The 222,657-nt window shown below is 62.9% G+C and carries 225 protein-coding genes, 1 tRNA gene and 2 pseudogenes (2 of these 228 running past the window's edge); 101 read left to right on the top strand and 127 right to left on the bottom strand.

Translation table 11 applies throughout. The features are described 5' to 3' along the window. The 4 genes and pseudogenes from ACQZ5H_RS02350 to ACQZ5H_RS02335 all read left to right on the top strand — a co-directional run. Positions 1-1,699 carry the 3' portion of an ABCB family ABC transporter ATP-binding protein/permease gene (locus ACQZ5H_RS02350; RefSeq protein WP_449096630.1) on the top strand. The gene continues 176 nt to the left of window position 1, outside the view, so 1,699 of the gene's 1,875 nt are visible here — the last part of the coding sequence; the start codon falls outside the window, past its left edge; the stop codon is at positions 1,697-1,699. A 136-nt stretch (positions 1,700-1,835) separates the two neighbouring features. After that, positions 1,836-2,537: pseudogene (locus ACQZ5H_RS02345) on the top strand (phosphatidylserine decarboxylase); the annotation flags it as partial. Positions 2,538-2,555: 18 nt separating this feature from the next. Then, positions 2,556-3,401, top strand: coding sequence for a CDP-diacylglycerol--serine O-phosphatidyltransferase (gene pssA / locus ACQZ5H_RS02340; protein ID WP_112719561.1), 846 nt, complete (start codon positions 2,556-2,558; stop codon positions 3,399-3,401). Positions 3,402-3,557: 156 nt separating this feature from the next. Continuing rightward, complete coding sequence (locus ACQZ5H_RS02335) at positions 3,558-3,698, top strand: hypothetical protein (RefSeq protein WP_449096629.1); 141 nt, start codon at positions 3,558-3,560, stop codon at positions 3,696-3,698. On the opposite strand, the gene ACQZ5H_RS02330 is transcribed toward ACQZ5H_RS02335, so the two are convergent. The 3 genes from ACQZ5H_RS02330 to ACQZ5H_RS02320 are packed head-to-tail and all read right to left on the bottom strand — an operon-like array spanning position 3,695 to position 5,475. After that, entirely contained in the window at positions 3,695-4,318 is a 624-nt protein-coding gene (locus ACQZ5H_RS02330; RefSeq protein ID WP_130282850.1) for a LysE/ArgO family amino acid transporter, read from the bottom strand. The two genes, ACQZ5H_RS02335 and ACQZ5H_RS02330, sit on opposite strands and share 4 nt — an antisense overlap. A 31-nt stretch (positions 4,319-4,349) precedes the next feature. Continuing rightward, positions 4,350-5,111: an SOS response-associated peptidase gene (locus tag ACQZ5H_RS02325; protein WP_449096628.1), complete on the bottom strand. Its 762-nt coding sequence runs from the start codon at positions 5,109-5,111 to the stop codon at positions 4,350-4,352. A 43-nt stretch (positions 5,112-5,154) separates the two neighbouring features. Next, the gene (locus ACQZ5H_RS02320; protein ID WP_449097013.1) at positions 5,155-5,475 is read right to left on the bottom strand and encodes a YnfA family protein; all 321 of its coding nucleotides are present in this window, start codon (positions 5,473-5,475) and stop codon (positions 5,155-5,157) included. 100 nt (positions 5,476-5,575) lie between these two features. Between ACQZ5H_RS02320 and ACQZ5H_RS02315 the strand changes: the two genes are divergently transcribed. The 9 genes from ACQZ5H_RS02315 to ACQZ5H_RS02275 all read left to right on the top strand — a co-directional run bounded on the left by ACQZ5H_RS02315 (position 5,576) and on the right by ACQZ5H_RS02275 (position 11,258). Further along, positions 5,576-5,992 (top strand): NUDIX hydrolase, encoded by a 417-nt coding sequence (locus tag ACQZ5H_RS02315; RefSeq protein ID WP_449096627.1) that lies wholly within the window; start codon positions 5,576-5,578, stop codon positions 5,990-5,992. A 60-nt stretch (positions 5,993-6,052) separates the two neighbouring features. Beyond that, complete coding sequence (locus ACQZ5H_RS02310) at positions 6,053-6,490, top strand: TIGR02301 family protein (RefSeq protein WP_130282856.1); 438 nt, start codon at positions 6,053-6,055, stop codon at positions 6,488-6,490. Between the two features lie 100 nt (positions 6,491-6,590). Then, entirely contained in the window at positions 6,591-6,848 is a 258-nt protein-coding gene (locus tag ACQZ5H_RS02305) for a hypothetical protein (protein WP_112719678.1), read from the top strand. A gap of 15 nt (positions 6,849-6,863) precedes the next feature. Further along, positions 6,864-7,616, top strand: coding sequence for a hypothetical protein (locus tag ACQZ5H_RS02300; protein WP_112719567.1), 753 nt, complete (start codon positions 6,864-6,866; stop codon positions 7,614-7,616). Between the two features lie 76 nt (positions 7,617-7,692). Continuing rightward, positions 7,693-8,532, top strand: coding sequence for a CAF17-like 4Fe-4S cluster assembly/insertion protein YgfZ (ygfZ, locus tag ACQZ5H_RS02295; protein ID WP_449096626.1), 840 nt, complete (start codon positions 7,693-7,695; stop codon positions 8,530-8,532). A gap of 26 nt (positions 8,533-8,558) precedes the next feature. Beyond that, positions 8,559-9,131, top strand: a complete 573-nt coding sequence (locus tag ACQZ5H_RS02290; protein ID WP_449097012.1) for a YfbR-like 5'-deoxynucleotidase — start codon at positions 8,559-8,561, stop codon at positions 9,129-9,131. Continuing rightward, positions 9,128-9,658 (top strand): tyrosine phosphatase family protein, encoded by a 531-nt coding sequence (locus ACQZ5H_RS02285; RefSeq protein WP_449096625.1) that lies wholly within the window; start codon positions 9,128-9,130, stop codon positions 9,656-9,658. The genes ACQZ5H_RS02290 and ACQZ5H_RS02285 overlap by 4 nt, the downstream gene beginning before the upstream one ends. 61 nt (positions 9,659-9,719) lie before the next feature. Then, positions 9,720-10,628 carry a mechanosensitive ion channel family protein gene (locus ACQZ5H_RS02280; RefSeq protein ID WP_449096624.1) on the top strand — a complete coding sequence of 303 codons (909 nt, stop codon included), beginning with the start codon at positions 9,720-9,722 and terminating at the stop codon, positions 10,626-10,628. 54 nt (positions 10,629-10,682) lie between these two features. Further along, on the top strand, positions 10,683-11,258 hold the full coding sequence (locus ACQZ5H_RS02275; protein WP_449096623.1) for a hypothetical protein: 576 nt from the start codon (positions 10,683-10,685) through the stop codon (positions 11,256-11,258). Positions 11,259-11,476: 218 nt separating this feature from the next. On the opposite strand, the gene ACQZ5H_RS02270 is transcribed toward ACQZ5H_RS02275, so the two are convergent. Beyond that, a complete protein-coding gene (locus ACQZ5H_RS02270; RefSeq protein WP_199628868.1) occupies positions 11,477-11,992 on the bottom strand; it encodes a superoxide dismutase family protein in 516 nt (171 codons plus the stop codon). Positions 11,993-12,107: 115 nt separating this feature from the next. Continuing rightward, a complete protein-coding gene (locus tag ACQZ5H_RS02265) occupies positions 12,108-12,422 on the bottom strand; it encodes a hypothetical protein (RefSeq protein ID WP_112719572.1) in 315 nt (104 codons plus the stop codon). 265 nt (positions 12,423-12,687) lie between these two features. Here ACQZ5H_RS02265 and ACQZ5H_RS02260 point away from each other — a divergent pair, with 265 nt between their 5' ends. Together ACQZ5H_RS02260 and ACQZ5H_RS02255 are read left to right on the top strand one after the other, a co-directional pair. Then, complete coding sequence (locus ACQZ5H_RS02260) at positions 12,688-13,332, top strand: HD domain-containing protein (protein ID WP_449096622.1); 645 nt, start codon at positions 12,688-12,690, stop codon at positions 13,330-13,332. Positions 13,333-13,341: 9 nt separating this feature from the next. Then, positions 13,342-14,199 (top strand): MOSC domain-containing protein, encoded by an 858-nt coding sequence (locus tag ACQZ5H_RS02255; protein ID WP_449096621.1) that lies wholly within the window; start codon positions 13,342-13,344, stop codon positions 14,197-14,199. Here the strand turns inward: ACQZ5H_RS02255 and ACQZ5H_RS02250 are convergent. The 12 genes from ACQZ5H_RS02250 to rpoZ form a co-directional block, all read right to left on the bottom strand. Then, a complete protein-coding gene (locus ACQZ5H_RS02250) occupies positions 14,196-15,191 on the bottom strand; it encodes an aldo/keto reductase (protein ID WP_449096620.1) in 996 nt (331 codons plus the stop codon). The genes ACQZ5H_RS02255 and ACQZ5H_RS02250 overlap by 4 nt on opposite strands. 106 nt (positions 15,192-15,297) lie before the next feature. Continuing rightward, entirely contained in the window at positions 15,298-16,092 is a 795-nt protein-coding gene (recO, locus tag ACQZ5H_RS02245) for a DNA repair protein RecO (RefSeq protein WP_112719575.1), read from the bottom strand. 67 nt (positions 16,093-16,159) lie between these two features. Beyond that, on the bottom strand, positions 16,160-16,519 hold the full coding sequence (locus tag ACQZ5H_RS02240) for a response regulator (protein WP_449096619.1): 360 nt from the start codon (positions 16,517-16,519) through the stop codon (positions 16,160-16,162). Between the two features lie 227 nt (positions 16,520-16,746). After that, the gene (locus tag ACQZ5H_RS02235; RefSeq protein ID WP_112719577.1) at positions 16,747-17,499 is read right to left on the bottom strand and encodes a Crp/Fnr family transcriptional regulator; all 753 of its coding nucleotides are present in this window, start codon (positions 17,497-17,499) and stop codon (positions 16,747-16,749) included. A gap of 346 nt (positions 17,500-17,845) precedes the next feature. Continuing rightward, entirely contained in the window at positions 17,846-18,787 is a 942-nt protein-coding gene (gene era, locus ACQZ5H_RS02230) for a GTPase Era (protein ID WP_112719578.1), read from the bottom strand. 7 nt (positions 18,788-18,794) lie between these two features. Further along, complete coding sequence (rnc, locus tag ACQZ5H_RS02225) at positions 18,795-19,514, bottom strand: ribonuclease III (protein ID WP_203429198.1); 720 nt, start codon at positions 19,512-19,514, stop codon at positions 18,795-18,797. Then, positions 19,511-20,254 (bottom strand): signal peptidase I, encoded by a 744-nt coding sequence (lepB, locus tag ACQZ5H_RS02220; RefSeq protein ID WP_112719580.1) that lies wholly within the window; start codon positions 20,252-20,254, stop codon positions 19,511-19,513. The genes rnc and lepB overlap by 4 nt, the downstream gene beginning before the upstream one ends. A 115-nt stretch (positions 20,255-20,369) precedes the next feature. Further along, a complete protein-coding gene (gene acpS / locus ACQZ5H_RS02215) occupies positions 20,370-20,774 on the bottom strand; it encodes a holo-ACP synthase (RefSeq protein ID WP_112719581.1) in 405 nt (134 codons plus the stop codon). A 25-nt stretch (positions 20,775-20,799) separates the two neighbouring features. Beyond that, positions 20,800-21,390 carry a DUF2062 domain-containing protein gene (locus ACQZ5H_RS02210; protein WP_112719582.1) on the bottom strand — a complete coding sequence of 197 codons (591 nt, stop codon included), beginning with the start codon at positions 21,388-21,390 and terminating at the stop codon, positions 20,800-20,802. Between the two features lie 160 nt (positions 21,391-21,550). After that, positions 21,551-21,700 carry a DUF3563 family protein gene (locus ACQZ5H_RS02205; RefSeq protein ID WP_112719583.1) on the bottom strand — a complete coding sequence of 50 codons (150 nt, stop codon included), beginning with the start codon at positions 21,698-21,700 and terminating at the stop codon, positions 21,551-21,553. A 165-nt stretch (positions 21,701-21,865) separates the two neighbouring features. Next, a complete protein-coding gene (locus ACQZ5H_RS02200) occupies positions 21,866-24,100 on the bottom strand; it encodes a RelA/SpoT family protein (RefSeq protein ID WP_112719584.1) in 2,235 nt (744 codons plus the stop codon). A gap of 126 nt (positions 24,101-24,226) precedes the next feature. After that, positions 24,227-24,631, bottom strand: coding sequence for a DNA-directed RNA polymerase subunit omega (gene rpoZ / locus ACQZ5H_RS02195; protein WP_112719585.1), 405 nt, complete (start codon positions 24,629-24,631; stop codon positions 24,227-24,229). A 293-nt stretch (positions 24,632-24,924) separates the two neighbouring features. Between rpoZ and ACQZ5H_RS02190 the strand changes: the two genes are divergently transcribed. Beyond that, positions 24,925-25,509: a LabA-like NYN domain-containing protein gene (locus ACQZ5H_RS02190; protein WP_112719586.1), complete on the top strand. Its 585-nt coding sequence runs from the start codon at positions 24,925-24,927 to the stop codon at positions 25,507-25,509. Positions 25,510-25,641: 132 nt separating this feature from the next. On the opposite strand, the gene smpB is transcribed toward ACQZ5H_RS02190, so the two are convergent. Both smpB and dapA read right to left on the bottom strand, forming a co-directional pair. Next, on the bottom strand, positions 25,642-26,121 hold the full coding sequence (smpB, locus tag ACQZ5H_RS02185; RefSeq protein WP_112719587.1) for an SsrA-binding protein SmpB: 480 nt from the start codon (positions 26,119-26,121) through the stop codon (positions 25,642-25,644). A 110-nt stretch (positions 26,122-26,231) separates the two neighbouring features. Beyond that, positions 26,232-27,116: a 4-hydroxy-tetrahydrodipicolinate synthase gene (gene dapA / locus ACQZ5H_RS02180; RefSeq protein ID WP_449096618.1), complete on the bottom strand. Its 885-nt coding sequence runs from the start codon at positions 27,114-27,116 to the stop codon at positions 26,232-26,234. Positions 27,117-27,332: 216 nt separating this feature from the next. Between dapA and ACQZ5H_RS02175 the strand changes: the two genes are divergently transcribed. Both ACQZ5H_RS02175 and ACQZ5H_RS02170 read left to right on the top strand, forming a co-directional pair. Beyond that, a complete protein-coding gene (locus tag ACQZ5H_RS02175) occupies positions 27,333-29,399 on the top strand; it encodes a lytic transglycosylase domain-containing protein (protein WP_449096617.1) in 2,067 nt (688 codons plus the stop codon). Positions 29,400-29,455: 56 nt separating this feature from the next. After that, positions 29,456-30,343: an alpha/beta fold hydrolase gene (locus ACQZ5H_RS02170; protein WP_449096616.1), complete on the top strand. Its 888-nt coding sequence runs from the start codon at positions 29,456-29,458 to the stop codon at positions 30,341-30,343. Between the two features lie 103 nt (positions 30,344-30,446). Here the strand turns inward: ACQZ5H_RS02170 and ACQZ5H_RS02165 are convergent, their stop codons facing one another. Next, positions 30,447-31,541, bottom strand: a complete 1,095-nt coding sequence (locus ACQZ5H_RS02165) for a porin (protein ID WP_449096615.1) — start codon at positions 31,539-31,541, stop codon at positions 30,447-30,449. 1,057 nt (positions 31,542-32,598) lie between these two features. On the opposite strand from ACQZ5H_RS02165, the gene ACQZ5H_RS02160 reads away from it, so the two are divergent. Continuing rightward, positions 32,599-33,123 (top strand): acyltransferase, encoded by a 525-nt coding sequence (locus tag ACQZ5H_RS02160; protein ID WP_449096614.1) that lies wholly within the window; start codon positions 32,599-32,601, stop codon positions 33,121-33,123. A 76-nt stretch (positions 33,124-33,199) separates the two neighbouring features. Here the strand turns inward: ACQZ5H_RS02160 and ACQZ5H_RS02155 are convergent. The 3 genes from ACQZ5H_RS02155 to ACQZ5H_RS02145 all read right to left on the bottom strand — a co-directional run bounded on the left by ACQZ5H_RS02155 (position 33,200) and on the right by ACQZ5H_RS02145 (position 35,780). Then, positions 33,200-33,289: transfer RNA gene (locus tag ACQZ5H_RS02155), tRNA-Ser, on the bottom strand. An 84-nt stretch (positions 33,290-33,373) separates the two neighbouring features. Beyond that, positions 33,374-34,591 (bottom strand): NAD(P)/FAD-dependent oxidoreductase, encoded by a 1,218-nt coding sequence (locus ACQZ5H_RS02150; RefSeq protein WP_449096613.1) that lies wholly within the window; start codon positions 34,589-34,591, stop codon positions 33,374-33,376. A gap of 76 nt (positions 34,592-34,667) precedes the next feature. Next, on the bottom strand, positions 34,668-35,780 hold the full coding sequence (locus ACQZ5H_RS02145; RefSeq protein ID WP_449096612.1) for a Gfo/Idh/MocA family protein: 1,113 nt from the start codon (positions 35,778-35,780) through the stop codon (positions 34,668-34,670). Positions 35,781-35,989: 209 nt separating this feature from the next. Here ACQZ5H_RS02145 and ACQZ5H_RS02140 point away from each other — a divergent pair, with 209 nt between their 5' ends. From ACQZ5H_RS02140 to ACQZ5H_RS02100, 9 genes and pseudogenes are all read left to right on the top strand, one after another. Continuing rightward, positions 35,990-36,865 carry a MurR/RpiR family transcriptional regulator gene (locus ACQZ5H_RS02140; RefSeq protein WP_449096611.1) on the top strand — a complete coding sequence of 292 codons (876 nt, stop codon included), beginning with the start codon at positions 35,990-35,992 and terminating at the stop codon, positions 36,863-36,865. Positions 36,866-36,957: 92 nt separating this feature from the next. Next, the gene (locus ACQZ5H_RS02135; RefSeq protein ID WP_203429207.1) at positions 36,958-38,892 is read left to right on the top strand and encodes a bifunctional 5-dehydro-2-deoxygluconokinase/5-dehydro-2-deoxyphosphogluconate aldolase; all 1,935 of its coding nucleotides are present in this window, start codon (positions 36,958-36,960) and stop codon (positions 38,890-38,892) included. Positions 38,893-38,978: 86 nt separating this feature from the next. Continuing rightward, positions 38,979-40,829 (top strand): 3D-(3,5/4)-trihydroxycyclohexane-1,2-dione acylhydrolase (decyclizing), encoded by a 1,851-nt coding sequence (gene iolD, locus ACQZ5H_RS02130; protein ID WP_449096610.1) that lies wholly within the window; start codon positions 38,979-38,981, stop codon positions 40,827-40,829. A gap of 19 nt (positions 40,830-40,848) precedes the next feature. Further along, positions 40,849-40,973: pseudogene (locus ACQZ5H_RS02125) on the top strand (endonuclease domain-containing protein); the annotation flags it as partial. Positions 40,974-41,003: 30 nt separating this feature from the next. Continuing rightward, entirely contained in the window at positions 41,004-41,924 is a 921-nt protein-coding gene (iolE, locus tag ACQZ5H_RS02120; protein WP_199626715.1) for a myo-inosose-2 dehydratase, read from the top strand. Between the two features lie 197 nt (positions 41,925-42,121). Further along, a complete protein-coding gene (iolB, locus tag ACQZ5H_RS02115) occupies positions 42,122-42,916 on the top strand; it encodes a 5-deoxy-glucuronate isomerase (RefSeq protein WP_112719600.1) in 795 nt (264 codons plus the stop codon). A gap of 91 nt (positions 42,917-43,007) precedes the next feature. Continuing rightward, entirely contained in the window at positions 43,008-43,235 is a 228-nt protein-coding gene (locus ACQZ5H_RS02110) for a DUF1127 domain-containing protein (RefSeq protein WP_130278597.1), read from the top strand. A gap of 38 nt (positions 43,236-43,273) precedes the next feature. After that, on the top strand, positions 43,274-44,110 hold the full coding sequence (locus ACQZ5H_RS02105; protein WP_112719602.1) for a helix-turn-helix transcriptional regulator: 837 nt from the start codon (positions 43,274-43,276) through the stop codon (positions 44,108-44,110). A gap of 87 nt (positions 44,111-44,197) precedes the next feature. Further along, a complete protein-coding gene (locus ACQZ5H_RS02100; RefSeq protein ID WP_165402613.1) occupies positions 44,198-44,353 on the top strand; it encodes a hypothetical protein in 156 nt (51 codons plus the stop codon). A 218-nt stretch (positions 44,354-44,571) separates the two neighbouring features. Here ACQZ5H_RS02100 and ACQZ5H_RS02095 read toward each other — a convergent pair whose 3' ends face one another. Further along, the gene (locus ACQZ5H_RS02095) at positions 44,572-45,939 is read right to left on the bottom strand and encodes an MATE family efflux transporter (protein WP_449096609.1); all 1,368 of its coding nucleotides are present in this window, start codon (positions 45,937-45,939) and stop codon (positions 44,572-44,574) included. A gap of 29 nt (positions 45,940-45,968) precedes the next feature. Next, a complete protein-coding gene (locus ACQZ5H_RS02090) occupies positions 45,969-46,406 on the bottom strand; it encodes a glyoxalase superfamily protein (RefSeq protein ID WP_449096608.1) in 438 nt (145 codons plus the stop codon). A 350-nt stretch (positions 46,407-46,756) separates the two neighbouring features. Here ACQZ5H_RS02090 and ACQZ5H_RS02085 point away from each other — a divergent pair, with 350 nt between their 5' ends. Beyond that, positions 46,757-47,089, top strand: coding sequence for a hypothetical protein (locus tag ACQZ5H_RS02085; protein ID WP_112719681.1), 333 nt, complete (start codon positions 46,757-46,759; stop codon positions 47,087-47,089). A 65-nt stretch (positions 47,090-47,154) separates the two neighbouring features. Here ACQZ5H_RS02085 and ACQZ5H_RS02080 read toward each other — a convergent pair whose 3' ends face one another. After that, positions 47,155-47,601, bottom strand: coding sequence for a baeRF12 domain-containing protein (locus ACQZ5H_RS02080; RefSeq protein ID WP_203429214.1), 447 nt, complete (start codon positions 47,599-47,601; stop codon positions 47,155-47,157). A gap of 162 nt (positions 47,602-47,763) precedes the next feature. Between ACQZ5H_RS02080 and ACQZ5H_RS02075 the strand changes: the two genes are divergently transcribed. The 3 genes from ACQZ5H_RS02075 to ACQZ5H_RS02065 all read left to right on the top strand — a co-directional run bounded on the left by ACQZ5H_RS02075 (position 47,764) and on the right by ACQZ5H_RS02065 (position 49,926). Beyond that, positions 47,764-48,165, top strand: coding sequence for a DUF2177 family protein (locus ACQZ5H_RS02075; protein ID WP_449096607.1), 402 nt, complete (start codon positions 47,764-47,766; stop codon positions 48,163-48,165). A gap of 154 nt (positions 48,166-48,319) precedes the next feature. Further along, a complete protein-coding gene (locus ACQZ5H_RS02070; protein WP_112719607.1) occupies positions 48,320-48,727 on the top strand; it encodes a PilZ domain-containing protein in 408 nt (135 codons plus the stop codon). An 89-nt stretch (positions 48,728-48,816) separates the two neighbouring features. After that, positions 48,817-49,926 carry a pyridoxal phosphate-dependent aminotransferase gene (locus tag ACQZ5H_RS02065; protein ID WP_449096606.1) on the top strand — a complete coding sequence of 370 codons (1,110 nt, stop codon included), beginning with the start codon at positions 48,817-48,819 and terminating at the stop codon, positions 49,924-49,926. A 129-nt stretch (positions 49,927-50,055) separates the two neighbouring features. Here ACQZ5H_RS02065 and ACQZ5H_RS02060 read toward each other — a convergent pair whose 3' ends face one another. After that, positions 50,056-50,322 (bottom strand): sel1 repeat family protein, encoded by a 267-nt coding sequence (locus ACQZ5H_RS02060; RefSeq protein WP_112719609.1) that lies wholly within the window; start codon positions 50,320-50,322, stop codon positions 50,056-50,058. 440 nt (positions 50,323-50,762) lie between these two features. On the opposite strand from ACQZ5H_RS02060, the gene ACQZ5H_RS02055 reads away from it, so the two are divergent. The 3 genes from ACQZ5H_RS02055 (at position 50,763) to ACQZ5H_RS02045 (ending at position 53,219) form a co-directional block, all read left to right on the top strand. Further along, on the top strand, positions 50,763-51,101 hold the full coding sequence (locus tag ACQZ5H_RS02055; RefSeq protein ID WP_112719610.1) for a DUF2147 domain-containing protein: 339 nt from the start codon (positions 50,763-50,765) through the stop codon (positions 51,099-51,101). Between the two features lie 373 nt (positions 51,102-51,474). Beyond that, positions 51,475-51,654, top strand: a complete 180-nt coding sequence (locus ACQZ5H_RS02050) for a hypothetical protein (RefSeq protein WP_112719611.1) — start codon at positions 51,475-51,477, stop codon at positions 51,652-51,654. Positions 51,655-51,716: 62 nt separating this feature from the next. Then, positions 51,717-53,219 carry an AMP nucleosidase gene (locus tag ACQZ5H_RS02045; protein WP_112719612.1) on the top strand — a complete coding sequence of 501 codons (1,503 nt, stop codon included), beginning with the start codon at positions 51,717-51,719 and terminating at the stop codon, positions 53,217-53,219. Positions 53,220-53,221: 2 nt separating this feature from the next. On the opposite strand, the gene ACQZ5H_RS02040 is transcribed toward ACQZ5H_RS02045, so the two are convergent. Then, the gene (locus ACQZ5H_RS02040; protein WP_449096605.1) at positions 53,222-53,482 is read right to left on the bottom strand and encodes a hypothetical protein; all 261 of its coding nucleotides are present in this window, start codon (positions 53,480-53,482) and stop codon (positions 53,222-53,224) included. Between the two features lie 110 nt (positions 53,483-53,592). On the opposite strand from ACQZ5H_RS02040, the gene ACQZ5H_RS02035 reads away from it, so the two are divergent. From ACQZ5H_RS02035 to ACQZ5H_RS02020, 4 genes are read left to right on the top strand one after another with little or no spacing between them, the layout of a single operon-like run. Next, positions 53,593-53,967, top strand: coding sequence for a YciI family protein (locus tag ACQZ5H_RS02035; RefSeq protein ID WP_449096604.1), 375 nt, complete (start codon positions 53,593-53,595; stop codon positions 53,965-53,967). Then, entirely contained in the window at positions 53,964-54,323 is a 360-nt protein-coding gene (locus tag ACQZ5H_RS02030) for a YciI family protein (protein ID WP_449096603.1), read from the top strand. Before ACQZ5H_RS02035 ends, ACQZ5H_RS02030 begins: the two co-directional genes overlap by 4 nt. A 4-nt stretch (positions 54,324-54,327) precedes the next feature. Further along, the gene (locus ACQZ5H_RS02025) at positions 54,328-54,687 is read left to right on the top strand and encodes a YciI family protein (protein WP_449096602.1); all 360 of its coding nucleotides are present in this window, start codon (positions 54,328-54,330) and stop codon (positions 54,685-54,687) included. Positions 54,688-54,690: 3 nt separating this feature from the next. Beyond that, positions 54,691-55,929: an RNA polymerase sigma factor gene (locus tag ACQZ5H_RS02020; RefSeq protein WP_449096601.1), complete on the top strand. Its 1,239-nt coding sequence runs from the start codon at positions 54,691-54,693 to the stop codon at positions 55,927-55,929. On the opposite strand, the gene ACQZ5H_RS02015 is transcribed toward ACQZ5H_RS02020, so the two are convergent. After that, complete coding sequence (locus tag ACQZ5H_RS02015) at positions 55,897-56,859, bottom strand: lysylphosphatidylglycerol synthase domain-containing protein (protein ID WP_449097011.1); 963 nt, start codon at positions 56,857-56,859, stop codon at positions 55,897-55,899. The genes ACQZ5H_RS02020 and ACQZ5H_RS02015 overlap by 33 nt on opposite strands. An 83-nt stretch (positions 56,860-56,942) precedes the next feature. On the opposite strand from ACQZ5H_RS02015, the gene ACQZ5H_RS02010 reads away from it, so the two are divergent. Genes ACQZ5H_RS02010 through ACQZ5H_RS02000 form a run of 3 tightly spaced genes read left to right on the top strand, consistent with a single transcriptional unit; the run spans position 56,943 to position 60,964 of the window. After that, positions 56,943-57,947 (top strand): glycosyltransferase family 2 protein, encoded by a 1,005-nt coding sequence (locus ACQZ5H_RS02010; RefSeq protein ID WP_203429221.1) that lies wholly within the window; start codon positions 56,943-56,945, stop codon positions 57,945-57,947. Continuing rightward, the gene (locus ACQZ5H_RS02005) at positions 57,931-59,451 is read left to right on the top strand and encodes an ArnT family glycosyltransferase (RefSeq protein WP_449096600.1); all 1,521 of its coding nucleotides are present in this window, start codon (positions 57,931-57,933) and stop codon (positions 59,449-59,451) included. The genes ACQZ5H_RS02010 and ACQZ5H_RS02005 overlap by 17 nt, the downstream gene beginning before the upstream one ends. Before the next feature lies 1 nt (position 59,452). Next, entirely contained in the window at positions 59,453-60,964 is a 1,512-nt protein-coding gene (locus ACQZ5H_RS02000; RefSeq protein WP_449096599.1) for a glycosyltransferase family 39 protein, read from the top strand. Here ACQZ5H_RS02000 and ACQZ5H_RS01995 read toward each other — a convergent pair. Next, entirely contained in the window at positions 60,961-62,328 is a 1,368-nt protein-coding gene (locus ACQZ5H_RS01995) for an aspartate aminotransferase family protein (RefSeq protein WP_449096598.1), read from the bottom strand. The two genes, ACQZ5H_RS02000 and ACQZ5H_RS01995, sit on opposite strands and share 4 nt — an antisense overlap. Positions 62,329-62,411: 83 nt before the next feature. Between ACQZ5H_RS01995 and ACQZ5H_RS01990 the strand changes: the two genes are divergently transcribed. After that, positions 62,412-63,764: a glutamine synthetase family protein gene (locus ACQZ5H_RS01990; protein ID WP_449096597.1), complete on the top strand. Its 1,353-nt coding sequence runs from the start codon at positions 62,412-62,414 to the stop codon at positions 63,762-63,764. Here ACQZ5H_RS01990 and ACQZ5H_RS01985 read toward each other — a convergent pair. Further along, the gene (locus tag ACQZ5H_RS01985) at positions 63,761-64,705 is read right to left on the bottom strand and encodes a diacylglycerol/lipid kinase family protein (RefSeq protein ID WP_449096596.1); all 945 of its coding nucleotides are present in this window, start codon (positions 64,703-64,705) and stop codon (positions 63,761-63,763) included. The genes ACQZ5H_RS01990 and ACQZ5H_RS01985 overlap by 4 nt on opposite strands. Before the next feature lie 303 nt (positions 64,706-65,008). On the opposite strand from ACQZ5H_RS01985, the gene ACQZ5H_RS01980 reads away from it, so the two are divergent. Further along, a complete protein-coding gene (locus tag ACQZ5H_RS01980) occupies positions 65,009-66,226 on the top strand; it encodes an MFS transporter (protein WP_199626681.1) in 1,218 nt (405 codons plus the stop codon). Here the strand turns inward: ACQZ5H_RS01980 and ACQZ5H_RS01975 are convergent. Beyond that, positions 66,194-66,589, bottom strand: a complete 396-nt coding sequence (locus ACQZ5H_RS01975; RefSeq protein WP_449096595.1) for a winged helix-turn-helix transcriptional regulator — start codon at positions 66,587-66,589, stop codon at positions 66,194-66,196. The genes ACQZ5H_RS01980 and ACQZ5H_RS01975 overlap by 33 nt on opposite strands. Positions 66,590-66,692: 103 nt before the next feature. Between ACQZ5H_RS01975 and ACQZ5H_RS01970 the strand changes: the two genes are divergently transcribed. Both ACQZ5H_RS01970 and mgtE read left to right on the top strand, forming a co-directional pair. Then, positions 66,693-67,706, top strand: a complete 1,014-nt coding sequence (locus ACQZ5H_RS01970; RefSeq protein ID WP_449096594.1) for a zinc-binding alcohol dehydrogenase family protein — start codon at positions 66,693-66,695, stop codon at positions 67,704-67,706. 295 nt (positions 67,707-68,001) lie between these two features. Then, entirely contained in the window at positions 68,002-69,375 is a 1,374-nt protein-coding gene (gene mgtE / locus ACQZ5H_RS01965; RefSeq protein ID WP_449096593.1) for a magnesium transporter, read from the top strand. Here the strand turns inward: mgtE and ACQZ5H_RS01960 are convergent. The 5 genes from ACQZ5H_RS01960 to ACQZ5H_RS01940 form a co-directional block, all read right to left on the bottom strand. Continuing rightward, entirely contained in the window at positions 69,356-70,165 is an 810-nt protein-coding gene (locus ACQZ5H_RS01960) for an ABC transporter ATP-binding protein (protein ID WP_449096592.1), read from the bottom strand. The two genes, mgtE and ACQZ5H_RS01960, sit on opposite strands and share 20 nt — an antisense overlap. After that, positions 70,158-71,159: a FecCD family ABC transporter permease gene (locus ACQZ5H_RS01955; protein ID WP_449096591.1), complete on the bottom strand. Its 1,002-nt coding sequence runs from the start codon at positions 71,157-71,159 to the stop codon at positions 70,158-70,160. The genes ACQZ5H_RS01960 and ACQZ5H_RS01955 overlap by 8 nt, the downstream gene beginning before the upstream one ends. Continuing rightward, positions 71,156-72,130: a FecCD family ABC transporter permease gene (locus tag ACQZ5H_RS01950; protein WP_449096590.1), complete on the bottom strand. Its 975-nt coding sequence runs from the start codon at positions 72,128-72,130 to the stop codon at positions 71,156-71,158. The genes ACQZ5H_RS01955 and ACQZ5H_RS01950 overlap by 4 nt, the downstream gene beginning before the upstream one ends. Before the next feature lie 47 nt (positions 72,131-72,177). After that, on the bottom strand, positions 72,178-73,107 hold the full coding sequence (locus tag ACQZ5H_RS01945; RefSeq protein WP_449096589.1) for an ABC transporter substrate-binding protein: 930 nt from the start codon (positions 73,105-73,107) through the stop codon (positions 72,178-72,180). Between the two features lie 101 nt (positions 73,108-73,208). Then, positions 73,209-73,682: an Lrp/AsnC family transcriptional regulator gene (locus tag ACQZ5H_RS01940; protein WP_449096588.1), complete on the bottom strand. Its 474-nt coding sequence runs from the start codon at positions 73,680-73,682 to the stop codon at positions 73,209-73,211. Between the two features lie 143 nt (positions 73,683-73,825). Here ACQZ5H_RS01940 and ACQZ5H_RS01935 point away from each other — a divergent pair, with 143 nt between their 5' ends. After that, positions 73,826-74,731 (top strand): DMT family transporter, encoded by a 906-nt coding sequence (locus ACQZ5H_RS01935; RefSeq protein WP_449096587.1) that lies wholly within the window; start codon positions 73,826-73,828, stop codon positions 74,729-74,731. Between the two features lie 47 nt (positions 74,732-74,778). Here the strand turns inward: ACQZ5H_RS01935 and ACQZ5H_RS01930 are convergent, their stop codons facing one another. Next, entirely contained in the window at positions 74,779-75,393 is a 615-nt protein-coding gene (locus tag ACQZ5H_RS01930; RefSeq protein ID WP_112719633.1) for a L,D-transpeptidase, read from the bottom strand. Between the two features lie 174 nt (positions 75,394-75,567). Between ACQZ5H_RS01930 and ACQZ5H_RS01925 the strand changes: the two genes are divergently transcribed. After that, complete coding sequence (locus ACQZ5H_RS01925) at positions 75,568-75,795, top strand: type II toxin-antitoxin system VapB family antitoxin (RefSeq protein WP_449096586.1); 228 nt, start codon at positions 75,568-75,570, stop codon at positions 75,793-75,795. Positions 75,796-75,863: 68 nt separating this feature from the next. Here the strand turns inward: ACQZ5H_RS01925 and ACQZ5H_RS01920 are convergent, their stop codons facing one another. Further along, entirely contained in the window at positions 75,864-77,528 is a 1,665-nt protein-coding gene (locus ACQZ5H_RS01920) for an electron transfer flavoprotein-ubiquinone oxidoreductase (protein ID WP_449096585.1), read from the bottom strand. A 255-nt stretch (positions 77,529-77,783) separates the two neighbouring features. Here ACQZ5H_RS01920 and ACQZ5H_RS01915 point away from each other — a divergent pair, with 255 nt between their 5' ends. From ACQZ5H_RS01915 to ACQZ5H_RS01880, 8 genes are all read left to right on the top strand, one after another. Continuing rightward, positions 77,784-78,572 carry an SDR family oxidoreductase gene (locus tag ACQZ5H_RS01915; RefSeq protein WP_449096584.1) on the top strand — a complete coding sequence of 263 codons (789 nt, stop codon included), beginning with the start codon at positions 77,784-77,786 and terminating at the stop codon, positions 78,570-78,572. Between the two features lie 189 nt (positions 78,573-78,761). Continuing rightward, the gene (locus ACQZ5H_RS01910; protein WP_449096583.1) at positions 78,762-80,102 is read left to right on the top strand and encodes an efflux RND transporter periplasmic adaptor subunit; all 1,341 of its coding nucleotides are present in this window, start codon (positions 78,762-78,764) and stop codon (positions 80,100-80,102) included. Continuing rightward, a complete protein-coding gene (locus tag ACQZ5H_RS01905) occupies positions 80,099-83,230 on the top strand; it encodes an efflux RND transporter permease subunit (RefSeq protein ID WP_130278629.1) in 3,132 nt (1,043 codons plus the stop codon). The genes ACQZ5H_RS01910 and ACQZ5H_RS01905 overlap by 4 nt, the downstream gene beginning before the upstream one ends. Positions 83,231-83,416: 186 nt before the next feature. Continuing rightward, positions 83,417-84,298, top strand: coding sequence for a LysR family transcriptional regulator (locus ACQZ5H_RS01900; RefSeq protein WP_449096582.1), 882 nt, complete (start codon positions 83,417-83,419; stop codon positions 84,296-84,298). Positions 84,299-84,440: 142 nt separating this feature from the next. After that, entirely contained in the window at positions 84,441-85,736 is a 1,296-nt protein-coding gene (locus ACQZ5H_RS01895; protein ID WP_449096581.1) for an Hsp70 family protein, read from the top strand. Between the two features lie 57 nt (positions 85,737-85,793). Beyond that, the gene (locus ACQZ5H_RS01890; RefSeq protein WP_449096580.1) at positions 85,794-86,666 is read left to right on the top strand and encodes a uracil-DNA glycosylase; all 873 of its coding nucleotides are present in this window, start codon (positions 85,794-85,796) and stop codon (positions 86,664-86,666) included. Between the two features lie 134 nt (positions 86,667-86,800). Beyond that, positions 86,801-86,992, top strand: a complete 192-nt coding sequence (locus ACQZ5H_RS01885) for a hypothetical protein (RefSeq protein ID WP_130278633.1) — start codon at positions 86,801-86,803, stop codon at positions 86,990-86,992. 41 nt (positions 86,993-87,033) lie between these two features. Beyond that, positions 87,034-87,183 carry a hypothetical protein gene (locus tag ACQZ5H_RS01880; RefSeq protein WP_449096579.1) on the top strand — a complete coding sequence of 50 codons (150 nt, stop codon included), beginning with the start codon at positions 87,034-87,036 and terminating at the stop codon, positions 87,181-87,183. On the opposite strand, the gene ACQZ5H_RS01875 is transcribed toward ACQZ5H_RS01880, so the two are convergent. Both ACQZ5H_RS01875 and ACQZ5H_RS01870 read right to left on the bottom strand, forming a co-directional pair. Next, on the bottom strand, positions 87,180-88,070 hold the full coding sequence (locus tag ACQZ5H_RS01875; protein WP_207225137.1) for a hypothetical protein: 891 nt from the start codon (positions 88,068-88,070) through the stop codon (positions 87,180-87,182). The two genes, ACQZ5H_RS01880 and ACQZ5H_RS01875, sit on opposite strands and share 4 nt — an antisense overlap. A gap of 209 nt (positions 88,071-88,279) precedes the next feature. Continuing rightward, positions 88,280-89,212: a DMT family transporter gene (locus ACQZ5H_RS01870; protein WP_112719645.1), complete on the bottom strand. Its 933-nt coding sequence runs from the start codon at positions 89,210-89,212 to the stop codon at positions 88,280-88,282. A 281-nt stretch (positions 89,213-89,493) separates the two neighbouring features. On the opposite strand from ACQZ5H_RS01870, the gene pepN reads away from it, so the two are divergent. After that, on the top strand, positions 89,494-92,142 hold the full coding sequence (gene pepN / locus ACQZ5H_RS01865; protein WP_449096578.1) for an aminopeptidase N: 2,649 nt from the start codon (positions 89,494-89,496) through the stop codon (positions 92,140-92,142). 182 nt (positions 92,143-92,324) lie between these two features. Then, positions 92,325-94,643 carry a PAS domain-containing sensor histidine kinase gene (locus ACQZ5H_RS01860; RefSeq protein WP_449096577.1) on the top strand — a complete coding sequence of 773 codons (2,319 nt, stop codon included), beginning with the start codon at positions 92,325-92,327 and terminating at the stop codon, positions 94,641-94,643. On the opposite strand, the gene ACQZ5H_RS01855 is transcribed toward ACQZ5H_RS01860, so the two are convergent. The 22 genes from ACQZ5H_RS01855 to ACQZ5H_RS01750 form a co-directional block, all read right to left on the bottom strand. Beyond that, positions 94,640-97,594, bottom strand: coding sequence for a bifunctional [glutamine synthetase] adenylyltransferase/[glutamine synthetase]-adenylyl-L-tyrosine phosphorylase (locus ACQZ5H_RS01855; protein WP_449096576.1), 2,955 nt, complete (start codon positions 97,592-97,594; stop codon positions 94,640-94,642). The genes ACQZ5H_RS01860 and ACQZ5H_RS01855 overlap by 4 nt on opposite strands. Positions 97,595-97,696: 102 nt before the next feature. Next, positions 97,697-99,106 (bottom strand): sensor histidine kinase, encoded by a 1,410-nt coding sequence (locus tag ACQZ5H_RS01850; RefSeq protein WP_112719649.1) that lies wholly within the window; start codon positions 99,104-99,106, stop codon positions 97,697-97,699. Beyond that, positions 99,103-99,849 carry a response regulator transcription factor gene (locus ACQZ5H_RS01845; protein WP_281438209.1) on the bottom strand — a complete coding sequence of 249 codons (747 nt, stop codon included), beginning with the start codon at positions 99,847-99,849 and terminating at the stop codon, positions 99,103-99,105. The genes ACQZ5H_RS01850 and ACQZ5H_RS01845 overlap by 4 nt, the downstream gene beginning before the upstream one ends. 103 nt (positions 99,850-99,952) lie before the next feature. Next, positions 99,953-101,551: a Do family serine endopeptidase gene (locus ACQZ5H_RS01840; protein WP_130278639.1), complete on the bottom strand. Its 1,599-nt coding sequence runs from the start codon at positions 101,549-101,551 to the stop codon at positions 99,953-99,955. A 179-nt stretch (positions 101,552-101,730) separates the two neighbouring features. After that, the gene (locus tag ACQZ5H_RS01835; RefSeq protein ID WP_449096575.1) at positions 101,731-102,204 is read right to left on the bottom strand and encodes a cytochrome c-type biogenesis protein; all 474 of its coding nucleotides are present in this window, start codon (positions 102,202-102,204) and stop codon (positions 101,731-101,733) included. Positions 102,205-102,377: 173 nt separating this feature from the next. Then, a complete protein-coding gene (locus ACQZ5H_RS01830; protein WP_449096574.1) occupies positions 102,378-104,375 on the bottom strand; it encodes a heme lyase CcmF/NrfE family subunit in 1,998 nt (665 codons plus the stop codon). Continuing rightward, positions 104,372-104,824, bottom strand: a complete 453-nt coding sequence (gene ccmE, locus ACQZ5H_RS01825) for a cytochrome c maturation protein CcmE (RefSeq protein WP_025555378.1) — start codon at positions 104,822-104,824, stop codon at positions 104,372-104,374. The genes ACQZ5H_RS01830 and ccmE overlap by 4 nt, the downstream gene beginning before the upstream one ends. After that, positions 104,821-105,954, bottom strand: coding sequence for a c-type cytochrome biogenesis protein CcmI (ccmI, locus tag ACQZ5H_RS01820; RefSeq protein WP_449096573.1), 1,134 nt, complete (start codon positions 105,952-105,954; stop codon positions 104,821-104,823). Before ccmI ends, ccmE begins: the two co-directional genes overlap by 4 nt. A 235-nt stretch (positions 105,955-106,189) precedes the next feature. Continuing rightward, complete coding sequence (locus tag ACQZ5H_RS01815; RefSeq protein WP_025555380.1) at positions 106,190-106,615, bottom strand: membrane protein; 426 nt, start codon at positions 106,613-106,615, stop codon at positions 106,190-106,192. Positions 106,616-106,733: 118 nt separating this feature from the next. Next, positions 106,734-108,137, bottom strand: coding sequence for an ATP-binding protein (locus tag ACQZ5H_RS01810; RefSeq protein WP_025555381.1), 1,404 nt, complete (start codon positions 108,135-108,137; stop codon positions 106,734-106,736). Then, a complete protein-coding gene (locus tag ACQZ5H_RS01805) occupies positions 108,137-108,799 on the bottom strand; it encodes a response regulator transcription factor (RefSeq protein WP_025555382.1) in 663 nt (220 codons plus the stop codon). The genes ACQZ5H_RS01810 and ACQZ5H_RS01805 overlap by 1 nt, the downstream gene beginning before the upstream one ends. Before the next feature lie 49 nt (positions 108,800-108,848). Then, positions 108,849-109,097 (bottom strand): hypothetical protein, encoded by a 249-nt coding sequence (locus ACQZ5H_RS01800; RefSeq protein ID WP_025555383.1) that lies wholly within the window; start codon positions 109,095-109,097, stop codon positions 108,849-108,851. Between the two features lie 192 nt (positions 109,098-109,289). Further along, positions 109,290-109,496: a hypothetical protein gene (locus ACQZ5H_RS01795; protein ID WP_025555384.1), complete on the bottom strand. Its 207-nt coding sequence runs from the start codon at positions 109,494-109,496 to the stop codon at positions 109,290-109,292. A 21-nt stretch (positions 109,497-109,517) separates the two neighbouring features. Beyond that, on the bottom strand, positions 109,518-113,360 hold the full coding sequence (locus ACQZ5H_RS01790) for a baseplate multidomain protein megatron (protein ID WP_449096572.1): 3,843 nt from the start codon (positions 113,358-113,360) through the stop codon (positions 109,518-109,520). 331 nt (positions 113,361-113,691) lie between these two features. Then, on the bottom strand, positions 113,692-114,144 hold the full coding sequence (locus ACQZ5H_RS01785) for an NlpC/P60 family protein (protein ID WP_449096571.1): 453 nt from the start codon (positions 114,142-114,144) through the stop codon (positions 113,692-113,694). Further along, the gene (locus ACQZ5H_RS01780; RefSeq protein WP_449096570.1) at positions 114,141-115,031 is read right to left on the bottom strand and encodes a DUF2163 domain-containing protein; all 891 of its coding nucleotides are present in this window, start codon (positions 115,029-115,031) and stop codon (positions 114,141-114,143) included. Before ACQZ5H_RS01780 ends, ACQZ5H_RS01785 begins: the two co-directional genes overlap by 4 nt. After that, positions 115,028-115,666, bottom strand: a complete 639-nt coding sequence (locus ACQZ5H_RS01775; protein ID WP_449096569.1) for a phage distal tail protein, Rcc01695 family — start codon at positions 115,664-115,666, stop codon at positions 115,028-115,030. The genes ACQZ5H_RS01780 and ACQZ5H_RS01775 overlap by 4 nt, the downstream gene beginning before the upstream one ends. A 7-nt stretch (positions 115,667-115,673) precedes the next feature. After that, positions 115,674-116,219, bottom strand: a complete 546-nt coding sequence (locus ACQZ5H_RS01770; RefSeq protein ID WP_449096568.1) for a phage tail tape measure protein — start codon at positions 116,217-116,219, stop codon at positions 115,674-115,676. Positions 116,220-116,244: 25 nt separating this feature from the next. Then, positions 116,245-117,252, bottom strand: a complete 1,008-nt coding sequence (locus tag ACQZ5H_RS01765; protein ID WP_449096567.1) for a serine hydrolase domain-containing protein — start codon at positions 117,250-117,252, stop codon at positions 116,245-116,247. 47 nt (positions 117,253-117,299) lie between these two features. Beyond that, a complete protein-coding gene (locus ACQZ5H_RS01760) occupies positions 117,300-117,500 on the bottom strand; it encodes a rcc01693 family protein (RefSeq protein WP_449097010.1) in 201 nt (66 codons plus the stop codon). Next, the gene (locus tag ACQZ5H_RS01755) at positions 117,497-117,874 is read right to left on the bottom strand and encodes a gene transfer agent family protein (RefSeq protein ID WP_199626616.1); all 378 of its coding nucleotides are present in this window, start codon (positions 117,872-117,874) and stop codon (positions 117,497-117,499) included. Before ACQZ5H_RS01755 ends, ACQZ5H_RS01760 begins: the two co-directional genes overlap by 4 nt. Further along, positions 117,874-118,281, bottom strand: coding sequence for a phage major tail protein, TP901-1 family (locus ACQZ5H_RS01750; RefSeq protein WP_449096566.1), 408 nt, complete (start codon positions 118,279-118,281; stop codon positions 117,874-117,876). Before ACQZ5H_RS01750 ends, ACQZ5H_RS01755 begins: the two co-directional genes overlap by 1 nt. A 414-nt stretch (positions 118,282-118,695) precedes the next feature. Here ACQZ5H_RS01750 and ACQZ5H_RS01745 point away from each other — a divergent pair, with 414 nt between their 5' ends. Then, positions 118,696-119,907 carry an MFS transporter gene (locus ACQZ5H_RS01745; RefSeq protein ID WP_449096565.1) on the top strand — a complete coding sequence of 404 codons (1,212 nt, stop codon included), beginning with the start codon at positions 118,696-118,698 and terminating at the stop codon, positions 119,905-119,907. Here ACQZ5H_RS01745 and ACQZ5H_RS01740 read toward each other — a convergent pair. The 14 genes from ACQZ5H_RS01740 to ACQZ5H_RS01675 form a co-directional block, all read right to left on the bottom strand. Further along, the gene (locus ACQZ5H_RS01740; protein WP_449096564.1) at positions 119,873-120,283 is read right to left on the bottom strand and encodes a DUF3168 domain-containing protein; all 411 of its coding nucleotides are present in this window, start codon (positions 120,281-120,283) and stop codon (positions 119,873-119,875) included. The two genes, ACQZ5H_RS01745 and ACQZ5H_RS01740, sit on opposite strands and share 35 nt — an antisense overlap. 81 nt (positions 120,284-120,364) lie before the next feature. After that, positions 120,365-120,700, bottom strand: coding sequence for a phage head closure protein (locus ACQZ5H_RS01735; protein WP_449096563.1), 336 nt, complete (start codon positions 120,698-120,700; stop codon positions 120,365-120,367). Continuing rightward, a complete protein-coding gene (locus tag ACQZ5H_RS01730) occupies positions 120,700-121,269 on the bottom strand; it encodes a head-tail connector protein (protein WP_449096562.1) in 570 nt (189 codons plus the stop codon). The genes ACQZ5H_RS01735 and ACQZ5H_RS01730 overlap by 1 nt, the downstream gene beginning before the upstream one ends. A 266-nt stretch (positions 121,270-121,535) precedes the next feature. Then, positions 121,536-122,789, bottom strand: a complete 1,254-nt coding sequence (locus tag ACQZ5H_RS01725) for a phage major capsid protein (protein ID WP_449096561.1) — start codon at positions 122,787-122,789, stop codon at positions 121,536-121,538. A 9-nt stretch (positions 122,790-122,798) separates the two neighbouring features. Beyond that, the gene (locus ACQZ5H_RS01720) at positions 122,799-123,365 is read right to left on the bottom strand and encodes an HK97 family phage prohead protease (protein ID WP_130278653.1); all 567 of its coding nucleotides are present in this window, start codon (positions 123,363-123,365) and stop codon (positions 122,799-122,801) included. Positions 123,366-123,516: 151 nt separating this feature from the next. Continuing rightward, positions 123,517-123,822: a DUF6107 family protein gene (locus ACQZ5H_RS01715; protein ID WP_112719667.1), complete on the bottom strand. Its 306-nt coding sequence runs from the start codon at positions 123,820-123,822 to the stop codon at positions 123,517-123,519. Between the two features lie 189 nt (positions 123,823-124,011). Beyond that, positions 124,012-124,335 (bottom strand): type II toxin-antitoxin system RelE/ParE family toxin, encoded by a 324-nt coding sequence (locus tag ACQZ5H_RS01710; RefSeq protein ID WP_449096560.1) that lies wholly within the window; start codon positions 124,333-124,335, stop codon positions 124,012-124,014. Next, a complete protein-coding gene (locus tag ACQZ5H_RS01705) occupies positions 124,332-124,592 on the bottom strand; it encodes a CopG family ribbon-helix-helix protein (protein ID WP_449096559.1) in 261 nt (86 codons plus the stop codon). Before ACQZ5H_RS01705 ends, ACQZ5H_RS01710 begins: the two co-directional genes overlap by 4 nt. A gap of 59 nt (positions 124,593-124,651) precedes the next feature. Then, positions 124,652-125,116 (bottom strand): alpha-ketoglutarate-dependent dioxygenase AlkB, encoded by a 465-nt coding sequence (locus ACQZ5H_RS01700; RefSeq protein ID WP_449096558.1) that lies wholly within the window; start codon positions 125,114-125,116, stop codon positions 124,652-124,654. A 156-nt stretch (positions 125,117-125,272) separates the two neighbouring features. After that, a complete protein-coding gene (locus tag ACQZ5H_RS01695; protein ID WP_449096557.1) occupies positions 125,273-126,421 on the bottom strand; it encodes a phage portal protein in 1,149 nt (382 codons plus the stop codon). Between the two features lie 202 nt (positions 126,422-126,623). Continuing rightward, positions 126,624-126,986, bottom strand: a complete 363-nt coding sequence (locus ACQZ5H_RS01690) for an HVO_A0114 family putative DNA-binding protein (protein ID WP_449096556.1) — start codon at positions 126,984-126,986, stop codon at positions 126,624-126,626. Next, positions 126,979-127,269 (bottom strand): toxin-antitoxin system TumE family protein, encoded by a 291-nt coding sequence (locus ACQZ5H_RS01685; protein WP_112719672.1) that lies wholly within the window; start codon positions 127,267-127,269, stop codon positions 126,979-126,981. The genes ACQZ5H_RS01690 and ACQZ5H_RS01685 overlap by 8 nt, the downstream gene beginning before the upstream one ends. Before the next feature lie 54 nt (positions 127,270-127,323). After that, positions 127,324-127,635 carry a Dabb family protein gene (locus tag ACQZ5H_RS01680; protein ID WP_449096555.1) on the bottom strand — a complete coding sequence of 104 codons (312 nt, stop codon included), beginning with the start codon at positions 127,633-127,635 and terminating at the stop codon, positions 127,324-127,326. Between the two features lie 19 nt (positions 127,636-127,654). Then, positions 127,655-128,338 carry a hypothetical protein gene (locus tag ACQZ5H_RS01675; protein ID WP_449096554.1) on the bottom strand — a complete coding sequence of 228 codons (684 nt, stop codon included), beginning with the start codon at positions 128,336-128,338 and terminating at the stop codon, positions 127,655-127,657. Between the two features lie 170 nt (positions 128,339-128,508). Between ACQZ5H_RS01675 and ACQZ5H_RS01670 the strand changes: the two genes are divergently transcribed. Beyond that, a complete protein-coding gene (locus ACQZ5H_RS01670; RefSeq protein WP_281438210.1) occupies positions 128,509-128,640 on the top strand; it encodes a hypothetical protein in 132 nt (43 codons plus the stop codon). A gap of 33 nt (positions 128,641-128,673) precedes the next feature. Here the strand turns inward: ACQZ5H_RS01670 and ACQZ5H_RS01665 are convergent, their stop codons facing one another. Beyond that, positions 128,674-129,963, bottom strand: coding sequence for a DNA-packaging protein (locus ACQZ5H_RS01665; protein WP_449096553.1), 1,290 nt, complete (start codon positions 129,961-129,963; stop codon positions 128,674-128,676). A gap of 337 nt (positions 129,964-130,300) precedes the next feature. Beyond that, positions 130,301-130,708, bottom strand: a complete 408-nt coding sequence (locus tag ACQZ5H_RS01660; protein WP_449096552.1) for a hypothetical protein — start codon at positions 130,706-130,708, stop codon at positions 130,301-130,303. A 582-nt stretch (positions 130,709-131,290) separates the two neighbouring features. On the opposite strand from ACQZ5H_RS01660, the gene ACQZ5H_RS01655 reads away from it, so the two are divergent. From ACQZ5H_RS01655 to ACQZ5H_RS01640, 4 genes are all read left to right on the top strand, one after another. Further along, complete coding sequence (locus ACQZ5H_RS01655) at positions 131,291-131,953, top strand: hypothetical protein (protein ID WP_449096551.1); 663 nt, start codon at positions 131,291-131,293, stop codon at positions 131,951-131,953. Positions 131,954-132,118: 165 nt separating this feature from the next. After that, entirely contained in the window at positions 132,119-133,474 is a 1,356-nt protein-coding gene (locus ACQZ5H_RS01650) for an HD-GYP domain-containing protein (protein ID WP_449096550.1), read from the top strand. A 67-nt stretch (positions 133,475-133,541) separates the two neighbouring features. Then, positions 133,542-133,874 (top strand): MmcQ/YjbR family DNA-binding protein, encoded by a 333-nt coding sequence (locus tag ACQZ5H_RS01645; RefSeq protein WP_203429270.1) that lies wholly within the window; start codon positions 133,542-133,544, stop codon positions 133,872-133,874. A 61-nt stretch (positions 133,875-133,935) separates the two neighbouring features. Continuing rightward, on the top strand, positions 133,936-134,169 hold the full coding sequence (locus ACQZ5H_RS01640) for a type II toxin-antitoxin system Phd/YefM family antitoxin (RefSeq protein ID WP_449096549.1): 234 nt from the start codon (positions 133,936-133,938) through the stop codon (positions 134,167-134,169). A gap of 20 nt (positions 134,170-134,189) precedes the next feature. Here ACQZ5H_RS01640 and ACQZ5H_RS01635 read toward each other — a convergent pair whose 3' ends face one another. Both ACQZ5H_RS01635 and ACQZ5H_RS01630 read right to left on the bottom strand, forming a co-directional pair. Beyond that, positions 134,190-134,456, bottom strand: a complete 267-nt coding sequence (locus tag ACQZ5H_RS01635) for a GIY-YIG nuclease family protein (protein ID WP_449097009.1) — start codon at positions 134,454-134,456, stop codon at positions 134,190-134,192. Between the two features lie 289 nt (positions 134,457-134,745). Then, positions 134,746-135,660: an SDR family oxidoreductase gene (locus ACQZ5H_RS01630; protein ID WP_449096548.1), complete on the bottom strand. Its 915-nt coding sequence runs from the start codon at positions 135,658-135,660 to the stop codon at positions 134,746-134,748. A gap of 104 nt (positions 135,661-135,764) precedes the next feature. Between ACQZ5H_RS01630 and ACQZ5H_RS01625 the strand changes: the two genes are divergently transcribed. Next, positions 135,765-136,331 (top strand): TetR/AcrR family transcriptional regulator, encoded by a 567-nt coding sequence (locus tag ACQZ5H_RS01625; protein WP_449096547.1) that lies wholly within the window; start codon positions 135,765-135,767, stop codon positions 136,329-136,331. Positions 136,332-136,451: 120 nt separating this feature from the next. Continuing rightward, positions 136,452-137,606, top strand: a complete 1,155-nt coding sequence (gene ampC / locus ACQZ5H_RS01620) for a class C beta-lactamase (protein ID WP_449096546.1) — start codon at positions 136,452-136,454, stop codon at positions 137,604-137,606. A gap of 17 nt (positions 137,607-137,623) precedes the next feature. On the opposite strand, the gene ACQZ5H_RS01615 is transcribed toward ampC, so the two are convergent. Further along, positions 137,624-138,100, bottom strand: a complete 477-nt coding sequence (locus ACQZ5H_RS01615) for a YcgN family cysteine cluster protein (protein ID WP_449097008.1) — start codon at positions 138,098-138,100, stop codon at positions 137,624-137,626. A 174-nt stretch (positions 138,101-138,274) separates the two neighbouring features. Here ACQZ5H_RS01615 and ACQZ5H_RS01610 point away from each other — a divergent pair, with 174 nt between their 5' ends. The 3 genes from ACQZ5H_RS01610 (at position 138,275) to ACQZ5H_RS01600 (ending at position 141,157) form a co-directional block, all read left to right on the top strand. Beyond that, the gene (locus ACQZ5H_RS01610) at positions 138,275-138,529 is read left to right on the top strand and encodes a hypothetical protein (protein ID WP_449096545.1); all 255 of its coding nucleotides are present in this window, start codon (positions 138,275-138,277) and stop codon (positions 138,527-138,529) included. Next, positions 138,526-138,804, top strand: coding sequence for a hypothetical protein (locus tag ACQZ5H_RS01605; RefSeq protein ID WP_449096544.1), 279 nt, complete (start codon positions 138,526-138,528; stop codon positions 138,802-138,804). The genes ACQZ5H_RS01610 and ACQZ5H_RS01605 overlap by 4 nt, the downstream gene beginning before the upstream one ends. Positions 138,805-139,018: 214 nt before the next feature. Continuing rightward, complete coding sequence (locus ACQZ5H_RS01600) at positions 139,019-141,157, top strand: transglycosylase domain-containing protein (protein ID WP_130278670.1); 2,139 nt, start codon at positions 139,019-139,021, stop codon at positions 141,155-141,157. Between the two features lie 180 nt (positions 141,158-141,337). On the opposite strand, the gene ACQZ5H_RS01595 is transcribed toward ACQZ5H_RS01600, so the two are convergent. The 3 genes from ACQZ5H_RS01595 to ACQZ5H_RS01585 form a co-directional block, all read right to left on the bottom strand. Next, positions 141,338-141,913: a histidine phosphatase family protein gene (locus ACQZ5H_RS01595; protein WP_449096543.1), complete on the bottom strand. Its 576-nt coding sequence runs from the start codon at positions 141,911-141,913 to the stop codon at positions 141,338-141,340. Positions 141,914-141,962: 49 nt separating this feature from the next. Further along, positions 141,963-143,222, bottom strand: coding sequence for a class I SAM-dependent methyltransferase (locus ACQZ5H_RS01590; protein ID WP_449096542.1), 1,260 nt, complete (start codon positions 143,220-143,222; stop codon positions 141,963-141,965). A gap of 134 nt (positions 143,223-143,356) precedes the next feature. Beyond that, positions 143,357-145,663 carry a Tex family protein gene (locus ACQZ5H_RS01585; protein ID WP_449096541.1) on the bottom strand — a complete coding sequence of 769 codons (2,307 nt, stop codon included), beginning with the start codon at positions 145,661-145,663 and terminating at the stop codon, positions 143,357-143,359. Positions 145,664-146,058: 395 nt separating this feature from the next. Between ACQZ5H_RS01585 and glyS the strand changes: the two genes are divergently transcribed. From glyS to ACQZ5H_RS01570, 3 genes are all read left to right on the top strand, one after another. Then, the gene (gene glyS, locus ACQZ5H_RS01580; RefSeq protein ID WP_449096540.1) at positions 146,059-148,254 is read left to right on the top strand and encodes a glycine--tRNA ligase subunit beta; all 2,196 of its coding nucleotides are present in this window, start codon (positions 146,059-146,061) and stop codon (positions 148,252-148,254) included. A gap of 110 nt (positions 148,255-148,364) precedes the next feature. After that, on the top strand, positions 148,365-149,270 hold the full coding sequence (locus tag ACQZ5H_RS01575; RefSeq protein WP_449096539.1) for a hypothetical protein: 906 nt from the start codon (positions 148,365-148,367) through the stop codon (positions 149,268-149,270). Between the two features lie 70 nt (positions 149,271-149,340). Then, on the top strand, positions 149,341-149,718 hold the full coding sequence (locus ACQZ5H_RS01570; RefSeq protein WP_413709068.1) for a cupin domain-containing protein: 378 nt from the start codon (positions 149,341-149,343) through the stop codon (positions 149,716-149,718). A gap of 48 nt (positions 149,719-149,766) precedes the next feature. Here ACQZ5H_RS01570 and ACQZ5H_RS01565 read toward each other — a convergent pair whose 3' ends face one another. Further along, positions 149,767-149,976, bottom strand: coding sequence for a tautomerase family protein (locus tag ACQZ5H_RS01565; protein ID WP_112719292.1), 210 nt, complete (start codon positions 149,974-149,976; stop codon positions 149,767-149,769). A 95-nt stretch (positions 149,977-150,071) separates the two neighbouring features. On the opposite strand from ACQZ5H_RS01565, the gene ACQZ5H_RS01560 reads away from it, so the two are divergent. Beyond that, positions 150,072-150,992 (top strand): LysR family transcriptional regulator, encoded by a 921-nt coding sequence (locus ACQZ5H_RS01560; protein ID WP_449096538.1) that lies wholly within the window; start codon positions 150,072-150,074, stop codon positions 150,990-150,992. 66 nt (positions 150,993-151,058) lie between these two features. Here the strand turns inward: ACQZ5H_RS01560 and ACQZ5H_RS01555 are convergent, their stop codons facing one another. The 8 genes from ACQZ5H_RS01555 to ACQZ5H_RS01520 form a co-directional block, all read right to left on the bottom strand. After that, complete coding sequence (locus ACQZ5H_RS01555; protein WP_199626536.1) at positions 151,059-152,882, bottom strand: methyl-accepting chemotaxis protein; 1,824 nt, start codon at positions 152,880-152,882, stop codon at positions 151,059-151,061. A 267-nt stretch (positions 152,883-153,149) separates the two neighbouring features. Further along, on the bottom strand, positions 153,150-154,970 hold the full coding sequence (locus ACQZ5H_RS01550) for a methyl-accepting chemotaxis protein (protein ID WP_449096537.1): 1,821 nt from the start codon (positions 154,968-154,970) through the stop codon (positions 153,150-153,152). A gap of 348 nt (positions 154,971-155,318) precedes the next feature. Beyond that, positions 155,319-155,786, bottom strand: coding sequence for a plant virulence effector HPE1-like domain-containing protein (locus ACQZ5H_RS01545; protein WP_112719274.1), 468 nt, complete (start codon positions 155,784-155,786; stop codon positions 155,319-155,321). 107 nt (positions 155,787-155,893) lie between these two features. Continuing rightward, positions 155,894-157,165, bottom strand: a complete 1,272-nt coding sequence (purD, locus tag ACQZ5H_RS01540) for a phosphoribosylamine--glycine ligase (protein ID WP_112719273.1) — start codon at positions 157,163-157,165, stop codon at positions 155,894-155,896. Positions 157,166-157,406: 241 nt separating this feature from the next. Then, a complete protein-coding gene (locus tag ACQZ5H_RS01535) occupies positions 157,407-159,338 on the bottom strand; it encodes a DUF2207 domain-containing protein (protein WP_449096536.1) in 1,932 nt (643 codons plus the stop codon). 40 nt (positions 159,339-159,378) lie between these two features. Next, positions 159,379-160,641 carry a 3-phosphoshikimate 1-carboxyvinyltransferase gene (locus tag ACQZ5H_RS01530; RefSeq protein ID WP_449096535.1) on the bottom strand — a complete coding sequence of 421 codons (1,263 nt, stop codon included), beginning with the start codon at positions 160,639-160,641 and terminating at the stop codon, positions 159,379-159,381. A 71-nt stretch (positions 160,642-160,712) separates the two neighbouring features. Then, complete coding sequence (locus tag ACQZ5H_RS01525; RefSeq protein ID WP_449096534.1) at positions 160,713-161,264, bottom strand: LemA family protein; 552 nt, start codon at positions 161,262-161,264, stop codon at positions 160,713-160,715. Between the two features lie 104 nt (positions 161,265-161,368). Then, on the bottom strand, positions 161,369-162,328 hold the full coding sequence (locus ACQZ5H_RS01520) for a glycine--tRNA ligase subunit alpha (protein ID WP_112719098.1): 960 nt from the start codon (positions 162,326-162,328) through the stop codon (positions 161,369-161,371). A gap of 101 nt (positions 162,329-162,429) precedes the next feature. Between ACQZ5H_RS01520 and ACQZ5H_RS01515 the strand changes: the two genes are divergently transcribed. Together ACQZ5H_RS01515 and ACQZ5H_RS01510 are read left to right on the top strand one after the other, a co-directional pair. Then, positions 162,430-162,705 carry a ribbon-helix-helix domain-containing protein gene (locus tag ACQZ5H_RS01515; RefSeq protein ID WP_449096533.1) on the top strand — a complete coding sequence of 92 codons (276 nt, stop codon included), beginning with the start codon at positions 162,430-162,432 and terminating at the stop codon, positions 162,703-162,705. A gap of 5 nt (positions 162,706-162,710) precedes the next feature. Further along, positions 162,711-163,025: a type II toxin-antitoxin system RelE/ParE family toxin gene (locus ACQZ5H_RS01510; protein ID WP_449096532.1), complete on the top strand. Its 315-nt coding sequence runs from the start codon at positions 162,711-162,713 to the stop codon at positions 163,023-163,025. A gap of 18 nt (positions 163,026-163,043) precedes the next feature. Here ACQZ5H_RS01510 and ACQZ5H_RS01505 read toward each other — a convergent pair whose 3' ends face one another. Further along, complete coding sequence (locus tag ACQZ5H_RS01505) at positions 163,044-163,235, bottom strand: NfeD family protein (protein WP_112719101.1); 192 nt, start codon at positions 163,233-163,235, stop codon at positions 163,044-163,046. Between the two features lie 21 nt (positions 163,236-163,256). After that, positions 163,257-164,117 (bottom strand): S49 family peptidase, encoded by an 861-nt coding sequence (locus ACQZ5H_RS01500; protein WP_112719261.1) that lies wholly within the window; start codon positions 164,115-164,117, stop codon positions 163,257-163,259. A gap of 188 nt (positions 164,118-164,305) precedes the next feature. Between ACQZ5H_RS01500 and ACQZ5H_RS01495 the strand changes: the two genes are divergently transcribed. Then, positions 164,306-165,646 carry an Nramp family divalent metal transporter gene (locus ACQZ5H_RS01495; protein WP_112719102.1) on the top strand — a complete coding sequence of 447 codons (1,341 nt, stop codon included), beginning with the start codon at positions 164,306-164,308 and terminating at the stop codon, positions 165,644-165,646. Here ACQZ5H_RS01495 and ACQZ5H_RS01490 read toward each other — a convergent pair. Both ACQZ5H_RS01490 and ACQZ5H_RS01485 read right to left on the bottom strand, forming a co-directional pair. Further along, positions 165,643-166,419 carry a tRNA1(Val) (adenine(37)-N6)-methyltransferase gene (locus ACQZ5H_RS01490; RefSeq protein ID WP_449096531.1) on the bottom strand — a complete coding sequence of 259 codons (777 nt, stop codon included), beginning with the start codon at positions 166,417-166,419 and terminating at the stop codon, positions 165,643-165,645. The two genes, ACQZ5H_RS01495 and ACQZ5H_RS01490, sit on opposite strands and share 4 nt — an antisense overlap. Before the next feature lie 4 nt (positions 166,420-166,423). After that, positions 166,424-166,651 carry a putative signal transducing protein gene (locus tag ACQZ5H_RS01485; RefSeq protein ID WP_112719104.1) on the bottom strand — a complete coding sequence of 76 codons (228 nt, stop codon included), beginning with the start codon at positions 166,649-166,651 and terminating at the stop codon, positions 166,424-166,426. Positions 166,652-166,759: 108 nt separating this feature from the next. Here ACQZ5H_RS01485 and ACQZ5H_RS01480 point away from each other — a divergent pair, with 108 nt between their 5' ends. The 4 genes from ACQZ5H_RS01480 to moaB all read left to right on the top strand — a co-directional run bounded on the left by ACQZ5H_RS01480 (position 166,760) and on the right by moaB (position 171,174). Then, on the top strand, positions 166,760-167,776 hold the full coding sequence (locus tag ACQZ5H_RS01480) for a polyprenyl synthetase family protein (RefSeq protein WP_112719105.1): 1,017 nt from the start codon (positions 166,760-166,762) through the stop codon (positions 167,774-167,776). Between the two features lie 130 nt (positions 167,777-167,906). After that, entirely contained in the window at positions 167,907-169,739 is a 1,833-nt protein-coding gene (locus tag ACQZ5H_RS01475; protein ID WP_112719106.1) for a tetratricopeptide repeat protein, read from the top strand. Between the two features lie 6 nt (positions 169,740-169,745). After that, positions 169,746-170,627, top strand: coding sequence for a 4-(cytidine 5'-diphospho)-2-C-methyl-D-erythritol kinase (locus ACQZ5H_RS01470; RefSeq protein ID WP_449096530.1), 882 nt, complete (start codon positions 169,746-169,748; stop codon positions 170,625-170,627). A 1-nt stretch (position 170,628) separates the two neighbouring features. After that, positions 170,629-171,174: a molybdenum cofactor biosynthesis protein B gene (gene moaB, locus ACQZ5H_RS01465; RefSeq protein ID WP_449096529.1), complete on the top strand. Its 546-nt coding sequence runs from the start codon at positions 170,629-170,631 to the stop codon at positions 171,172-171,174. A gap of 2 nt (positions 171,175-171,176) precedes the next feature. Here the strand turns inward: moaB and ACQZ5H_RS01460 are convergent, their stop codons facing one another. Continuing rightward, positions 171,177-171,695: a glycosyltransferase family protein gene (locus tag ACQZ5H_RS01460; protein WP_130278694.1), complete on the bottom strand. Its 519-nt coding sequence runs from the start codon at positions 171,693-171,695 to the stop codon at positions 171,177-171,179. 138 nt (positions 171,696-171,833) lie between these two features. On the opposite strand from ACQZ5H_RS01460, the gene ACQZ5H_RS01455 reads away from it, so the two are divergent. Both ACQZ5H_RS01455 and ACQZ5H_RS01450 read left to right on the top strand, forming a co-directional pair. Then, positions 171,834-172,991: a PA0069 family radical SAM protein gene (locus ACQZ5H_RS01455; RefSeq protein ID WP_449096528.1), complete on the top strand. Its 1,158-nt coding sequence runs from the start codon at positions 171,834-171,836 to the stop codon at positions 172,989-172,991. Between the two features lie 213 nt (positions 172,992-173,204). Then, entirely contained in the window at positions 173,205-173,894 is a 690-nt protein-coding gene (locus ACQZ5H_RS01450) for a ribonuclease HII (protein WP_449096527.1), read from the top strand. Positions 173,895-174,537: 643 nt separating this feature from the next. Here the strand turns inward: ACQZ5H_RS01450 and ACQZ5H_RS01445 are convergent. From ACQZ5H_RS01445 to apbC, 9 genes are all read right to left on the bottom strand, one after another. Beyond that, positions 174,538-175,023 (bottom strand): F0F1 ATP synthase subunit B, encoded by a 486-nt coding sequence (locus ACQZ5H_RS01445; RefSeq protein ID WP_112719112.1) that lies wholly within the window; start codon positions 175,021-175,023, stop codon positions 174,538-174,540. Between the two features lie 3 nt (positions 175,024-175,026). Further along, positions 175,027-175,668: a F0F1 ATP synthase subunit B gene (locus ACQZ5H_RS01440; protein WP_112719113.1), complete on the bottom strand. Its 642-nt coding sequence runs from the start codon at positions 175,666-175,668 to the stop codon at positions 175,027-175,029. Between the two features lie 78 nt (positions 175,669-175,746). Beyond that, entirely contained in the window at positions 175,747-175,974 is a 228-nt protein-coding gene (locus ACQZ5H_RS01435) for a F0F1 ATP synthase subunit C (RefSeq protein ID WP_003588243.1), read from the bottom strand. A 67-nt stretch (positions 175,975-176,041) separates the two neighbouring features. Then, on the bottom strand, positions 176,042-176,794 hold the full coding sequence (locus tag ACQZ5H_RS01430) for a F0F1 ATP synthase subunit A (protein WP_112719114.1): 753 nt from the start codon (positions 176,792-176,794) through the stop codon (positions 176,042-176,044). 72 nt (positions 176,795-176,866) lie between these two features. Then, a complete protein-coding gene (locus tag ACQZ5H_RS01425; RefSeq protein WP_112719115.1) occupies positions 176,867-177,208 on the bottom strand; it encodes an AtpZ/AtpI family protein in 342 nt (113 codons plus the stop codon). A 276-nt stretch (positions 177,209-177,484) separates the two neighbouring features. After that, a complete protein-coding gene (locus tag ACQZ5H_RS01420; RefSeq protein ID WP_449096526.1) occupies positions 177,485-178,666 on the bottom strand; it encodes a cell wall hydrolase in 1,182 nt (393 codons plus the stop codon). A 171-nt stretch (positions 178,667-178,837) separates the two neighbouring features. Beyond that, positions 178,838-180,736: a potassium transporter Kup gene (locus ACQZ5H_RS01415; RefSeq protein WP_130278699.1), complete on the bottom strand. Its 1,899-nt coding sequence runs from the start codon at positions 180,734-180,736 to the stop codon at positions 178,838-178,840. Between the two features lie 19 nt (positions 180,737-180,755). After that, positions 180,756-181,733 (bottom strand): magnesium transporter CorA family protein, encoded by a 978-nt coding sequence (locus ACQZ5H_RS01410; protein ID WP_203429297.1) that lies wholly within the window; start codon positions 181,731-181,733, stop codon positions 180,756-180,758. Between the two features lie 417 nt (positions 181,734-182,150). Then, a complete protein-coding gene (gene apbC / locus ACQZ5H_RS01405; RefSeq protein WP_112719119.1) occupies positions 182,151-183,320 on the bottom strand; it encodes an iron-sulfur cluster carrier protein ApbC in 1,170 nt (389 codons plus the stop codon). 477 nt (positions 183,321-183,797) lie between these two features. Between apbC and ACQZ5H_RS01400 the strand changes: the two genes are divergently transcribed. Next, positions 183,798-184,772, top strand: a complete 975-nt coding sequence (locus tag ACQZ5H_RS01400; RefSeq protein ID WP_449096525.1) for a small ribosomal subunit Rsm22 family protein — start codon at positions 183,798-183,800, stop codon at positions 184,770-184,772. Between the two features lie 45 nt (positions 184,773-184,817). On the opposite strand, the gene ACQZ5H_RS01395 is transcribed toward ACQZ5H_RS01400, so the two are convergent. Continuing rightward, complete coding sequence (locus ACQZ5H_RS01395; protein WP_112719121.1) at positions 184,818-185,546, bottom strand: helix-turn-helix transcriptional regulator; 729 nt, start codon at positions 185,544-185,546, stop codon at positions 184,818-184,820. Between the two features lie 227 nt (positions 185,547-185,773). Next, positions 185,774-186,568 (bottom strand): IclR family transcriptional regulator, encoded by a 795-nt coding sequence (locus ACQZ5H_RS01390; protein ID WP_449096524.1) that lies wholly within the window; start codon positions 186,566-186,568, stop codon positions 185,774-185,776. 111 nt (positions 186,569-186,679) lie between these two features. Here ACQZ5H_RS01390 and ACQZ5H_RS01385 point away from each other — a divergent pair, with 111 nt between their 5' ends. The 5 genes from ACQZ5H_RS01385 (at position 186,680) to ACQZ5H_RS01365 (ending at position 190,770) form a co-directional block, all read left to right on the top strand. Further along, positions 186,680-187,450, top strand: coding sequence for an SDR family NAD(P)-dependent oxidoreductase (locus tag ACQZ5H_RS01385; RefSeq protein ID WP_449096523.1), 771 nt, complete (start codon positions 186,680-186,682; stop codon positions 187,448-187,450). Then, a complete protein-coding gene (locus ACQZ5H_RS01380; protein WP_449096522.1) occupies positions 187,450-188,367 on the top strand; it encodes a 2-dehydro-3-deoxygalactonokinase in 918 nt (305 codons plus the stop codon). The genes ACQZ5H_RS01385 and ACQZ5H_RS01380 overlap by 1 nt, the downstream gene beginning before the upstream one ends. A 13-nt stretch (positions 188,368-188,380) precedes the next feature. Next, positions 188,381-189,013: a 2-dehydro-3-deoxy-6-phosphogalactonate aldolase gene (locus ACQZ5H_RS01375; RefSeq protein ID WP_112719125.1), complete on the top strand. Its 633-nt coding sequence runs from the start codon at positions 188,381-188,383 to the stop codon at positions 189,011-189,013. Positions 189,014-189,018: 5 nt separating this feature from the next. Beyond that, on the top strand, positions 189,019-189,909 hold the full coding sequence (locus ACQZ5H_RS01370) for an SMP-30/gluconolactonase/LRE family protein (RefSeq protein ID WP_449096521.1): 891 nt from the start codon (positions 189,019-189,021) through the stop codon (positions 189,907-189,909). Positions 189,910-190,152: 243 nt separating this feature from the next. Continuing rightward, entirely contained in the window at positions 190,153-190,770 is a 618-nt protein-coding gene (locus ACQZ5H_RS01365; RefSeq protein ID WP_449096520.1) for a PRC-barrel domain-containing protein, read from the top strand. 71 nt (positions 190,771-190,841) lie between these two features. Here ACQZ5H_RS01365 and ACQZ5H_RS01360 read toward each other — a convergent pair whose 3' ends face one another. The 3 genes from ACQZ5H_RS01360 to ACQZ5H_RS01350 all read right to left on the bottom strand — a co-directional run bounded on the left by ACQZ5H_RS01360 (position 190,842) and on the right by ACQZ5H_RS01350 (position 196,191). Further along, positions 190,842-192,887 carry an oxidoreductase gene (locus tag ACQZ5H_RS01360; RefSeq protein ID WP_449096519.1) on the bottom strand — a complete coding sequence of 682 codons (2,046 nt, stop codon included), beginning with the start codon at positions 192,885-192,887 and terminating at the stop codon, positions 190,842-190,844. Between the two features lie 98 nt (positions 192,888-192,985). Continuing rightward, positions 192,986-194,344: a putative bifunctional diguanylate cyclase/phosphodiesterase gene (locus ACQZ5H_RS01355; RefSeq protein ID WP_112719129.1), complete on the bottom strand. Its 1,359-nt coding sequence runs from the start codon at positions 194,342-194,344 to the stop codon at positions 192,986-192,988. Positions 194,345-194,469: 125 nt separating this feature from the next. After that, positions 194,470-196,191 carry a response regulator gene (locus ACQZ5H_RS01350; RefSeq protein WP_130278707.1) on the bottom strand — a complete coding sequence of 574 codons (1,722 nt, stop codon included), beginning with the start codon at positions 196,189-196,191 and terminating at the stop codon, positions 194,470-194,472. Positions 196,192-196,372: 181 nt separating this feature from the next. Between ACQZ5H_RS01350 and mutL the strand changes: the two genes are divergently transcribed. From mutL to ACQZ5H_RS01335, 3 genes are all read left to right on the top strand, one after another. Continuing rightward, on the top strand, positions 196,373-198,199 hold the full coding sequence (gene mutL / locus ACQZ5H_RS01345) for a DNA mismatch repair endonuclease MutL (RefSeq protein WP_130278708.1): 1,827 nt from the start codon (positions 196,373-196,375) through the stop codon (positions 198,197-198,199). A gap of 81 nt (positions 198,200-198,280) precedes the next feature. After that, complete coding sequence (locus tag ACQZ5H_RS01340; RefSeq protein ID WP_112719132.1) at positions 198,281-198,511, top strand: DUF2093 domain-containing protein; 231 nt, start codon at positions 198,281-198,283, stop codon at positions 198,509-198,511. 9 nt (positions 198,512-198,520) lie between these two features. Next, positions 198,521-199,204, top strand: coding sequence for a GNAT family N-acetyltransferase (locus ACQZ5H_RS01335; RefSeq protein WP_449096518.1), 684 nt, complete (start codon positions 198,521-198,523; stop codon positions 199,202-199,204). Here the strand turns inward: ACQZ5H_RS01335 and lpxK are convergent. Continuing rightward, a complete protein-coding gene (gene lpxK / locus ACQZ5H_RS01330; protein ID WP_449096517.1) occupies positions 199,199-200,239 on the bottom strand; it encodes a tetraacyldisaccharide 4'-kinase in 1,041 nt (346 codons plus the stop codon). The two genes, ACQZ5H_RS01335 and lpxK, sit on opposite strands and share 6 nt — an antisense overlap. Positions 200,240-200,596: 357 nt before the next feature. On the opposite strand from lpxK, the gene ACQZ5H_RS01325 reads away from it, so the two are divergent. After that, positions 200,597-201,184 (top strand): DUF1214 domain-containing protein, encoded by a 588-nt coding sequence (locus ACQZ5H_RS01325; RefSeq protein ID WP_112719134.1) that lies wholly within the window; start codon positions 200,597-200,599, stop codon positions 201,182-201,184. Continuing rightward, the gene (locus ACQZ5H_RS01320) at positions 201,177-201,728 is read left to right on the top strand and encodes a DUF1254 domain-containing protein (RefSeq protein ID WP_112719135.1); all 552 of its coding nucleotides are present in this window, start codon (positions 201,177-201,179) and stop codon (positions 201,726-201,728) included. Before ACQZ5H_RS01325 ends, ACQZ5H_RS01320 begins: the two co-directional genes overlap by 8 nt. A 3-nt stretch (positions 201,729-201,731) precedes the next feature. Here ACQZ5H_RS01320 and ACQZ5H_RS01315 read toward each other — a convergent pair whose 3' ends face one another. Beyond that, positions 201,732-201,902, bottom strand: a complete 171-nt coding sequence (locus ACQZ5H_RS01315; protein WP_165402615.1) for a hypothetical protein — start codon at positions 201,900-201,902, stop codon at positions 201,732-201,734. 511 nt (positions 201,903-202,413) lie between these two features. Here ACQZ5H_RS01315 and ACQZ5H_RS01310 point away from each other — a divergent pair. Together ACQZ5H_RS01310 and ACQZ5H_RS01305 are read left to right on the top strand one after the other, a co-directional pair. Then, on the top strand, positions 202,414-202,620 hold the full coding sequence (locus tag ACQZ5H_RS01310) for a hypothetical protein (protein WP_112719136.1): 207 nt from the start codon (positions 202,414-202,416) through the stop codon (positions 202,618-202,620). A gap of 243 nt (positions 202,621-202,863) precedes the next feature. Further along, positions 202,864-203,934: a DUF2336 domain-containing protein gene (locus tag ACQZ5H_RS01305; RefSeq protein ID WP_449096516.1), complete on the top strand. Its 1,071-nt coding sequence runs from the start codon at positions 202,864-202,866 to the stop codon at positions 203,932-203,934. Between the two features lie 6 nt (positions 203,935-203,940). Here ACQZ5H_RS01305 and ACQZ5H_RS01300 read toward each other — a convergent pair whose 3' ends face one another. Both ACQZ5H_RS01300 and ACQZ5H_RS01295 read right to left on the bottom strand, forming a co-directional pair. Continuing rightward, a complete protein-coding gene (locus tag ACQZ5H_RS01300) occupies positions 203,941-204,297 on the bottom strand; it encodes a DUF1491 family protein (RefSeq protein WP_449096515.1) in 357 nt (118 codons plus the stop codon). Positions 204,298-204,330: 33 nt separating this feature from the next. After that, positions 204,331-205,767, bottom strand: coding sequence for a methyl-accepting chemotaxis protein (locus tag ACQZ5H_RS01295; RefSeq protein WP_449096514.1), 1,437 nt, complete (start codon positions 205,765-205,767; stop codon positions 204,331-204,333). A gap of 241 nt (positions 205,768-206,008) precedes the next feature. Between ACQZ5H_RS01295 and ACQZ5H_RS01290 the strand changes: the two genes are divergently transcribed. Then, positions 206,009-206,638 carry a TetR/AcrR family transcriptional regulator gene (locus ACQZ5H_RS01290; RefSeq protein WP_162708747.1) on the top strand — a complete coding sequence of 210 codons (630 nt, stop codon included), beginning with the start codon at positions 206,009-206,011 and terminating at the stop codon, positions 206,636-206,638. 128 nt (positions 206,639-206,766) lie between these two features. Here ACQZ5H_RS01290 and ACQZ5H_RS01285 read toward each other — a convergent pair whose 3' ends face one another. From ACQZ5H_RS01285 to ACQZ5H_RS01270, 4 genes are all read right to left on the bottom strand, one after another. Continuing rightward, entirely contained in the window at positions 206,767-207,876 is a 1,110-nt protein-coding gene (locus ACQZ5H_RS01285; RefSeq protein ID WP_449096513.1) for a porin, read from the bottom strand. Positions 207,877-208,271: 395 nt separating this feature from the next. Then, on the bottom strand, positions 208,272-209,033 hold the full coding sequence (locus tag ACQZ5H_RS01280) for a hypothetical protein (RefSeq protein ID WP_112719142.1): 762 nt from the start codon (positions 209,031-209,033) through the stop codon (positions 208,272-208,274). Between the two features lie 476 nt (positions 209,034-209,509). Further along, positions 209,510-210,442 carry a peptidoglycan-binding domain-containing protein gene (locus ACQZ5H_RS01275; protein WP_449096512.1) on the bottom strand — a complete coding sequence of 311 codons (933 nt, stop codon included), beginning with the start codon at positions 210,440-210,442 and terminating at the stop codon, positions 209,510-209,512. Next, positions 210,414-211,955 carry a sensor histidine kinase gene (locus ACQZ5H_RS01270; RefSeq protein WP_449096511.1) on the bottom strand — a complete coding sequence of 514 codons (1,542 nt, stop codon included), beginning with the start codon at positions 211,953-211,955 and terminating at the stop codon, positions 210,414-210,416. The genes ACQZ5H_RS01275 and ACQZ5H_RS01270 overlap by 29 nt, the downstream gene beginning before the upstream one ends. 452 nt (positions 211,956-212,407) lie before the next feature. Here ACQZ5H_RS01270 and ACQZ5H_RS01265 point away from each other — a divergent pair, with 452 nt between their 5' ends. Beyond that, positions 212,408-212,923: a DUF5330 domain-containing protein gene (locus tag ACQZ5H_RS01265; RefSeq protein WP_449096510.1), complete on the top strand. Its 516-nt coding sequence runs from the start codon at positions 212,408-212,410 to the stop codon at positions 212,921-212,923. Positions 212,924-213,134: 211 nt separating this feature from the next. Then, on the top strand, positions 213,135-213,557 hold the full coding sequence (locus tag ACQZ5H_RS01260) for a SufE family protein (RefSeq protein WP_449096509.1): 423 nt from the start codon (positions 213,135-213,137) through the stop codon (positions 213,555-213,557). A gap of 4 nt (positions 213,558-213,561) precedes the next feature. On the opposite strand, the gene ACQZ5H_RS01255 is transcribed toward ACQZ5H_RS01260, so the two are convergent. Beyond that, complete coding sequence (locus tag ACQZ5H_RS01255) at positions 213,562-214,455, bottom strand: AraC family transcriptional regulator N-terminal domain-containing protein (RefSeq protein ID WP_449096508.1); 894 nt, start codon at positions 214,453-214,455, stop codon at positions 213,562-213,564. Positions 214,456-214,621: 166 nt separating this feature from the next. On the opposite strand from ACQZ5H_RS01255, the gene ACQZ5H_RS01250 reads away from it, so the two are divergent. Together ACQZ5H_RS01250 and ACQZ5H_RS01245 are read left to right on the top strand one after the other, a co-directional pair. Then, complete coding sequence (locus ACQZ5H_RS01250) at positions 214,622-215,350, top strand: SDR family oxidoreductase (protein ID WP_449096507.1); 729 nt, start codon at positions 214,622-214,624, stop codon at positions 215,348-215,350. A 107-nt stretch (positions 215,351-215,457) separates the two neighbouring features. Continuing rightward, positions 215,458-215,772, top strand: a complete 315-nt coding sequence (locus ACQZ5H_RS01245) for a hypothetical protein (RefSeq protein ID WP_413711242.1) — start codon at positions 215,458-215,460, stop codon at positions 215,770-215,772. Positions 215,773-215,867: 95 nt separating this feature from the next. Here ACQZ5H_RS01245 and ACQZ5H_RS01240 read toward each other — a convergent pair whose 3' ends face one another. The 4 genes from ACQZ5H_RS01240 to ACQZ5H_RS01225 all read right to left on the bottom strand — a co-directional run bounded on the left by ACQZ5H_RS01240 (position 215,868) and on the right by ACQZ5H_RS01225 (position 220,480). Next, a complete protein-coding gene (locus ACQZ5H_RS01240; protein WP_449096506.1) occupies positions 215,868-216,155 on the bottom strand; it encodes a hypothetical protein in 288 nt (95 codons plus the stop codon). 436 nt (positions 216,156-216,591) lie between these two features. Beyond that, a complete protein-coding gene (locus tag ACQZ5H_RS01235) occupies positions 216,592-217,578 on the bottom strand; it encodes a GTP pyrophosphokinase (protein WP_449096505.1) in 987 nt (328 codons plus the stop codon). Next, a complete protein-coding gene (locus ACQZ5H_RS01230) occupies positions 217,575-218,657 on the bottom strand; it encodes a nucleoid-associated protein (protein WP_449096504.1) in 1,083 nt (360 codons plus the stop codon). Before ACQZ5H_RS01230 ends, ACQZ5H_RS01235 begins: the two co-directional genes overlap by 4 nt. A gap of 101 nt (positions 218,658-218,758) precedes the next feature. Beyond that, complete coding sequence (locus ACQZ5H_RS01225; RefSeq protein ID WP_449096503.1) at positions 218,759-220,480, bottom strand: sensor domain-containing diguanylate cyclase; 1,722 nt, start codon at positions 220,478-220,480, stop codon at positions 218,759-218,761. Between the two features lie 184 nt (positions 220,481-220,664). Between ACQZ5H_RS01225 and ACQZ5H_RS01220 the strand changes: the two genes are divergently transcribed. Then, positions 220,665-221,570: a DUF1003 domain-containing protein gene (locus tag ACQZ5H_RS01220; protein ID WP_449096502.1), complete on the top strand. Its 906-nt coding sequence runs from the start codon at positions 220,665-220,667 to the stop codon at positions 221,568-221,570. Between the two features lie 11 nt (positions 221,571-221,581). Here ACQZ5H_RS01220 and ACQZ5H_RS01215 read toward each other — a convergent pair whose 3' ends face one another. Continuing rightward, positions 221,582-222,657 carry the 3' portion of an EAL domain-containing protein gene (locus ACQZ5H_RS01215; RefSeq protein WP_449096501.1) on the bottom strand. Its footprint extends 517 nt past the window's final position, so 1,076 of the gene's 1,593 nt are visible here — the last part of the coding sequence; the start codon falls outside the window, past its right edge; the stop codon is at positions 221,582-221,584.

The raw sequence follows: 222,657 nt of genomic DNA, 5'->3' as shown, positions 1-222,657 counted from the left end.
CGATGCGCTGAACGGCAAGACCGATCTCCACACCAGCCTTCCGCCGCTGCTGACCGGCGCCATCGCGCTGATCATCGCCTATAACCTGACGCGCCTGATCCAGCTGGCGCTCAACCAGCTGCGCGACGCGCTGTTTGCCAGCGTCGGGCAGTATGCGGTGCGCAAGCTCGCCTACAAGACCTTCGTGCACATGCACGAGCTGTCGCTGCGCTTCCATCTGGAGCGCAAGACCGGCGGCCTGTCGCGCATCATCGAGCGCGGCACCAAGGGCATCGAAACGATCGTCCGCTTCACGATCCTGAACTCGGTGCCGACGGTCATCGAATTCCTGCTGACGGCCTTCATCTTCTGGTGGGGCTACGGCTTCTCCTATCTCGCCGTCACCGCCTTCACCGTCTGGGCCTATATCTGGTTCACGATCCGCGCCAGCGACTGGCGCATCGCCATCCGCCGCTCGATGAACGACAGCGATACCGACGCCAATACCAAGGCCATCGATTCCCTCCTCAACTTCGAGACCGTGAAATATTTCGGCAACGAGGAGATGGAGGCCAAGCGCTTCGACAAGTCGATGGAGAAATACGAGAAGGCGGCGACCGACGTCTGGACCTCGCTGGGATGGCTGAACTTCGGCCAGGGCGTCATCTTCGGCATCGGCACGACGATCATGCTGGTTCTCTCCGGCCTTGCCGTCCAGCGCGGCGAGCAGACGGTCGGCGACTTCGTCTTCGTCAATTCCATGCTCCTGCAGCTTGCCGTGCCGCTGAACTTCATCGGCTTCGTCTATCGCGAAATCCGCCAGGGCCTGACCGATATCGAGCAGATGTTCGATCTTCTGGAAGTGAAGGCCGAAGTCACCGATGCGCCCGACGCCAAGCCGCTGGCGATCGGCCAGGGCGCCATCAGCTTCAGGGACGTGCATTTCTCCTACGATCCGGCCCGCCCGATCCTGAAGGGCATTTCCTTCGACGTGCCCGCCGGCAAGACGGTCGCCGTCGTCGGCCCCTCAGGTGCGGGCAAGTCGACGCTGTCGCGCCTGCTCTACCGCTTCTACGATATTCAGAGCGGGGCGATCACCGTCGACGGCCAGGATATCCGCGGACTGACGCAGAAGAGCCTGCGAACGGCGATCGGCATGGTTCCGCAGGATACCGTGCTCTTCAACGATACTGTCGCCTACAACATCCGCTACGGCCGCCCGTCGGCCAGCGAGGCAGACGTGAAGACGGCCGCCGAGATCGCCCAGATCGCCCATTTCATCGAGCTGCTGCCGGAAGGCTTCGAGACCAAGGTCGGCGAACGCGGGTTGAAGCTTTCGGGCGGCGAGAAGCAGCGCGTGGCGATCGCCCGCACGATCCTGAAGGCGCCGCCGATCCTGATCCTCGACGAGGCGACATCGGCGCTCGACACCACGACCGAAGGCGAAATCCAGGCCGCGCTCGATGCCGTGTCGAAGAACCGCACCACGCTGGTCATCGCCCACCGGCTGTCGACCGTCATCGGCGCCGACGAGATCATCGTGCTGAAGAGCGGCGAGATCGCCGAGCGCGGCACGCATGGCGAACTGCTTGCCAAGAACGGCCTCTACGCCTCGATGTGGAACCGCCAGCGCGAGGCAACCGCGGCCGAAGAACACCTGAAGCAGGTGCGCGAGAGCGACGAAATGGGCGTTGTCACGCGCCTTGCCCCCGCCACCTGACCATCTGAACAAAACGGCTGATTTGCCGTTTTGCTGTTTAGAACCTTGACACAAAGGCCGCGGCAGCGGCCACGGCATTGCCCCGGCCGGAGTTTTTCTATAACCAGCGGTAACGAAAAAACCGAGGAGACCGGCGCATATGAGCCTGCTTGATACCGTTCGAAACACCATCGTTCCGGTCCATAAGGAAGGCTATCCTTTCGTCGCCGCCTTCTTCGTCGCGTCGCTGCTGCTTGGCTGGCTGTTCAAGCCGCTGTTCTGGGTCGGTCTGATCCTGACGTTGTGGTGCGCCTATTTCTTCCGTGATCCGGAGCGCATGACGCCGCAGGACGACGATCTCGTCATCTCGCCTGCAGACGGCAAGGTCTCGTCGATCCAGATGGTGACGCCGCCGGCCGAGCTCAATCTCGGCAGCGAGCCGATGCTGCGCATCTCCGTGTTCATGAACGTCTTCAACTGCCATGTGAACCGCTCGCCGGTGCGCGGCCGCATCGTCAGCATCAACTATCGCTCCGGCAGCTTCGTGAATGCCGAGCTCGACAAGGCCAGCGAAGACAACGAGCGCAACGGCCTCGTCATCGAAACTGCGCATGGCAATATCGGCGTCGTGCAGATCGCCGGTCTGGTTGCGCGGCGCATTCTCTGCTGGGCCAATACCAACGAGCCTCTCGATGCCGGTGAACGCTTCGGCCTGATCCGCTTCGGTTCGCGCCTCGATGTCTTCCTGCCTGCCGGTGCTGCGCCCCGCGTCGCGCTCGGCCAGACGGCGATTGCCGGCGAGACGGTGCTTGCCGAATTCGCCTCCGCCAAGGGTCCGGTCATCAGCCGCCGCAGCTAAGACGATCAGGAGCGACAGATGGAGACGCCTTTCCCACCTTTCGAGCCCAACGGACCGAACGATTCGGCGCGTGGTCCGCGACTGCGTGAAATCCCGCTCCGGCTGGTCGTTCCCAATCTCATCACCATTCTAGCCATCTGCGCTGGCCTGACCGGCATCCGCCTCGCCTTCGAGGGCCGCTACGAGCTTGCCGTGATGATGGTGCTGCTCGCCGCCTTCCTCGACGGCATCGACGGCCGCATCGCGCGGCTGATGAAGGCGACGTCGAAATTCGGCGCGCAGATGGATTCGCTCGCCGATATCGTCAATTTCGGCGTGGCCCCTGCCCTCGTCGGCTATGTCTATGCGCTCGACCAGGCCCGCTCGATCGGCTGGATCGCGGCGCTGATCTATGCGATCGCCGCCGGCCTGCGCCTTGCCCGCTTTAACGTCATGTCGGAGCGCGAGAACCGGGCGCCCTGGCAGTCGGAATATTTCGTCGGCGTGCCCGCGCCCGCCGGCGCCATGCTGGTGCTGGCGCCCGTCTATCTCGGTTTCCTCGGCCTGGAGACGGACCGCCTCTTCGCGCTCCTCTCGTCGGCCTATACGGTTCTCATCGCCTTCCTGCTGATCAGCCGCCTGCCGGTCTGGTCCGGCAAGCAGGAGGGCAGCAAGCTGCGCCGCGATCTGGTGCTGCCGCTGATGCTCGGTGTCGTTCTCTATGTCGCGCTGCTGATGAGCTACACCTGGGAGATCATGGTCTTCACCGTGGTCATCTATCTGATCTCGCTGCCCTTCGGCGCTCGGCGCTGGAAGAAGAAATACGGCACGCTGACGATAGAAGAACCGGGCGTCGGCGAAGACGATATGGGCCGCCATATCTGATTTGATTAGCACGCTACTCATGCGTGCTTTTCGCATCAAGCCTCGCGCAAAGTTTTCGCCTTACACACTTCCTGATAATCGATGCCTCTATTTTGTCGCTATTGCCGACAAAAGAGCAAATCAGAACATGTCCAGGGAACACGTAAGGAGAGTATCGTGACCTCGAAGAAGACTGGCTCCACGGAACAGCCGGCCAAGCATGACCTCAGCAGCCACTACCGCCCGCTCGGCCTGAAGGCCGTGCTGGCAGCAGCGCTGATGCTGAAGAAGCCTGCCCTCATCAAGAAGCCCGCCTAAGCGGCCGCGAAAAAGCGGATGAGCAGGCTGATCGCCAGCAGGCTCATGACGACACCGATGATGACGTCGAGAACCCGCCAGGCGGCGGGTTTCGCGAAGACCGGCTGAAGCAGCCGCGCTCCATATCCCAGCCCGAAAAACCAGACGAATGACGCAACGGCAGCACCGATGCCGTAAGCGAGGCGATCTGCGCCCTGATAAGCGGCCGACAGGCTGCCGAGCAGCACCACCGTATCCAGATAGACATGCGGATTGAGGAAGGTGAAGGCGAGGCATGTGGCGACCGCCGCCTTCAATCCCAACGCCTGCGGCGCCCCGGCCTGCATGGCGCCTGGATGCAGCGCGCGGCGAAAGGCCATGAAGGCATAGGAGCCGAGGAAGACGGCGCCGCCGAGCGTTACCACCGAGATCAGCACCGGCGACTGCGATACCAGCGTGCCGAGACCGCCGACACCGGCGGCGATCAGCAGCGCATCCGACAGCGCGCAGATCAGGCAGAGAATGAAGACATGCGAGCGCAGCAGGCCTTGGCGGAGAATGAAGGCATTCTGAGCGCCGATGGCGATAATCAGGGATGCGCCAAGGAAGAAGCCCGAAAGGGCAGCCGAAATCGAGATCATGAAGATGGTCCGGGAATGAGAAGATTGGAAATCAGAAGAAGCTGAGCTGCCCGTCGCCGGGCTTCTTGGCAGGTGCCTTCGGGGGCTTTTCGAGAACGACGGGCGTCTGCAGGTCCTCGCCCATATTCGCCACCTTGTTGACCTTGTCGGAAACGGGGATGGCTTCGAAGAAATCTTCCTCGACCGGCTTCATCAGGTCGGCAACCTCGCGCGGCTCCTGCGTCTTGCAGTCGAGCCAGCGGGTATAGTCCTCGGGCTTGATGACGACGGGCATGCGGTCGTGGATCGGGGCGATCGCAGCATTGGCCGCCGTCGTCAGGATCGCGCCGGTATCGACTTCCGAGCCATCGGCCGACGACCATGTCTCCATCAGCCCGGCAAAGGCAACGATGCCGCCATGCTTCGGCTTGATCCAGTAGGCCTGCGATTTCTGGCCGCTTTCCTTCGACGGGCGGTGCCATTCGTAGAAGCCGCTTGCCGGGATCAGGACGCGGCGGTGGCGCATGGCGGCGCGGAAGGACGCCTTGCCGATCGCCGTTTCGGCCCGCGCATTGATCAGCAGCGGAAATTCCTTGGGATCCTTGACCCAGGAGGGCGTGAAGCCCCAGCGCACCAGGACGGCGCGGCGATCCGGAAGGTTGCTGCCCTTCTCCGGCGTTTCTCCGGAGACGACGACGAGGATCGGCTGCGTCGGCGCAATATTGTAACGCGCCGGAAAGTCCTCGAGCTCAAAAAGCCCGAGCAGATCCTGCAGCTCTTCCGGAGATATCGTCAGGGCGTAGCGTCCGCACATGCCCCTGTCTTTGCACCCTGCCGGGCAACGGTCAAGGGTGGGCTCAACTGCGTGGCGCAAAGAGGATGATCGCTGTTCCGGCAAGACAGATCGCGGCGCCGCCGATGTCCCAGCGGTCGGGAATGCGGTTTTCGACGACCCACAGCCAGAGGAGCGAGGCGACGATATAGATGCCGCCGTAAGCGGCGAATGTGCGCCCCGCAGCCTCGCTCGGCACGAAGGTCAGCAGCCAGGCGAAGAGCGCCAGCGACACCATGCCCGGCGCCAGCCACCAGACGGACTTGCCCATCCTGAGCCAGGCCCAGAAGGCGAAGCAGCCGGCGATCTCGAAGAGCGCGGCAAAGGCATAGATCAGATAGGTCAGCGGGCTTCTCTTCGAATCGATGCTGCGTTAGTCAGGTTCATCGATACGCTCGGCGATCGCCCCGCAATTCGCAACCGGCAGAGCCACGGAAACGGCAGAAATGACTTCGACGGCCAAGGCAGCATCCTCCGCCATCCTCGAACGCGACGGCAAATATCTGCTGGTGCTGCGCCGCAATCCGCCATCCGCCGACATGTATGCCTTTCCGGGCGGCCGCGCCGAAGAGGGCGAGACGCCCGATGAGACGGCGCTGCGGGAATTCCAGGAAGAGACCGGTATTGTGGCTCGCAACCCTCAACTCTTTTCGGTCTACGATCTGAAGACCTATGCCGCTGACGGTAGCGTCACCAGCCATTTCTTCCTGTCGGTCTTCACCGTCGAGGCCGACGCCGACGCTGTTGCGGAAGCCGCCGATGATGCCGCCGATCTCGGCTGGTACAGCGTAGACGAGATCCGCCGGATGCCGGTGCCGCAATCCGTTCTCGAATGCGCCGAGCGGCTGGCGCTTCGACAATAACGGCGTGGAAACTCCGCCACGCGCCTTGTTCCCGACACGGCTTGCGTATCAACTGGTCACATGATTCCCGTACGACGCGTTGTTTTGTCCCTGTTCTTGTGCGCCGGTGCAGCGATGAGCGCGCCCGTCTGGGCACAGGGCAAGAATGCGGCGGCGCCTGCGGCACCCGAGGCACCCCCGCCTCCACCGGCGGCCGTACCCTACGACGACAAGCTTTTGCGCTTTGCGGAAGTGATCGGTTCGGTGCATTACCTGCGTACTCTCTGCAAGGCGCCAGGCGGCGACGAGTGGCGCAACAGCATGCAGCAACTGCTTGATTCCGAAGCGAAAGACGAGCCTCAGCGCAAAGAGAAGCTGACCGCTGCTTTCAACCGTGGATACCGTGCCTTCGCATCCGTCTATACCGATTGCACCGCATCGGCGATCGTGGCAGAAGAGCGCTACCGTAACGAAGGTGCAACACTTGCCACAGAAATTACTTCGCGGTTTGGAAATTGACGTTTAATTAACCTGTTTTCACTCCCGCGCGTGTCGTTTTGGGAAAAGGCTGATAGAGTTGTTAACCAGGCAGTAAGGCATGCAGTTCGAGGAAAAGAAAATGGAACCGAGCCTCAACGACATCGACGACATGATCGTCCATGAAAAGATGCAGGCGGCTTTGGAGTACCACAACGAAGCTTGGGCTGACGGCATGGCCGACGGCATCGAGCCTGAGATCATCGCCGACACCGCCATCATTCACGCCCTTCGCGAAACGATCCGCCTGCATGGCGAAAACAGCGCGGAAGCCCTGCTCGATTCGCTGCGTGAACGTATGCTTGCTGGCGAGTTTTCTCCGAACCGCAGACTGCAGTAAAAATTAGAGAGTCGGATGCACACCGGTAAGGACAAGGCCCCGCGGCGGCTGATCGCGCCGCTTCTCGTTGCTCTATGCGCTGGCGCCGGCATTTTCGCGGCACCCGCAGCCTTTGCGCTTTCAGAGCTGCACAAGGCACCCGGACAGCCTGATCCGCAGGCGACCGACCAGAAGAACACCCAGCAGACGCAGACACCGCCGGCCGCGACGCCCGGCGTGCCGATGCCCGATCCGCTGGTGAACAAGGATCATGCGGCGCAGAGCACCGACAAGACGCCCGGCGCATCCGACAGCGGCAAGCCCGTCGACGTGATCTACGACATCACCAAGGTTCCCGAACCCGTGCGCAAGATGCGCGAACAGATCGTCGAAGCAGCGGCTTCCGGCGATCTCGAGCGTCTCCGCCCGCTGATGGGCACCGGCGCACAGCAGACGCAGGTCAGCGTCGGCCAGCCGACCGACGATCCGATCGGCACGCTGAAGGACCTTTCCGGCGACCCTGACGGCGACGAGATCCTGGCGATCATCCTCGACGTCATCTCCACCGGTTTCGTGCATGTCGGCGCGGGGACTGCCGATGAGGCCTACGTCTGGCCCTATTTTGCCGAGAAGGACCTGAAGGCGCTGACGCCGCCGGAGCGCGTCGAGCTGCTGCGCATCGTCACCGCAGGCGATCTTTCCGACATGCAGGAATTCGGCGGCTACAATTTCTACCGCCTCGGCATTGCGCCCGACGGCAAGTGGAAGTTCTTCACCGCCGGCGATTGATCGCCCCTGCCCGCCGCTTGCAGCGGCGGCGCGGAAGACTTAACTCTGAGCGATCACGAACGCGACAGGTTTCGCCATGCCCTCCGTCTTTCTTCCGCACCGCGCCCTTCTCAGGATCGGTGGCGCGGACGCCGAGTCCTTCCTGCAGAACCTCATCACCACCGATATCGTCTCGATGGCGCCGGATGAGGCACGCCCGGGCGCGCTACTGACGCCGCAGGGCAAGATTCTCTTCGATTTCATGATCTGGCGTGATGGCACGGATTTCGTCATCGAGACCGAGCGCGAGCAGTTCGAAGCGCTGACAAAGCGGCTGACCATGTACAAGCTGCGCGCCGCCGTGACGCTGGCGCCGGTGGACGCCGAGGGTGTGACCGTTTCCTGGGACAATGATGCCGCCGATGGCGCTGCCGATAGCCGCTTTGCCAAAGCCGGAGTGAGACTTCACCGCCAGGCCGGAAAGCACGGCACTGACGGTGTGGCGCTCTATGACGGCCTGCGCGCGGCGCATGGTGTCGTCACCTCGGGCGCCGATTTCGCGCTGCAGGACGCATTCCCGCATGACGTGTTGATGGATCTGAACGGCGGGCTCTCCTTCAAGAAGGGCTGCTATGTCGGCCAGGAGGTCGTATCCCGCATGCAGCATCGCGGTACGGCGCGGCGGCGGGTGGTGACGGTTTCTGCTGGCACACACCTGCCGGCATCGGGCACGGAGATCACCGCAGGCGGCAAGCCGGTCGGCACGCTCGGCACGGTCAGCGGCAAGAGCGGGCTGGCAATCGTGCGCATCGACCGCGCCGGCGAAGCGATGGCTGCGGAAACGCCGCTGCTCGCCGGTGACGTGCCTGTCACGCTCGCCCTGCCCGGCTGGAGCGGCCTTGCCTTCCCGTCCACATCCGACGAGGCCAGCGCGTGACGAAGCCGCCCCGCGCCTGGCAGCGCATGCTCTCCGGCAGGCGGCTCGATCTTCTCGATCCCTCGCCGCTCGATGTCGAGCTCAGCGATATCGCCCACGGTCTTGCCCGCGTGGCGCGCTGGAACGGCCAAACCTCGGGAAATCACGCCTTCTCGGTTGCGCAGCACAGCCTCGTCGTCGAGGACATCTTCCGCCGCCTCAACGAGGCGAGCGCCAGCGACTGCCTGATGGCGCTGCTGCATGACGCCCCGGAATATGTGATCGGCGACATGATCTCGCCGTTCAAATCCGTCGTCGGCGGCGGCTACAAGACCGTCGAGAAGCGGCTGGAGGCGGCGGTGCATCTCCGCTTCGGTCTGCCGCCGCATGCCTCGCGCGAGCTCAAGGACAAGATCAAGAAGGCCGACACCATTGCCGCCTATTTCGAGGCAACCTACCTTGCCGGCTTTACCTCCGTCGAGGCGCAGAAGTTCTTCGGCCAGCCGCGCGGCATCACCAAGGAAATGCTGCTGATCGAGCCGCTGCCGGCCACCGAGGCGCAGCAGCTGTTCTGCGATCGCTTTGCGGCGATCGAGGCACTCAGGAGCGCCAAGCCGTGACGCGGATCGTTGTCTCGCCGCTTGCCCGCATCGCCGAGATGGCCGTGCGCCACGGCGCCCGCGAGATGGTGAGCCTGATGGCCAAGGAACAGGCGTTCCACCGCCCGGGGGTGATTTCCGCCAGCCGCCATCTGCTGCTGCATATGAACGACATCGCCTTCAAGGGTACCGGCAATCTGGTAGCGCCCGGCGAAGCGCATGTGCGCGAGATCATCGGCTTTGCCGCCGCCTGGGACCAGAGCGCGCCGCTGCTCGTTCATTGCTGGATGGGCGTGTCTCGATCACCGGCGGCGGCCCTTGTCGCAGCCCTTTCGCTGGTGCCCGATCAGGATGAGAAGACGCTTGCGGAGCGGCTGCGCGCAGCCTCCCCCTATGCCACGCCGAACACCCGGATCATCGAGATCGGCGATGCGCTGCTCGATCGCAAGGGCAGGCTTGTCGATGCCGTGCGCGCCATCGGGCGAGGCGCGGAAGCCGACGGCAATGCGCCTTTCATGTTTACGATCGCGCCCGAAAAAGCCGGTTGACGCTCCCACACCCTGCCCCATCTAGCCAAGTGCAATGGAAATTCGAGGTGTGGCAGCAGGCATGGAACAGGCAACAGACGTCATCGTAGCAACCCGGACAGCACTCAGCCAGGCAAGCGCGCTTGCCGTCCAGTATTCCTTCTCGATCCTTGGCGCGATCATTCTCCTCATCGTCGGATGGGCGATGGCGAGCTTCGTCAGCCGCTGGGCCTATGAAGGGATTTCGCGGGTGCGCGGCATCGACGAAACGTTGGCGCGCTTCTTCACCAACGTCCTGCGCTACGCTCTCCTCATCCTCGTCTTCATCACCGTGCTCGGCCAGTTCGGGGTGCAGACGGCCTCGATCATCGCCGCTCTCGGCGCTGCCGGCCTGGCGATCGGCCTGGCGTTGCAGGGCACGCTGCAGAACATCGCGGCCGGTATCATGCTGTTGATCCTGCGGCCTTTCCGGGTCGGCGAATATATCGAGACCAGCAGTATTTCGGGCACGGTGCGCGAGATCGGGCTCTTCGCCACCGAGTTCAAGACCGGCGACGGTCTCTACCGGCTGGCGCCGAACTCCATCCTCTGGAACACGCCGATCACCAATTACAGCCGCGAACCGACCCGGCAGAACGAGCTGAAGGTGACGGTCGCCTATGCCGACGATATCGACGCGGCGATGGACCGGCTGCTGTCGATCAGCAAACAGGATTCGCGCGTGCTGAAATCGCCGGCACCGGCCGTGTTCATCGATACGCTCGGCGGCGCGACGCTCGGGCTGACGCTGCGTTACTGGGCGAAGACCGGTGATTGGTGGGCGCTGAGCCGCGACATGGTCAAACGTGTCAAGCTGAGCTTCGACGAAGGCGGCCACCTGATCCCGGTCTCCGCCGCCAATGGCAATGCGGTGCCGGAACCCGAGCCGGACGAAGCGCAGAAACCGGCCCGCCGCCGCGCCTCCTCCAAGGATCAGACGACGCGTCAGTGACGCAGGGCGGAACGTTTTGACTCCCTGCCGGTTAATCTCTCAAGGAGATTGACCATGCCGTTGCCGAACTACCGGGACACATTCCTCCAATGCCTGACGACGCTGAAAGGTCTTACCGCGCAATCGGAAGAGTATGTCCGGTTTCGCTGGCAGGCGATCTATCTCACCCGCGGCCGGTTCTCCTATTTCTTCCGCGGGGCGTTGGATGGCGCCAGCATCGGCTTTTCCGGCCAGCAGATCGATCTGACGAACGGCGAGGTCAGCATCATCCCCGCCCGCTCCGTCGGCCTTTATGGCGCGACCTTCGGGCTGAACGAAGCGATCACCGCCTATAGCGGCCCGCAGAAATCGGTGATCGAGGTGGCGCATGCCTTCAACGAGGCGAGCGAGATGGATTATCACCCCGAGTTCTTCTACGTGCGCATGAACCTGCTGCACACCGCAAGCGACAGCAAGATGGGCTTCACCCGCGATCCCCGGCTTCGCGAAAACACCAATCTGATCTTCGTCGGACTGGAAGACCAGATGACCGCAGACCTGCTGGAGGAAAGCGACATCGCGCGCTGGGTGGCGCAGGAGAAGCCGATGGCATCCACGGAATGGTATGCCGAGCGGTATTATTACAGCTGAGCTTTGCCGAAGGGACTGCCCGCACAACACCTGGAGCCCCCTCACCCTACCCACCGGGGCCGAGCCGACGGTCTCGGCCCGTCCTTCGGACCCCAAGGGAAGAGGGAATGTCGAGTTTGCGGGAACGTCCCTTCTCCCCCACGGGGAGAAGGTGCCCAAAGGGCGGATGAGGGGCCGCGCGCGCAGCAGGGCAAATCAATCACCCCACAGCCCAGACCCTACTCGATCACTCCACAAGCCAGGCGCTCGCCCGCATCACCCGCCGGCTGGCTGCGGTAGTCGTCGGAATTGGCGTGGATCATCAGCGCCCGGCCGCGGATGCCGTCTTCCTTGCCGTCAAGCGTCACCATGCTGTCGAAAACCTGGGCGCGGAGAATGCCGTCCTGGCCGACATACTGGTTTGGCAGGTCGCCGGCGTGGGGACCCTTGGCAGCCAGGAAGCCGTGCTCGGCCTTGGTCGGGTTGAAGTGCTTGCCGGCCGATTCGTGATGCGTTGCCGGATCGCATTTGCCGGTCTCGTGAACGTGGAAGGCGACCCATTTGTTGGCCGGGAGACCCGCAATCTCGGCCTCGATGAAGACGCCGCCATTGGCGGCTGCCGTCAGCGTCGCGCGGCCGGTTTCCTTGCCCTTGGCATCGACGAAATTGGCGGTCGCCGTCTGCTTGTCCTGCGCGTTGACGGCAAAGGCCGCTGCAGTGAAGGCGAACGCCGCGAGCGCGATTGTCTTTTTCATGAGGGTTTCCTTCCGCTTGGCTGTTCGTTGTCCAACGTCTCAAGCCGGAAGGGGTTCCTGCAAAACAAAAGCCGGCCACGAGGACCGGCTTCGTACAATCGCCATTCCCGGCGCCTCAGGAGGCGATATCGAGATCGTACTGGCCGTAGGTGTTGCGGTAAACATCCGGAAGGCCGTCGTCATTGGATGCGCTCATCGCCATGTCGCTTACGCCACCGCGAAGGCCCATCATCAGGGCGAGAACATTGTCGGTCGCCGTCGAGCGCGGCTCGGACTGCGGTTCGTCTTCGCTCAGCTGAGCGAGAATTCCAGGCTTTTCATCGGCAGCACGCTCGCCACGGCTCAATACGCCGTCGCCATTGGTGTCGAGCCGGGAAAGCGTTGCCAAATAGGCATAGGCCGTGTCTGAAACTGATGAAACATTGCTCATGCAAACCTCCGTTCACCGTCTCTGTCCGGTGATGGCTGTACGCAATACAAAATGTTGGACGATCAAAACTGACTCGGTGAATACCGTGCTTAGTGAGTCGGGTCAATAAGCTGTTAACTTCGCATTAAGGAAGGTTGACAAAGAGTTTTCACCTGTGGCCCGGGCGCCGTTTTCCACGGCTTCCCGCCTTCGCCAAAAGCCTCATTGCAACTGGCGGCGCGAGGCCTTATCTCGGGCGTCCATACCAACAAATGCGGTGACGAGAATGCATCAGGCCGAAGCCTTTGCCCCCTTCGAAAGCCTTGCGGCAGAGCTTATTCCATTCGCCACGGAAGGCGACGACGGTTCGCACGATCTGGCGCATGTGCTGCGCGTCTTCAAGAACGCCATGCGTATCCAGAAGAACGAAGGCGGTGACGCCCGGATCCTGGCAGCCGCCGTGCTGCTGCACGATTGCGTCGCCGTCGAGAAGAGCTCGCCGCTGCGTTCCAAGGCATCGGCGCTCGCCGCCCAGAAGGCATCGGGGATCCTGCAGAAGATGGGCTGGACGGCAGAGGATATCGCCGCCGTCGCCCATGCGATCACCGCGCACAGCTTCTCCGCCAATGTGACGCCCGAGACGCTCGAGGCGAAGATGCTGCAGGATGCCGACCGGCTGGACGCGATCGGCGCCGTCGGCGCGGCGCGCTGTTTCTACATTGCCGGGCGTATGGTCTCAGGACTTTACGATCCCTTCGATCCCGATGCCAGGGAGCGCCCACTCGACGACAGGCGCTATGCCATTGACCACTTCCAGACAAAGCTGTTCAAACTGGCTGACGGCTTCCAGACGGAAGCTGGCCGGGCGCTTGCCGCCGAGCGCGACAAGCGGCTTCGCAATTTCCTCGCGGATTTCATGGACGAGATTTAGGAGACGGGCATGCGCATCAGCGATCTTTTCATCTATCCGCTCAAGAGCGCACGCGGCATCGCCATCCCCTTCTCCGATATCGACGCTTTCGGCCTGCCGGGCGATCGCCGGGCGATGATCACCGATGCTCAGGGGCATTTCATCACCCAGCGCGAATTGCAGGATCTGGCCCGCATCGAGGTGCGCCCCGAAGCGTCCGCTTTCCGCCTGCTGATGGATGGCAAGGGCGAGATCGCCGTGCCGCCGCTACAGCCTGGCCGGCGCATGGATGTGTCGGTCTGGAAAGAGCCGGTGAACGCCGCCGTTGCCGATGACGACAGCAACCGCCGCCTCTCCGAATGGCTGGGGCGCGAAGTAAAGCTGGTGTTCTTCGACGGCGAGGCAAAGCGCGTTGCCAGCACCGAATGGGCGGGCGGCGAAACGCCCGTGACTTTTGCCGACGGCTATCAGATCCTGGTGACGACGACCGGTTCGCTGAAGGCGCTGAATGCCGATCTTGCGGCCCATGGCGAAGGCGCCGTCGGCATGGAGCGGTTCCGTCCGAATATCGTCGTCGACATCGACGAGCCCTGGCCGGAGGATCGCTGGGCGGCGATCGAGATCAACGGCATCCGCTTCGATCTCGTCAAACCCTGCGCCCGTTGCATCATGACCACGCAGGACCAGCAAACGGGCTCGCGCGACGTGCCGAACCCGATGCCCGCCATGGGGCGCCTGCGCATGTCGGCGGACCGGCGCGTGCCCGGCCCGCTCTTCGGCTGGAACGTGACGCCGCGCGGCAGCGGCAAGATCGCCGTCGGCGACACCGTCAGGGTGATCGAAGAACGCGCCGAGGGCTGGCCGCTGAAGGTGCGCAACCGCGCCTAAAGGCCAGCAAGCGCCCGGTCGATCTCGTTCATCACATCTACGGGCAGCGGCCCTTTCGCCAGCGCACCGGCATTTTCCTCGACCTGCGCCACCGTGCGGAAGCCGGGGATCGGCAGCGTGCGCGGCGAGCGCGCCCAGAGCCAGGCGAGCGCGCCCTGCGTCAGCGTGCGCCCGCCATCGGTCAGCAGGTTGCGGACGGCCTGCAGGCGGGCCGCGAATTCCGGCGCGATCTTGCCATCCTTGAAATAGACCATCCAGTCGAGGCTGGCACCGCGGACGTCCTTCTCGCCAACCGTCTTGCCCGGCGTGAACTTGCCGCTGAGCAGACCCATGGCGAGCGGGCCACGGTTGATCGAGATCAGGCCGTTCTTCTCGACGACATCGATCATATCGGGCACCGGCTCGAAGACGTTCATCGTATGCTGGATCGAGACGAAGCCGTTGCGATGGACATGGCGGGCGGCGCGGTCCGTGTAGTCGGTGCTCCAGCCGAAAGCGTCGATCTTACCTTCGGCCTTCAATCTCTCCAGCGTCTCGAAGACCTCGTCGGATGCTTCCAGCGGGAAGTCGTTGAGATGGAACTGCAGGAGATCCAGCCGCTCGCGGCGCAGGCGGCGGAGCGATGTCTCGGCAGACGCGCGGATGAAGGCGGGGTCGGCAAAGGCGCCGGTCGCCTGCTTGGTCCTCTCGTCGGTCGCATGGCCGAACTTGGTGGCGATGACGATATCGTCGCGACTGCCGATGGCACGGCCGACGACCTCCTCGGAATGCCCTGCCCCGTAATTCGATGCGGTATCGAAGAAGTGGATGCCGAGATCGACGGCGCGCGCGATGGCGCGGAGCGATTCGGCGTCATCGACCTCGCCCCAGCCGAGCGGCACATCGCCGGCATAGAAGGGACCGCCGATCGCCCAGCATCCCATGCCGAGGCGCGGGATCTCACGGCCGTTCCATAGCGTGATCGTCGTCGCGTTATCGGGTTTCGTCAGCATGTCATCCTCCTCGATCATCTGCCGTTGTAGGCAGAGATAGGCAGCGCCGAGCGCGGGGTAAACCGCCAGGGCTGCAGGATATCTTTCACGGGTGAAAAACGGCCGTTCAGGCCGGGAGCTTGCCGCCTGCCGCGAGTGGATGCGCCGCGCCGGGTGGCAGCGCCCTGAGGGAAGGGTCGAGCGCCTTCAGGGCCGCCTGGATAAAGCCATCGCGGGCCGAGACGGCATCGATGCCGCGCGGCTCATAGACATGGCGGTGCAGGAAGAAGCTGGTGAGGCGGAAACCGGCGAGCAGGCTGTCGTAATCGGCGGCGTGATTGCCCTCCTCCGACAGGAAGGTCGGCAGGACCAGCATCTTGTCGGCATAGGGCTTACCCGCCGCGCGGCAGACGGCACGGCCGGATTTCGGCGAGACATAGGCGAGATCGTTGCGCACCCCCGTGGCGGCGCATTCGGTGAGGTCGATGCCGTAGCCGAGGTCGTTCAGCACCGCGAGTTCGAAGCGGACGAAGAGCTCGCCGGCATCGGTCGGATTGTGGAGATTGTCGAGGATGACTTCGAGCGCATCGTAGAGATGCGGATGCGGGTCGCGCTCCGGCAGCAGCCGCAGCAGCGCGCCCATCGCCTGCACGCCGTAGACGGCGGTGGCGCTCTCCATCAATCTCGCCGCGCGCAGCTGCAGCGGCTCGATGCGGAATTCGCCGAGATGCTCGTCGAGGCGCGCGCGCCAGATGACGTCGACCTCGTTGCCGGGCTGCAGCACCGGCTGCATGCTGCGCGAACGGCCGGAGCGCACGAGGCCGAGATGGCGGCCGCGGTCGCGCGTCATCACTTCGGCGATGACGCTTGTCTCGCCGTGGCGCTTCACGCCCAGAACGATTGCATTGCCTTGCCACTGCATCGGCAAAATCCCAAAAACTTCAGGAATCGATCCTAGAGCAACCGCCCGCAAAAGTCATTGAATGGCGTTATTCGCCCGGGAAGAGCTTCGCGAGGAAATCGCGCATGGCGCCTTCGTCGAAGGGTTTCACGAGAAGCGGCACCTGCTGCAGGTCGGCGGGAAAATCCGTGGTGTCGGAATAGCCGCTGACGAAACCGAAGGGGATCGAGCGCTCCTTGAGATGACGGGCAAAGCCGAAGCTCATCGACTCGCCGAGATTGACGTCGAGCAGCGCGAAATCATAGGTCTCGGCGCTGACGGCCTCCATCGCCTGATCCAGGCCGTTGGCAATGTCGATCGTCTCAAGGCCGACGGCACGCAGGATATCTTCCGCTTCCATCGCAATGATGAGACTGTCTTCCAGAACCAGAACACGGGTTGCGTTCATGATTTATGCCCCTCGCTGTGCGCCGCTGACGGCGCGCACCGTCTTCTCAAACCGCATTTCTACCTCTGATGCCCCTCTTGGCCGCCGCGATTGCAAAATCTCGCGGTCCACACCCTAACTTCCCCACTTGCTCGATAGAAAGCAAACCGGGAGGAAAAGTGGCATGTCCGCACCTTATTTTCCATATCACCGATTTGCATTTAAAAAAGACATAGTTGTTGAAACGCTCATATAAAAGGGCGCCGGCCCTCCGCAAGCCCTTCCCAGCCGGCGATCTCCAAGAGGCCCTCGCCGTTCAGCACCTCGCAGCCGCGCTCCTGCCAGCGGATCAGTCCGCGCTCGGCCAGTTTCTTCAGCGTCTTGTTGGTGTGGACGATCGACAGGCCGAGCGTATCGGCAATGTGCTGCTGGGTGATCGGGATGAATTTTCTGCCGTTGAACAGGTTGAGCCGCTTGCCACGCTCGTAAAGGAAAGCGACGAGATAGGCGGCGCGCTCCAGCGCGGTGCGGCGGCCGATACTCAGCAGATGCTCGTCGAGGATTCGCTCCTCCTGCGCGGCGATCCAGGTGATATCGAAGGCGAGCGACGCATGCTTGTTGTAGAGGGTCATCAGCTTGTCGCGCTCGAAGACGCAGAGCGAGACGGGTGACAGCGCCTCGACCGAATGCTGCATCTCGTCCATGATCGTGCCCTGCAGGCCGATCAGGTCTCCGGGCATCACGTAGTTCAGGATCTGGCGGCGGCCGTCTTCCAGTGTCTTGTAGCGAAAGCCCCAGCCGGAGAGCACGGTGAAGAGATGGGCGCTGTTGGCGCCCTCGACGAGGATCGTCGCCCCCGCATCGGCGGCAAGCTCGCCCTTCTTGAAACGGCTGACGAAATCCAGTTCGTCACCGCTGAATTCCCTGAAATGCGGCAATGGCCGCAAGGGACATTGCTCGCATGGTGTCTTGAACGAATGCGCTGGTTTTGCCGTTGCCATCCCTGCCCGAGCCCGCAAAAATCGGCGCCGCCGGTCCGCAGCGCCGTTCGATGCTGGAAATGCGACGGCAGGGATTTTGTTCCGCGAACGGCCGGGATTTTTTATTGAAAAACAATGGCGTGAGGGGTGGGTGAGAGAATTTTTGCCACCGAGGCGCCCGGAGCCCCCTCATCCCCGGCGCAACAAGTTGCGCCTGAAACCTATCGGGCCACCTTCTCCCCGCTGGGGAGAAGGGATAGGAGACGTTGCGGCCACTCCCCTTCTCCCCTCGGGGAGAAGGTGCCCGAAGGGCGGATGAGGGGGCCGCCAGCGCCCCGACTAAATGTCCTGCACCGCCCCACCCCCGTCAGTGCGGGAAATCCAGGCCCATCTCGCGGAAGCGTTCCGGGTCGTCGCCCCAATTCTCGCGTACCTTGACGAACAGGAAGAGATGGACGTTCTGCTCGAGGATTTCGGAGAGCTCGCGGCGCGATGCAGACGAGATCGCCTTGATGGTTTCGCCGCCCTTGCCAAGCGCGATCTTCTTCTGGCTGTCGCGCTCGACATAGATGACCTGCTCGATGCGTACCGAGCCATCCTTGCGCTCTTCCCACTTTTCGGTCTCGACGTGAGACGAATAGGGAAGTTCCTGGTGCAGGCGCAGGAAGAGCTTTTCGCGGGTGATTTCGGCGGCGAGCTGGCGCATCGGCAGATCGGAGATCTGGTCTTCCGGATAATACCAGGGGCCTTCAGGAAGCGTCTTGGCGAGATAGTCCATGACATCGTCGCAGCCCGAGCCGTTTTCGGCCGAGATCATGAAGGTCTGGTCGAACTGGACGGTCTGGTTGGCGGTGGCGGCCAGCGCCAGCAGCAGTTCGCGGTTGACGCGGTCGATCTTGTTCAGAACCAGGATCTTGCGCTGCGGCACATCCTTCAGGCCTTCGAGAATGGCTTCGGCATCGCCACGCAGACCGCGCTCGCTGTCGATCAGCAGCATGATGACATCCGCATCCTTGGCGCCGCCCCAGGCTGACGTCACCATGGCGCGGTCGAGCCGGCGGCGCGGCTTGAAGATGCCGGGCGTATCCATGAAAACGATCTGGGCGTTGTTGTGGATCGCGATGCCGCGCACGATGGCGCGCGTCGTCTGAACCTTGTGGCTGACGATCGACACCTTGGCGCCGACCAGCCGGTTGACCAGCGTCGACTTGCCGGCATTGGTCGGCCCGATCAGGGCGACGAAGCCGGAATGCGTTGGGCCATGCGTTTCTTGGGCGCCATCATGCGCCATGTCGTTTTCTTCGGTCATCGTTCCGTCAATTCCCGGCAGAGGACTTCTGCCAAATAGCTTCGCGTTCGAGCATTCTTGTCGCTGCGGCCTGTTCGGCTGCGCGCTTGGAGCGGTCGATACCCGTTTCCGGGGAGACACCGGCCACTTCCACCGTCACCGTGAAGCGTGGATCATGATCCGGCCCGGTGCGTTCTTCAACACGATATAGGGGCGTCACGCCAAATTTCGCGTGGGCCCATTCCTGCAATTCGGTCTTCGCGTCACGGCGGGCGCCATCGGCACGCACTGCCCGCTTCTCCCAGAACTTCAGGATGAAGCGGCGGGCGGTCTCCAGACCACCGTCGAGATAGAGCGCGGCGATCAGGCTTTCGACCACATCGGCACGCACGTTCATCATCCGCTTGCCGGTGAGTTTCTTCACGTCGGCGCCAGTGCGGATGAAAAGATGCAGATCGAGTTCGTCGGCGACAGCCGCGCAAGTGTCGGCGCTGACCAGCTGGTTCAGCCGGACAGAGAGCTCTCCTTCCGCGGCAGTGCCGAATGTCTTGAAAAGCAGCTCGGCGATGCAGAGGCCAAGCACTCTGTCGCCGAGGAATTCGAGACGCTCGTAATTGCCGCCCTTCTGCGTTCGGGCGCTGGCATGCGTCAAGGCGCGGTCCAGGCGCTCCTTCTCGGCGAACTCGTGACCGATCAAGGCTTCAAGCTTGGTCCGGTCTGCCGCCGAGAGCGTCTGAGCCTTGCTCATTCAACGACCTTGAAGAGACGGTCCCAACGCATGTTGGACGGCCATTTCCAGATTTCGCGGAACGAGGTGTCATTGCCGAGCGAGAAGAAGATGACGCTGGCGCGGCCAACGAGGTTCTCGGCCGGCACGAAGCCGACGTCGAAGCGGCTGTCCAGCGAGTTGTCGCGGTTGTCGCCCATCATGAAGTAATGGCCTTCGGGAACGACGAATTCCTGGGTGTTGTCACCACGGGACACCGGCGACTGGTCGAGCGTGTCGTAGGTCTTGCCGTCATCCAGCGTTTCGCGGAAAACCGGAACGTCCTGGCCCGGATCCTGCGCATAGTCGGAATTGAAGGTGCCGTCTGCGACCTTCGGAACCGGCTTGCCGTTGATCAGGAGAACGCCGTTCGTCACCTGGATCTTGTCGCCCGGGAGACCGACGACGCGCTTGATGTAATCGATCTCGGGGTTCGGCGGGAAGCGGAAGACGACGATATCGCCGCGCGCCGGCTCGCTGCCGAAAATACGGCCGCTGAACAGGTTCGGCGAGAAGGGCAGCGAGTATTTCGAATAGCCGTAAGCGAACTTGTTGACGAAGATGTAGTCACCGACCAGGAGCGTCGGCATCATCGAGCCGGACGGGATGGTGAAAGGCTGGAAGAAGACGGTGCGGATCACCATCGCCAGCAGCAATGCCTGGATGATGACCTTGATGTTTTCCCACAGAGCGTTCGGCTTGGTATCGGCTTTTTCGGACACGCAGTCTTATTCCTTAAAGGCGCCGAAGCGGCGCAATTCTATAGTTGCTTCTCTCTAGCGGCTTCGGCCGGTGGCGGCAATGGCGCGAACATTAAAAGCGACGACAGGCCGCGGCTCAGCCGGCTTCAGGCAGCGCCTCGATGATCACGAATGCCTGAGCAAGCGGATAATCATCGGTTATTGTCAAATGAATGACCGGACGGTGCCCGGCCGGCATCATCGCTTCCAGGATGACGGCAGCCCCACCCGTCAGCTTCATCGTCGGCTTGCCGCTCGGCAGGTTGACGACGCCCATGTCCTTCCAGAAGACGCCCTGAGCGATGCCGGTGCCGAGCGCCTTGGAGCAGGCTTCCTTGGCGGCAAAGCGCTTGGCGTAGGATTCGGCGCGGTTCGCCCGGCGGTCGGAGCGGGCGCGCTCGACATCGGTGAAGCAGCGGTTTGTGAAACGCTCGCCGAAACGCTCGATCGACTTTTCGACGCGGCGGATGTCGATGAGGTCGCTGCCAATACCGATGATCATGAAAGGTCCTTCTGCGGGCGGAACGTCAGACGGTGGGCACGTCATGCACCTGATGGCTGAGACGCAGCTTGGCGCGCTCCATCAGGCGGGCACGGCGGCGGGACTGGAAGCCCCTGACGGTGTAGAACGTCAGCGCGTAAAGCACAACCGAGGTGACGGCACCGGGCGGGATGGCGCCGATGAGCATCGGCTCCAGCACGGGGCGCCAGAGCTCGGTGAAATTCAGCTGGTGGAACATCTCGTGGAGATCGATCGACTGGCCGCCCAGCGTATCCTTGCGGGCGAGCACGAGATGGCCGATTTCCCAGGTGATGCCCCAGATGAAGGGATAGGTCAGCGGATTGCCGAAGGCGGCGCATCCGAGTGCGGCGGCCACCATGTTTCCCGAGAGGAAATAGGTGATCACGAAGGCCATGATGAAATGCACGCCGATGAACGGCGTCCAGGACACGAACACACCAGCGGCCACGCCCGCCGCAACAGCATGCGGCGAGGCCGTCAATCTCATGACGCGCATTCTCAGATAGCGCGCGGGACGCAGAAAGCCTTTGCGGGGCCACAAGGCCTCCCGCATTCTCTCGCGAAATCCTGCAGGTTTTCTACGGCGGAACAACATGGCGGCTATTTAGTGCAGCGCACCTCACCATGACAAGAGCGGCGAAAAATCACGGGGTCCGCCTGCCGCTCTTTGCTGTCGTCACACTTTTCAGTGTCTACTCACAGGGCGCACATAATGCATGGCGCCCCATCACATCTTCGCAAGTATTAATACGGTATTAACGGGTACGGAACAGACCGCGGTCAACCTGACGCTGACGATACTCAAGATCGATACGGTCGTACGAGCCGTTCAGGTAGGCCATTTCACGTTCCTGAGCATTCGGAGCGCGAAGAGCGCGGGCGATTTTCTTGATAGGACCAAACATAGCGTTGCCTCTTTCTTTCGTTCATTCTCTGATGACACGGAAGATAAGTGCTGCAGCGCACAATTACCAACGCTCTAATACAGGTGCAGCCATGCGCATTACGCATGCCTCGCCTTTTCGTCGTGCAAATTCGGTCACAAAACGATCATAAAATGTGCAGACGCCTCAGTCGTAGAGGCGCCGCACCGTCGCAATGCAGTCCAGCTCCTTGAGCTGGGCGAGCATCTGGTTCAGCTGGCGGAGGTCCCAGACCTCGATATCCAGCGTCATTTCGGTGAAATCGGCGGCAACACGTACCGTGTTCAGGACACGGATATTGACGTCGAGACCGCCGACCGTCTGCGCCACTTTTGCAAGGGTGCCTGGCTCGTTCAGCGCATTCACCATGATGCGGGCCATGAAACGCGACTTGTTGGCTTCGTCGAGATCCCAGCGCACGTCGATCCAGCGGTCCGGCTGGTCGTCGAAATGCTGGAGCGCGGACGACTGGATCGGGTAGATGGTGATCCCCTTCCCCTTCTCCATGATGCCGACGATGCGATCGCCGGGAACGGCGCCTGTGGGTGCGAACTGCACGGCGATGTTGCTGGAGATGCCGCGGATCGGCACGGCATCGACGCCTGCCTCGCCTGCAAGCAACCCGGCTTCGGCGCCTTCCTTGGTCTTGCCCGGCACCTTGAAGATCATGCCGGAAGCGCTGCGGACGTTGAACCAGCCTTCATCGCCGCTCGGCTTGACGGTGACGCGCTCGTCCTGGTGATCCGGATAGACAGCGCGCAGCACGTCGAGCGAGGACATCTCGCCACGGCCGACGGCGGCGATGGCGTCCTCGACATCCTTCTGGCCGAGGCGGTGAAGCGCGGGCTTCATGGCATCGCGCGAGAAGATCTTGCCGGCGCGGTCGAAGGTGCGCTCGAGGATGCGGTGGCCGAGGCCGGCATATTGCTTGCGGATCGCCATGCGGGTGGCGCGGCGGATGGCGGCGCGCGCCTTGCCGGTGACGACGATCTCTTCCCAGGCGGCCGGCGGCACCTGCACGCCGGAGCGGATGATCTCGACTTCGTCGCCATTTGCCAGGCGCGTCACCAGCGGCATGATGCGACCGTTGATCTTGGCGCCGACCGTGGTGTCGCCGATATTGGTGTGGACGGCATAGGCGAAGTCGATCGGCGTCGCGCCACGCGGCAGCGCGATCAGCTTGCCTTTCGGGGTGAAGCAGAAGACCTGGTCCTGGAAGAGTTCGAGCTTGGTGTGTTCGAGGAATTCTTCCGGGCTGTCGCCCTCGGCCAGCGCCTCGATCGTATGGCGCAGCCAGGAATAGGCATTGGATTCGCGCGAGAGGATATCGCCCTCGGGGCTGGTCGCACCGTCCTTGTAGAGCGTGTGCGCGGCGATGCCGTATTCGGCGATCTCATGCATGCGCTTGGTGCGGATCTGCAGCTCGATACGCTGCGAGGACGGACCGACGATCGTGGTGTGCAGCGAGCGGTAGTCGTTCTGCTTCGGCGTCGAGATATAGTCCTTGAAGCGGCCGGGCACGACGCGCCAGCGGGTGTGGACGATGCCGAGCGCCCGGTAACAGGCGGGGATCTCATCGACGAGGATGCGAAAGCCGTAAACGTCCGAGAGCTGCTCGAAGGAGAGCGACTTCGACTGCATCTTGCGGAAGACCGAATAGGGCTTCTTCTGGCGGCCCTTGACGTAGACGCTCTCCATGCCATTCGCCACGAGCAGATCGCGCAGTTCGGTCTCGATCTTCTTGACGAGGCCTTCATTGCGCTGGGAGAGCTCCTCCAGTCGCTTGGTGACGGTCTCGTAGGCTTCCGGATTGATATGGCGGAAGGAGAGCTCCTCGAGCTCGTCGCGCATGTCCTGCATACCCATGCGGCCGGCGAGCGGCGCGTAGATATCCATCGTCTCTTCCGAGATACGGGCGCGCTTGTCGGCAGCCATATGGTCCAGCGTGCGCATGTTGTGCAGGCGGTCGGCGAGCTTGACGAGCAGCACGCGCACGTCGTCGGAAATGGCGAGCAGCAGCTTGCGCAGGTTTTCGGCCTGCTTTGCCTTCTTGGTGACGAGGTCGAGCTTCTTGATCTTGGTGAGGCCCTCGACGAGACGGCCGATATCCTCGCCGAACAGTTCGTCGATCTCGGCGCGGGTCGCCGTCGTGTCCTCGATCGTGTCGTGCAGCAGGGCGACTGCGATCGTCGACTCGTCGAGATGCATGTCGGTCAGAATGGCGGCGACTTCGAGAGGATGGGAGATGTAGGGATCGCCGCTGGCCCGCTTCTGCTGGCCGTGCTTCTGCATGGCGTAGACATAAGCTTTGTTCAGCAGAGCTTCATTGGCATCGGGCTTGTATTTCTGCACCCGCTCCACGAGCTCATACTGACGCATCATGCCGCAACAACTCCGATAAAAATAAAAGCGCGCCAATCAACGATTGGCGCACAGATTGGCAATAATATGCCCTAGCAATAAAGGCGCAAGATTGACGATTGGTAATCGTCAATAAAGCCGCGAGACTTAGTAGTCGTCGCTCTTTTCCGGCGGCACGAGGCCTTCGATACCGGCAAGAAGTTCTTCTTCCGACATCTGGTCGAAAGTGATGGTTTCCGGCAGGTCGTCCTGCTCTTCGCCATCGGCAGCGGCAACACCGCCGGCAGCAATCAGGCTTGCCGGATCGGGCTCGGGCTCGTCGACTTCGACGTGCTTCTGCAGCGAATGGATCAGGTCTTCCTTCAGGTCGTCGGGAGACAGGGTCTCGTCGGCGATTTCGCGAAGGGCTACAACCGGGTTCTTGTCGTTGTCGCGATCGATGGTGATCGAGGCACCCTGGGAAATCAGCCGGGCGCGGTGGCTGGCAAGCAGAACCAGCTCGAAGCGGTTCTCAACTTTGTCGATGCAATCTTCTACTGTGACACGGGCCATTGCCTGTCCTTTGCGGTCGTGATCTCGGGATTGACACGCCCGATACAATTAAAACCCGGCGAATTCAAGTTTTTCGTGCGTTGACCCGTAGTTTCCGAGCTATCCTGTTAAAATCACACAGGGAATATGACATTTCCACCAATAGTTGCTTGGAATATGCCGAATCGTGCCCTAAATCTCCTGTATATGAATAATTCATAAATTACGGATTATTCCTCTCGGCAGGCAAGTCATTGTTTTTATGTGATTTTGGCGAGAGCCCATTTGGATTACTCTAATTGGATTGGCAAGCGATGTTCGACCCACGGGAAAAAATTGCACTCTTCATTGATGGCGCCAACCTCTATGCGGCATCCAAGAGCCTCGGCTTCGATATTGACTACCGGAAGCTGCTGAAAGCCTTCCAGAAGCGCGGCTATCTGCTGCGTGCTTACTATTATACGGCGTTGATCGAAGACCAGGAATATTCCTCGATCCGCCCGCTGATCGACTGGCTTGACTATAACGGCTACAAGGTCGTGACCAAGCCTGCGAAGGAATTCACCGACTCCATGGGCCGCCGCAAGATCAAGGGCAACATGGATATCGAACTGGCCATCGACGCGATGGAACAGTCCGAAACCGTCGATCACCTGGTCATCTTCTCCGGCGACGGCGACTTCACGACGCTGGTGGAAGCGCTGCAGCGCAGGGGCCGCAAGGTTTCGATCATCTCGACGATGGCCACACAACCGCCGATGATCGCCGACGATCTGCGCCGCCAGGCCGACCATTTCATCGACCTTCTGTCGCTCAAGGCCGAAATCGGCCGCGATCCGTCCGAACGTCCGCAGAAGCCGGTCGCCGAGACCACGGCTGCCGCCGACAGCGACGACTGACCAAGACGGCCGGTTGCAACCGGCCGCATCATTCCCTGGAAATTTGTGAGTTTCGCAGCCGGTCACGATCGGCTGCACCAAGCGGTTGCGCCTCGCAGGCGCTGAAGAACTGGCGCGAAGGCGGCTGAAGGATCAGCCGTTGTCCTTCATCAACCGGCTCTTCTGCCGGTTCCAATCGCGTTCCTTCTCCGTCTCGCGCTTGTCGTGCAGCTTCTTGCCCTTGGCGAGCGCCAGCTCCATCTTGGCGCGGCCGCGATCGTTGAAATAGATCTTCAGCGGCACGAGCGTCATGCCTTCGCGGTTGATACCGGAGCGCAGGCGATTGATCTCACGGGCCGAAAGTAGCAGCTTGCGGCGACGGCGCGGCTCGTGATTGAAGCGATTGGCCTGCAGATATTCCGGAAGATAGGAATTGATCAGCCAGATTTCGCCATCTTCATCCGACGCATAGGATTCGGCGATATTGGCCTTGCCCTCGCGCAGCGACTTGACCTCGGTGCCCTTCAGCACGAGGCCCGCCTCGTAGGTATCGATGATCTCGTAATTGAAGCGCGCCTTGCGGTTTTCGGCGACGATCTTCTTGACGACACGCTGGCTGCCTTTGGGGGCCATGACGAAATTCCAATTCTTGGGGCGCGCAACGGCGCGCCCTCATTTGCTGCCCATTATGTAGGGGAACTGCAAGTGCTTGTGAAGACAGGCGCCCTGCCCTCACCGGCAGCTTAGTTCAGGAGGCCGGCGTGGCGGAGCGCCGCGTCCATGGCCGCTTCGGTGCCGGCTTCCAGCGAGGAGACCAGCGGCGAGCGGACATTGCGGCTCATACGGCCGAGCTTGTTGAGGCCGTACTTGGCGCCGCAGACGCCCGGCTCCATGAAGACGGCCTTGTGCAGCGGCATCAGGCGATCCTGATATTCCAGCGCCTTGACGTAATCACCGGCGAGCGTTGCCGCCTGGAACTCCGCACAGAGGCGCGGCGCGACATTGGCAACAACAGAGATACAGCCGACGCCGCCATGGGCATTGAAGCCCAGAGCCGTTGCGTCTTCGCCCGAAAGCTGACGGAAATCCTTGCCGCAGGCGATGCGCTGGTCGGAGACGCGCTCGATCTTGCCCGTCGCATCCTTGACGCCGACGATGTTGGAATGCGCCTTGGCAAGCACACCCATCGTTTCCGGCGACATGTCGATCACCGAACGGCCCGGGATGTTGTAGATGTAGATCGGCAGCTTGACGGCTTCGGCGATCGCCGAGAAATGCGCGATCAGGCCCTTCTGGGTCGGCTTGTTGTAATAGGGCGTGACGACGAGGATCGCATCCGCACCTGCCTTTTCGGCATGCTGGGCAAGCTCGATCGCTTCGCGGGTGTTGTTCGAACCGGCACCGGCCATGACCGGCACGCGCTTGGCAGCCGCTTCGATGCAGAGTTCCACGACCCGTTTGTGCTCGGCATGCGACAGCGTCGGCGATTCGCCGGTCGTCCCGACAGGAACGAGGCCGCTGCTTCCTTCTTTGATCTGCCAGTCGACATGAGCAGCGAAAGCCGCCTCATCGACATTGCCAGAATCCGTGAAGGGGGTGACGAGGGCGGGAATGGATCCCTTGAACATGCAGAACTCCCTAAGGCCGAAATCCACGCTTCGGCCGCATTCTTTGGATAAGAGTTGCGCACCATAGAGCGGTGAAAACGCCGCGACAAGCGTGGTGAGATCGGTTTAGGGCAAATTCCGATATCAAATGTGAACGAAGTTTACCGGTTCCGGTAAGCTTTCATTAAGATGCCGTTTGCGAGACTTGGGGCCACGTTTTCGTTGCGAGTATCCCGAATGAAAAGAGCTGTCCTGATCCTGACCGCCCTCGGCCTTTCGGCCGCCGCGTGGGGCAGCGCCGCGTCTCCATTGCCGCAGACGGACATTCCGGTACCCGACGCCAAGCCGCTCGGCTATCTGCCGCAGACCTCCGCCCCCGAAGCGATCATGACCGGTGCCATTCCGCGCACCGTCGCGCCGATCAACGGCGACTTGAAGAGCGGTCTCGACGCGCTCTCGGCCAAGAACCCGCAGCAGGCAATCTCCATCCGCGACGGCATGGCCAAGGGCACGCTCGACCGGCATATCCTGACCTGGGCGATCGCCATGTCGGGCCTCAAAGGCGTGCCCTCCTACGAAATCGCCGGCGCTTCCCAGGAACTGAAGGGCTGGCCGGGGCTTTCGAGGCTGCGCGCCAATTCCGAGCGCGCGCTCTATGACGAGAACCCCGATCCGGCAGCGGTGCTCGCCGCCTTCGGCGAGACGGCGCCGGAGACGACGCAGGGCGCGATCGTTCTCTCCCGGGCCTTGATTTCAGCCGGAAAGCAGCAGCAGGCCGCCAAATATATCCGCAAGGTCTGGCGCGGCGAAGGGCTGGACAAGGACACCGAGGACAAGGTCCTCGCCGAGTTTTCCGGCCTGCTTTCCCCCGCCGATCACAAGGCGCGCATGGACTATCTCATGTATCGCGGGCGCACGGCGCAGGCCAAGCGCTTCGGCGACATGGGCCAGGCGCAATCGCTCTACAAGGCTTGGTCGGCCGTCGCCGCCAAGGCACCGAACGCGGCTGCCCTGCTCAATGGCGTCGATGCGAAGTGGGGTACCGATCCCGGCTATCTCTTTGCCCGCATCGAATATCTGCGCAAGCAGGACAAATATGCCGAAGCGGCCAAGCTTCTGGCGCAGATGCCCTCGAAGCGCGACGAACTCGTCAATGCCGGCGAATGGTGGAACGAGCAGCGCATCGTCAGCCGCGGCCTGGTCGATCAGGGTCAGTTCGCCGCCGCCTACAAGATCGTCGCCAACAGCGTTGCGACCAGCACCGCCGATATCGTCGAAGCCGAATTCCATGCCGGATGGTATGCGCTGCGGGGGCTTCAGGAGCCGGAAGCCGCCGAGACGCATTTCCGCAAGATCCTGCAGGTTTCCAGCGGACCGCTTTCGGTCTCGCGCGCCTGGTACTGGCTCGGCCGCGCCGCGGAAGCCGGTGGTCCCGGCAAGTCCGCCGAATTCTACACCAAGGCCGCAAGCTTCCCGAGCACCTTCTACGGTCAGCTCGCCAGCGAACGCCTGGGCCGCAAGACGCTGAACGTCGCCTATCCCTCGCCGAGCGCCGCCGACCGGCAGAACCTGCAATCGCGCGAAGCCGTACAGGCGATCTCCCGCCTTGAGGCTGCCGGCCATGGATGGCGCGCAGCGACCCTTTATCTGGCGCTCGCCGACCAGATCCAGAGCCCCGGCGAACTTGCGATCCTGACCGCGCAAGCCGAACGCTCCGGCGACCATCACCTTTCGCTGCAGATCGGCAAGATCGCCTATTCGCGCGGCATCGATGTCGCCGCCCTCGCCTTCCCTGTCGGCGTCATCCCGTCGAGTGCCAATATTTCCGGCTCCGGCAAGGCGCTCGCCTATGCGATCGCCCGCCAGGAAAGCGCCTTCAACCCTGCCGCCGTGTCCGCCGCCAACGCCCGCGGCCTGCTGCAGCTGCTGCCGGGCACGGCCAAGGCTGTCGCCAAGCGCCACAACATCACCTTCTCCGCGGACAAGCTGACGGCCGACGCCGGCTATAACGCCACGCTCGGCGCCCATTATCTCGGCGAACAGATCGACGCCTTCGGCGGCTCCTATATCCTGACCTTCATCGCCTACAACGCCGGACCGAAGCGCGTACCCGAATGGATCGCCCGCTACGGCGACCCGCGCGGCAAGAATATCGACGAGATCGTCGACTGGATCGAGCGCATCCCCTTCCCCGAGACGCGCAACTATGTGCAGCGGGTGATGGAGAATTACGAGGTCTACAAGGCGCGGCTGGGCCAGACGCCCGATATCGAACGCGACCTGATCGGCGGCCGCTCCTCCTGAGACCGCTTGCAGGTTGACGCGCCGGCGCTAATCTCCCTAGCAACAGGGAGATGGCGATGACGACGAATTTCAACACCGGCTTCATAGCGCAGACGATCACCGCTGCCGACGACCTCAAGCTACATGCCCGGGATTACGGCAGCGCGCATGGAGACGCCCTCCCCGTCATCTGTCTGCCCGGCCTGACGCGCAATTCCCGCGACTTCCACCAACTGGCGATCATGCTTTCGAGCGATCCCCAATCCCTCCGCCGCGTCATCGCCTTGGACTATCGCGGCCGCGGACAATCGGATTGGGATCACAACAAGGCCAATTACAACATCGCCGTCGAGGCGCAGGATGTGCTCGCCGTCTGCGAAACCCTCGGTATCCACCGCGCCATCTTCATCGGCACCTCCCGCGGCGGACTGATTCTGCATCTGATCGCCATGATGAAGCCGGAGCTGCTGGCGGGCGTGGTGCTGAACGATGTCGGGCCGGTGCTTGAGGTCGAAGGGCTACGGCATATCCAGAACTATCTCGGCCATGCCAGAGCGCCCCGTGACTGGGACGATGCGGCGGCCATCCTGCGGGAGCTACACGGCAAGGTGTTTCCGGCGCTCGGCGCCGATGACTGGCGGGAGATGGCGGAAGCGCTCTACCGCCGCGATGGCGATCGCATCGTCAGCGATTTCGATCCGGCGATTGCGGAAGCGATGATTGCGGCGGATCTCAGCAGGCCGTTGCCGGATATGTGGGCGCAGTTCGAGGCGATGAGACTGGTGCCGCTGCTGGTCGTGAGGGGTGAGAATTCGACGCTGCTCTCGGAGGAGACGGTCAGGGAGATGGCGAGGCGGCACCCGAAGAGCGAGAGGATCATCGCGGCGGGGCAAGGGCATGCGCCGTTGCTGCATGTTGATGGGGCTGGCGAGCGCGTCGTGCAGTTCGTCAATGCCTGCGGATAGACAAACAGCGCCCTTTCTAACGACCTACCCCAGCAACACCCGCAATGCAAAAAGCCCGGCTCAAAGAGCCGGGCTTTCCTGATTAGACCGAAGTCAGATCAGATTAGAATGCACGCTGCAGGCGGAAGAAGCCCGTTACGCCATCAACGTCGTCGCCAGCGATGTCAGACTCGTGGTTGACGTAGGTCACTGCCAGCTTCGTGGAGAGGTTCTCTACGATCTGGTAGTCGAGCGTTACGCCAGCGCGCCACTCGTGACCACTGTCCCAACCGCGGCCGCTGCCGTTGGTGATTTCTTCCGGATCGACGTTTGCAGTGTACTGAACGCCGGGAGTGATGGTGAACTTATCGGTAGCCTTGATGGCGTACTGAGCAGCGATAGCCCATTCACCATTGAAGTAGTACTGGCTCGGGCCAGAAGACCAGATAGCTGCCAGACCGAAGGTGCCCGGACCAACGTCAGCCGTGATACGGCCGCGGATTGCACCGTTTTCAGCGTCGACGTCGTAGCCGCCGATGAGCTGGTAGGTGAAGGCACCAGCAGTGCCGCCGATAGCAGCGTCGATACCAACGTTGTTCGATCCGTGCTGCATGTAGGACAGGTCATCACCGTCGAGGCCGGTAACCTGGCTTGCGTTGCCAGCGTTACCGCCGAGTTCTTCAACAGCGATACCAGCGTAGAAGTCGCCAGACTCATACTGGTAACGGATGGAGTTGAAGCCCGTCGAACCGGAGTTCGTTGCGTCGAATTCGCCCGAGAAGTCGTCGTCCCACCAGTTGTAGATACGACCGACGCGCAGACCAGCGATGTCGATGTATGCGGTGTCGAGAACCGTCGAGTTGGTGGAAGCGGCGCCACCGCCCGTGTAGTTAGCCTGGTAGACGATCACGCCGGTGAGCGGGCCGTATTCGGTGTCGCTCTTGGCCGTGAACTGAACCTGACCGCGGGTCTTAGCATTCCAGTCTTCCGTACCGTCTTCGTCGCCGAAGTCGAAGTTTACGTCAAAACGAACGTAGCCTTCGATCTTGAGGCAGGTTTCGGTGCCCGGGATGTAGAAGTAGCCAGTGCCGTATGCGTCGCAAACGCGAACGTATTCTACTGCTTCCGGCTCAGCTGCGACGATTGCGTCGGCAGCCTGTGCGCCAGATACTACTGCCAGAGCAGCAGCGGAGCCGAGAAGAAGGCTCTTGATTGTCATTGGTGACCTCCAATTCAAAGTTTCGATCGGGTCTGGGATTTTTCGCCGTTAGAGCAGCGTTCCCTGCCCCATCCCCATGTTTCAAGAAGTCGGACGATCAACCGCCCTCGCTTCCGAGGTTGAAAATACAAGACGGCGTCCGTCACGCAATCACCAACTGCCACCTTTGTGTTGTTTGCATCTTCCTTCACAGACCCCTGTTGCTCAAAGGACACAAAATCGACATACGCCCCGCGCGGTTCTTTATACTTCGTTAAGAAACCCCCGGTTTTGCAGGGGGTTAGCGCCATTGGGCATGTGAAGAAACAGTCGATATGTGCCGCAATGATACCGGTTTTCCGCCAGATTGGGGGCTTTTCGTGATTTGCTTATGAAGGTCGCGATGCTTCGGCGAAGCGGTTCACGGCTTGTCGAGCAGCCGTGAATCACTGACCGGCGTCGATGATTCCCGATTTTGATTCTGCGCCGCGCTGAATTCGATTCCATTAACCAGGCGGGCCTACGGCGCGGACCGATGCCTCGCGAAACACTGAGCATCGTGTGCGGACCATCGATAAACCGCCTCGTCGCAAAGCAGCGAAGCCGGAACAGCGGAATTGAACTTTGCGCTCCGCGACCCGTTTGATGGGACAAGTCCGCCTGTTTTGCTGGCGTTCATACTGCGCATGATAGCAACATCTAATATGGGTCAACATTGGAGATGCACGATGAGAATTCAGCGCTTTTGGGTCGGAGCTTTTGCACTGATGTCAATCGGAGCAACGGCTCTACCGTCGATAGCAGTTTCACAGGAACTGGACATCCAGATTGGACGCTCGGACAGCTACCGCGGTGGAGAATACTATCGCGATCGCGGAGATGACAGATATGGGCGCGGCGGATGCAGCCCGCGGGAGGCGCTCAGGCAGGCGCGAGCACGCGGAATGAGGGACGTTCAAATTTACTCGATCGATCGCCGAATGGTCGTCGTCGATGGCTACGGGAAGCGGAACGAATACACGCAGCTCGGCCTGGCGAACGTACCGGGCTGCCCACGCGCGCGACGATAGTCGCCTCGATGGGTATTTCACGGATCCGAGCGACCTGGCATCAACTCACCTCCTTCGGCCGGATATCTTTCGGCAGCAACGCTCGCGTCGGGGCAGGCGTCGTAATCGATGCGGGCAAGGGACAGATTTCATTTGGGCACGACGCCAAGATCCAAAGAGGCGCGATGGTTCAAGCTTATGGCGGCCGCATCGATATCGGCGATCGCTTCAGCCTCAATCCATATTCGATACTATACGGCCATGGCGGCCTGACAATCGGCGACAACGTGAGGATCGCAGCACACGTCACCATCGTTCCATTCAACCATATTTTTGAAGATCCGGTGACGCCTATCAAACAACAGGGTGAGTCTCGTCTCGGGGTAAGTATTGGCGACGACGTGTGGATCGGAACCGGAGCCACTATTCTCGATGGAGTGAATGTTGCCAGCGGCTGCGTGATCGGCGCTGGTGCCGTCGTCACAAAAAGCACCGAGGTGAATGGCGTCTATGTAGGATCGCCGGCACGGCTCATCCGCTATCGTGGAGCATAGTGACAGCCACCAACAATTGCCGGCTTAATAACGCAACGCGCAAACCGTCGAAACTTGAGAATTTTAAGAAAGTAGATGGCGGAGAAGATGGGATTCGAACCCACGATACCCTCTCGGGTATACTCCCTTAGCAGGGGAGCGCCTTCGACCACTCGGCCACCTCTCCGGTGCGAGCCTGATAGAGTCATTCGACTGGTGAAGCAAGCGGTTTTTCGGCTTTTCACAGTCGAGATCAACAGTCTCGCGGTCTTTATGCCAACAGCTGCTTCAGATCGGCCGAAGCGTCGGCCAGAATGGCCTTGTCGGGATTGATTCCGCTTTCCAGCATCTTCTTGCCCGTCACATAGGCCTTGGCATCGTTGATCGCGTCGACGGCGATGAACTGGCCGTTCCTGAAATACCAGATCGAATGAGCGCCTTCGCGGGCGCCGGGGCGCAGCAGTGTCTGGTCGTAGCCGAGATTGAAGCCGGCGATCTGCAGCTTCACGTCATACTGATCCGACCAGAACCACGGCTTCGGATCGTAGGGAGCATTGCCCCCAGCGATGACGGCGGCTGCGGCATCGGCCTGGTCGACGGCGTTCTGCACCGATTCGAGGCGGATGCGGCCGCCCTGCCAGGGGAGTACCGCGCAATCGCCTGCTGCATATATGGAGGGATCGGATGTGCGGGCGAATTCGTCGACGATGATCCCGTTGGCGACTTCGAGGCCCGCTTCCTTGGCGAGCTGATCGTTCGGGACGACGCCGATGCCGACGATGGCGAAATCGATGTCGATGACCGATCCGTCGGAGAGCTCGGCGCCGGTGACGCGGCCGTTCGTGCCGATCAGATGCTTCAGGCCGGTCTTCTCGCGGATGACGACGTCGTGCGTCTCGTGAATCACCCGGATGATGTCGGCCGTTTCCTTGGCAGCGACGCGCTGCAGGATTCGGTCGGCCATTTCGATGACGGTGACTTCGAGGCCGAGATGGCGGGCGACGGCCGCCGCTTCGAGGCCGATATAGCCGCCGCCTATAATAAGGACTCGGCGGCCCGGACGCATTTCGCCGGCGAGCAGATCAGCGTCGCGCTTGTCGCGGGCGACATAGACGCCTTCGAGATCGCCGCCGATCGAAGCGGGAAGCTGGCGCGGCGTCGAGCCGGTCGTCAGCGCCAGCGTTCCATAGTCTATTGTCGAGCCGTCCTGCAGCACGACCTGCTTTGTATCACGCTTGATCTGCTCGACCCAGGTCGAGAGGCGGATCTCGACATTATTATCCGGGTACCACTGCTCCGGGCGGAACAGCAGGCGGTCGAAGCTCATCTCGCCGAGGAGATATTTCTTGGAGAGCGGCGGGCGCTGATAGGGCAGGACATCCTCGGCGCCGAGAATGGTGATGGGGCGGGTGTCCTTCAGGGCGCGCAGCTTTGCCGCCATGGCGAAACCTGCCTGCCCTGCGCCGATGATTACCAGTCTGTCCGTCACGGTCCCGCTCCCTGCATTCGTTATCGAGGCGAGAGGTAGTCCCCGCCCCTTGCGCCGTCAACAGGAAGAGATTGTCTCAGATCTCGATCCAGCGGCGCTCGTGGAACGACTGTGCCATGGCGTGAACAGACTTCTCTATCCTAAGACCGTCTTCAAATGTGACCAAGGACGACGGCTCACCGGATATTGCGCGGATCAGCTCGCGGCATTCGATGATCTTCAGATCGTTGAAGCCCAGACCGTGGCCGGGTGCCGGGATGAAGCGGTCATAGGGCTGGTGGGCGGGCGCCGCGAGAATCTTGCGGTAACCCTGCTCGGTGCCGCGTCCCGTCGCCTGATAGAGATCGAATTCGTTCATCCGCTCCTGATCATAGGCGATCGAGCCCTTCGAGCCGTAGATCTGCAGGGCGATGCGGCCCTTGCGGCCCCAGGCGGCGCGGTTGGCCATCAGCACGGCGGAGATGCCGCCGCCGAGACGCATCAGGACGTTCGCCGCATCGTGATTCTCGACCGCGCGGCGGCCGCCTTCCTTCAGAGGGCGATCGGCATAGGGCTTCACCATATCTGTAATGACGGCCTCGACATGACCGAACAGATACCAGAGCAGCGACAGCGGATGGACGGCGAAGTCGTCGAGCGCGCCGTAGCCGGCCGAAAGTTCGCTCTTCCAATAGAAGAAGACCTCGGCATCGGCCATGAAGTCCTCGTCCATCTCGACGCGGATATGATTGACGGTGCCGATCGCACCTTCCTCGATCAGCGCCTTGATGTGGCGCATGATGGGGTTCTGGATATAGTTGTAGCCGAGAACCGCGACCTTGCCCGACCGTCTGGCGACCTCGAGCATGCGCTGCGCATCGGCGTAAGCGGGGGCCATCGGCTTTTCGCACCAGACGTGCTTGCCGGCTTCCAGCGCCGCAATCGCCATTTCGGCGTGGAACTGATTGGGTGTAGTGACCGAGACGACATCGACGTCGGGATCGGCGATCAGCGCCTTCCAGTCGGCCGTCGCCTTCTCGAAACCGAATTCGGAGGCACGGGATTTCGCCAGCTCGGGGTTGGCTTCCGCCAGATGCACAAGGCGCGGCCGCTCGACATCGCCGAAGACGGTCTTGACCGCGTTCCAGGCCAGCGCGTGGCACTTGCCCATGTAGCCGGTACCGATCAGACCTATGCCAAGTGGCTTCATTTTGCGTATCCTCCTCCGAAATCGAGGCGATTTTTGGAATATTTAGACCATTTTGACAAGGTGCTAATGTTGCGACATTTGCGGCATTCGACCCGCTTCAATGTCTAAAATACTGAAAATTCAGCATATTAAAAACAATTAGGATCGACGGGAGAAATCATTTATGGTGCCGATTATGGAATATATGTTTCATTTCTTGGGTTGTTCGCATGGATGAAGACGCAAAAACGCTGACGCGCGTGCCCCGCGATTTCGAAAGCCTGCGCAGCACCATCATCGAACGCAAGGCAAGCATGCCGAAGCGCCTAGCGCAGGTCGCGGCCTTCGCGCTCAGCAATCCCGATGAAATCGCCTTCGGCACGACGGCAAGCATTGCCGCCGCCTCGGAAGTGCAGCCGTCGACGCTCGTGCGCCTGGCGCATCATCTCGGCTACGAGGGCTTTTCGGATCTGCAGAGCATTTTCCGCGAGCGCCTGCGCGACCGTACGCTGAGCTATGAAGAGCGGCTGGTGACGCTGGAGCAATCCGGCGGCGATGATGACGATGCCAATCTGCTGGCAGGGTTCATTGGCGCAGCCAGCCAGTCGATCGCCCGCATGGCCTCGACGGTGCAGAGCGACACCTTCACGAAGGCAGTCGATATTCTCGCGGCTGCCGAGACGATCTATCTGATCGCCAAGCGCCGCTCCTATCCGCTGACGGCGCATATGACCTATGCCTTCTCGAAGCTCGGCATCCGGCATCAGATCGTCGCTTCGCCGAATGGCGTCGATCTGGAAATGGTGCAGTTCGCCACGCCGAAGGATGCAGCGATCGCTGCCAGCTTCTCGCCCTATGCAGCAGACAGCCTTTCGCAAGCGGAGGAGCTTGCGGATCGTGGCGTGCCTGTCATCGCGATCACCGATTCGGCTTTTTCGCCGCTCGCATCGCGCGCCACCTGCTGGTTCGAGGTTGCCGAGGCCGATTTCGCCGGTTTCCGGTCGCTCTCGGCCTCGATGGCGCTGACGATGGCGCTTCCGGTCGCTATCGCGGAGCGACGGCGCAAAACGCAGAGCCAAAAGCCTGCGAAAAGCAAAATGGAATAAACATTCCGAATTGACAACAAGACGGAACCGTTGTTTCATTATTGCCAATTCGCAGGCGCTGGACGCCGCACAAAAATGAGCGGGAGGATACTATGGTACAATCGAATCCGGGTTCGCAGCCCGAGGCAGCTCTCGATGTGATCACCATCGGCCGCTCGTCCGTCGATCTTTACGGCCAGCAGATCGGCACGCGGCTTGAGGATATCGGCTCTTTCGCGAAGTCCGTCGGCGGCTGCCCGGCGAATATCGCGATCGGCACGGCGCGACTCGGCTTGAAGTCCGCCCTCATCACCCGCGTCGGCAACGAGCAGATGGGCCGCTTCATCATCGAGCAGTCGGCGCGCGAAGGCGTCGAGACCAAGGGCATCACGACGGACAAGGAGCGGCTGACGGCGCTCGTGCTTCTGGCGGTCGAGGCCGAAGGCGTTTCGCCGATGATCTTTTACCGCTCGGACTGCGCCGACATGGCGCTCGATGAAGGCGATGTCGACGAGGACTTCATCAAGTCGTCGCGCGCCGTTCTTGTTTCCGGCACGCATTTCTCCCGCCCCAATACCGAGGCGGCACAGCGCAAGGCGATCCGTATCGCCAAGGCGAACGGCCGCAAGGTGATCTTCGATATCGACTACCGCCCGAACCTCTGGGGCCTTGCCGGCCATGCCGAGGGCTTCGAGCGCTATGTGAAGTCCGACCGCGTCTCCTCGAAGATGAAGGAAACGCTGCCGGACTGTGATCTGATCGTCGGCACGGAAGAAGAGATCCTGATCGCATCCGGCGCCGATGACGTGCTTGCGGCGCTGAAGGAAATCCGCCGCGTCTCGCCGGCGACCATCGTGCTGAAGCGCGGCGCCATGGGCTGCGTCGTCTATGACGGCCCGATCAGCGACAATCTGGAAGACGGCATTGTCGGCCAGGGCTTCCCGATCGAGGTGTTCAACGTGCTTGGCGCCGGCGATGCGTTCATGTCCGGCTTCCTGCGCGGCTGGCTGAAGGACGAGCCGCTGAAGACGTGCGCCACCTGGGCGAATGCCTGCGGCGCCTTCGCCGTCTCCCGCCTGCTCTGCTCGCCCGAATATCCGACCTGGGCCGAGCTCGACTTCTTCCTGACCAAGGGCAGCGAGCACCGTGCGCTGCGCAAGGACGAGGCGATCAATCACATTCACTGGGCGTCGACCCGCAAGGGCGACATCCCGCTGTTGATGGCGCTGGCGATCGATCATCGTTCGCAGCTGACCAGCGTCTGCGACGAACTCGGCGTAGACTACAAGCAGATCGTCGCCTTCAAGCGGCTGGCCGTCGAGGCTGCCGCCCGCGTTGCCAACAAGCGCAGCGGCTACGGCATGCTGATCGACGAGCGCTTCGGCCGCGATGCCTTCTTCGATGCCGCGACCAAGAATTTCTCCTGGATCGGCCGGCCGGTCGAACTGCCGGGCTCGAAGCCGCTGCGCTTCGAATTCAGCCAGGATATCGGCTCGCAGCTGGTCGAATGGCCGCTCAACCACTGCATCAAGTGCCTGTGCTTCTATCACCCGGATGATCCGGCGGAACTGAAGGCCGAGCAGCAGCAGAAACTGCGCACGCTGTTCGAGGCCGCGCGCAAGGTCGGCCGCGAGCTGCTGGTCGAGATCATCGCCAGCAAGAACGCGCCTCTGACCGACGATACCGTCTCGACGGCAATGGAAGAGCTTTACGCGCTTGGCATCAAGCCGGACTGGTGGAAGCTTGAGCCGCAGGCTTCGAGCGCTGCCTGGAAGAAGATCGACGCCGTCATCGCCAAAAATGATCCATGGTGCCGCGGTATCGTGTTGCTTGGGCTGGAAGCGCCCGCGGACGAACTGCTCAAGGGCTTCGAGGCGACGCTTGCCGCCCCGTCGGTCAAGGGCTTTGCCGTCGGCCGGACGATCTTTGCCGATGCCGCGCGTGGCTGGCTGTCCGGCAAGATGAGCGACGAGGACGCGATATCGGATATGGCGGGACGTTTCCGCCAGCTGACGGAAGCCTGGCTGAAGACGCGCGGGCTGAATTGAAGGTTTGAGGATTAGACCCCTCCCAGCCCTCTCGACTGATGAGGGCTGGGAGGGGAAGAGACAGAGCGAAGGTTCGGGAGGACCCGATGGGTAAGACAATCCGTTTGACGATGGCGCAGGCTGTTGCGCATTTCCTGAAGAAGCAGATGACCGTCATCGACGGCAAGAAGGTTCCGATCTTCGGTGGCGTCTGGGCGATCTTCGGCCATGGCAACGTGGCGGGCATGGGCGAAGCGCTCTATCAGGTGCGCGGCGAACTGCCGACCTATCGCGCCCATAACGAACAGGGCATGGCGCATGCCGCGATCGCCTTTTCCAAGGCAAGCTTCCGCCAGCGCTTCATGGCCTGCACGACCTCGATCGGCCCCGGCGCACTGAACATGGTGACGGCAGCCGGCGTGGCGCATGTCAACCGCATTCCCGTTCTCTTCCTGCCGGGCGACGTCTTCGCCAACCGCGCGCCCGATCCGGTACTGCAGCAGATCGAGGATTTCGGCGACGGCACGGTTTCGGCCAACGACGCCTTCCGCCCGGTGTCGCGCTATTTCGACCGCATCACCCGCCCGGAACAGATCATCTCGGCGCTGAAGCGCGCCATGCAGGTGCTGACCGATCCGCTCGATTGCGGCCCGGTGACGCTGTCGCTCTGCCAGGACGTCCAGGCTGAAGCCTTCGACTATCCGGAAAGCCTGTTCGAAGAGAAGGTCTGGTCTACCCGCAGACCGCAGCCGGATGCCGATGAGCTGGCTTCGGCGATCGCACTGATCAAGACGGCCGAAAAGCCCGTCATCATCGCCGGTGGCGGAGTGCTTTATTCGCAGGCGACCAAGGAGCTTGCGGCCTTTGCGGATGCGCATGGCATTCCGGTTCTGCTGACCCAGGCCGGCAAGTCGGCGATCGACGAGCGCCACCCGCTGGCGCTCGGCTCGGTCGGCGTGACCGGCACCTCTGCCGCCAATGCGCTGGCCGAGGAGACCGATCTCATCATCGCCGTCGGCACCCGCTGCCAGGATTTCACCACCGGCTCCTGGGCGCTGTTCAAGAACGACAAGCTGAAGCTGCTCGGCCTCAACATCGCCGCCTACGACGCCGTCAAGCATGACGCGCAGCCGCTGGTCGCCGATGCCCGCGAAGGCCTGAAGGCGCTGTCCAAGGGCCTTTCCGGCTGGAAGGCGCCGGCAGCACTTGCCGAGAAGGCGACCAGGGAAAAGAACATCTGGATGGATGCCGCCAACAAGGCGATGGCCTCAACCAATGCAGCGCTCCCCTCCGACGCGCAGGTCATCGGCGCCGTGACGCGCTCGATCGAGCTCGAAAAGGCAATCGGCCTTTGCGCCGCGGGCGGTCTTCCGGGCGAAATGCACAAGCTCTGGCCGGCGACGGCGCCGGGCAGCTATCACATGGAATACGGCTTCTCCTGCATGGGCTACGAGATCGCCGGCGGTCTCGGCGCCAAGCTGGCGCATCCCGAAAAGGAGGTCTTCGTCCTCGTCGGCGACGGCTCCTACATGATGCTGAATTCGGAGCTCGCGACCTCCGTCATGATGGGCCTGAAGGTCAACATCGTGCTGCTGGACAACCGCGGCTACGGCTGCATCAACCGCCTGCAGATGGCAACCGGTGGCGCCAACTTCAACAATCTCCTGAAGGACTCCTATCACGAGGTCATGCCGGATATCGATTTCCGCGCCCATGCCGAAGCGATGGGCGCCGTCGCCGTCAAGGTGTCCTCGATTGCCGAACTTGAAAAGGCGATCGCCGATTCGAAGAAGAACGACCGCACTTCGGTCTTCGTCATCGACACCGATCCGCTGATCACCACGGAAGCCGGCGGCCACTGGTGGGATGTCGCAGTTCCCGAAGTCAGCCCGCGCAGCGAGGTCAACAAGGCGCATGAGGCCTATCTGAAGGCCCGTGCGGCGCAGCGGGCTGGTTGATTTGTTTTGAGACTTTGAGCTGGTGGCCCCCTCATCCGACCCTTCGGGCCACCTTCTCCCCGCTGGGGAGAAGGGAACGGAGGCGGCGCGGCATTGTCCCTTCTCCCCTCGGGGAGAAGGTGGCGGCAGCCGGATGAGGGGGCCAAGGCCACCAATCCACGAGGAGAATTTGCAATGAAGGCCAAACTCGGCATGTCGCCCATCGCATGGTGGAACGACGATCTTCCTGAGCTCAGCGACGACGTGTCCCTCGAAGAATGCCTGCGCCAGTCGCGCAGTGCAGGCTTCACCGGCATGGAACAGGGCCGCCGTTTCCCGAACAATCCCGGCGAGATGCTGCCGATCCTGCGCGCCGCCGACGTGACGCTCTGCGGCGGATGGTTCTCCGGCACGCTCGTCAACGAGGAGCTGGCGGCCAACAAGGATCGCATCGCGCCGATGATCGAGCTGTTCAAGGCCGTCAACGCGCCCTGCATCGTCTATGGCGAAGTCGGCCGCTCGATCCAGGGCGACCGCTCCAAGCCGCTCGCCACCAAGCCGCGGCTTTCCGATGACGAGATGAAGGCCTATGGCCGCCGCGTCACCGAGTTCGGCGAATGGTGCGCCGATCAGGGCATGCCACTCTCCTATCACCACCACATGGCGGCCGTAGTCGAGACCGAACCGGAACTCGACGCCTTCATGAAAAATTCGGGCGCCGGCATTCCGCTGCTGCTCGATGCCGGGCATCTGGCGTTTGCAGGCGGCGACGTGCTGCGCGCCATCAACAATCACCACGCCCGCATCAACCACGTTCACGTCAAGGACATCCGTCAGGCTGTCGTCGACGGTCTCGACCGCAGCAAGCAGTCGTTCCTCGACGCGGTGGCGCTCGGCGCCTTCACGGTTCCCGGCGACGGCTCGCTCGATTTCGCCGCCATCGTCCAGCGGCTTGCCGACCACGGCTACGAAGGCTGGTTCGTCGTCGAAGCAGAGCAGGATCCGCGCAAGGCACCGCCGCAGAAGATGGCCGAGATCGGCCATGCCGAACTGATGCGGGTGATGACGGCGGCCGGTTATACGGTCGAGACGGAAGGTTTCCCGAAGGGGGCTTGAAGTTAAAGAAAGACCCCTCCCCAACCCCTCCCCACAAGGGGGAGGGACTTACCTTGCGGCAGCGCCTCGCCACCAAAACCGTTCTCGCGGATGAGACATATCCGTCAGAACGGGAGAGTGCAGCGGGTTAGCCCCTCCCCCTTGTGGGGAGGGGTTGGGGAGGGGAAATTCGCGACAGACATCGAGGAGAAACACCAATGCCAAACCTCAAGGTAAAACCATCCGGCACCAGCGGCCGCGTCACGCATGTAACGCCTGAAAGCGCCGGCTGGACCTATGTCGGTTTCGACATGCACCGGCTGAAACCCGGCGAGACCGTGTCGGGAGAAACAGGCGAGCGCGAAGTCTGCCTCGTCTGGGTCAGCGGCAAGGGCAAGGCATCGTCGGGCACCCGCGATTTCGGCACGCTCGGCGAGCGTATGAGCCCGTTCGACGGTGCGCCACACGCCCTCTATATCCCGATGGAATCGGCATGGTCGGTGACGGCCGAGACCGATCTCGAGCTTGCCGTCTGCTCGGCCCCCGGCGGTGGCACCTATGAGGCGAAGGCGATCCCGCCGGGCACGCATCCGGCGCTGACCCGCGGCAAGGGCACCAATGTCCGCTACGTCAACAACATCATGCCGGAAGACGATGCATCGGCGCATTCGCTGCTGGTTGTCGAGGTGATCACGCCGGGTGGACACACCTCCTCCTACCCGCCGCACAAGCACGACCAGGACAATCTGCCGAACGAGAGCTTCCTGGAAGAGACCTATTACCACCGCCTCAACCCGCCCCAGGGCTTCGGCTTCCAGCGCGTCTATACCGACGACCGGTCGCTCGACGAGGCGATGGTGCTCGAAGACGGCGACGTGACTCTGGTGCCGAAGGGCTACCACCCCTGCGCCGCCACGCATGGCTACGACCTCTACTATCTGAACGTCATGGCCGGCCCGAAGCGCGTCTGGAAATTCTACAATGCGCCGGAACACGAGTGGCTGCTGAAATAATCTGCCGCTCGATCGCTAAATAATCTGACAGCGGGCGAGCCGTGCACATGGTTGACTGCCTCCATCGAAACAACACCGATGGAGCAATATCATGCACGGCTCGACCACCCTCTTTTCCGGCCGCGACGGCCGCCTGCCGCAGACGGCGCAATCGCGCCTGCTGGCCACTCTCCTCTCCTTCTATCGCTGGACGGCGCGCAAGCTCAGGGAGCGGCGCAACCTCAATGCCGTCATGGAACTCTCCGACGCGCAGCTGAAGGATATCGGGCTTTCACGCTACCAGACCGAAAGCGACGTACACGTCTATTGCCGCGACTGAACTGTGCTAGTGTGCCTTTCCAATCTCCGGACGATGTGATGCCGCAATTTTCGACAGCGCTGCTTTTGAAGACGGACACCGTCGCCATCCGCGACGTTGTCTGCAATGGCGAATGCCGTCATCGCAGCGGCGAGGAATGCGCCCACAAGACCAGCCTGGTCTATCCCTATCGCGGCGTCTTCATGCGCCATGTCGGGCGCAACGATACGGTGGCGGAAGCCAACCAGATGCTGTTCTTCAATGCCGGCCAGGGCTACCAGATCAGCCACCCCGTCGATGGCGGCGATGCCTGCATCGATCTTTCCGTCGACGATGCTCTGCTTGCCGAACTCGCGCCGCGCGATCAGATCCAGGCGGGTGAGCTTTTCGGCTTCCGCCGCCAGCGCCGCCGGATCGATCCGCGGGCGCAGGCGCTCGTCGCGCTCCTCCGTCATGGGTTACGCCAGAACGCGGCCGAGACGCTGGAAGCGGAAACGCTGGCGCTGACGCTCGTGCGCCGCTCGCTCGGCGAACGGACTTCGCATGCGGCAGCCGCGACCACCGGGCGGCAGAAGCTCGTCGACCGCGCCAAGCTGGTGCTCTCCTCCGATCTCGCAAGGCGCTGGACACTGGCGGAAATCGCCACCGAAGTCGGCGTCTCGCCCGTCTATCTCACGCAGGTCTTCCAGCAGGTGGAGGCGACACCGCTCTATCGCTATCAGCTGCGGCTGCGGCTCGCCCGGGCGCTCGATCTGCTCGGCAAGTACGACGACCTGACGGCGCTCGGGCTCGATCTTGGCTTCTCCAGCCACAGCCACTTCACCTCCTCCTTCCGCCAGGCCTATGGCCAGACGCCGGGCGAATTCCAGCGTGCGGCACGGCTTCGTCCGCGATAAGTCGCTAAAGAATTCGACAGCGAGGCGGGTGCCTCCGGTGGTCTTATGGTCCTGTCCCGAACGGGATCACCAACGGAGGACCGGAAGATGAAGAAGACCACATGCGCCGCCTGCGACTGCGAACTCGGCCACGACGCCATCAGCGTCAAGCTCGGCGGCACCACCGTCGAGGTTTGTTGCGAGGAATGCGCCAAGGCGCTGAAGGAGGCCGATACGGCGGCGACGGCGGGCAAGAAGGACTGAGGGCACAAGGTCTCCCACACCCTCCCTCATTCCTGTGCCCTTAGGGCTGCGCCCACGGGATGTCACAGGAATCCAGCCGACGCGCGTCTGCGCGGCGAAAAGAGTCTCACCAGCCCAAGGACTTGGGCTGGCTGGATCCCTGTGACAAGCACAGGGATGAGGGGGGTGTAGTTGGTGCTACAGCACCTCACCGACCGCCCTCTCGGGCACCTCCCTCTTCACACCGGCAACAGCCCATACCGCCACCCCAACCGCCGCGCATTCCGTGCCAGCACCGCAAAGGCGAGCATAAACATGCAGGCCTCGGCGAAGACCGGGACCATCCAGATGCCCATTTCGCCGAAGGCGTGCGGCAGGAGGAAGGTCAGCGGCAGGGTGAAGAGATAGGCGCGCGACAGGCCGAAGATCGCGGCACGTCTGGCATCGCCGATCGCCTGGAAATAGCCGGACAACACGATCATCTGGCCGAACAGGAAATAGGCGCCGACAGTCCAGGGCAGGATGCGGGACACTTCGGCGATGACGACGGGGTCGGCGACGAAGATGTGGCCGAGCCGCGTCGCCGAGAGCTCGACGATCAGTTCGACGCCGGCGCAATAGACCAGTGCCGAAATCAGCGCGATCTGCAGGCTGCGGGCGACGCGCTCGCTAAGCCCCGCCCCGTAGTTATTGCCCGCGATCGTCTGGAAGGCGATGTTGAGGCCGAGCAGCGGCAGGTAGGCGACGGTCATGACGCGGGTGATGATGCCATAGGCGCCGACGGTCGCGACATAATCCCCCTCGCCCCAGATCGACAGGTTGAAGATGACGGCGGCCGAGCAGAGCGAGATGCCGATGAAGCCGAGGCTCATCGGCGCGCCGAGCGCCAGGATCGGCTTCCAGTCCGCGAACGAGAAGCGAGTGGCCGGCCGCAGCGCCGCGGCGTTGCGCCAGCGGTAGACGAGCACCGCAATCAGGCAGATTGCCTGCGCCAGAACCGAGCCGAGCGCCCAACCGGCAACACCCCAATGCAGGATCGCCATGAAGAACCAGTTGGCGGCGATGTTGAGAGCGGATGCCGCCAGCATGACAAGCGTCATGAAGCCGATCCGGCCTTCGCTGCGCAGCGCATCGATATTGAGCGACAGAAAGAAGGCGACGGGTGCTGCGCCCACCATGATGCCCATGAAGGTGCGGGCGTTTTCGGCAACGGCGATATCGCCCGCCGCAGCATTGCCGACGATGCGCCAGCCAATCGTCCAATAGATGACGTTAACGATGAGGACGACTGCGATTGCCAGGACATGGGCAGCCGCAAAGGTGCGGCATGCGGCATCGTGGTTACCGGCGCCGAGCTCGCGGGCGAGAATGCTCGCCATGCCGTTGGAGACGAGCGATTGCAGCGCCACGACCATCATCAGGCCGGGGAAGATCAGCGTGACGGCCGAGAGTGCCCCGGCGCCGACATAGGCGCCGAGGAAATAGGCGTCCACCACGGCAAACAGGCCGTTGATGGTGGTGATGAGAATGATCGGCGCTGCCGTGCGGGCAAAAACCCTGGGCAATGGCGCGGTGAGAAACGGATTGGTTGCGGATACGGGTTTCATCGATGGAGTCCGGCTATCGAAATGAATGATCAGATGTCGAGGACGAGCTGCGGCAGACCGTTCGAGGTCTTGCGCGGCGAGATGCCGTTGCCGTCCACCTGCGCGTTGATGCGCTGGCGGAAGGCCGAGAAGCTCTCGAAGGTCACGACATCGACGGGTTCGTCGAAATGGATGGTGATCTTGTGCAGCCCGCCATTGGTCTGCGCCAGCGCCAGGATCCGGCCCGAAAATGGCTGGTTCAGATAGCGGCCGCGCACCTGCGACCCGACTGAGAGCAGCGAGATAGGCTCGGCATTCGGGCGGGTGGCGAGCGCCGAGAGCGTGTTCCAGTCACGCGCGCCATATTGTTGGGCGATGAGTTCGAGCGCGGCGCTATGGGAGAGCGCGCTGCCGCGGGCTTCCATGGCCTGGCGCAGGCGCTTTGCCTGAGCCTTCAGCTCGTCGATGGATGGATAGGTCGTCGTCACAGGTTCAGCCTTTCGGAAGGCATGCCATTATCGACTGTGAATGGGAGCTCGCATTGCCGTCAGTCAGCATGCACCGGATGGCCGTGACTATCAAAACGAGGCTTCACCATGGACTTTCATCCGCGAGCGGCCGGTGCCTCGAACCGCCTTCTGTATGTGGGAAAGCGGCTTTCCTGTCAAGAATGCCCCATAATGACCACGCGCGGCGGGGCATAACCACCGGAAACAAAGCGCTTTTTGCCGCCAGCCACGCATAAGGCTCAAAATTTACCAATGCTTTTCAGAACTTATCAGCATTCGCGTGTTACATTTCAATCATACAACCAGCGGAGGCTGACGTGGCCTTTCAGATGCACCTCAATGACGGCAACCAGGAGCAATCCTACCGAGACTTCACTCTGGACCGGCCCGGCAAGATCATCTTCGTCGGCCACCATCTCAGCACCGGCACGCAGGTGCGCTGCCTGATCCGCACGATCAATCTCGGCGGCGCGGTGCTGGAAGTCAGCCCTTCGGTGGAGATGCCCAACCACTTCTTCCTAGAAATCCTCGGCATCCACGACGAGATCGGCTCGACCGTCGTCAAGCGCGAGGGCGACCTGGTGACGATCAGCTTCAACATGCTGATCAACGCGGAATTTCTGCACCATGTCCTGCGCCTGAGCTTCGAGACCGGCGTCTAACTTCCCCTAAACGAAATACGGGCAGCCCCGGCTGCCCGCATATTACATGGCCTGGAGATATCCGGTCAGGCTGCCAGATGCCGCTCGATCTGGTCGACCGGCAGGTTGGTGTAGTCCTTGGCGACCTCGGCGGAGATCGCGGCCTGTGCGTCGGCGCTCAAGACCGGGCGCAGCGTGCCCAGCGCACGCGGCGGGGCGACGAGGACGATGCGGCGGGCATCCTTCCGGTGCACAAGATCGTCCATCTTGGCGGCAACCTGCTTCAGGAACTCGGCTTCGGCCTGTGCCTGCCAGTCGGTCTGCTCGATCGCACTGCCGCTCAGTCCGTCGGGCGCATAGGAGCGGCCCGGCTTGTCGGTGCCGAGTTCGCGGGTCGGTGCGCTCGGTTGCGTCAGGGTTTCCTGCACCTGCAGATTCATGATCTGCGCGTCGCCGGCATTCTGCATGAACAGCGCCTTGGCGCCATCGCAGACCACAACCCAAGATTCCCAAGGCACTCTGATGTCGGCCATTTGTCTTTCCTCTTGATTGTTTGCTGAAGCGGCAAAGCGCTTCATCGACTAGGGCAAAACGTGCAGGAATTGAAAGAGTTCGCGCGCCGGGCGCATAAATCGATTCACGCAGGCAATCCAATTTGTGAGCCGCGCGTAGAGACCAGCAAAAGGAGAGACGCCATGAAGACCGCCCTCGTCGCCTATGCCGGTTCGTTCGCCACGCTGCTGGTGCTCGATGCGATCTGGCTCGGCCTCGTCGCCCGCACCTTCTATCGCGACCAGCTGGGCGAACTGATGCTGCCACAGCCGGCCTTCGGCATTGCCGCGCTCTTCTATCTGTTCTTTGCCGTCGCCGTCGTCGTGCTCGCCGTGCTTCCGGCGGTCAATGCCGCCTCGCTCGGCACCGCGCTTGCCTATGGTGCCATTCTGGGACTGGCCGCCTATGGCACCTATGACATCACCAATCTTTCGACGCTGAAGAACTGGCCGGTGACGATGAGCTTCGTGGATATGGCCTGGGGCACCTTCGTGACGGCGGCAACGGCTGCCGGCGGCTATGCGGCGGCGCGCGCCTTCGGCTGATCGCCATCCCGCCGCGGCACAGGCTGTGCCACGTAAGCACAAAATTCATAATCACTAAAATTGTCTTGATGTCTTTGACGAATGCGCAAAACATTCGTGTGAGGCTCTGCCATAACGGGCCGGGATGAGCTTGGCCCAGACGGAGGACTGCACGATGTCCATGGATCGGGCAACGCATCTTGCGACTGTGAAATCTGAGGTCTACGACCAGCGCTGGGAGCAGTTTCAGGTGAACCGCCCGGCGCGGATCATCGCCGTGCGCCCCTGTCTCACCGGCATGTCGCTCAGAAGTGCGGAGATCCTCGATATCTCGCGCGGCGGCGCCACCTTCCTGGTCTCGTCGACCGCCGGTCTTCCCAAGCACTATTACCTCAACATTCTCGGCCTCGCCTATCGCATCGGCTGCGCCGAGGTCTATCGCAACAAGGAGCGCATCGGCGTCCGCTTCATCAACGTTCTCGATCCGGAAGTGCTGCGCCGCGTGGTACGCGCCGACTTCATGGCCGGCAATGTCGAAGCCATGGAAGCGCGCCGCGGCGGACGCATCACGGCGATGCAATAGGCCGGATTCTGGAATAATCTTCCTTGCCATGAAGGGAGCGGCGCTTATTGTTGGCGCCGCTTTTGTCTTATTCGGGATCCCGCATTTCCATGTCCGCCTTTTCGCGCTTCACGCCGCTGGTCAGCGCCCTGCCCTCCACCGTTCCCTTCGTCGGCCCAGAGGCCATCGAGCGCCAGCGCGGCCTGAAGGTCGCGGCCCGCATCGGCGCCAATGAAAACGGCTTCGGCCCGGCGCCTTCCGTGCTTGAGGCGATGCGTGCTGCGGGCGGCGATATCTGGAAATACAACGATCCGGAGAATTTCGAGCTGCGCGAGGCACTGGCCGCCCATCTCGGTGTCACCCCGGCGAATATCGCCATCGGCGGCGGCATCGACGAGCTGCTCGGCCAGATCGTCCGCCTCGTCATCGAGCCTGGCATGCCCGTCGTCACCTCGCTCGGCGGCTATCCGACCTTCAATTTCCATGTCGCCGGTTTCGGCGGCCGCCTCGTCACCGTTCCCTATGTCAACGACCGGGAAGATCTCGACGGGCTGCTCGACGCGGTGAAGCGCGAGAATGCGCCGCTCGTCTATTTCGCCAACCCTGATAATCCGATGGGCAGCTGGTGGGATGCCGACAAGATCGTCGCTTTCGCACGCGCCTTGCCCGAGACCTGCCTGATGGTTCTCGACGAGGCCTATAGCGAGACCGGACCGGCAAGCTCACTTCCCTCGATTTCTTCGCTGATCGACCTGCCGAATGTCGTGCGCACCCGCACCTTCTCGAAGGCCTATGGTCTGGCCGGCGCCCGTGTCGGCTACGTGATCTCGACGCCGGGCACGGCGCAAGCCTTCGACAAGATCCGCAACCATTTCGGCATGAACCGGCTGGCGACGGCCGGCGCTCTCGCCGCGCTGAAGGACCAGGCCTATCTCGCCGAAGTCGTCGGCAAGATCCAGGCGGCGCGCGAACGCATCTCGGACATTGCCCGGGCAAACCAGCTGTCGCCGCTGCCCTCGGCCACCAATTTCGTGGCAATCGATGCCGGGCGCGACGGCACCCATGCGCGGGCGATCGTCGACGGGCTGATGCAGCATGGCGTCTTCATCCGCATGCCGGGGGTGGCGCCGCTCAACCGCTGCATCCGCGTCAGCGTCGGGCCGGAAGCCGATATGGCGCTGTTCGAGCAATCGCTGCCGCAGGTGCTGCGCACGCTCTAAACGAAAAAACCGCGCCGGCCTTGTTTCTGCCGGTCGCGGTTTCGTTCTCCTGGCTGCGGCCCCGTCCAAAGTGCCCCGCCAGCCCCCTCTTTTTGAGGTTGTTATTCTTGTCTGATTTTTCGATGCAGCTTAGTGGATGGTCATCCACTCGCGAGCCGCGCGGAGCGCCTCGACGATCTGCATCTTGTTCATCGAAGCGGCGACATCGGCGCGCAGTTCGGCGGCACGGTCGCTGCCCTTGATGGCGGCGATGTTCAGCCACTTGTGCGCGGCGACCAGATCGACATCGCAGCCGCGGCCGGTTGCATACATCAGACCCATTTCGCAGAAGACGTCGGCGTTCTTGTCGCCACCCATGGTGGCCATTTCAGCATTGTGCATTTCAAAGCGTGCCATCGGTTTTATCCCTGTTTAGCCTGTTGTCGACTTGCCCTGTTTTACCTTCCGGGCCGTGCCGTCTATCGCAGCTTTCGGTCCCTTCGGTGCGGCGGGTTTGCCCCGCTCGTTTGATGGCTCCACTATGCTCCAGGCCTTTCAAAAAACGCCTAAAATGCATGATTAATTTGAGACAAACAAAGTCCAAATGCTTGGTAAACTTGGGTTTTTGTTAAACATCGCGAAGCCTGCAAATTAAGGAGTTTCAAGACAATTTTACGAAAGATTCAGATTTCGAAATCAACGCTTCGTTCACCACGAAACGAGCTGGCAAATCGGGAAACCGGAAATATTAGCTGCCGGCAACCCCGGAAAACCGGGCTTTTGCGGCTCAGTCTTATTTACCTTTACGTTCGCGTCAGTTATTTTCCGCCGGCGTTTTGGACATCAGGGAGGAATGGATGATCCGCACACTTATTCTCGCAGGCGCAGTGGCACTTTCGGCAGGGCTCGCGCATGCCGACGAGGTGATCGTCGGCAACTGGAAGACGGTCGCCGGCGATACGGCAGAGATCGCACCCTGCAGCGGCGGCTTCTGTGTGACGCTGAAGACCGGCAAGTTCGCCGGCAAGAAGATCGGCACGCTATCCGGCACCGGCGGCACCTATACCGGCGAAATCACCGACCCCGCCAACGACAAGACCTATAGCGGCTCCGGCACTGTTTCCGGCAGCTCGCTGAAGATGAAGGGCTGCGTGCTGAAGGTTCTCTGCAAGTCGCAGACCTGGACGCGGCTGTAAGGGCTATTCTCCTGGTCGCTTCTGGATCAGGAGTTAGAACGGCCCGTCGAAGCCGGAGCCCCCCTCACCCTACCCTCTCCCCGCGGGGGAGAGGGGAAGTTGGCGCGAGCGGCATCCTCGACTTTCCCTTCTCCCCAGCGGGGAGAAGGTGGCCCAACGGGCCGGATGAGGGGGCCGCGGGCACCAGGTCTCCTCTCTCATTCCTTTGATAAGCACAGGAATGAGGGAGCGCGTTGGCTCCGTCCCCTTACATCTCCCCCCCCAAAAAACCGTCAATATTCCTGAACGCCATATGAACCGGCATCTCAGCACTGGTTCAGCCGCCCTGTGTCAGAAGGGAGGCAAGGATGAAGGGGCTTATGGGTTAGGGAATATGGACGTGCAAATTTTGGCAAGACGTTTCACCATCATCACGCTGTTTGCGGCGCTGTTTGCGATCAGCTTTTCGGCGGCGGTCGTGCATGGCGGCGGCGGTGGCGCGCAGTCGCATTTCGGCGCCAATTATACCTGCCTGGAATCCTCCAGCCCCTTCTGCTCGGGCGAGCACAAGTAGGTACCGCGGGCGAGCCCGCCCGCCGTCGCTTGCGTGTTGCATATGGCAACCTATAATGCGCCATGAGCAAACGAATCTCTCCATTAGCACCCCTCGATATTTCCTCTCCGCCAGCCTTTGAACCGCAAAGCTTCGACGACCCGGCAAAGGCCGTCGACGCGCTGACAGAGCTTTACGACCGGAACACGGCCTTCCTGATCGATAGCTTCACGGCGATCGCCAAGGGCGCGCCGATCACCGCGCGGCACCGGGCCTTCTATCCGCAGGTCAGCATCGAGACGACGAGCTTCGGCCATATCGACAGCCGTCTTTCCTACGGCCATGTGACCTCGCCCGGCGTCTACACGACGACCGTGACGCGTCCGAAGCTGTTTCGCCATTACCTGAAAGAGCAGCTGGCGCTTCTGATGAAGAGCCACAACGTTCCCGTCGTCGTCTCCGAATCCTCGACGCCGATCCCGCTGCATTTCGCCTTCGGCGAAGGCGCCCATGTCGAGGCCTCCGCATCGGCCTTCATGGATATTCCGATGCGCGATCTCTTCGATACGCCGGATCTGAACACGACCGACGACGAGATCGCCAATGGCGAATATATCCCGCCGCCCGGCGAGCCCTCGCCGCTTGCGCCCTTCACGGCGCAGCGCATCGACTATTCGCTCGCCCGCCTCGCCCATTACACGGCAACAGGCGCGCAGCATTTCCAGAATTTCGTGCTGTTTACGAACTACCAGTTCTATATCGACGAGTTCTGCACCTGGGCCCGCAAGCTGATGGCCGATGGCGGCGATGGCTATACGGCCTTCGTCGAGCCCGGCAACATCATTACTCATGCCGGTTCGAGCACGCCCGAAGGCGATGCAACGCCCGGCCGCCTGCCGCAGATGCCGGCCTATCACCTGAAGAAGAAGGGCCATGCCGGGATCACCATGATCAATATCGGCGTCGGCCCCTCCAACGCCAAGACGATCACCGACCACGTCGCGGTGCTGCGCCCGCATGCCTGGCTGATGCTCGGCCACTGCGCCGGTCTGCGCAACAGCCAGCGCCTCGGCGACTATGTGCTGGCGCATGCCTATATGCGCGAGGACCACGTGCTCGACGACGACCTGCCCGTCTGGGTGCCGATCCCGGCGCTCGCCGAAGTGCAGGTGGCGCTGGAAGCGGCCGTTGCCGAGATCACCGGCTACGAAGGCTTCGAGCTGAAGCGCATCATGCGCACCGGCACCGTCGGCACGATCGACAACCGCAACTGGGAACTGCGCGATCAGGCGGGCCCGGTGAAGCGCCTGTCGCAGGCCCGCGCCATCGCGCTCGACATGGAATCGGCGACGATCGCCGCCAACGGCTTCCGCTTCCGCGTTCCGTACGGCACGCTGCTCTGCGTTTCCGACAAGCCGCTGCATGGCGAACTGAAGCTGCCGGGCATGGCGACAGCCTTCTACCGGACGCAGGTGAACCAGCATCTGCAGATCGGCATCCGCGCCATCCAGAAGCTGGCCGCCATGCCGCCAGAGGCGCTGCATTCCCGCAAGCTGCGCAGCTTCTTCGAAACGGCCTTCCAGTAGAGCTACCTGACATCGCGGTCCGCAATCACCTGCGGACCGCTGTCTGCGGGGCTCGACAGTTCGAGCCCGGAGATGACGGCCGCGAAGACCGCGACAGCAAACATCAGGCGCACGAGCAGGCCGCGCAGATCGAAGCCCTGCATCTGATAATATTCGTCGGCGCTGACCGGCTGTCTTTTGCGCGCTGCCCAGCTTGCAATTCCAATCTCCAGAATTCCCATGATCGTGACTCCAATGGTTTCGACGATCATGGTCGTTTGCACGTTGGCGCTTTCGACAGAGAAAGCCCAACAAAGATTTTTCCCGTGCCTGTCGATTTCCGCTTAGTCTCTTCGTCCAAGGGCTGTGAGAGGCAGCCAGGAGGAAAGCCGCAATGCGATATCTATGCCAGGTATGGTTCGAGCCATCGGCGCTCGAACGGATGAGTGACGAGGAGAAAAGGACGCTCGACCGGGATTCGGCCGGATACGATCTCGACCTGGAGGTCAGCGGCCATATGATCCATGCCGAGGCGCTGCAGGCGCCGAGCGCGGCGGTGACCGTGAAGGTGCGCAACGGCGAGATGGCGATGACCGACGGCCCTTTCGCCGAGACCAAGGAACAGCTCGGCGGCTTCATCCTGATCGAAGCCAAGGATCTCAACGATGCGATCCGGGTCGCGGCCGGCATTCCGCTGGCGAAATACGGCTTGATCGAAGTCCGCCCGGTCCATGACTTCAAGAGCAAGCTGCAGGAGGCCGCGCGATGAAATTCCTCTGCCAGATCTGGTTCGATACCGAAAAGAGCAAGCAGGTGACCCAGGCCGAATGGGACAGGCTGACGGAGCAATGCATCCTCAGCGACAACCACTGGCGCGACAGCGGCCATCTGCTGACGGCGCTGGCGCTGCGCGAGCCGGAGAGCGCGGTGACCGTTCGCGTGACGAACGGAAAACTCAAGGCTACGGACGGGCCGTTTGCGGAAATCAAGGAACATCTCGGCGGCTTCGTGCTGATCGAGGCCCGGGACATCAGCCAAGCGACCGAGATCGCCTCGGCCTTCCCGATCGTCGAATATGCCTCGATCGAGGTGCGCCCTGCCTATTCGATCGAAGATGGGGTGTGAGCCGATGCGCTATCTCTGCCTCATCTACAATTCCGCCGACCGCGACGGAACGCTGACACGGGCCGAAGGGCATCAGCTGGTCGCCGCGCATTTCCGTTTCGACGAGGAGCTACGTGCCGACGGGACGATGATCCATGCCGATGCGCTGCAGCCGCCGGAGACGGCGACGGTGCTGCGGGTGCGCGACAACCAGCTGCAGGCGACCGACGGCCCCTACGCTGAGACCAAGGAACATCTCGCCGGCTTCTACGTCATCGAAGCCGCAGATGATGCGGCGGCAAAAGAGATCGCCGCGCGGATCCCGTCGGCGCGCTTCGGAGCGGTCGAGCTCCGGCCGGTGCGGCTTCTGACATTGCCGGAGTAGCGCTTGGACCGGGTCATCGAGGAAATCTACCGCTCGCAGTCGCGCCGGGTTCTGGCGACGCTGATCCGTCTGCTCGGCGATTTCGACCGGGCGGAGGAAGCGCTGCACGACGCTTTTGCCGAGGCGGCACGAACCTGGCCACGCGACGGCATTCCCGGCAATCCGGTGTCCTGGCTGGTTTCGGCCGGGCGCTTCCGGGCGATCGACCATATCCGCCGCCGGGCGCGCTTCGATGCGTCCGTGCAGGACATCGAGGACAGCCTTTATCCCGCAACAGAGGAGGCAGACGACATGGACGCGATTGCCGACGACATGCTGCGGCTGATCTTCACCTGCTGCCATCCCGTCATTCCCGCCGAAGCGCAGGTGGCGATGGCGCTGCGCGAAGTCTGCGGGCTGACGACCGAAGAGATCGCGCATGCCTTCCTCGTTCCGGCGCCGACGGTAGCGCAGCGCATCGTGCGGGCGAAGAACCGGATCCGTACGGCGGAGATCCCCTACGAGGTACCGGAGAAACCGGAGCTACCGGAGCGGCTCGACCGGGTGCTGCACGTTATCTACCTGGTCTTCAACGAGGGCTATTCGGCCTCGTCAGGCAGCGCCGTCGTGCGCAGCGGCTTGACCGGCGAAGCGATCCGGCTGGCGCGGCTGGTCGGCGAGCTGCTGCCGCATAGGGATATCGACGGTCTGTTGTCGCTGATGCTGCTGCAGGATTCGCGGTGGCTGGCGCGCTCGAGCGATGACGGCCGTCTGGTGCTGCTCGACGAGCAGGACCGCTCCGCATGGGATCGCAGCAAGATCGTCGAGGGGCTGCAGTTACTGCAAAGCGCGATGGCTGGCGAAGAGGTCGGGCTCTATACGGTGCAGGCGGCGATCGCCGCCGAGCACTCGAAAGCGGCAACACCCGAAGCCACGAACTGGCGGCAGATTGCCCGCTATTATGATCTGCTTGCGGCGGCCCAGCCCTCGCCCATCGTGGCGCTGAACCGGGCGGTGGCGATCGCCATGTCCGAGGGTTTCGAACAGGGTCTGGCGATCATCGACGGCATCCTGCAATCCGGCGATCTCGAGCGCTATCATCTGGCGCATTCGGCGCGCGCCGATTTCCTGCGCCGCCTCGGGCGGATCGCGGAGGCAATCGAGGCCTATGAGCGTGCGCTGTCGCTCTGCCAGCAGGAGCCGGAGCGAAACTTCCTGAGGAAGCGGATTTCAGAGCTGACGGCGGCGGCCGAAAGGCAGTGAGATCGCCGTCCCTGTCAGCGCCGAGACGATGATCAGCAGATGCGCATTGATGCTCGCCTGCGCCAGTGCCGCCAGCGCTTCCTTACCGCCCAATGCGCCGAAGGCGACCGCGCCGGCGGTGATGCCCGCCGGATAGGTGCCGACGCCGCCCGGTGCATGCACCGGCAGAACGGATGAGAGCTCGCCGCCAAGCGCGCCGCCGAAGCTCGCGGCCAGCGGAAGCACGCCCATCAGGCCGAGAGCCCAGGCAAGGACCAGAACCTTCACCAGCCAGTTCACCGCCGTCATCGCCCATGCACGCGCAAAGGCGATGCCATCGACCGGCAGGCCGTTCTCGATCTCGGCCAGAAAGCCCTGCGCCTTCTTCGGCGCCAGCTTGAATCCAAAGCGCAGCAGCGGCTTGCGGACGATGAAGGCTGCAACGGGAAGCACCAGGAAAGCGGCCCAGATGATCCATGCAATCAAGCCGTTACCCGCTTCGCTTGCCAAACCGATTCCGGCTGCCGCAAGCAATGCATGAAGATCGAGCAGGCGCATGACGAGAAGTGCCGAAGTGCCGCGCGCCAGGGGAATGCCGAACTCGGTACGCATCAGCAGCGGAAAGCTGGTCTCGCCGCTGCGGAAGGGCAGCATGATGTTGAGCAGGTTATGGATCTGGGTAACGCGGAAGAGCGTGCGGAACTGGCCGGATGTCTCGCGCGGGAAGTAATCCAGGATGCGCCAGGTGCGCAGGAAATAGGTGCTGGTCAGGAGAACGAGCGCGATGACGATCGGCAGGACGCCGACGGCTGCCCATTGCGCCAGGATGGAGGACCAGCCCCAAAACCATTCGATGAAGAGTGCATAGGCTGCGACGATCACAACGGTGAGCAACGTCATGCGATTGCGTGCGAACCAGGATTGTCGGCTAGCGCCAACCGGAGAGTTCATGTAGTAGGCATCCTGACTTTGGGCGGCGACGGCCGCCTGCTTGGCCATGAACGGCCTTTTAGGAGCAATAAGAGTTGCAGACAATGTCAGAGTCGCTTTCGAGCGCAAATGATGCCGGAACGCCGCTTGAGCTTTCGCTCGTGGTTCCGATCTTCAACGAAGAAGAAAGCGTCGGCCCGCTCGTCGAGCGGATTTGCGAGGCAATGGCTCAGTATCCGAGCAGCTGGGAGCTGATCCTGGTCGATGACGGCAGCACCGATGCGACGCTCGTCAACGCCAAGAAATATGCCGGCCGCGCCGGCCTCACGCTGCGCATCGTCGAGCTGCAGCGCAATTTCGGCCAGACGGCCGCCATGCAGGCCGGTATCGACACGGCCCGCGGCCGCCTGATCGCCACCATGGACGGCGACCTGCAGAACGATCCGAAGGACATTCCTTCGATGGTCTCCGAACTCGAGCGCCGCGAACTCGACCTGCTGGTCGGCTGGCGCAAGAACCGCCAGGATGGCCTGCTGCTGCGCAAGATCCCCTCGTGGTGCGCCAATTATCTGATCGGCCGCATCACCGGCGTGAAGCTGCACGATTACGGCTGCAGCCTGAAAATCTACCGTGCCTCGATCATCAAGCAGGTGAAGCTGATGGGCGAAATGCACCGCTTCATCCCGGCATGGGTCGCCGGCGTCGTGCCGAGCTCGCGCATCGGCGAAGTGCCGGTGACGCATCACGCGCGTCAGCACGGTGTGTCGAAATACGGCATTTCGCGCACCTTCCGTGTGATCCTCGACCTGCTGTCGGTGATGTTCTTCATGCGCTACAAGGCGCGCCCGGGCCACTTCTTCGGTTCGCTCGGTCTCGGCTTCGGGGCGATCGCGGCGCTGATCCTGCTTTATTTGTTCTTCGACAAGTTCATTCTCGGCAATGACATCGGCACCCGCCCGATGCTGATGGTCGGCGTCGTCTTCCTGCTGTCCTCGGTGCAGCTGATCACCACCGGCATCCTCGCCGAAATGATCGCCCGCACCTACTACCGCGACGACGCCTCGCCGAACTACATCGTCCGGCAGATCTTCGATGGAAGCCAGAGTTAAGGCTCAGCCGGGTATCCACCCGGTCCAATCGTTCGGCAGATCGATCGGCAACGCACTCATTCTGCTTGCCGCCTACTTTCTGCTGAACATTGCCCTTCGCGTCGCGCTCCCGCATTCGCTGGAGCTCGACGAGGCAGAGCAGATCTTCTACTCGCAATATCTGCTCGCCGGGTACGGACCGCAGGCGCCGTTCTACAACTGGCTGCAATATGCGATCGTCGCGGTCGTCGGACCGTCGATCTGGGCGCTGACCGTGCCCAAGAACATCCTGCTGTTTCTCTGCTACGTCTTCTACGGGCTGGCAGGACGCGAGGTCCTGAAGGACCGCTCCGTGCAGGCGGCCTCGATGCTGGCGCTCCTGACGCTGCCGCAGGTCTCCTACATGCCGCAGCAGGACCTGACGCATACGGTTGCCCTGCTCTGCGCTACCTCGCTTTTCCTGTTCGGCTTCTTCCGGACGCTCGAAAGGCCGAGTTTCGGCAGCTATATGCTGCTCGGCATCGCCACCGGCATTGCCGTGATCTCGAAATACAATTTCGCGCTCATGCCGCTGATCGCGATCGCCGCCGCAATTCCCGACCGCGAGTGGCGTCAGCGCCTCTTCGACTGGCGGATCTTGCCGGCGCTTGCAGTCTCGCTCGCGATTGCCATGCCGCATCTGCTGTGGCTCTACGGCAATGTCGACCAGGCAACGGCGGGGACGCTCAGCAAGATGGTCGATAGCCGTGAGGCAACCGACATCTTCCCGGCCGGCGAAGGGCTGCTTTCGTTCGTCGTCGCGCTCATCGCGTTTTCAGCGCTCACCATCGTGATTTTCGCCGCATCCTTCCGGCGTGACCTCATCCGCGCCCTCAAAGCCGGAGACCGCTGGACGCGGCTGATGGAGCGGATGATCGCCATCAGCCTGATCGCAATCGTAGGCGTGATCCTGGTGACCGGCACGACGCACATCCGCGAACGCTGGCTCGACCCGTTCCTGCTCATCCTGCCGCTTTACATTTTCCGCAAGCTGGAAGTATCCGGCGCCGATTTCGGCCTGCCGCTGCGCCGCTTCCTGCGCGCCGTCCCGATCCTGATGGCGGTCGTGGTCGCTATTCTCACGGTGCGTGTGGTGGCCGGGGAGCATATAGGCTCCTACACCAAACTGAACATTCCCTTTGCCGGTCTTGGCCGCGTGCTCGAGGGCCAGCCGCGCCCGGGGCTGATCATCGCAGGCGACCGCCACGTCGGCGGGAACCTCAGGCTCGTCTTTCCCGACACGCCGATCATGATGCCCGGCTTCCCTGATCCCGGCCTGCCGAACGATCTGCTGACGAAGGGTCCGCTGCTCTTCATCTGGCGCGGACCTGAGGGCAAAGAGGCGCCGATGCCGCCAGAGTTTTCGACCTGGATCACGGATAACAATGGCGAGGTGACGGGCATCGGCACGCTCGCGCTTCCCTATTATTTCGGCAAGAGCGGCGACACTTTCGCCTTTGGTTACGCTTGGGTTGGGCGCAAATAAAATGGAAAGCACTGATAACAAGGCCGGCAAAAGCGGGATCGGCTGGGTCTTCGGCTTGCTGGCTTTCTATTTCGTGCTGCAGGTTATCGTCCGCATCGCCATGCCGCCAACGCTCGGCCTCGACGAAGCGGAGCAGTCCTTTCGGTCACAATGGTTGGCCGCTGGATACGGGCCGCAGCCGCCGTTCTACAACTGGCTGCAATATGCCATCTTCTCGTTCAGCGGCGTCTCCGTGCTGGCGCTTGCGGCGGCGAAGAATACGCTGCTCTTCATTTCCTATCTGCTTTATGGCCTGACGGCGCGCCGATTGCTGCGGAACGATGCCCTCGCGGTTATGGCGACGCTCGGGCTTATTACCTTGCCGCAGGTGGCGTTCGAGATGCAGCGCGACCTGACACATACGGTCGCCGTGTTCTTTTCCGGATGCCTCTTCCTCTACGGCTTCATCCGCGCGCTGCACAAGGGCGATACGCTGGCCTATCTTATTACCGGTGTCGGCATCGGCCTCGGCTTCCTCTCGAAGTACAATTTTGCGCTTCTGCCGATTTCCGCCCTGCTTGCCGTTCTCTTCGATCAGCAGATGCGCAAGCGCGTGTTCGACTGGCGCATTGGACTGACGGCACTCGTCACCATTGCGATTGCCACGCCGCACCTGTTCTGGCTCAAGGACAATCTCGGCTTCGCCACGGCTCGCACCCTGGAGAAGCTGACGGATAACGACCATGCGAGCTACATTCTGCAGGTTCTGACCGGCACCGGCTCGCTGCTGTTGGCAGTCATCGGCTTCTGCGCCGTCACCGTGCTGGTCTTCGCGATCGTCTTCCGCAAGCCGTTGCTCTCCGCCTTTTCGGGGAGCTCGGAATGGACGCGGCTGTTCGGACGCATGATGCTCTTTTCGATGCTCGGCATTCTCATTCTGGTCTTCTTCGGCGGCGCCTCGCAGGTTAAGGACCGGTGGCTTGTACCGCTGTTCTTCGTGATGCCGCTCTATCTGGCGCTGAAGATCGAGGCATCGAAGATCGACGCTGGCCAGGCGTTGCGCCGCTTCATGCCGATCGTCGCGATCATCATGATCGCCGTCCCGTCGATCCTCTTCGGCCGGGTCGCGATGGCGAGCCTCAACGGTGATTACGAGCGGCTGAACACGCCGTTCCTGCGCGCTGCCGAAGCGCTGCGGCAGAAGGCTGATCCCTCAGCAATCGTCGCGGAAGGAAGCCTCCTTGCGGGCAACCTCCGCAAGGATCTCTACCCCGTTACCGTCGTGTCGCTCGATTATCCGGGCTTCAAGCCGGATATTGCGATATCGAAGGAACATCCGTTGCTGATCGTCTGGTCAATGGGCACGGCGGGTGAAAGCGGGCTGTCGGCGAAGGCCACGGAATGGCTGAAACAGAGGCCGGATCTCGCGGGTGCCATCCCTGAGATCTCGACCATCGACGTTCCCTATTTCTATGCCCACAAGGGCGAGACCTACCGGTTCGGCTATGCGTTGATCGCGCCGCCTGCCCCCTAACCCCGCAATTCCTTCCAGGCCGCATCCAGCGCGATCTTGGTGATCCGCGCCATCTCGTCGACCTCCGCATGGCTGATGATCAGCGGCGGCGAGGCGAGCATGCGGTCGGCGGTGGCGCGCAGTACCAGGCCGTTGGCAAGCGCGTGGTTGCGCACCAGCGAGCCGATGGCGTCGGGCTTTTCGAAGCGGGTGCGGGTCTTCTTGTCGGCGGTGAGCTGCAGGGCCGCCATCAGGCCGACGCTTGCGGCTTCGCCGACGAGGTCGTGATCGGCGAGTGCGCCCCAGGCTTTCGCGAAATAGGGGCCGATATCGTCGCGGACGCGCTCGACCAGTTTCTCGTCTTCGATGATGCGCAGGTTTTCGAGCGCGGCGGCGGCGCAGACGGGGTGGCCGGAATAGGTGAAGCCGTGGTTGAAGTCGCCGACATCGTTGATCAGCACCTTGGCGACGCGGTCGGACACCAGCACGCCGCCGATCGGCAGGTAGCCTGAGGAGAGGCCCTTGGCGATCGGGCAGAGGTCGGGCTCGACGCCGTAATATTGATGGCCGAACCATTCGCCGAGGCGGCCGAAACCGCAGATCACTTCGTCGGTGACCAGCAGAATGTTGCGCGCCTTGCAGATGCGGGCGATCTCCGGCCAGTAGGTTTCCGGGGGCACGGTGACGCCGGCCGCCCCCTGGATCGGTTCGGCAACGAAGGCTGCGACATTCTCCTCGCCGAGCTCGTCGATCTTCGCTTCCAGCTCGCGCGCCACCTTGAGGCCGAATTCGGCCGGCGAGAGATCGCCGCCTTCGCCGTACCAATAGGGCTGGCCGATATGGACGATACCCGGGATCGGCAGGTCGCCCTGCTCGTGCATGTATTTCATGCCGCCGAGGCTGGCGCCGGCGACCGTCGAGCCGTGGTAACCATTCTTGCGGGCGATGACGATCTTCTTGGACGGCTGGCCGATGGCACTCCAGTAGACACGGGCCATGCGGAACCAGGTGTCGTTGGCCTCCGAGCCGGAGCCGGTGAAAAAGACGTGGTTGAAGCGCTCTCCGGCATGGGCGGTGACCTTTTCGGCGAGCAGCGTCGTCGGCGTGCTCGTGGTGCCGAAGAAGGTGTTGTAGTAGGGCAGCTCGTTCATCTGCCGGGCGACCGCATCGGTGATTTCCTTGCGGCCGTAGCCGACATTGACGCACCAGAGGCCGGCGAAACCATCCAGATATTTCTTGCCTTGATTATCCCAGATATGGACACCTTCGCCGCGCTCGATGATGCGCGTACCGTCGGCGTTGAGCTTTTTCATGTCCGAGAAGGGGTGAAGATGATGGGCGGCGTCGAGGGCGGCGAGATTTGAGCGCTGGTAAGTATCGGACATGATTTGCGAAACACCTGCAGAGATTGAAAGGATCTTCCCAATGGGTTACGACCTTGGCCTGCTCAGAGGGGATTTTCAAGATCATGACGGCTGACAAGATGCACGGCAAAGCTGCAACTGACGAGCCCTGGATCGAAATCATGCTTGTCGGCATGAACGGCGACCTGCGCGGCAAGCGCATTCCGCTCGATGCACAGAAGAAGGTCTGGGCTGGCGAGGTGCGCCTGCCCTCCTCGACGCAGTCGCTGGATATCTGGGGCGACGACAATGACGACATTACCGGCCTGTCGCTGACGATCGGCGATCCCGACGGCCTTTGCATCCCCGACCAGCGCAGTCTGGCGCCGCTGCCCTGGGCGCCCGAGGGCTCGATGCAGGTGCTGGCGACGATGCATGAATTCGACGGCAGCCCGAGCTTCATGGATCCGCGCGCCATCCTCGCTTCGGTGCTGAAGCGCTATGACGAGCGCGGATTGACGCCCGTCGTCGCCACCGAGCTGGAATTCTACGTGGTGGAACAGGACTGGCTTGAGACCGGCCGCCCCTCCCCGCCGAAGAAGCTGACCTATCGCGGCGAGCCGAACGGCTACCAGCTCTACGACATGAGCGCAACGGATGCGCTCGACGACTATCTCAGGACCGTGCGCGGCTATGCGAGCGCGATGGAACTGCCTGCCGACGCGACGACGGCGGAATTCGGCCCGGGCCAGTTCGAGATCAACCTGCTGCACCGGCCGGATGCGCTGGCGGCCGCAGACGACTGCATCTATCTGAAGCGCGTGGCCGAGCAGGCGGCGAAGCGGCAAGGCCTGAAATCCACCTGCATGGCCAAGCCCTATTCCGACCATGCCGGTTCCGGCCTGCATGTTCACGCCAGCATCATCGACAAGGATGGCCGCAACATTCTGGACGCCAAGGGCGGCGAGCCGAAGTTGCTGAAGTCAGTCACCGCGGGCATGCTGAAATCGATGCGCGAGGCGCAGCTGGTCTTTGCGCCCTTCGCCAATTCCTACCGGCGCTTCCAGCCGGGCTCGTTTGCGCCTGTTGATCTCACCTGGGGCTATGGCCATCGCGGCACGGCGATTCGCATCCCGGACATGAACGGCCCGGCAGCCCGCATCGAGCATCGCGTCGCCGGCGCCGACGCCAATCCCTATCTGCTGCTTGCGGCGATCCTCGGCGGCATGCTGCTCGGTCTCGACGGCGAGCTTGATCCGGGCGAAGAGACGACGCCCTCGCATGTGCCTGAGAATACCGAGCGGCTGACGCATGACTTCCTGACGGCGGTGGATGCCTTCCGGGCATCGCCTTTTGTCAAGGATGTGTTCGGCGAGCGCTATCAGAAGCTCTACGGCGATACGAAATACAAGGAAGCGCTGGCCTATTTGCGTACGGTATCGGATTTCGATTACCGCACCTATCTGCCGCGGATCTAGGCGGCAGGCTCCCGGCGTTCCGTCTCGTCGTTCTGCGCGGCGAGCCCCTGCCGGACGAGAACCTTGAGTTCTTCCGGGTGGAGCTGCAGGCGGATGTCGCGCTCCAGCGGCAGCAATTCGCCATCCATGACGCAATTGGACTTGGCGCGCATCTTCGGGAAATGCAGATGCACTTCGGCGGGATGCATGACCATGACATCAGCGTTGTCGCGGACCTTGCCGCGCAGCATATCGAAGGCGAGCCTCGCGACGCCCATCGGCCGCAGCGGTTTCGCAGTATAGAAGCCGAGCTCGCCGCTGCGCAGATTGTCGGCATAGAGCAGCGCGTTTTCGCCGAAGGGATTGTTGGAGACCGAAACTGCCGAGACACGGCGGCGTTCGCTGACGCCCAGCGCCTCGAACTCGACCTCGAATTCCGGCGGGTTCATCACCACGCCGAAGGCGGCGCGGGTGCTGGCGCGCATCTTTCCGAGGCGGGAGCGGAAGCTGTAGGAATTGCGGTAGCGCACCATGCGGGCGTGAAGGCCAGCGGAGAACTGGTGGATGAAGGGGCGGCCGTTGGCGCTGGCGATATCGACATGATCGACCTCGCCGAAGGCCAGCGTATCCAGCGCCTGCCAGATATCGAGCGGCACTTTCAGCGAGCGGGCGAAAAGGTTCATCGTGCCGGCAGGAATGACGCCGAGCGCCACGCCGTTCTTCCAGGCGATCGAGGCAGCCGCCGAAATCGTGCCGTCGCCGCCACCGGCAACGATGCCGTCGATATCGTCGCGGCGGGCGGCGCGTTCCATGGCCGGAACGATCTCCTTGCCGGGAAAGACGATGGCTTCGAAATCGTGGCCAGCCTCGCGGAATGTTGCCTCGGCCTGCCGCTCATAGGCTTCCATATCCGTGGTGCGGAACGTGCCGCCATCCTTGTTAAAAAAACCGACAAGCTTCATGCGGTGTCCATGCCCCCACGGCGAATTGCAAATCACAGCTAGAGATGGTTTTGCGATGGGCGATTTCAAGCGCGCAGCTATTTTGCGCAGTGCGGCCGCAAGCCTTGGCAAATGCTAATAATGCAATGGACGTATGCCGATAACAGGACGCTGCACTGCAAAAAATGCACTCGACGCTCTGCCGCCAATCAGGGATAGAATGCAAAATGGAGGCACGTACCTCCCTTCCCGCCATAGACAGGCCGACACTGGAGCCGAACGCTTCCGGTGAACCGCTTTTTGATACATGCCCAAGGAGCTCCCGTGAGCCAGATCGCCGTAGACGATTCCCTCGATGCACCGGTTGCGGAGGCGCCTTCGCCGATGGCGGTGGCGCTGGTGCAGCTGGCGCTTGCCTGCGGCGGCTTCGGCATCGGCACGGGTGAATTCGCGATCATGGGCCTGCTGCCGAATGTGGCAGGCACCTTCTCGGTGACCACCCCGCAGGCGGGTTATGTGATCAGCGCCTATGCGCTCGGCGTCGTCATCGGCGCGCCGGTGATTGCCGTGCTTGCGGCGAAGATGGCGCGGCGCTCACTGCTTCTGCTGCTGATGGGCATCTTCGCCATCGGCAATATCCTGAGCGCCATGGCGCCGACCTTCGAGAGCTTCACGCTGCTGCGCTTCATCACCGGCCTGCCGCATGGTGCGTATTTCGGCGTGGCGGCGATCGTTGCCGCGTCGATGGTGCCGGTTCACAAGCGGGCGCGCGCCGTCGGCCGCGTCATGCTCGGCCTGACGATCGCCACGCTGCTCGGCACCCCGCTTGCCACATTCTTCGGCCAGTCGCTCGACTGGCGCATCGCCTTCACCACCGTCGGCGTCATCGGCCTCGTGACCGTGGCGCTGATCTGGACCTACGTGCCGCGCGATCAGGTGGAGGAAGGTGCAAGCTTCATGCGCGAACTCGGCGCCTTCAAGCGCCCGCAGGTGCTGCTGACGCTTGCCATCGCCGCGGTCGGCTACGGCGGCATGTTCGCCATGTTCAGCTATATCGCCGATACGACGATGAAGGTGGCGATGCTGCCGGCCAGCATGGTGGCGGTGATGATGGTGCTGTTCGGCATCGGCATGAATGTCGGCAACGTGCTCGGCTCCTGGCTCGCCGACAAGTCGCTGATGGGCACGATCGGCGGATCGCTGATCTTCAACATCGTCGTGCTCAGCTGCTTCTCGCTGACGGCCGCCAATCCGGTCATGCTCGCCGCCTGCGTGTTCCTGACGGGCTGCGGCTTTGCGGCAGGCCCTGCCCTGCAGACCCGCCTGATGGATGTCGCCGCCGATGCGCAGACGCTGGCGGCCGCTTCCAATCACTCGGCCTTCAATATCGCCAACGCGCTCGGCGCCTGGCTCGGCGGCCTCGTCATCGCCTGGGGCTACGGCTACGCCTCGACCGGTTATGTCGGCGCTTTCCTGTCGTTCCTCGGTATCTTCGTCTTCGCGGCGTCGCTACGCCTGGAGCGCCGCAGCCGGAGCGCCTGAAGCTTCGCGCAATTCCATGCCATCGGGGCGGCAGAACACATGTTCGTCGCCCCAGGCAGCCAGCGCCCGGATGACCGGCTTCAGCGTCTCACCGAGCGGCGTCATCTTATATTCGACGCGCGGCGGCACGACCGGATAGACCTTTCGCGAGATCAGGCCGCAATCCTCAAGCTCGCGCAGCTGCTTGGTCAGCATGCGCTGCGTCACCGCCGGAAGCTTGCGGCGCAGCTCGTTGAAGCGCAGCGTGCCATCCATCAGATGGAACAGGATCACGCCTTTCCACTTGCCATCGAGAAAGCTCAGCGTCGCCTCCACCGGGCAGCCGGGGAAGTTCTTCGTCAGCTTGGCGCGGGGCAGAGACATTTGACGGTATCCTTTTGGGTACTACGTACAGAATTTGTGCATTCTTGCGTTAACAGAGCATAAGACGCATCTAGCCACTGTGCAACAAACACAGGAGTTTCCCATGCGCGCCGTCGCCTACAAGACCCCACAGCCGATCGCGGCAGAAACCTCGCTCGTCGATGTCGAGCTGCCCGTTCCCGAGGCCACGGGGCATGACCTGCTGGTCGAGATCAAGGCCGTCTCCGTCAACCCTGTCGACGTCAAGATCCGCGCCAATGTCGCGCCGCCCTCCGGCGAGCTGAAGGTCATCGGCTGGGATGCGGCGGGTATCGTCAAGGCGGTCGGCCCCGATGTGACGCTGTTCCAGCCGGGCGACGAGGTCTTCTATGCCGGTTCGATCACCCGCCCCGGCTCCAATGCCGAATTCCATCTCGTCGATGAGCGCATCGTCGGCCGCAAGCCTAAAACGCTCGATTTTGCCGCGGCCGCCGCCCTGCCGCTGACCTCGATCACCGCTTACGAAGCGCTGTTCGACCGGCTGAAGGTACAGGATGCCGTGCCGGGTGCCGCCCCCTCCCTGCTGGTCATCGGCGGCGCCGGCGGCGTCGGCTCGATCACCATCCAGATCGCCCGCGCGCTCACCGATCTGACCATCATCGCCACCGCCTCGCGTCCGGAAACGCAGGAGTGGGTGAAGGAACTCGGCGCCCATCATGTGATCGACCATTCGAAGCCGATCGCCGCGCAGGTGGCCGCCCTTGGCATCGGCGCGCCGGGCTTCGTCTTCTCGACCACCAATACCGACCAGCATCTTGCCGAAATCGTCGAGGTGATCGCGCCGCAGGGCCGGTTCGCGCTGATCGACGATCCCAAAGTGCTCGACATCATGCCCTTCAAGCGCAAGGCGATCTCGGTGCATTGGGAACTGATGTTCACCCGGCCGATCTTCGGCACGCCTGACATGATCGAGCAGCACAAGCTTCTCAACAGGATTTCCGAACTCGTCGATGCCGGCAAGATCCGCACGACGCTGACCGACACAGTCGGCACGATCAACGCGGCGAACCTGAAAAAGGCGCATGCGATGATCGAGACCGGAAAGACCAAGGGCAAGGTCGTCCTGGCAGGTTTCTGATCGGCTTTTCGTCCGGAAATATCCGGTAAATCATAATCGCAAAGAATGCCGCGCCGGATGGTGCGGCATTCTGCCATTAAGCACATATCCCAGTTGACTTTTTTAGCGTTCAGGACCACCTGTTCCTGACGCGGACGGCGCTGCGCCGGACGCGAATATCAACGGAGCCATCATCACGATGCCAAGCGACAGTAGCAGTCGATTGCCTTTGCCGTACGCGGCCCTTTCGCGCTGACCTGGATGCTCCGGGCTCGCCCGATCGGACGCTACGGCGGATCGACGGAAAGGCGAGCTAATGAATATCAATCGCTTCCCCCTGCGGGCCGGCAATGCCGCGCGCGCTTTCATGACCAACAATAAAGTTGCGACCATCGCCGAGCGCGTCGAGTCGCTGAATGCACTCGCCCCGGCCGAGGTTTCACGCATCCTGTCGCGCATGCCGCAGGAGTACGCAGTCAACATTCTCGACCGGCCGGAACTGCGCAACGCCTCCGCAGTGCTGGCGCTGATGGACCGCGCCGATGCCGCACGCCTGCTGCACGGCATGTCGAACGACCGTGTCGCCGACGTTCTGCTCGAGCTCGACACCGACACCCGCACCCGGCTGTTCAACAGCCTGGAAGAGCCGGTCCGCGTCGCCATCCAGCACCTGATGGGCTATCCGGCCCGCACCGCAGGCAGCATCATGACGACCGAGTTCGTCAGCGTGCCCGGCAACTGGACGGTTGAGCAGACACTCGCTCATGTGCGCCATGTCGAGCGCTCGCGCGAGACGGTCTATGCGATCTATGTGCTGGATGAGAATTCCGGCGCGCTGCGGCATGTCGTGACGCTGCGCCGCCTGATCACCGGCGAACCCGACGCCTCGATCCTGACCGTCGCCCAGAAGGGTACGCCGGTTGCCGCCGATCCGCTGATGAAGCAGGAAGACGTCGCACGGCTGATCCGCAAGCACGACCTGCTGGCGCTGCCCGTCGTCGACGATCACGGCCTGATCCTCGGCATCGTCACCGTCGATGACGTGATCGACACGATGATCGCCGATACCACCGACGGCGCCCAGCGCTTCGGCGGTATGGAGGCCCTCGGCAAGCCCTACATGAAGATCAGCTTCGGCGGTATGATCCGCAAGCGCGCCGGCTGGCTCTGTGCCCTCTTCCTCGGCGAGATGCTGACGGCAAGCGCCATGCAGCATTTCGAGGGAGAGCTCGAGAAGGCCGTCGTGCTGACGCTGTTCATCCCGCTGATCATGAGCTCCGGCGGCAATTCCGGCTCGCAGGCGACATCGCTGATCATCCGGGCGCTGGCCGTCGGCGAGCTGAAGCTTTCCGACTGGTGGAGGGTGCTGATCCGCGAACTGCCGACCGGCGTCGTGCTCGGCGCCATCCTCGGCCTCGTCGGTATGCTGCGCGTGTTCTTCTGGCAGAGCGCCGGGCTTTACGACTATGGCCCGCACTGGGTTCTGGTCGGGATCACGGTATTTGCAGCGCTGATCGGCATCGTCACCTTCGGTTCCGTATCTGGCTCGATGCTGCCCTTCGTGCTGCAGCGGCTGAAGCTCGATCCGGCAACGGCATCGGCTCCGTTCGTCGCAACGCTGGTCGACGTGACCGGACTGGTGATCTACTTCTCGGTCGCCCTGATGATCCTCACCGGGACGCTTCTCTAGAAGCGATCGGCAGGCAGAGCGGCGTGCCGTCGACAGGGTGCGGCACGACCGCCGCATCCACTCCGAACACCGCCTTTATCAGCTCCGGCGTCAACAGCGCGCCGGGGCTTCCTGCTGCGTGGATGCCGCCATCGGCAACGGCGATGATGTGATCGGCATATTGTGCCGCATGGTTCAGGTCGTGGACGACCATGACGACGGTGCGGCCGCGATTGCGGTTCAGGTCGCGCAACAGTTCCAGGACTTCCAGCTGATGGGCGATGTCGAGATAGGTGGTCGGCTCGTCAAGCAGCAGGATCGGCGTTTCCTGCGCCAGCGCCATGGCGATCCAGGCGCGCTGGCGCTGACCGCCGGAAAGGCGGTCAAGCGGGCGCGAGGCGAGATCGGAAAGGCCGGTGGCGGCAAGCGCGCCATCGACGATCTCCTCGTCATGCGCGGAGGTGCGCGACAGCAGCCCCTTGTGCGGATGGCGGCCGAAGCGGCAGAGCTGGCGCACCGTCAATCCATCGGGCGAGACGGGGCTCTGCGGCAGAAGCGCAAGAGCCTGGGCGATCGCCCTGCCCTGCATCGCCGAGATTTCCTTGCCATCGAGATAGACCGTTCCCGAAGCGGGTTCGATGATGCGGCCGAGGGCCTTCAGCAGTGTGGACTTGCCGCTGCCGTTTGCGCCGATCAGGGCGGTGATCTTACCGTCGGGGATCGAGACATCGACATTGTCGAGCACGCGGATGGCCGCGTAGCCGAGTGTCAGCTTTTCTCCGGCAAGGCGGGATTGCGCGGCGTTACTCATGGCGGCCGGTCTCCTTGATGAGCAGGAAAATCAGATAGGGACCGCCGATGACGGCGGCGACGATCCCGGCCGGAATCTCGTTCGGCAGCGCCACCAGCCGCCCCGCCAGATCGGCAGCGGAGAGTGCGAGCGCCCCCATCAGCGCGCTGGCGGGAACGAGATGGCGGGCGCGCGGGCCGACCATCAGCCGTGCCGCATGCGGCGCCAGCAGACCGAGAAAGCCCATGCTGCCGACGCTGGCGACAGCACCGGCGCAGAGCAGGACGGAGACAACGATCAGGCCGCCGCGCAAGACGCCCGGCGACATGCCGAGGCTGATCAGCGTATCGTCGCCGAAGCCCCCGGCATCGAGCCTGGAGGCGGCGATCAGGATCAGCGGCAGGCAGGCGATAAGCCACAGACTGAGGATCAGCACATCAGCGGCGGAACTGCCATAGACGCTGCCCGCCAGCCAGACCATCGATTGGTCGGCACGGGTCGGGAAGATCACCATGACATATTGCATCAGCGCCTGAGCCAGCATGCCGAGCGCAACGCCGACAAGTGCGAGCGCCGCAATGCCGCCGCCGAAGGCGCGGCCGATGACGAGCAGCAGCCCGGCGCCGATGACGGCACCGAGAACCACACCCGACGGGATCGACCAGATCGCCCAGGCCGGCGGCGTCAGCATGCCCGCCAGGAAAGCGCCGAGACCGGCGCATTTGGTGATGCCGACGACATCGGGCGAGGCCAGCGGATTGCGCAGAGCGCCCTGCAGGAAGACGCCCGCGAGACCGAAGGATGCGCCTGCGAGGATGGAAACGGCAACCCGCGGCGCCCGGTATTGCATGACGATGAAGGCATTCTTGCCGCCGCCGATGCCATCGAGCACCTGGGCGATGCTGAGCGTCACGGCGCCCACGGTCATGCCGAGGATGGCGAGAACGGCGATCAGGACGGTGATGGTGAGGCAGACCGTCAGTGCCCGGGTATTTCTTGCGGCAAGCGCACTCATCGGACCCGCTGCCTCCAGAGGATCAGCAGGAAGGCCGGAGCGCCGACCAGTGCGGTGACGATGCCGACGGGCATTTCCGAGGGGAAGGCAGCGATGCGGCCTGCAAGATCGGCGGCGTTCAGCAAGAGCGGACCGGCAATGGCGCTGAGCGCGATGACGGTGAACTGGTCGCCGCCAACGAGCCTGCGGATGATATGGGGAACAAGCAGGCCGATGAAACCGATCGGCCCGCTGACGGCAACGGCGGAACCGGCGAGCACGACGATCAGCGCCGCAGCCAGCCCGCCGACGCGGCGCGCATTCTGGCCGAGCGATACGCCGGTCGTGTCATCGAGCGCCAGCACGCCGAAATGCCGGCCGGCCAGCAGCGCGGTGCCGCCACCGAGGATCGAGAATGGCAGGACGATCCAGACCTTGTCCCATTGCGCGCCGTTGATCGATCCGGCGAGCCAATAGACGATATCCTGCGCCGCATTGTTGGCGATCAGGATCGCCTGGACGAGCGCGGCGAGCACAAGCTGGATCGAAATGCCGGCGAGCGCCAGCTTCATGTCGTTCATGGCGCCCGAGACCGCCAGCGCCCACATGGCGAGGCCGACGGCTGCCGCACCGGCAAAAGCGGGCCAGACGGTGCCCGCGCCTTTCAGCTCCGGCAGCGCGATGAGGCAAAGGACGATGACCAGCGAGGCGCCGGCATTGATGCCGAAGGTCTGCGGCGAGGCGAGCGGATTGCGCGTCAGCGTCTGGATCAGGACGCCGGCGACCGCCAGATTGGCGCCGACCATGACGGCGAGCAGCGCCCGCGGCAGGCGCACATCCCAAACGAGCGCGCTATCGGGCGAGCCATCGGGTGAGACGAAAAGCGAGAGAGCGCGGAGAACCGGGAGCTCCGAAACGCCGAAGGAGACGGCGGCAACGATGACCACCGCGAGCGCGGCAAGCAGCAGGCAGCCGAGCGCGAGCGGCTGCATCCGCCGCTCCTCAACGCTTCGTGCTGCGGCCGCGTCGCTCACCAGTGTCAGGCCTTGTAGACCTTGGCGAGGATTTCGCGGGCGATCATCTCGGCGGTCTTCAGCCCGCGGAAGCGCGAGAACTGGTTGCGATCGACCTCGAAGATGTTGCTGTCCTTGACGGCCGAGATATTTGCGAAGGCGCTATTGCCCTTCCACTGGTCGAGCACAGTGCCACCGGCATCGGTCGCGACCAGGAGCACATCGGGATTGACGGCGATCAGGCGCTCGAGGCCTGCGCCGCTTTCTACCGCGTCGGAAGAATCGACTGCTGGCGTCAGGCCCATCGCCTTGAAGACCGAGCCGGTGAAGGACGAGGATGTGTGGAGGCTCATGGAATCGGGCGTCGCGACCGCCAGCAGGAAGCGGCGCTTTTCGCCGGCCGGGATCTTGGCGACCAGCGCTGCAACGACCGCCTCGTGATCGGCCACTGCCTCCTCGCCCTTCGCCTTGTCGCCCAGCGCATCGGCGATGGTGACGACGCCTTCCTTGATCGTCTGGTAGCTGCCTTCCCAACTGTTCAGGACGATGGTCGGGGCGATGGCGCTGAGCTGCGCATAGATTGCCGAATGGCGGATTTCGTCGGCGATGATGAGGTCGGGCGTCAGCGCGCTGACAAGCTCGAGGTTCGGCTCCAGGCGGGTGCCGACCGAGCTGTAATCGATCTTCTTGCCGAGAAGCTGCTCGATGCGCTTCGGCTGGTTGTCGTCGGTGATGCCGACGGGCACGACGCCGATCGCATCGAGAGACTGTACGAAGGAGAATTCGAGCGCCACGACGCGCTGCGGCCTGCCCTTGATTTCCGTGGAGCCGAGCCGGTGCTCGATCGTGCGGGCGGCGTCATCGGCAAAAGCCGGGCGGGCAACCAGCGCAGCACCGGCGGCGCCGAGGAGAAGGCCGAAATTGCGGCGGGACATCGGGTTCTGAAACAGGCTCACATCAAACTCCCAGCTGAAATTGCGGGAGGCGGGTCCCGCTTCAAAATTCCGCTACAGAATTGACGTGCAGACTTCAAGTAAAGTTTACAAAAACTCTCACCTTATTTTTTCTCAGGCAGTTTCAGGGCGCCGTGGGTCTTCATACTGCGGATCGCGAAGTTCGAGCGGATGTCGCTGACATTGGGCAAGGTCAGCAGCGTTTCGGTCAGCAGACGCTCATAGGCGGCAAGATCCTCGACCACCACCTCGGCCAGGAAATCGGCGGTGCCCGAGATCAGGAAACAGGAGACGATTTCGGGGATTGCCAGAAGTGCGGCCTGCTGCGCCTCGGAATTCTCGCGGGTGTGATTGATCACCTTGAACTCGACGAACACGGTGAGCCCAAGCCCGACCTCCTTGCGGTCGATATCGGCGCGGTAGCCGCGGATGACGCCCGACTTTTCGAGGTTGCGGATACGGCGCAGACAGGGCGACGGGGAGAGGTTCACCTTCTCGGCGATCTCCACATTGGTGGCCCGCGCATCCTCCTGAAGGCACTTGAGGATGGCGATATCGAATTTATCAAGATTTGGCATATCCGATAACTTTCAAAGATGATCTTGGCAGATAATTGCCAGTATTATGATTTCCTTGCCATAGATAGCAAGGACATGCCGGGGCCTTCCGGCCTATCTTCTTTCCAACCGGAGATCATCCGGACCACGGAAAGGATAGAGCCATGGCCAGCATCAGCCTCACCAACGACAAGTCCGCGTCCCTGCTTCCCGGCTATGCGGGCGGCACGGTGACCGTGCTTATCTGGGCTTCGTGGTTCCTCGCGACGCGCCACAGCGCGGCGACGCCGCTCGGCTCGATCGATATCGGCCTCATCCGCTACGGCATTCCAGCACTCGTGCTGGCGCCGGTCTGGCTGAAAACCGGGTTGCTGCCGAAGGGCCTGCCGCTGCACCTCCTGGTGCTGATGGTCGCCGGTGCCGGTGCCGTCTTCTTCCTCGTCACGACACTGGCGATCCATTCGACGCCTGCCGCCTCATCCGGCATCCTGCTCGGCGGCTCGATGCCGCTTGCAACAGCCCTGATTGGCATCCTGCTGTTCGGCGAGCGGCCCGACATCACCCGCAAGCTCGGCCTTGCGGCGATCGTCGGCGGGGTGCTGATCCTGCTGATCGAAAGCCTTGCCGATGCATCGCTTCCCTGGACGAGCTTCGTCATGCTGCCGGCCGGTGCCGTGCTCTGGGCAAGCTATACCCACGCCTTCCGCCGCAGCGGCCTGACGGCCCTGCAGGCAAGCGCCCTCGTCGCCATCTGGTCGTTCCTGGTGATCGCCGTCCTTGCCCTCGTCTTCGGCACCTCGCTGGCGCAGGCAAGCGCTGCCGATCTCGGCCTGCAGGTGCTGAGCCAGGGCGTGCTTTCGGGATTGGTGGCGATGGTCGCCTATGGCACCGCGGTCAAGACGCTCGGCGGCACGCAGGCCGCAGCCTTCACCGCACTCACGCCGGTCCTCGCCACGATCGGCGGCGGCATGCTGCTCGGTGAACCCGTCGGCATGGCGGAGATCGCCGCCGCCGTCATCACCGGCATCGGCGTTGCGCTCTCGACGGGGATTGCCGCCAGACGCCGCTAATCACTCCTCACATGAAAAGCCCGGCTGAGACGCCGGGCTTTTTGCATTCAAGCCTGCATCACCACGACCTTGGCGCCAGGTGCAACGCGATCGTAGAGATCGATGACATCGTGGTTGAGCATGCGGATGCAGCCGCTCGACATCGCAAGGCCGATCGACTGCGGCTGATTAGTGCCGTGGATGCGGAAATGGGTGTCGTTGCCGCCGCGGTAGAGATACATGGCGCGAGCGCCGAGCGGATTGTTCGGGCCGCCTGGCATGCCGCCGGCGAGCCTGCGGTAGCGCTCTTCGCGGCGCTGCATGTTTTCGGTCGGCGTCCAGCTCGGCCATTCCGCCTTGCGCCCGACATAGGCGCCACCGGCAAAGGCAAGGCCTTCACGGCCGACGCCGACGCCATAGCGCATCGCCCTGCCATCACCGAGAATGTAATAGAGGCGGCGGGCGGGCGTATCGACGACGACGGTGCCGATATCATAGCTCGAAACGTAAGACACTTCCTGACGGCGCAGTTCCGGATCGACCTTGTCGAGCGGCATGGCCGGAAGCGGAAACTTCTCGGCCGGAAGAGCCGCATAGTTGGCGCGGTGATCAGGACCGCTCGACGCGCATCCGGCAAGAAGTGCGGAAACGCCCAAAACGAAACCGCGGCGGGAAATCGACATCGAAACAGGTCCTTAACGTTCGGTTGATGCAACCGAAGTTAATGAGATTATGGTTAATGAACTGCTAAGCGCGACCGTGGAAGTTGAGTTTGAAGAGCATGAAATAAGGGCTCGCCTCGACATGGCGCACTGGAAAGCGCATCATTTACTGTCGTTTTCGATGGGGGACGGGAGATGAGAACAACCGTTACGCTGGATGACGCCCTGATCGAGCGGGCACAGGAAGTCACTGGCATCCGCGAAAAGTCAGCGCTCCTGAAGGAAGCGCTGACAAGGCTCATTCAACAGGAAGCTGCGCAGCGAGTCTTCATGCTGGGCAGCAGTGCGCCCGACCTCGGGGCCCCGCCCCGCCGCCGCTGGAATCTGGACGGCACCTGGGGTGACAACGACAATCAGGATTAGGCGGCGCCGTCAGGTTCTGATCCCCTCGGCGCCGAGATCCAGGGACCGATCGCGACCGGTCCCACAGCTCACATATTCGGATAAACCGGTCCCTCGCCGCCCTGGGGCGGAACCCAGTTGATGTTCTGGTTGGGGTCCTTGATGTCGCAGGTCTTGCAGTGGACGCAGTTCTGGGCGTTGATGACGTAGGTGTCCTTGCCGTCCTTCTCCACCCATTCGTAGACGCCGGCCGGACAGTAGCGGGTCGAGGGACCGGCGTAGATGTCGTGCTCCGACGACTTCTGCAGGGCCATGTCCTTGACCTGCAGATGAACAGGCTGGTCTTCCTCGTGGTTGGTGTTCGACAGGAACACCGAGGAGAGACGGTCGAAGGTGAGGACGCCGTCGGGCTTCGGGTATTCTATTTTCTTGTGCTGCGAGGCCGGTTCCAGAGATGCAGCGTCGGTCTTGCCGTGGCCGAGCGTGCCGAAGAAGGAGAAGCCGAACAGCGTGTTGGTCCACATGTCGAGACCGCCGAGGCCGATGCCGACGAGCGTCCCGAACTTCGACCAGAGCGGCTTGACGTTGCGAACCTTCTTCAGGTCCTTGCCGATGGCGGTCTTGCGCCATTCGTTCTCGATCTCGGCGACTTCGTCATTGGCGCGGCCGGCGGCTATCGCGTCGGCGATCTTCTCGGCGGCGAGCATGCCCGACAGCACGGCGTTATGGCTGCCCTTGATGCGGGGAACGTTGACGAAACCGGCCGAGCAGCCGATCAGCGCGCCGCCCGGGAAGGTCAGTTTCGGCACCGACTGGTAGCCGCCCTCGGTGATGGCGCGGGCGCCGTAGGAGAGCCGTTTGCCGCCCTCGAAGGTGCCGCGGATCGCCGGATGGGTCTTGAAGCGCTGGAATTCCTCGAACGGATAGAGATAGGGGTTCTTGTAGTTCAGGTGCACGACGAAGCCGACGGCGACCATGTTGTCTTCGAGGTGATAGAGGAACGAGCCGCCGCCCGCCGCCATGCCGAGCGGCCAGCCGAAGGAATGCTGCACGAGCCCTTGCTTGTGGTTCTCCGGCTTGACCTGCCAGAGTTCCTTGATGCCGATGCCGAACTTCTGCGGCTGGCGATCCTTCTGCAGATCGAACTTGGCAATGAGCTGCTTGGCGAGCGAGCCGCGCACGCCTTCGCCGATCAGCACATACTTGCCCAGCAGCTCCATGCCGCGGGTAAAGTTCGGGCCGGGCTCGCCGTTCTTCTCGATGCCCATGTCGCCGGTCGCGACGCCGATGACGGCGCCCTCGTCGTTATAGAGCACTTCGGTGGCGGCAAAGCCCGGATAGATCTCGACACCGAGCGCTTCGGCGTGGCCCGCCAGCCAGCGACAGACGTTGCCGAGCGAGACGATGTAATTGCCGTGATTGTTCATCAGCGGCGGCATCAGCGCGTTCGGCAGGCGGATGGAGCCGGCGGGGCCGAGCACCAGGAAGTGGTCGGCATTGACTTCGGTCTTGAAGGGATGGTCGCTTTCCGAGCGCCAGTCCGGCAGCAGGCGGTCGATGCCGATGGGGTCGACGACGGCGCCCGAGAGGATATGCGCGCCGACTTCGGCGCCCTTCTCAAGCACGACGACCGAAAGATCCGGATTGACCTGCTTCAGGCGGATCGCGGCCGACAGGCCGGCCGGTCCACCGCCGACGATCACTACGTCGAATTCCATGCTTTCGCGTTCCGGAAGCTCAGTCGTCTCGGTCATATCAGTCAGGTCTCCGCTCGGCCGTTCGTCCGGCCACATTCCCCATCTGGGGTAATCTCTTGTCAAAACCGGAAAGCATTGTCGAGCCGGGAAGCGACAGCCAATCCTCCAATTCGCACAATGATTTCCTCCGTGCTCATAAACCTATTTAACGTTTACGTTCACGTCAATTATACAGCAGCAGATTTGATGCAGGCGGCGCTTTTCATTCCGCCGTCGCGGGCCTTATACAGAAGCATAGAATTGGAGGACATCATGGATCTCGGCATCAAGGGCAAACGCGCACTCGTTCTGGCTTCATCCCGCGGCCTTGACCAGGGGATCGCAGTGGCTTTGGCGCGCGAGGGCGCAAACGTGCTGCTCTGCGGGCGCAGCGGCGAGCAGCTGGAAGCCAATTGCAAGGCGATCAATGCCGAGGGCAACGGCAAGGCCGACTGGATCTGGGCCGATCTCGGCGACGAGAACTTCGTCGCGACGGTGACGGCGGCGGTCAAGGAGAAGTTTGGCGGTCTCGATATCCTCGTCAACAATACCGGTGGCCCGACGCCCGGCACGACCGAGGAGATGAGCGCCGAGAAGCTCGAGACCTATTTCTTCTCGATGGTGCTGCGGGTCATCACGCTGACCAACGCGTTGCTTCCCGGCATGAAGCAGCAGGGCTGGGGCCGCATCCTGACGGTCGCCTCCTCCGGGGTCATCGAGCCGATCGCCAACCTGGCGCTCTCCAATACGCTGCGCCCTGCCCTTGCCGGCTGGAGCAAGACGCTGGCTTCCGAGATCGCCAGCCATGGCGTCACCACCAACCTGCTCCTGCCGGGCAGCATTCTGACCGGCCGCCTCGACGAACTCGATGGTGCGGCAGCAAGACGCACCGGCAAAAAGATGGACGAAATCCGCTCGGAAAAGGAAGCGCGCATTCCAGTTGGGCGCTACGGGAAGGTCGATGAGTTTGCGGCGACGGCGGCGTTTTTGTGCAGCGAACCAGCAAGTTACATCACGGGGTCATTGATCCGTTGTGATGGTGGAGCGGCCCGCTCAGTGTAGTCGACTGATGTAGCGACCCAGTATATATTAGTCACGGACTAATATTACGGAATGTTCATTACGAAAATTTAAGCTGTTATAAACGCTTAGTGATCGTAAGCGGCGAATAATGTCTTTTTTGCGCCGCAAAATAAGCGGCTCAGTTAGAGCATAGAATTCGCCCCATTCTGTTTAAAACCGGTCTCGCTCATGAAGAAATTCTGGATCACAGTCAGCGTCGTTGCAATTGCCGCAGTCGGCCTCTGGCAGTTCGGCAATCGCATTCCCTATGCACAGCAGATTCCCTATCTTTCGAAACTGATCAAACAACCCGCCCATGGCGGCGGCAAGGGAGACGGCAGTGCTGTAGGCGGCGACCAGCAGGCTGCGGCAGACGGCCAGACAGCCGGCCAGGCTGACGGTCAATCCGGCAACAAGTCGGGCGGCGGTGGCGGACATCGCCGCGGCACAAATGGCCCGACCGTGGTCAAGACCGTGGCAGCAGCCCAGACGGCGTTGCCGATCGACGTGACCGCCTCGGGCTGGGCCGTCGCTGACGACAACACGACGATCGCTGCCCAGGAACAGGGCCAGATCGTCAACATCAACGTCCAGGACGGCGCGACCGTCAAGGCGGGCGACCTGATCGCCAAGCTCGACGACAAGTCGGCCAAGGCCGCCGTCGACAAGGATAAGGCGATGATCGTACGCGATCAGGCGACCCTCAACGGTGCCGATATCGCCTACAACCGCGCCCAGGACCTTGCCAACCAGAAGGCCGGCACCCAGGAAAGCGCCGACCAGGCGAAGGCGACCCGCGACAGCGCGGCCGCCACCGTCGAGGCCGACAAGGCCGCACTCGCCGCCGACCAGGTGACACTTGACCATACCGAAATCCGCGCCCCCTTCGACGGCCGCCTCGGTGACGTCGCAATCAGCAACGGCGCCTTTCTCAATGCCGGTTCAGCTATCGTCACGATCGCCAAATACGATCCGGTTTATGTGCAGTTCAATCTGCAGGAACGCTACCTGAAGGAGCTGAAAACGGCGCTGGCCAACGGCCCGGTCGATGTCAGCACCGCGCCGGACACCTCCAAGGGCGAGGTGCGCAAGGGCGCAGTCAGCTTCTACGACAACACCGTCGACAAGGCTTCGGGCACGATCGTCGTCAAGGCACGCTTCGAGAACGCCTCCGGCGCCCTCTGGCCCGGCCAGTCGGTCAATGTCGTCGTGCATTTCGAGAACAAGGAACAGCAGGTCGTGGTGCCGACGGTCGCCGTCAGCCCCGGTCCGAACGGCTTCTTCACTTTCGTCGCCAAGGACGGCAAGGCACAGCTGACGCCGGTCACCGTCGCGCGCTCCAATGGCGGCTTCTCGGCGATCTCCGCCGGTCTTTCGACAGGCGACCATGTGGTCATCGAGGGCCAGGGCCAGCTCACCGACAAGCAGGCGATCAACGAACAGTTTGACGACAAGGCGCTGAACGTTGCTTCGGCCGCCGACACGATGCAGCAGCAAACCGACAACGCTAGCGCGGGGACTGAGGAATGATTCCGAATTTCTGCATCCAGCGTCCGGTCGCCACGACGCTTCTGGCGATCGGCGTTGTTCTCGCCGGCTTGGCGGGATATCAGCTCATTCCGGTCGCCGCCCTGCCCCAGGTCGACTTCCCGACGATCAACGTTTCGGCCCAGCTGACCGGCGCCTCGCCGCAGACGATGGCGACATCGGTCGCCACGCCGCTCATCAAGCAGTTCGAAACCATCCCCGGCATTAGCGAAATCAGCTCTTCGAGCTCGCTCGGCAATACCAGCATCGTCCTGCAGTTCGATCTGAACCGCGATATCGATGCGGCAGCGGCCGACGTCCAGGCGGCGATCTCCCACGCCACCCGCCAACTTCCTGACAACCTGACGACGCCACCGAGCTACCGCAAAACCAACCCGGCCGACGCGCCGATCATGCTGATGGCGGTGCAGAGCGATACGATGCCGCGCAGCAAGCTCGACGAGATTGCCGAAGACATCATTTCGCCGTCGCTTTCCACCCTCCCCGGCGTCGCCGAAGTTTCCGTCTACGGCGCGCAGACCTATGCGGTCCGCGTCGAGGTCGACCCCAGCAAGCTGCAGGCCCGCGGCATCGGCGTCGATACCGTCAACCAGGCGATCGCAGCCGCCAACAACCAGAACCCGGTCGGCACGCTGCAGAACAAATCGCAGACGATGACGATCAACGCCAATACGCAGCGCACCAATGCCGAGCAGTTCCGCTCGCTGGTCATCGCTTCGCCGAACGGCGCAGCAATCCACCTGAGCGACGTCGCCACGGTGGAAGACAGTGTCGAGAACCAGAATACCGGCAGCTGGTATGACGGCAATCGCGGCATCATCCTGGCGATCCAGCGCCAGCCCGATGCCAATACCGTCGATGTCGTCGATGCGATCAACGCCAAGCTGCCGCAGCTGCATGCGGAAATTCCGCCTTCGGTCAAAACGGTGATCATGAACGACGCCGCGCAGCCGATCCGCGCTGCTATCGCCGACGTCAAGTTCACGCTGCTTTTGACCATCGGCCTCGTCGTTCTGGTGATCTATCTGTTCACCGGCCACATGACGGCAACGATCATTCCTGGCCTTGCCGTGCCGCTGTCGCTGATCTCAACCTTCGGGATGATGTATGTGCTGGGCTACAGTATCGACAACATCTCGCTGCTCGGGTTGACGCTCGCGGTGGGTCTCGTGGTCGACGATGCGATCGTCATGCTCGAAAACATCCTGCGGCATGTCGAGGACGGCATGCCGGTGCGCGAGGCGGCGATCAAGGGTGCCGGCGAAGTCAGCTACACCATCATCTCGATGTCGGTCTCGCTGATCGCGGTCTTCATCCCGATCCTGTTGATGGGCGGCGTCGTCGGGCGCGTCTTCAACGAGTTCGGTATGGTGGTCGCCATCGCCATCGTCTCCTCGGCGATCGTCTCGCTGACGGTGACGCCGATGCTCGGCTCGCGGCTTGGCGAGGGCCACAGCCGCCCGCCGCTCTTCGTGCGTCTCTTCGACGCCGGCTTCGAACGAACGCTGCGCGGTTACGACCGTGCGGTCGGTTGGTGCCTGAAGCACCACATGACGGTTATCGGCGTGTTCTTTGCGTCGATTGCCCTGACCATCTATCTGTTCATGACGCTGCCCGCGAGCTTCTTCCCGCAGGAAGATATCGGCCGCCTGCAGGTCTCGACCCAGGCCCGCCAGGATATTTCCTACCAGGCCATGGAAGCGCTGCAGAAGCAGGCCGCAGCCGTCGTCGGCGCCAACCCGGCCGTCGATCACGTCATGTCCACCGTTGGCGGCAACGCCCAGAAGCCCCTGAACAACGGCACGATCTTCGTGCAGATGAAGGACAAGGACAAGCGCCCGCCGCTCGATCAAACCCTGCGTGAACTGCGCACGGCGCTGAACAAGATCCCCGGCCTGCAGGCCTTCGTCACCCCGAACCAGAGCCTGCGTTTCGGCGGTCGCCAGACGGCCAGCCAGTATCAGCTGATCGTCCAGGCGCTGAGCGCCGACACGACCAACCTCTGGGCCAACAAGATCATGACGACGATGCGCCAGGATCCGCGCTTCACCGACGTGACCACCGACGCCCAGAACAACGCGCTGCAGGCGAATATCGTCATCGACAGCGAAAAGGCTGCCGCCTTCGGCATCAACAACGACCTACTGCGCACAACGCTGCAGGAAGCGTTCAGCAGCTATACCGCTGCCGAAATCCAGTCGACCGGCGACAGCTACGACGTCATCGTCGAATATGATACCGGCAAGCCCTGGGACGACCAGCAGCTCGCCGAGATCAACGTCGCCTCGTCCAACGGCACGCTCGTGCCGCTGTCGAACTTCGCGCATGTGGAACGCACGACGGGCCCCGTCACTATCAACCAGACCGGCCAGCTCGTCTCGACCACCGTGTCCTTCAACCTGCCGGGTGGTGAATCTCTCGGCGACGCTACGGCGGCGATCGATCAGATCAAGAAGGACATCAACATGCCGACCGACGTGTTCACCAGCTATGGCGGCACGGCGCAGATCTTCCAGCAGTCGCAGGGCAATACGCCTTACCTGATCCTGGCGGCGGTCCTGACGATCTATGTGGTGCTTGGCGTTCTCTACGAGAGCTTCATCCATCCGCTGACGATCCTGTCCGGCCTGCCGGCGGCGGCACTCGGCGCACTCCTGGCGCTGAAGGTCATGGGCCTCGATCTGTCGATCATCGCCCTCATCGGCCTGTTGATGCTGATCGGTATCGTCAAGAAGAACGCGATCATGATGATCGACGTGGCGCTGGAAAACCTGAGGTCGACATCGATGTCGGCCTCGGAGGCGATCCACGAAGCCTGCGTCCGCCGTTTCCGGCCGATCATGATGACGACATTCTGCGCCCTGCTCGGCGCCCTGCCGATCGCGCTCGGCACCGGCGCCAGCTCGGAACTGCGCCAGCCGCTCGGTATCGCCGTTGTCGGCGGTCTTCTGGTCTCGCAGGCGCTGACGCTGTTCATCACGCCGGTGATCTTCGTCGAGATGGGCCGCTTCGAAAACTGGCTCGGCCGGCTGTTCAGCCGCAAGAAGAAGCACGATATGCCAGCCAACGAGGATGGAGAGCCCGAGGCACGGGCAGTGGCTGCCGAATAAGACAGGAAGGGCGCCTCCAGGGCGCCCTTTTCATTTAGCGGCCGGCCACGAGCTTTGGCAGATTATCGACGAGAATGCCCGCAATCATGGCCATCATGGCCAAGGGCACGGCTTTCCAGGTCGGCTTGCGAGGCCCAATCAAACGATGATATCTGCGGGCAGGCATGAATTGAATTAGGTCAACACATGGTTCGGCCCTACCTGCCCCTCAATGCGCTGCGGGCGTTCGAGGCCGCGTCCCGGCATCTGAGTTTCACCCGCGCGGCGATCGAGCTCTGCGTCACACAGGCGGCTGTCAGCCATCAGGTGAAGCTTCTGGAGCAACGGCTCGGCGTCACGCTCTTCCGCCGCCTGCCGCGCGGATTGATGATCACCGAGGAGGGGCTGGCGCTCTTGCCGGTGCTGCGCGAATCCTTCGACCGGATGGCCGACATGCTGGAGCGCTTCGAAGGCGGCCAGCTGCGCGAAGTGCTGAAGATCGGCGCGGTCGGGACGCTCGCGGTCGGCTGGCTGCTGCCGCGGCTTGCGGATTTCCGCACCCACTTTCCCTATATCGACCTGCGCCTCTCGACCAACAACAACCGTGTCGATATCGCCGCCGAGGGCCTCGACTATACGATCCGTTTCGGCAACGGCGCCTGGCACGATATCGAGGCGGAAGCGCTGTTCGAGGCGCCGCTCTCGGTCCTCTGCATCCCACCGATCGCCCGGCAGCTGAAGACGCCGGAGGATGTCGCGGGCCAGACGCTGCTGCGCTCCTACCGCTCCGACGAGTGGCCGAGCTGGTTCGAGGAGGCCGGGCTCTCGGCACCGCCGATCCTCGGCATGGTCTTCGATTCCTCGGTGCTGATGGTCGAGGCCGCGACACAGGGTGCGGGCGTTGCGCTCGCCCCGCCACTGATGTTCTCGCGCCAGCTGGCATCCGGTGAGATCGAGCAACCCTTCCCCATCTATATTTCCAAGGGCAGCTACTGGCTGACGCGGCTGAAGTCGCGGCCGGTGACACCGGCGATGGAAAACTTCCGGCGCTGGCTGCAGGAGATGTCGGCGGAGACCCGCGGCAGCTGATCCCGGCGGGTTGCTTTCGCCTCCGTCCTGTGCGATCACCCGCCCTCTCAAAAATTCGCGGGCGCGCATTTGCCGCCCTTTGTCACATCCGGGTCATCTCTTCCCGGTTCAAAGCATTTTTACTGATTTAAGGAGCACGGCCATGGCACGGGCGCTCGGGCTTGATTTCGGCACGACCAATACGGTTCTGGCAATGGCGGATGGCGCCAATGCGACTCATTCGATGAGCTTCACCAGCGCGGCAGGCACTGCCGACAGCATGCGCACGGCGCTCTCCTTCATGAAGGATCCGCAGCTCGGCGCATCGGCCTTGAAGGTCGAGGCGGGTGCGGCGGCAATCCGGCAGTTCATCGACAATCCCGGCGATTGCCGCTTCCTGCAGTCGATCAAGACATTTGCCGCCAGCGCCCTCTTCCAGGGCACGATCGTCTTCGGCAAGCGCCAGAGCTTCGAAGACCTGATGGAAGTCTTCATCCGCCGCCTGCGCGCCTATGCCGGCGACAACTGGCCGTCCGATGTCAGCCGCATCGTCACCGGCCGCCCGGTGCATTTCGCAGGCACCACCGCCGATCCGGCGCTCGCGACACAGCGCTACAACGAGGCGCTGTCGCGCTTCGGCTTCCCGGAAGTGCATTACGTCTATGAGCCGGTCGCAGCCGCCTTCTACTTCGCGCAGAACCTGAAGGCCGATGCCACCGTTCTCGTCGCCGACTTCGGCGGCGGCACCACCGACTACTCGCTGATCCGCTTCGAGACCGTCGCCGGCAAGCTGACGGCGAAGCCGATCGGCCATTCGGGTGTCGGCATCGCCGGCGACCATTTCGACTATCGGATGATCGACAATGTCGTCGCGCCGCAGATCGGCAAGGGGAGTCATTTCAAGAGCTTCGACAAGATCCTTGAGGTGCCGTCGAACTACTATTCGAGCTTCGGCCGCTGGAACCAGCTGTCGATCTTCAAGACCTCGCGCGAGTTCGAGGACCTGAGGAAGCTGGTGCGCACCGCGCTTGAGCCGGAAAAGCTCGAGCTCTTCGTCGATCTCGTCGATCACGACGAGGGCTACCCGCTCTATCAGGCAGTTTCCGCTACCAAGATGGCGCTCTCGGCAAACGAGGAAGCCGCATTCGACTTCGGCCCGCTCGGCCGCAGCGGTCACCGCACGATCAAGCGCAGCGATTTCGAAGGCTGGATCGGCGAAGACCTCGCCCGCATCGAAGGCGCGCTCGACGAGGTGCTGGAAAAGACGCAGACGCGCGCCGATGGCATCGACAAGGTGTTTCTCACCGGCGGCACGTCCTTCGTGCCCGCCGTGCGCCGCATCTTCACCGAGCGCTTCGACCAGGACAAGATCGAGACCGGCGGCGAACTGCTCTCGATCGCCCACGGCTTGGCGCTGATCGGCGAGCGCGACGACATCGCGCAATGGACTGTGCAATAGCCGCTTAGGCGGGCGGCTGCACTTTCATTGCCGCCGCTCGTCCGTTAAGGTTGCCGCATGATCTCCGCCAACGACCTCTCCCCGGCCGAACTTGCCGCGCTTTTGCATTTCCATGCAGATGCGGGCGTCGAGTGGCTGCTGGAGGAAGAGGCCGTCGATCGCTTTGCCGAGTTCGAGGCGATGAAGGCGGCGCGCCGCGCGGCGGCACCCCAGCAGAACACGCAGCCACAGAATCGCGCCACGGCAGCGCAGCGCCCGGCACCGGCTGCCACCAGCGCTCCCGCAGCCCGGCCGCAACCGGCCATTCCCGATGGCGAAGCCGTCCAGCAGGCGCGCTTTGCCGCCGAGAGCGCCCGCTCGCTTGCGGAACTGAAGACCGCGCTCGAAGCCTTCAACGGCTGCAATCTGAAACACAGCGCCCGCTCGACGATCTTTGCGACCGGCGATGCGGCGAGCGGCATCATGGTGATCGGCTCGGCCCCGAGCGCCGAAGACGACCGCGAGGGGCAACCCTTCGCCGGGCGTCCTGGCGCCCTTCTCGACAAGATGCTGGCTGCGATCGGCCTCGACCGTTCCGGCATCCTGCTAACGCAGGTCATTCCCTGGCGCCCGCCGGGCAACCGTGTGCCGTCTCCCGCCGAGATGGATATCTGCCGCCCCTTCATCGAGCGGCAGATCGCGCTCGCGGAGCCGAAAGCCATCCTGCTGTTTGGAAATTTCGCCGCGCGCGTCTTTTTCGGGGAAACGGACACGATCCACGGCCTGCGCGGCCAGTGGAAGGAGATCGGCGCCGGCGGGCTTACGATCCCGGCAATCGCCACATTGCATCCGCAGGATCTGTTGACCGCGCCAGTCAATAAGCGCTTGGCCTGGAACGATCTTTTAGCGTTTCAGCAGAAGCTGCACGATCTCGATCTGATTACAAAATAGCCAATCTTAAAGATTTTATGAAACGACCCATGCACTTTATGCATGGCTGCGTCTCATTTAGGTGCATTGCAGAATCGATGCTGCGCTGCAATATATACTCGTGTCTTGGGAGGAATCTGACAGGAACCAAGGCAATGAACACACGTTTTCGTCCTATACACTGCGGGTTTGAAACCCTCCGCCTCGCGAGCGACGCGGTTCGCACGACGCAAGGCTACAGCCGTCTCGGCTTCGCGACCAACGAACAGATGATCGCCCGTGGCACCGGCATCACCGGCCGCACGACGCGTCCGGCCGCGATCTTCGCCGATTTCCAGGAATATTGAGTAGCCGCGCCGCCCAGCCGGGCGCGCGGATGGAGTTACGCATGTCTGCCGTCATCATCTCGCTTCTGCGCAATATCGAAACGATCGAGCATATCCGCGCTGCCGTCTGTGCTGCGAAGGAATATGAGCGCGAGCTCTGCTTGACGCAGACGGACCGCAAGGCGACCGACGTCACCGCGATCGCGCTCTAAGCACAGACCGCGAACCTGACCGGATCGCGCTCGATCTGCATCTTGGCGGCTTCGAATGCCTGGTCGATATAGGCGAACTTGATCGCCTGCCAGCCGCAATATTCCCTCAGGAATGCGCCCGAAATCCATAGCTGCGTCTTCTTCGGCTCGTCGTACCAGCCGAGGCATCCCGTCTGTACCGCCTTGGCGAACAGGCGTTGCAGATGCGTGCGCGACATCATGAAATCGCCCGCCAGATTGCGCGTCTCGATACGGCCGGCGTCATAGCGCTCGCCTTCGCAGGTCTCCAGATCGATCTTTGAAACGAGGTGATCGACGACGAGGCCACCGGCTTCGGTCCACATGAAGAGTGCCACCTGCTCCGGCGGCTCGCGCCAGCGGGCATCCTTCAGGCAGTTTTCGGCAACCATCGGCTGGGCGATGCGGATCAATTCCGGGTTCGCCTGGAAACAGGCGGCGCGGTTGCCGCCATCGAGAACGTCGAGTGCTGCAAGGTTCGAGAGAAACCACCCCGCCATCGCTTGATGGCTGACATCGGCAGGCTCGAAATGCCGGGGACGGCGGCGCTCCTCGCCCGGCGTATGGGCGATGAAGCGGTAGGTGATCAGTTCTTCGATGAAATTGAGAACGGTGTTGCGGCTGGCGACCCTGTGCTCGGTGATGCACCCCGTCAGTGCCACGGCGGTAAAGCCGGATGACGGGTCGGAGGGGTCATGCCGCAGACTCAGGCCATAGGCCGTCTGCGTCAGGAGCCAGCGCTGGTGGGAGGCAAGCAGCCGCGCCAGGCGCGGGGCAGCGTCGAACATGCCGCGCATGTTGCCTGCGAGCAGGCGGATAGCGGCGAGGAAGTTCGGATGCTGAGCCAGTTCGTCCGCCGAAAATGCCATAAGCGCCCCCGCTCGCAAGCCAGCTTCCGGAGCTACCACTTCAGGGACATTTCCGTCCGGCGTCAGTGGCCATTCGCATATGCAAGGCTTTGAATAAATGAAACTTCGTCAGTTTCATCAACCATATTCAGCGGGTCATGTGTATCCCAAGATTTCGCCAGTACATTCCCGCCAAAAGCGCGAATCGACAGCTAAAACAACCGGAAAGCCTAGCCGCCGCCGGCGCGCTGGGCGTTGCGCCGTTCCAGACCGAGCTGGTGCTCGCGGTGGATGATGTAGATACCGGCGGCAACCACGATCGCCGTACCGACCATCATGTGCCCACCTGGCACATCGCCGAAGACGACATAGCCGATCACGCCACCAAGCAGGATCGATGTGTATTCGAACGGGGCAACGGTGGAGACATCGGCATGGCGATAGCTCTCGGTCAGCAGAATCTGCGCCACCCCGCCGCAAAAACCGGCGACGATGAGATAGAGCGTCGTCTCCAAGTCAAGCGAATACCAGCCGAAAGGCAGCGTCAGCAGCGAGCAGAGCGAGGCGATCATCGAGAAGTAGAGTACGATCGTCGCCGTCCTCTCCTCTTCCACAAGCTTGCGCACCTGGATCATCGCCATGCCGGCCAGCACTGCCGACATCAGCACGCAGATGGCACCGAGCGCCTGCTCGGCCTCGATGCCGCCGGCGCGAAACAGCGTCAGCTTCGGCCAGGAGACGATCGCCACACCGACGATGCCGAAGAACACCGCGCTCCAGCGATAGAGCCGCACGCGCTCGCGCAGGAAGACGGCCGCGAAGATGACAGCGATCAGCGGCGTCGCGTATCCAAGCGCGATCGCCTCGGGCAGCGGCAGATGCATCAAGCCATAAAAGCCGAAACCCATCGAAACGATGCCGATCGTGCCGCGCTTCACATGGCCGATAGGATTGGCGGTGTAAAAGGCCGCCTTTAGCTGCCCGCGATAGGCGAGATAGGCCATGATCGGAAAGAGCGCGAAGAAGGAACGGTAGAACGTGACCTGCCCTGGAGCGACATCGGTTCCCGCAAGCTTGATGAATGTCTGCATGCCCAGGAACACGACCACCGACGAGACCTTCATCAGGATCCCCCTCATCGGGTTTCTCAGTACCGATTCCATGTCTTCCAATGCTCGCTTGCGGGAGGAGGCCGCCGACTCGGCGGCACATCGAAGTGCGGCACCATCGTAACCAAAGAGATCAGGCGTTGGGAAAAATTTCCGAAGAAAAGCGAATTTTGCGGACATGCCAGGAAAAGTCCGCACGCCATGCGGAAAAGAAAGATCAATGGTCTTTGCTTTAAGTTTAGTTCAGACTTTAATGTAATCATCGCCCCCAAAATTTACGGCGGGGATTCCGTCCCTGTCTCGGTCATATCGATAAAGGTCTTCAGGGAACACTTATGCGTACAGACACAGGCCAGGTCATTAATCTGGCAGACTACCGGCCCACCGATTTCGTCCTTGAGCGCGTGGACCTGACCTTCGAGCTTGACCCGACGGAAACGAAGGTCGAGGCGCGGCTGATCTTCCATCGCCGTGAAGGTGTCGATCCGAAGACGCCGCTCATCCTCGATGGCGACGAGCTTTCCCTGTCCAGCCTGCTGTTCGATCAGATGGAAATGCCGGCGGAGCAATATACCGCAACGGCCGACAGTCTGACGGTCCGCGATCTCCCTGCGAGCGAACCGTTCGAACTGACGATCACCACGATCATCAATCCTTCCGAGAATACCCAGCTGATGGGCCTCTACCGCACCGGCGGCATCTACTGCACGCAGTGCGAGGCCGAGGGCTTCCGCCGTATCACCTATTTCCCCGACCGTCCTGACGTTCTGGCGCCCTATACGGTCAACATCATCGCCGACAAGGCACAGAACCCGCTGCTGCTCTCCAACGGCAACTTCCTCGGCGGCGCCGGTTACGGCGAAGGCAAGCATTTCGCCGCCTGGTTCGATCCGCATCCGAAGCCGAGCTACCTCTTTGCGCTGGTCGCCGGCGACCTCGGCGTCATCGAAGACACGTTCACGACGATGAGCGGCCGCGAAGTGGCACTGAAGATCTATGTCGAGCACGGCAAGGAGCCCCGCGCCGCCTACGCCATGGACGCCCTGAAGCGCTCGATGAAGTGGGACGAAGAGGTTTTCGGCCGCGAGTACGACCTCGACATCTTCATGGTCGTCGCCGTCTCCGATTTCAACATGGGCGCGATGGAGAACAAGGGCCTCAACGTCTTCAACGACAAATACGTCCTTGCCGACCCGGAAACCGCGACCGATGCCGACTACGCCAACATCGAGGCGATCATCGCGCATGAATATTTCCACAACTGGACCGGCAACCGCATCACCTGCCGCGACTGGTTCCAGCTCTGCCTGAAGGAAGGCCTGACGGTTTATCGCGACCACGAGTTCTCGTCGGACCAGCGCTCGCGCCCGGTCAAGCGCATTGCTGAAGTCCGCCATCTGAAGTCCGAGCAGTTCCCGGAGGATGGCGGCCCGCTCGCCCATCCGGTACGCCCGACAAAGTATCGCGAAATCAACAACTTCTATACGATGACGGTCTATGAGAAGGGCAGCGAAGTCACGCGCATGATCGCGACGCTGCTCGGCAAGAAGGCCTTCAAGAAGGGCATGGACCTCTATTTCGATCGCCATGACGGCCAGGCCGTCACGATCGAGGATTTCGTCAAGTGCTTCGAGGAAGCCAGCGGCCGCGATCTCTCGCAGTTCTCGCTCTGGTATCATCAGGCCGGCACGCCGCTGGTCACCGCTTCCGGCACCTATGATGGCAAGGCCAAGACCTTCACGCTGCAGCTCGAGCAGATGGTTCCGGCCACGCCCGGCCAGGCCGACAAGAAGCCGATGCATATCCCGCTCAGCCTGGCGCTGTTTGCCGAAAGCGGCAAGGCGATCAAGCCGAAGTCGGTCGATGGTGCGGAATATGCCGATGAGGTCCTGCACCTGACCGGCCGCACGCAGACCGCCGTCTTCCACGGCATCGCCTCGCGCCCGGTCATCTCGATCAACCGCAGCTTCTCGGCGCCGATCAACCTGCATTTCGATCAGGCACCGGCCGATCTCGCACTGCTAGCCCGCCACGAGACCGATCATTTCGCCCGCTGGCAGGCGCTGACCGATCTGGCGCTGCCTAACCTTCTCAAGGCCGCCCGCGACGCGCGTGACGGCAAGGCGGTCGCCTGCGAACAGACCTTCGTCGATACGCTGCTTGCAGCCGCCTCCGACGACGCCCTGGAGCCGGCCTTCCGCGCCCAGGCGCTGGCGCTTCCGAGCGAAGCCGATATCGCCCGCGAACTCGGCGGCAACAATGATCCCGACGCGATTCATGCCGGCCGCCAGGCGGTGATGAAGCAAATCGCCGATCAGGGTGCTGCCATCTTCGCCACGCTGTTCGAAACGATGACGACACCGGGCGCCTTCAGCCCGGATGCCAAGAGTGCCGGCCGCCGCGCGCTCCGCAACGCCGCCCTCACCTATCTCTCCTATGCGGAGAACACGCCGGTTCGTGCCAAGGCCGCCTTCGACGCCGCCAACAACATGACCGAGCTCCTGCATGCCCTGACGCTGCTGGCGCACCGCTCCCCCGACAGCGCCGAAGCGATCAGCGCGCTGACCGCCTTCCGCGACCGCTTCTCCGAAAACGCCCTCGTCGTCGACAAGTGGTTCTCGGTGCAGGCAACGATCCCGGGTGCCGGCACGCTCGACCGCGTCAAGAAGCTGATGGACAGCCCGCTTTTCAAGCGCACCAATCCGAACCGCGTGCGCTCGCTGATCGGCACCTTCGCCTTCACCAACCCGACCGGCTTCGGCCGCGCCGATGGCGAAGGCTACCGCTTCCTTGCCCGCGAGATCCTCGATATCGACCAGCGCAACCCGCAGCTTGCCGCCCGCATCCTGACATCGATGCGGTCGTGGCGCTCCCTGGAGCCGGCGCGTGCCGATTTCGCCCGCGCGGCCCTGATGGAAATCGAACGGGCGCCTGGTCTCTCCACCGACGTGCGCGACATCGTCGAGCGTACGCTCAAGGGGTGATTTGCAAGCAAAAGGCTTCGCCGCTATCGGCGGAGCCTTTTCGGAATCCCCAAAAAATCAGCACTTATAAATAGTTAACAGATTTTTACCTTTGCCTCTGGACACGGCGAATCAGGAGTGATTCATTGGGTCAGGTTCGAGCGGCGGCGCTGCGAATCACACGAGGGATCAAGGTTATAGCGATGATGAACGTGCGGCGGGCAACTGCGGCCGAGGGACGGCTGCGTGTTGATTTCGGGGCGTTGCGGGGTTGGTCTCGGGCCACTCAGAGCAGCCGTCCAGCTGTCAGCCGCTCCGGCGCTCCGCGTCTTCCGCAGGTCGAAACCATCCTCAAGCGCGCCATCCCGGCGCTGATTATCGCCTTTCTCTCCGTCGTTGCCGCCTCGCACATCTTCGGGATGATGTCGGAATATTCGCGGATGGGCGCAGCCGCCCGCCACGCAACGTCGCTCTCTGCTGCTGCGGCCGCCGCCGTCTTCACCGATGCCGGTCAGCTCTTCGAGGCCGGCAACGCCGCCGAGGCGCAGGCCCGCCTTTCGAAGTTTCTGCCGCAGGACCGGCTCGACAGCGGCTCGTTCATTCTCCTCGTCCAGGCGAGCGGCAAGGTCTTTGCCGCATCGGCTGCGGGCGTCTCCTATGTCGGCTCCAACGTCGCCGACTTCTTCCCCGAAGTCTCTGCCATCCGCCGCTTCGGCGACCGTGCTGGCGTCATCGAAACGACGATCAGCGGCGATCCCCATTATGCCGAGATCAGCCTCGTCGGCGGTGCGGGCGGCTACATCGTCGCTGCCACCTCGCTCGATCAGATCGGCAAGCTCTGGCGCGAGGAGCTGACGCTCAACGTCACGCTGTTTGCCGGTATTTCCTCGATCCTGCTCGTCATTCTCTATGCCTATTACATGCAGGTCCGCCGCGCCCGCGATGCCGACGACATCTTCGTCGAATCCAACCAGCGCGTCGAGACCGCGCTGTCGCGCGGCCGTTGCGGCCTCTGGGATTTCGATTTCGAAAACCGTGAATTCTTCTGGTCGCGCTCGATGTACGACATGCTCGGCCTGCCGGCTTCCGACAAGACCATGTCCTTCAACGAGGCCGCCCGCCTGATGCATCCCGAAGATGGCGGCCTGCACGAGATCGCCCGCTCGATCGCCAAGGGGACCTCCGGCCAGGTCGACCAGATTTTCCGCATGCGCCATGCCGCCGGTCACTATGTCTGGATGCGCGCCCGCGCCCAGATGATCCGCAGCAATTCCGGCCGCATGCACATGATCGGCATCGCCATGGACGTGACCGAGCAGCACCGTCTGGCCCAGCGCTATGCCGAAGCAGACCAGCGGCTCGCAGACGCCATCGAATGCACCTCCGAAGCCTTCGTCCTCTGGGACAAGAACGACCGCCTGGTCATGTGCAACGCCCACTTCCAGCAGGCTTACGGCCTCCCTGACAGCGTGCTGGTTCCCGGCACCGAGCGCAGCGTCGTCAATGCCGCGGCCGCCCGCCCGGTCATCGAGCGCCGCATGGTCGATCCGAACGGCGCCGGCCACTCGCGCACCGCCGAAGTCCAGCTCGCTGACGAGCGCTGGCTGCAGATCAACGAGCGCCGCACCCGCGATGGCGGCATGGTCTCGGTCGGCACCGACATCACCCTTCTGAAGCGCAACCAGGAGCGCCTGCGCGACTCCGAGCGCCGCCACGTCGCAACCATCGGCGACCTCAAGGCATCGCGCCAGACGCTCGAACACCAGAAAGCCGAGCTGTCGGTTGCCAACGCCAATTACCTCGTCGAGAAGGAACGCGCCGAAGCCGCCAACAAGGCGAAGTCGGAATTCCTCGCCAACATGTCGCATGAGCTGCGCACGCCGCTCAACGCCATCCTCGGTTTCTCGGAAATCCTGCAGAACCAGATGTTCGGCCCGCTCGGCTCGCTGAAATACGATGAATATGCCCGCGATATCCACGATAGCGGCCAGCACCTGCTGAACGTCATCACCGACATTCTCGACATGTCGAAGATCGAAGCCGGCCACATGAAGCTGCATCGCGAGACCGTCGATCTCGCCCCGCTCATCGAAGAAAGCCTGCGCTTCACCGCCATCCCGGCTGCCGAGAAGAACATCGTCATCGAGCAGCGCCTCTGCGATGGCATGACGCTGACCGCAGACCGCCGCGCCATGAAGCAGATCCTGCTCAACCTGCTTTCCAATGCCGTGAAGTTCACCAATGACGGCGGCCGCATCGCGCTTCGCACCCGCCGCGACGCCAAGGGCCTGATCGTCACCATCGCCGATACCGGCATCGGCATCCCGCGCAAGGCGCTGACCAAGATCGGCCAGCCCTTCGAGCAGGTCCAGAGCCAGTATGCCAAGAGCAAGGGCGGCTCGGGTCTTGGCCTGGCAATCTCGCGCTCGCTCACCTCGCTGCATGGCGGCAACATGCGCATCCGCTCCCGCGAAGGCGTCGGCACCGCCGTCACCTTCCGCATCCCGGATGCTGCCCGCTAAGCTTTAACGGTTACCTGAAAGATCTTCCGCACAGCCTTCGACAGCCGTTTCACTTCGCCTTCCAGCGTCTTGATGTCAGGGCAATCGCCGGCGCGGCAGACGAGCTCGACGAGACCAGACGGCGCCTCCTTCGGATCGAACAGACCATCGATGCAGAGCCGGATCAGCTGCGACAGCTCCGTATAGAGATTGAAGGCCTCGAGGCAGGTGTCGAGATCAGCAGGCGCCATCAGTTTGCCGCCGAGCGCCTTCAGCGCCTCGCCGGTATTCATCCCGTTGACCTTCACCACCGAGGCCTTCGCCGGCGCCACCAGCGCCAGATACTGCGCGATGAACTCGATATCGATGACGCCGCCGGGGATCAGCTTCAGATCCCAGCCGCTCCCCGGCGCCTTTTCCTTGTCGATGAGATCGCGCATCTCGGCGACATCGCGGGCGACCTTGGCCGTATCGCGCTTGGCAGACAGGACATCGGAAATGATCCGCTCGGCAGCTTCCGTTAGGCTCGCATCGCCGCAGATCAGCCGGGCGCGGCTGAGCGCCATATGCTCCCAGGTCCAGGCTTCCTCACGCTGATACTTCTCGAAGGAATTGATGCGCGTCGCCACCGGCCCCTTGTTGCCGGAGGGGCGAAGCCGCATGTCGACTTCGTAGAGAATGCCTTCGGCCGTCGGCGCCGAGAAGGCCGCGATCAGGCGCTGGGTGATACGGGTGAAATAGCGCAGCGCATCGAGCGGCTTCTCGCCATCGGATTCTGAAGCCTCATCGTCGTAATCGTAGAGCAGGATGAGATCGATATCGGAGCCGGCCGTCAGCTCGAAACTGCCGAGCTTGCCCATGCCGGCAACGGCAACCCTGCCGCCCGGGAAACGGCCATGCGCCGCCTCGATCTCCTTCAGCACGCCGTCCAGCGCCGCTTCGATGATCAGATCGGCAAGATGGGTAAAGGCGCGCGCCGCCATGGCGCCGTTGATCGCCCCGGTCAGCAGCCGGATGCCGATCAGGAAACGCTGCTCGGCGGCGAAGATGCGCAGCCGGTCGAGCAGTTCCTCGTAGTAGCGGGCCTGCACCAGCGATGCCTTGAGACGCTCGCCGAGATAATCGCGCGTCGGCAATTCCGCCATCAGGCCAGGATCGAGCATGCCGTCGAAGACATGCGGCTTGGCCGCGATCACCTCCGCCAACTTCGGCGCCGAGGACATGATGTTGACGATCAGCGACAGGAGCGCCGGATTGCTGCCGAGCAGCGAGAACAGCTGGATGCCCGAAGGCAGGCCGGAAATGAAGCTGTCAAAGCGCAGCAGCGCCTCATCGGCCCGCTTGCTCTCGCCGAACACACGCAAGAGCTCCGGCGTCAGTTCGGTCAGCCGCTCGCGCGCCTCGACGGATTGCGTGGCGCGGTAGCGGCCGTAGTGCCAGGTGCGGATGATGCGGGAAATGTCCGACGGGCGCTCGAAGCCGAGACGTTTCAGCGTCTCCAGCGTATCAGGGTCGTCGTTCTGGCCGGTGAAGACAAGATTGCCGGTATCGGTCGAAAGCTTGTTTTCCTGCTCGAAGAGCCGCGCATAGCGCCGCTCCACCGTCCTGAGCACCTCCACCAGCTTCTCGGAGAAGCTCGGCGTATCGCTGAAGCCCATCATGAAAGCGATGCGTTTCAGATCGGCTTCCGTTTCCGGCAACAGATGCGTCTGCTCGTCACGCACCATCTGGATGCGGTGCTCGACATCGCGCAGGAACCAGTAGGCATCCGTCAGTTCGTCGCGGGTTTCCGCATCGATCCATTTCGCCTTTGTGAGCTCGGCAAGCGTCTCCTCGGTACCGCGGCTGCGCAGCACGGGCATCCGCCCCCCGGCGATCAGCTGCTGCGTCTGCGCGAAGAACTCGATCTCGCGGATGCCTCCGCGCCCGAGCTTGACGTTGTGCCCCTTCACCGCGATCGCCCCGTGCCCCTTGTGGGCATGGATCTGCCGCTTGATCGAATGGATATCGGCGATCGCCGCATAGTCGAGATATTTGCGGAAGACGAAGGGCACAAGGCCGCGCAGGAAATCCTCACCGGCAGCGAGATCACCGGCAACCGGTTTCGCCTTGATGAAGGCCGCCCGCTCCCAGTTCTGTCCCCTGCCCTCATAGTAGATCATCGCCGCATCGACCGAGATCGCCAGCGGCGTCGAACCGGGATCGGGCCGCAGCCGAAGATCGGTGCGGAATACATAGCCGTCAGCCGTCCGCTCCTGCAGGATGCGCACCAGCCGGCGCATCAGCCGCGGATAGATCTCGATCGCATCGTCAGGATCGGGCACGATGCCCGCCTGCTCGTCGAAGAAGACGACCAGATCGATGTCGGAGGAGTAATTGAGTTCGGAGGCGCCGAGCTTGCCCATGCCGAGTACGATCAGGCCGGAGCCCTCGCTGGGCTTCGAGACATCCTTCAGGACCAGCTTGCCGCCCTCATGCGCCGACATCAGCAGATGGTCGATCGCAGCGGCGACCGAGGCCTCGGCGAGCGCGCTCAGCCAGCCCGTCGTCTGGCGGCCGTCGAAAATCCTGGCGAGATCGGCAAGTGCGATCAGGAAGGCGACCTTGCGCTTGATCTGCCGCAGCCTCGCCATGACGGCGGATTCGGCCGGCAATGCGCCGTCGACAGGTTTCCAGCAGGCGCGCGCCTCCTCGATCAGCCCTTCGATCTCAGGCTCCAGCGGCGCCGAGATCGCCGCTGCCAGCACGGCATTGTCGATATTGGCGACCTCGCGCAGATAGGGAGACAGGGTGAAGGCGGCGGCGATGAAATCGAGCAGTTGCCCACCGGATTTCACCATCGCGGCAACAGTGGGCTCTTCGCGGCCGATCTCCGCGAGATCGCTCAGCGCCAGCTTCAATTCGGCCTGGTTCAGCGGCTTCAGCGCCACCTCGCCAGCGTCCTTCAAGAGATGTGTCGACTTCTTCAGCATCCCGCCTCCCTGCTGCAACGCGCCGGATTCGCGTTGTCTCGCATGCGCTTAACCTAGAGCGGCAAACGCCGGGAGCCAATACCGTCTTTCAGTGCTCGAAACTCAGGCGGGCTTGACCGGAAAATGCATGGTCACCGTCAGGCCACGCCCTTCTTCCTTGTCGGGATAGGTGTCGGAAAGCTCGAGCGTACCGCCATGCAGTTCCATGACGGCCTCGACCAGCGACAGGCCAAGCCCGGTCCCCGGCTTCGACCGGCTCTCGTCCAGCCGCACGAAACGCTTGATCACCGCCTCGCGCTTGTCGGCGGGCACACCGGCGCCACTGTCGGCCACCGAAAGGCAGATCGCGTCCTGCCGACGCGCCAGCTTGATGGCGATCTGGCCGTGGCCGTCGCAATCGACGGAATATTTGATCGCATTGTCGATCAGGTTGAACAGCGCCTGGCCGATGAGTTCGCGGTTACCCTGCACGGAAATGCCGGGCTCGATATCCGAGGTCAGCGTCAGGCCGGCATCGTCGGCCACCGGCTCGTAAAGCTCGGCGCTGTCGGCGACGATCGCCGAAATCTCCACCGTCGACATCTCCGCGGCCACCGACCCCGCCTCGACACGCGAGATCATCAGCAGCGCGTTGAACGTCCGGATCAGTTGGTCGGATTCCGAAATGATCCCTTCGAGCGCCACGCGGCGCTGCTCGCCGTCATCGGTATCGACCGCGTCGGCCGCCTTGTTGCGCAGCCGCGTCAGCGGCGTCTTCAGGTCATGGGCGATATTGTCGGAAACCTGCCGCAGGCCCTCGTTCAGCTTCTCGATACGCTCCAGCATGGTGTTCAGCGACACCGAAAGGCGGTCGAACTCATCACCGGAACCGCCGACCGGCAGGCGCTGCGAGAGGTCGCCGGCCATGATCTTCTTGCTCGCCGCCGACATGCGGTCGATGCGTTTCAGCGCGTTGCGGCCGATACCGAACCAGATGATCAGTGCGCCCAAGCCCATGATCGCCAGCGCCACCATCAGCGCCTGGCGCACCAGCACGCGGAAGCGCTCGGGTTCGCCGAGGTCGCGCCCGACGAGAATGCGCAAGCCATTGTCGAGCACAAAGATATTGGCGATCGCCATATGCCTGCGGTCGAGACCGCTTTCGGCATAGCGCTGGTAGAAGAAGGGAACCGAGGTCCAGCCCGTCTCCTCGAAGACACCGGGCTGCACCGAGGCTACGTTACCCGCCAGGATGTCGCCCGAAGGGCCGGCGATGATGTAGAGATTGGCGCCCGGCTGGCGGGAGCGGCGCTCCATCGAGCGCAAGAGCGCGTTGATGCCGCCGGTGTCATAAGCGCGTTTGACCTGATCGACTTCCTGCTGCACCGCCTCGCGGATCTGTCCCGTCAGCAGGCGCTGCGACATCGCCGTCACATAGATGACGAGCGTCGCGGCGCAGATGGCGAAGAGCAGGATGTAAAGGGCCGAAAGGCGGACTGCGGTAGATCGGAAGAGAAACCAGAAACGGTTCATCCCTCATCCTTGATCATGTAGCCCGCCCCGCGAATGGTCTTCAGCAGCGGCTGGCTGAAATCCTTCTCGATCTTCGAACGCAGGCGCGAGACATGCACGTCGATGACGTTGGTCTGCGGATCGAAATGGTAATCCCAGACATTTTCGAGAAGCATGGTGCGGGTCACGACCTGACCGGCATTCTTCATCAGATATTCGAGAAGACGGAATTCGCGAGGCTGCAGCGGGATTTCCTTGCCGCCGCGGCGCACTTCGTGGGAGAGCCGGTCGAGTTCGAGGTCGCCGACGCGATAGACGACGTCCTGCTCCGGCGTGCCCTTGCGGCGGCCGAGAACCTCGACGCGGGCGAGAAGCTCGCTGAAGGCATAGGGCTTCGGCAGATAGTCGTCGCCGCCGGCACGCAAGCCAGTCACGCGGTCATCGACCTGGCCGAGAGCCGAAAGAATGAGAACGGGTGTGTGAACGCCCTTGCGGCGCAGCTCGCTGATGACGGAAAGGCCGTCGCGGCGCGGCAGCATGCGGTCGATGACAATGACGTCGTAGGTATTTTCCGAGCCCATGAAGAGACCGCTCTCGCCATCACTTGCGTGATCGACGACGATCCCGGCCTCGCGAAAGGCTTTCGTCAGGTATACCGCAGCTTCGAGGTCATCCTCGATGATGAGAATCTTCATGCGGCTGACATTACCTGCCGGTTTTGTTTCGGCAAGGCTCAATACGTCTTCCTGTTGCGCTTGGGTCATCGCGGCACCTGTGGATGGAACGGAAGGGAGCCGCGCTGGGCTGGAAGCGCGGCTCCCCTTCTCTGGCGCATCATGGGGATGCGCCGGTCAAGGCTGTGGGGGATCAGCCTTGGCTGTTGATCGGAAGGGCGACGAAGCGGCTGCCGTCCTTCGACTGGATCTGGAAGAGCGCCCGGGTGCGGCCGTCCTTCTTTGCCTGGTTCAGAACCTTGACGACATCGTCGGCGCTCGAAACCTGCTGGTTGTTGACCGAGGTGATCGTCTCGCCTTCCTTGATGCCCTTGTCGGCAGCGTCGGAATTCGGGTCGATACCGGTGATGGCCAGGCCCTTGCCGTCATCGGCCGGGCCGACCGTCAAACCGAGATCGGCAAGCGCCTTCTCGGAAGCCGGTGCCTGCGGTTCCTGCTGCTGGTCGCTGTCGTCGTTGGAAGCGTCCTTCTGGTCAGCCGGCAGCGTGCCGAGCTCGACGTTGAGGGACTGCGCCTTGCCATCGCGCCAGATCGACACTTCGACCTTCTTGCCGGGCTGCATCGCACCGATGCGGCGGCTGAGATCGCGGGCATCCTTGACCGGTTCGCCATTGACGGCGGTGACGACGTCACCAGCCTTCATGCCGGCTTTCTGGCCGGGCGTGCCGTCCTGAGCGGATACGACGAGCGCGCCATTGGCTTCGGAAAGGCCGAGAGAGTCGGCGATGTCCTTGGTCACCGGCTGGATCTGCACGCCGAGGTAACCGCGCGAAACCGTACCGTCCTTCATCAGGTCGGCGACGACGTCCTTGGCGGTCGAGGCGGGAATGGCGAAGGCGATGCCGACGCTGCCGCCCGACGGCGAGAAGATCGCGGTGTTGATGCCGACGACCTGACCGTTGAGGTTGAAGGTCGGGCCACCGGAGTTGCCGCGGTTCACGGCGGCATCCACCTGCAGGTAGTCATCATACGGACCGGAGCCGATGTCGCGGCCGCGGGCGGAGACGATACCCGCGGTCACCGTGCCGCCGAGGCCGAACGGATTGCCGACTGCGACAACCCAGTCGCCGACGCGGACATTGTTGTCGTCGGCCCAGTTGACGTAGGTGAACTTCTTGCCCTTGCCGTCGACCTTCAGCACGGCGAGGTCGGTGCGCGGGTCCTTGCCGATCAGCTTGGCGTCAAGCTCGGTGCCGTCGTTCATGACAGCAACGAAAGCCGAGCCGTCGGAAACGACGTGGTTGTTGGTAACGATATAGCCGTCTTCGGAGATGAAGAAGCCGGAGCCCTGGGCAACGGGACGCAGACGGCCGGGGCCGCCAGGACCGCCGGGGCCACCCGGACCGCGATCGCCGAAGTGGCGCGGCGGACGCTGCTGGCCATCCTGGCCGTCACCGCCGTTCGGACCCTGCTCGCCGAACTGCTTGAAGAAGCGCTTCAGCGGGTGATCGTCCGGCAGGTCGTCAAAACCGCGGCCGTTGAAATCGAAGGAGAAACCGTTGCCGTCATCGGAAGCCGGCTTGATGCGGGATTCGACACGGACGGAAACGACGGCCGGCGAAACAGCGTCGACGACATTGGCAAAGCTCGGAACCTGCGGTGCCTGAACATTGACGGCTTCGGCATAGGAACGGGTGATCTCAAGCGGCACGCCAGTGGCAAGCACGGCGGCTGCGAGACCTGCGACGGTCGAAGCCTTGAGCGCAGTGGCAAGGGAGGGAGTCTTGAACATTATAGGCACCTTCTCTTCTTCATTTAGTCGGTCCGGCCCCCGGTCGGGATCGGCTGATGAAGGAAGATATAGGATGCGAGACCTTACTGCGAACTGTCTGGGCAATGAAAAATTTGTAATGTTGAGAGCGCTACAGCTTTCGGCTGCAACGCACGCAACGGGCCGGATTTCCGCAGGACTCAGGCCTGGCGGTCAGTCCGCATCAACTCGTCGAGCTTGGCCTGTTCGTCTGCCGTAAGACGGCTGCCGGTCGGCTTGCCGGTCCGGCGGCGTGCGAAGACGATGAGTGAAATGCCCCCTGCCAGGATCAGCACGATGGGCGCGCCCCAGAGCATCACCGTGCGGATACTGAACCGCGGCTTCAACAGCACGAATTCGCCGTAACGCGAGACGATGTAGTTCAACACCTGCTCATCGCTGTCGCCATCCTTGATGCGCTCGCGCACCAAGAGCCGCAGATCCTTAGCCAGATCGGCATTGGAATCGTCGATCGACTGGTTCTGGCACACCATGCACCGCAACTCCGCCGACAGCGTCCGCGCCCGGCTCTCCATCGCCGGATCGGGGAGCACTTCGTCGGGGTTTACGGCGAAGGCTGGGAGTGGCGAGAGGAACGCGGCAAGTACGAGGAGGAGCCGCAGCGAGCGCCACAATCCCCTTCTCCCCTCGGGGAGAAGGTGTCCGTCAGGACGGATGAGGGGGCCACGCGTGCCGCCGGTTGCTTCTCGCTGATGCTCGAAGGCCTCGCAGCCGCGCTGCTCATCCCCCTCATCTGCCCTTCGGGCATCTTCTCCCCGCTGGGGAGAAGGGAGAAACCACGAGCGTCTCATTCCGCAGGCTCCATCGCCGGAGCCGATGGCTTCGCCGCCTTCGCCTTGCGCCGCGGCGCACCAACCCTCAAGCGCCGGTCGCTCAGCGAAACAAAGCCACCAATCGACATGATCAACGCCCCGCCCCAGATGCAGAGAATGAACGGCTTCCACCAGATGCGCACGACAATACCGCCGTCATTGGTGGGATCACCGAGCGAGACATAGAGCTGGCTCAACCCAAAGGTCAGGATACCCGCCTCCGTCGTCGGCATCTGCTGGGCGACATAGACGCGCTTTGCAGACCAGACATCGGCGACTTCGACGCCGCCGCGGCGGATGCTGAAATGACCGCGGTCTTCCTTGTAGTTGGGACCGGTCGCCGGCTGCATGCCGTCGAAATGCAGCGAGTAGCCGCCGGCATCCGTGGTCTCGCCGGGCTTCATCTCCAGCACATGTTCCGTCGCAAAGGTCGAGACCGCGACGATGCCGAGAACGGTGATGCCGAGACCGGCGTGCGCAAGCGCGGTACCGAAGGCGGAGCGCGGCAAGCCGGTCAATCTCCGCCAGGCGACATTCGCCGCCACCTTGCCGATACCGGCGCGATACCAGAGATCAGCCGCAGCCCCGAAGACGAGGAAGAGACCGGCAGCTAGGCCGAGAACCGAAAGAACCGGCCCGCCATGCTCGATATAGAAGAAGACCAGCGCCGCCACGAAAGCGAGGCCCGCGACGACGTAGAGCCGCTGCAGCACGCCGAGCAGGTCGCCGCGCTTCCAGGCGAGCAGCGGCCCGAAAGGCACGACCAGCAGCAGCGGGATCATCAGCAGCCCGAAGGTCATGTTGAAGAAGGGCGGGCCGACGGAGATCTTGTCGCCGGTCAGCGTTTCCAGAAGCAACGGATAGAGCGTTCCCGTCAGCACCGTACCGCAGGCAACCGTCAGGATCAGGTTGTTCAGCACCAGCGCGCCCTCGCGCGAAATTGGCGCGAAGAGACCACCTGCCGAAAGCAGCGGCGCACGGAAGGCGAAGAGCGACAGCGCCCCGCCGATGAAGATCATCAGGATGCAGAGGATGAAGACGCCGCGGCTCGGGTCGCTGGCAAAGGCATGGACCGAGGTCAGCACGCCGGAGCGCACCAGGAAGGTGCCCATCAGCGACAGCGAGAAGGTCAGGATTGCGAGCAGCACCGTCCAGATCTTCAGCGCCTCGCGCTTTTCCATGACGAGCGCCGAATGCAGCAGCGCGGTGCCCGCGAGCCAGGGCATGAAGGAGGCGTTCTCGACCGGATCCCAGAACCACCAGCCGCCCCAACCGAGCTCGTAATAGGCCCAGTAGGAGCCCATGGCGATGCCGAGCGTCAGGAAGGTCCAGGCGGCCAGCGTCCAGGGGCGCACCCAGCGCGCCCAGGCGGCATCGATCCGGCCTTCCATCAGCGCCGCGACGGCGAAGGAGAAGCAGACGGAGAAGCCGACATAGCCGAGATAGAGAAGCGGCGGATGGATGGCGAGGCCGATATCCTGCAGCACCGGGTTCAGGTCACGCCCCTCGGCCGGCGCCGGATCGAGACGGACGAAGGGGTTGGAGGTCAGCAGGATGAAGAGGATGAAGGCAACCGAGACCCAGGCCTGCACCGCCAGCACATTGGCCCGCAGCGTATCCGGCAGATTGCGCCCGAACAGCGCCACCATGGCGCTGAACAGCGCGAGGATCAGCAGCCAGAGCATCATCGATCCCTCGTGATTGCCCCAGACGCCGGAATATTTGTAGATCAGCGGCACCAGCGAATGCGAGTTCTCCCAGACATTCTCGACCGAGAAGTCGGAGACGACATGCGCATAGGTCAGCACACCGAATGAGAAAGCGACGAGGCCGAAGAGCACGATCGAGCCGAGCGGCGCCACATCCATCATCGCCTGATCGCGGCGGCGCGCGCCGATGACGGGGACGACAGAGAGAATGATCGCCGTCGCCAGCGCCAGCACGAGTGCATAATGGCCGATCTCAATGATCATTGCGCGCCCTCGCCTTCCTTCCATAGCCCCTGGGATTTCAGCCGGTCGGCCACTTCCTTCGGCATGTATTTCTCATCATGCTTGGCAAGCACGGTATCGGCAATGAATTCGTGGCTCGATGCCTCGAACTTGCCTTCGGTCACCACGCCCTGCCCCTCGCGGAAGAGATCGGGAAGAATGCCGGTATATTTCACCTTCACCGGCTGACCGCCGCCGTCGGTCACGGCGAATTCGACGGTCGAGCCGACGCCGCGCACGACGCTGCCCTCGCCGACGAGACCGCCGAGACGGATGCGCGTCTCCGGCGCCACCGGCGTCTTCGCAAGGTCTGCCGGCATGTAGAAATAGGCGACGGACTGGCTGAAGGCGAACATCACGAGCAGCACCGCGGCAATGATAAAGCCCATGCCGCCGCCGATTACCGCCAGGCGCTTCTGCTTGCGCGTCATTCCGTTACCCCCTCGGTCGCAATACCCAGCTCGCGCCCCAGTGCGAGCAGCTGCTTGCCTTGATCGCCGTCAGCCGGGAACACGGCGAGCCCGCGTTTAAGCGCGTCGGCCGCGCGATCCTTGTCGTTCAATACGGCATAAGAGCGGACGAGCCGCACCCAGCCCTCGAAATTGTTGGGATCGGCCTTCAGCTTGGCGTCGAGGCTATCCACCATGCCGCGGATCATCTGCTGCTGGTCCGCCGGGCTCATGTTCTGGGCCGCAGCCACGTCTTCCTGCGTCGGTCCGCCCGGCGCCTTGTTGGAGGCAATCGGCGCGCCGCCATTCTTGGCAATGTGATCGTTGACCAGCGGCAGCCACGGCGCATCGGCAGGCGATTCCTTGGCGATCGCCTCGAAGGCAGCCTTGGCCTGCTCAGCCTGTCCGGCCTGTTCCAGGCTCAGCGCCACGTAGAATTTGGCGCGCGGATTGTCGGGCTCGATCGACAGCGACTGTTCCAGCGTCTGGCGCACTTCCGGCGTCACCATGCCGTTGGAACCGGCCATCAGCGATTCCGCCAGGCCGTCGAGGCGGATCGCGCTCGGTCCAAGCAGGCGGATCGCATTGCGATAGGCCTTCTCGGCATCGGCGATGCGCATCGCATTGAAATAGATCGGCGCCAGCACGTCCCAGCCCTTGCCGTCATCCGGGTTGAGCGCCAGATGGCGCTCCGCCTTGGAGACGAGGATCGCCATGTCGTTGCCGGGATTTTCAAGCCGTGCCTGGAGCGGTTGCGATGGCAGGCCGGGCCGTCCCATCGCAACGTAAAGACAGAGCCCGATGGCCGGCAGCAAGAGAAGGATGAAGGCTTCGCTGAAGCGGTGATGGCGCGCCGCCTTCGGCTCGGCGGCAGGACCCGTCGCCGAAACGGCGATCAAGCGGCGGCCGATCTCGGCGCGCGCATAGTCGGCTTCGTCGGAGGTGATCAGGCCGCCCGAGAGGTCGCGGTCGAGCTCGCGCAGCTGGTCGCGATAGACCGCAGCCTCGCCTGCGCGCGTGTCGTCAAGCGTCTTTCCGCCGCGCAGGAGCGGGTAAAGCAGCAGCGCGGCCACAGCCGCCGTCATTGCAGCAACAAGAATCCAGAAAAGCATAACGGCCCCAATACTTGAAGCGCGCGGCCATTCCAACTGGCAAAGCCGGAATGACGAAGATTTGAGGCGTTTCGCCGCAATATTCGCTGCGGCTTACGACACACGACATTCAGTGCAGGCTAAGCCGAAAATGGTGATTTTCCACGACCCAGAGCGCAGCGTACTAAAGGTACGTGAGCACCGGAAGCGTGGAGAAGCGCAATTTACAGCCCGGCATGGGCTGAATACCGATTGGCTAGCCAAGCGGCGACCAGCTGCCATCATCGTTGCGACAGGCCGAACCGCGCGCCACGGTCTCCTTGCCGTCGACGGTCAGCGTATGCGTGTACTGGCGGCAGTTCTGCGAGCCGACCTGATAGGGCGCCGCGGCGATAACCTTGCCGCTGACATTGCGTCCGCTCCAGACGACCGGCTGGCCGACGGCGGCCCCTTCCAGCGCCCGGTATTCGGCTTCCAGCGCCCGCTGCTTGTCGCTGTCGCTGAGTTCGATGCCGGTACGGCCCACGATCCCGCCCTGAAGAGCCGTGATGAATTGTGCCGAGGCCGAAGGCTTGCGGGAGAAAACGCCGGTCGAGCTGGCGCTCTTCGTCGTCGTGCAGCCACTCAGGGCAACGGCAACGAAAAGCGAGGAAACGATCATGGCATTCGCGCGTGATATCATTCGGTCGAACCAGCAGAAAGAAACAAATCAATGCCGGCAGATGCGCACAGGCACTTGTCGGCTTTAAGGCAAAGCATGCTATGCAACTGCCTATGTCTTTGTGACATCAAGCAATTGGTCACGCAACATCCTTTGTGAGACCGGGCAAAATTAGCTTTGCTTTGAGCCCGCCGGCAGCACCGCGGGAAAGCTCCAGGCGGCCCTGATATTCATTGGCGATCTCGGTGACGATCGAAAGACCGAGCCCGGTTCCGGGCTTGCTTTCGTCGAGACGCTTGCCGCGCTTCAGCGCTTCCTTGATCTGATCGGGCTCCAGCCCCGGCCCATCGTCCTCGACGATGAGCTCGACCCAGTGCCTGCGGCCGCTGGTCTCGGCACCCTTCACGTCCTCGGCGGCTTCCGATGCGCTCACCTTCACCTTGTGAACGGCAAAGCGCGCCGCATTCTCCAGAAGATTCCCGACCGTCTCCTCGAGGTCCTGCTGCTCCATGGCAACGGCCAGATGCGGCTGCGTGACGGAAAGCTCGAATTCCTTGTCGACGTTCAGGCGGCGCATGACGCGCACCAGCCGTTCCAGCGCCGGTTCCGCGTCGGTGCGGGCAAGCACGGATTCGCGCTGCGCGGCAATCCGGGCGCGGTTGAGATAGGATTGCACCTGCCCCTGCATCGCTTCCGCCTGGTTCTTGACGAGCTCGCCATGCGAGCGCTCCAGCACCCGCGCCTCGTTCAAGAGCACGGCAATCGGCGTCTTCAGCGAATGCGCCAGATTGCCGACCTGCATGCGGGCGCGCTCGACGATGCGGCGGTTGCTGTCGATCAGCGCATTGACCTCATTGGCCAGCGGCAGGATCTCGCGCGGGAAATCGCCCTTCAGCTGCTCGCTCTCGCCGGCGCGGATACGCTCCAGCGCCGCACGCGCCTTGTCGAGCGGTTTCAGGCCGAAGAGAATGGCGAGCGCATTGACGATCAGACTGCCGACACCGAAGCCGGCGAGCGCCAGGTAGAGGCTATGGGAAAAGTTGCTGACGTCGGATTCGACGACCTCGACATTGCCGGTGACGCGAACGCGCGCGGCGCGGCCGTCGGTATCGAGCACCACCTCGGTCTCGGCCACCTGCACCCGGTTCCCGCTGGCATCCGTCACCTGGTAGTAGCGTTCGTAATTCTTGTCGAAGGGCGCTTCGAGAACGGAGGGAACGGGAATGGTCGCCGAGCCCAGCGAGGGCGAAACCAGCGGCGCCGTCGTATAGGTCCCGAGCGGCTCCACCACCCAGTACCAGCCGGTGCGCGGCTGCGCGAAACGCAGGTCGCCGAGCTGCGGGCTGCCGGCCAGCGCGCCCTGGTCGCCGATGGTGACGGAATTGATGACGTTATAGAGCTGGGCGCGCAGCAGATCCTGAAAGCCGCGCTCGGCGCTGCGGCGATAAAGCGTCGAGATCAGCAGGCCGATCACCACAAGCGCCACCGTCGACCATACGGTCGTCAGCAGCAGAACGCGTGCGGTGAGCGATTTAATTCGCATCAGGCCGGCGCTTGGATGCGGTATCCGAGACCGCGCACCGTTTCGATCAGATCGACGCCCATCTTCTTGCGTAGGCGTCCGACGAAGACTTCGATCGTATTGGAATCACGGTCGAAATCCTGGTCGTACATGTGCTCGACGAGTTCCGAGCGCGAAACGACTTCGCCCATGTGATGCATCAGATAGGAAAGCAGCCGGTATTCGTGCGAAGTCAGCTTCAGCGCCACGCCGTTGACGACAGCCTTGGAGGTCTTGGTATCGAGCCTGACAGGACCGCAGACGATCTCGGAGGAGGAATGACCGGCAGCGCGGCGGATCAGCGCGCGGATGCGGGCGAGCACTTCCTCGACATGGAAAGGCTTGGTCACATAGTCGTCGGCGCCGGCATCGATGCCCGCCACCTTGTCGCTCCAGCGGTCGCGCGCCGTCAGGATAAGAACCGGCATGCCGCGACCCGCCCCGCGCCACTTCTCGAGCACGGTCACGCCGTCCATCTCAGGCAGGCCGATGTCGAGGATGATCGCGTCATAGGGTTCGGTATCGCCGAGGAAGTGTCCTTCCTCGCCGTCGAAGGCCTGATCGACGACATAGCCGGCTTCCTTCAGCGTATCGCTCAGCTGACGGTTCAGATTGACGTCGTCTTCGACTACCAGAATGCGCATCGGTCCGCTTTCACCTTGTTTCAGTCAGTGCGTTATAGGCCGATTCCGCCTACATCGGAACCTTGACGGTTACCTTGCGGGGGCGTTGGCCATTGCCCTGAACGAGCACGGTGATGATGCATGAATCGCCCGAAGGCTGCACGGAAAGAAGCTGGCCGCCCGTCTGCTCGACGACCTGCTGCGCGGCGGCGCTGCAATCGCCAGCGACGCGCACCACAAGCGTGCGCGAGTCGTCCGGTGAGGGCGCCGATACAGCCAGCCCTGCGGCCAAGGCTACGACGCTCAGAGGAGAGGCCATGTGCAATGCTTCCAACGTAATTCCAACCTGGGCCGACTATGTACTCACGTGACCTGAATGGCAAATGAATGCACTGTAATGACGGTGGTTTAGAACAATTCTCGACTGTATTGCCGCAACGATATTCACAGCCAAAAGACGAGGCGGCAGAAGCTCTTGATATCGCTGCCGCCGCCGTCCCAAAATGCTCGATCAGCGGATCGCCGTGCTCGCCGTCAGCCGTCCATAGACGGCCAGAAGCCCGCCGATGGCGCCGGCGATATTGACGAGAGAATCGACGATCTGACTCTGGTCGCCGGCGTCGATATCGATGCCCGCCGCGTGCAGAACGGAAGCGCCGATCGCAATCAGCGCACCCCAGATCGTCTTCGAATGATACCAGTCCTTCAAATCACCCATGACCATTCCTTTCGTTGAAAATCACATCGTCATCGTTGCGAGTGCGGGAATGCCGAGCGGCATCCGCTGCCCCATCTGCCTGACCCGTATCGTCAGCGCGCTCTGCACGCCGCCGAAGTCGGCAAGCTCGTCTGTCAGCGGATAGGTCCATCGCGGTACGCCGACCTCCACCTGCCGCCGCACCACGCCATCAGCCATCACCTCGATCCGGTAGCGTTCGAAGGGTTCATCGAGCGGAATATCCGCCGCGATCCAGTTGTCAGCATCGATCCGGCCGCGCCGGATCCACGAAAACTCGACCGCCCCCGCCTCGCCCCGCGCCGCCCTCAGATGAACCGGCGAAAGCGGTGTCTCCGCCCGCACCCCGCCCTCGAAGGCGAACGGACCCGCCTTGCCGCTCACACCGGCCGCCTCGGCGATCCAATTGAGCCGCAGCCCCGTCTCATCGGCCGTGAGGCCGAGCGGCACAACGGCATCGTCGAGCATCACCACGGACGCCTCTGAAACGGCACCCGCCGCCATCGCATCGTCGGTTCCCGCCAGCGCCCGCAGCAATCCGCCAAGCCGCCAGCGCCCGGCGCCGATCTCCTCGGCCTGCCGGAACCCGATCACCTCCCAGCCGCCGTCGGACGAAGCCACCGCGATCAGGTTGTCACCATTCAGCACCGAGACTGCCGCCGCCGAGGACAGTGCACCGAACGGCAGCTCGATCTCCAGCACCTGCGACCAGTCGAACCGCCCCCGCACACCCGCCGTCAGCGGCCCGGCAAGCGTCCCGATCCGTGCCGGGCGCTCGACCAGCGCCCGCCCGCGATACCCCTCCTCGCTCACCGAGGACGAAAGCCCGATCGTCCGCCAGGGCTTGGCAAAAACCGCCGCCCGCGCAAAACTCGCCGCCTCGCCCGCCGCAAAGCGCGGCAGATCCATCAACTCCACCAGCGGTGCAAACAGGCTGGAAGGATCGCCGGCGCCGTTCTTGCCGCCGGTCTCGCCTAGCGGCGCGGCGCCCGCCGATGGCGCGAACTCGCGCGCCTCGACTTGCCTCACCGCACCGTCCTCGATCGAGCCGATCAGGAAGCGCCCCTCTGGCCCATCCGCGAAGGTCACGACATCACCCGGCTGGAAACCAAGCTCGCCCGGCCCCAGCGAGAAACGCACCGAGCGCCTGCCGATCCGGTTGTCGCGCAGCAGCGCTTCGGCTGCATTCAGCGCCGTCTCCTCGGCCAGCACCGCCGAAAGATCGCTCTTCAGCACCCGGCTCGTTGCCGATTGCGCCCGGTGCGATCGCACACCCGCCTGTTCGTAACTGAGATCGGGATTGTAGAAGGTGATGACGGCCTCGGCCGCATGGTCGCTGTCGTGCCCACGCGTCTCCTGCCACAGCGGCCGGTCCTCGATATCGGCCAGCACCGCAAGCTCCGTCGCCGGCAAGCTCGCCCGGCCGCGCGAGCGGAACCGCAGCACGCCGCCGTCCTCCACCGCATCGATCTGGAATGCCTCCAGCAGCGGCTCGACCAGCCCGCGCGCCGTTGTGATGTCGCCCTGAACATAGCCCGTCAGGTCGCCGGACACTTCCGAAACGTCGAAATCCTCGAAGCCGTGATCGCGAAACACCGCCGCAATCACATCCTCCAGCGTCCCTGCCCCCAGCCTACCATTCAGCCAGTGGCCCGTTCGCCAGTTCCCGCCATCGCTCCAGACGCCGCCATCCAGCGGAAAGGCCGGATAGGGCCGCGCATCCCACGACCAGACGAAGATACGGCCCGGATCGACCATGGCATCGGGCGCCTCATCACCCTGCCACCAGAGATGATGCGCCTCCAGAAACCGCCGCTGCATCGTGTCGGAGCGCATGCGGTTGGAGAAGTAGGGAACCGCGCTTTCGGCCGATTTCGGATCGGCAAACACATTCGGCTGATTGCCGCCCTTGTCGATCGCCGCGCAGCCGAGCTCGGTAAACCACACCGGCTTCATCCGCGCCTGCCAGGCCGTCGGGCTTTCCTTCTCGACACCGCCGGTCCGCTCGTAATGCCGGTTCGCCCACCAGCCCCCGATGTCCTTGTAGCGATAGACCCAATGCTTTCCCGCAAGCCCGTCGCTGATAGGCGTCCGCGTCCGGCTCGACCGCGCCGCATCGTCGGCATAGTACCAGTCGAAACCCTCTCCAGCGGTGATACCGGCGATCAGCCCATCGCGATCATCCGCCGTCCGCATACCCTCGGGGTTTGCCTCCGCCAGATCCGCATCCCGCCAGTCGGAGAGCGGCATGTAATTGTCGATGCCGACGGCATCGATGGCGCTCGATGCCCAGAGCGGATCCAGATTGAAATAGACGTCGCCGCTGCCGTCGTCCGGCCGGTAGCCGAAATACTCGCTCCAATCGGCCGCATAGGTCAGCTTCGCCTGCGGCAGCAACGCTTTCACATCCGCCGCCAAGGCCGTCAGCGCCGCGACAAACGGAAAAGCACCCGTCTCATCGCGCACCTGAGTCAGCCCCCTCATCTCGGAGCCGATGATGAAACCCGAGACACCACCCGCCGCCTTCGCCAGCTGCGCATAATGCAGGATGAAGCGCCGATAGCTCTCCTCGCTGCCGTTGTAGCTCACCCGCTGGCCGGAAATGCTGAAATGCCCTGCCTGCGCCGCGCCGCGAAACGCCTGGATCTGCGCCCGCGCCGCGGCCGTGCGGTCCACCGTTCCCGGCTCTCCGATCGCCGGATGACAGGTTACCCGGCCGCGCCAGGGATAGGCCGCCTGCCCCGTCCCGCCATAGGGATCGGGCAGCGCATTGCCGCCGGCAATATCCATCATCACGAAAGGATAAAGATAGACCTCCAGCCCCCTCGCCTTCAGATCGGCAATCGCCGAAACGACGCTCGCATCATCCGGCGTGCCGCCATAGGCCGGCCCGCCATCACGGCGGCTGACAAGATACGCCTCGTTGCGCGATACACCGGAGACAGACCACGGGCTGCTTTCGCCATTCCTCGCGCTAACCTCGACGCCCGGAACAATCCGGCAATTGCCGGCCCTCAGGTCGGTGCCAAACCAGGAGACGACAAGCGCCACCCGCTCCAGCTTCGGGCAGACCGCCATCAGCTCGTCGATCGAGACGTCCCAATCCGTCAGCCCCTGCAGGCTGTTGCGGTTAATCACCCGGGCGCTCCCAGCCCCTGTCTTCTCCGACACCGCCACCGTCCGGTAGCCATGCTCGGTTGCACCGGGAATGATGCACACCGCCCGCACCTGCTCCTCCAGCGCGCCGACGGCCCGCACCACCTCGAACTGCAGCAGCGGAATGCGATTGCCGTAATTGTCGAGCGGCAGCCGCTCGAAGACGGCATAGGCAAGCCCGCGATAGGCCGGCGCCATGCCCACCCCCTGCTTCGCCTCGATCAGCGGATCGGGCAGCTGCGCGGCGTCACCCCTGTAAACCCGCATCTCGATCTTCGTCAGATCGAGCTCCTTGCCATCGGCCCAGACGCGCCTGACACAGGCAATCGGCCCCTCGCAGAGCCCGACGGCGAAATTCGCGAAATAGCGGAAACTCTCGACCGTCGGCCCGGAGGAAGACTTGCCGCCGGTGCGCTCGCGCGTCACCTCCTCCTCGAAACGCGTCGCCCAGATCATCGTCCCGCCAATCCGCGCCGCGCCATAGACCCGGTTGATCGACGTACCCTCGTCGGCACCCGGAATGCGTGCCGTCGAAAGCCGCGATCCGCGCACCGTCTGCCCGCCGCCGATCAGCGCCCGGTCGAACGCATTGCCTGCCAACGCGCCCGCCGCCCGGCCGATAATTGCGCCCACAGGCCCGAAAACGCTGCCCAGCGCAGCACCCGCCGCCTGCAGAAGGAGAGTGGCCATGAAAACCTCGCAGCGAGCCACCAGCGCCGTTCACACGGCACTTGTTTTTCCCCGCAATGATTGTGTTAGATTGCTGCAGTCGTGAGCAGAAGCAGAAGCGCCTAGACCAGCCGGCGCACTGGAGAGGATGGGCCTCTCCAGCCTCGGCAAGGGCCTTGCTCTCGATCAAGGAGGTGATGCAATGTGGTTCTTGCCACTTGGTATCACGCTTAGTGTGCGGAAAACCCGGACGGGCTGGTCCATAGCCATCCGGGTCATCTTCCAAACATAAGCAAACGGTGGGCGGAGTTACAGCTTCGCTCACCACTCCCGAAACATACATGCACGCGCTTCAATTTTCAAGTTTCGGCACAACCTCAGGGAACCGGAATACCGCCGTTACCCGCCGCCGCCAGCTTGGCACCAAAGCCGAGCGGATCACCGCCGCCTGCTCATAGGCATGGATGAAACTCTTCTCTCCGGCAAAGATGCCCGCATGCTTGGCCGCCACATCCGGCCGCCAGCGAAACAGCATCAGATCGCCCGGCAGCATCGCCTCGGCGGACATCGGCGCGCCGAAATGCCTGAGGGCTGCATCGAGCAAGCGATCCTGCCCACTGCGTTCGGCCCAGTCCCGCGCATAGGGCGGCGGCATTTCCGGCTCGATGCCGTAGAGCTCCCGCCAGATGCCACGGATCAGCCCCAAGCAATCGCAGCCGATCCCCTTGGCCGAAGCCTGGTGCCGGTAAGGCGTGCCGATCCAGCCTTCGGCCGCGGCGAACGCCCTTTCGTGGATAGCAGTCATCTGAACAGCGCGCCTCCGTCATGGATGCTCTCGCCATCCGCATAGGTGTAGGCAAAGTCGGCGCCCGGCATATGCGGGAAGCCGCGGAAATTCCGTTGGTTGGCGAATTTCGTCCGGCAGGTGGCAAAGGCCTTGTCGCAACCGGCTGTCATCAGCACGGCATCGCCCACGTCGGGCGCCCGCGCCATAGGCAGCCACAGCGTCACCTCGACATCCGTACCGGCTGAAGAATGCGCCTCGATATCCAGCCGATCTCCAGCACTTGACCCGCCGAGAAATTCAAGACTGCCATAGCGAAACAGCCCGTCGGCAAAAGGCGCCAGTCCCGACACCACAATCCGCGTCGCATCGATCACCTCGGCCACGATCCCCTGCCGCCGGAATGCACCCTGCCCCAGATCGACGCCGCATCGCGCATCCCCCAGCGCCGCATCGCATCGGCGGCCATAGAGGCGCCCCTGCGGCTGGTTCAGCCGGTGGGCGAAGCTGCGCAGCTCGGCGCGAAATTCGCCCTCGCTGCGCGTCACCTCGCCGATCTCCTGCACCTTCAAAAGCAGATGCTGTTCCGGTGCCGCCCAATTGACCAGAAACACCTCGACCCGTGCCCCGTCATAGAGCCCGCGCTGCAGATCGGCCTCGCGGATCGCCTCGCTCGAAAAGCCGCCCATCACCTCGCTGGTCGCCGCCGGCAGACCAGCGCCCTCCTCCGTGCCGCTCGCGGAAAAACCGCTCGCCGCCAGAAAATCCGTCCCGGCGAAGACAAGATCGCCATCATGCTCGGTGAAACCCAGCACCACTCCGTCGCGGCGGGTCACCCGCCAGGCATGGCACGTCGTCGTCGCATCGCCTTTCAGATGCGCAGCAAGCCCGGCCTCGATCTCTCTCATGGCAGGACCTCCATCAATGGAATGGCCGGGATGCGCCCGGCATTGAAGGCCGTCAGGTTGACGTCGATCCGCCCGGTCGCGAAGCGCACGGGCACATCGAACTCAAAACCCGCCGTCACGCTCGCCCCCGCAGGCGGCACATGCCCGGACGCAAAACTGACGACACCAGTTGCCGGATCGCAGGAGAAAGTCCCAGCTGCTTTAACCACACCATCGACCGCAACCACCACCGTCCCGGCCACCGGCTTGGCGATGACGCGCGTACTGCTGCCGCCCGCATCGCCATAGGTCTTCGCCAGCTGGAAATCCGCCTTCGCCCCGTCACCAATCCCCAGCGCCTGATCCAGCGCCGTCACCGGCTGGTCCGGCCGCCCGGAGCGGCAGTCGAGCGGATCGCGAAAGCGGAAGCCGTAGAGCTCGCCACCGCGCGCCTCGAAGAATTCCAGCACCTCGTAGAGATCGCCGATCGAGCGGATGCCGGAGCCCGCATCGTAAGCGCGCCTGGCATTGCGCCAGCGGCTGTTGCGGCTTTCGCGCCCGTTGGAAAGATTGACGATATCGGTCCGCCGCACCGGCCCGCCGCTCGTCGACAGCGACAGCCGCAGCGGAAACCGCACCTCATGGAAACCGGCCATCTCAGCCTCACAGGTTGCGCTGGCCGCGCATCGCCGTGCGCGCCAGCATCGCCGAAATCTGCGCCTCGCTCTTCTGAAAGCTCTGCGCATCCGTGGCCGTCACATTGAAAACGATCTGCGGCCCGCCACCGTTACCGGCGGCAGCAACCCCAAGCGCCCCATCCGGCCCGCGCTTCAGCGGCAGGATCGCCTCGCTGCCCGCCTCGCCCATCAGCCCGATATCGCCGCCCATCGGAAAATAGCTCGGCGCCGAAACCACGCCGCCATCGGCAAAAGGCAGAACCTTGCCGATCCCGCCCGCAAGCCCCGAAACCGCCCCGCCGATCAGCCCCTCGAGCGGCTTCATGGCCGCCGAAAGCGCGATATCGGCGAGCCGGTTGCCAAGCGAGCGCAACACGTCATCAAGCCCCTTGCCGCCGCTGACGGCGCTCCTCAAAGCGCCGCTCAGCGCCGACCCGAAGGAGCGAGACCGCCCCTCCAGATCCTCCAGCGCCCGGCGCAATTCATCGGCCTGCCCCGCCATCTCGGCGAGCCCGGTGTCATCGTCTTCCATCGATGTCTCCTGAATGTGTGGGCCGTCAGCCCTTGTCCGGCATCGCCGAAAGCGCCAGCCGCAGGATCTCTCCCATCCTGACATGGCTGACGCCCGGGCCAACCCGAAGTGCGGTCGCCGACCGGTGGACGACGACGAGATCGAGATCCGGCAGCACGATCAGATACTGGCCGCCCCAGCCGCTGGCGTAGAACATCGGCACATGCACGGCCATGGCATCGCCAGGCGCATTCGCCTGCGTGATCCACCACAGCAGCCCATAGGCCCATCCTTCACCAACCGCCGAATGCGGGCGCACGCTGTCGCGCACCCAGCTCTGCGGCACCAGCTGCGTCGCGCCCCAGCGTCCATGCCGGAGATAGAGAAGCCCGACCCGCGCCAGATCGCGCGCCGACAGCTGGATCTTGTAGACCGGATGCATGGATTCCGGCCCATGCTGAAACCAGCCGTCGCCGGCAACGCAGTCCTGCATCCTGAGCGGTCGCGCCACACGCGATGCCAGCGCATCCAGCACGCTCTCGCCGGTCGCCCGCTCGACGATCGTGCCGAGAACGTTGAAATCCCAGTTGTTGTAGAACCAGTGTTCCCCCGGCGGATGACTGCCTCTGTCAGGCCTGCCGTTCGCCGTATCGTAGACCGACGGCAGATAGACGCCGGAGCGCGCCCGCAGCAGATCCATCACCGTCGCCTTGCGCTCGCCTGCCGTCAGCGGCGTCATGTCGTCGATGTTGAAATCGGCCAGCGTCTGCAGCGGATCGATCCGCCCCTCGGCGATCAGCATGCCGTAGAGCACGTTGACCAGGCTCTTGCGCACGGAAGCGATGCTCGACTTCAAGGCAATATCGCCCCAGCGGTAGATCATACGCCCGCCCTGGACGATCATGAAGGCACTGCTTTCGCCCTTCGCCAATTCGGCGGAAAGCGTCGCCAGCCGCTCCTCGGACCAGCCGAACAGCGAAGCCGGCCGCTCATCCCAGTCACCAAAGGGGAAGACGACCATTCCCTTCGCAAACATGTTGTCCGACTGCGCCATCGCCGCTCCGAATCCCGGTGCCTAGCATAGCACGGCCACAGCTACCCTCACCCATCCGGAAACCGCGCCATCATCTCGCTCAGTCCCGCCCGCGACAGAACCGGCGCGCGCGGCGCCAGCCCGCCGGCGGCGGCATGAAACTCCACCGGCGTCATCGCCCAGAAGGTCTCGGGAGGAAGCCGCAGCAGGCAGAGGCCGGTATGCAGCGCTCCGGTCCATGGGAATGGGCCGGGGCGCCCGGCCCCTATGCCTGCTGCGGCTCCAGGGGGCGGAGGGAGGTCTTTTCCGCCCCTGAAGGGTCCGCGAATGTCGCCACCAGCAGGTCGCCGACGATACCCGCGAAACCGGCAATGCCGCCCTCGACGCTCGCCTCGGCGACGTCCTGGTCCGAATAGAGATTGCCGCCGCCGCGCAGGCCGGCGCCGATGATGCGGATCATGTCGCCCGCCTTCAGCCGCCCGGCCGAAAAGCGCCCGGCAAGATCGGTCAGGTCATCGGCGGCAAATGCGGTCTCGAGCTCGGCCAGCGCCCCGAGCGTCAGGCAGAGAATGCGCCTTTCACCATCGACGACGGCCTCGATCTCGCCGCGCCTGCGGTTCGCCCTTGCTCCCGCGCCGCCCATCAGAGCGCCCCGAAGAGAAGTGCACCGGCCGATTCCAGCGCCAGCTCGAACGTCACCTCGCCATCATGGGCGCCGGAATATTCCAGCGCCGTCACCTGGAAGGGACCGCTCACCGTGCCGAAATCCGGCACCGCGATCTGCCAGCTGAGGATCGCCCCATTGAAGAACGCCGCCCGCACCAGCCCGTCCGAAGCAGCATCCTTGAAGATGCCCGCCCCCGAAACCGAAGCCCGCTGCACGCCTGCGCCGCCCAGCAACTCCCGCCAGCGCCCGGCGCTCTCCGCATCGGTGATATCCACCGTCTCGGCATTGAAGGCCAACCGCTTCGACCTGAGCCCCGCCACCGTCTCGAACGCCGCCCCGTTATGGACCTTCAACAGCAGATCCTTACCCTTCTGCGCCACCATGTTTTCGCCCTCCTGAAACCCCGACCGCCACTCAATCCACCCTCATTCCTGTGCCCGCTTTTCCCTCATTCCTGTGCTCGTCACAGGAATCCAGCCGCCGCGCGTCGGCGCGGCGAGAGGACTCCTTGTCCTTAAGTCATCGCGGGGCACCCCACCCGGAGCCCCCTCATCCGCCCTTCGGGCACCTTCTCCCCGAGGGGAGAAGGGAAGACCGGAGCCCACCGCGAATCCCCTTCTCCCCTCGGGGAGAAGGTGGCGGCAGCCGGATGAGGGGGCCACGGGCGACACCTTCTCGATAGGCAGCGAAAAGACATTCCGCTCCTAAACTCACGCCCCAGGCACCCCACCTTCCCCCACCCCGCCAAACCTGCTAAGCCAACCGCATTTCCAGCACCCAAAACACTTCCAGCACCAATGCCAAAACTCCCGCTCCGCTCGGCGCAGACGATCGCCGTCCTCGCCGTCACCCAGCTGATCGGCTGGGGCACGACCTTCGACATGCTCGGCGTCATGGGCCGCGTCATCGCGCCCGATCTTGATATCGCCAACGAGATCGCCTTCGCCGGGCTCACCCTGATGATGGTCGTCAGCGCCCTTGCCGGTCCCGCCACCGGCCGCTGGCTGGCGCGCTATGGCGCCGCCCGCGTGCTCGCCGCCTCGTCGATCTGCTTTGCCATCGGCCTCCTGCTGCTCGCTGCAGCAAACGGCATCGTTCTCTATGCCGCCGCCTGGACCGTCATCGGTCTTGCCGGCGCGCTCGGGCTTTCGGCGCCCGCCTATACCGCCGTCATCGAGCGTGAGGGGCTGAACGGCAAGCGCATCATCGCCATCCTCATGCTGTTTACCGGCCTGTCGGCGACGATCTTCTGGCCGATCCTGACGGAGCTGACGCATGCCTATGGCTGGCGCATCACCTTCGTCATTTCGGCCGCGCTCCACATTCTCATCTGCCTGCCGCTGCATCTCTTCGCACTGCCGAAACCCGCCGCCGAACACACCCAGGGCGCTGCCGCCGAGACCCCACCGATCCATCTCACCGAAGAGCAACGCCGCAAGGCCTTCCTGCTGCTCGCCATCTCCACGACGCTCTGCACCTTCATCAGCTTCGGCCTGTCGCCGTCGCTGATCGAAGTGTTCCATCAGGCCGGCGCCTCTCCGGCGCTCGCCCTGCAGCTCGGCTCGGCGCGCGGCATCATCGCCATCTCCGCCCGTGGGCTGGACATGCTGCTCGGCAAGCGCGGCAACCCGATCCTGACCTCGATCACCGGCATCGCCCTGATGGCCGCAAGCTTCCTGCTGATGCTACTGGCGCCGGGCTCCACACCCGTCCTCGTCGCGTTCATCCTGATGTACGGCTTCGGCACCGGCGTGCTGACGGTCGCCCGGGCGCTATTGCCGCTCACCTTCTTCTCGGCGAAGGAATACGGCCTGCAGTCGGCCCGCCTCTCGACCCCGCAGAACCTTGCGAACGCCGTCGCACCCGTGGTCTTCACCGCCACGCTCGATCGCGGCGGCACGGGGCTGACGATCGGCATCTGCCTCGTGCTCGCCGCCGTCGCCCTCATCCTGATCTTCCGCCTCGCCGCCATGGTCAGGCAGGCTGAGCCGGTTCCGTCACTGCCCTGAAGCGCATCTCGGCCACATGCATCTTCGTCTTCGCCTCGCGCCGCGAGCGCGTCAGCCGATGCTGCAGCGTCACGAGATGATGCCCGGAAAGTGCCAGCGCGACCCCATCGAGCAAGCCCGCAACGATCCCCGCGATCTCGGCCGCCACCCTGCGTCCGCCATCCTCGACATAGATCTCCAGCGAAAACAGGTGCTCTTCTCCGGCCTCGCCAAGGATCACCGCCCCGCTCGTCATCTCGCCGATGACGATGCACGGCATCTTCCTGCCGGCGATCAACCGGTCGCGCACCCCATCGGCGCCGATCAGTGCCGAAAGCCCGCCATCGCCGGAAAGCCGCGCATGAACAGCCGTCAAAAGCTCATTTGCCGCGCTCATCCGCAGCCTCCTTCCGCCGCTCCTCCAAAACCCGGGAAAGAAAGGCCGCGAGATCGCCAAGCGTCACCGCCAGAACCGCCGTCATCGCCCCTCCTCCTCGCAGAGGCAGGCGAGATAGCGCCCGCCTTCATCGGGATCACGCAGGCTGCGGATCACGAAAACCCGCTCCCCCTTGCGCAGCCGCATGCCGCTCCTGATGTCAATGCGAAACCGCACCCATACCCGGTGCGTCAGCGTCACCAGATCGGACCCCGCCCGCTCCTCGCCGGTCTCGCCGAGTGGCTCGATCCGCGCCCAGAGCGAAGCCACCGCCTCGAAGGAGACATTCGCCCCACCCTGCCCGTCCGCCACCTCGACCGGCCGCTCCAGCACCAGCCGCGCGCTCATCGCGCCGGGATCGAGAACCGCCGCCCGCATCAGAGCCGCCTCATAAGGAAAGGCGCAATCAGCCGGTCATAACCGTCAGGAATACCCGCCGGCTGATCGGCCGTCGCGACAGCGCCGCGAAACGCAAACATCTGCGCCACATGCATCAGCATCGCCCGCTTCAGCACATCCGGCACCTCGGCCCCGCTCCCGCCGAACCCCGCCGAAAAATCGATCTCGACCCCGTTGATGGCGCGCGCCACACCCTCGCCCCGCTTCAACAGCAACCGCGCCGGCCGGGCCTGACGATCGAGCACATGCCTCTCCACCGGCCAGGAAACCTCCTCGCCACCGGCATCGTAAAGCGTCACGCTTTCAATCGCTTGCACCGGCCCCCTGGCAATCTGAATCACCCCGTCTTCAGGAACTGAATCAAGATAGAGCCGCCATCCCTGCGTCATCAGGCAAAGCCCGCTCACCCGCTCCAGATGCTCGCGGGCGACGGAGATCAGCGAGACGAGCAACGCATCCTCCTCGCCTCCATCCAACCGCAAATGCGCCTTCACCTCCCCAAGCGTCAGCGCCTCCGCCGACGGCGGAGTGATCAATGCATAGGTCATCGGAAATTCCTTTTTGAAAGACGGTGGAGAGTGGGCGGAGGCTTGGCCAAGACAAATCAGCATCCTCACCCGGAGCCCCCTCATCCGACCCTTCGGGCCACCTTCTCCCCGCTGGGGAGAAGGGAAGTCGGAGGGTGCGGCAAAGTCCCTTCTCCCCTGGGGGAGAAGGTGCCCGGCAGGGCGGATGAGGGGGCCACACCCACCGCGCCCGAACCAACTATTCGCTATTCGCTATTCGCTACTCACTACCCCCTACTCACCCCACCTCAACTCACCCCAAACTTCACCACCTTGATCGCCTCGAAATTCTGCACCCCGCCGCCGACCCTCTTGGTCGTGTAAAACAGCACATAGGGCTTGGCCGAATACGGATCCCGCAGCACCCGCACCCCGGTGCGATCCACCACCAGATACCCTGCCCGGAAATCCCCGAAGGCGATCGACAGCGAACCCGCCGCAATGTCCGGCATGTCCTCGGCTTCCGCGACCGGAAAGCCCATCAGCGTTGCCGCCTGGCCTGCCGCTGCCGGCGGCTGCCAGATGTAGCGGCCGTCGGCATCCTTCAGTTTGCGCACCGCGGCTTGCGTCTTGCGGTTCATGACGAAATTGGCGTTGCGGCGGTACCCAGCCTTCAGCGCGTAGATGGCGTCGACCAGCACGTCGGACGCGCCGCTCGCGGCAAAGGCGCCCGCAGCCCCGGTCGGGATATAGCCGAGATTGCCCCAGCTCCAGCTGCTTTCGGCCACCGCGGTATAGGCGAGAAACCCCTTCGGCTTGTTGGTGCCGTCGCCGGAGACGAAGGCCGTGCCCTCCTGCTCGGCAAAGACGGTATCGACCTCGCCCGAAATCCAGGCCTCGATATCGACGGCCGCATCGTCGAGCAGCGCCTGCGTCGCCGCCGGCATCGCATAGAGCTCCATCGTCGGAAAGCTCAGTTCGGCAAGCTGGGCATTGCCCGTCTGCGGCCGCGCCGCCGTCTCCGCCACCCAGCCGGACGCCATTCCCGAGGTCGAGAACGGCTTCTTCAGCACCGAGCCGGACACCTGCCGCACCGTCGCCAGCGACCGGATCGGCGAGACGACCGAAAGACGCCGCCCGATCTCGGTATCGGTCTCCGGCGGCACCAGGTAGCCGCCATCGGCCCCTGTCCCCGATGACATCGCCTTCGCCTCGATCTCGCGCAGCCCCGCCTCGTCGCCGCGGCGGATATAGTTTTCGAAGGCCGCCTTGTGCTCGCCATTGTCCGACGCGCCAGCACCGGAGCGACCGAGCGGCGGGCGCGCCTTCTTCAGCACCAGCTGGTCGAGCAGCTTCTTCTGCTCGTCCATGGCGCGGTTGATGCGGTCCATCTTGTCGCGGGTCACGACATCGTCGGTGAACTTCGCCTCGATCTCGCCGAGACGCCGGTCGTTGGTTTCCTTGAAGGCCTCGAAGGCTTCCATGAAATCGTCGAAGGCAGCCGTCATCGTCTCCGGCACCGCCTTGATCTCGGGTGCCGTCCTCGCAGTCATATCGCTCATGTTCAGGTCCTATCTGAAGGTTTCGGTCAGCATCTGCCGCGCCGCCCGGCGCATGGCGCGGACGAGCTCGGTCTCCTTGTCGCGGAACCACCGCGCATTCTTGATGTTCTGCACGCGCGCCGAAGGCAGCATCGGGAAGGTCACGACGGAGATCTCCCAGAGATCCGCCTCGATGATCCGCCTGACGCCGCTCTTGGCGTCGGTCCGCGCCCTGACGGTCCGGAAGCCGATCGACAACCCGTCGAGCGCCCCGCTCTTGATCAGCTGGTGCACCTCGCGCGCCCGCGCCACGCCATCGGCCAGCACGCCCTCGACATAAAGCCCCCTCCCATCCTCCCGGATGGTCTTCCACGCGCCGATCGGCTCGGACGGATCGTGCTGAAACAGCATCCTGACACCCTCCGCGCCGCGCTCCGACAAGGACTTGCGAAACGCCCCGCGCTCCACCTGATCCTTGCCGAGATCGACCTCGCCGAAGACGCTCGCATAACCCGAAAACGTCCCGTCGCGCCTGACCCCGCGCAGCTCCAGATTGGCAAATTTGCGCGTTTCGGCGCCCATGAGCGATGCGGCCATGGTTGGTGCTCCTGATTGTGAAATGAGAAAGGCTGGCGGGGGATTGCGGTCGCGAATAGCGAATAGCGAATAGCGAATAGCGTCGACTGCGCTCGACCGAGCTTCATCGGCAAGCGCCAAAAACTATTCGCTATTCCCTACAAACTATTCGCTACTTCCACCTCTTCGCCACCCGCGCCAAAACCCCGAGCCCCCACCAGGCACAGAGGCTCGCCGCAGCCGAACCCGACAGCATGACTTCGGAGGCCGAGAGCCGGTCCGCAATCCCCAGCCGCTCCGCCAGCCAGATCCCGGTGGGACCACCGAAGATCAGCCCGCAGGACAGCCCCGAAAAGAACCGGCTCGCCGCCTCCCGCCTGCTCTTCGGCAAGAGATAGATCAGCGACACCGCCGCCCCCGCCGAAGCCCCGAGCGCCCGGCTGGCCCACAGCCCGCCATCATTGGAAAAGTCAGCCATCGTTAAGGCCTCCCGGGTAAAACGCCCGCCATCCCAGGCAGGCAGCAACGCGCCAAAACAGACGCGGCAAACCCGCCCGGCGCGTCGCGCGCGCCCCGGCAGGCCCAATTTCTCCGAATTGTTTGAATCGCTTACGCCTGAGACTTCTCAGATCGAGTCAGGCGCTTGAGAGGTTGATTCAACGGCGCATCAACTGTCGCCAGGAACCTCGAAATCGTCGTCTTCGTCGAAGTCCAGAACCGTGCCCTGCTGGCGCCCGTGGCGGATCGCCGAAATCAGGATCGCGTCAGCCTCGACACGATAATCGATGACATAGGGCGCCTCGACGAAACGCCGCCGCCCGGCGAGCGGCAACACCGGGCTACCGGCATTCGGATGCGCCGCCAGCATTCGAAAGGCCGCCTGCAAACGCCGCAAGGTCGTCGCCGCCGCGCGAGGATTGGCCTTCATAAGGTAAGCCTTCTCGCGCTCAAGATATCCCGCCGCATCGGCCGAAAGGACGATCCGCTTCAAGCAGCGTTATCCTTGGCATCGGCAAGCAGGCGAGCAAACAGATCGTCGGCATCGACGGCCTCGCCGTTCTCGATCTGCTTTTCACCCTGCAGGACCTGAAGGATGTCGTTGCCCTCCTGCTGCAGGTAATATTTCAACGCCCGAACGATCACCCAGCTGCGCGTCCGCTCGGTCGCCTTGGCGATCGTCTCGATATCCCTGAGCATATCTTCAGGAAGGCGCAGCGCGATCGGATCGGAAAGAACAGGCTTGGACATGGCGTCATCTCCATTTTGTAATACGACGTATAACAAAATCGCCGCCCAGCCTCAATCGCCTATCCCAGCACCACGGTCCTGAACGTCAGCGAAACCCGCCGCCCGCGCATCCGCTTCACACCATCGACGATGTCGGAAGCCCGCGCCGGTATCTCATGCGTCCAGTCGTAGCGCGCCGCCCCCTGCATCACCAGCAGCGACCCGGGCTCCAGCATCACGCTGCGACGTTCACCACTGCCACGATGACGAAACACCATCTCGCAAGCCGAGAGCAAACTCAGCGACGCAATCACGCCACCGAAGCACGGCTCGCAATCGACATGCGCACTGATCCCCTGCCCCGGCAGATATTCATTGGCGATCACCTGATCCGGCAGAGCGCCAAAGTGCCCATCCCCGACGAGCCGCCGCGCCAGACCATCAAGCCAGTCCGGCAAAGGCCCCAGCCGCGCATCATCGGCCACCGTCCGCGCCCGGTAATCATAGCGATACCCGAAATGCTGCACCCGCCGCTTCAGCGTCATGTCCTAATCGCCGGCATCGAGCGCACGGCAAACCTCGTCCGCGTGCTGCCCAGCCAGAAAGCCAGGCACATAGCTCAGCCCCTCGATGCCCTCGAAATCCACAGCGCCCCCCAGCCTGCAAAACCGCCATAGGCTTCACAGGCCGACCGTTAGAGGTCAATACCCCACAGCCTCCCGCTTCTCCTCATCCGTCAGAAACGCCGCCGCCCCCACCCGCGCCCAGAGCTCCCCGCGTTCCGCCGAAAGCCCGGCCACCCTGTCCAGATCCGGCTCCAGCCGCAGCCCCTCGCCATAAGCTCCGCCGAGCCAGGCCGAGAGCGAGGCCGCCGTCCGTGTCAGCATCGGCAGCACAGTCAGGCGATAGAAAGCCCTGTTCGCCTCCTGGTAATTGGCAAATGTATTGTCGCCGGGAATGCCGAGCAGCATCGGCGGCACGCCGAAGGCGAGTGCGATGTCGCGGGCCGCGCCATTGCGGGCCTCGACGAAATCCATATCCTTCGGCGAAAGCCCCATCGCCTTCCAGTCGAGCCCGCCCTCGAGCAGCAGCGGCCGCCCGGCGCGCATCGGCCCGGAATAGCCGTCGTCGAGCTCCTGGCGCAGCCGCTCATATTGATCGGGCGAAAGATTGCCGCCCTCCTTCGGCTGATAGACCAGCGCGCCGGAGGGACGCGCGGAATTGTCGAGCAGCGCCTTGTTCCAGGTCGCCGCCGCATTGGAAAGATCGAGCGCCACCTGCGCTGCCGCCAGCGGCGGAAAGCCGAGATGATCGTCGAGCGGATGAAAGAGCTTCAGGTGCAGCAGCGCCATCCCCTCGGCCTCGGCCGCAAAGCGCCTCACCGAGCCACCGGCGCGATAGTCATAAGCCTCCGGCCACCCGTCCCGCCCCTCGACGACGCTCACCCTGTCGGGCCGCAGCAGGTGCAGCTCGCGCGGCGCCGCGCCGACCATCAGCGGCTCGACATAGGCATTGCCCGACAGCAGCAGATGCCCATAGAGCGCCTCGAAAAAATCCGGCCCGCCCATCCGCCCGTTCGGCTGGCGCAGCAGCGCGGTGGCCGGATGCTCCGGCCGCTCCCGCTCGCCCTCGTAGATCAGCCACGGCACGGCCGCAGCCGCCTCCGACACCAGCCTGACACAGCGATGCGCCACCGGGTTCTTCATGAACCCTTCGCGCGACAGTGCCGCATAAGACCGCCCCGTCCAGCTCGCCTGCCCCTGCGCCGCCAGCGACAACAAAGACCCCGCCGCCTTCTTCTCGGCCACGGCACTACGCCCCGCCCGCGGCAGGAAAGACCGGATATTCATGATGATGTCCCTTGTTGAAAGGTCAGCGCGCCGACGTTTCCCCCTTCTCCCCAGCGGGGGTCCGAAGGACGGGTCGAGACAAGTGTCTCCACCCCGGTCAGATGCCCGTCAGGGCAGATGAGGGGGACGATGAGCGCAGCGAAACGTGCCTTGAGCGGCAAGCGAAACGCCTCACCGCCCGGAGTAGAAGGGAAAGCGCGCCCTACGCAGCGATATCGATCGCCATTTCAGCCGTGATCTTTTCCCAGGGCACGGATACGAGCCCCTTGCCGTCACGGGCAATCAGCCCGGCATCGATCAGCGCATGAACATCGGCGTGAACGCCGCGGTAATCCCGCCCCAGCGCCACCGCCAGCTGGCGGATCGAGCTTTTGCCGCTCTGCTTCAGCCTGCGCAGCAGCTGCCAGCGATTGGCCGTCAGCACCTTGAGCAGCAGTTCCATGCTCTCGAACCCGATCGCTGCGGGGCGCTCGCGCAGATCCCCCGCATCGATCTCGCGCGCCGCTTCCCGCGCCTGCGAAAAGAAATCGTCGAGCCCGGCAATATGCAGCTTCACTTCACTCATGCCCGATCTCCCTTCTCACATCCGCCTGAAAATCCGCGATCAGCTTGTCCATCGTCTCGAAGACATAGGGCTCCTCGCGGTCGCGATAATGCCGGTGGTCGCCTTTGCCCGCTTCATTGTCGTAGCCGATAACGCGCTCGCCCGGCCGTCCGTAGAACAAAGAATATTTCAGCCCATGCGGCCGCTCGGCATTTGCCTGCGGCAATCGCCAGATCCTGATCTGCAAAATCATGCCATCAGGCAGAAGCAGCTTTCGATCGTAGATCAATGTCGCAGGCGGCATATGCTCTTTATAGCATATGGCATCGAATGCATCAACGTCGCCTCAGGAGACCTATTAGCCGCCAACCGGCACCTTCACCGCCAGCCCGCTGTCGAAATCCGCCGCCACCCGCGTCTCGCGCAGCGGCTTCACCGTCCGGGTCGAAAGCTCGTAATCCGGATGCGCCTTGTAGGCCGCCAGCGCCGCCTCGTCGGCGAACTCGCCGTAGACGATGAAGTCGACAGCATTGCCCCACTGGTCGGATTTCAGGTTTTCGCCGATCTCCAGCGTCAGCGCGTGGGGAATGCCGGTCAGCCGCGACAGGCCGTTGCGCACCGCCTCGCGATTTTCTTCCGGTGCGGTGAAGAAAACGATGTGGCGGATCACGCGGGCTCTCCCTCTTTTTTCAAGTGCGCCGCGCGATAGCATGCGAAAGCCAGGCCATCAACCGCTGCCACAGCCCGCAGACGCCGTCGCGGCGCAAGGCCGCATGGAAGGTCCGGCCGTAATCCGCGAGCTTCTCCGCCCTGTCGGTCCCGTTGACGATGCGCCGCGCGTTCACCCAGTCCGCCTTTTCGGCATTCAGATGATCGGCAAGCTTGTGCGGCGCGAAGCTGCCGGCGATCATCCCCTCGACGAGAATGGTCACTGCCGTCTGCATTTCCATGGCGCGCGCCGGATCGGCCACCAGGTCGATCCCCGTCAATTTGCTCATCGCCTCGTAATTGCGCTTGTGCGTCAGCTGCACCAGCCCGCGCCCCAGCCAGCTCTTGCCGTCCTCGTCGGGCAGCCAATAGACCGTCTTCACCCAGGAAAGCTTGCCCGCGGCATAGGCCCGGTCGAGGATTTCCACCGCCTTCTCGTCGCTCGCAGCCAGCGTCTCGCGCACCGGCTGCATCGTGTAGGCGGTCTCGTGAAAGGCGGTTGCCAGGATATAGGCGAGCCAGCGCGGATCGGCGCGGTCGTGATGCCGCTCCCAATAGTCGAGGATGGCATTGATGCCCTCCACCTGCTGTTGCTGCAGGCTGCCCTTGAAGAGCGTGCCGCGCACCTGATCGAAGAAGTATCGGCGGTCGATGTGGATAACCATGAAAATCGTCCCGGCCTTAATCGATTAAAATAATTTCAATCGTTTAAAGCGTTTAAGCCCCTGATTTACAGCATATTTAAGCTGTGTCATGCGTTTCCTATCGCCGCAGCGCCAAAGGCTTTCGAAAGCCTTGGCCCAGCCGATTGGCCGTCAAGCCGGAGAGGAGACCGATGCAAACGACCGATACCCAACAGCAGCCCATCATTCCCCAGCACCTCGTCGACCAGATGGAAAACGAGTGGCGCCAGGTCCGCCCGGTTCGCGAAGCACCGCGCCCTGCAGAACCGCCGAAGCAGCGATAAACTGCCAAGGCGCAAAAGGCGAGCGGCGAACCGTCATATACCTCTCACCCGCGGCTCGCCGCCGCCATCAAGCACCAGTGCCGTCAGCGCCCAGACCAGGGCATCCAGCCTGTCCGGCGAGCGGCCGTTCGAAAGCCCGTCCGGGCCGAAATCACACATCTGGTCCTCCAGCGCGGTAAAGCGCCCGGCATGAACCACCCTTCCCTGCTCGTAGAGCGCCGCCGCCGGCTCGGCCCTTAGAAATTTCCCCCGCGTCGCCCTCACGTTCGAAACCGGCAGCGTCGCGTCGATGCTCTTCAGCATGGCCGAAACCATGTCGCCGCCCTGGTTGATTTCGGCGATCACCCGGTCGGCGCCGAAGCGATGATAGGCGCGCACCACCGCACCCGCCCAGCCTGCCGGGCTCAGGCCCTCGACCGAGCAGTCCGCCAGCACCACCGCCCGCCCCGAAACATCGAGACCGGCGACGACGATGCCGCAGCAGGAGGCAGCACCGGCCGCCGCCGGCGGATCAACCGCCACGACGATGCGCCTCAAGGCGCCTATCGCCCGCGTCACCAGCGCCTCGATCTGGCCGCGCTTCCACAGCCCGTCGTCGCGGTCCTCGATCAGCTCGCCGTCGAGCTCCTGGCGGCCCAGCCGCGTGCCGCCATAGCGCGCCGAGAGCGCGTCGATGAAACCCGGCGCCAGATTGGCGCGGTTGGCAAGCGTGCTGATCCGCGCCAGCCGCGTGCCCTCATCGGCAATCAGCGCCTTCAAAAGCGGCACCGGCCGCGGCGTCGTCGTCACCAGCTGCCGCGGCGCAGTGCCGAGCCGCAGGGAAAATTGCAGCATGTCCCAGGTCTCCTGCCCATGCTTCCATTTCGCCAGCTCGTCGCACCAGGCCAGATGAAACTGCGGCCCGCGCAAACTTTCGGGATCCTCGGAGGAAAACACCTGCGCCACCGCGCCATTCGGCCAGACGAGCCTGCGCCGCGAAATCTCGAAGTCCGGCCGGTTGCGCCGCGCGATCCGGCAGATCCCCGAGATACCGTCGATCATCACCTCACGCGCATCCCCCAGCGTCTCCGCCACCAGCGCGATCCTCAGATCCGAGCGCTGCCCGGCGCTCGCCAGGCCATGCACCCATTCGGCACCCGCCCGCGTCTTGCCGGACCCGCGCCCGCCAAGCAGCAACCACGTCCGCCAATCTCCATCAGGCGCCATCTGCTCCAGCCGCCCCGCCAGCGCCCAATCCCTGAGCGCCCCGGGAAATCCCTCCAGCAACGGCCCGCCGATCCGCTCCAGCCTCTCAAGCGCCGAAATCCCCGGCTCAAGCAGCATCGGCCAGATCTCCGTTGGTGGGTGAGCGGTTGGAGTCGGTTGGAAGGGAGCAGTAGCCGATGCAGACTCCGAGCCTGAGACGCCGCAACGGGCCGCCTCCAACTCATCCGCTAGACCCGCGCCAATCGCCTCCAGCCCCTGCCGCAATAGTCCCGCCGCCGACAGCGCCTGCGCCATCGCCGAGCGCACCTTCGCCGCCTCGGCCCGCCGCTTCTGGCGCGCCGATCGCGGCCGCATCGTTCGTCCCGGTGAAGGAAATCCCGCCACGTCCGCCCGCCTCCGCCTGCCAAGCCCTGATCCGCGCTTCGACGATCAGCGCCGCCTTCTCCTCGGCGCGCTAATCGATGATCGCCAAAAGCTGCCCCCTGGCCGCGGCATAGCCTTCGGCCTGTTCGCGGCTTTCGATCTCCATTTCGCGGTCGCGGGCGAGCTGGCGCTGCAGCTGGTCGATCTTCTCGAGCGTGCGGACGATCAGCCCCATGGCATCGGCCGCCGCCTTCAGATCCGCCCGCGCCAGCTTCTCCGCCGCCTCGTCACCGCTCAGCGCCGCAATCCCGGCGCCCTTCCTCAGCTCGACGAAAGCCGCAAACTGCTCCCGCATCTCCGCCGTCATCTGGTTCAGCAACACCCGGAGCTCATCCCCCGGCACCCCCTCCGACTTGGTCTCCAGCAGCAGCCCCCCGCCATAGGCAGGGCGCTCCGGCCAGAAGCCGCAAAGCTCGGGTCTGAATTCACCAGTGCTCATGGAAGGTCCTTTCGGCGAGGTGCCGTAAAGTGCAGGGGTCAGGGTGTCAGCCGGCCGCCGAGCCCGGAGCCCCCTTACCCTGCCCACCGGGGTCGAGCCGACGGTCTCGACCCGTCCTTCGGACCCCCGAGGGGAGAGGGTATGTTGGCGCTAGGGGCCGCTGCGATTTTCCCTTCTCCCCAGCGGGGAGAAGGTGCCCGCAGGGCGGATGAGGGGGCCAAGACCACAGTTCTCCCTCATCCCTGTGCTCGTCACAGGGATCCAGCCACGGCGCGTCCGCGTCGTGAATGACTCATCTGATATAGAAGAAGAAGTATTCCGCGCCCAAGGACTTGGGCGCACTGGATTCCTGTGACAAGCACAGGAATGAGGGAGTGTGATGTGGCTCTACCCGCCAAACGGCAACCGCCCAGCCGCAACTTTCCGACTATGCCATAACCCTACCAAACCGCCGTCACGCCGTCAAGGATTATTTTCCTATCTACATAAATTGCTACTGCGCATGCAAAACGGAGCTCTCGACATGTGCCGCGTAAACGTGTCCTCTTAGGCCCATCGAACGATGACGCGTGGGGATCTCGAATGCGGTTCAGGCTGATCTACGAGGGCGAGTTGCGCTCCAATCAACGTGACCCTGTCGGGGGCCAACCCGATCGGCTTGCAGAACATAAGCAAGCGATTAGGAAGGTATTTCACAAGCAGCTGAGCCACCTCTGGCAAACCAATAAATTCCTGGCGACTAGCCGAGTTTTTCCAAGCGATTACGGCGCCAACCAGATTTCGGATGGGGTCCCTCGTTGGGGGGCTTCTCCGAACGAGCAAATTCCGCTTGTAGAAGCGGTTGCGCAGAGCCATTGCGAGAACGGTTATCGTTTTGTGCCACTGGTTCGAAGTGCCTGGTCTTTGACGTGCTCTCTCGAAGTACTGTTTTTGAGGCATGACCCGCCTGGCAGCGTCGTTCACGCAGGCGATCTAGACAATCGAATTAAGACGTTGATCGACGCTTTACGGAAACCAGATAACAAAGCCGAACTCAGAGGCAATGAACTTCCAGCGGATGGCGAGGACCCCTTCTTTTGTCTGTTGGAAGACGACAAACTAGTAACAAGGATCTTAGTGGAGAGTGACCGATTCTTAATTCCGCCAAAAGGAAATCGAGACGAAGATAATCGACAAGTACACATCATCGTAACGGTCGATGTCCGTCCTCACGACGTGACGATGTTCAATCTAAGTTTCGCCTAGATGCAATCCTTGCTTTTAGAAGAAGGAAGTTCTCGTCAGGGCTTCATTAAGACAATCTAATATATTGATTTCCCTCCACAATCCCCCATCTTAACCACCTTTCTGAACCCTTCTTCAACCTCCCCCGGCGCCAACTGAACCGAACCCTATTCAGGCGGCACCATCATGAGCGGCATCCAGATCCGGCTTGCGGAAATCATCGAAGCGCTCAGCAAGGCGCTCGATCTCACGGAAGGGCAGCCGCCCGGCCATTGCATCCGCGCCTGCTATATCGGCACCCATATCGGCCGCGAGCTCGGCCTGCCGGATGGCGAGCTGCAGGATCTCTATTACACGCTGCTGCTGAAAGACCTCGGCTGCAGCAGCAATGCCGCCCGCATCTGCGAAATCTATCTGGCCGATGATCTCGCCTTCAAACGCGATTTCAAGCTGGTCGATGGCAGCCTCGGCCAGGTGCTGCGCTTCGTCATCGGCCATACCGGCATGCAGGCCGGCCTTGCCGAGCGCTTTCGCGGCATTCTCAACATCCTGCAGAACGGCGGCGAGATCGTCACCGACCTGATCCAGACGCGCTGCCAGCGCGGCGCCGAGATCGCGCGGATGATGCGGTTTTCCGAGGCGGTGGCAAACGGCATTCTCGGCCTCGACGAGCACTGGAATGGCGGCGGCCGGCCGATCGGCCTGTCGGGTACCGAAATCCCGCTGTTCTCGCGCATCGCGCTCTTGGCGCAGATCGCCGATATCTTTCAGGCGAGCGGCGGCCCCGAGGCGTCGAAGGCCGAGATCGCCAAGCGGTCCGGCACATGGTTCGATCCCGATCTCACGGCGGCCTTTGCCCGCGTCGCCGCGCGCCCCGATTTCTGGGAAATCCTGCGTTCTGAAGCGCTGGAGGAGGTCGTGCTGAGCAGCGAGCCCGGCCAGCAGGCGATCATGGCCGATGACGACTATCTCGACGATATCGCCGCCGCCTTCGCCAAGGTGATCGACGCCAAAAGCCCCTATACATCGGGCCATAGCGATCGTGTCGCGCTGTTTACCGATCTGATCGCCGAGGAAATGGGCATCGATGCCGAGGGCCGCCGCTTCCTGAAGCGTGCTGCCCTGCTCCACGATATCGGCAAGCTCGGCGTCTCCAATTCCGTGCTCGACAAGCCCGGCAAGCTCGAAGGCGAGGAATGGGAGCAGATGAAGCGGCATTCGGAATTTTCCGAGCTCATCCTGTCGCGCATCCACGCCTTCTCCGAAGCCGCCGTCATCGGCGGCGCCCACCACGAAAGGCTTGATGGCAAGGGCTATCCGCGCGGCTTGACCGCCGCCGATATCCCGATGGAAGTCCGCATCGTCTCGACCGCAGACGTCTTCGATGCGCTGACCGCCGACCGCCCATACCGCGCCGCCATGCCGATCGCCAAGGCGCTCGCCATTCTCTGGGAGGGTGCGGGCCAAAGCCACGATCCGGTCTGCATCACCGCACTCGAACGCGCGCTCGACCGCACCGCCATCGAAAAGAAGGCGGCGTAAAAGCGGCCGGCCGCGCCAAAACCGCCGTCGACATTTGTCCGCCACCCCATCCATGCTATAATCCGCCATGGACCGGGAACAGCTTGCAGCCTTTGCGCTCTCACTGCCGGAAGCGGTCGAAAGCGCCCATATGGGCACACGTGATTTTCGCGTGCGCAGCAAGATCTTTCTGACCTTTCCGGACCAGGATTACTGCGTCGTCCGCCTCACCCCCGACCAGCAGAAACTCACCCTCGAAATCGCCCCGAAGGAAACCCTCCCCGTCCCCGGCGGCTGGGGCCTGCGAGGCTCCACCCGCCTCTATCACACACTCGCCGAGGACACGCTGACCCGCGATCTCGTGCGCAAGGCCTGGCTGAATGTGGCGCCGAAGGGGTTGCATGGGCTTCTCGGAAGCTAGCGCTTGCTTATGCAGAAACGACCAATCAAACTTCGCTCAAAACCGGCTCGGGAGTGATGAGATGAAAACTGCCGAATTGGCTGACGCCAAACGCGCTCTTGCCCAGTATGTCGAGGCAGCCCGCTGCGGCGACTTTGTTACGATCACCAGCGCGGGCAAGCCTCTTGCGGTTCTCGTCAGCGTAGAAGCCGCCACAGTGGCTTGCAGGCCGGAACGACCAAGCTTCTCGGCCTTTCTCAAAACTTTTCCCGGCGGCGATATCCCGATCGAGCGTAATACATCCGGGTCCCGATAACGGGACTCGCAGTAGCTCAGCTACCTCCCTAGAAGTCCAAAGAGACCCGATGCAACAGCGGTATCTTGGCGGTTAAGCGGAGCGTGATGACCATTGCGGAGATCGGTCTCAATCGCGAACCGCTCCCATTCCCTTTCGGCGAGGAAGTGGAGATGAAGCTCGCTCCCTCCTAGCACGGTCGCCTGCCGAATTTTGTCGCTCTGGTGCTCGTTCATTCGCCTCGCTGTATTTGACGTCTGGCCTATATACAGCGGATGCGCGAGGCCATTTACGTCTCGCCGGACCATCAAATACACTGCAGGCAGATCAATGTGAGATGCCAACAAGGGATAAACAGTCGTTATCCACCATCGCCCAGAGGCGCCTTGCCAGTGGTGAAAGCGAGGCTTAGCAGCTGCCAAATAGTTGGCCTGCGGAGGAAGTCCTGCGATACCTGTTAACATGCCCTTACTCCTCAAAGGAATCAAAGCCCCCAAGTCAGATAATGGCAGAACATTTCAGAAACTCAATAGATGCCAATTCTCGCTCAAATATACCATATATTGATTTTCGGCCACGACCCGCTGGAAATTGCCCTTACCGATACCCCACCGCATCCGCCTCCTTCCCCGTCTCCACCACCTCGTCCATATACCGCCAGCAATCCGGCCTCGACCCGTCCACATCGTCGAACCCATAGACCTTCGCCAGCCCGCCGCTCGAGAGCGACTGTCCGTTGAAACGCCCCATCTGCGCATCCCCCGCCAGCGCCGCCACCGCCCGGCCGACGAAGCGCGGCGTCTCGGAAATGACGAAATGCGCCGGGGCGATGGTGCTCTCCCGCCAGGTCTCCTCGGCCACCCCGTAGATCTCCAGCATCATTTCCGAGCGCATCCAGCCGGGCGTCATGGAAACCGCCGTGCAGCCGTGCTTTTCCAGGTCCTTGCCATGCGCCCAGGCCATGCGGGTCACGCCGGTCTTGACGAGGTCGTAATAGGGGTTCAGCCGGTAATGCGTGGCGTTATAGTCCGCCGTGCCGTCGGTCATCTCGACGAGCAGTCCGCCCGGCCGTTCGATCAGCAGCGGCAGGGCGTAACGGGCGGTGATGAAATGCGTGTCGATCGCCAGCCGCAGCATTTTCAGCCCGTTTTCCAGCGAATGCTCCCAGACCGGCTTTTCCCATTCCGTCAGGTGCTCGCCGCCCCAGATGTCGTTGACGAGAATATCGAGCCGGCCCTCCTCGCCGCGGATGCGCGCCACCAGCGCCTCCACCTCCTGGGGCACGAGATGATCGACCCTCAGCGCGATCGCCCGGCCGCCGGCCGCCTCGACCAATTCGGCGGTCTCCTCGATCGTCTCCGGCCGGTTGTATTCGGAGCGCTGGCCGCGCGTCGAGCGGCCCGTCACATAGACGGTCGCGCCTGCAGCTCCGAGCTCGATCGCGATCCCGCGTCCGGCGCCGCGCGTGCCACCGGCCACCAGTGCCACCTTTCCCCTGAGCTCCGCTGTCATAATCCGATCCTCCACGCTAGAAGCAATTTCGCCCGCCTCGCGACGGGTTACTGAATATAAACGAACGTTCGTTCATAATCGATGCGAACGCAAGAGGAAATTTCATGCCGCGCACCCGCACCCTGCCGGACGAGCAGCTTCTGGAGATGGTTCTCGCCCTCATCCATGCCGAGGGGCCGGATGCCGCAAGCTTCGGCGCGGTGGCAAAAGTCAGCGGCCTCTCCGGCTCCACCCTCGTCCAGCGCTTCGGCACCAAGGCCGGCATGCTGCGCGCCGCGCTGATCCATGCCTGGGACCGGCTGGATGCCGAAACCGCAAAGGTTTCCGCCGCTGCGGACAAGACCCCCGAAGGCGCCGTCGGCCTGCTCACCGCCCTCTCGCAGGATTACGGCGAAGACCCCGCTACCTATGCCCAGGGCCTCCTCGTGCTGCGCGAGGATTTCCGCGATCCGGTGCTGCGCGCCCGGGGTGCTGCCTGGGCCAAGGCGCTGACCGCGGCGCTATCGGAATGCCTCGCTTCCACCCCCGAAGCCGAAACCTCCGCCCGCCTGATGCTGTCGCAATGGCAGGGCTCGCTGCTCTGGTGGGGCTTCACCTCGCAGGGCCGCGTTGCCGATTATGTCGAGCAAGAACTCAGCCTGTTCCTGAAGACGCTTCTGCACCGGCCCTGATCCCAAAGCCCAAATTTATCTAGGGTCTCCCGCGAGTTCTTATCGTTTGTGACGAGGCATCGGCGCACGCTATCGAGCCTGCACCGGAGATTTATCCGGATGCATCGCAAGGAGCCGCCCATGAAGATGAGACATTGCCTGATCGCGCTTTCCCTTTCCGCAAGTCCGCTCCACGCCACCGAATTGACGGACAAGGCCTTCCAGGAAATCGCCGCCCGCGCCTTCCAGCCTGTCATCAAGACCTATGATATCCCGGGCATGGCGATCGGCGTTTCGATCGACGGCAAGCAATTTTTCTATGTGTCGGGCGAGGCCTCGCGCGAAGCGAAGACGCCGGTGACCACCGATACGATCTTCGAGCTCGGCTCGGTCAGCAAGGTCTTCAACGTGACGCTCGCAGCGCTTGCCGCCGAGCGCGGCCTGATCTCGCTCAAGGACCCCGCCTCCACCTATCTGCCGGAACTCAAGGGCAGCGCCTTCGACAAGATCACCCTCGTCAATCTCGCCACCCACACATCCGGCGGCCTGCCGCTGCAGGTACCCGACGCAGTCACAAATGATGCCGAACTGACGGCCTACCTGAAGAGCTGGAAACCGCCCTACAAGCCGGGCACGATGCGCTCCTATTCGAATGTCAGCATCGGCCTGCTCGGCCGCATCGCCGGCCAGCGCCTCGCCGGCAGCTACCGCGAGGCGGCCGAGAAACAGCTCTTCCCGGCGCTCGGCCTGAAGAGCACCTTCATCTCCGTTCCTCAAGACGCCGCAGACCGCTATGCCTTCGGCTATTCCAAGGACAACCGCCCGATCCGCGTCAATCCCGGCGTCCTCGACGACGAGGCCTACGGCGTCAAGACGACGATCCGCGACATGACGCATCTGATGGCGCTCAACCTTGATCAGCAGGGCCTGGCGCCCGATCTGGCCGCCGCCATCCGCCAGACCCATACCGGCTATTTCACCACCGCTTATTACACGCAGGACATGGTCTGGGAGCAGTATCCCTGGCCGGTGAAGGCGAAGCAGCTCACCGATGGCAATTCCAACAAAATGAGCCTCGAAAGCCAGCCGGTCAAAGCGCTGAAGACGCCGCTTGCTCCACAGAAATCCGTACTGATGAACAAGACCGGCGCCACCGGCGGCTTCGGCGCCTATGTGGTGCTGGCCCCCAAATCAGGCATCGCCCTGACGGTTCTCGCCAACCGCAACTATCCGAACACGGCGCGCGCCGAAGCCGGGCTGAAGCTCATCGAAGCGCTGGAAAAATATACGAAGTAAGTCTCTCTGCGGCCGGTTTATTCCGGCCGCTCCTTCGCGTCGTTGCCCACCGTCAGCGGCCAGTCGACGACATAATCCTCGAGCGCTTCGGGATCGATCTCGGTCTCGCTGATCGTCCGCCCGCGGGCGGAAATGCCGGCCTGGTGCACGGTCTCGGGATCGCCGGAGACCAGCGGATGCCACCAGTAGAGGTCTTCGCCCTCGTTGATCAGCCGGTAGCCGCAGGTGGGCGGCAGCCAGGCGATCTCGGACACGTTTTCCTTGGTCAGCTGCACGCAGTCGGGCACGAAGTCCCAGCGCTTCTCGTAATTGGAACAGCGACAGCTCTCGCCGTCGAGCAGCTTGCAGGCGACCGAGGTGAAATAGATGTCGCCCGAGTCCCATTCCTCGAGCTTGTTGAGGCAACAGAGCCCGCATCCGTCACAGATGCTCTCCCATTCCTCTTTGGTCATCTCGGGCAGCGTCTTGCGCTTCCAGAAGGGCGTATCTTCCATCATTTCGTTTCTGCAACAGTGGCGCCGGAACTCAGCGCACCTTTCCGGCGACCAGATACACCCTGTCGCAACAGAAGTCGCCCCTCTCTCAAAACTCGACAGGTTGTTTTTCTCTTTTCAATCACATGCAAAACGTGTATCGATTGGATATTCCAACCAAGTCATTTTCGAACCATGGCCGCATCTAAGAAGACGTTGACTCCCGCCAGCCGCGAGCGCGTAATCTCCCAGGCGAACTTCTTCAATTCGCTGGCAAGCAGCCTGTTTGCGACCGGGGTCCTCGGCACGCTCGGTGCGATGATCGTCGCATCCAGCCTCTCCAAGGACAGCATCGCGCTCAGCGTGATCTTCGGCGTTGTTTGTTTTGCGGGCTGCTTCGGCCTACATATATTGGCGCAGCGAACCCTTGGAGATTTGGACGAGAAATGACCTTTCTGCTTTTCGCCACTCCCGTCATCGGTACGATCGTCATCGTCGCCGGTGTCCTGCTGTCCCGTAGGTTCATGCCGCTCAGGTATGAGGCAGCCGAGGCAGCGCCGGAAGGTGCCGCGCAGCAAGACGCCGCCGTTCAGATTGCCTCTAAAGCCGAGGTAAAGAGCACCTACGCCGCAAAACCCCTGCTTCAGGTCAAGCTGAAGGGCCGCGGCCTGCGCAAGAGCGTCATCGTCGAGGTTCCGGTGCCGAGGGAAGAAGCCCGTCGCTGAGCCCGAAGCAGCGCGCCATCCCGTGTCGTGATTTCGTTTCTGCAACAGCCGTTCCGCAAATTCGCGTGAGGCCGGCTGCGTCTCTTGTTATCGTCGGGCAAATCAATCAAACATTCAGCATGCTTCGTTTATCGAAGAGCGCAATGCCAAGTTAGGCTGTTGCTCTGACGCCTGGGGGGCCAGCCGTCAAGCGCGATCGGGCGGGAAGAACAACGTGCAGGATCCTGAAACTCCGGAAAAGCAGCCGAAGAAGAGCAAACATCTTCTGCTGAAGATCGATTCCTGGATCGATTCGACGGTCTGGAATGCCGGCTTCCGCTCTGCCGAAATCTGGGAAGACATCACCATCTTCTTCCGCCGCTTCCGCGTTCGCGGCTGGAAGCGCATCGTCTTCGAACTCGGCGGCGAAGGCCTGACGCTCGGCTCGGTCGGCGCCGTCCTGATGCTGGCGCTCGCCCAGCCTGCTTTCGAGGCAACCAAGGAAGACTGGCGCAATCGCGGCGATTTCGCCGTTACCTTCACCGACCGCTACGGCAATGTCATCGGCCATCGCGGCGTCATCCACCAGAACTCGGTGCCGATCGACGAGCTGCCCGACAGCCTGATCAAGTCGGTGCTCGCCACCGAAGACCGCCGCTTCTTCGACCATTTCGGCATCGATGTCATCGGCCTGTTCCGCGCCCTTGTCACCAATGCCCAGGCCGGCGAAGTCGTGCAGGGCGGCTCGACGCTGACGCAGCAGCTGGCGAAGAACCTGTTCCTTTCCAACGAACGCTCGATCGACCGCAAGATCACCGAAGCCTTCCTGGCGCTGTGGCTGGAGGCCAATCTTTCGAAGAAGGAAATCCTCTCCACCTATCTCGACCGCGCCTATATGGGCGGCGGCACCTTCGGTGCGGCGGCGGCCTCGCAGTTCTACTTCGGCAAGAGCATCACCGACGTCAATCTGGCCGAAAGCGCCATGCTGGCCGGTCTCTTCAAGGCGCCGGCGAAATATGCGCCGCATGTCAATCTTCCCGCCGCGCGTGCCCGCGCTAACGAGGTTCTCACCAATCTCGTGCAGAGCGGGCTGATGACAGAGGGCCAGGTGATCGCGGCGCGGCGCAATCCGGCGACCGCGATCGACCGCAACGAGCAGGAAGCCCCCGATTTCTTCCTCGACTGGGCCTTCGACGAAGTGCAGCGGCTTGCTTCGCGCTTCCACCAGCATTCGCTCGTCGTGCGCACCACCATCGACATGGGCATTCAGCAGGCGGCCGAGGATTCGGTCGAGACGTCGCTGCGCGAATATGGCGAGAGCTATCACGCCAAGCAGGGCGCGATGGTGATGATCGAAAACGGCGGCGCCGTGCGCGCCATGGTCGGCGGCCGGGATTACGGCGAAAGCCAGTTCAACCGCGCCACCAAGGCGCTGCGCCAGCCGGGCTCCTCCTTCAAGGTCTACACCTATTCGGTGGCCATGGAGAGCGGCATGACGCCGAAGACGACGATCATCGACGCGCCGATCAGCTGGGGCAACTGGAGCCCGCACAATTACGAAAACCGCTATGCCGGGCGCGTGACGCTGGAAACGGCGATTGCCCAGTCGATCAACACCATTCCGGTGCGTCTCGCCAAGGAAAAGCTCGGCATCCAGCCGATCCGCGCCATGGCGAAAGCGATGGGCGTGGAATCGCCGGTGCGCGACGACGTGACGATCCCGATCGGCACATCGGAAGTGACCGTCCTCGACCAGGCGACGGCCTATGCCGTCTTCCCGGCCGGCGGCTACCAGTCGCGCCGCCACGGCATCACCCAGATCCTCGATTACGACGGCGACGTACTCTACGATTTCGACCGCGACGAGCCGCCTGCAAAGCGGGTGCTCTCCGAAAAGGCCGACGATGAGATGAACCAGATGCTGAGCCGCATCCCCTATGTCGGCACCGCCCGCAAGGCGGCACTCGACAATGGCATCGTCACCGCCGGCAAGACCGGCACGACCCAGGCCTATCGCGACGCCTGGTTCGTCGGCTTCACCGGCAATTACACGACCGCCGTCTGGTTCGGCAACGACGACTATACCTCGACCAACAACATGACCGGCGGCTCCCTGCCCGCCATGACCTTCAAGCGCGCCATGGACTACGCCCACCAGGGCGTCGTGCTACGCCCGATCCCCGGCATCGAAAACCCGCTGCCCTCCCCCAAGGACGCCGCCAAGACCGCCGCCGCCAAACCCGCCGACGGCACCCCGCAGCTGGTACGCCCGCGGATGCTCTCGGTGGAGAGCACGAAGATCTTGAAGGACCTCGGCGAGAAACTGAAGGATGCCGCGCCGCTCGAGGCGCAGAAGGTTGCGAGTGTGGAGTGAGGTTGGGGCCTGGCACGCGTAGGTGCCCCCTGCAGCGCCCACCCAACACTCCCTTATTCCTGTGGCCTTAGGTCTGCGCCCACGGGATGTCCACAGGCAACCAGCAGCCGCGCGTCTGCGTGGCTAAGGACTCTTTTCAGCACAAGAACGCAGCCCGCCTCGACATCCCTAGTGCAATCCCTACCGGCCATTCCACCGCCGGATCACTGGCTCCGTTAGATCATGCTCATAGCCGAGCACGCTGACACTCGCCGTATCCAGCACGAACTTCTCGCCACCCTCAGGCGGCAGGCCGAGCCAGCGGGCGGCCAGCACGCGGAGGAAGTGGGAGCTGGAGAAGATCAGGACCGGGGCGTTGAGGGTGCGGAGTTCGGCGATGATGCGGTCGGCGCGGGCGCCGGTGGTGGTGGCGGTTTCGCCGTTGGGGCAGCCGTCGCGGAAGAGTTGCCAGCCGGGGCGGCTCTTCAGGATCTCCTTGGTGGTAATGCCTTCGTAGTCGCCGTAGTCCCATTCGGCCAAATCGTCCTTGATGACGGCGTTGGCGCCGAAACCCGAGAGGGCGCAGGTGTTGCGGGCGCGCCCTGACGGGCTTGACCAGACGGCGGCGGGAGTGATCCCGGCAAGGCGGGACGCGAGGCCGCGGGCGGCTTCCTCGCCTTTTGCGGTCAGCGGGATGTCGCTGCGGCCGGTGTGGCGGCCGGAGAGGCTCCACTCGGTTTCGCCGTGGCGCACAAGGGTGATCTCGGGATAGGCCATGGCTGCACCTTAATATGCGAAAGCGCGGCCTTGAAGCCGCGCCTGATGTTTAGAACGTGATCTTTTCGAGCGGTGGGCGGACCGCTTCGAATTCCTTGAGCCTGGTTTCGGCCGCCGGGATATAGTTGCGGTTATCGGGCGTCGAATACTGGTTCTTGGTGATCTGGATCTGCATGATGAAGAGCTCGTCCCAGCGGAAGCCAATCTCGGAGCCGGCGAGGTAGAATTCCCACATGCGGAAGAAGCGTTCGTCGTAAAGCGCAACGGCTTCGGCCTTGCGCGCCACGAAGCGCTCGCGCCAGGCACGCAGCGTATAGGCGTAATGCAGCGGCAGAACCTCGACATCGCGCACCAGCAGCCCGGCCTTTTCGATTGCCGGGATGGTTTCGCCGATCGAGGGAATATAGCCCTGGGGGAAGATATATTTCTCGATGAAGGCGTTGGTGGCGAAGCTCGGCTTCGGGCGGGCGATCGAGTGCAGGACCATGACGCCGTCATCGGCGAGCAGCTCGTGCACCTTCTTGAAATAGCCGGGGAAATTGCCGATGCCGACATGTTCGAACATGCCGACCGAGACGATGCGGTCGAAGGGCTCGGCCTTCATCGTCCGGTAGTCCTGCAGCTCGAAGCGGACGCGATCGGCGATACCGCGCTTTTCGGCCCGGTCGCGCGAGATCTTCAGCTGCTCTTCGCTGAGCGTGATGCCGGTATGATCGAGACCCGGCGTCGCCTCGGCGATATAGAGCCCCATGCCGCCCCAGCCGGAGCCGATTTCGAGCACACGCTGGTTCGGCTCAAGCAGCATCTTGGCGGCGATATGGCGCTTCTTGGCGACCTGCGCCTCTTCCAGGCTGATGCCCGGCGGGTCGAAATAGGCACAGGAATACTGCCAGTCCTCATCGAGGAAGAGCTCGAACAGGCGCTCGGACAAGTCGTAGTGATGGGCGACGTTGCGCTTGTTGTGATTGACGGGAAGCCGGCTCTTCAGCTGCTGCAGGGCAATACGGCCGATGAGGAGCGCCGCCATCGGGATATCGAAGATCTCGTTGGTGGTGTTCTGCTTCACCATGGCGAGGAAGTCGTAGATGTTGCCGTGTTCAAGAATGAACCGGCCATCCATATACATTTCGCCAAGCTTGAGGGTGGGGTCGCGGCGGATCAGCTTTTCCGCCTCCTCGTCGGCGATGCGGACAGCGACGAAATCGCCGCTGCCATCCCCGACCGTATGTGTCTCGCCGTTGGCGAGTGTAAGCTTCAGGTTACCCTTGCGGATGATTTTCTGGACAATCGATAGAAATCCCGACGCCATGATAAGGCCTCGCAATGTGACAGGACGGTCACATCAACTTAATGCGTCCCTTTCGTCTGACAAGCGCACAGTTTAGCACTCCGGCAACAACGCTGCCAAAGTGTGACATTTTTGCAAATGCTAGTCCTAAGTGCTTATTTTCGCTTCATGGCTTCGGCCAGGGCGGCGCCGAATGCGCCCTGACTTTCCTGTTTTGGCGGTGCGGAGCGCGAAGAATTTTGCGACCGGGGCGCGTTGTTTGCCCGCGACTCGCCCCGCGGCGGGGGTGCGCCGGCATCGTCCTTGCGCATCGAAAGAGCGATGCGCTTGCGCTTGGCATCGACTTCGACGACGCGCACCTTGACGACATCGCCGGCTTTGACGACCTCATGCGGATCCTTGACGAAACGGTCGGCGAGCTGGGAGACGTGAACCAGACCGTCCTGGTGGACGCCGATATCGACGAAGGCGCCGAAGGCCGCGACATTGGTGACGGTGCCTTCCAGCGTCATGCCGGGCTTCAGGTCGGAGATCTCGTTGATGCCTTCGGCGAAGGTCGCGGTCTTGAAGCTCGGGCGCGGGTCGCGGCCGGGCTTGTCCAACTCGGCGATGATGTCCTTGACGGTCGGCAGGCCGAACTGCTCGTCGATGAACTTGCGCGGATCGAGGCCCTTCAGCAGCACGCTGTCGCCCATCAGCGAGCGCAGGTCGCGGCCGCAGGCGGCGACGATCTTCTTGGCGACGCCATAGGCTTCCGGGTGCACGGAGGAGGCATCGAGCGGCTCCTTGCCGTTCGGGATGCGCAGGAAGCCGGCGGCCTGTTCGAAGGTGCGGTTGCCGAGGCGGGCGACCTTCAGGAGGTCCTTGCGGCTTTCGAAGGGGCCGTTCTGATCGCGGTGGACGACGATGGAATCGGCGATCGAGCGGCTGAGGCCGGACACGCGCGATAGCAGCGGCGCGGAAGCCGTATTGAGATCGACGCCGACGGCGTTGACGGCATCTTCGACGACGGCATCGAGCGAGCGGGAAAGTTTGCCCTGGTCGACATCGTGCTGGTACTGGCCGACGCCGATCGACTTCGGCTCGATCTTGACGAGCTCGGCGAGCGGATCCTGCAGGCGGCGCGCGATGGAGACGGCGCCGCGGAGCGAAACGTCGAGATCGGGGAATTCGGCAGCGGCCGTCGCCGACGCCGAATAGACGGAGGCGCCGGCTTCCGAGACGATGACCTTGGTGGGCTTGGCGCCCGGAAGCTCGGCCAGCATGTCAGCCACTAGCTTTTCCGTCTCGCGGCTGCCGGTGCCGTTGCCGATCGAGATCAGCTCGACATTGTGCTTGCGGATCAGCGAGGCGAGCTCGACCTGGGCGCCGCGCACGTCGTTTCTCGGCTGGAACGGATAGACGGTGGAGGTGGCGACGACCTTGCCGGTGCCATCGACGACCGCGACCTTGACACCGGTACGGATGCCCGGATCGAGGCCCATCGTGGCGCGCGAGCCGGCGGGGGCCGCCAGCAGCAAGTCCTTGAGATTGCGGGCGAAGACATGGATCGCCTCTTCCTCGGCGCGCTCACGCAGTTCGCGCATCAGGTCGAGCGACAGCGACATGGAGAGCTTGACGCGCCAGGTCCAGGTGGCGACATCCATCAGCCAGCGGTCGCCCGGGCGGCTTGCGCCGATCTCGTAGGCGTTGGCGATCATCCGCTCGACCGGCTTGTTCGGCGATGCGGTCTCGGCATCGGCCTCGATCGTCAGCGTCAGCACTTCCTCGTTCCAGCCGCGCAGCATGGCGAGCGCGCGGTGGCCCGGCGCCGTCGCCCAGCGTTCGGAATGGTCGAAATAGTCGGAGAACTTCTCGCCGGCCGCCTGCTTGCCATCGACGACCTTGGCCTTCAGGAGGGCGGCGCTGCGCATATGGGCGCGCAGCTTGCCGAGCAGATCGGCATTTTCGGCGATGCCTTCGGCGACGATGTCGCGGGCGCCTTCGAGCGCCGTCTTCACGTCGGGGACGTCGGCGGTGATATAGGCTTCGGCGAGCGTTGCCGGCTCCTTCGAGCGGTCGGCGAGGATGGCTTCGGCGAGCGGGCCGAGGCCGCGTTCGCGGGCGATCTCGGCGCGGGTGCGGCGCTTCGGCTTGTAGGGCAGATAGAGATCTTCGAGCTCGGCCTTGGTGGCGGAGCCCGAGAGCTTGCCCATCAGCTCGTCGGTCATCTTGCCCTGCGAGGTGATGGATTCGACGATGGTGTCGCGGCGCGCCTCGAGTTCGCGCAGATAGACCAGCCGCTCGGCGAGATCCCGGAGCTGCGTATCGTCAAGCCCGCCAGTCACTTCCTTGCGGTAGCGGGCGATGAACGGAACGGTCGCGCCCTCATCCAGCAACTCGATCGCCGCCTTGGCCTGATCCGGCCGGGCATTGATTTCCGAGGCGATGACTGCGGAGAGCGAACGAAGATCTGCGGCCATGGGATGTCCTGAGCGTTGACGAAAGTTGCGGGACCATAGCGGCGAAAAACGGCAAGGCAATGCCCGAGGGCGGTTTCCACAAGGGAGTACCGCCTGTTCACAAGTGTTTTCGCCCGGAGCCCCCTCATCCCCGGTGCAACGAGTTGCACCTGAAACCTTCGGGCCACCTTCTCCCCGCTGGGGAGAAGGGAACGGAGGCGGCGCGGCATGTCCCTTCTCCCCCGCGGGGAGAAGGTGGCGGCAGCCGGATGAGGGGGCCAACGGCAGAAGGCTGACGAAATGCCCTCCCCTCCCCACCGCGCGGCGTTTTTGCGGTTGTGCAGATGCGGCATTCTTTGGTAGCAGAGGCGACCGTTTTGGACCGTCCCGAACCCGGTGACGCAAGGAAAAGTGACATGCCTGATCTGCTTCTAGAACTCCGCTCCGAGGAAATTCCGGCCCGTCTGCAGCGCAAGGCTGCCGGCGACCTGAAGAAGCTCGTTACCGATGCGCTTGTCGAAGCCGGTCTTTCCTATGAAGGTGCGCGCGAATACTGGACGCCGCGCCGCCTGACGCTCGATATCCGCGGCCTGACGGCGCGCTCCGCCGATGTGCGCGAGGAGAAGAAGGGCCCGCGCACCGACGCCAACGAAAAGGCGATCGAGGGCTTTCTGCGCAGCGCCGGGCTTTCCTCCATTTCCGAGGCGCAGGTTCAGAGCGATCCGAAGAAGGGCGATTTCTACATTGCCGTCATCTCGCGCGCCGGCCGCGCGGCGGAAGAGATCATTGCAGGCGTGATGCCCGGCATCATCCGCGATTTCCCGTGGCCGAAGCCGATGCGCTGGGGCAAGGCTTCCGCCAAGCCCGGCTCGCTGCGCTGGGTGCGCCCGCTGCAGTCGATCGTCTGCACCTTCGGCACCGAGCACGAAGAAACGACCGTCATCCCCTTCGAGATCGAAGGCATCGTCGCGTCGAACGTCACCTACGGCCACCGCTTCCATGCGCCTGAGGCCATCACCGTCAAGCGCTTCGACGACTATGCGGCCAATCTGGAGAAGGCCAAGGTCATTCTTGATGCCGAGCGCCGCAAGGAGATCATCGCCTCCGACGCCGCCAATCTGGCATTCGCCAGCGGCCTTGAGCTGGTCGAGGACGAAGGACTGCTCGAGGAGGTCTCCGGCCTCGTCGAATGGCCGCAGGTGCTGATGGGCGCCTTCGAGGAAGACTATCTGTCGATCCCCTCCGAGATCATCCGCCTGACGATCAAGACCAACCAGAAGTGCTTCGTGACCCGCAAACAGGGTGAAGAGACGCTTTCGAACAAGTTCATCCTGGTTTCCAACATCCAGGCGACCGATGGCGGCAAGGAAATCATCCACGGCAACGGCAAGGTCGTGCGCGCCCGCCTTTCCGACGCGCTGCATTTCTGGAAGCGCGACCAGGGCAACCTGCCGGACCTCGAAACGCTGGAAGCTTCGGCAAAGGCGTTCGATCTCGACCTCAAGAAGCCGCTCGACCAGCGCATGGCGAAGCTCGATGCGCTGAACGTCACCTTCCAGGCGAAGCTCGGCACGCAGGGCGAGCGGGTGCAGCGCATGCGGGCCATGGCTGCGAAGATCGCCTTTCCGCTTAGCGCCGACCACAAGCTGGTCGACCGGGCCGTCGTGCTGGCCAAAGCGGATCTGCGCACCGAAGCCGTCGGCGAATTCCCGGAACTGCAGGGCGTCATGGGCCGCAAATACGCGGCACTCCAGGGCGAAGATACCGCCGTTTCGACGGCGATCGAGGACCACTACAAGCCGCAGGGCCCATCCGACCGGGTGCCTGACGACAAGATCGCCATCAGCGTCGCACTGGCCGACAAGCTCGACACGCTGATCGGTTTCTGGGCCGTCGATGAAAAGCCGACCGGCTCCAAGGACCCGTTTGCGCTGCGCCGCGCCGCGCTCGGCGTCATCCGCATCATTCTGGAGCGCAACGTTCGCCTCACGCTCTTGCCGCGGATCGTTAGCCATATGGGCCGGATCGATGACGACATCGCCGATAAGGCCGGCGTACCGAGGGCGGAGCAAGGCGCAGACCTGTCCCGCCAGCTCGACCTGCTGTCGTTCTTCCACGACCGCCTCAAGGTCTATCTGCGCGATCAGGGCGCCCGCTACGACCTGATCGACGCCGTGTTGACGCCGGAGACGGACGATCTCCTGATGATCGCCCGCCGCGTCGAGGCGCTGACGGCCTTCATCACCTCCGAGGACGGCAAGAACCTGCTTGCCGGCACCAAGCGCGCCACACAGCTGCTCGCCGCCGAAGAGAAGAAGGGCACCGTGGTTGCCGACGGCGTTTCCGAACCGCTCTTGAAGCTCGAAGCCGAGAAGGAGCTGTTTGCGGCTGTCGCCCACGCGTCCGCCGAGGCTTCGGCTGCGATCGTCAACGAGGATTTCCGCTCGGCGATGGCCGCGCTGTCGAAGCTGCGGGCGCCCGTCGACCGCTTCTTCGAGGACGTGCTCGTCAACGACGAGGACGCCGCGATCCGCGCCAACCGTCTGGCGCTGCTGCGGCTGATCCGCGAGGCGACGGGTACGGTTGCCGACTTCTCGAAGATCGCCGGGTGATCCACATTCTGCCGTCATCCTCGGGCTTGTCCCGAGGATCTACCGGCCGAACCGTATCGTGAAACTGCAGATCCTCGGGACAGGCCCGAGGATGACGTTGGGAGAGACGGGTGAAGGCCTATAATATCGAAGTCCTCCCGCAATCCGTTTCCGAGGAAGGGCCGCGTGGCGGTGGCTGGTGTTTCGGCCTGCCGCCTGGCATCGTCGAGGAGCAGTGGCCGCTGGATGCCAATACCGGCTATCCGCTGCAGCATGGGTTCACGCTACTGTTGCCTGCGGAATACCGCGGCTTCGGGCCCGATATCGTCGCCCTCTCCTTCTTCGGCAGCGCCCATGACGAAGACGAAGGGCGGGTTGGCGAGATTGCGGCGCTGGTCGCCGATGCCGATGCGAAGGAACCCAGCGACAGCGATCTCTATCCCTTCTGGATGAGCGAGCGGCTGAGCCATCCGCGGCTTTACCGGATCGCCGATTTCCTCGGGCGCTCGCATGCGGTGATCCTGCTCACCGAAGCGGAATTCAACGCGCCCTTCTGCCAGCCGCCGCGACTGAGGCCGAACAAGTATCGCGACCGTATCCGCCGTCCCGAATGGCTGGCGCGCGGTGCTGCCGCCGTCTACCTCGACGATCAGACCGAGAATTACGGCCTGCTGCAGATGCTCGGCGACACGGAGCATGCCGACCTCTTCTATAACCGCGCTCTCGATGTGACGCCGCGCGCCGAAGACCCGAATGCGGGCATTGCGCCGCGCGACGAATGGGCGGCAGCGGAGACGGGATACCAGGCCTTCTACTACTGGGAGGGCGACGAAGTGGAGGAGGAGAACTACCGCGAGCATGCCTGGGCGGCCGATCACCTTCCAGATCATATCGGCGGCTCGATGCGCCCGGCGCAGAACATCCCCGATATCAGCCCGTACTATATCGAGTTCGAGGAATATCTGGGGGGATTCAATTTCGGTGGCGGCAATGCCTGGCTGGATTTGCAGACAATGAGCTTCGACTGGGCGCAGTAGGCGCCGGCACAAACGTTCAAGACCGCGCCACCGCCCTGATCTACCACTGCCCGGCAAGATGGAGATCAAAATGGCCGAGACCAAGACATATAGCGCTATCAATTTCGCCGAGAAACTCTCGAAATTCAGCGACCAGTGGCAGCCGCGGGTGATCGCGGAGCTGAACGACTACCAGTTCAAGATCGTCCGCATCGAGGGCGATTTCATCTGGCACGACCATCCGACGACCGACGAGGCATTCCTGGTGCTCGAGGGCGTACTGCGGATCGATCTGCCTGACGGCGCCGTCTCGATCGGGCCAGGCGAAATGTATGTCGTGCCGAAGGGCATCAAGCATAAGCCCTATGCCGCATCCGAGGTGAAGATGCTGCTGATCGAGCCGCGCGGCACGCTGAACACCGGCGAGGAAGGCGGCGAGCGCACGGCAAAGAGCGATCTCTGGATCTGACGAAGGCGGCTGGCGGAGAAGACCGCCAGCCTGCCGTTGCGGCTGATATCACCGCTCCTTCTGCATCTTGGCGATGGTGAGCGTTTCGTCGGCGCGGCCATAGCCGCCGTCGGCCACTTCATCGACGAGGACCATCGTGTAGGGGCGCACGCCCTCGCCGAAATAGCCGACGAAGATGGCGGTGGTCTTGTGGATGAGGTCTTCCTTCTGCTCGGCGCTCATCGTTCCCTGCGGAACCTTGAAATTGGCGAATGGCATGGTCGTCTCCTTGGTTGGACCGGTTGATGACCAGAGGCTACGCCGCCGCTATGCATACTTGAAATCGATAGTCGATATATGCATTCATCCATGTCATGGATTTGCATGGTATCGATCTCAACCTGCTCGTCGCCTTCGATGCGCTGATGCAGGAGCGCAGCGTCACCAAAGCAGGCATCCGCATCGGCCGGACGCAGCCAGCGATGAGCGCCGCGCTCTCGCGTCTGAGGGCGCTGTTTCAGGACGAGCTCTTCGTGCGCGGCGTGGATGGACTGCAGGCGACGCCGCGGGCGGTGGATCTGGCGGGGCCGCTGCAGCAGGCGCTCACGGAGATCCAGAGGACGCTCTCCTTCACGCAAAGCTTCGAGCCCGGGACGGCCCGGCTCACCTTCACGCTCGGGCTTTCCGATCATCCGGCCTTCGTGCTGTTGCCGCAGCTTGTCCGGCGGCTGCAGGAGATCGCGCCCGGCATCACGCTGCAGGTCCGCAATTTCAGCGCCCGCGACGATGCCGTCGACATGCTCGATTCAGGCGCGGCGGATGTGACGATCGGCGTGCCCCCGGCAGCGGCGGGGCGGATCCTCAACCAGCCGCTGTTCGAGGAGCGCTTCGTCTGCATCCTGCGCAAGGGACATCCGGCAGCGGCGGAGACACTCGATCTCGATACGTTCCTGACGCTCGGGCATCTGCTGGTCTCGCCGGAGAATGACCGGTTCGGGCATGTCGATACGGCGCTTGCGAAACACGGCCTGAAGCGCCGGCTGGCGCTGACGCTGCCGCATATGTATGCGGCCCCTCTCCTCGTCGCGCAGTCCGACATGATCGCGACGCTGATGGCGGGTGTCGTCAAGGCATCCGGGCGGGAGAGCGAATTGCGGCTGCTGGAGCCGCCGGTCGAGCTGGCGCCTGTGCCCTTCGTGATGTCCTGGCACCGGCGCAACGACGCCCATCCGGCACAGCGCTGGTTTCGCGAGATGATTGCGGCACTGCCGGTTGCGGACGCTTCTCCAAAATGACACGGCCGCCGGATTGCTCCGGCGGCCGCTAATGCTGGTCTTGATGAAAATGTCTGTAATAAAAACTCAGGCTGCGCGGCGGTGCTGGACGGCCGGGGCGGCATGGGCAGCATTGCCGATGCGGAAGCCGCGGATCAGGCCGAGCAGTTCGTCGGTATCGGCAGCCAGCGTTTCGGCCGAAGCGGTGGTTTCTTCCGCCATCGCCGCGTTCTGCTGGGTTGCCGCATCGAGCTGGTTCATCGAGGACGAGATCGAGCGCAGCGTGGTGTCCTGCTCGGAGGCGCTGTGGGCGATCTTGGCGACGATTTCGTTGGCCGACTTGATCTGGTCGGAGATGCGCTTCAGGGCCTCGCCTGCTTCGCCGACCAGACGGACACCCTGGTCGACCTGGCTGGAGGAACGGGCGATCTGATCCTTGATTTCCTTGGCGGCAGCGGCAGAGCGCTGGGCCAGTTCGCGGACTTCCTGAGCGACGACGGCGAAGCCCTTGCCGGATTCACCGGCACGCGCTGCTTCGACGCCTGCGTTGAGTGCGAGCAGGTTGGTCTGGAAGGCGATCTCGTCGATGACGCCGATGATCTTGCTGATCTCTTCGGAGGACTTCTCGATGCCGCTCATCGCGGTGATCGCTTCGGTGACGACTGCATCGCTGCGGCTGGCTTCGGTGCTGACTTCGCGAACGCGCTGGCTGGCCTCGTGTGCACCTTCCGCCGTCTGGCGAACGGCGACGGTGAGCTCGTCGAGAGCGGCCGAGGTTTCTTCCAGGCTTGCGGCCTGGCGCTCGGTGCGCTGCGACAGTTCGTTCGAGGCGCGGCGGATCTCTTCCTTGGCGACGCCGATGTCACCGCCCTTGGCGCTGACCTTGGCCATCGCCGCTTCGAGATGCTGGAGAGCATCGTTGAAGTTGTGGCGGAGCGCTGCATACTTCTGGCCGATATCGGCGCAACGGACGGTCAGGTCGCCGCGAGCGATCTGCTCGAGGGCTTCGCCGATCGTGGAGACGACGCGGGCCTGGGCCGAGGCTTCGTCCTGCTGACCGCGCAGGTTGGTCTCGCGCTCGGTTTCCAGCGCCAGGGCCTGAACCGCTTCACGCTCAGCCATCGCATGGCGCTCGCGGATCTTTTCCTGCAGCGACTGGGTGGCCTTGGCCATCATGCCGATCTCGTTGTTCATGCCGGTATGCGGAATGACAACCGAGACATTCTCATCGGCAACTGCCTGCAGCGTCTTGTGCACGTCCTTGAGCGGGCCGGAAATGCCGCGGATGACGACATAGGCAGCGATGACCGCGAGAACGAAGAGGATGAGGCTGGCAGTCAGGGCCTCAAAGACCTTGCCGCGGATCTGGGCGTCGAGATCGTCCATATAGACGCCTGTTACAACCACGACCTTCCAGGGGTCGAAGGCGAGCGCATAGGCGGTCTTGCGGAAGTCGCCTGCCGGCTGGCCGGGCTTGGCTGTCGAGTAATATTCGACGAGGCCGCCGCCCTGCTGGCCGAGCTTGACCAGCTCTTCGCGGTAAAGCTTGCCCTTGCTGTCCGGCTGGCCCTTGTTGAACTGGCCGACCTTCGAGGCGTCGTAGTGGAACATCATCTGGATGTCGTAGCTATAGCCGAAGAAATAGCCATCCGGATCGTATTTCATGGCGTTCAGCGTGGTGTAGGCCTGCTTCTGGGCGTCTTCCAGCTTCAGCTCACCGGAATCGACCTTCGCCTGGTACTGCTTGAGAACGGAGACAGCCGACTGGACCTCCGAACGGAGCATGTCGTAGCGCTCCTTATAGATCGCGTTGACCGAGGACCGGACCTGCAGCGTGGTGGCGATCGCAAAGGCGAGCATCAGGCCGGTAACCAGCAAAATCAGTTGTTTTGAAATCTGCAATTTTTTCATAATGCCCCGCAGCGGAAAAGGACGAAAAGGACTCCGGCGCGGTGTGATACCGCCTGTGTCAGCAGGTCTGGACGACCGCTTAAACCGCTGCTCAAGAACATGCAGCGGCCGGCAGGTGGACAATGGCATGCGAACGGCTAAAAAATCCTTAAAAATCAGTAGGTGTTCGCAGAAAAATCATTATAAATCATGAGCTTAACTCGATTCACCGGGCAAATGCCCGGTGATATCAGGTCAGCGGATTTCGGATGCTTCGGCGGCCTGAAATCAGGCCGCGCGGCGTGCCGTTACCGGGGCGGCATGGGCAGCATTGCCGATGCGGAAGCCGCGGATCAGGCCGAGCAGTTCGTCGGTATCGGCAGCCAGCGTTTCGGCCGAAGCGGTGGTTTCTTCCGCCATCGCCGCGTTCTGCTGGGTTGCCGCATCGAGCTGGTTGATCGAGGACGAGATCGAGCGCAGCGTCGAGTCCTGTTCGGACGCGCTGTGGGCGATCTTGGCGACGATTTCGTTGGCCGACTTGATCTGATCCGAGATGCGCTTCAGGGCTTCGCCTGCCTCACCGACCAGACGGACACCGTGGTCGACCTGGCTGGAGGAACGGGCGATCTGATCCTTGATTTCCTTGGCGGCAGCGGCCGAGCGCTGGGCCAGTTCGCGGACTTCCTGAGCGACGACAGCGAAGCCCTTGCCGGATTCACCGGCACGCGCCGCTTCGACACCTGCATTGAGAGCCAAGAGGTTGGTCTGGAAGGCGATCTCGTCGATGACACCGATGATCTTGCCGATTTCATCCGACGACTTCTCGATGCCGCTCATCGCGGTGATCGCTTCGGTGACGACAGCATCGCTGCGGCTGGCTTCGGTGCTGACTTCGCGAACGCGCTGGCTGGCTTCGTGCGCGCCTTCCGCGGTCTGGCGAACGGCGACGGTGAGCTCGTCGAGAGCGGCCGAGGTCTCTTCCAGGCTGGCAGCCTGGCGCTCGGTGCGCTGCGACAGTTCGTTCGAGGCGCGGCGGATCTCTTCCTTGGCGACGCCGATGTCGCCACCCTTGGCGCTGACCTTGGCCATGGCCGCTTCGAGATGCTGCAGGGCGTCGTTGAAATTGTCGCGGAGTGCAGCGTATTTCTGGCCAATATCGCCACAGCGGACCGTCAGGTCGCCGCGAGCGATCAGTTCGAGCGCCTGGCCGATGGTGGTGACAACGCGCGTCTGGGCCATGGCCTCGTCGCGCTGACCGCGCTGGTTGGCTTCACGCTCATTGTCGAGCGCCATCTGCTGGGCGGCTTCGCGCTCCGACATGGCGTGGCGTTCGCGCACCTTCTCCTGCAGCGAGCGGGTGGCGCGGGCCATCATGCCGACTTCGTTGTTGAGACCGGTATGCGGGATCGCGGCATCGACGCGCTCATCGGCAACGGCTTCGAGAGCCTGGTGCACATCCTTGAGCGGGCTGGAAATGCCGCGGATGAAGTAGAAGGCAGCGCCGATGCCGGCGAGGAAGACGATGCCGCAGGCAATCAGGGCCTTCCACATCGTTGCGTTGATCTGCGCCTGCAGGTCATCGAAATACACACCGCAGCCGACGACGAGCTGCCAGGGGGCGAAGGCCTTGGAATAGGCGCCCTTGAGGAAGACGTCGCTGTCGGGCTGGCCGGGCTTGTTCCAGAAGTAGATGGTCTGGCCGCCGCCTGCCTTGCCCTTGTCGACCATTTCCTGGCTGAAGTGGGTGCCGCGCTTGTCGACCTGGCCGCTCATGTCCTTGCCGATATTGACCGGGCTCGGATGGAAGCGCTGGACGACGTCGTAATCGAAGCCGAAGACATAACCGGCCGGCTCGAACTTGACCTTGGAGAGAACCTTGAAGGCTTCGGCCTGGGCGGCCTCATGCGTCATCTCGCCGGACTGTTCGCGCTCGTAATAGGTATTGAGCACCGAAATGGCGCTTTCGACCTGCGTGCGCAAGAGATCGAAGCGGTCGTCATAGATCGACTGGGACGTGGTGCGGATCTGAAAATAGGTGGCAACGGCGAAGGCCGCCATGAGCACACCGACAAGAGCGAAAAGCTGGTGGGCAATCTTGAGCTTTTTCATAATTGTCTCGTGAAAGTGGTGAATTCGCAAAAACACCGGATCGGGTAAACTCCCGTCCTTTGCGCGTGTCACCACGCACTTTCAGCAAGCGCAATCATGCTCGCTCCGGTCCTCCGGTGGCTAGAATTATGGTCAATGGTTAAACGATGAATTAACGATATCGGGGCCGGGAACGGTCAATTATGAGTCCCGTTTTTTCGCATAAGCGCATGCGTTGCATGAGTAATTTATCATTCAATCAAAATAAAGAATGCGCCCCTGCTTCTCTCAGGAGCGCATTCAATCCGCGCTAAGCGGACCCCAGCGATCAAACCTTGACCGGATCAGGGGCAGGGAACTTGTGGCTGCTCAATCACGCAACTTGAAATCAGAAATGTCCAACGGCGCGATTTGTTCCGCCGGAGCCGCCATGCCTGCCATCGCCGGTTTGGCGTCGAGGCCGATCACCGAGGTGGTGGAAGTCGGGTCGATGCCATCTGCGGGCGTTCCGGTCTTGTTGAAGGCCTGGACCACATCAGGCGTCGCCTTGGTGACGAAGACGACGGGTGAGCCGCCCATCCAGCCTTCGGTGCGGTAGAGCTTCTTCTGGCCGTCGATATCACGCAGTTCGCTCGCCTGCAGCGCGCCCGGCGCCAGCGTCGGGACGGTGTAATCCTTCTTGCGCTCGGAGACGGCGAGCGGCGGGCAGCTGGTGCAGGTTTCCTTGAGGATGCTGCCATTGCCTTCCGGCGCGGAAGGACGCACGACATCGATGGACGATGCCATGGCCGAACCGGCGATAAGGGCGATTGCCGCACCGAGGATGAACTGACGCATGAACGCTACTCCGTCTGACTATGAACAGGAGAATAGCGCGTCTTTATTTCCATCCGGTCAGGGGAAAGGGTAAAAATTTAGCGAACTGACCCGATTTCGGGCCAGCCTTACGCCTTTTCGCGCTCGACCGCGCGCCAGCCGATGTCGCGGCGGCAGAAACCGTTGTCCCACTCGACCTGATCGAGCAGCGCATAGGCATGGCGCTTGGCATCGCTGACGCTTTCGCCCGTCGCCGTGACGTTCAGCACGCGGCCGCCGGTGGCGACCAGCTGGCCGTCCTTCAGCGCCGTACCGGCGTGGAAGACCTTTGCCCCCTCGCCTGCCGCCGGCAGAGAGCCGATCGGCGTGTTCTTGTCGTAGGCGGCCGGATAGCCCTTGGAGGCCATGACGACGGTGAGAGCCGGATCATCGCTCCATTCGGCGGAGACCTGATCGAGCGTGCCATCGGCGCAGGCAAGCAGCAGCGGCAGCAGATCGCTCTTCAGGCGCATCATCAGCACCTGGCATTCCGGATCGCCGAAGCGGACATTGTATTCGATGAGCTCCGGGCCCTTGGCGGTGATCATCAGACCGGCGAAGAAGACGCCCTGGAACGGATAGCCGCTCTCGGCCATGCCGCGCATCGTCGGCTCGATGATTTCCTTCATCGTGCGCTCGACCATTTCCGATGTCATGACCGGCGCGGGGGAATAGGCGCCCATACCGCCGGTATTGACGCCGGTATCACCCTCGCCGACGCGCTTGTGATCCTGAGCGGTGGCAAGCGCCAGCGCATGCTTGCCATCCGACAGGCAGAAGAAGCTTGCCTCCTCGCCATCGAGATAGGCCTCGACCACGACTTCGGCACCGGCAGCGCCGAATGCGCCTTCGAAACAGTCGTCGACGGCGGCGAGCGCCTCATCGACGGTCATCGCCACAGTGACACCCTTGCCGGCTGCCAGGCCATCGGCCTTGACGACGATCGGCGCGCCCTGCTCGCGGATATAGGCCTTGGCCTTCGGCGCATTGTTGAAGCGCTGATAGGCGCCGGTCGGGATGTCGTAGCGGGCGCAGATATCCTTGGTGAAACCCTTGGAGCCCTCGAGCTGGGCGGCGGCGGCCGACGGACCGAAGACCTTGAAACCGGCAGCACGCAGCGTATCGGAAAGACCGGCGACGAGCGGCGCTTCCGGACCGACGACGACGAAATCGATCGCCTTTTCGCGGCAGAAGGCGACGACGGCATCCTGGTCTTCGGTGTTGACGGCAACGAGCGTGGCATGCTCGGCGATACCGGGATTGCCGGGCGCGGCATAGAATTCCGTCAGCAGCGGCGACTGCGCCAGCTTCCAGGCGAGAGCGTGCTCGCGGCCACCCGAACCGATCAACAGAACCTTCATGCCCGATCCTTTCCGTTTTCCGCTTGGCGGTTAAGGGGCGGGAGGCGAAAGGTCAAGTGTTGGAGGCTTTCAAGCAGACTTTATCGGCGAGGTGTGTGCCGTGTGGCCCCCTCATCCGCCCTTCGGGCACCTTCTCCCCGCTGGGGAGAAGGGGAAAGCCGCAGCGTCTCCGTCCCTTCTCCCCTGGGGGAGAAGGTGGCCCGTTAGGGCCGGATGAGGGGGCTCCCCGGCAAAACGCGCACTACCACCCCCCGCCACCGCCGCCGCCACCGCCGCCGCCGGAGGAGCCGCCGCCGCCGGAGAAACCGGAGGAGGAGCTGGAGGGAGGTGGGGACGGGATGGTCGAGGCGATGGTGGAGGCCATCGAGGAGGAGAAGCCGCCGATGCGATCGGAGAAGCTGCCGCTGTTGAAATTGCCGGAATACCAGGCCGGGCTATAGGCGACGGCGCCGGCTGCAGCGGCCGCCAGCCAGGTTTCGAAGGTCTGGCTCCAGGGCTTTTCGACGCCGAGCGCCACCGCATAGGGCAAGAGCTTCTCGAAATGCTGCGGCGACATCTCCGGCGCGCCCGCCATGTTCATGCGGTCCTTTTCGGCGAGCGTCAGATATTGCCTGAGGCCATCGATGCCATCCATCATCTTGGCGCCGAGCATGGTCGGCGCGCCCATGATGAAGACGTAGAGCATGTTGAGGAAGACGATGCCGCCGACGGCAAAGAGCATCGGCGTTTCGTGAAATTCCATCAGCGACGAGAATAGCGCCAGCGCCAGCGACGAGACGATGGAGAAGCCGATGAAGCCGGCAATGCCGATCGCCACGACCGACATGATCTTCGCGCCGAGCGAATGGCCGCGCCTGAACGACTTGGCAAAACCGGCGACGAAAAGCGAAAGGAAAGCGACAACGGCGATAGGGACGATCATCAGCGCGATCGTATCCGGCTGCAGCGAGCCGAAGACGAAGAGGATGATCAGCACCGCGACGCTGAGCACCACGCCGCCAATCACATAGCCGGTATTGGCGTTGTAATATTTGCCGCGATGTTCGCGCTCTATGGCGGAGCGGAAATTCTGGCCGACGGATTTGACCCGCTCGCCATTGGCCTTGTCGATGGTCAGCGATCCGCGGCTGCCGACGGCATTCAGCAGGCTCGCCTCGCCCGCCTCGAACTTCTGGCCGACGTTGGGTTTGTCGGTGCGGCGGATGACGATCGACTGCTTGAGATCCTCGAGCACGACGAAGCCACGCACCGCAAGGTTCAGTGCCGTGGCCGACAGCGCCGTCCAGCCCTGGCCGGAGAAGCCCTTGTTGTCGATGTAATTGACGAGCGCCGGCGAGATATTGTCGGGCGCATCCCAGCGCGGCACGACGACACCGCGGGCCGGATCGCGCCCGACCTTCAGCCAGGAGCGGGTGTAATAGAGGAAGACCAGCAGCAGGCCGCCGAAGCCGATGAAGTAGTCGCGGTTATCCTTCAGCCACCACATGTTCTGATCGGATGAGCTCGGCGGATCGATGGCGCCCTTCGGGAACTTGACGGCGATCGTCAGGCCCTCTTGCGCATTCAGCGGCTGCGTCGTCGAGAAGACCGGGCGGGTGTTGCTGCCGGAGACGCGAGCGTTCCTGTCCTTCGCGCCGAGCGGCCCGGTGAAGAAATTGGTGTCGGTGGCCGTCACACCTTCCGGCAGATTGACGGTTGCCGTCGCCGCCATGATCGGGAAGATCCAGCCATTGCCGGTGACGTTCCAATAGAGTTCGTCATGATCAGGGAAATAACGGATCTGCCGGTTCGTCCGGTAGGTGAAGACATATCGATGGCGGCCGGGCGAGAGCATCACGTCTTCCGAGCCCGCATAGATGCGGATGCCACCCGATATCGATTCCGTTTTCCAGGGCTCGTCCTGACCGTCGCGGGTGACCGAGACGACATCGAAATCGACGCTGCGGAGACGGCCGTTCTCATCGGTGAAAGTCAGCGGGAAATCGCGGAAGATGCCGCGGCGGATGCGGTTGCCTTCGGCATTGACGGTGATGGTCTCGGCCACCGTCATCGCCCCGGTCTTTTCCAGCCGGATATCGGAATTGAAGGAGGAGATGATCTCGGCGCCAAGTGCCGTGCGCACCGTCAGCGCCATGAAGAGCGCCAGGCACACACCGAAAGACCGCAGGATCATTCCACCCCTCCCCGATCGCGGCAGCTGCCGCTTTGCTATCTCAACTTTCGTTGGCGTAGGTGACGCCGAGTGCTGCGAGCATGCGCCAATAGGCGGGAACCGTCTTGCCGACGCAATCCGGATCCAGAATGGTGATGCCGTCGATCTTCAGGCCCGCCAGCGCAAAGCTCATGGCGATGCGGTGATCGGCAAAGGTGTCGATCGCGGCAGGCAGATGCTGGCCGGCGAGATCGGGATCGGCATTGACGATCAGGTCGTCACCTTCCTCGCGGGCGAGATCGGCGCGGATCTGCGTCAGGCCGGTCGACAGCGCGCGGATGCGGTCGCATTCCTTGACGCGCAGGTTGGCAATGCCGACGAAGCGAACGGGCGTGTTGTTGAAGGCGGCGAGGACGGCGAGCGTTGGCACGGCATCCTGCATCTGCGAGCCGTCGATTTCGGCCGGCAGGTTCGGGAACTTGGCGATGACGTCGTAGGCCTTGGCATCCGGCTGGGTGAAGGCGGCGTTGGGCACGCCGAGATCGATCCTGCCGCCGGTCAGCACTTCGGCCGCCCAGAAATAGGTGGCGGCGGAGGCATCGGGCTCGATGACGAAATCGACGGCGGTATAGCCTGTTGGTTCGACCTGCCAGGTGACGGGGCTGGTCTTTTCGACCTTGGCGCCGAACGCGCGCATCGCCGCCGTCGTCAGGTCGATATAGCCGAGCGCGCCGATATCCTCGCCGAGAAGCTCAATGGTGACGGGCTTGCTGCCACCGGCGGCCATCATCAGGAGGGCCGAGACATACTGGCTGGAAAGGCCGCCATCGATCTCGATGCGGGTGGCGTCGAAAGTGCCGGTGCCATTGATCTTGACGGGCGGGCAACCGGTTTCGGTGCTGGCATCGATGCCGAGCGTGCGCAGCGCATCGACGAGCGGGCCGATCGGGCGCTTGCGCATATGCTGGTCGCCATCGACGATGACGGTGCCATCGACGAGTGCGGCAGCGGCCGTCAGGAAGCGCGTTGCAGTGCCGGCATTGCCGAGGAACAGCGGCTCCTTCGGCGGCAGAAGCTTGCCGCTGCCCGTCACCACGAAGCTCGTGTCATCAGGCTCGTCGATCTTGACGCCCATGGCGCGCAGGGCGTCGGCCATATAGCGCGTGTCGTCGCTCTTCAGCGCGCCGGTCAGCCGGCTGGTGCCCTTGGCGAGACCGGCCAGCAGCAGCGCCCGGTTGGTGATCGACTTCGAACCCGGCGCCACGGCGCGCCCTTCGAGCGGAGCCTTGACCGGGATGATGGTGAGTTTCTTATCTGTACCCATTACGCTGTATTCCATCCATTGCGCTGCCGTGACCGGCCCTGCTCATAGCAGCTTTTGCGCAAAGACAAACGTCAGAATTTGACCTGCGGGACGGCGCGATCCGCCTCGTTGGTGATCTCGAAATATTCCTTCTTCTGGAAACCGAACTGACCGGCGACCAGATTGGACGGGAAGCTCTCGACCTTGACGTTCAGATCGCGGGCGGCACCGTTATAATAACGGCGGGCCATCTGGATTTCGCTTTCCATGGTTTCCAGCGAGCTCTGCAGCTCGGCAAAATTCGCGTTCGCCTTCAGATCCGGATAGGCTTCGGCAAGCGCGATGACACGCCCGAGTGCGGCGCCGAGCAGACCTTCGGCCTGCGCCCTGCCAGCCACATCGCCCGCGGGAACCGCCTGCGCCTTGTTGCGCAATGCCACCACCTCTTCCAGCGTGGTCTTTTCGTGGGTGGCGTAGCCCTTCACCGTCTCGATCAGGTTCGGGATCAGATCCGCACGCCGCTTCAGCTGCACATCGATACCCGACCAGGCCTCTTCCGCCATCTGCCGAGCCCGCACGAGGCCGTTGTAGATGAATATGGCGTAGAGGGCGATCAGTACGATCAAGCCGAGAATGATATACATCGCGAATCCCCCGCAACGGAAATAGAGTTGCGGCGAGACTATGCATGTTGCGAAGAATTGTCATCCGGGAACTCACGCGATCGTGAGCTCCCTAAAGCGGTGATTTATGCGGCGTCTTTCGCGAGGTTGACCCCACCAGCATCCGTCAGCAAAAACGCTTCGCCGCAAGCCTTGGCGAGCGTGCGGACGCGTAGGATGTAGCCTTGCCGTTCGGTGACCGAGATGACGCCGCGGGCGTCGAGCAGGTTGAAGACGTGGGACGCCTTGATGCACTGGTCGTAGGCCGGGAAGACGCATTTGTGGAGGCGCTGGTTGTCGGCATCGCCGGGGGCGCCGGCGGCGAGCAGCGCCTGGCATTCCTTCTCGGCATCGATGAAGTGGCGGTGCAACATCTCGGTATTGGCGAATTCGAAGTTGTGGCGGGAATATTCCTGCTCTGCCTGCAGGAAGACTTCGCCATAGCTGATCTTCTCGTCGCCTTCGCGGCCGTTGAAATTCAGGTCGTAGACGTTATCGACGCCCTGGACATACATGGCGAGGCGCTCGAGGCCGTAGGTGAGTTCGCCCGCAACCGGCGCACATTCGATGCCGCAGACCTGCTGGAAATAGGTGAACTGCGAGACTTCCATGCCGTCGCACCAGCACTCCCAGCCGAGACCCCAGGCGCCGAGTGTCGGGCTTTCCCAATCGTCCTCGACGAAGCGGATGTCATGCAGCAGCGGATCGAGGCCGATGGCGGCGAGCGAGCCGAGATAGAGCTCCTGCAGGTTCGGCGGGTTCGGCTTCAGGATGACCTGGTACTGGTAATAGTGCTGCAGGCGGTTCGGGTTTTCGCCGTAGCGGCCGTCGGACGGGCGGCGCGACGGCTGCACATAGGCGGCCTTCCACGGCTTCGGGCCAAGGGCGCGCAGCGTGGTTGCCGGGTGGAAGGTACCGGCGCCGACTTCCATGTCGTAAGGCTGCAGAACCGCACAACCCTTGTCCGCCCAGTAATTATGCAGGGTCAGGATCAGCGCCTGGAAGGAGCGCTTCGGATTCATATGGTCGGGGATCGATGCAGACATGGGAATTCACCGTTGCTTATTTTGCCGGGACAGGTGCCACGGCGGGGGACAAGGGTCAATAGATAACGTATGATCGCAATGGTTTCGAACGGATACAGGCCATGAACGTCAAGACCACAGTGACGCTATCGGATGAGGACCTCCGCTTTGCCGAGGAACTGGTGGAAGCCGGGCGCTTTCCGAGCGTCTCCGACGTGATCGGCGAAGGGCTGGCGCGGCTGCGGCTTGAAGAGAGCGGCGAGGACGATCCGGTTGCCGGCATGGCGGATGAAATCCGGCGGCGGATGGAATTGCCGCGGGATCAGTTCCTGCCCTGGGATGGCGAGGTGATCGCCAAGCGGATCAAGGAGCGGCTTGCTCAAAAGCGCGGCGAATAGGCCGCATGGCATACACGATCACGCAGCATCCGCTCGTGGAAGGCGACCTTCTTGGCGTCGCCGAGCTTGTTGCCGATTATGCCGGGATTGAGGTTGCAAACCGCAAGGTCGACGAGATCGTCGATTTCATCGACCGGCTGGCGGATCATCCGCATATCGGCACTGTCAGAGAGGATCTGTTTCCCGGGCTGCGCGCCATTCCGGCCTCGAAGAAGGCGGTCGTTTGCTTCACCGTCGATGACAGCGAGAAAGAGATCCTCGTGATCTGCATCAGTTACGCGGGGTCGGACTGGCAGGCGAAAGTTCAGGAACGCCGTTAGGGCTTCGGTCCCTACCCCTCACTCATCCTCCCGCTTCACCCGGTACTCGCCGGTCACCGGATCCTTCACCAGCGTGCCGACGGCACCTGTCTGGCGTTCCCTTTCGGTGCGGCGGGATTTTTCCTGGAGGCGCTGGGCGTCGGAGATGAAGCGGCGGTAGAGCCACCAGCCGGCGCATATCAGGATTGCAATCGTAACAAGCTGCGCCATGGCCCCCTCGCCTATCTCTTCTTATAGCCCGTAGCGGCTCCACAATGCCTTTTCTTCGGCTGTTTCGACAAGTCCCGCCGCAAGACCTGATGCCGCACCTTCGAGCGACATGGTGGAGATGCCGGGAACGCGGCGGCCGAATAGGCCGCGGGCGGCAGTGACGAGCTCCAGCTTGGTCTTGTGGCCGTAGCGCTTCTTCAATTCCTGGCGCATGTCGCCGAGGCCGTCGATGAGGCCGAGTTCGAGGCCGCGGGTACCCGTCCAGAAGAGGCCGGAGAAGACGGTCTCGTCATCCTTCAATTTGCCGGCGCGGCGCTCGCGCACCATCGAAATGAAGACCTGGTGGATTTCGAGCTGCAAGGTCTTCAGGTACTCGATGTCCTTTTCCTTTTCCGGCTGGAAGGGATCGAGGATCACCTTGTTCTCGCCGGCGGTATAGACGCGGCGCTCGACGCCGATCTTCTTCAGGAGCTCCGGAAAGCCAAAGCCGCCTGAGACCACCCCGATCGAGCCGACGATCGAGGTCGGATCGGCGATGATCTCGTCACCGGCGAGCGCGATCATGTAGCCGCCGGACGCGGCGACATCCTCGACGAAGACCAGCACCTTCTTCTGCTTTTCGCGCGCGAGCTCGCGGATGCGGGTGAAAATCAGGCGCGACTGGACGGGCGAGCCGCCGGGCGAATTGATGGAGATCGCCACAGCCGGCGCATCCTTGGCGGAGAAAGCCTTTTCCAGCATCGGGGCGACCGAGGCGAGATTCAGCGCCGGACGGAACTGGTTGCCGCCGCTCATGATGGCGCCCTGCAGCCTGACGACGGGGATCACCACCCCTTCCTTGCGGAAGCGCTTCGGCATCAGCTTTCTCAAAAATCCGGCCATTTCAAATCCTTCTTCGCATTTCGGCGTCGCAATCCATGTATGCAGCGCAACGGCAAACACAATGGGAGAGCGCCGAAAACCGCTTCAGAACGACCGGAAAAATGCACACTCCATTTTCTTGTTGCGAATGACTTGCATTATCATTCTAATCGGTCATAGTGCCAACATAAGCAACAGGTGGAAATGACATGGATGTTTTGAATCCGCAGAGAAAAGGCGGCTGGCGGTATGAACGCCAGGAAGCCTCGCTCTCCGACGTCTATCGCAGCGTCAATACGAGACGCGACGGATCGAAACTCCGCAGGATCGCCGCCTTTGCCGGCCCCGGCTACATGGTGGCCGTCGGCTACATGGATCCGGGCAACTGGGCGACGTCGCTCGCCGGCGGTTCGAAGTTCGGCTATGCGCTGCTGACGGTGGCGCTGCTTTCCAACCTGATGGCGATCGTGCTGCAGTCTCTCTGCGCTCGCCTCGCCATCGGTTCCGGCCGCGATCTGGCACAGGCCTGCCGCGATGCCTTTCCGAAGTGGGTTTCCGTTCCGCTCTGGGCCTTTGCGGAAATCGCCATCATCGCCACCGATATCGCCGAGGTGATCGGCACGGCGATCGGTCTGAACCTGATCTTCGGCGTGCCGCTGGAGCTCGGCGTGCTGATCACCGCGCTCGACGTTTTCCTCATCCTCTACCTGCAGAAGATGGGCTTCCGCTGGGTCGAGGCCTTCATCATCACCCTGCTCGGCGTCATCGCGCTCTGCTTCGGCGTGCAGATCCTGCTTGCCGATCCGCAATGGGGCGCGGTTCTCAAGGGCTTCTTCCCGACGACGGAGATCGTCACCAATCCGGAAATGCTCTACCTGGCGCTCGGCATTCTCGGCGCCACCGTCATGCCGCATAATCTCTACCTGCATTCCGGCATCGTGCAGACACGCGACTTCGGCCACACGCTGCCGGAAAAGCGCGAGGCGCTGACCTTTGCGACGATCGACTCGACGGTGGCGCTGTGTTTCGCGCTGCTGATCAACGCCTCGATCCTGATCCTGGCGGCAGCCGCCTTCAACGCCAATGGCCAGACCAATATCGTCGAGCTCGGCGAAGCGCACTCGCTGCTGGCGCCGCTGCTTGGCCTTGCCATCGCGCCGACGTTGTTCGGCATCGCGCTGCTCTGCTGCGGCCTGAATTCGACGGTGACGGCCACGCTTGCCGGCCAGATTGTCATGGAAGGCTTCATCAAGATGAAGGTCCAGCCATGGGTGCGCCGCCTGATCACCCGGGCGATCGCCATCATTCCGGCCGCCTTCGTCACCATCTGGTACGGCGATGCGGGGACGGCGGAACTGCTGATCCTGACGCAGGTCGTACTCAGCCTGCAGCTCTCCTTCGCCGTCTTCCCGCTGGTGATGTTCACCGCCAGCAAGGCGAAAATGGGCGAACTCGTCGCTCCCCGCTGGCTCTCGGCGATCGCCTATCTGATCGCCATCGTCATCGCCGGACTGAACATCAAACTGCTCTTCGACTTCGTGATCGGCTAAAGCCGCTCATAGGCCGCACGGCCATTGTTCAGATCGTCGACGAAGGGGGAGAACTTGTGGCTCCCCTCTTCGTGCATGATCAGCGGCGCGCGCAGCGACAGCCGTGCCCGCGAGCCCTTGACCGCCGTCAGCAGGATGCGCACGGCGTTTTCGCCCTGGCGGGGATGGATGGCGGTGATCTCGACGCCGCCGAAGCGGCGGCCGCAGGCGGCGATGATCTCGGCGATCGATTCCGGGCGGGCGATGAGCGACAGCTGGCCGCCGGGGATCATGATGGCGCCGGCGGTGCGGATCCAGCTTTCGAACAGCCCCTCGGTCATCGCATGCGCCTCCGCCTTCAGGGCATCCGGCGTCTTGCGGTCGCCTGAAGCGTTGAAGGGCGGGTTCATGATGACGTGGTGGAAGACCTCGTCGGGAAGGCCGGCATCGTTGCGCGCCTTGGCGGTCAGCGTCACATCGGCCTCGATTACCGAGACGCGCCCGGCCATGTGGGTATTTTCCGGCAGAGCGATGCTACGGCGGGCATAATCCGCCATCTCCGCCGAGCGCTCGAAGAGAACGGCTTCCGCCTTCGGCAGCCGCGAGGCGACGCCGAGCCCTGCCGCACCGGCGCCGGCGCCGAGATCGGCGACCTTGATGACCCTGTCATCCGCGACCAGAGCTGCGAGCAGCATGGCATCCATGCCCGACCGGTGCCCCCTGCCCTTCGGCTGGACGATGTGGAAGCCGCCGCGATGGAAAGCATCGATCGTTTCGGAAACCGGGCTCATCATAGGCTCACTTTTCCGCGCGCAGCTCGTCCGCCAGACCGGCATCGGTGAGGATACGGCGGGCCTGAACGGCGCGCTCGTCATCGACCAGCAGGCGGCGCGGCAGCATGCCAAGCGATCCCTCCAGAATGCTCATGCCCTGATCGGCTACGAAGCAGTGAATTCCGGCATCCTTTAACAGGCTCTGCGCAAACGAGAGCAGGACGGGATCGTTGGCACGGATAAGTTCATGCATTTGCGGTCAATTCCGTTTCAAATTTGCGCTACGCGACAATTCACCCCTTGCCGCTTCTGCCGCCCCTTTCTATTGTCAAATTCAAAGAGTGAACAGGAGTCCGGGTCGTTGGGCGTGGTCATACCGCTTGAAGAAAGCAAAAACAAACTGGCATCCGTCAAGCCGCTGGTCGATTTGACAAAGGCGGACATGGAGCGGGTCAACCAGCTTATCCTTTCGAAGGCCGGTTCCGACGTGCAGATGATCCCGGAGGTGGCCAACCACCTGATCTCCTCCGGCGGCAAGCGCCTGCGCCCGATGCTGACGCTCGCCTCGTCCTGTCTGTTCGGCTACAAGGGCGAGAACCACATCAAGCTCGCGACTTCGGTCGAGTTCATGCATACGGCCACGCTTCTGCATGACGACGTGGTCGATGAAAGCGATCTGCGCCGCGGCAAGTCCACGGCCCGCACCATCTGGGGCAACCAGGCCAGCGTCCTCGTCGGCGACTTCCTGCTCGGCCAGGCCTTCCGCATGATGGTCGATGTCGGCTCGCTCGACGCGCTCGACGTTCTCTCTTCGGCTGCCTGCGTCATCGCCGAGGGCGAGGTGCTGCAGCTTTCGGTCGCCAAGAACATGGAAACGACCGAAGACGACTATCTCTCGGTCATCCGCGCCAAGACGGCAGCGCTGTTTGCCGCTGCCGCCGAAGTCGGCCCTATCGTTGCCGATGCCGGCAAGTCCGGCCGCAACGCGATGAAGTCCTACGGCATGAATCTCGGCCTCGCCTTCCAGCTGGTCGACGATGCACTGGATTACGGCGGCAAGGCTGCCGATCTCGGCAAGAATGTCGGCGACGATTTCCGCGAAGGCAAGATCACGCTTCCCGTCATCCTCGCCTACCGCCGCGGCACGCAGGAAGAGCGTGCCTTCTGGCGCGATGCGATCGAGGGCGGCAACAGCAGCGATGCGAACCTTGAAAAGGCCCTCGGCCTGATCACCAAATACGGCACGCTGAACGATACGATCGCCCGGGCGGTCCACTATGGCACGATCGCGCGCGACGCCCTGGCGCCGCTTCCCGATACGGCCTGGAAATCGGCCATGATGGAAGTCATCGACTTCTGCATCGAGCGCGTGAACTAATCAAAGGTCTTTGATCGCGGGCTGATTTTGTTGCAGGGCCGCTTCAAAAAAGCCATCCTGTTGTGAATCAGTCATCGCAGCTGATTTCGCGGCCGGAGGTTTGCCGGCTGCATTGAAGAGAGGTTTTCTAATGCGGCAGAGATTTGCCATCCGTCTTCTTTCGAGCGCAGCCCTTGCCGCCGTTCTTTCCTTCGGCGCATTGACCGGCGCGCATGCGGAAGACGCGGCCAAGCCTGACGATGCCAGCAAGACCGTGATGTTCGACCCGGATACGGTTTCCACCTTCTCCGGCGCTTTCCTCGCTGCCCGCACCGCTGATGTCGACCACGACTACAAGACGGCGATCGAGCTCTACAAGAAGGCACTGCAGATCGAGCCGGGCAATCCTGAGATCCGCCAGCGCCTGATGATCTCGCTGCTGCTCAGCGGCGATTTCAAGGAAGGCGTCAAATACGCCAACGAGCTGAAACTGGACCCGAGCATCGAGCGCGTAACGACGGTCGTACGCTCGATGGATGCCGTCGGCCGCGGCGACTACAAGGGCGCCGAAGCGATTCTGAAATATGACGGTCCGAACGATCTCGACCGGATGATGAACGACCTGCTGTCGGCCTGGGCGCGTCTCGGCGCCGGACGTGGCAAGGAAGCCCTGGCAATGGTCGAGAAGATGAAGGGACCGGACTGGTTCCGCATCTTCCAGAACTACCATGCCGGCGCGATCGCCATCGTCAATGGCAATGTCGCCTCGGCCCGCAAGCATCTGAACGATGCCGTGCTCGACAAGGATGGCGGCGCCACGGCGCCCGATACCTTCATGCGCTCGATCATGGCGCTTGCCCGCCTCGAGGCATCGCAGGGCAACAAGCAGAAGGCGCTGGACGCAATCTCCGTCGGCGACAACCTGCTGCCGAACTACGCACCGCTGAAGGCGCTGCGCCAGAGCATCGAAAGCGGCGAGAAGCCGAAGCAGCAGGTCGAGAATGCCGCGCAGGGTGCGGCCGCCGTGCTGTTCTCCGTCGGCGCCGCGCTGAACCGGGATGGCGCCGAAGACATCGTCTCGCTCTACCTGCAGACCGCCAATGCGCTCGACCCCGACAGCGCCGATACGCTCGTCCTGCTCGGCGGCATCGCCGAGAAGCAGGAACAGATGGACCGCGCCATCGAGTTCTACCAGAAGGTTCCGGCGGATTCGCCGATGCGCCGCATCTCCGAACTGCAGCTCGGCCTGGCACTCGCCCAGGGCGGCAAGGTGGAAGAGGCCCGCAAGCATCTGCAGCAGCTGATCGCCTCCGACCCGAAGGATATCCGCAGCTACCTCGCCTATGGCAGCGTCCTTTCCGACGCCAAGGACTATCCGGCCATGGCCGAGAATTACGACAAGGCCGTCGAGGCGATCGGCTCGCTGCCGGGCCGCGCCGACTGGACCGTGTTCTTCCAGCGCGGCATTGCCTATGAGCGCCTGAAGAAGTGGGATCAGGCCGAGCCGAACTTCCGCAAGGCGCTGGAGCTCAATCCGGACCAGCCGCAGGTTCTGAACTATCTGGGCTATTCCTGGATCGACATGAACAAGAACCTCGACGAAGGCCTGACGATGATCAAGAAGGCCGTCGATCTCAGACCTGACGACGGCTACATCATCGATTCACTGGGCTGGGCCTACTACCGGCTCAACCGCTTCGACGATGCCGTTGCCGAGCTCGAAAAGGCCGCCGAAATCAAGGCCGGCGACGCGACGATCAACGATCACCTCGGCGATGCCTACTGGCATGTCGGCCGCAAGCTCGAGGCCGTCTATCAGTGGAACCGTGCGCTGAACTCGCAGCCCGAGGAAGCCGAGATCCCGAAGATCAAGGACAAGATCGCCAACGGCCTGAAGCCCGAGAACGACGAGGCCAAGTCTGCCGACAAGAAGCAGCCGGACCCGGCGCCGGTGACCCCGCCGCCCGTCGACAAGAAGTCCTGATAGCGAATGCCGGATGCGGAGAGCCGCCGTTTCACGGTGACTGAAGACGCGCCTGCGAAAATCAATCTGGCCCTGCATGTGACGGGCCAGAGAGACGATGGCTATCATCTGCTTGACATGCTGGTGACCTTCACCAGTCACTGCGACCGGCTGAGCTTCACCGCCGCCGATGCCGACGGCTTCACCATCGGCGGGCGTTTTGCCGCCGATCTCGGCGGCGACCCCGGCGGCAATCTCGTTCTCAAGGCACGCGATCTTTTGCGCCAGGCCGTGCTTGCCCAGGGCGGCCATGCGCCGGCGGTTTCCATCCATCTCGACAAGAACCTGCCGGTAGCCTCCGGGATCGGCGGCGGCTCGGCGGATGCGGCTGCGGCGCTGCGCGGGCTCCAGCGCTTCTGGAACGTGCGGGTGCCGGCCGATATACTTTCGGCGCTTGCGCTGCAGCTTGGCGCCGATGTGCCGATGTGCCTCGAAAGCCGTCCGCTGATTGCGCGCGGGATCGGCGAGGAGATCGAGCGGGTTGCGCTGCCGCGGCTCTTCCTGGTGCTCGCCAATCCGCTGAAGGGCGTGTCGACGCCGCAGATCTTTCGCGCGCTGGCAGAGAAGAACAACCGGCCGCTCAATCTTTCGACTGGCGACTGGATGCGGGTGATCGAGACCAATCGCAACGACCTCGAGCCGCCGGCGCGCAGCCTGACGCCCGAGATTGCCGAGATTTCGGCCCTGCTTGCCGGGAGCGGCGCCGATCTGGTGCGCATGTCCGGCTCCGGCGCCACCTGCTTCGGCCTCTTCCCTTCCCTGCAGGCGGCAGAGGCCGCCGCCCAACAGCTTCACAGCCAGCGGCCGGACTGGTATTTCCAGGCAACGGAAACTGTTTCGGGAGAGTGACATGCCTGGCATAGACGAGAACCGGCCGTTCATTCCCGTCGGCATCGCCGTGCTGACCGTCTCCGATACCCGCACGCTCCAGGACGACAAGTCGGGCGACACCCTCGCCGCCCGCATCGTTGAGGCCGGCCACAGACTAGTCGACCGCGCCATCGTGCGGGACGACAAGCAGGCGATCGCGGCGCGGGTGAAGACCTGGACGGAGACCGACGGCATCGACGTCGTCATCACCACCGGTGGGACCGGCTTTACCGGCCGTGATGTGACGCCGGAGGCGCTGGAGCCGCTGTTCGAGAAGCGCATGGACGGCTTCTCGGAAGTCTTCCACCGGATTTCCTACGACAAGATCGGCACCTCGACGATCCAGTCACGCGCCACGGCCGGCGTTGCCAACGCCACTTTCATCTTCGTGCTGCCCGGCTCGCCCGGCGCCTGCAAGGATGCCTGGGACGGGATCCTGAAGGCGCAGCTCGACTACCGGCACATGCCCTGCAATTTCGTGGAAATCATGCCGCGGCTCGACGAGCACCTGAAGCGCGGCGGCTGATTCTATCTGGCGGCCCGCGCCACCCAGGAAGGAATCAATTCACTGGAAAGTTGGCGCAGCTTCTGTCCCTTCGGGAATTCCGCCAGCCGCATGCCGCTCTTGGCCGAGGCGATCGCCTGCTTCTTGGGGACAAGATAGGCAAGCTCCAGCGGCGGCAAGGCACGGCCGACCCGCTGCAGGAACGGACGGCGATAGGCGCGCGAGGCGGTGAAGCGGGCGGGCAGTTTGTTCAGCGCCACATATTCGGCGATCTCGTCGATCCAGCCTGCCTGCGGGCGCGCACCCGGCTCGACGAAGAGCAGCCACTCGCCCCGCGCAGAGCGCAATATGTCCTTGATATCCCACTGCGAATGGAAACGGCAGCCGGCGGCATCCGCCACCCGAGAGGTGCCGTCGCGCGAGCCGTGATCAAGCACCACGACATCACTTACAAGCCCTTCGACCGCGCCCGCGACCAGCACCGATAAAGTCTGCGCCAGCTCAGGTTCCTGATCCTGGCACTCCAGAACAACCGTCAACATTGCCTATTTATAATGCGCCGCACAAAATTTTGCCAGCGCGACTTTCCTCATTTTGTTCTTGCATTGTTCTCATTTTCTGATTAGGAATTTAATCATCAAGAACGGGCGAAGGCAACGCCTCCGCTGCGGGAGAATCCGATGAACGAACAGTCCCTTGCAGGGCAGGCCGCATTCGCGCCTGCCAACACGGCAGATATTGCCGAAGCGCTGATCGCCCAATCCGGCCTGCGGGTGGATGGCGAGCGCCGCCGCGGACGTGGCGCCGGGCTTAACCCGAGCGGCAGGTTCGAGCCGCAAAGCCGCGAGACGTTCGACGACGGCTGGCAGACGCTGGAAGAGTTGCCGCCGTTCCGCACCGAAGTGCAAATCGAGAAGCCACGCACGGCGATCACCCGCAACGAGTCGCCCGACATTCCCTTCGACCGCTCGATCAACCCCTATCGCGGCTGCGAGCATGGCTGCATCTATTGCTTCGCGCGGCCGAGCCACGCCTATATGGGGCTGTCGGCCGGGCTCGATTTCGAGGCGAAGCTGTTTGCCAAGCCCGATGCCGCCAAGCTTCTGGAGCGCGAGCTTGCCAAGCCCGGCTACAAGCCGCGGGTGATCGCCATCGGCACCAATACCGATCCCTACCAGCCGATCGAGAAGGAATGGCGCATCATGCGGCAGATCCTCGAAGTGCTGAACAAGGCGAACCACCCGGTTTCGATCGTCACCAAGTCGGCGATGATCATGCGCGACATCGATATCCTCCAGGATATGGCCGCCAAGGGGCTGGTGCGCGCCTCGCTTTCGGTGACGACGCTCGACCGCAAGCTCGCCCGCACCATGGAGCCGCGCGCCTCGACGCCGCCGCGGCGGCTGGAGGCGATCCATGCGCTGAGCGAGGCCGGCATCCCGACCTCGGTGATGGCCGCACCCGTCATCCCGGCGCTGAACGACCACGAGCTGGAGCGCATTCTGGAGGCTTCGCATGCCGCCGGCGCGCGCGAGGCGGGTTACGTTCTGCTGCGCCTGCCGCTGGAAGTGTCGCCGCTCTTCCGCGACTGGCTGCTGCAGCATTATCCGGACCGCTACCGGCACGTCATGTCGCTGGTGCGCTCGATGCGCGGCGGCAAGGATTATGACGCCGAGTTCGGTAAGCGGATGAAGGGTGCCGGTCCCTACGCCTGGCAGATTTCCCGCCGCTTCGAGATGGCCACCAAGCGACTCGGCATGGTCAGACGCAGCATGCCGCTGCGCGACGATCTGTTCGTACCGCCGGATGGCAGCGGCGTGCAGCTGTCGCTGCTTTGAAGACTTCGCGCCCGCTGGCACGGGCGCGTGAGGAGCGTTTCGACCGGCTGGCGGGTATGCCGCCGGCAATGACGCAATACCCGCAGGCCGCCGCCGCCCTGGCTGCCTGCACACCGCGGATGGGTCCCCTGCCCCTTCGCGGCCCTAGCCCCCGGCCGCCGCCCTGTTCCGGGGGCTTGCAGGAAATCGGGTTGGCGTGCGAGGTTCAGCCGCATGAAACGTCGCACGCCACCCGATTCTCCTCTGCTTTTCGAAGACGTCCCGCTCACTCCGGATTTCAAGCTGGAGCTGAAGGCCCGCAAGGCGGGTCACTGGCCGGTCGCCGGTGCCGATGAGGCCGGACGCGGGCCACTCGCCGGTCCGGTCGTTGCCGCGGCCGTCATTCTCGACCCGAAGCGTATCCCCCAGGGACTGAACGATTCCAAGCAGCTGTCGGCGGCCAAGCGCGAGGAGCTGTTTTTACAGATCCTGGCAACGGCAACGGTGTCCATCGCCTCGTCGAGCGCGACGCGCATCGACGATACCGATATCCGCAAGGCGAGCCTCGACGCCATGCGCCGGGCCATCTGCGGCCTCTCCATTCCGGCGGCCTACGTTTTGACCGACGGCCTCGACGTGCCCCAGGGGCTCGATTGTCCCGGCCAGGCGGTGGTCAAGGGCGACGCCCGCTCCGTCTCCATCGCCGCCGCCTCGATCGTCGCGAAGGTCACCCGCGACCGGATGATGACCCGCGCCCACCTCGTCTTCCCCAACTACGGCTTCGCCGCCCATGCCGGCTACGGCACCGCGCAGCACCGTGCGGGGATCGAAGCGCACGGCCCCTGCCCGCTGCACCGTATGACGTTCCGGCCGTTGCGGAAGGACGGGGTGGTTGCGGTGACGGAGGAAATGTTGCGGGATTGAGGGGTGAGGTGGTTCCGCTTCTGCCGTTGCGCGCGGAGCCCCCTCATCCGCCCTTCGGGCACCTTCTCCCCGCTGGGGAGAAGGGGAAAGCCGCAGCGTCTCGACACACCCTCCGGCCCTTGGCTGGGGAAAGGGCGTACAGCTTGCGCCTCCTTCCCTTCTCCCCTCGGGGAGAAGGTGGCCCGATAGGGCCGGATGAGGGGGCTGCAAGTACCAGCCTTTAATGTTTCACACGTCCCCTATGGACCGCCCCTAGACGCTGCCTCGTGTGCCACCTCGCTCCAAGGCCGCCACCTCTCCTCCCTCATTCCTGTGCCCTTAGGGCTACGCCCACGGGATGTCACAGGAATCCAGTGCGCCCCAGTCCTGGGGCGCGAGAGACTCATTGGTGCGCTGGAAGTCGTCTCGTGTCATTCACGGCGCAGACGCGCCGTGGCTGGATTCCTGTGACAAGCACAGGAATGAGGGAGGTTGGGGAGGTCTCGGTGATCCGATTGACGGTCTGCGTTGGCTGCGCGGCATGAGGGGCCACTCCCACGGTGAACAACTGTCGCAGTAGATTGCGAGGCCACACCGCCACCACCACCCCAAAAACAAAAAGCCCCGCGCAATGGCGGGGCTTTTCAAACTCAATGTCCGAACCTCAGTTCAGGCGCGTCTTCACTTCGCCGACGGCAGCCTTGAAGAGGTCGGTCTGGACCTTGGCGTCCGCCTTCTTGGCGAGAACGGCTTCGGCTGCAGAGATCGCGAGGTCGACGGCGGCCGAGCGGACGGCCTTCATCGCATCGGCTTCCGCCTGCTTGATCTTCTGCTCGGAAAGCGCGGTGCGGTTGGCAACGAACTCTTCCGTCTTCTTCTTGGCTTCGGCGGTCAGCATGTCTGCTTCGCGCTCGGCAGCCGCGACGATGTTGGCAGCTTCGGCTTCGGCTTCCTTGCGCTTGCGCTGGTATTCGGCCAGCAGGTGCTGGGCCTCTTCGCGCAGGCGCTTGGCTTCCGCCAGTTCGTTGCGGATCTGATCGGCGCGGTCGTCGAGCGACTTCGCCATCATGCCGGGAACCTTGAGATAGACAACCAGTCCCAGGAAGAGGAACAGGCCGATCATCGCAAAGAATGTTGCGTCAAGTGCCATCGATCAAGCCTCCTTCTTGGCGGCTGCAACGGCAGCGGCAACGTCGGTCTTGGCAGCGGTGCCGCCGATCAGCTGTTCGACGACGGCGGTTGCCGTTTCTTCAGCGATCGTGCCAACGTCTGCGAATGCCTTCGCCTTGATATCGGCGATGCGGCCTTCGGCAGCCTTCAGCTTCTCAGCAAGGCTGGCTTCGACAGCGCGGCGATCGGCTTCGGCCTTGACCTTGGCGGCGTCACGAGCGGCGGAGCCGATCTGATTGGCCTTGGCGCGGGCTGCGGCGAGTTCGCCTTCATAGGTTGCGACTGCGGCGTCGGCTTCGGACTTGAGGCGGGCTGCCTCGTCCAGGTCCTGAGCGAGCCGGTTATGGCGCTGCTCGAGGATGCCGCCGATGCGCGGTGCGATGACCTTTTGCATGAGCACGAAGAAAACAGCGAACGTAATCACCAGCCAGAGAAGCTGGGATGCGTAGGTCGACGAATCGAACGGCGGGAAAACGCCGCCATGATGCTCGCCACCGGCAACGCCGGTTTCGGTATGGACCTCGCCAGCAGCCGGGGCGGCGTGCGGATCCGTACCAGTGGCTGCACCCGTTTCTGCCGTTCCCGCCGGAGCCTCTTCAGCATAGGCCGGGGTCACAAAAAACATGCTCACCTCCAGGTGTACTGCAAATGCAAAGGATCACGGCTTGCGGTCTGCAGGCCGTGATCCCTCAATCCACCGAAATTAAACGGCGAAGAGCAGGAGGAGAGCGACGAGCAGCGAGAAGATGCCCAGAGCTTCCGTAACGGCGAAGCCGAAAACCAGACGGCCGAACTGGCTGTCAGCGGCAGACGGGTTGCGCAGAGCGCCGGACAGGTAGCTGCCGAAGATGTTGCCGAGGCCGAGAGCCGTACCGGCCATACCAAAGCAAGCCAGACCTGCACCGATGAACTTTGCTGCTTCCGCTTCCATGTTGAACTCCTTTGAAATGGTTGTTGCGGCGAATGACTGACGCCCTTTGACGTCGATGTCGTTATCCTTAGTGCCCGCCAGGGTGGATCGCGTCGTTGAGGTACATGCAAGTCAGTACCGCGAAGACGTAAGCCTGGAGGAAGGCGACGAGGAACTCGAGACCGGTCAGGGCGACGGTCATGATGAGAGGAAGAATGGCACCGCCGATGCCGAGCGCGCCAAGGGCTCCGAGCGAGGCGACGAAGCCTGCGAACACCTTGAGCGTAATGTGACCGGCGAGCATGTTTGCGAAGAGACGAACCGAGAGCGAAATCGGACGGGACAGGAACGAAATGATTTCGATCGCCACGACCAGCGGCAGGAGAATGCCGGGAACGCCTTGGGGGACAAACACATTCAGGAAGTGGAAGCCGTGCTTATAGAAGCCGTAGACCAGAACCGTGCCGATGACGAGCAGCGCCAGGGCGAAGGTGACGATGATCTGGCTGGTGATGGTGAAGAAGTACGGGAACATGCCGAGCAGGTTTGCAGTCAGCACGAACATGAAGAGCGAGAAGACCAGCGGGAAGAACTTCATTCCCTTGGTGCCCGCGCCTTCCTTCAGCATCGAGGCGATGAATTCATAAGACATTTCAGCGACCGACTGCGAGCGGCCGGGAACGATCGCGCGGTTCGAGGTCGAGAAATACAGGAAGCCTGCGGCAACGGCAGCCGAAGCGACCATAAAGAGCGAAGCGTTGGTGAACGAGAAATCAATCCCGCCGACTTCGATCGGCACAATCTTCTGGATCAGGAACTGATGGGTCGGATCGTTAGACACCGCTTGTTCTCTCTTCTTTGGCCCGCGGGCGCGGGATCATTCATAATGAACGAGGCGCTGGCGCGCCCTGCCCTATTTGCTGCCGTTTCCGTTTCCAGGCTCCGGTTTTGCAACCTTGCCTGCGGCACGGAGAACATTCAAAACACCGGCACAAAATCCGAGAAGCAGAAGAATAATCAAACCCCAAGGCGCCGTGCCGACAAAACGGTCGAGGAGATAGCCCAGAAGCGCGCCGACAATGATAGCGGAGATGAATTCGCTCGAAAGCTTCATCGCCTGGGCATAGCCTTTACGGCTTTCCTCGGCGCGGGCCTCGCTCGCCTGTTCCTCTCTCGCCTCTACACGCTTTGCCTTGAGCTCTGCTCCCAGCTGCGTGCGGCGCCTGTCCAGACTTTCTTCCCGGTCATCCGACATGGTTCCTCCTCCTACATCCCTATCCGCAATCCCGCTACCCCGGTCCCGCGGACGTCAGAGACATGGAATATAGAACCTTTCGGCCCGTTCTGAAGTCGCGCGCAACATAGTTTTAGGGATTGGTATAGTCAAGGCATAGGGCGCCCGTGCCCGGACATAAAATAATCGTTTTATATCAGGCACTTGATCTCAATCTCGGCCGCTTGGCAAAATTCGAGCGGGAGAATCAGCTTTATAGCCGGTGGAAGCTGCAGAGAATCCACAGATTAGCGGCGCTCAGCTCCAGCCGCCGCCATAGGTGCGGTAGAAGACGTGCAGGCCGATGCGGCCGACCTTCTCCATGGTCTTGGCCCATTTCGGGCGGACATAGACCGCATGATAATGCGTGGCGGAGCCGACCTGCGGCAGCCAGATCTTGCCGGCCGTCACCGCCATCGCCACTTCGCGGGCCATGCGCCAGTGATATTGCGAGTTCACGCGGTCCTTGATGTTGTCGCAGGCAAAGGAGAACTGGCAGCGGTTGCGCCAGTCCTCGTTCTGATAGACGACGCCGCAGATGGTTTTCGGATAGGCCGGGTTGCGAACGCGGTTGAGGATGACCTGGGCAACGGCTGCCTGCCCCTTCACCGATTCTCCACGGGCCTCGAAATAGATGCCGGACGCGAGACATTGCTGCTCAGCGGCGGAAAACACCGTTGGCGGAAGAACGCTTGCTGCCCAGGCATGATCCCTGGCGCCGATCTGCGGCACGAAGCGGCCGTCATTGGCGCCCTTGTCGGCAAGAATCGAATCGAAAGGAGACTGGCGTGAGTAGTCGGGTGCGGCAGGCGCATAGGCCGTCGCCAGCACATCCGGCTTGTTGTTGTTGACGAGATCGGCAAGGAAGGTCGGCACCACGGTTTCCGGCTTGATCGGCTCCTTCTTATAGAAGGCCATGGCGATCTCGATTTCCTTGCCCTTGATCTTCGGCTTCACGAAGGCCGACTTGTCCTTGAGGTTGAAGGTCGGCTGGAAGAGCAATCTGGTGCGCTGGAGAATAGAGCCGGCGGTGAAATCCTTCGGCGGCTGCATCTTCTCGACGGCGACGATGCGGCCCTTCTTCAGGCTGCGGTTGACGCGCTCTTCATCGGTCGTGTCCTCATGCCCCTTCCCTTCGGCGACGAAAGCGACCTTGCGGCCATCGGGCAGAACCATGCCGGCACCGGCGGCGACCGTGCCCGTCACGATCGGGTCTGCGAAGGTGAGCTCGGCCTGGTGGATGGAGCCGGCCGGCGAATTGGTCATGACCATGCGCCAGTTCTCGCGGCTCTCATCGAGGCCGGCGAGCATGGCGGCGAGATCCGCATGCGAGACAATGGAAGGGAATGCGAGCCACCCGCAGATGCCGAAGATGGCGGGTGAGACCCAGTTTTTGGGCACAATACGCAGCTTGCCGAGGGAAACGCTCTTTCGACGCAACGCCAGACTCCGGGAACACGGGACGCATGAACTTTGTATCGAAAATCTCTCATTAACCTTGATGGTTGGTTAATTTGCCGTCCCAGAATCTCCCATGAGCATTTTTTCATATAGCAAAACGCAAAAAGCCCGGCGCGATGGCCGGGCTTTGAAAGATGTCTTTGCGTCGTGTCAGATGATGACGTGCGATCCGAGCTCGACCACACGGTTGGCCGGCAGGCGGAAATAGTCCGACGGGTTGGCGGCCGCATTGGCGAGTGCGATATAGAGACGGTCCTGCCAGTAAGGCATGCCCGACTTCGCATCCGGCACCAGCTTGCGGCGGCCGAGATAGAAGGAGGTCGACATGATGTCGAACTTCAGCCCTGTCTTGCGGAGAGTGGCCAGCGCCTGCGAGACGTTCTGCGTCTCCATGAAGCCGAACTGCAGCTCGACGCGCGAGAAGCGCTCGGAGATCGGCTCGACCTTGTAGCGGTCGATGCTCGGAACGCGCGGCTTGTTGACGGTGCGGATCGTCAGGATGACGTTCTTGTCGTGCAGAACGTGATTATGCTTCAGATTGTGAAGCAGTGCAGCGGGCGCGGATTCCGGATCGCTGGTCAGGAAGATCGCGGTACCCGGAACATGGGCCGGCGAGTGATCGCTCTTGCGCTCGATCGAGCTGACGAAGGAGGCCAGCGGAATATCCGTGTGGCGGGTCTTCTCGGTCAGGATCGCGGTACCGCGGCGCCAAGTCCACATGATGACGATGAAGGCGCTGGCGATCAGGATCGGGATGTAACCGCCATCGTGGATCTTGAGCAGGTTGGCGCCGAGGAAGATCAGCTCCAGCGCCAGCAGCGGCAGAAGCACGATCGAGGTAACCAGGATCGACCAGTTCCAGCGAGTGCGCACGAACTCGAAGGCCATGATGGTGGTGACGACCATCGCGCCGGTAACCGAGATGCCATAGGCCGTTGCCAGCGCATCCGAGGTCTTGAAGGTGATCACCAGGAACATGACGCCGAGGAAGAGGATGGCGTTGACCGACGGCAGGAAGATCTGCCCGGTATTGGTTTCCGAGGTGAAGAGGATTTCCATGCGCGGCAGGAAACCAAGGTTGATCGCCTGGCGCACCAGCGAGAAGGCGCCGGTGATGACGGCCTGGCTGGCGATGATGGTGGCGCAGGTGGCGAGCACCACGCCGAAGGGCAGCGCCCATTTCGGGAACATCAGATAGAAGGGATCGGACATCGCTTCCGGATTGCCGAGCACGAGCGCGCCCTGGCCGAGATAGTTCAGCGTCAGCGCCGGGAAGACGAGCGCGAACCAGGCCCACTGGATCGGACGGCGGCCGAAATGGCCGAGGTCGGCGTAAAGCGCTTCGGCACCGGTGATCGTCAGGAACACGGCGCCGAGCACGACGATGCCGTAGAAGCCTTCGTTCAGCAGGAAGCTGACGGCATAATAGGGATTGAAGGCGGCGAGAATGCCGTAGTCGTCGGAGATATGCGACAGGCCGACGACGGCCATGACGATGAACCACAGCGCGGTAATCGGGCCGAAGAAGCGGGCCATCGTGCCGGTTCCGCGTGACTGGAAGGCGAAGAGGCCGACGAGGATCGCCACCGAGATCGGCACGATATAGGGCGAGGCATTCGGCGCCACGAGCTTGATACCTTCGACCGCCGACAGAACCGACAGCGCCGGCGTGATCATCGCGTCGCCGAGGAAGAGCGCCGCACCCGTCAGGCCGAGGGCGACGAGGATCGCGGTGTGGCCGTTGGCGGTCTTCATCAGCAAGGCGAGCAGCGACAGCGTGCCGCCTTCGCCTTCGTTGTCGGCGCGCAGCAGCAGCAGCACGTATTTGATGGTGACGATGATGGTCAGCGCCCAGATCATCAGCGAAATGAGGCTGATGACTTCAAAGCGGGTGAGACCGTCCTGGGCCACCGGCTTCAGCGCTTCGCGGAAGGCGTAAAGCGGGCTGGTACCGATATCTCCATAGACGACGCCAACGGAGCCGAGCGCAAGATAGAAGAGCTTGCGTGGCGTCATGTTGCTGTCGTGCGAATGACTTTCGTCGGACATGAAGTAACAAACAGGCTCCTCAGAGCCAGCCTTTCCAGCGGAAAAAGAAAAACGGAATGACGGCGGAGATGACCATCAGGGCCAGCGAATAGGGATAGCCCGCCGCGAAATGCAATTCCGGCATGAATTCAAAATTCATACCATAGATGGATGCGACAAGCGTCGGCGGCAAGAACACCACCGATGCGATCGAGAAGATCTTGATGATCGAGTTCTGTTCGATGTTGATCAGGCCGAGCGAAGCATCGAGCAGGAAGGTGATATTGCCGGCAATGAAGGATGCGTGCTCGTTCAGCGACTGGATATCGCGCGACACGGTGCGGCAGAGTTCCTTGGTGGCCTGGTCCTGCTGCACGGCCGGCAGCGCATAGAAGAAGCTCGACAGACGCGACAGCGACGCGAGGCTGTCGCGCACCTTGCTGACCAGCCGGTGATGGGCGGCGATGTCGCGGAGCTTCTCTTCCAGATAGTTCGACGGCTTGCGGACCTTCTTGGCGCGATCGCCGAAGACATGTGTCGAGAGAATATCGATACGGGAGACCGAAAGCTCGAGGATCTCGGCCGTGCGGTCGACGATGGTCTCGAGCAGCTTGGCAAGCAGGGAAGCGCCGTTGCGCCACTGCTCGGGCACGCGATGCAGGGCGGCGATGAACAGCTTGAAGGATTTCGGGTGGGCGTAGCGGATGGTGATCAGCTTGTTGCCGGCTAGGATGAAGGCGACATCCGTCAGCGTCGGAGAGGATGTATCGGCCTGCCAGACGAGCGAGGCGGTCATGAACACGGCGTCGTCCTCGGTATAGAGACGGGCCGACGGTTCGATGTCCTTGAGGTCGTCACGGGTCGGCACTTCGATGCCGATCACTTTTTCGACGTAGAGCTCTTCCTCGCGCGTCGGCTCGACCATGTCGATCCAGACGACGTCATCCGGAAATGCGGCGGTCTGCGACAGATCGCCAATCTCGACGGATTTGCAATTGGAGCAATAGGCGGTGATCAACGGGCCGGTCTCCAGCCGCGTTCGCGCCTTGCCATGATCGCCATCATCGCACGCCCTTCCATTACGCGGCCGCCGATATGGCAGCGCCTGCCCTGTAGCCTAACGGAACCGGATAAGAAAAGTTCATACCACTCCGGCTGCGTCCGGCCATTTTCCGGATGCGCATTGTGCTCAACCGCATCGCAGTCACCAATCCTTCAACCGACAAGTCAACTCCGAACATGCAGGCTGGCCGGGAACCCTGGGGCAAAAGGCGGCCGTCATCGAGCATCTGCAGAAGCCGCCCTCATGGCGACGGCGGGGCATATGACGGAAAGCGGTGAAATAATCAAGACGTGTTACGTGAACTGCGCGGTTTCACCACATTTCCCCCGCAATTTGGGGTATGCGGCGCGCGCTCACCAAACCGCGTCTGTCCTATTCGAAGACAATGGCCGGGGCAGCGCGCTGCGGCTGGCCGCCGACTTCCGCCCAGACCTTCGCAGCGATCTCCTTATAGATACCGGCGACGATGCCGTTCGGCTCGGAGGCGACGAGCGGGGTGCCGGCATCCGAGGTTTCGCGGATGTTCATGGTCAGCGGCACTTCGCCGAGGAAGGGCACGCCGATGCGCTCGGCTTCCTTGCGGGCGCCGCCATGACCGAAGATGTCGTAGCGGGTGCCGGTATCGGGAGCGATGAAGTAGCTCATGTTCTCGACGATGCCGAGAACCGGGACTTCCACCTTGCGGAACATGTTGAGGCCCTTGCGGGCGTCGATCAGCGCCAGGTCCTGCGGCGTCGAGACGATGACGGCGCCGGCGAGCGGCACCTGCTGGGCCATGGTCAGCTGCGCGTCGCCGGTGCCGGGGGGCATGTCGACGACGAGAACGTCGAGATCGCCCCAGGCGACTTCGCGCAGCATCTGCATCAGCGCCGACTGGACCATCGGGCCACGCCAGATCATCGCGGTCTCCTCATCGACGAGGAAGCCCATCGACATGACCTTCAGGCCGTAATTTTCCATCGGGTTGATGATGCGGCCATCGATCTGCGTCGGGCGGCCGGAGATCTTCAGGAGCCGCGGCATGGACGGGCCGTAGATATCGGCATCGAGGATGCCGACCTTCAGGCCGTTGGCGAGAAGGCCGAGCGCCAGATTGACGGCGGTGGTCGACTTGCCGACGCCGCCCTTGCCGGAGGCGACGGCGATGATGGCGCCGATGCCGGGAACGCCGATCTTGCCGGAGCGCGGCTGCTGGGTCTGCGGGGCGTGCGAATGGGAATGGCCGTGGTGATCGTGGCCGGCATGCGATGCGGCGGCTGGACGGGCGGCGGGAGCCGATGCCGAGGCGGCCTTCTTGTCCGCCGTCAGCGCCACCAGCGCGCCCTTGACGCCCGGCATTTCCTTGATGACGCGCTCGGCGGCCTGGCGCAGCGGCTCAAGCTCCTTTGCCCGTTCGGCAGGCACTGTGATCGAGAAATAGACCTTGCCGTCGGAGATGAAGACATCCGACACCATGCCGAGCTCGACAATATTATGTTCGAGATCGGGACCGCGCACGGTCTTCAGCGTTTCGAGAACCTGTTCCTTGGTGACCTCAGTCATGCATTCCTCACGCGTATCTTTGTGACACGTAGATAGTGGAGGGCTGCGCCTTCGCCAAACGAAATCAGCATTGAGGGAAACGGAAATCGCGCAATCGAATTCCGTTGCGGCCATCTGGTCCGCCAGGCTTTCGCCTCGATGGCCGCAACGGTCTCCCCGAAAACCAAAGCGATCAGACCCACCTAGCGCAATGGCCCAAAATGACCAGAGCCTAAAGCACACTAATAATTGGGGGGCGGCGATGATCCCGAACCTGCCGTCACAAAAAAGCAACAGCCGCCGCCAACGACCGGATGCATGAGGAAACGCATCGACAGTGCTGGACGGCGGCTGGCCGAAACGGCGCCATTTTTGGCGCTCTTTTCAAAGTCCCCTCTGGACCTCTGCCAAATAAGAAGCAAGGTGCATGCCAAGTGCCACGCTTGGCTTTGCCGATACACGGCTGTATGGCCAGCGGAACCGAAACGGACGACGACGATGGAACTGCCGAGACAATTGCGCGAACGGGTGGAAGCGATGCTGGAGGGCCAGCCGCTGGATGCGCTGAAGCGCGCCTCGGCGCGGCTTTCGAGCCGCTACCGGCAGGAGCTTCGCGACGGCAGCTTCCATATCAGCGATCAGCTGGCGGCGCAGGCCTATCTCGCGGCCCGGCTGCCTGCCACCTATGCCGCGATCCGCGCGGCGATGGAGATGATCGCCGAGGTGCGGCCCGGCTTCGAGCCGCGCCAACTCATCGATGTCGGCGCCGGTCCGGGCTCGGCACTCTGGGCGGCCGCCGACTGCTGGCCCGATATCGAGCATGCGACGATGGTGGAAGCAAGCGACGCGATCCGGCAGACCGGGAAAAGCCTTTCCGAAGGCATGGAGGTCGTGTCCACCTGGCTGGATGGCAATCTTATCAAGGCCTTGCCTGACATCGCTCCCGCCGATCTCGTGACCCTCGCCTATGTGCTGGACGAGATCGAGCCGCATCAGATCGCCGCATCGATCGGCAAGCTCTGGACGCTGACATCGGATACGCTGCTGATCATCGAGCCGGGGACGCCGGCGGGATGGGAGCGGATTCTGGCGGCCCGCGACGTGCTACTGTCGAAGGGCGCGCATATCGTGGCGCCCTGCCCGCATGCCAAGGACTGTCCGATCGTGGCGCCCGACTGGTGCCACTTCTCGCGGCGCGTCGCGCGCTCGAAAATCCACCGGCTGGTCAAGGATGCGGACGTGCCGTGGGAAGACGAGAAGTATATTTTCATCGCCGCCAGCCGCGTCCCCTCGCCTCTGCCCGAGGCACGCGTCATTGCGCCGCCGCAGGGTTCGGGTAGCGTCATCCGGCTGAAACTCTGCCGCGAGGATGGCAGCGCGGCCGAGCAGATTTATTCGAAGAGAGACGGCGCCGCCTTCAAATGGGCCCGCCGCGCGGATTGGGGCGATGCCCGGGAAAAGGACAGCGGCTGATCCGGCTGCCCATCTTTGAGACGCGCTGCCGATTTTTTCGGCAGCTTACTTGATCAGGCCGATGCGCAGCGCCTTGGCGACCGCCTGGGTGCGGTTGACCGTATCGAGCTTCTTCGTCGCCCGGTTCAGATAGTGGTTCACCGTATGCTCGGAGAGGCCGAGGATGTCGGCGATTTCGGCGCTGGTCTTGCCGGCGGCCGTCCAGTTGAGGCAATCGACTTCGCGATCGGTGAGCGTATCGGTCAGCCGGTTGTCGAGATTGCGGATCTCGGCCAGCCGGTCGAAGACGTGGATGGCGATATAGGAGAGATTGCGCATCTCTTCGGGCGTATAGGGCTCGCGATCTCCGGCAAAGGAGACGGCGCCGCGCAGGCCCGAAGGCTCGTGCGTCGGGAAATAGGCGCAGCGCACCATGCGGAAACGCTCGAAAAGCCCAGCGACCATCGCCGACTTGCCGTCGTCGCGGACCCAGCCCTTGGAGGTGTCATGGAAGAAGGGCAGAGACGAGGTACGCAGGCGGCGCAGCACCGGGCTGTTCATCATCAGCCCTTCCTGATCGTACAGCGACAGAAGTTCTGCCGGCCAGCTGGTAATGACGGTCGTGCTCTGCAGTTCGAAGGAGGTAATCGGCGGCAGGTTGAGGACCATGAAGGCGCGGCTGCCGAAAGCATCCGTCACGCGCTTCATGAAACGGAAGATATCGAACTGGGTCTTCAGACCCGCTATCTCCTGGACGTATTCATCCGTCTGATCGGATGCTTGAGACAAGGCCATCTATTCTTCATCTTCCCGAGCTTGCGGTTCAGATCAACTGCGCTGCTAAATTGCTAAACCTATTGAAAAAATATGGTCTCCCGGCCTTAAAATGCACGGCCGGTCGAAGCTTGTATCTCTTTTGCGAGTTATCGCAGTTGGTGTGATTCGCCACCAAATCTCAATATGGTCCTCATCATAAGCATGCTCTTCTTTTGCGTCCACCCGATGAAGCCATCACGCCCGCGTTACCGGCGCGGACCGAGACGGATGCGCATGCCTTCCATGATGCTTTCGGCCGCCGCGCGGACGGGGCCGGCCCATTCGGAAAGCCGCTCCATCGTCAGCCGGTAGGCGGGGCCGGTGATCGAGACGCCGCCGACCAGACTGTGATCGGCCGTCCAGATCGGCGCGGCGACGCAGCGGATGCCCTGCTCGTGCTCCTCCCGGTCGAAGGCGCAGCCCTCGCTGCGGATATCAGCGAGCTCGGCGAGCAGGCTTTCGGCTGAAGCCAGCGTGTGTTCGGTGAAGCGCTGGAACGGGATGGCGGCCGCAAGCGCGGCAACGGTAGCGTCCGGGAGCACCGATAGCGCCGCCTTGCCGACGCCGGTGCAATAGACCGGCGAGGCATTGCCGATCTGCGAATACATGCGGACGGATTGCTGGCCTTCCACCTTGTCGAGATAGATGATCGAGGTGCCGCGCAGCACGCCGAGATGGACGGTCTCGCCGCTCATCGCCTGCAGGGCGCGCAGATTCGGCTCGGCGATCAGGCGGAATTCGTTCTTCGCCCAGCTGCGGGCGGCGAGATCGAGCAGTCGCAGTCCCGGCGAGTAGCGGCCGTCGGCATCGAGCTCCAGCAGCCCCTCCTCCACCAGATGCCCGAGCTGGCGGTGCAGCGTGCCGCGCGGCTGGCCCGCCTGCGCCAAAATGTCCGTGAAGCGCAGCGGCCTCTCGGCATGGGTCACCAGATCGAGCAGAACCATCAGCTTGCCGAGGGTTCCGGTGTCGTTTTCGCCTTCCGTGCCTTTTCGCGGAGCCATCGATCGCCTACCGTTGTGACCGCCTGCGGTCTTGACAGAGAGGCCAGCGTAAATCGATAATTCCACATAGTCAAATTAAGTTCCAAATAATGGAACTTCGGGAGGAATGCGGTGACGGGCGTATCGGCACAGTTTCCGGAATTCAGGGATCGCACGGTTCTGGTGACCGGCGGCGGATCGGGTATCGGCGCGGCGATCGTCGAGGGCTTCGCGCGACAGGGTGCAAAAGTATCCTTCATCGATGTCGCCGAAGACGAGAGCCGCGCGCTTTCCCTGCGGCTTTCGCGCGACAGCGAGCATCCCGTGCACTTCTTCAAGGCCGATCTTCGCGACATCGAGGCGATCCGCCAGACGGTCGATGCCGTGGTGGCGCAGTCGGGGCCGATCACGGTTCTCGTCAACAATGCAGCCCGCGACGACCGGCACGATTTCGAAACGGTGACGCCCGAATACTGGGACAACAACCAGGCGACCAATCTGCGTCATGTGTTCTTCACCGCGCAGGCCGCGGCGCCCTCGATGCGCGAAGCGGGCGGCGGGGCGATCGTCAACATGTCGTCGATCGCCTATCTGCTGAACATGCCCGATTTCCCGGCCTATTCCACCGCCAAGGCCGGCGTGATCGGCCTGACGAAGAGCATGGCGGGCAAGCTCGGGCCGGACAATATCCGCGTCAACTGCATCCTGCCCGGCATGATCGTTACCGAGCGGCAGATGAAGCTCTGGCTCACCGAGGAAGGGATCGCCAAGACCGTCGAGCGGCAGTGCCTGAAAAGGGTGCTGAACGCCGATGCGATCGTCGGTCCCTGTCTATTTCTTGCATCCGACTGTGCGGCGGCAGTGACCGCGCAGTCCATGATTGTCGATGGAGGCATTTTCTGATGGCAAAACCCGCATATGTCGCGGTTGACTGGGGTACGAGCAGTTTCCGGCTCTGGCTGATCGCCGACGATGGCAGCGTGCTCGGCGAAAGCCGCGGTAGCGAGGGCATGACGGTGGCGGCGAAGACAGGCTTTGCCGAAGTGCTTGCCGCACATCTCGACAAGGTTTCGGCACCGGCCGATCTGCCGGTCATCGCCTGCGGCATGGTCGGCGCCAAGCAGGGATGGGTCGAAGCCGGTTACACCGATGTGCCGGCATCGCTCTCGTCGATCCTCACGGGCGCTGTCTCCGTTCCCGGCCAGAGCCGCGATATCCGCATTCTTCCGGGCCTTGCCCAGCGCGACAAGGCATCGCCCGATGTCATCCGCGGTGAGGAAACCCAGCTGCTGGGAGCGCTCGGCGCAGAGAGCACCGGCGCGCAGGCGGTCTGCATGCCCGGCACGCATTCCAAGTGGGTGCATGTGCAGGACGGCGAAGTCATCGGCTTCTCGACCTTCATGACCGGCGAGCTTTTCGACGCGATCACCAAGCATACGATCCTGTCGCATGCCGTTGCCGGCGCCGACCAGTCGCCCGCCGACAACTCCGCCTTCAAGGCTTCCGTCACCGCCGCCTTCCGCCAGCCGGCGATGGCGACGAACCTGCTCTTCACCGCCCGCTCCGGCCAGTTGCTGCATGGCGTGACGCCGGCTGCGGCACAGGCAAAGATTTCGGGCACTCTGATCGGCCTCGAAATCGCCGGGGCGCTGTCGGATGCCGCCAACGATACGCCGATCGCGCTCGTCGCTTCCGGCCGCCTGCAGACGCTTTACGAAACCGCCTTCAAGTCCCTGTCTCTTAAATTCACGACGATAGATGCCGATACGGCCGTTCTTCGCGGCCTCTCGGCCGCTGCTGCCGCCAGCTGGTCAAAATAAGAAAGTTAAAGCCATGAACCGTATTCCTTTCCCCTCCATGAAGCGCCCGCTGATCGCCATCCTGCGCGGCATCAAGCCGGAAGAAACCGCTGGCGTCGTCGGCGCGCTGATCGAAAACGGCCTGCAGGCGATCGAGATCCCGCTGAACTCGCCGGAGCCCTTCAAGTCTATCGAAATCGCCGCGAAGATGGCGCCTGCCGACGTTCTGATCGGCGGCGGCACCGTGCTGACGGTCGAAGCGGTCGACAACATGCACAATGCCGGCGGCAAGCTGCTGGTGACGCCGAATGTCGAGCCCGACGTCATCATCCGCGCCCGCGGCTATGACATGGTATCGATGCCCGGCGTCTTCACGCCGACGGAAGCGCTTGCCGCAGCGCGCGCCGGCGCCACCGGCCTGAAGTTTTTCCCGGCAAGCGTGCTCGGCCCGTCCGGCATCAATGCGATCCGCGCTATCCTGCCGCCGGAGCTCGTCATTGCCGCCGTCGGCGGTGTTTCCGACAAGAACTTCTCCGAATACACCGATGCCGGCATCAAGGCCTTTGGCCTCGGCACCAGCATCTACAAGCCGGGAATGACTGCCGCAGAGGTTGCCGAGCGCGCCAAGGCGACCATTTTAGCCTATGACGCAGCCGTAGGAGCATAGGCATTATGACCGCTATTTATGAGTTTGAAGGCAAAACACTTTGCGACACCAATTCCGTACTTGGCGAAGGCCCGACCTATGATCCGGCGACCGATACCGTCTGGTGGTTCAATATCCTCGGCAAGGAGCTGCATGAACTGACGCTGTCGAGCGGCGCGAAGAAAGTGCACGCGCTGCCGATGATGGCGAGCGTTCTGGCGCGGATCGACAGCAAGCGGCAGCTGCTCGCCACCGAAGAAGGACTGTTCGTGCGCGATGTCGCCGACGGCAAGCTCACTTTCTATGCGGCGCTCGAAAACGACATGCCGGAGAACCGCTCCAATGACGGGCGCACGCATCCCTCGGGCTCGCTGTGGATCGGCACGATGAGCAAGCGCGCCGAGAACCAGGCGGGCTCGATCTATCACGTCGCCTCCGGCGGCAAGGTCACCAAGATTTTTGCCGGGATCAGCATTCCGAACTCGATCTGCTTCTCGCCCGACGGCACGATCGGCTACTACACCGATACGCGGATCAGCCGCCTGATGCGGGTGATGGTCGATCCGCAGACCGGCCTGCCCTCCGGCGAGCCGATCGTCATGGTCGACAGCATGGAAGATCCGGGTGGCATCGACGGCTCGGTCTGCGATGCCGACGGCTATATCTGGAACGCCCGCTGGGGCGCCGGTGTCGTCGACCGCTACAGCCCGGACGGATTGCGGATCGCCCGCTACAAGGTGCCGGCCGCCCAGCCCTCCTGCCCTGCCTTCATCGGCAAGGATGCGGACCGGCTGGCAGTGACGACCGCTTGGGAAGGTCTCGACGAGACGGCCCGCTCCACGCAACCGCAGGCCGGTGCACTTCTGGAACTCGGCGTTGCCGTCAAGGGCGTGTTCGACCCTGCCTTTGTGATCTGAAACGGGTCAGAACCATTGACGAAGGGCACTCCCGGCGGGAGTGCCCTTTTTCTATTCCGGTGGCAGAATTCTGCAGCCGATGCGATAAATGTTCCCGAAAAATCGCGAAATTTTAGAGATTTTTGAGAGGAACCAATAGCCTACCCACCCATTTTCCCTTTCGAACCGGCACGGCAGAGACGCCCGAACAGAAGCGGCAGCCGCGCCAGAGATCACACTAGGGAACACAAAGGTAGGTTCGAAATGACACGCAAACTCCTGACGACCGTTGCTGCTGGCGCCCTGTTTGCCACGGCTTTCGCACCGGTGGCATTCTCGCAGAGTGCTCCGCAGTCCGCGACCCCGGGCGCTACCCAGTCGGCTCCGGCCGATGCGACGGCACCGAAGATGCCTGATGCGACGGCTCCGGCCGGTGACGCAGCCCAGGCTCCGGCGCCTGCAGCGTCCACCGACACCGCACAGGCCGGTGGCGGCACCTATCTCACCGAACAGGGTGCAGATCAGGTCAGCGCCAACACCTATATCGGCCAGTCGGTCTATACCGGTCAGAACGAAAGCATCGGTAACGTCACCGACCTGATCATGAAGAAGGATGGTGGCCTCGTTGCTGCCGTGGTCGGTGTCGGCGGCTTCCTTGGTATCGGCCAGAAGAACGTGGCCGTGCCGATGGAAAAGATCACCGTCGCCCAGAACACCCAGGACGGCAGCGTCAAGCTGACGACCACGGAAACGGCCGATAGCCTGAAGGCTGCACCGGAGTTCAAGACCCTGCAGATGCAGGCAGCCGAAAAGGCTCCGGCCGCAACGGGTGGCACGATGCCGACCGACTCGACGGCAACCGGCTCGACCACCACCAAGTAATACCGGGCGGGAAACCGCGCGGGAGTATAGCGTAGATGGCGGCGCCCTTCGGGGCGCCGTTATTCTTGTTTCTAGAGCAGCGAACAGAAGCGCAGGGCGTCGTAGATCGCCGCATGGACATTGCGGCTGGAGACGGCGTCGCCGATGCGGATCAGGTCGAAGGCGGCCTCGGGGTTCTTGACAGGGATCGGCTGCTTGCGGGCGATGAGCGCGGCGTAATCCACCGACCCCAGGTTTCGCGACAGCGGCTTCAGCTCCAGATAGAGATCGGCATTGGCCATGGTGCCGTGCTCGACGACGACCTGCGCGACACGCCGCTCGCGCGTCACTGCACCGGCATAGTCCGAGCCGAGGACGGCAACGAGGCCGTTGCCGTCGCGGCGGACCGATTTCAGCCGGGTGTTGATCGTCACTCGCACGTCCTTCTCGGCGAAGGTCCTGGCATAGGGCACATGGTTCATGCCGCCCATTTCGGGGGCGAAGAAGCGTTCGGGCGAGACGAGCTCCAGATCGGCGCCGCCATTGGCGATGACCTCGGCGGCCGACATGCCCTGATGGCCACCATTGTCGTCGAAGAGCAGGACCGAACTCTCTGGCTTTACGGCACCGGCAAGGATATCCCAGGACGAGGTGACCAGCTCCTCGCCCGCCTCCAGCTCCGGCGACTGGGCAATGCCGCCCGTGGCGACGACGACGAGGTCGGGAGAGAATTCCAGGACTTCATCGGCACCGGCATAGACATCGTAATGGATGGTGACGCCGAGGCGCTCGAGCTCTTCCAGCCGCCAGTCGATGATGCCGATCATTTCCTTGCGCCGCGGATTGCGGGTGAGCAGGTTGATCTGGCCGCCGGCCTTACCGGTCGCTTCGAGAACATCGACGCTATGGCCGCGCTCGGCGAGCACGCGCGCTGCCTCCAGGCCCGCGGGACCGGCGCCGATGACGACGGCCTTCCTTTTGGCTGCTGCCTTCTCGATCTCATGCGGCATCTCGGCCTCGCGGCCGGTTGCGGCATTGTGGATGCACAGCGCCTCGCCGCCTTCATAGATACGGTCGAGACAGTAGGTGGCGCCGACGCAGGGGCGGATGCGCGCCTCCTCGCCTGCCATCACCTTGCGGACGATATGCGGATCGGCGATGTGGGCGCGGGTCATGCCGACCATATCCAGCTTGCCTTCGGCAATCGCATGGCGGGCGGTGGCGATATCGGCGATGCGGGCGGCGTGGAACACCGGGAAGCGGGTAGCGGCCCTGACCTCGCCGGCGAAATCCAGATGCGGCGACGCGGCCATGCCCTGGATCGGGATGACATTGTTCAGATCGGCATCGTGATCGATATGGCCGCGGATGATGTTCAGGAAATCGACACCGCCTGAGGCGACGAGGCGGCGAGCGATCTCGATCCCCTCTTCGCGTGAAAAACCCTTCTCCCAATCTTCGTCCGCCACCATGCGGATGCCGACGATGAAATCGGGGCCGACGGCCTTGCGCACCGCATCGGTGACCATCAGCGAGAAACGCATGCGGTTTTCGAGCGAGCCGCCGAATTCGTCGTCGCGGCGGTTGGTGGCCGGAGACCAGAAGCCATCCATCAGGTGGCCGTAGGCCTCGAACTCGATGCCATCGAGCCCGGCTTCCTTCATGCGCTGCGAGGCGGAGACGTAATCGGCGATGATGCGCTCGATATCCCACTCCTCGGCTTCCTTCGGGAAGGCGCGGTGGGCGGGCTCGCGGATCGGCGACGGCGCCAGGACCGGCAGCCAGTCGCCCTTGTTCCAGCCGGTGCGGCGGCCGAGATGGGTGAGCTGGATCATCACGGCAGTGCCGTATTCATGACAGTCGTCGGCGAGCCTCTTCAGCCACGGCACGATCTCGTCGCGATAGGCGTGGAGATTGCCGAAGGCCGGCGGAGAGTCGGCCGAGACGACGGCGGAACCTGCGGTCATCGTCAGCGCAATGCCGCCCTTCGCCTTCTCCCGGTGATAGAGCCGGTAGCGATCGGTCGGCATGCCGTCTTCGGAATAGGCCGGCTCATGCGCCGTCGACATGACGCGGTTTTTCAGCGTCAGGTGCTTGAGCTGAAAGGGCTGTAACAAGGGGTCTTTGGATGACGTCATGAGACACTCGCTTTTCGCGCCGAAGCAAGCGGAGATCATGGCGCAGCGGCGCTAAAATAGAAATGTCTGATGACGCCGTGGACTAGCCTCGATGCGGCTTATGCAGGGATGCGGTCGGCGCCCGCGGAGTCGTAATTCTCGTGCAGGAAGCGCAGCGTGGCGATGCTGTCTGCCGGCTTGCCGAAATGGTAGCCCTGGCCCATGCCGCAGCCGAGGGCCCGGAGCTTCACGGCCTCGGAATAATCCTCGATGCCTTCGGCGACCACCTCGAGATCGAGGCCCTCGCACATCGTCAGGATCGCCTTGATGATATGTTCGGAGGCACGGTCATTGTTGATGCGCGAGACGAAGGCGCGGTCGATCTTCACCTTGTCGAAGATGAAGTCGCGCAGGCGCCCGAGGCTCGACTGACCGGTGCCGAAATCATCGAGCGAGACGCGAACGCCGGCCTGGCGCAGATCGGAGATGATGCGGTGTGCCGTGTCGGCCGAGCTCATCACTGCGGTTTCGGTGATCTCCAGCTCCAGGCGGTGCGGATCGAAGCCGACGCGGCCGAGAATGGAGAGGACGTTAGCGCTGGTGCCGGGGTCCATCAGCTGCGCCGAGGACAGGTTGAAGGAGAGGAAAAGCTCGCGCGGCCAGGAAAGTGCGGCCTCCGCAGCCTTGCGCAGCAACGTTTCAGATAGCGCGTCAATAAAGCCGCGCTCTTCGGCAAGCGGTACGAAGACACCCGGCGAGACGAAGCCGAGATCCGGGTCGTTCCAGCGGGCGAGCGCCTCGAAACCGACGACCTGATTGTTGGCGAGCGAAACGATCGGCTGGAAGTGCACGTCGATCGCATCCGAGATGATGGCGTTTCTGAGCGCCTGCTCCAGCTGCGTCGCCCGCTTCATTTCCTGCGCGATCTCGCGCGAATAGACGGTGATCTGGCTGCGGCCGCGGCGCTTGGAACGGTAGAGCGCGGTCTCGGCGCTCTTCAGGAGCTCGTCGAACTCCTCGCCGGCAAACGGATAGATTGCAAAACCGAAGGATGCAGAGAGGCGCACGTTCCGGTCGCCGAGATCATAGGGTGCCGACAGCACTTCGCGGATCATCTGGCCGAATTTTTCCGCACTCGCACGCTCGAAGATCAGCGGCAGGACGAAGGCGAATTCATCGCCATCGTGGCGGGTGACGAGCGCGCCGTCGGGGATGCAGGCCTTCAGGCGGTGAGCGACCTGGCAGAGGATTTCGTCGCCGGCGGCGGATCCGAACAGGTCATTGATAGGCTTGAAGGAATCGAGATTGGCGATGCCGATGGTGAACGGCGCCGGATCGTTGGCGCGCTCGGCCGAAATCTGGGTGACCCGGTCGCGCATACGATGGCGATTACCGAGTCCGGTCAACGGATCGGTATAGGCCATGGCCTGGAGCTCATTCTGGCTCACGGGCATAAAAGGTACGTCCACCGGTTTCATATTTTGACCTGAGATTTCACTCCCTCCGGGGAGAATGGCGGCCAAGTCTTAATAAACCGATAGTGGAAAAGCGATGTTTGGGATTGTTGGCGCCCCAAAATCTGGGGAGTTGACCAGAGTTCCGATCAGCAGACCGCGCGCATCTCTTCGCGCTTCAGATGCTTCTGGAAGATTGTCTCCAGTATATCCGGGCTGACGGGCTTCATGATGACATCGTCCATGCCGGCTTTTGCGCATTCGGCATGGTCGCGCTCGAAGGCCTGGGTGAGCACGCCGATGATCGGCGTCCTGACGCTGCCGCCCTCTTCGATACCGCGGATCATGCGGGCGGCCTCGAAACCGTTGAGACCGGGAAGCGAGATATCCATCAGCACGATCTGCGGCTTGTGTTCGGTCCACAGACGCACCGCCTCGTCGCCGCTGGAGGCGATCATGTAGCGATAGCCGAGGCCTTCGAGGATCTGCGAGAAGACGATCTGGTTGATGTCGTTGTCTTCGGCGACCAGAACCTGCAGCGTGTCGCTATCGGCCGATGTCGAGATCTCCCAATCGGCTTCCGGCTCGTTGCTCGTGCGGTTGTTGCGGTTGAAGTGGCGGGCGACCTGGAAGGTCAGCTCGTTCGCCAGCTGGAAACCGTCCATGACGAGCGCCGGAATGCCGTGCTGGCCGGAAAGCTCCAGGCAGCGCATGCCCATCTGGTTGTCGATGATGATCAGGTCGAGATCGATACCGGCCGAAGAGGCGATTTCGAGGAAATGCTCCTGCTCGTCCTCACCGCGCACGGCACAGGCTTCGAAGCCGTATTTGGCGAGCGTGCGCAGCGCCGCGGTCTCGGCGGCGAGATCGCCGGTGACGACGAGGATCTTGCGGCCGGAGAAATTCTCCGGAACGATCGCTTCCATCGCCGCCGGTTCGCGGCGCTGCGCATCGCCGTTCAGCGGCACATAGGCACGGCGATAGGACTGGTGGCTGGAGGCGGTGACCGAGGTGGCGCGGTCGAACTCGTCGAGATCGGCGCCATCGCGCGGCAGGTCCTGCATGGTGGAAACCAGGAAATAGCGGCCCGGCTTGCCGATGCGGTGCTTGCGGCTGACGATGTCGCGCTCGGCACCGTCACGCGAGACTTGGCGCTGCCGGGATATCGACATCTCGCCGGTTTCCAGAACGTGGCGGTCGCTTTCCTCGAAGCGCTTGGCGATATCGGCCGAGAACAGGTCGCCGCTCTTGCGGCCGAGCACTTCGTCCGGCGTCGTCTGATATTTCTCGCAGAAGGCAATATTGACCGCGACGTAATTGAGATTGCGGTCCTTGACGAAGAGCGGGAACGGCAGGTTGTCGAGAATATCCTCGGTCAGCTGCACGCGCTCCAGATCGGCGCGCCACTGCTCCTCGCGCTTGCGCTCTTCGGAAATGTTGCAGATCATCGACACGCAATAGCCGCTCGGCAGACGGCGCTTGACGAGGCGGATCCAGCGATCCGGGCCATGCCGCTCGACGATCTCGAAACGCTCGCGCCAATGCGAGGCGATCTTCTGCGACAGCCAGTCCTCGCGGCCGAGCACGCCACCCGGCTGCTTGGCGGCATATTGCTGGCGCACGCCGGTATCGAAGACGGCGCCCAGGAAATCGCGCAGGCGCGTGCCGGGCTTCAGCATGGACGGCGAAATCGGGAAGAAATCGAGAACCTGACGGCTCGCGAAGATCATCTGGTCGTTCTTGTTATAGACGATGAGGGCGGCGGCGAGGCCATCGGAGACGGCATCGAAAAGCGACGACTGGAGATCGGGCTCGGCCGGCAGCTCCCCGCTCACGGATGATGCGTCCGTCTCTTCAAAGCCGGCACTCATTCCTCAAAATCCCACATCTATCCGATTTAACAGCACTATTTGGTGGTATGCGTCCAAAATGCCAGCTTTCTCCTAACGGTCGCTTAACATTAATCTACCCAAATCTTGGGGTCTGAGACGCGGCTTTGGAGACCGGCTTTTTCACCCTTCCATCGGGCCTGCGAATCCACGAAAATGGCGCATGGCCATCAGACAGCTCTCAGAAACGCTCATCAACCAGATCGCCGCCGGCGAAGTTATCGAACGCCCGGCAAGTGCGGCGAAAGAGCTGATCGAAAACGCCCTGGACGCGGGCGCGACGCGCATCGAGATCGCCACATCGGGCGGCGGCAAAGGACTACTGCGCGTCAGCGACAATGGCTCTGGCATGGATGCCGCCGATCTCGAGCTTGCGGTAAAACGTCACTGCACCTCGAAAATTTCAGAAACGCTCGACGATATCCGCACGCTCGGTTTCCGCGGCGAGGCCCTGCCCTCGATCGGCTCGGTCGCCAAGCTCAGCATATCGAGCCGCCGCAAGGATAGCGCCGGCGGCAGCGAGATCGCCGTCTCCGGCGGCAAGTTCCTGCATCTGAGACCTTCGGCCCTGAACCCCGGAACGATCGTCGAGGTGCGCGACCTGTTCTTCGCCACCCCGGCGCGGCTGAAATTCCTGAAGACCGAGAAGGCGGAAGCGGCGGCGATCACCGAAATCGTCAAGCGCATGGCGATCGCCTTTCCGGGCGTGCGCTTCGTGCTCTCCGGCACCGACCGCAGCACGCTGGAATTTCCGGCGACCGGCGACGACCATCTGGCGCGCATGGCGCAGATCCTCGGCAAGGATTTCCGCGACAATGCGATCGAGATCGATGCCGAGCGCGAGGATGTCAGCCTGACGGGCTATGCCGGGGTGCCGACCTTCAATCGCGGCAATTCTGGCCACCAATATGCCTTCGTCAACGGCCGCCCGGTGCAGGACAAGCTGATCCTCTCGGCAATCCGCGGCGCCTATGCCGAGACGATCCCGGCCGGGCGCTACCCGGTCGCGGTGCTCTCCTTCAAACTCGATCCGGCGCTTGTCGACGTCAACGTGCATCCGGCGAAATCGGATGTGCGCTTCCGCGATCCCGGGCTGATCCGCGGGCTGATCATCGGCGCGGTGCGCGAAGCGCTCGCCCGCGACGGCAGCCGCGCCGCCACGACCGGTGCCGACGGCATGCTGCGCTCCTTCCGCCCCGGTTTCCAGCCGAATGCCTATCAGCGCCCGGCGCAGGCGCCATGGTCGCCGGAGACCTCGCCGTCCCGTCCCTATCAGGCTGCCAATAGCGGCTTTGCCGAGCGGCCGCAGGCATCGTTCGACGGGCTGGTGACGCCGACGGCGCGTTCCGAACCGCAGCCGCAGAGCTGGCAGCAGCCGGCAGCTGCGCCGCGCGAAGAGGCGCCGCACCGCTTTCCGCTGGGGGCTGCCCGCGCCCAGCTGCACGAGAACTATATCGTGGCGCAGACGGAGGACGGTCTTGTCATCGTCGACCAGCATGCGGCGCATGAGCGGCTGGTCTTCGAAGAAATGCGTAAGGCGCTGCATTCCAAGCGCCTGCCCTCGCAGGTGCTTCTGATCCCGGAGATCGTCGATCTGCCGGAAGAGGATTGCGACCGGCTGATGGTGCATGCCGAAGGGCTTGGCGAACTCGGGCTGGCGATCGAGCGCTTCGGGCCGGGCGCCATTGCGGTGCGCGAAACGCCGGCGATGCTCGGCGAGGTCGATGCCAATGGCCTGATCCGCCAGCTCGCCGACGAGATCGCCGAATGGGATACGGCGTCGGGCCTGTCGCAGAAACTCGAATATGTCGCAGCGACCATGGCCTGCCACGGCTCGGTGCGCTCCGGCCGGCGCATGCGGCCGGAGGAGATGAACGCGCTTTTGAGACAGATGGAAGTGACGCCGGGCTCTGGCCAGTGCAATCACGGCCGGCCGACCTATATCGAGCTCAAGCTTTCAGACATCGAGCGGCTGTTCGGCCGGAGCTGACGGCAGCAAGCCGAAAAATACTGGCAATCGCCCGTGCCGCGCGCTATGGCAGGACGATCAGAGCCGCAGGAATGGAGCAGGATGAACTTGTTTGAAGGTCACGGAAACCGCGAGGCGAAAATCCGCTATCTCGACGCCGATTTCCAGATCCTGTCGCCGGGCTCCTACGTCGTCTGCGCCATGACCGGCAAGCATATCCCGCTCGACGAGCTGCGCTACTGGAGCGTCGCCCGCCAGGAACCCTATGCCGACGTCATCGCCTCATTCGAGGCCGACAAGCGCGCAGGCGTGCTGCCGGTGCAGAAGCGCTGACTTTCCCTGATGCGTGACTTCGGCCGCCCGATCGTCCATTCGCCACGCCCCTTTCCCGAGCGGATCGTCCATAGCGGACGCTCGGTCAGGCTTGACCCGCTGACACCGGCGCATGCCGAGCCTCTCTGGCCGCTTGCCGCCGCCTCTCCCGAGAGCTTCGGCTATCTGCGCTATGGTCCATTCGAGAGCATCGGCCTGTTTACCGCCTTCGTCGCGGACCTCGCAGGGCGGGCCGACCAGCCGTTCTGGGCCGTCGAACCTCTCGGCGCCGGAAAGCCTGCGGGATGGCTGTCGCTCTGCGATGTCTCTCCGGCGGACTCCTCGATCGAGATCGGCAGCATCTGGTTTTCACCGGACCTGCAGCGCACGCGCGCTGCGACCGAGGCGATCTTCCTCCTGATGCGCCACGCCTTCGACGATCTCGGCTATGAGCGGCTCGTCTGGCGCTGCGCCGCGCTCAACGAAGCGTCGCGCAAGGCGGCGCTGCGCTATGGCTTCGTGTTCGAGGGCATGTGGCGAAATGCTGCGATCGCCAAGGGCTATCAGCGCGATGTCGCCTGGCACAGTATCCTGAAAGACGAATGGCCGCCACACCGGGCCGCTCTGGAAGCCTGGCTCGACGACGGCAATTTCGACGCCGATGGCCGCGCGGCATCCGGGCTTGCCGATATCCGCAAACGGCTGGCGCTATAGGCCGGACTGCTCTTTCAACCGGCGGGCACGGCAGGCCTCGATCGCCCGGTCGATGATCAGGCCAGGTGCCTGCGGGTCCTCGAATGCCATCTCCACCTCGATCACCTTCGACTTTTCGGCAAGCTCCTGCGCCCGGCCGTGATGACCGGCAAGGCGGACGAAGTCCTTCGAGGTGGTGACGATCTGCAGCTCTTCGCGTTCGGCAACGGCAATGAGATCGGCGATCTCGTCGTCGCTCAGATGCTCGTGGTCGCCGAAGGAGCGGGTGGCGGCGATCTCGGCGCCGAGCGATTCCACCGTGCGGAAGAACTTCGTGGGATCGGCGATACCGGCGAAGGCGAGCACGCGGCGGCCGGAAAGCTCGTTCATGCCGACCGTCTTCAGCGACGCCGTGAAATAGGGTTTTGCGGCGCGGGCGGCCATGCGGACGATGGCGTCCGCAGCATTGCCGTTGCCGACCTTCAAAAGCGCCGTCGCATAGCGCATCTGCACTGGGATCGGCGCGCGCACCGGGCCGCCGGGCACGGTGTGGCCATTGCCGAGGCCGCGCGCCGTATCGATGACCAGCAGCGCATAGTCGAGCGCCAGTCTGGCGCTCTGGAAGCCGTCATCCATGATGATCAGGTCGGCGCCTTCCTTGACGAGACGCTCGGCCCCCTCGACGCGGCGGCGGGAAATCACGGTCAGCGCCTCGCGGGCGAGCAGCAGCGGCTCGTCGCCGACGGCCATGGCGCGGTGATGGGCAGGATCGACGACGGTCGTCACATCGAGCGAACCGCCATAGCCGCGGCTCAGAAAGCCGGGTTTCAGCCCCTTCGCCTTGGCCGCCTGAGCGATCGCCAGCGCCGTCGGCGTCTTGCCGGCACCGCCGACGGTGAAATTGCCGATGCAGATGACGGGAATAGGCACCGAGGCACGGCGCGCATGCTTCATGCGATAGCCGGCGACCTGTCCGTAGATCAGCGAAAAGGGCGACAGCGTCCAGGCCCGCCAATCGGCTTTCGTCCACCAGAACGGCGGCGCTTCGGATACCATGATCTGCCTGTCCTGCGCTCCTCCGGCGCATCCCGCCCGGAAATCCCCTTCGATTGGCGGCAAAGAGAGGGCAAAACCGAAGAAAAAGCAAGCCTTTGCCGGATTTTGATGGGTGGGGTGGGTGGACGGTGGCGGTGGTTCGTCGCATTGGCGATTGGGGCGCGGGACGTCGCGAGTATGGGCGCTTGCCAGAGAACACGGCGGTAGGAGACGCTTACCCAGCCCGTTCAAAGGGGTCATTCGCCGCACGGACGCGCGGCGGAGAGCCTCTACCCGGGCGGCAAAAAGCACACCACCATTCCACCCCGCCAGAATCAGTGCTAACCCTTTCACCTGATTTGATCTCAAGGGCATGCAGTGTTTCGATTTCCGCTATTTATCGCGATCACGCTGATCGTCGCTTTCGGCGGCGGGATCATGGTTTCGCGGTATGCGCTCGATGTGACGCAGGGGTTTGGCGCCATCAAGCTCGGGGCCTGGGAGGCGTTTCCGGAGTTGCAGACGGCCGATGCCGATCCTTATGCGAAATCGCACCGGGCGCGGGCGGGCAAGCTGCTTTACGGCAGTGCCGAGGGGCTGACCTTTACGGCGAGCGTCGATGATGGCGGCGAGCGGCTCAATGCGGGCTGCAGCTACCGGATCAGCGGGCAGACGCCGGCGGCGCGGTTGTGGACGCTCTACACATCCGACAATGGCGGCAATCCGGCTTCCGTGCGTCCCGGTCTGCCCGGCGCGCTGAATTCCTGGACTGTGCTGCGCCAGCCCGACAGCAGCTTCGTGATCGACGTTTCGGCCAATGCCCGGCCGGGCAACTGGCTGGCGCTGCCGGCCGCCGGCACCTTCCGGCTGGTGCTGACGCTGTTCGATACGCCGACGGCCGGCAGTTCCGGGGTTATCGATCTCTCCATGCCGAAACTTGAGAAGACCGGGTGCGGCAATGCTTAGGATCGTCTTTGCCATCATCACCGGCCTGTTCGGCGCCGCCTTGCTGCACCTGATCATCATTCTGGCGCTGCCGCATTTCACCGGCAAGGATGCCGAGACGCGGGTGATCGCCGAGGGCGATCCGAACAATTTCTATCTGCTGTCGTCGAACTACGACGACGCCGGGCTTTCCAACAGCGATCCCTTCGTGCGCACCGCCGTCTGCTCCTTCGATCTCGAGGATGGCCCTGTGCGCTTCACCGCCAAGGGCAGCGTGCCCTTCTGGTCGATCGCCGTTTATGACGGCGCCTCGAACGAGGTGTTCAGCATGAATGACAGGACGTCGGTGGGGGGCGCGCTCGATGTGCTGGCGGCAAGCCCGATCAAGCTGACGGAGCTGCGCAAATCACTGCCGCAGGATCTGCAGCAGACCATCCTGGTGGAGATGACGCATAATGAGGGCTATGCGGTGCTGCGCACTCTTGCGCCGCAGGCGAGCTTCGATGACGCAGCCAAGAATTTTCTCACCGAGGCAGGCTGCGAGACCTACGGTTCGGACAACTGACGCCTACTTGGTCTTTACACGCGATGCGCGCGACGGGGCGCGGCGCTTCGGGCTCTCCACGAGACGCTCGTAGCGAACGCCGGTGAACAGCAATATCTGAGCCTCGACGGGCTCCCGGTCTTTTCGGCGCGGCTGTTGCGAGCGCCTGTCAGCCAATGCGACTATAGTGGCCATTCTCGTCTCCATGCACTGCCCGAGACGGATGAAGCAAAGCGGATTTCACCCTGCCCGCCTGTGCGGGCCAGCGCGTCCTGCAATGCCGGAAACCGGAACCGAGGTCATTCGCGCCTTTCTCACGGCACCTGTTTGAATACCGTGATGTGGAATCTTTACGGCCGAAGCATCGAACCGCGCCGTTCCTGTCCGAATTGAGACATACGATAGTTAACAGTCTCCTAATATTTCAGCCCTGTTGTAGGGCTGTTCAATAAACGCTGCGAGCTGGCTTTTAGTTTCAATCGGCAATAAGTCAGATTTAATTAGGAAAGACTTATGAATTCATAGACTTGACCAAGTACAGCCGATCACCTTTACGTCATAAGGATGTGTTGCCGATTTGCGTCACCGAAATATCAATTGCAGTTCAGGTGAATAGGCGTATGGTCGGCGCATCGGTCAAAAGTTTTATGGCGATGACCGCTTGAGAGACAACCCATGCTCTTGCCGTAGATACGGAGGGCAGAAAATGTCTTTATTCATGAACCCGACATTCTCTCCTGAAGACCTGGATGTGCTGCGCGGCGCGCTCGATGCGTGGTGCTCGGAAAAGCGTCTGGATATCAAAAGCCCCGAGGCCCAGTTTGCAGCTTCGGCTGCGCTCGACCTCTATCAGGCCGGCCATAACGACGGCGAAAAGCTGCTATTGGCTCTGCGTGCCCACAAGGGACTCTGACATTTATCTCCAGGCCGGAGCGATCCGGAAAGACGGTGGCGCCTCGTATCTGCGGGGCGCTTTCTTTTTGTGCGCCATCCACAGCTAAACACGTTCTGCGTGTATCATTGCTGCGCATTTGATTAAAATCTTCAGCAAGCATTAACCCTGCCGGTGTAGGATTTGTTCATATTCGTCTGAGCCCGGCCTCCGTCCAGCCGGCACATTCGATCCCTCAGTATCGGCGTTTCCGGGGTATTCTTTGTGCGTGACCGGTTTAGAGACCTAGAAGGGCCTATGGCCAGCCGCAAGAAGGACGTGGTGTTGATGGCAACCGTGAGCAGCTTCGAGGGATTGGCGCATCCGACGCGATCCGAGCTGCGCCAGTTCGCCGAGCTCTTTACCCCGCTGTTCCAGGCCTCTTCCGACGAAGCCCGCCGCCAGGCCGTCGCCGCGCTCTCGCAATGCCCGGTCATTCCGCAGGCCGTGGCTCTCTTCATCGGCAACCTGCCGATCGCCGTTGCCGCACCGTTTCTGACGGCCTCGCAGGCGGTCAGCGACGATACGCTGATCATGATCGCCCGCACGCAGGGCACCGCCCATATCCGCGCCATCGTCAGCCGCGACAACCTCTCGCCAAAGGTGATCGATGCGCTGGTGGCGCTGCGCCAGGCGACCGCCCGCCCCTCGCCCGCCGATCTGCCGCTTCCGGCCATCGAGGAACAGCTGGCCGCGGCACCGGCGCCGGTCTTTGCGCCCGTCGCAACCGAGCCGCCAGCCGTCGATCCTGACTTTGCGGAGCGCCTCGCCAATGAAGAGGCGATGCGCCAGAAGATCCGCGGTCTCGCCAACCATCTCGGCCGCGATGACGACGACCGGCTGGGCCTCAGGACGATCTCCGATATCCAGGAAGCGCTGCTGGTGCGCTTTGCCCGCTCGCGCGAGGCGAGTCACTTTGCCAGCACGCTTGCCGATGCGCTCTCCGCCAGCCGCTGGCTTGCCGAGCGCATCATGCTCGATCTCTCCGGCCAGCAGCTGGCCACCACGCTCGTCAGCCTCGGCATGGGCTTTCTCGATGCCGTCTTCGTCCTGGAGAAGCTCTATCCGCATCTCGCCGAACCGCAGCACAGCGTGACCCGCGCCTGGATGGTGCTCGATGCGCTCGATCCGGAAGAATGCCATGAGCGGGTGGAAGCCTGGCGGCGCGCCGACAGCTATACCTACAAGCCGGAAGAAGGCGAAAACCCTGCCGCGCCTGCCGCCGCCGGCACGATCTCCCGCACAGCACGCCTGATACCGCCGGCCCGCGACCTGAAGACCGTCGGCCGCCGCTGATTTGAGCTAGAGCGGGTTCTTCTTCTCTACCGCCAGCGGCAATAGCGATGCCGCATCTGCCGTTTCGAGCTCGACGATCCAGAGATCGGGATCGAACCTGCGCTCGCGCTCCAGCAATTCGCGCACGGCATCCGGCTCCTGCCGGTCGAGGCGGATCTCGAACAGCCGTCCGGCAGTCTCGTCTTCATCGAAGAAACTCTGCGGCGCCGGGCCATAGAGCGTCTCCAGCCCGTTGCGGAAATGCTGGCGGATGAAGACCGCGCCCGCCTCTTCCGCGCCCTTCTTCTCCACGGCGGCGAAATCGCCCATGGCGAAGACCCGGCGCAGCAGGGCGGAAACGAAGATGTCGGTGCGGAGTCTCATATGCTTCGTATAGGGCAACAGGCGGCGGTTACGCTAGACCTTGACCGCCAGCCTCAGCCCGCCCCAATGCCGTCCGCGGACGGTGATCGGGGCGGAGATGTCCTTCATCATCACGAAATTGCCGCCGCCCATGTCGCGCCGGTAGGTCTGCACCAGGAAGGGTGCGGTGCTCCTGCCTGCCGAGAGGCCGACGCGATCGTTGAAGATGCGGCGGTTGCGGCAGTTGGCGGTGTTCCAGGCGGTGTCGCCGGGGCGCTGCGGCTCGGAGAACTTGCGGTTATGGGTCGGCAGGTAGCCGTTCTCGTCGATCGCGGCGCAGAAGGCGATGCGCTCGTCGGAGCTGGCGACCGGCTCCTGGATCGGCGGTAAAAGGCGGTCTGTGAGTTCGGTGAAACCTGCGATCAGCTGCACCGGATCGGTGCCGGGGATCGGCCGATAGTTTCGATCGAAGAGCGCTTCCAGGCGGATCTGTCCGGATGACAGAGCCCGCTCGAAGGCAGTGGAGATGTCGGCGGCGACCGATTGGGCGCGGGCGATCCAGCGGCTGTCGGCGGTTTCGACACCGGCGCTCGCCGTCAGCTGCACCAGCTTTTCCGACAGGCCGACGACGCTATCGACACGCTTGGCGGCGTGCTGCAGCTTGCCGTTGGATTCCAGCACCTCGGCCGACATTTCACCAAGCGCGGCGACGAAGCCGGCGCATTGGCGATCGACCGCTTCGGTCGTGTTGGCCATGACCGAGGAGCTGTCGAGGATCTGGGTGATCACCTGCTCCATGCTGTGGAAGGCGCCGTGCATGGCCTGCGACTTCTCCTTGACGCTGGCGGCACTGTCGCGCGCGCCGCTGCCGGCGGCCGAGAGCCTGCCGATCTTGGCGCGCAGCTGGTCGAGCGTTTCCTGGATCAGGCCGGTCGCCTTGGAGGTCTGCAGCGAGAGGGCCCGGATCTCGGAGGCAACGACAGCAAAGCCCTTGCCTGCCTCACCGGCGCGCGCCGCCTCGATCGCCGCATTGAGGGCAAGCAGGTTGGTCTGGCGGGCGATGGTGCCGATCTCGCCGGCGACGGTATCGACATCGGAGAGCGAGCGGGCAAAAGTGCTGATCTCGGCGCTGATCTCCTCGGAGGAGCGCAGCATATGGCCGATCTCCTCGACCGACCCCGAGAGCCGCCCGGCCGATTCCTTCAGCATGTGGCGGGCATCGGCGGCGGTCTGGTCTGTCTCGCGCAGCGACACGGCAACCGCCCGGTTGGTTTCGGCAATCGAGAGCGCCGTGCGCGTCACGTCGTCGAAGGCATTGGCATGGCGGGCGGACATCGCCGCCATGTCCTGGATGGCACCGGCGATGTCGACAAGGTCTATGCCGAGCGTCGAGGCCTCCTCGGCCAGTTTGGACAGGATATGCCGCAACGCCGGGTCCTCCGGCTGCGCATTCCCCTCTTCAGATACATCGACCGCCCTCATTGCCTGCATGACAAAGCTCCCCCGGTACATTAGCGGAGCGTCAGGCATTATGGTTAACAAGTTGCAAAAATTCCGGGGACTTAGACTTAGGTTGTAGGCGGTGGTATCAGGCATTCCGGCCTGCGATATTTTTCCGCCAGCATGTCGTGAGGCTGTAACATGTTCGCGACATTGAGGCGCTGTACCCGCCGCGCCTCTTCATGTATCAGTGCCGCAGGGATAAAATAACAGATGTGCGCGCAGGGGAATTGTGAGCTCGAACACCGAAGAAAAACTGAAGCGCCCGCGCGGACGCCCGAAGAGCATAGACCTGGATCAGCGCCAGGCTGATATCATCGAGTCCGGTACCGACGTCTTCATCGAACTCGGCTATGCCAATACGACGGTCGATATCATCGCCGCCCGCTGCGGTATCTCGAAGCGCACTTTCTATGATTTCTACGAGGCCAAGGGCGACCTGCTGTCTGCGGCGATCAAGGCGCGCAGCGGTTCGATCTTCCACTTCCCTGAGGCCGACGCCGCTCTCGATGTGCTCCTCGGTCAGGTCTTCTATGTCGACGCCGACGATGCGCCGAGCCCGGCCAACATGCGCCAGTATTTCCTGATCGAAGTTGCCTGGGAAGCGACCGAATATGTGCCGCAGCTGCGGCAGGATTTCGATGCGGCGCGCGCCGAGCTTGCAAGCTGGCTGCGGACGCTGAGCGAAAGCGGCAAGATCATCGCCATCGATGCGGATGCGGCGGCCACGATGCTGATCGGCATCGTCTTCGGCAGCCTCAGCATCGACCGGACGGGCGCCGATCTCGACGTGCGCGCCAAGCGCACCAAGGCCTATCTGCGCTCCAGCCTGAAGATCTTCGCCAACGGCCTGCTGCCTTAACGCAGCCGCTGCGGCCCCTGCCCTCAACGGCAACTCATCCAGTAAAAACAAGAAGAGCCCGGTTGGGAACCCGGGCTCTCCTTTCGAAACCGATTTGGAGGTCAATCTAATCGGTTGTCAGCGTATGATTAGAAGTCACGCTGCAGACGGAAGAAGCCTTCCGTGTAGCTTGCATCCGGACGGCCATCGTCGAACTTGTCGTTGACGTAGGTTGCCGTCAGCTCGGTCGAGAGGTTCTCAACGATCTTGTAGTTGAGCGTCAGACCGGCGCGCCATTCATGGCCACCGTCGAAATCGTCGCCGAGAGCGCCACCCGTCTGGATGTCGTCGATGTACTGAGCGCCGGGGGTGATAGTCAGCTTGTCAGTTGCCTTGAGGGCGTACTGAGCAGCAACAGACCACTTACCAGCGTCGTAGTAGTTGTTGTAGCCGCTGGAGTAGATGCCAGCGATTTCAAACGTACCCGGACCAACGTCGGCGCCGAGCTTGACGCGAACTGCGCCTTCCTGGGCGTCGGAGTCGTAAGAACCGAGAACTTCCCAGGTGAAGGCGTCGAACTTGCCGCCGACAGCTGCATCGATACCAAGGTTACCACCGCCGGTACCGCCGGCGTTGTTGGTTTCGGTGAGTTCTTCCAGCGATGCGCCAGCATAGAAGCTTCCGCCGTCATACTGATAGCGGATCGCGTTCGGCTTGGTCGTGCCGTGAAGCGTTGCGAGAACGTCCGTTTCACCGGAGAAGTCGTTATCCCACCAGTTGGCGAACTTACCAACCGTTACGCCAGCGATGCTGATGAACGCTTCGTCGATTGCCGTGCTGTTGCCTGCGCCGCCGAGCGTCGTAGAATTGCCAACCGTCGGGCTAACAGCAGAGTCACCGCCAGTGTCGGTGCCACGGTAGTTGGTTTCGAGAACAATACCGCTGGTGAGCGTGCCGTATTCGGTGTCGCTCTTAGCGGTGAAGGTTACGTGCGAACGGGTGTGGGCTGCCCAGTCGTCTTCATTGTTGCCGTCATAGGCATCGCCAGCGCCGAAGCCGACGTCGAAGCGGAGGTAGCCGCCGATCTTGAGGCAGGTTTCGGTGCCCGGGATGTAGAAGTAGCCAGTGCCGTAGGCGTCGCAAACCTTGACGTATTCTACTGCTTCCGGTTCGGCGGCGACGATAGCGTCGGCAGCCTGTGCACCGGATACTACTGCGAGGGCAGCAGCGGAGCCGAGAAGGAGGCTCTTGATGTTCATTTTCTGTCTCCGTTCCAGAGGCCAACCCCAAGGTTGGCTCTTTGCTTAGCGCGATGGATGCGGTCCCCTGAAATTTCAGTCCGCCATGCGTTTCCGAACATTTGCTTCGGTCACGGGCTGGATATGAACAGGAGGCCCCGGAGTCGTCAATTATTTAATAAACGTATTCGTACCAAAATTATCCCGGAAGTTTTTCTCGTTGTATTTTTACCACATTGTGGCCATCCGGGGCGGCTCTTCTGTGTATAACCTCGCGAGCACGTTAAGAAAAAATTAAGGAAAGCAAAGCGCTAGCGGCACGGCTTTACGGAGTGAAGTAGGAATTCCGGCGCATCGCAATGCGGGCCAGATGATGGCAGCGAGCCGGCCGCACGATGGCGGCCGGATCCGGCATATCAGGCATCGTGGCGGCGGCAGCCGCGCACGAAGAGCTGGATGCAGCTCTTCATATATCCAATGAGAGAAGCGCGATCCGGCAGGCCTTCACCGGCGCTCATGCGCGATGCGAAGCCGCCGAACATCATCGAGATCAGCATGGTCGCCGCATGGCCGGCATCGTCCACCTGGAGGATCTGGCGGACGTCCTGGAAGGAGAGCCAGTCGGCGAGGTTCGACATCGTCGCCTGTGCATCATTGCTCTGCTGGCCGCCACCGAGCCGCGGGCCGGACGGATAGAGCGCTGCAATGCAGGTCGTGATTCGACGCTCGGTCTCGGCCGAATCGTTGAGATCGAGATGGAAGATCGACATCAGCACGTCTTCCGGCGCCCGCGGCTCGTCGAGCGGCCGTGGGAGTGCCAGCAGCTGACGGGGTGATGCGACGCGCGACGTGCTCCACTGCAGACCGTCCTTCGCATATTTCTTCGTCCGCGAGTTGAGCGAACGGGTGACCGCCGCAAAACGCGAAATATCCGAGTAGGTGATCTCGAAGCTCAAGTCGTTCAGCCCGCGGTGCAGGCGGAACGTCTGGCCGCCGCCGAGATGAAACTCGGATGCGCCTGTTTTGGCAGATACCGGATAGACCGCCGCAAAATGATCGTGCAGGGCCTTGTAGAGCCGGGGATTATTGAGATCGGTCAACGAAGCGATCGAGCGATACATGGCGCGCTCAGCGCCATCCTGCTCGGCCAGGCCACCGTAAGAAGGTTCACGCAACATTTGATTGATCCTGGCGGGCAATGGCTTCGTTCCGTTCGAGGAACTCGGCTGATGGCCCGCTGCGTGGCGACGAGAGAAAGAAACCATCCGCGTGGCGTCTTTCAGGTGCGGGAAAGTGACATATAGGTCACAGTGTTATGCTCCTCACTGGCCCCCCGGTCGCACTTGGATGAATAGCACCAAGCTCACCCAGTACTTATATCATATTTTTGTGAGCGTAATACACGGATCCCTAATAGAGGGCGCAGTCTGAAACGGCTGATTGCAAAGCTTTCTCAGCTTTTCCCGCGTTTACAGCGCTTTAGACAGTCATATCATCCATTTGCGAAGTATTGCCGCCGCCTGCCCGCGCAAGTCATCTGCGACAATCTGTCATTATTTGCGGAACGCATATGTACCAAAACGCGAGCACGAATACCGCCAAAGGCGTGCCATGCAGCTGTTCATGCAATTTTCGAGAGAATTCCGACTCAGCGCTAAATCGCGCCGATTTCCTTGAGCTTCCTCAGCACCGCCTCGTTCGGCTCGCCATTCTCGGGCAGATTATAGTGCTTCTGGAAGTGGCGGATGGCGGCGCGGGTCTGTTCGCCGGCGACGCCGTCGACGCCGACATTGGCGTAGGCCATGTTGGCGAGGCCCTTCTGGATCTTCAGGACCAGATCAACGCTGGTGAGCTCGCCGGAGGTGACCTGCTTGGGGGCGGCGGGTGCGGTCTTCACCTGCTTTTCGGCGCTGCGGATTGCGGCCGCGACCGGGTCTTCCGCCGAGGCCTGGGAAGTGACGTCCTCGCGCGGCTTTTCGGCGGGGATGGTCGAGGGGCCGACGGAATCGGTCTTCAGGGCGGCGAGCACATCCGGCGTCGCGTCGCCGCTCTGCGGCATGCCGACGGTTTCCTCGAAGAACAGGATGGCGGCGCTGGTGCGCGGGCCGATGACGCCGTCTGCGGTGCCGTTATAGAGGCCGCGACGGATCAGCTCCTTCTGGATGTCCATGACCAGCTGATTCGGCTGCTGCCCGCTTACCGCATTGGCGGGCGGCGTGGCGTTGGTGGTCGAGGCATCGCCCTCTTCGCCGGGGCGCTCGATCTTGAAGGTGGTGACGGCGCCCGGATGCGGCTCCTCTATCGACGGACGGCCGATCGAGAAGGGCGAGGTCAGATCGCGGGTGCGGAAGAAGGGATGCGGGTGGTTGCCCGGCTGATACCAGAGCGCATTGGCGGCAACGAAGGAGAAGATGACAACGAAGGCGACGGTGCCGCCGGCGACCGATGGATTGCGCGCAACGACGCCGCCGAGCATCGAAGCGCCCGTCATGCCTACGCCGCCCAAGGCGGCTGCCCCCGTGAGAAGCAGACCCGGCTGCTGCCGGCCCCTCTTCCCCTTAGGCGATTTTCGCTTGCGCGCGGCCATCGAACAGCCCCTCTTCCAAACCGGCAGCCGGTGCTGCCGCAGTCTTCAGGCGCGGCGGAAACTCGACGGCCGTCTCCCGTGCCGCATCGGCGGCGGAGGCGCCGGAACCATCCGCCGCGATCGATATGGTGATAATGGTGCCCTCGCCCGGCGCGCTGGCCAGCGCAAAGTGGCCGCCATGCAGCGCCACCAGCCCCTTGACCAGCGACAGGCCGAGGCCTGTGCCTTCATATTGGCGGGTATAATCGTTCTGGATCTGCATGAACGGCTGGCCGAGCATGGCGAGCTTGTCCGTCGGAATACCGATGCCGGTATCGCTGACGCTGAGCTGCAGGATGCCTGCGCGCACCGACGCATCGACGGTGACCGCCCCGCCCTGCTCCGTGAACTTCACGGCATTGCCGACGAGATTGATGAGGATCTGCTGGATGGCGCGCTGATCGGCAACGACCTCGTCGAGATCGCGCTGGATGCGGCTCGTCAACGTCACGCCCTTGCTCTTGGCCTGCAGCGCCAGCATGGCCTCGCAGGAGCGGATCGAGGCGCCGATATCGAAGGGCTCGAGCAGCAGCTCGTAGCGGCCCGCCTCGATCTTGCTCATGTCGAGCATCGTATTGACGACCGACAGCAGATGGGCGCCGGAATCGCGCACCAGGCCGACATATTCGCGCTGGCGCTCGTTCTCGAACTTGCCGAAATACTCGCCGAGCAGGATATCCGAGAAGCCGAGGATGGCATTCAGCGGCGTGCGCAGCTCGTGGCTGACGGCAGCGAGGAAGCGGGACTTGGCATCATTCGCCGATTCGGCGTCGGCAGCACGGCTCTGCGCGTCGAGGCGCAGCTGCTGCTCGACCGAGACGTCGCGCAGCTGGGCAATGACGGCGGCAAGCTGACCCTCGCCATCGCGGCGCGCGGTCATATCCATACGCAGATAGGCGAACTGGCGCAGATCCCGCGAGACGCCGGGACGGTCGAGCCTGAGATCGACGCTGACGGACTCATCGCCCTGGCGCAGCTGATCGAGCGCCTGCAGGAAGAGGATGCGGTCGGAGACGTGCACCTGCTCGATGAAGCCGCGGCCCTTGGGCTCGCGCATCCAGGCGAGATAGTCGCTGATATCGCGGCCGCCCGACGCGGTGACGTTGCCCTGCGCATCGAGGAAGAGCACGAGGCCGGCGCTGTTTTCCAGGAAGAAGTCTTCGGCCGGCTGCGAGGCAACCGAAACCGTCGCCTGCGTCTGGCGCGACAGCGCGATGCTGCCGACGGCCGAAAACAGGAAGGCGGCGCAGACGGTGGCGACGCCGGCAGGCAGCGCCACAGCAGGGCTGGTTATAAAGGAGAGGCCGGCAGGCGCCGCAATCAGCGCACCCGAAGACAGGAGAGCGAGGCGGCGCAGGATGGCAAGTTCGCGTTCGGCCACGGCCTCGCCGCTTCCCGTGCGGGAAAGCCAGCTGGCCGCCGCCCGGTCCACGAGGGCTGCTGCCCGGTTGCCGATGTCACTCAATACTCGCACGCAATACCCGCCCGAAAAGGCTCTTTAACAAGACCGGACAATAGGCCCTGGCCGCTTAAAGAAAGGATAAGGCAAAGGCCGCCTCCACAGCCGGAAGGCGGCAAAAGTCCCATTTTGGACCATCCGGAAGCTCCTTTGTTTTTTGTGGTTAATAGGGGGTAAGCGATGGATTTCGCTCGCATTTCAGCTTCGCGTTAACTTTTGCGGCGAGCCCGCCATTGAGATTCCCTGCAATTACAGGCGGCAGGTCCCGCCATGCTTAACGCCGATGGCTACAATTTGACTGAAATACGGTCCAACGGCCTTTATTTAAAATTCGAATTAAATTTGCCGCAAATGCCGCGGAGTTTCGAAAAGTGGCATTCGCACTTCCGCGCTAGGGTGAAAGCACACCGGAAACGGACCCTGATTCGGCAACAAGACCGGACGGGAAAACAGGATGGGCAACGACAATGAGACTACTGATCAAAGGAAGCTTCTGGTTCGGACTTGTGCTGGTGCTCTTGCCGCTTTTCAGCTCGGAAAGCTCGACGCGCCTCGCCAACGACCCCCAGGTCCAGTTCTCCGACGCCTTTACCGCCGTCAGCGGCGCCTATGACTATATTGCCGGCATGTGCGGCGAGAAGCCGGAAGTCTGCAGCAAGGGCGGCGAAACGCTGACCGCGCTCGGCTACCGGGCCCGCGAAGGCGCCCGCGTCGCTTACCAGCTGATCGACAGCCAGCTTTCCGGCGACGAGAAGGACAAGCCTTCCGCCAAGATCGCCGAAGCGGCAAAGGCCGTCGCCCCGCTCGCCACCCTCGCGCCTGCCGCAGCGCTCGCCCCTTCCGCAAAGGAAGAAAAGACCGCGGCGCTGAACCAGCCGATGCCGTACCGCCCGCCGGTCGATGATGCGGCCGCCTCCGACGCGGTCGTCACCGGAACCGTTCCGGCCGTCATCCCGACCCCGAAGCCGCGCCCGGTTTCCTGACAAATTCCGCGGACCCCCGGCCCGCAACCAAGCTTGCACACCGGTCTTCCCTTGAGGGAACGCCCCGTGCCTGACGTGCCTGCCCTGTTTATTTCAGCATTTTGCTGCACGCCGTGAGGATGCCCATCCTTCACGGCGTTTTCTTTTTAATGGTTCAAAACGGCGGCCACTTCACCTATATGCAGGGCATCACGGAAAGGCCCGCGCTCCCATGGCATCGCTTGACGAAATCATCGACGACTTCTCCTTCCTCGACGACTGGGAAGACCGCTACCGCTATGTCATCGAACTCGGCAAGGCGCTGCCGGATCTCGCAGAGGACAAGAAGACCTCGGAGAACAAGGTGATGGGCTGCGCCAGCCAGGTGTGGCTGGTGACCCATACGGACGGCAATGTCGACAATCCCGTCATGACCTTCGAGGGTGATTCCGACGCCCATATCGTGCGCGGCCTCGTCGCCATCGTGCTCGCCACCTATTCCGGCAAGACCGCCTCGGAAATCGCATCGCTCGACGCCTTCGAGACGTTCGGCAAAATCGGCCTGGTCGAGAACCTCTCGGCGCAGCGCTCGAATGGCCTGCGCTCGATGGTCAACAGGATCAGGGAAGAGGCACGGGTTCGGGCTGCTGCCTGAAGCGTCAGCCTTCGAGCAGCTCGCTCGCTTCCTGCCGGCGCCCCCGCAGCCGCCCGGCGTCGCGGGCCGGTGACTGGCCGAACTGGCGGGCATATTCGCGGCTGAACTGGGTGGCGCTTTCGTAGCCCACCGAGAAGGCCACGCGGGCCGTATCGCCGGGATCGGCGAGCAGGCGGCGGCGGGCTTCGTGGAGCCTCAGCTTCTTCTGGTACTGGATCGGGCTCATCGCCGTCACGTCCTTGAAGTGCTTGTGGAAGACCGACGGGCTCATGCCGGCGATGCAGGCGAGCATCTCGACGGTGATTGTCTTGTCGAAATTCTCGCGGATATGGCCGATGGCGCGGCGGATCTGGCAGAGGCGGCTGTCGCTGACGACGAGCTGACGCAGCGCCGGGCCATACGGCCCCTGCAACAGCCGGTAGATGATCTCGCGCTCCAGCATCGGCGCCATGACCGGGATGTCGGCCGGCTTGTCGAACAGTTTCACCAGCCGCAGCCAGGCATCGGCAAGCTCCGGCGTCACCGGGCTGATGCCGAAGCCCGGGCCATCGGCAGGCGGCGGCAGGTCGGGCATCGTCAGGATGATGTCGCTGACCACGGCGATATCCAGCGTCAGCGCCAGCGCCAGATAGGGATGATCGGGTGCGGCCTCGACGATCTGGCAGGCGCCGGGCACCTCGATGCTGGCGACGAAATAGCTGGCGCGGTCATAATGCAGCGCCCTGTCGCCGATGATGGCGCATTTCGAGCCCTGCAGCACGAGGCAGAGCATCGGCTCGTAGATGCCGGCGATCATCGGCGTACGCGCCGAATCCCGGGTGATCGTCACCCGCGGCACCGGCGTCTGCGTCAGGCGGCCGTCTGCGTGTTTCAGCGCGCGATCGCGCAATTCGTCCATCACATCCATCATGGACATATGGTGACATGGCGGCCGGACGCAAGACAAGGCGCGCGCCCGGCGCGCATCAAACGTCAGGAGGAATAGGCAAGAAGCCGGGACTTTAGGGCTCACGCCGGAGGGGCGATCGACACGATCTCTGTTGCTCCACAAACGGAGTGCGAACATGACATATACGAAGACTGCAGTGGTAACCGGCGCCAACAAGGGCATCGGTTTCGAAATCGCCCGGCGGCTGGCGGCGGAAGGATACCGCGTCTTTCTCGGCGCCCGCGACCGGGGCCGCGGCGAAGCAGCCGCCGCCAAACTCAGGGCGCAGGGCCTCGATGCCCACTGGCTGGAACTCGACGTCACCGACGACAGGAGCGCCGCCTCCGCGGCCAAGACGCTTGCCGCACAGACCGGCACGCTCGACGTGCTCGTCAACAATGCCGGCATTGCCGAGGGCTTCGGCATCTCGCCGCTGGAAGAGCCGATCGAGACCACCAGGAAGGTCTACGAGGTCAATGTCTTTGGCCCGATCCGCGTGACCCAGGCCTTCATGCCGCTCCTCAAGGCCTCGAAGGCCGGGCGTATCGTGATGATGAGCAGCGAGCTCGGCTCCATCCAGTCGCTGCTCGATCCGGAGAACGAATTCTACGCCATTAACGCGCTCGGCTATAACAGCTCGAAATCGGCGCTGAACGCCGCCACCGTCTCGATCGCCAAGGCCGCCGAACCCTTCGGCATCAAGGTCAACGCCGCCGACCCCGGCTATACCGCGACCGAGATGAACGGCAATAGCGGCTACCGCACGGTGGAACAGGCCGCCGAAGTGGCGGTGAAGCTCGCCACCCTCGGCGAAGACGGGCCGACGGCGGGGTATTTCAACCATAATGGCGTGTTGCCCTGGTAGGCTTGGAGGCTTGGCTTCCCCGCCGGTCTATGATGCGTCACTCCGCGCTATTGCCAGATAGCGCGGGACAAACCCTAATCGAGAAGACGCATTGTGGGGTATAGGTATTGGATCACAGCGGCGACGGGCGGCCATTGCTTTGGATAGCGTTGATCTTCTTGAGCAGCTTCAGCGGTTGGTCTTGGTACTGGTTTATCCGGTCGATCATCTTCTACATGAGAAACGACTTCGATTTCAGCATCGATTTCGGTCCGAAGATCTATATGTCTGAAATCGACGATGAACGATTTGTCGTAACACCGTGGCAGAAGCTGGTGATCGCTTGGCCGATTATCGTCATCATAAGCTTGGGCATGGTGGCCGGCGTCGTGCTGGCATTGACGGGCGTCCTAAAGGTCTGCCTCGACTGCGTCTCGCTTTGAGGCCTTCGCGGCAGATGCCTTCCGCCTGAGCCATCGCCCCCGGGGCGGCGGCGGCCAGAGGCATCGGAAGGCCTCTGGCTTACCGGTCCAGTTGATCACAGCACGGACACGTCGAGCGGCGGCGGGGGCGGTGGTGGCGGCGGAGCAACGGCTGCCGGTGCCGTGCGAAGCGACGGACCGCCCTTCTTGTCGCTCCCCTGGTCGGTGCGGGAATCGCTGAAGAAGCCGCCTGCCTGGCAACCCTGAGCGCGGTGGTTGCGTTGCTGTTCCGATGTGACGAAGCGATTGGCGTCACACCCACGGTGCCTGTTCTGATCCGTCGCCACGCAACCGCTTGCGATGACGACGAAAGGCAGGATGCAGAGCGTGTAACGCATTGTCATGATCTCTTCCTTTCGAGGTTGTTACCCCTCTGAGGACAAAATCCACAACCTGGCGTACGTTCCGGATTGCAGCGGCATCAGGCGCTACAGCCTGTGATTTGGATAATCTTGGATAAGGATGGGTTTAAGCTGTTGGTGGCATTGGGGAAAGGTGTTTGATTTTGGGGCTGTGGGTGTTTGCAGATAAAGTTGCGCGGCCAGACGAGCTTTATGCCCGCGGGTTACCCACAATAAGGGCATGAGGCTCGCCACCCTCGGCGAAGACGAGCCGACGGCGGGGCATTTCAATCATAATGGGGTGTTGTCGTGGTGAGATGATGAGCGCCGATCACTTCGGTGTCTCGGCGCCATCAACTCCTTGCGTTTTCCAAACTCGCACAAGGCATCAAGGGATGGCTTCAATCATCCGCCAGCGCATGCTTGCGAATTAGGCGTGCTAGTGCGAAATCGCCAGCCCTAGATCTGAGTAAATCGGAGCGAGCTCATCGTCCGTCAGCAAACCTGGCGAGGCAGCGATGTTCGGAAAATTGCCAACGACGAAGTAAACTAAAAAGATAGATGGCAGCGTATAGAGCACCTGCGTTTTTCGCCGCTCTTGAATGCGTTTTGTGATGAACTGCTTCGTCTTGAGCCAAGAGACAATTTCTTCAATGGAAGTCTCAGCTGCAAGAGGGAGATAGGCATCGACCAGCTCACCATCGAGGCGCGCAATCGTAGCGTCAACACCTATTGTTTCAGCGTAGTGCCGAGATAGCGCGCCAATGAGTTCCTTAACTCCGCTAACAGACGCACCGATCAGCGCACCGACCTGACGGAAATAGTCATCGGTGGCCTCAATTAATGCCATCGCCTTTGCTGCAGCACGCATCATTTCTGGAGTAGATTTAACACTCGGCTTATAGATTGTGTCATGCGTTACTTCGCTAAACGCGTGCTGAAGCAGGGTTCGAATCTGCACTTCACAAGGAATGTCTAGCGGTATTGAGTTACCGTCGGCATTAACTCCGGCCTTTGCCCGCACAACGTAATGAACTGATTGATATCCAAACTCCCAAGGCTTGCGATCGCGCTCCTCCACGAAATCTCTGGATTTCTCCCAAAACCAAAATTTGTCCCCAAACTGCGTGATCGCATTCTCGACGATTGAGATTTCATCTGAGGTCAGCACAACAAATCGAACTCCAACCTTGTCCTCGATTTCGTCGTAAGGGTTGGCATAGCCCTTCCCACGGTAGAGCGCCTTTTGGATAAGCGATGTCTCTTCCTTAAGTCGCGGGGCTACTGGCAAGCGCAGGAATAAATGCGGCGCCTCAATATCAATTGAAAGCGCTTCAACGACCTTTTCAACGACGAACTTACCCCATACTTCGTAGCTCGCCTTATCGGCGCGCCAACGCTCAAGGATTTCCAGTTCGCTTGTCATAGCTGCTCAATTACTGGCCTTCTAATAGTGATCCGTGTCCAAGTTTTCACTTCCGTTTCGGCGACGTCTGCTGCAGGAACTTCTTCAATAATAGCAGTTCCATTCCGAATTGCTTCGGGCGACGCAGAAAATTCAATATCGGGACCGAACTTATATTTCCGGCGTTTCAGCCTGCCGCCCATTTCACTCACATCACGAATAACGGCTCGGTCAGTGGGAAACTTTTTGCTTTCAAGAAATTTGTTGAAGGGATCACGGAGCTCTGGCGGTAAGTAGGCGTCGCCGAACTGTTGCGAGGTAAAGGTTGGCGCTTGATCCACCTTAACGAATGCGAAAAGAGCGTCGCCCAAATCCCGTCTAAGATCACGATCGGTTATCCGATCCCGAACAAACTCTTTGGTCAGATCGAAGAATTTCGCCGTCTCGTACTTCCCGTTCTCGGGAAACGCACAGCCTAAAAAGCCGTCATAGAAATAAACCGCGGCATTCTCACGCCGCGCAGCAGTTATGTTTGCATCAAACACGAAGCAGCGCCACCTTGTATCATTCGTGACGGCTACGTCGTCTGCGACAAACAGGGCCAACTTATAAAGCCTCGTAGCTGGCGTCAGAAAGATGTTCTCAAGGAACTCGGTGACAACCTTTGAAGCAGCCAGTCGCCTCTGGAAGCCCGATTGCATCTCTGCCTTCATTACTCCAACAAAGGGTTTCTCATCGCTGCCGACTGTTCCGTCAAATACGAGCAACATACCACCAGGAATGCCTCGCGATTTTTGGGCGTCAGCAAGGCCATCCGCCACTTGGTTTGATGTTGCCGGAAAGTCTTTGTCATTTGCGAGCACAAGTTGCCGAGCGATTCCGACCACGCTGCCCTCTCCGGTCTTCACAATGCGCATTTCGATGCTTTTGGATTGCGCGGACAGTGCATCGGTAATTCTCACGCCGAAGTGCGTAAGGGCTTTAGTGTCGAGCACCTCAAGTTCTTTGCCGTAGGCTGGCGGAACTAAATTCGGTCCGTCTTTCCGTTGGAAAACCTCATGCATGACCACCCGATTGATAGTAAGATTTTCGACGATCACAATTCACCTCCCCTGGTCATTAGAGAGCCAATTCTAGGTTGAACTGATTAAGGAAAGATAGCAAGAACAAAAAGAGACCATACGCGTCTTTGTATGATACTCTACGCGCTCCTCGCCATGTCCCCCGCAAACCCCTGCCCCACAGCCGCCCCGACGCACCCGCCGCGCGTCCGATTCCGCCCGGCGCTCTTGGCTTCGTAGAGCAGCTTGTCCGCACGCTCGTAGATCGCCGCGAAGTCCTCGCAGCCGGCGAGCGCGGTGAGGCCCATGCTGGCGGTGACCGGGCGGCCGAGGCCGGGGACGGTGTGGGCGACGATGGCGGGGATGGCCTGGCGGCGCAGTTCAGCCTGCGTTTCGGCGTCTTCACCGCGCAGCAGGAGGACGAATTCCTCGCCGCCGAGGCGGTAGGCGCGGACGTGCGGGCCGGGCTGGAGGGCGCGGGCCACGGCTTTCAGCACCTCGTCGCCGATGCTGTGGCCGTTGACGTCGTTGATCGCCTTGAAATGATCGATGTCGATGACGGCGAGGGCGCAGAAACCTTCGGCGCGCAACTGCTCGAACTGGCGCTCGATGGCGCGGCGGTTCAGGAGCGCGGTGAGCGCATCGGTTTCGGAGAGGCGTTCGAGCAGCTCGGCTTCGTTGCGGGCGCGGTCGCGCTCGCGCTTCATGGTGACGAAGCGTTCGGCGACGCCGAGCGTGGTGAAGACGACTTCGCAGACGCAGCCGGCATAGAAGAGCAGCGCCGCATCGGTGCTGTGCAGCCAGGGAACGAGACCCGTTACCAGCCGGATCAGGCCGACCGCGACCATCGGCGCATAGCCGATCGCCTGGTAGCGCGCAGCGCGGCTTCCGCGGCGCCAGGCATCGATCATCGACAGCATGAAGATGGCAAGGACGGGGGCGAAGGCAGCCGTATAGGCGCTGGACTGGATGGGGCGGGCGACGAAGGGGAAGGCCGCGTGGAAGACGCTCAGGAAGATCGCCCAGGCGGCGCACCAGGGCAGGACGCGCCTGAGCAGCCGATGCATGAGGCCGGGCTCGACGAAGCTGTAGGTGAACATCGCCCCCGAGGCGACCGTCATGCCGAAGATCACCGTCGTCATCCAGCTCAGCGTCATCGCCGGCGGATCGAAGAGCAGGACCGAGAGACCGGATGTGACCAGAATGGTCGCCAGCAGCGAGAAGGTGAGCGCCGTGTGCCAGAGAACGAAGGTCTCGCGCAGCGCCCGGTAGAAGGCGGCGTTGAAAATCAGCGGCATGACCAGCATGCCGGCGAGCCCCGCGAGAAGCAGCGCGAAGCGCATGTCGCTGACATCGCCGGCGGCATCGACCGGGGCGAGATAGGCGCGCTCCAGCGTCATCTTGTGGCTCGGCAGGTCGATGGCGGCGACGATCTGCCGGGTTTCGGCCGTGACCTCAGGCAGGTGCGCCTTGAAATAGCCGCCGGCCATGGAACTCCGGAGTGCGGCGGCGGGGATGGTGTCCTGCCGGATCGCGCCATCGCGATCGATCGCGAGAAGATGCACGGCGGCGAGTGCTGCGCGGCGCGAGAGGAAATAGCGGGGAAGCGGCTCGCCGGGGACGATCTCGAAACGCAGCAGGACACGCTCGGCATCGATCGAGAATTCGCGGGTATCGCAGGACCATCGCTTCTCATCGCTGATGACGGCAGCGACGTCTTCCGAGAGGCTGGCAGGGGCCCAGCAGGAGCTCGGAATCCCTGATGGCTCCGCTTCGCCAGCCGATGCGGCAGCGAAAGGCAGCAGCATCATCAGAAGCAGAACGGCCAGCGAAAGCAGGTTTCGAAGTCCACGCGTAGTCATGACTTTCCCTTACCGCGAAAAGCTTTTGATGCCGTTAATCGCGGCCCCAAGAAGCTGCTATCGCCGGTGTCATGCCGCAGCGCCGCAGGGGCGGCAAATGGCCTCGCAGGGATCGCCGGATAGTGTCACAATCCTGTTCGATTTGATGTTTAGAGCGCAGAAAAACGGCACAGAGGATCGTCGGATGGCTGAAGAAAAGCCCCTTGAATTCGCAGGCGGGATCGTCGATTTCGATGCCGGGCACGGCGAGGCGGCCACCGTCGAGATGAAGGACTACAGCGACAGCCTGGCCCAGGCCAAGGCGAAGTCGGTGCGCCTCGTCGACGCGATCACGGGTGCTGCGCTGAAGAAGAAGGACGCCATCCACTTCGACGACCTGCGACCTGCCCTTGCCGACTTCATGCGCCAGAAGCATCCCGGCCTGCGCTCGGACGACTATATCAACCGAAAGGTCGTGGACGACTATCGCGGCCAGTACATCGCCGAGCTGCTGCGCGACGAGCGCGGCGAGCTGTCCAACCTCGAGGACGAGGTCGTCGAAAGCCTCAGAAGCCACGACACGCTGGCCGAAAACATCGAAGAGGATTACGAGGAGCGCCGCTCGATCGGCGACCGCGTCGCCGATGTCGTCGCCACCTTCGGCGGCAGCTGGACCTTCATCATCTCCTTCTGCCTGTTCCTCGCCGTGTGGATGGGCATCAACTTCCTGATGGGCGAGCAGCGGGCGTTCGACGCCTATCCCTTCATCCTGCTCAACCTCATCCTCTCGACCATCGCCGCGCTGCAGGCGCCGATCATCATGATGAGCCAGCGCCGCCAGGAATCGAAGGACCGGCTGCGGGCGCTCAACGACTACAAGGTCAATCTCAAGGCCGAACTCGAAATCCGCCACCTGCACGAAAAGGTCGACCACCTCCTGAACCGGCAGTGGGAGCGGCTGACCGAGATCCAGCAGATCCAGATCGAAATGATGCTGGAACAGGCCAAGGCCGCCAACCGCGCCCTGAAGCTCAGCAAGGCGCAGAAGACCAAGACCAGTGCTCTGAAGAACCTGTTCAATGCCTCGAAGGCGGACGAGACGGATAACTAATTGCAGGGCACTCAGGCGGCGACGCGGATGACCTCGGCGGCGCGGCCGTATCGTGCCACCGATGCCGCGTGAAACTTGATGAAGTCGGCCGCCGTCAGCGGCTTCGAAAACAGCCATCCCTGCCCGAAGGTCACCCCGTGTTCGCGCAGGTAGCTCGCCTGCTCCTCGGTTTCCACGCCCTCGGCGACGGTGAACAGCCCGAGCTCCTTTGCCATCTCGATGATATGGGAGGTGACGGCGCTCGTTGCGGTGCCCTTGCCGATCGTGTCGACGAAGGACTTGTCGATCTTCAAGGCGTCCATCGGCAGCCCCTGGAGATATTGCAGGCTGGAATAGCCGGTGCCGAAATCGTCGATCGCGACGGAATGGCCGGCCTTTCTGGCGCGGTCGAGGCTGATGCGGGCCGCATCGATATCGATGAACCCCCGCTCGGTCGCCTCGAACCAGATCTGCTCGTTGCGGATGCCGGTCTTCTTGAGTTTCAGCGACGCCATGTCGAGGAAGCGGCCGGTCTTGATGTCATCGGCGGAGATGTTGATGGCGACGTGCAGCGACCGGTCCTGCTCCAGCGTGCGCCCGAGATCGCTGATGACGCCATCGACGACCTGATCGGTGATCGCGGTGATCAGGCCGGTTTCCTCGGCGAGCGGGATGAAGAGGTCCGGGCGCACCATCGTGCCGCTCGGCCATTTCCAGCGCACCAGCGCCTCGGCGCCGACGCAGACCCCAGTCGAAAGCTCGACGATCGGCTGGTAGTGCACGAGGAATTCGCGCTTGTGGATGCCGATCTCGAGCTCGCCGCGCGGCGAGAGCCGGCGGCGCGAGAAGTAGACGACGATGCCGACGATGAAGGCGGCGATGAACAGGCCGGCCGGGAGCAGCAAAAGCAGCTCGCCGCGCAGCCGTGAATAGACCTTGGTGACGGGCTCGGTGACCACGGCGGCAAGGCCGCCATCGGCAACGGTGGCGAACATGTCGCTGCCGTCGATGCCATCGGCCTTTTGTTCGAGGTGGCGGCGCGCGAAGGCGACATCGGGGCTGTTCTTGCCATCGATCAACAGCCCGGTGGAATTCGTGAGTGCGAGCG

This window comes from Rhizobium sp. 21-4511-3d (assembly GCF_053522545.1).
Note: the sequence above shows the minus strand (reverse complement) of the source record. Positions and strands in the feature narration are given on the sequence as shown.

Excerpts from the sequence above, each read along its gene's own strand:
- pssA (WP_112719561.1), top strand. The coding sequence starts at position 2,556 with ATGGAGACGCCTTTCCCACCTTTCGAGCCCAACGGACCGAACGATTCG.
- ACQZ5H_RS02330 (WP_130282850.1), bottom strand. The coding sequence starts at position 4,318 with ATGATCTCGATTTCGGCTGCCCTTTCGGGCTTCTTCCTTGGCGCATCC.
- ACQZ5H_RS02325 (WP_449096628.1), bottom strand. The coding sequence starts at position 5,111 with ATGTGCGGACGCTACGCCCTGACGATATCTCCGGAAGAGCTGCAGGAT.
- ACQZ5H_RS02315 (WP_449096627.1), top strand. The coding sequence starts at position 5,576 with ATGACTTCGACGGCCAAGGCAGCATCCTCCGCCATCCTCGAACGCGAC.
- ACQZ5H_RS02310 (WP_130282856.1), top strand. The coding sequence starts at position 6,053 with ATGATTCCCGTACGACGCGTTGTTTTGTCCCTGTTCTTGTGCGCCGGT.
- ACQZ5H_RS02305 (WP_112719678.1), top strand. The coding sequence starts at position 6,591 with ATGGAACCGAGCCTCAACGACATCGACGACATGATCGTCCATGAAAAG.
- ACQZ5H_RS02300 (WP_112719567.1), top strand. The coding sequence starts at position 6,864 with ATGCACACCGGTAAGGACAAGGCCCCGCGGCGGCTGATCGCGCCGCTT.
- ygfZ (WP_449096626.1), top strand. The coding sequence starts at position 7,693 with ATGCCCTCCGTCTTTCTTCCGCACCGCGCCCTTCTCAGGATCGGTGGC.
- ACQZ5H_RS02290 (WP_449097012.1), top strand. The coding sequence starts at position 8,559 with ATGCTCTCCGGCAGGCGGCTCGATCTTCTCGATCCCTCGCCGCTCGAT.
- ACQZ5H_RS02280 (WP_449096624.1), top strand. The coding sequence starts at position 9,720 with ATGGAACAGGCAACAGACGTCATCGTAGCAACCCGGACAGCACTCAGC.
- ACQZ5H_RS02275 (WP_449096623.1), top strand. The coding sequence starts at position 10,683 with ATGCCGTTGCCGAACTACCGGGACACATTCCTCCAATGCCTGACGACG.
- ACQZ5H_RS02270 (WP_199628868.1), bottom strand. The coding sequence starts at position 11,992 with ATGAAAAAGACAATCGCGCTCGCGGCGTTCGCCTTCACTGCAGCGGCC.
- ACQZ5H_RS02265 (WP_112719572.1), bottom strand. The coding sequence starts at position 12,422 with ATGAGCAATGTTTCATCAGTTTCAGACACGGCCTATGCCTATTTGGCA.
- ACQZ5H_RS02260 (WP_449096622.1), top strand. The coding sequence starts at position 12,688 with ATGCATCAGGCCGAAGCCTTTGCCCCCTTCGAAAGCCTTGCGGCAGAG.
- ACQZ5H_RS02255 (WP_449096621.1), top strand. The coding sequence starts at position 13,342 with ATGCGCATCAGCGATCTTTTCATCTATCCGCTCAAGAGCGCACGCGGC.
- ACQZ5H_RS02250 (WP_449096620.1), bottom strand. The coding sequence starts at position 15,191 with ATGCTGACGAAACCCGATAACGCGACGACGATCACGCTATGGAACGGC.
- recO (WP_112719575.1), bottom strand. The coding sequence starts at position 16,092 with ATGCAGTGGCAAGGCAATGCAATCGTTCTGGGCGTGAAGCGCCACGGC.
- ACQZ5H_RS02240 (WP_449096619.1), bottom strand. The coding sequence starts at position 16,519 with ATGAACGCAACCCGTGTTCTGGTTCTGGAAGACAGTCTCATCATTGCG.
- ACQZ5H_RS02235 (WP_112719577.1), bottom strand. The coding sequence starts at position 17,499 with ATGGCAACGGCAAAACCAGCGCATTCGTTCAAGACACCATGCGAGCAA.
- era (WP_112719578.1), bottom strand. The coding sequence starts at position 18,787 with ATGACCGAAGAAAACGACATGGCGCATGATGGCGCCCAAGAAACGCAT.
- rnc (WP_203429198.1), bottom strand. The coding sequence starts at position 19,514 with ATGAGCAAGGCTCAGACGCTCTCGGCGGCAGACCGGACCAAGCTTGAA.
- acpS (WP_112719581.1), bottom strand. The coding sequence starts at position 20,774 with ATGATCATCGGTATTGGCAGCGACCTCATCGACATCCGCCGCGTCGAA.
- ACQZ5H_RS02210 (WP_112719582.1), bottom strand. The coding sequence starts at position 21,390 with ATGTTGTTCCGCCGTAGAAAACCTGCAGGATTTCGCGAGAGAATGCGG.
- ACQZ5H_RS02205 (WP_112719583.1), bottom strand. The coding sequence starts at position 21,700 with ATGTTTGGTCCTATCAAGAAAATCGCCCGCGCTCTTCGCGCTCCGAAT.
- ACQZ5H_RS02200 (WP_112719584.1), bottom strand. The coding sequence starts at position 24,100 with ATGATGCGTCAGTATGAGCTCGTGGAGCGGGTGCAGAAATACAAGCCC.
- rpoZ (WP_112719585.1), bottom strand. The coding sequence starts at position 24,631 with ATGGCCCGTGTCACAGTAGAAGATTGCATCGACAAAGTTGAGAACCGC.
- ACQZ5H_RS02190 (WP_112719586.1), top strand. The coding sequence starts at position 24,925 with ATGTTCGACCCACGGGAAAAAATTGCACTCTTCATTGATGGCGCCAAC.
- smpB (WP_112719587.1), bottom strand. The coding sequence starts at position 26,121 with ATGGCCCCCAAAGGCAGCCAGCGTGTCGTCAAGAAGATCGTCGCCGAA.
- dapA (WP_449096618.1), bottom strand. The coding sequence starts at position 27,116 with ATGTTCAAGGGATCCATTCCCGCCCTCGTCACCCCCTTCACGGATTCT.
- ACQZ5H_RS02175 (WP_449096617.1), top strand. The coding sequence starts at position 27,333 with ATGAAAAGAGCTGTCCTGATCCTGACCGCCCTCGGCCTTTCGGCCGCC.
- ACQZ5H_RS02170 (WP_449096616.1), top strand. The coding sequence starts at position 29,456 with ATGACGACGAATTTCAACACCGGCTTCATAGCGCAGACGATCACCGCT.
- ACQZ5H_RS02165 (WP_449096615.1), bottom strand. The coding sequence starts at position 31,541 with ATGACAATCAAGAGCCTTCTTCTCGGCTCCGCTGCTGCTCTGGCAGTA.
- ACQZ5H_RS02160 (WP_449096614.1), top strand. The coding sequence starts at position 32,599 with ATGGGTATTTCACGGATCCGAGCGACCTGGCATCAACTCACCTCCTTC.
- ACQZ5H_RS02145 (WP_449096612.1), bottom strand. The coding sequence starts at position 35,780 with ATGAAGCCACTTGGCATAGGTCTGATCGGTACCGGCTACATGGGCAAG.
- ACQZ5H_RS02140 (WP_449096611.1), top strand. The coding sequence starts at position 35,990 with ATGGATGAAGACGCAAAAACGCTGACGCGCGTGCCCCGCGATTTCGAA.
- ACQZ5H_RS02135 (WP_203429207.1), top strand. The coding sequence starts at position 36,958 with ATGGTACAATCGAATCCGGGTTCGCAGCCCGAGGCAGCTCTCGATGTG.
- iolD (WP_449096610.1), top strand. The coding sequence starts at position 38,979 with ATGGGTAAGACAATCCGTTTGACGATGGCGCAGGCTGTTGCGCATTTC.
- iolE (WP_199626715.1), top strand. The coding sequence starts at position 41,004 with ATGAAGGCCAAACTCGGCATGTCGCCCATCGCATGGTGGAACGACGAT.
- iolB (WP_112719600.1), top strand. The coding sequence starts at position 42,122 with ATGCCAAACCTCAAGGTAAAACCATCCGGCACCAGCGGCCGCGTCACG.
- ACQZ5H_RS02110 (WP_130278597.1), top strand. The coding sequence starts at position 43,008 with ATGCACGGCTCGACCACCCTCTTTTCCGGCCGCGACGGCCGCCTGCCG.
- ACQZ5H_RS02105 (WP_112719602.1), top strand. The coding sequence starts at position 43,274 with ATGCCGCAATTTTCGACAGCGCTGCTTTTGAAGACGGACACCGTCGCC.
- ACQZ5H_RS02100 (WP_165402613.1), top strand. The coding sequence starts at position 44,198 with ATGAAGAAGACCACATGCGCCGCCTGCGACTGCGAACTCGGCCACGAC.
- ACQZ5H_RS02095 (WP_449096609.1), bottom strand. The coding sequence starts at position 45,939 with ATGAAACCCGTATCCGCAACCAATCCGTTTCTCACCGCGCCATTGCCC.
- ACQZ5H_RS02085 (WP_112719681.1), top strand. The coding sequence starts at position 46,757 with ATGCACCTCAATGACGGCAACCAGGAGCAATCCTACCGAGACTTCACT.
- ACQZ5H_RS02080 (WP_203429214.1), bottom strand. The coding sequence starts at position 47,601 with ATGGCCGACATCAGAGTGCCTTGGGAATCTTGGGTTGTGGTCTGCGAT.
- ACQZ5H_RS02075 (WP_449096607.1), top strand. The coding sequence starts at position 47,764 with ATGAAGACCGCCCTCGTCGCCTATGCCGGTTCGTTCGCCACGCTGCTG.
- ACQZ5H_RS02070 (WP_112719607.1), top strand. The coding sequence starts at position 48,320 with ATGTCCATGGATCGGGCAACGCATCTTGCGACTGTGAAATCTGAGGTC.
- ACQZ5H_RS02065 (WP_449096606.1), top strand. The coding sequence starts at position 48,817 with ATGTCCGCCTTTTCGCGCTTCACGCCGCTGGTCAGCGCCCTGCCCTCC.
- ACQZ5H_RS02060 (WP_112719609.1), bottom strand. The coding sequence starts at position 50,322 with ATGGCACGCTTTGAAATGCACAATGCTGAAATGGCCACCATGGGTGGC.
- ACQZ5H_RS02055 (WP_112719610.1), top strand. The coding sequence starts at position 50,763 with ATGATCCGCACACTTATTCTCGCAGGCGCAGTGGCACTTTCGGCAGGG.
- ACQZ5H_RS02050 (WP_112719611.1), top strand. The coding sequence starts at position 51,475 with ATGGACGTGCAAATTTTGGCAAGACGTTTCACCATCATCACGCTGTTT.
- ACQZ5H_RS02045 (WP_112719612.1), top strand. The coding sequence starts at position 51,717 with ATGAGCAAACGAATCTCTCCATTAGCACCCCTCGATATTTCCTCTCCG.
- ACQZ5H_RS02035 (WP_449096604.1), top strand. The coding sequence starts at position 53,593 with ATGCGATATCTATGCCAGGTATGGTTCGAGCCATCGGCGCTCGAACGG.
- ACQZ5H_RS02030 (WP_449096603.1), top strand. The coding sequence starts at position 53,964 with ATGAAATTCCTCTGCCAGATCTGGTTCGATACCGAAAAGAGCAAGCAG.
- ACQZ5H_RS02025 (WP_449096602.1), top strand. The coding sequence starts at position 54,328 with ATGCGCTATCTCTGCCTCATCTACAATTCCGCCGACCGCGACGGAACG.
- ACQZ5H_RS02015 (WP_449097011.1), bottom strand. The coding sequence starts at position 56,859 with ATGAACTCTCCGGTTGGCGCTAGCCGACAATCCTGGTTCGCACGCAAT.
- ACQZ5H_RS02010 (WP_203429221.1), top strand. The coding sequence starts at position 56,943 with ATGTCAGAGTCGCTTTCGAGCGCAAATGATGCCGGAACGCCGCTTGAG.
- ACQZ5H_RS02005 (WP_449096600.1), top strand. The coding sequence starts at position 57,931 with ATGGAAGCCAGAGTTAAGGCTCAGCCGGGTATCCACCCGGTCCAATCG.
- ACQZ5H_RS02000 (WP_449096599.1), top strand. The coding sequence starts at position 59,453 with ATGGAAAGCACTGATAACAAGGCCGGCAAAAGCGGGATCGGCTGGGTC.
- ACQZ5H_RS01995 (WP_449096598.1), bottom strand. The coding sequence starts at position 62,328 with ATGTCCGATACTTACCAGCGCTCAAATCTCGCCGCCCTCGACGCCGCC.
- ACQZ5H_RS01990 (WP_449096597.1), top strand. The coding sequence starts at position 62,412 with ATGACGGCTGACAAGATGCACGGCAAAGCTGCAACTGACGAGCCCTGG.
- ACQZ5H_RS01985 (WP_449096596.1), bottom strand. The coding sequence starts at position 64,705 with ATGAAGCTTGTCGGTTTTTTTAACAAGGATGGCGGCACGTTCCGCACC.
- ACQZ5H_RS01975 (WP_449096595.1), bottom strand. The coding sequence starts at position 66,589 with ATGTCTCTGCCCCGCGCCAAGCTGACGAAGAACTTCCCCGGCTGCCCG.
- ACQZ5H_RS01970 (WP_449096594.1), top strand. The coding sequence starts at position 66,693 with ATGCGCGCCGTCGCCTACAAGACCCCACAGCCGATCGCGGCAGAAACC.
- mgtE (WP_449096593.1), top strand. The coding sequence starts at position 68,002 with ATGAATATCAATCGCTTCCCCCTGCGGGCCGGCAATGCCGCGCGCGCT.
- ACQZ5H_RS01960 (WP_449096592.1), bottom strand. The coding sequence starts at position 70,165 with ATGAGTAACGCCGCGCAATCCCGCCTTGCCGGAGAAAAGCTGACACTC.
- ACQZ5H_RS01955 (WP_449096591.1), bottom strand. The coding sequence starts at position 71,159 with ATGAGTGCGCTTGCCGCAAGAAATACCCGGGCACTGACGGTCTGCCTC.
- ACQZ5H_RS01950 (WP_449096590.1), bottom strand. The coding sequence starts at position 72,130 with ATGCAGCCGCTCGCGCTCGGCTGCCTGCTGCTTGCCGCGCTCGCGGTG.
- ACQZ5H_RS01940 (WP_449096588.1), bottom strand. The coding sequence starts at position 73,682 with ATGCCAAATCTTGATAAATTCGATATCGCCATCCTCAAGTGCCTTCAG.
- ACQZ5H_RS01935 (WP_449096587.1), top strand. The coding sequence starts at position 73,826 with ATGGCCAGCATCAGCCTCACCAACGACAAGTCCGCGTCCCTGCTTCCC.
- ACQZ5H_RS01930 (WP_112719633.1), bottom strand. The coding sequence starts at position 75,393 with ATGTCGATTTCCCGCCGCGGTTTCGTTTTGGGCGTTTCCGCACTTCTT.
- ACQZ5H_RS01925 (WP_449096586.1), top strand. The coding sequence starts at position 75,568 with ATGAGAACAACCGTTACGCTGGATGACGCCCTGATCGAGCGGGCACAG.
- ACQZ5H_RS01920 (WP_449096585.1), bottom strand. The coding sequence starts at position 77,528 with ATGACCGAGACGACTGAGCTTCCGGAACGCGAAAGCATGGAATTCGAC.
- ACQZ5H_RS01915 (WP_449096584.1), top strand. The coding sequence starts at position 77,784 with ATGGATCTCGGCATCAAGGGCAAACGCGCACTCGTTCTGGCTTCATCC.
- ACQZ5H_RS01910 (WP_449096583.1), top strand. The coding sequence starts at position 78,762 with ATGAAGAAATTCTGGATCACAGTCAGCGTCGTTGCAATTGCCGCAGTC.
- ACQZ5H_RS01905 (WP_130278629.1), top strand. The coding sequence starts at position 80,099 with ATGATTCCGAATTTCTGCATCCAGCGTCCGGTCGCCACGACGCTTCTG.
- ACQZ5H_RS01900 (WP_449096582.1), top strand. The coding sequence starts at position 83,417 with ATGGTTCGGCCCTACCTGCCCCTCAATGCGCTGCGGGCGTTCGAGGCC.
- ACQZ5H_RS01895 (WP_449096581.1), top strand. The coding sequence starts at position 84,441 with ATGGCACGGGCGCTCGGGCTTGATTTCGGCACGACCAATACGGTTCTG.
- ACQZ5H_RS01890 (WP_449096580.1), top strand. The coding sequence starts at position 85,794 with ATGATCTCCGCCAACGACCTCTCCCCGGCCGAACTTGCCGCGCTTTTG.
- ACQZ5H_RS01885 (WP_130278633.1), top strand. The coding sequence starts at position 86,801 with ATGAACACACGTTTTCGTCCTATACACTGCGGGTTTGAAACCCTCCGC.
- ACQZ5H_RS01880 (WP_449096579.1), top strand. The coding sequence starts at position 87,034 with ATGTCTGCCGTCATCATCTCGCTTCTGCGCAATATCGAAACGATCGAG.
- ACQZ5H_RS01875 (WP_207225137.1), bottom strand. The coding sequence starts at position 88,070 with ATGGCATTTTCGGCGGACGAACTGGCTCAGCATCCGAACTTCCTCGCC.
- ACQZ5H_RS01870 (WP_112719645.1), bottom strand. The coding sequence starts at position 89,212 with ATGGAATCGGTACTGAGAAACCCGATGAGGGGGATCCTGATGAAGGTC.
- pepN (WP_449096578.1), top strand. The coding sequence starts at position 89,494 with ATGCGTACAGACACAGGCCAGGTCATTAATCTGGCAGACTACCGGCCC.
- ACQZ5H_RS01860 (WP_449096577.1), top strand. The coding sequence starts at position 92,325 with ATGATGAACGTGCGGCGGGCAACTGCGGCCGAGGGACGGCTGCGTGTT.
- ACQZ5H_RS01855 (WP_449096576.1), bottom strand. The coding sequence starts at position 97,594 with ATGCTGAAGAAGTCGACACATCTCTTGAAGGACGCTGGCGAGGTGGCG.
- ACQZ5H_RS01850 (WP_112719649.1), bottom strand. The coding sequence starts at position 99,106 with ATGAACCGTTTCTGGTTTCTCTTCCGATCTACCGCAGTCCGCCTTTCG.
- ACQZ5H_RS01845 (WP_281438209.1), bottom strand. The coding sequence starts at position 99,849 with ATGACCCAAGCGCAACAGGAAGACGTATTGAGCCTTGCCGAAACAAAA.
- ACQZ5H_RS01840 (WP_130278639.1), bottom strand. The coding sequence starts at position 101,551 with ATGTTCAAGACTCCCTCCCTTGCCACTGCGCTCAAGGCTTCGACCGTC.
- ACQZ5H_RS01830 (WP_449096574.1), bottom strand. The coding sequence starts at position 104,375 with ATGATCATTGAGATCGGCCATTATGCACTCGTGCTGGCGCTGGCGACG.
- ccmE (WP_025555378.1), bottom strand. The coding sequence starts at position 104,824 with ATGACGCGCAAGCAGAAGCGCCTGGCGGTAATCGGCGGCGGCATGGGC.
- ccmI (WP_449096573.1), bottom strand. The coding sequence starts at position 105,954 with ATGCTTTTCTGGATTCTTGTTGCTGCAATGACGGCGGCTGTGGCCGCG.
- ACQZ5H_RS01815 (WP_025555380.1), bottom strand. The coding sequence starts at position 106,615 with ATGATATCACGCGCGAATGCCATGATCGTTTCCTCGCTTTTCGTTGCC.
- ACQZ5H_RS01810 (WP_025555381.1), bottom strand. The coding sequence starts at position 108,137 with ATGCGAATTAAATCGCTCACCGCACGCGTTCTGCTGCTGACGACCGTA.
- ACQZ5H_RS01805 (WP_025555382.1), bottom strand. The coding sequence starts at position 108,799 with ATGCGCATTCTGGTAGTCGAAGACGACGTCAATCTGAACCGTCAGCTG.
- ACQZ5H_RS01800 (WP_025555383.1), bottom strand. The coding sequence starts at position 109,097 with ATGGCCTCTCCTCTGAGCGTCGTAGCCTTGGCCGCAGGGCTGGCTGTA.
- ACQZ5H_RS01795 (WP_025555384.1), bottom strand. The coding sequence starts at position 109,496 with ATGGGTGATTTGAAGGACTGGTATCATTCGAAGACGATCTGGGGTGCG.
- ACQZ5H_RS01790 (WP_449096572.1), bottom strand. The coding sequence starts at position 113,360 with ATGGCCACTCTCCTTCTGCAGGCGGCGGGTGCTGCGCTGGGCAGCGTT.
- ACQZ5H_RS01785 (WP_449096571.1), bottom strand. The coding sequence starts at position 114,144 with ATGACTGCTATCCACGAAAGGGCGTTCGCCGCGGCCGAAGGCTGGATC.
- ACQZ5H_RS01780 (WP_449096570.1), bottom strand. The coding sequence starts at position 115,031 with ATGAGAGAGATCGAGGCCGGGCTTGCTGCGCATCTGAAAGGCGATGCG.
- ACQZ5H_RS01775 (WP_449096569.1), bottom strand. The coding sequence starts at position 115,666 with ATGGCCGGTTTCCATGAGGTGCGGTTTCCGCTGCGGCTGTCGCTGTCG.
- ACQZ5H_RS01770 (WP_449096568.1), bottom strand. The coding sequence starts at position 116,219 with ATGGAAGACGATGACACCGGGCTCGCCGAGATGGCGGGGCAGGCCGAT.
- ACQZ5H_RS01765 (WP_449096567.1), bottom strand. The coding sequence starts at position 117,252 with ATGGCGCAGTCGGACAACATGTTTGCGAAGGGAATGGTCGTCTTCCCC.
- ACQZ5H_RS01755 (WP_199626616.1), bottom strand. The coding sequence starts at position 117,874 with ATGGGCGGCGCGGGAGCAAGGGCGAACCGCAGGCGCGGCGAGATCGAG.
- ACQZ5H_RS01750 (WP_449096566.1), bottom strand. The coding sequence starts at position 118,281 with ATGGTGGCGCAGAAGGGTAAGGATCTGCTGTTGAAGGTCCATAACGGG.
- ACQZ5H_RS01745 (WP_449096565.1), top strand. The coding sequence starts at position 118,696 with ATGCCAAAACTCCCGCTCCGCTCGGCGCAGACGATCGCCGTCCTCGCC.
- ACQZ5H_RS01740 (WP_449096564.1), bottom strand. The coding sequence starts at position 120,283 with ATGAGCGCGGCAAATGAGCTTTTGACGGCTGTTCATGCGCGGCTTTCC.
- ACQZ5H_RS01735 (WP_449096563.1), bottom strand. The coding sequence starts at position 120,700 with ATGCGGGCGGCGGTTCTCGATCCCGGCGCGATGAGCGCGCGGCTGGTG.
- ACQZ5H_RS01730 (WP_449096562.1), bottom strand. The coding sequence starts at position 121,269 with ATGACCTATGCATTGATCACTCCGCCGTCGGCGGAGGCGCTGACGCTT.
- ACQZ5H_RS01725 (WP_449096561.1), bottom strand. The coding sequence starts at position 122,789 with ATGAGCGATATGACTGCGAGGACGGCACCCGAGATCAAGGCGGTGCCG.
- ACQZ5H_RS01720 (WP_130278653.1), bottom strand. The coding sequence starts at position 123,365 with ATGGCCGCATCGCTCATGGGCGCCGAAACGCGCAAATTTGCCAATCTG.
- ACQZ5H_RS01715 (WP_112719667.1), bottom strand. The coding sequence starts at position 123,822 with ATGGCTGACTTTTCCAATGATGGCGGGCTGTGGGCCAGCCGGGCGCTC.
- ACQZ5H_RS01705 (WP_449096559.1), bottom strand. The coding sequence starts at position 124,592 with ATGTCCAAGCCTGTTCTTTCCGATCCGATCGCGCTGCGCCTTCCTGAA.
- ACQZ5H_RS01700 (WP_449096558.1), bottom strand. The coding sequence starts at position 125,116 with ATGACGCTGAAGCGGCGGGTGCAGCATTTCGGGTATCGCTATGATTAC.
- ACQZ5H_RS01695 (WP_449096557.1), bottom strand. The coding sequence starts at position 126,421 with ATGAATATCCGGTCTTTCCTGCCGCGGGCGGGGCGTAGTGCCGTGGCC.
- ACQZ5H_RS01690 (WP_449096556.1), bottom strand. The coding sequence starts at position 126,986 with ATGAGTGAAGTGAAGCTGCATATTGCCGGGCTCGACGATTTCTTTTCG.
- ACQZ5H_RS01685 (WP_112719672.1), bottom strand. The coding sequence starts at position 127,269 with ATGCCGCCTGCGACATTGATCTACGATCGAAAGCTGCTTCTGCCTGAT.
- ACQZ5H_RS01675 (WP_449096554.1), bottom strand. The coding sequence starts at position 128,338 with ATGGTTATCCACATCGACCGCCGATACTTCTTCGATCAGGTGCGCGGC.
- ACQZ5H_RS01670 (WP_281438210.1), top strand. The coding sequence starts at position 128,509 with ATGCAAACGACCGATACCCAACAGCAGCCCATCATTCCCCAGCACCTC.
- ACQZ5H_RS01665 (WP_449096553.1), bottom strand. The coding sequence starts at position 129,963 with ATGCTGCTTGAGCCGGGGATTTCGGCGCTTGAGAGGCTGGAGCGGATC.
- ACQZ5H_RS01660 (WP_449096552.1), bottom strand. The coding sequence starts at position 130,708 with ATGAGCACTGGTGAATTCAGACCCGAGCTTTGCGGCTTCTGGCCGGAG.
- ACQZ5H_RS01655 (WP_449096551.1), top strand. The coding sequence starts at position 131,291 with ATGCGGTTCAGGCTGATCTACGAGGGCGAGTTGCGCTCCAATCAACGT.
- ACQZ5H_RS01650 (WP_449096550.1), top strand. The coding sequence starts at position 132,119 with ATGAGCGGCATCCAGATCCGGCTTGCGGAAATCATCGAAGCGCTCAGC.
- ACQZ5H_RS01645 (WP_203429270.1), top strand. The coding sequence starts at position 133,542 with ATGGACCGGGAACAGCTTGCAGCCTTTGCGCTCTCACTGCCGGAAGCG.
- ACQZ5H_RS01640 (WP_449096549.1), top strand. The coding sequence starts at position 133,936 with ATGAAAACTGCCGAATTGGCTGACGCCAAACGCGCTCTTGCCCAGTAT.
- ACQZ5H_RS01635 (WP_449097009.1), bottom strand. The coding sequence starts at position 134,456 with ATGGTCCGGCGAGACGTAAATGGCCTCGCGCATCCGCTGTATATAGGC.
- ACQZ5H_RS01630 (WP_449096548.1), bottom strand. The coding sequence starts at position 135,660 with ATGACAGCGGAGCTCAGGGGAAAGGTGGCACTGGTGGCCGGTGGCACG.
- ACQZ5H_RS01625 (WP_449096547.1), top strand. The coding sequence starts at position 135,765 with ATGCCGCGCACCCGCACCCTGCCGGACGAGCAGCTTCTGGAGATGGTT.
- ampC (WP_449096546.1), top strand. The coding sequence starts at position 136,452 with ATGAAGATGAGACATTGCCTGATCGCGCTTTCCCTTTCCGCAAGTCCG.
- ACQZ5H_RS01615 (WP_449097008.1), bottom strand. The coding sequence starts at position 138,100 with ATGGAAGATACGCCCTTCTGGAAGCGCAAGACGCTGCCCGAGATGACC.
- ACQZ5H_RS01610 (WP_449096545.1), top strand. The coding sequence starts at position 138,275 with ATGGCCGCATCTAAGAAGACGTTGACTCCCGCCAGCCGCGAGCGCGTA.
- ACQZ5H_RS01605 (WP_449096544.1), top strand. The coding sequence starts at position 138,526 with ATGACCTTTCTGCTTTTCGCCACTCCCGTCATCGGTACGATCGTCATC.
- ACQZ5H_RS01595 (WP_449096543.1), bottom strand. The coding sequence starts at position 141,913 with ATGGCCTATCCCGAGATCACCCTTGTGCGCCACGGCGAAACCGAGTGG.
- ACQZ5H_RS01590 (WP_449096542.1), bottom strand. The coding sequence starts at position 143,222 with ATGGCGTCGGGATTTCTATCGATTGTCCAGAAAATCATCCGCAAGGGT.
- ACQZ5H_RS01585 (WP_449096541.1), bottom strand. The coding sequence starts at position 145,663 with ATGGCCGCAGATCTTCGTTCGCTCTCCGCAGTCATCGCCTCGGAAATC.
- glyS (WP_449096540.1), top strand. The coding sequence starts at position 146,059 with ATGCCTGATCTGCTTCTAGAACTCCGCTCCGAGGAAATTCCGGCCCGT.
- ACQZ5H_RS01570 (WP_413709068.1), top strand. The coding sequence starts at position 149,341 with ATGGCCGAGACCAAGACATATAGCGCTATCAATTTCGCCGAGAAACTC.
- ACQZ5H_RS01565 (WP_112719292.1), bottom strand. The coding sequence starts at position 149,976 with ATGCCATTCGCCAATTTCAAGGTTCCGCAGGGAACGATGAGCGCCGAG.
- ACQZ5H_RS01560 (WP_449096538.1), top strand. The coding sequence starts at position 150,072 with ATGGATTTGCATGGTATCGATCTCAACCTGCTCGTCGCCTTCGATGCG.
- ACQZ5H_RS01555 (WP_199626536.1), bottom strand. The coding sequence starts at position 152,882 with ATGAAAAAATTGCAGATTTCAAAACAACTGATTTTGCTGGTTACCGGC.
- ACQZ5H_RS01550 (WP_449096537.1), bottom strand. The coding sequence starts at position 154,970 with ATGAAAAAGCTCAAGATTGCCCACCAGCTTTTCGCTCTTGTCGGTGTG.
- ACQZ5H_RS01545 (WP_112719274.1), bottom strand. The coding sequence starts at position 155,786 with ATGCGTCAGTTCATCCTCGGTGCGGCAATCGCCCTTATCGCCGGTTCG.
- purD (WP_112719273.1), bottom strand. The coding sequence starts at position 157,165 with ATGAAGGTTCTGTTGATCGGTTCGGGTGGCCGCGAGCACGCTCTCGCC.
- ACQZ5H_RS01535 (WP_449096536.1), bottom strand. The coding sequence starts at position 159,338 with ATGATCCTGCGGTCTTTCGGTGTGTGCCTGGCGCTCTTCATGGCGCTG.
- ACQZ5H_RS01530 (WP_449096535.1), bottom strand. The coding sequence starts at position 160,641 with ATGGGTACAGATAAGAAACTCACCATCATCCCGGTCAAGGCTCCGCTC.
- ACQZ5H_RS01525 (WP_449096534.1), bottom strand. The coding sequence starts at position 161,264 with ATGTATATCATTCTCGGCTTGATCGTACTGATCGCCCTCTACGCCATA.
- ACQZ5H_RS01520 (WP_112719098.1), bottom strand. The coding sequence starts at position 162,328 with ATGTCTGCATCGATCCCCGACCATATGAATCCGAAGCGCTCCTTCCAG.
- ACQZ5H_RS01515 (WP_449096533.1), top strand. The coding sequence starts at position 162,430 with ATGAACGTCAAGACCACAGTGACGCTATCGGATGAGGACCTCCGCTTT.
- ACQZ5H_RS01510 (WP_449096532.1), top strand. The coding sequence starts at position 162,711 with ATGGCATACACGATCACGCAGCATCCGCTCGTGGAAGGCGACCTTCTT.
- ACQZ5H_RS01505 (WP_112719101.1), bottom strand. The coding sequence starts at position 163,235 with ATGGCGCAGCTTGTTACGATTGCAATCCTGATATGCGCCGGCTGGTGG.
- ACQZ5H_RS01500 (WP_112719261.1), bottom strand. The coding sequence starts at position 164,117 with ATGGCCGGATTTTTGAGAAAGCTGATGCCGAAGCGCTTCCGCAAGGAA.
- ACQZ5H_RS01495 (WP_112719102.1), top strand. The coding sequence starts at position 164,306 with ATGGATGTTTTGAATCCGCAGAGAAAAGGCGGCTGGCGGTATGAACGC.
- ACQZ5H_RS01490 (WP_449096531.1), bottom strand. The coding sequence starts at position 166,419 with ATGATGAGCCCGGTTTCCGAAACGATCGATGCTTTCCATCGCGGCGGC.
- ACQZ5H_RS01485 (WP_112719104.1), bottom strand. The coding sequence starts at position 166,651 with ATGCATGAACTTATCCGTGCCAACGATCCCGTCCTGCTCTCGTTTGCG.
- ACQZ5H_RS01475 (WP_112719106.1), top strand. The coding sequence starts at position 167,907 with ATGCGGCAGAGATTTGCCATCCGTCTTCTTTCGAGCGCAGCCCTTGCC.
- ACQZ5H_RS01470 (WP_449096530.1), top strand. The coding sequence starts at position 169,746 with ATGCCGGATGCGGAGAGCCGCCGTTTCACGGTGACTGAAGACGCGCCT.
- moaB (WP_449096529.1), top strand. The coding sequence starts at position 170,629 with ATGCCTGGCATAGACGAGAACCGGCCGTTCATTCCCGTCGGCATCGCC.
- ACQZ5H_RS01460 (WP_130278694.1), bottom strand. The coding sequence starts at position 171,695 with ATGTTGACGGTTGTTCTGGAGTGCCAGGATCAGGAACCTGAGCTGGCG.
- ACQZ5H_RS01455 (WP_449096528.1), top strand. The coding sequence starts at position 171,834 with ATGAACGAACAGTCCCTTGCAGGGCAGGCCGCATTCGCGCCTGCCAAC.
- ACQZ5H_RS01450 (WP_449096527.1), top strand. The coding sequence starts at position 173,205 with ATGAAACGTCGCACGCCACCCGATTCTCCTCTGCTTTTCGAAGACGTC.
- ACQZ5H_RS01445 (WP_112719112.1), bottom strand. The coding sequence starts at position 175,023 with ATGGCACTTGACGCAACATTCTTTGCGATGATCGGCCTGTTCCTCTTC.
- ACQZ5H_RS01440 (WP_112719113.1), bottom strand. The coding sequence starts at position 175,668 with ATGTTTTTTGTGACCCCGGCCTATGCTGAAGAGGCTCCGGCGGGAACG.
- ACQZ5H_RS01435 (WP_003588243.1), bottom strand. The coding sequence starts at position 175,974 with ATGGAAGCGGAAGCAGCAAAGTTCATCGGTGCAGGTCTGGCTTGCTTT.
- ACQZ5H_RS01425 (WP_112719115.1), bottom strand. The coding sequence starts at position 177,208 with ATGTCGGATGACCGGGAAGAAAGTCTGGACAGGCGCCGCACGCAGCTG.
- ACQZ5H_RS01415 (WP_130278699.1), bottom strand. The coding sequence starts at position 180,736 with ATGTCCGACGAAAGTCATTCGCACGACAGCAACATGACGCCACGCAAG.
- apbC (WP_112719119.1), bottom strand. The coding sequence starts at position 183,320 with ATGACTGAGGTCACCAAGGAACAGGTTCTCGAAACGCTGAAGACCGTG.
- ACQZ5H_RS01400 (WP_449096525.1), top strand. The coding sequence starts at position 183,798 with ATGGAACTGCCGAGACAATTGCGCGAACGGGTGGAAGCGATGCTGGAG.
- ACQZ5H_RS01395 (WP_112719121.1), bottom strand. The coding sequence starts at position 185,546 with ATGGCCTTGTCTCAAGCATCCGATCAGACGGATGAATACGTCCAGGAG.
- ACQZ5H_RS01390 (WP_449096524.1), bottom strand. The coding sequence starts at position 186,568 with ATGGCTCCGCGAAAAGGCACGGAAGGCGAAAACGACACCGGAACCCTC.
- ACQZ5H_RS01380 (WP_449096522.1), top strand. The coding sequence starts at position 187,450 with ATGGCAAAACCCGCATATGTCGCGGTTGACTGGGGTACGAGCAGTTTC.
- ACQZ5H_RS01375 (WP_112719125.1), top strand. The coding sequence starts at position 188,381 with ATGAACCGTATTCCTTTCCCCTCCATGAAGCGCCCGCTGATCGCCATC.
- ACQZ5H_RS01370 (WP_449096521.1), top strand. The coding sequence starts at position 189,019 with ATGACCGCTATTTATGAGTTTGAAGGCAAAACACTTTGCGACACCAAT.
- ACQZ5H_RS01365 (WP_449096520.1), top strand. The coding sequence starts at position 190,153 with ATGACACGCAAACTCCTGACGACCGTTGCTGCTGGCGCCCTGTTTGCC.
- ACQZ5H_RS01360 (WP_449096519.1), bottom strand. The coding sequence starts at position 192,887 with ATGACGTCATCCAAAGACCCCTTGTTACAGCCCTTTCAGCTCAAGCAC.
- ACQZ5H_RS01355 (WP_112719129.1), bottom strand. The coding sequence starts at position 194,344 with ATGAAACCGGTGGACGTACCTTTTATGCCCGTGAGCCAGAATGAGCTC.
- ACQZ5H_RS01350 (WP_130278707.1), bottom strand. The coding sequence starts at position 196,191 with ATGAGTGCCGGCTTTGAAGAGACGGACGCATCATCCGTGAGCGGGGAG.
- mutL (WP_130278708.1), top strand. The coding sequence starts at position 196,373 with ATGGCCATCAGACAGCTCTCAGAAACGCTCATCAACCAGATCGCCGCC.
- ACQZ5H_RS01340 (WP_112719132.1), top strand. The coding sequence starts at position 198,281 with ATGAACTTGTTTGAAGGTCACGGAAACCGCGAGGCGAAAATCCGCTAT.
- ACQZ5H_RS01335 (WP_449096518.1), top strand. The coding sequence starts at position 198,521 with ATGCGTGACTTCGGCCGCCCGATCGTCCATTCGCCACGCCCCTTTCCC.
- lpxK (WP_449096517.1), bottom strand. The coding sequence starts at position 200,239 with ATGGTATCCGAAGCGCCGCCGTTCTGGTGGACGAAAGCCGATTGGCGG.
- ACQZ5H_RS01320 (WP_112719135.1), top strand. The coding sequence starts at position 201,177 with ATGCTTAGGATCGTCTTTGCCATCATCACCGGCCTGTTCGGCGCCGCC.
- ACQZ5H_RS01315 (WP_165402615.1), bottom strand. The coding sequence starts at position 201,902 with ATGGCCACTATAGTCGCATTGGCTGACAGGCGCTCGCAACAGCCGCGC.
- ACQZ5H_RS01310 (WP_112719136.1), top strand. The coding sequence starts at position 202,414 with ATGTCTTTATTCATGAACCCGACATTCTCTCCTGAAGACCTGGATGTG.
- ACQZ5H_RS01300 (WP_449096515.1), bottom strand. The coding sequence starts at position 204,297 with ATGAGACTCCGCACCGACATCTTCGTTTCCGCCCTGCTGCGCCGGGTC.
- ACQZ5H_RS01295 (WP_449096514.1), bottom strand. The coding sequence starts at position 205,767 with ATGCAGGCAATGAGGGCGGTCGATGTATCTGAAGAGGGGAATGCGCAG.
- ACQZ5H_RS01285 (WP_449096513.1), bottom strand. The coding sequence starts at position 207,876 with ATGAACATCAAGAGCCTCCTTCTCGGCTCCGCTGCTGCCCTCGCAGTA.
- ACQZ5H_RS01280 (WP_112719142.1), bottom strand. The coding sequence starts at position 209,033 with ATGTTGCGTGAACCTTCTTACGGTGGCCTGGCCGAGCAGGATGGCGCT.
- ACQZ5H_RS01275 (WP_449096512.1), bottom strand. The coding sequence starts at position 210,442 with ATGGCCGCGCGCAAGCGAAAATCGCCTAAGGGGAAGAGGGGCCGGCAG.
- ACQZ5H_RS01265 (WP_449096510.1), top strand. The coding sequence starts at position 212,408 with ATGAGACTACTGATCAAAGGAAGCTTCTGGTTCGGACTTGTGCTGGTG.
- ACQZ5H_RS01260 (WP_449096509.1), top strand. The coding sequence starts at position 213,135 with ATGGCATCGCTTGACGAAATCATCGACGACTTCTCCTTCCTCGACGAC.
- ACQZ5H_RS01255 (WP_449096508.1), bottom strand. The coding sequence starts at position 214,455 with ATGGACGAATTGCGCGATCGCGCGCTGAAACACGCAGACGGCCGCCTG.
- ACQZ5H_RS01250 (WP_449096507.1), top strand. The coding sequence starts at position 214,622 with ATGACATATACGAAGACTGCAGTGGTAACCGGCGCCAACAAGGGCATC.
- ACQZ5H_RS01240 (WP_449096506.1), bottom strand. The coding sequence starts at position 216,155 with ATGACAATGCGTTACACGCTCTGCATCCTGCCTTTCGTCGTCATCGCA.
- ACQZ5H_RS01235 (WP_449096505.1), bottom strand. The coding sequence starts at position 217,578 with ATGACAAGCGAACTGGAAATCCTTGAGCGTTGGCGCGCCGATAAGGCG.
- ACQZ5H_RS01225 (WP_449096503.1), bottom strand. The coding sequence starts at position 220,480 with ATGACTACGCGTGGACTTCGAAACCTGCTTTCGCTGGCCGTTCTGCTT.
- ACQZ5H_RS01220 (WP_449096502.1), top strand. The coding sequence starts at position 220,665 with ATGGCTGAAGAAAAGCCCCTTGAATTCGCAGGCGGGATCGTCGATTTC.